This is a genomic window from Klebsiella pneumoniae subsp. pneumoniae HS11286 (genome assembly GCF_000240185.1).
Taxonomy (GTDB): Bacteria; Pseudomonadota; Gammaproteobacteria; order Enterobacterales; family Enterobacteriaceae; genus Klebsiella; species Klebsiella pneumoniae.
The window spans coordinates 3,518,698-3,749,383 of sequence record NC_016845.1 but is presented as its reverse complement, the minus strand read 5'-3'; the positions used below and the strand labels follow the sequence as shown (position 1 = coordinate 3,749,383).

195 protein-coding genes, 1 tRNA gene and 2 other annotated features (2 of these 198 running past the window's edge) are annotated in these 230,686 nt (G+C 56.4%); of the genes, 112 read left to right on the top strand and 84 right to left on the bottom strand.

Annotated features, from left to right (window positions below):
• Positions 1–889 carry the 5' portion of an anaerobic glycerol-3-phosphate dehydrogenase subunit B gene (locus KPHS_37140; protein ID YP_005228014.1) on the bottom strand. The gene continues 371 nt to the left of window position 1, outside the view, so 889 of the gene's 1,260 nt are visible here — the first part of the coding sequence; it begins with the start codon at positions 887–889; its stop codon lies beyond the left edge, outside the window.
• Positions 879–2,501 carry a sn-glycerol-3-phosphate dehydrogenase large subunit gene (locus tag KPHS_37130; RefSeq protein YP_005228013.1) on the bottom strand — a complete coding sequence of 541 codons (1,623 nt, stop codon included), beginning with the start codon at positions 2,499–2,501 and terminating at the stop codon, positions 879–881. Before KPHS_37130 ends, KPHS_37140 begins: the two co-directional genes overlap by 11 nt.
• Positions 2,502–2,772: 271 nt before the next feature.
• On the opposite strand from KPHS_37130, the gene KPHS_37120 reads away from it, so the two are divergent.
• Both KPHS_37120 and KPHS_37110 read left to right on the top strand, forming a co-directional pair.
• Positions 2,773–4,119, top strand: coding sequence for a sn-glycerol-3-phosphate transporter (locus tag KPHS_37120; protein YP_005228012.1), 1,347 nt, complete (start codon positions 2,773–2,775; stop codon positions 4,117–4,119).
• A 9-nt stretch (positions 4,120–4,128) separates the two neighbouring features.
• Positions 4,129–5,199 (top strand): glycerophosphoryl diester phosphodiesterase, encoded by a 1,071-nt coding sequence (locus KPHS_37110; protein ID YP_005228011.1) that lies wholly within the window; start codon positions 4,129–4,131, stop codon positions 5,197–5,199.
• 463 nt (positions 5,200–5,662) lie between these two features.
• On the opposite strand, the gene KPHS_37100 is transcribed toward KPHS_37110, so the two are convergent.
• The 4 genes from KPHS_37100 to KPHS_37070 all read right to left on the bottom strand — a co-directional run bounded on the left by KPHS_37100 (position 5,663) and on the right by KPHS_37070 (position 10,507).
• Entirely contained in the window at positions 5,663–5,917 is a 255-nt protein-coding gene (locus KPHS_37100; RefSeq protein ID YP_005228010.1) for a 2Fe-2S iron-sulfur cluster-binding protein, read from the bottom strand.
• Positions 5,917–7,047 carry a ribonucleotide-diphosphate reductase subunit beta gene (locus KPHS_37090; RefSeq protein YP_005228009.1) on the bottom strand — a complete coding sequence of 377 codons (1,131 nt, stop codon included), beginning with the start codon at positions 7,045–7,047 and terminating at the stop codon, positions 5,917–5,919. The genes KPHS_37100 and KPHS_37090 overlap by 1 nt, the downstream gene beginning before the upstream one ends.
• A 101-nt stretch (positions 7,048–7,148) precedes the next feature.
• A complete protein-coding gene (locus KPHS_37080) occupies positions 7,149–9,434 on the bottom strand; it encodes a ribonucleotide-diphosphate reductase subunit alpha (protein ID YP_005228008.1) in 2,286 nt (761 codons plus the stop codon).
• 344 nt (positions 9,435–9,778) lie between these two features.
• On the bottom strand, positions 9,779–10,507 hold the full coding sequence (locus KPHS_37070) for a 3-demethylubiquinone-9 3-methyltransferase (protein ID YP_005228007.1): 729 nt from the start codon (positions 10,505–10,507) through the stop codon (positions 9,779–9,781).
• Positions 10,508–10,653: 146 nt separating this feature from the next.
• Between KPHS_37070 and KPHS_37060 the strand changes: the two genes are divergently transcribed.
• Both KPHS_37060 and KPHS_37050 read left to right on the top strand, forming a co-directional pair.
• A complete protein-coding gene (locus tag KPHS_37060) occupies positions 10,654–13,287 on the top strand; it encodes a DNA gyrase subunit A (protein YP_005228006.1) in 2,634 nt (877 codons plus the stop codon).
• A 131-nt stretch (positions 13,288–13,418) separates the two neighbouring features.
• Positions 13,419–16,259 (top strand): hybrid sensory kinase in two-component regulatory system with RcsB and YojN, encoded by a 2,841-nt coding sequence (locus tag KPHS_37050; RefSeq protein YP_005228005.1) that lies wholly within the window; start codon positions 13,419–13,421, stop codon positions 16,257–16,259.
• Positions 16,260–16,304: 45 nt separating this feature from the next.
• On the opposite strand, the gene KPHS_37040 is transcribed toward KPHS_37050, so the two are convergent.
• The 3 genes from KPHS_37040 to KPHS_37020 all read right to left on the bottom strand — a co-directional run bounded on the left by KPHS_37040 (position 16,305) and on the right by KPHS_37020 (position 20,087).
• A complete protein-coding gene (locus tag KPHS_37040) occupies positions 16,305–16,955 on the bottom strand; it encodes a transcriptional regulator RcsB (protein YP_005228004.1) in 651 nt (216 codons plus the stop codon).
• A gap of 15 nt (positions 16,956–16,970) precedes the next feature.
• Positions 16,971–19,628, bottom strand: a complete 2,658-nt coding sequence (locus KPHS_37030) for a phosphotransfer intermediate protein in two-component regulatory system with RcsBC (protein ID YP_005228003.1) — start codon at positions 19,626–19,628, stop codon at positions 16,971–16,973.
• Positions 19,629–19,955: 327 nt separating this feature from the next.
• Positions 19,956–20,087 carry a hypothetical protein gene (locus tag KPHS_37020; RefSeq protein YP_005228002.1) on the bottom strand — a complete coding sequence of 44 codons (132 nt, stop codon included), beginning with the start codon at positions 20,085–20,087 and terminating at the stop codon, positions 19,956–19,958.
• 311 nt (positions 20,088–20,398) lie between these two features.
• On the opposite strand from KPHS_37020, the gene KPHS_37010 reads away from it, so the two are divergent.
• The 6 genes from KPHS_37010 (at position 20,399) to KPHS_36960 (ending at position 27,753) form a co-directional block, all read left to right on the top strand.
• On the top strand, positions 20,399–21,502 hold the full coding sequence (locus KPHS_37010; RefSeq protein YP_005228001.1) for an OmpK36 porin: 1,104 nt from the start codon (positions 20,399–20,401) through the stop codon (positions 21,500–21,502).
• A gap of 103 nt (positions 21,503–21,605) precedes the next feature.
• Positions 21,606–22,658: a thiamine biosynthesis lipoprotein ApbE gene (locus KPHS_37000; RefSeq protein ID YP_005228000.1), complete on the top strand. Its 1,053-nt coding sequence runs from the start codon at positions 21,606–21,608 to the stop codon at positions 22,656–22,658.
• A gap of 73 nt (positions 22,659–22,731) precedes the next feature.
• Positions 22,732–23,796 carry an O6-methylguanine-DNA methyltransferase, transcription activator/repressor gene (locus KPHS_36990; RefSeq protein ID YP_005227999.1) on the top strand — a complete coding sequence of 355 codons (1,065 nt, stop codon included), beginning with the start codon at positions 22,732–22,734 and terminating at the stop codon, positions 23,794–23,796.
• A 57-nt stretch (positions 23,797–23,853) separates the two neighbouring features.
• Positions 23,854–24,450 (top strand): DNA repair system specific for alkylated DNA, encoded by a 597-nt coding sequence (locus KPHS_36980; RefSeq protein ID YP_005227998.1) that lies wholly within the window; start codon positions 23,854–23,856, stop codon positions 24,448–24,450.
• A gap of 74 nt (positions 24,451–24,524) precedes the next feature.
• Positions 24,525–26,168: a multidrug transporter membrane protein/ATP-binding component gene (locus tag KPHS_36970; RefSeq protein YP_005227997.1), complete on the top strand. Its 1,644-nt coding sequence runs from the start codon at positions 24,525–24,527 to the stop codon at positions 26,166–26,168.
• Between the two features lie 148 nt (positions 26,169–26,316).
• A complete protein-coding gene (locus tag KPHS_36960) occupies positions 26,317–27,753 on the top strand; it encodes a putative MgtE integral membrane region (protein ID YP_005227996.1) in 1,437 nt (478 codons plus the stop codon).
• Here the strand turns inward: KPHS_36960 and KPHS_36950 are convergent.
• Positions 27,716–28,876, bottom strand: a complete 1,161-nt coding sequence (locus KPHS_36950; RefSeq protein YP_005227995.1) for a sulfate permease — start codon at positions 28,874–28,876, stop codon at positions 27,716–27,718. The two genes, KPHS_36960 and KPHS_36950, sit on opposite strands and share 38 nt — an antisense overlap.
• Positions 28,877–29,235: 359 nt before the next feature.
• Between KPHS_36950 and KPHS_36940 the strand changes: the two genes are divergently transcribed.
• On the top strand, positions 29,236–30,870 hold the full coding sequence (locus KPHS_36940) for a malate:quinone oxidoreductase (protein YP_005227994.1): 1,635 nt from the start codon (positions 29,236–29,238) through the stop codon (positions 30,868–30,870).
• Between the two features lie 66 nt (positions 30,871–30,936).
• Here KPHS_36940 and KPHS_36930 read toward each other — a convergent pair whose 3' ends face one another.
• From KPHS_36930 to KPHS_36900, 5 genes are all read right to left on the bottom strand, one after another.
• Entirely contained in the window at positions 30,937–31,428 is a 492-nt protein-coding gene (locus KPHS_36930; protein ID YP_005227993.1) for an ecotin, read from the bottom strand.
• 174 nt (positions 31,429–31,602) lie between these two features.
• Entirely contained in the window at positions 31,603–32,712 is a 1,110-nt protein-coding gene (locus KPHS_36920) for an AI-2E family transporter (RefSeq protein ID YP_005227992.1), read from the bottom strand.
• A gap of 184 nt (positions 32,713–32,896) precedes the next feature.
• Positions 32,897–32,973, bottom strand: a tRNA-Pro gene (locus KPHS_t00450).
• A gap of 76 nt (positions 32,974–33,049) precedes the next feature.
• Positions 33,050–34,768: a putative phopshatase/sulfatase gene (locus tag KPHS_36910; protein ID YP_005227991.1), complete on the bottom strand. Its 1,719-nt coding sequence runs from the start codon at positions 34,766–34,768 to the stop codon at positions 33,050–33,052.
• Between the two features lie 60 nt (positions 34,769–34,828).
• Positions 34,829–35,140 (bottom strand): YejL family protein, encoded by a 312-nt coding sequence (locus KPHS_36900; RefSeq protein ID YP_005227990.1) that lies wholly within the window; start codon positions 35,138–35,140, stop codon positions 34,829–34,831.
• A gap of 102 nt (positions 35,141–35,242) precedes the next feature.
• Here KPHS_36900 and KPHS_36890 point away from each other — a divergent pair, with 102 nt between their 5' ends.
• Positions 35,243–36,250, top strand: a complete 1,008-nt coding sequence (locus KPHS_36890) for a nucleoid-associated protein NdpA (protein YP_005227989.1) — start codon at positions 35,243–35,245, stop codon at positions 36,248–36,250.
• Between the two features lie 19 nt (positions 36,251–36,269).
• On the opposite strand, the gene KPHS_36880 is transcribed toward KPHS_36890, so the two are convergent.
• Positions 36,270–37,031 carry a putative DEOR-type transcriptional regulator gene (locus tag KPHS_36880; protein YP_005227988.1) on the bottom strand — a complete coding sequence of 254 codons (762 nt, stop codon included), beginning with the start codon at positions 37,029–37,031 and terminating at the stop codon, positions 36,270–36,272.
• Positions 37,032–37,113: 82 nt separating this feature from the next.
• Here KPHS_36880 and KPHS_36870 point away from each other — a divergent pair, with 82 nt between their 5' ends.
• The gene (locus KPHS_36870; protein ID YP_005227987.1) at positions 37,114–37,710 is read left to right on the top strand and encodes a MutT-like protein; all 597 of its coding nucleotides are present in this window, start codon (positions 37,114–37,116) and stop codon (positions 37,708–37,710) included.
• Between the two features lie 18 nt (positions 37,711–37,728).
• On the opposite strand, the gene KPHS_36860 is transcribed toward KPHS_36870, so the two are convergent.
• Positions 37,729–39,015 carry a putative beta-lactamase gene (locus tag KPHS_36860; protein YP_005227986.1) on the bottom strand — a complete coding sequence of 429 codons (1,287 nt, stop codon included), beginning with the start codon at positions 39,013–39,015 and terminating at the stop codon, positions 37,729–37,731.
• A gap of 104 nt (positions 39,016–39,119) precedes the next feature.
• Between KPHS_36860 and KPHS_36850 the strand changes: the two genes are divergently transcribed.
• Complete coding sequence (locus KPHS_36850) at positions 39,120–40,007, top strand: LysR family transcriptional regulator (RefSeq protein ID YP_005227985.1); 888 nt, start codon at positions 39,120–39,122, stop codon at positions 40,005–40,007.
• Positions 40,008–40,065: 58 nt separating this feature from the next.
• On the opposite strand, the gene KPHS_36840 is transcribed toward KPHS_36850, so the two are convergent.
• Positions 40,066–40,350 (bottom strand): ribosomal 5S rRNA E-loop binding protein Ctc/L25/TL5, encoded by a 285-nt coding sequence (locus KPHS_36840; RefSeq protein YP_005227984.1) that lies wholly within the window; start codon positions 40,348–40,350, stop codon positions 40,066–40,068.
• 136 nt (positions 40,351–40,486) lie between these two features.
• Entirely contained in the window at positions 40,487–42,244 is a 1,758-nt protein-coding gene (locus KPHS_36830) for a putative ATP-dependent helicase (RefSeq protein YP_005227983.1), read from the bottom strand.
• A gap of 147 nt (positions 42,245–42,391) precedes the next feature.
• On the opposite strand from KPHS_36830, the gene KPHS_36820 reads away from it, so the two are divergent.
• The 3 genes from KPHS_36820 (at position 42,392) to KPHS_36800 (ending at position 44,980) form a co-directional block, all read left to right on the top strand.
• A complete protein-coding gene (locus tag KPHS_36820) occupies positions 42,392–43,111 on the top strand; it encodes a 16S rRNA pseudouridylate synthase A (protein ID YP_005227982.1) in 720 nt (239 codons plus the stop codon).
• Positions 43,108–44,304 carry a bicyclomycin/multidrug efflux system protein gene (locus KPHS_36810; protein YP_005227981.1) on the top strand — a complete coding sequence of 399 codons (1,197 nt, stop codon included), beginning with the start codon at positions 43,108–43,110 and terminating at the stop codon, positions 44,302–44,304. Before KPHS_36820 ends, KPHS_36810 begins: the two co-directional genes overlap by 4 nt.
• A 331-nt stretch (positions 44,305–44,635) precedes the next feature.
• The gene (locus KPHS_36800; RefSeq protein YP_005227980.1) at positions 44,636–44,980 is read left to right on the top strand and encodes a hypothetical protein; all 345 of its coding nucleotides are present in this window, start codon (positions 44,636–44,638) and stop codon (positions 44,978–44,980) included.
• 3 nt (positions 44,981–44,983) lie between these two features.
• On the opposite strand, the gene KPHS_36790 is transcribed toward KPHS_36800, so the two are convergent.
• The 9 genes from KPHS_36790 to KPHS_36710 form a co-directional block, all read right to left on the bottom strand.
• Positions 44,984–46,573, bottom strand: coding sequence for an ATPase (locus tag KPHS_36790; protein YP_005227979.1), 1,590 nt, complete (start codon positions 46,571–46,573; stop codon positions 44,984–44,986).
• Between the two features lies 1 nt (position 46,574).
• Positions 46,575–47,600, bottom strand: a complete 1,026-nt coding sequence (locus KPHS_36780) for an oligopeptide ABC transporter membrane protein (protein ID YP_005227978.1) — start codon at positions 47,598–47,600, stop codon at positions 46,575–46,577.
• Positions 47,600–48,694, bottom strand: a complete 1,095-nt coding sequence (locus tag KPHS_36770; RefSeq protein YP_005227977.1) for a putative binding-protein-dependent transporter — start codon at positions 48,692–48,694, stop codon at positions 47,600–47,602. Before KPHS_36770 ends, KPHS_36780 begins: the two co-directional genes overlap by 1 nt.
• A gap of 9 nt (positions 48,695–48,703) precedes the next feature.
• On the bottom strand, positions 48,704–50,509 hold the full coding sequence (locus tag KPHS_36760) for an oligopeptide ABC transporter substrate-binding protein (RefSeq protein YP_005227976.1): 1,806 nt from the start codon (positions 50,507–50,509) through the stop codon (positions 48,704–48,706).
• Between the two features lie 68 nt (positions 50,510–50,577).
• Positions 50,578–52,140: a putative membrane protein involved in resistance to lambda and N4 phages gene (locus tag KPHS_36750; RefSeq protein ID YP_005227975.1), complete on the bottom strand. Its 1,563-nt coding sequence runs from the start codon at positions 52,138–52,140 to the stop codon at positions 50,578–50,580.
• 188 nt (positions 52,141–52,328) lie between these two features.
• Positions 52,329–52,718, bottom strand: a complete 390-nt coding sequence (locus KPHS_36740) for a putative lipoprotein (RefSeq protein YP_005227974.1) — start codon at positions 52,716–52,718, stop codon at positions 52,329–52,331.
• Between the two features lie 606 nt (positions 52,719–53,324).
• Entirely contained in the window at positions 53,325–54,038 is a 714-nt protein-coding gene (locus KPHS_36730; RefSeq protein ID YP_005227973.1) for a putative permease, read from the bottom strand.
• Between the two features lie 37 nt (positions 54,039–54,075).
• Positions 54,076–55,053 carry a GTP-binding protein gene (locus tag KPHS_36720; RefSeq protein YP_005227972.1) on the bottom strand — a complete coding sequence of 326 codons (978 nt, stop codon included), beginning with the start codon at positions 55,051–55,053 and terminating at the stop codon, positions 54,076–54,078.
• A gap of 120 nt (positions 55,054–55,173) precedes the next feature.
• Positions 55,174–56,640, bottom strand: a complete 1,467-nt coding sequence (locus KPHS_36710; protein ID YP_005227971.1) for a putative mannitol dehydrogenase — start codon at positions 56,638–56,640, stop codon at positions 55,174–55,176.
• A gap of 207 nt (positions 56,641–56,847) precedes the next feature.
• On the opposite strand from KPHS_36710, the gene KPHS_36700 reads away from it, so the two are divergent.
• Positions 56,848–58,038, top strand: coding sequence for a mannonate dehydratase (locus KPHS_36700; RefSeq protein ID YP_005227970.1), 1,191 nt, complete (start codon positions 56,848–56,850; stop codon positions 58,036–58,038).
• 70 nt (positions 58,039–58,108) lie between these two features.
• Here the strand turns inward: KPHS_36700 and KPHS_36690 are convergent, their stop codons facing one another.
• Complete coding sequence (locus KPHS_36690; RefSeq protein ID YP_005227969.1) at positions 58,109–58,681, bottom strand: elongation factor P-like protein YeiP; 573 nt, start codon at positions 58,679–58,681, stop codon at positions 58,109–58,111.
• Positions 58,682–59,191: 510 nt separating this feature from the next.
• On the bottom strand, positions 59,192–59,326 hold the full coding sequence (locus KPHS_36680) for a hypothetical protein (RefSeq protein ID YP_005227968.1): 135 nt from the start codon (positions 59,324–59,326) through the stop codon (positions 59,192–59,194).
• A 288-nt stretch (positions 59,327–59,614) separates the two neighbouring features.
• Here KPHS_36680 and KPHS_36670 point away from each other — a divergent pair, with 288 nt between their 5' ends.
• A complete protein-coding gene (locus KPHS_36670; protein YP_005227967.1) occupies positions 59,615–60,301 on the top strand; it encodes a hypothetical protein in 687 nt (228 codons plus the stop codon).
• A gap of 359 nt (positions 60,302–60,660) precedes the next feature.
• On the opposite strand, the gene KPHS_36660 is transcribed toward KPHS_36670, so the two are convergent.
• The gene (locus KPHS_36660; protein YP_005227966.1) at positions 60,661–61,842 is read right to left on the bottom strand and encodes a putative transport; all 1,182 of its coding nucleotides are present in this window, start codon (positions 61,840–61,842) and stop codon (positions 60,661–60,663) included.
• A 336-nt stretch (positions 61,843–62,178) separates the two neighbouring features.
• Here KPHS_36660 and KPHS_36650 point away from each other — a divergent pair, with 336 nt between their 5' ends.
• Genes KPHS_36650 through KPHS_36630 form a run of 3 tightly spaced genes read left to right on the top strand, consistent with a single transcriptional unit; the run spans position 62,179 to position 65,959 of the window.
• The gene (locus KPHS_36650; RefSeq protein ID YP_005227965.1) at positions 62,179–63,309 is read left to right on the top strand and encodes a bifunctional fructose-specific PTS IIA/HPr protein; all 1,131 of its coding nucleotides are present in this window, start codon (positions 62,179–62,181) and stop codon (positions 63,307–63,309) included.
• A complete protein-coding gene (locus tag KPHS_36640) occupies positions 63,310–64,248 on the top strand; it encodes a 1-phosphofructokinase (RefSeq protein YP_005227964.1) in 939 nt (312 codons plus the stop codon).
• A 16-nt stretch (positions 64,249–64,264) separates the two neighbouring features.
• Positions 64,265–65,959 (top strand): fructose-specific PTS family enzyme IIB'BC component, encoded by a 1,695-nt coding sequence (locus KPHS_36630; RefSeq protein YP_005227963.1) that lies wholly within the window; start codon positions 64,265–64,267, stop codon positions 65,957–65,959.
• A 50-nt stretch (positions 65,960–66,009) separates the two neighbouring features.
• Here the strand turns inward: KPHS_36630 and KPHS_36620 are convergent, their stop codons facing one another.
• Together KPHS_36620 and KPHS_36610 are read right to left on the bottom strand one after the other, a co-directional pair.
• Positions 66,010–66,843: an endonuclease IV gene (locus KPHS_36620; RefSeq protein YP_005227962.1), complete on the bottom strand. Its 834-nt coding sequence runs from the start codon at positions 66,841–66,843 to the stop codon at positions 66,010–66,012.
• Positions 66,844–66,936: 93 nt separating this feature from the next.
• Entirely contained in the window at positions 66,937–67,986 is a 1,050-nt protein-coding gene (locus tag KPHS_36610; protein ID YP_005227961.1) for a YeiH family protein, read from the bottom strand.
• On the opposite strand from KPHS_36610, the gene KPHS_36600 reads away from it, so the two are divergent.
• From KPHS_36600 to KPHS_36560, 5 genes are all read left to right on the top strand, one after another.
• Positions 67,964–68,161 (top strand): hypothetical protein, encoded by a 198-nt coding sequence (locus tag KPHS_36600; protein ID YP_005227960.1) that lies wholly within the window; start codon positions 67,964–67,966, stop codon positions 68,159–68,161. The genes KPHS_36610 and KPHS_36600 overlap by 23 nt on opposite strands.
• A 90-nt stretch (positions 68,162–68,251) precedes the next feature.
• Positions 68,252–69,118: a putative DNA-binding transcriptional regulator gene (locus KPHS_36590; RefSeq protein ID YP_005227959.1), complete on the top strand. Its 867-nt coding sequence runs from the start codon at positions 68,252–68,254 to the stop codon at positions 69,116–69,118.
• Positions 69,119–69,296: 178 nt separating this feature from the next.
• The gene (locus tag KPHS_36580) at positions 69,297–70,766 is read left to right on the top strand and encodes a lysine transporter (RefSeq protein ID YP_005227958.1); all 1,470 of its coding nucleotides are present in this window, start codon (positions 69,297–69,299) and stop codon (positions 70,764–70,766) included.
• 499 nt (positions 70,767–71,265) lie between these two features.
• A complete protein-coding gene (locus KPHS_36570) occupies positions 71,266–72,711 on the top strand; it encodes a ferric iron-catecholate outer membrane transporter (protein YP_005227957.1) in 1,446 nt (481 codons plus the stop codon).
• Positions 71,266–73,238, top strand: a sequence feature (potential frameshift: common BLAST hit: gi|152971132|ref|YP_001336241.1| colicin I receptor). It overlaps the preceding gene by 1,446 nt.
• Complete coding sequence (locus tag KPHS_36560) at positions 72,708–73,238, top strand: colicin I receptor (protein YP_005227956.1); 531 nt, start codon at positions 72,708–72,710, stop codon at positions 73,236–73,238. It overlaps the preceding feature by 531 nt. The genes KPHS_36570 and KPHS_36560 overlap by 4 nt, the downstream gene beginning before the upstream one ends.
• Before the next feature lie 70 nt (positions 73,239–73,308).
• Here KPHS_36560 and KPHS_36550 read toward each other — a convergent pair whose 3' ends face one another.
• The gene (locus tag KPHS_36550) at positions 73,309–74,142 is read right to left on the bottom strand and encodes a putative esterase (protein ID YP_005227955.1); all 834 of its coding nucleotides are present in this window, start codon (positions 74,140–74,142) and stop codon (positions 73,309–73,311) included.
• Between the two features lie 360 nt (positions 74,143–74,502).
• Between KPHS_36550 and KPHS_36540 the strand changes: the two genes are divergently transcribed.
• The 6 genes from KPHS_36540 to KPHS_36490 all read left to right on the top strand — a co-directional run bounded on the left by KPHS_36540 (position 74,503) and on the right by KPHS_36490 (position 81,482).
• The gene (locus KPHS_36540; RefSeq protein ID YP_005227954.1) at positions 74,503–75,171 is read left to right on the top strand and encodes a GTP cyclohydrolase I; all 669 of its coding nucleotides are present in this window, start codon (positions 74,503–74,505) and stop codon (positions 75,169–75,171) included.
• Between the two features lie 15 nt (positions 75,172–75,186).
• The gene (locus KPHS_36530) at positions 75,187–76,344 is read left to right on the top strand and encodes a DUF418 family protein (RefSeq protein ID YP_005227953.1); all 1,158 of its coding nucleotides are present in this window, start codon (positions 75,187–75,189) and stop codon (positions 76,342–76,344) included.
• Between the two features lie 155 nt (positions 76,345–76,499).
• A complete protein-coding gene (locus KPHS_36520; RefSeq protein ID YP_005227952.1) occupies positions 76,500–77,522 on the top strand; it encodes a DNA-binding transcriptional regulator GalS in 1,023 nt (340 codons plus the stop codon).
• A gap of 266 nt (positions 77,523–77,788) precedes the next feature.
• Positions 77,789–78,817 (top strand): galactose ABC transporter substrate-binding protein, encoded by a 1,029-nt coding sequence (locus tag KPHS_36510; RefSeq protein YP_005227951.1) that lies wholly within the window; start codon positions 77,789–77,791, stop codon positions 78,815–78,817.
• A 118-nt stretch (positions 78,818–78,935) separates the two neighbouring features.
• The gene (locus tag KPHS_36500) at positions 78,936–80,456 is read left to right on the top strand and encodes a methyl-galactoside transport system ATP-binding component (protein ID YP_005227950.1); all 1,521 of its coding nucleotides are present in this window, start codon (positions 78,936–78,938) and stop codon (positions 80,454–80,456) included.
• Positions 80,457–80,471: 15 nt separating this feature from the next.
• A complete protein-coding gene (locus KPHS_36490) occupies positions 80,472–81,482 on the top strand; it encodes a beta-methylgalactoside transporter inner membrane protein (RefSeq protein YP_005227949.1) in 1,011 nt (336 codons plus the stop codon).
• A gap of 70 nt (positions 81,483–81,552) precedes the next feature.
• On the opposite strand, the gene KPHS_36480 is transcribed toward KPHS_36490, so the two are convergent.
• The 4 genes from KPHS_36480 to KPHS_36450 all read right to left on the bottom strand — a co-directional run bounded on the left by KPHS_36480 (position 81,553) and on the right by KPHS_36450 (position 84,648).
• Positions 81,553–82,269 carry an outer membrane permeability protein SanA gene (locus tag KPHS_36480; RefSeq protein ID YP_005227948.1) on the bottom strand — a complete coding sequence of 239 codons (717 nt, stop codon included), beginning with the start codon at positions 82,267–82,269 and terminating at the stop codon, positions 81,553–81,555.
• Between the two features lie 276 nt (positions 82,270–82,545).
• Positions 82,546–83,430, bottom strand: coding sequence for a cytidine deaminase (locus KPHS_36470; protein ID YP_005227947.1), 885 nt, complete (start codon positions 83,428–83,430; stop codon positions 82,546–82,548).
• A gap of 127 nt (positions 83,431–83,557) precedes the next feature.
• The gene (locus tag KPHS_36460; RefSeq protein YP_005227946.1) at positions 83,558–84,253 is read right to left on the bottom strand and encodes a CidB/LrgB family autolysis modulator; all 696 of its coding nucleotides are present in this window, start codon (positions 84,251–84,253) and stop codon (positions 83,558–83,560) included.
• The gene (locus KPHS_36450; RefSeq protein ID YP_005227945.1) at positions 84,250–84,648 is read right to left on the bottom strand and encodes a CidA/LrgA family protein; all 399 of its coding nucleotides are present in this window, start codon (positions 84,646–84,648) and stop codon (positions 84,250–84,252) included. Before KPHS_36450 ends, KPHS_36460 begins: the two co-directional genes overlap by 4 nt.
• A gap of 357 nt (positions 84,649–85,005) precedes the next feature.
• Between KPHS_36450 and KPHS_36440 the strand changes: the two genes are divergently transcribed.
• From KPHS_36440 to KPHS_36400, 5 genes are all read left to right on the top strand, one after another.
• Entirely contained in the window at positions 85,006–85,938 is a 933-nt protein-coding gene (locus KPHS_36440) for a tRNA-dihydrouridine synthase C (RefSeq protein YP_005227944.1), read from the top strand.
• A gap of 356 nt (positions 85,939–86,294) precedes the next feature.
• The gene (locus tag KPHS_36430) at positions 86,295–87,659 is read left to right on the top strand and encodes a carbohydrate porin (RefSeq protein YP_005227943.1); all 1,365 of its coding nucleotides are present in this window, start codon (positions 86,295–86,297) and stop codon (positions 87,657–87,659) included.
• A gap of 77 nt (positions 87,660–87,736) precedes the next feature.
• The gene (locus KPHS_36420; protein ID YP_005227942.1) at positions 87,737–88,648 is read left to right on the top strand and encodes a putative transcriptional antiterminator; all 912 of its coding nucleotides are present in this window, start codon (positions 87,737–87,739) and stop codon (positions 88,646–88,648) included.
• Positions 88,649–88,678: 30 nt separating this feature from the next.
• Complete coding sequence (locus tag KPHS_36410; RefSeq protein YP_005227941.1) at positions 88,679–90,652, top strand: PTS system transporter; 1,974 nt, start codon at positions 88,679–88,681, stop codon at positions 90,650–90,652.
• Positions 90,653–90,667: 15 nt separating this feature from the next.
• Positions 90,668–92,062, top strand: a complete 1,395-nt coding sequence (locus KPHS_36400) for a putative phospho-beta-glucosidase (protein ID YP_005227940.1) — start codon at positions 90,668–90,670, stop codon at positions 92,060–92,062.
• Here the strand turns inward: KPHS_36400 and KPHS_36390 are convergent.
• Positions 92,059–92,244: a hypothetical protein gene (locus KPHS_36390; RefSeq protein YP_005227939.1), complete on the bottom strand. Its 186-nt coding sequence runs from the start codon at positions 92,242–92,244 to the stop codon at positions 92,059–92,061. The two genes, KPHS_36400 and KPHS_36390, sit on opposite strands and share 4 nt — an antisense overlap.
• Positions 92,245–92,332: 88 nt before the next feature.
• Here KPHS_36390 and KPHS_36380 point away from each other — a divergent pair, with 88 nt between their 5' ends.
• Positions 92,333–93,772: a multidrug resistance outer membrane protein MdtQ gene (locus KPHS_36380; RefSeq protein YP_005227938.1), complete on the top strand. Its 1,440-nt coding sequence runs from the start codon at positions 92,333–92,335 to the stop codon at positions 93,770–93,772.
• Between the two features lie 33 nt (positions 93,773–93,805).
• On the opposite strand, the gene KPHS_36370 is transcribed toward KPHS_36380, so the two are convergent.
• Positions 93,806–94,375, bottom strand: coding sequence for a DedA family protein (locus KPHS_36370; protein YP_005227937.1), 570 nt, complete (start codon positions 94,373–94,375; stop codon positions 93,806–93,808).
• A gap of 154 nt (positions 94,376–94,529) precedes the next feature.
• Between KPHS_36370 and KPHS_36360 the strand changes: the two genes are divergently transcribed.
• Both KPHS_36360 and KPHS_36350 read left to right on the top strand, forming a co-directional pair.
• On the top strand, positions 94,530–95,117 hold the full coding sequence (locus KPHS_36360) for a YIP1 family protein (protein ID YP_005227936.1): 588 nt from the start codon (positions 94,530–94,532) through the stop codon (positions 95,115–95,117).
• A gap of 188 nt (positions 95,118–95,305) precedes the next feature.
• Positions 95,306–96,256: a D-alanyl-D-alanine endopeptidase gene (locus KPHS_36350; RefSeq protein ID YP_005227935.1), complete on the top strand. Its 951-nt coding sequence runs from the start codon at positions 95,306–95,308 to the stop codon at positions 96,254–96,256.
• Between the two features lie 222 nt (positions 96,257–96,478).
• Here the strand turns inward: KPHS_36350 and KPHS_36340 are convergent, their stop codons facing one another.
• Both KPHS_36340 and KPHS_36330 read right to left on the bottom strand, forming a co-directional pair.
• Positions 96,479–97,033: an acetyltransferase gene (locus KPHS_36340; RefSeq protein ID YP_005227934.1), complete on the bottom strand. Its 555-nt coding sequence runs from the start codon at positions 97,031–97,033 to the stop codon at positions 96,479–96,481.
• Positions 97,034–97,118: 85 nt separating this feature from the next.
• Complete coding sequence (locus tag KPHS_36330; protein YP_005227933.1) at positions 97,119–98,864, bottom strand: D-lactate dehydrogenase; 1,746 nt, start codon at positions 98,862–98,864, stop codon at positions 97,119–97,121.
• Between the two features lie 224 nt (positions 98,865–99,088).
• Between KPHS_36330 and KPHS_36320 the strand changes: the two genes are divergently transcribed.
• The 5 genes from KPHS_36320 to KPHS_36280 all read left to right on the top strand — a co-directional run bounded on the left by KPHS_36320 (position 99,089) and on the right by KPHS_36280 (position 105,236).
• Positions 99,089–101,356: a beta-D-glucoside glucohydrolase, periplasmic gene (locus KPHS_36320; RefSeq protein ID YP_005227932.1), complete on the top strand. Its 2,268-nt coding sequence runs from the start codon at positions 99,089–99,091 to the stop codon at positions 101,354–101,356.
• A 136-nt stretch (positions 101,357–101,492) separates the two neighbouring features.
• Positions 101,493–102,410, top strand: coding sequence for a glycine betaine/choline ABC transporter membrane protein (locus KPHS_36310; protein YP_005227931.1), 918 nt, complete (start codon positions 101,493–101,495; stop codon positions 102,408–102,410).
• Positions 102,411–102,417: 7 nt separating this feature from the next.
• Entirely contained in the window at positions 102,418–103,575 is a 1,158-nt protein-coding gene (locus tag KPHS_36300; RefSeq protein ID YP_005227930.1) for a putative ABC-type proline/glycine betaine transport system permease component, read from the top strand.
• Positions 103,568–104,515, top strand: coding sequence for an ATPase (locus KPHS_36290; protein ID YP_005227929.1), 948 nt, complete (start codon positions 103,568–103,570; stop codon positions 104,513–104,515). The genes KPHS_36300 and KPHS_36290 overlap by 8 nt, the downstream gene beginning before the upstream one ends.
• Complete coding sequence (locus KPHS_36280; protein YP_005227928.1) at positions 104,499–105,236, top strand: putative ABC-type proline/glycine betaine transport system inner membrane component; 738 nt, start codon at positions 104,499–104,501, stop codon at positions 105,234–105,236. The genes KPHS_36290 and KPHS_36280 overlap by 17 nt, the downstream gene beginning before the upstream one ends.
• Here KPHS_36280 and KPHS_36270 read toward each other — a convergent pair.
• Entirely contained in the window at positions 105,211–105,324 is a 114-nt protein-coding gene (locus tag KPHS_36270; protein ID YP_005227927.1) for a protein YohO, read from the bottom strand. The genes KPHS_36280 and KPHS_36270 overlap by 26 nt on opposite strands.
• Positions 105,325–105,549: 225 nt before the next feature.
• Between KPHS_36270 and KPHS_36260 the strand changes: the two genes are divergently transcribed.
• The 3 genes from KPHS_36260 to KPHS_36240 are packed head-to-tail and all read left to right on the top strand — an operon-like array spanning position 105,550 to position 108,469.
• On the top strand, positions 105,550–107,238 hold the full coding sequence (locus tag KPHS_36260; RefSeq protein ID YP_005227926.1) for a sensor histidine kinase: 1,689 nt from the start codon (positions 105,550–105,552) through the stop codon (positions 107,236–107,238).
• Positions 107,232–107,951 carry a putative two-component response-regulatory protein YehT gene (locus KPHS_36250; RefSeq protein ID YP_005227925.1) on the top strand — a complete coding sequence of 240 codons (720 nt, stop codon included), beginning with the start codon at positions 107,232–107,234 and terminating at the stop codon, positions 107,949–107,951. Before KPHS_36260 ends, KPHS_36250 begins: the two co-directional genes overlap by 7 nt.
• A gap of 47 nt (positions 107,952–107,998) precedes the next feature.
• Positions 107,999–108,469: a DUF1456 family protein gene (locus KPHS_36240; RefSeq protein YP_005227924.1), complete on the top strand. Its 471-nt coding sequence runs from the start codon at positions 107,999–108,001 to the stop codon at positions 108,467–108,469.
• A 114-nt stretch (positions 108,470–108,583) separates the two neighbouring features.
• Here the strand turns inward: KPHS_36240 and KPHS_36230 are convergent, their stop codons facing one another.
• On the bottom strand, positions 108,584–110,497 hold the full coding sequence (locus KPHS_36230) for a methionyl-tRNA synthetase (protein YP_005227923.1): 1,914 nt from the start codon (positions 110,495–110,497) through the stop codon (positions 108,584–108,586).
• Between KPHS_36230 and KPHS_36220 the strand changes: the two genes are divergently transcribed.
• The 3 genes from KPHS_36220 (at position 110,486) to KPHS_36200 (ending at position 111,878) form a co-directional block, all read left to right on the top strand.
• Entirely contained in the window at positions 110,486–110,722 is a 237-nt protein-coding gene (locus KPHS_36220; protein YP_005227922.1) for a hypothetical protein, read from the top strand. The two genes, KPHS_36230 and KPHS_36220, sit on opposite strands and share 12 nt — an antisense overlap.
• 48 nt (positions 110,723–110,770) lie before the next feature.
• Complete coding sequence (locus tag KPHS_36210) at positions 110,771–111,556, top strand: putative ATP-binding protein (RefSeq protein YP_005227921.1); 786 nt, start codon at positions 110,771–110,773, stop codon at positions 111,554–111,556.
• Positions 110,771–111,878 (top strand) — a sequence feature (potential frameshift: common BLAST hit: gi|238895685|ref|YP_002920420.1| putative ATPase). It overlaps the preceding gene by 786 nt.
• Positions 111,606–111,878, top strand: a complete 273-nt coding sequence (locus tag KPHS_36200; RefSeq protein YP_005227920.1) for a putative ATP-binding protein — start codon at positions 111,606–111,608, stop codon at positions 111,876–111,878. It overlaps the preceding feature by 273 nt.
• Here the strand turns inward: KPHS_36200 and KPHS_36190 are convergent.
• Together KPHS_36190 and KPHS_36180 are read right to left on the bottom strand one after the other, a co-directional pair.
• On the bottom strand, positions 111,875–112,339 hold the full coding sequence (locus KPHS_36190) for a GNAT family N-acetyltransferase (protein ID YP_005227919.1): 465 nt from the start codon (positions 112,337–112,339) through the stop codon (positions 111,875–111,877). The two genes, KPHS_36200 and KPHS_36190, sit on opposite strands and share 4 nt — an antisense overlap.
• The gene (locus tag KPHS_36180) at positions 112,311–112,628 is read right to left on the bottom strand and encodes an RcnB family protein (protein YP_005227918.1); all 318 of its coding nucleotides are present in this window, start codon (positions 112,626–112,628) and stop codon (positions 112,311–112,313) included. Before KPHS_36180 ends, KPHS_36190 begins: the two co-directional genes overlap by 29 nt.
• A gap of 183 nt (positions 112,629–112,811) precedes the next feature.
• On the opposite strand from KPHS_36180, the gene KPHS_36170 reads away from it, so the two are divergent.
• Entirely contained in the window at positions 112,812–113,711 is a 900-nt protein-coding gene (locus KPHS_36170) for a LysR family transcriptional regulator (RefSeq protein YP_005227917.1), read from the top strand.
• Here KPHS_36170 and KPHS_36160 read toward each other — a convergent pair.
• Together KPHS_36160 and KPHS_36150 are read right to left on the bottom strand one after the other, a co-directional pair.
• Complete coding sequence (locus tag KPHS_36160) at positions 113,701–115,044, bottom strand: putative xanthine/uracil/vitamin C permease (protein YP_005227916.1); 1,344 nt, start codon at positions 115,042–115,044, stop codon at positions 113,701–113,703. The genes KPHS_36170 and KPHS_36160 overlap by 11 nt on opposite strands.
• 2 nt (positions 115,045–115,046) lie before the next feature.
• The gene (locus KPHS_36150; protein YP_005227915.1) at positions 115,047–116,858 is read right to left on the bottom strand and encodes a putative amidohydrolase; all 1,812 of its coding nucleotides are present in this window, start codon (positions 116,856–116,858) and stop codon (positions 115,047–115,049) included.
• Positions 116,859–116,978: 120 nt separating this feature from the next.
• Between KPHS_36150 and KPHS_36140 the strand changes: the two genes are divergently transcribed.
• Entirely contained in the window at positions 116,979–117,893 is a 915-nt protein-coding gene (locus tag KPHS_36140) for a LysR family transcriptional regulator (protein ID YP_005227914.1), read from the top strand.
• Here the strand turns inward: KPHS_36140 and KPHS_36130 are convergent.
• Positions 117,890–118,312, bottom strand: coding sequence for a universal stress protein A (locus KPHS_36130; protein ID YP_005227913.1), 423 nt, complete (start codon positions 118,310–118,312; stop codon positions 117,890–117,892). The two genes, KPHS_36140 and KPHS_36130, sit on opposite strands and share 4 nt — an antisense overlap.
• A 30-nt stretch (positions 118,313–118,342) precedes the next feature.
• On the opposite strand from KPHS_36130, the gene KPHS_36120 reads away from it, so the two are divergent.
• The 4 genes from KPHS_36120 (at position 118,343) to KPHS_36090 (ending at position 121,400) form a co-directional block, all read left to right on the top strand.
• Complete coding sequence (locus tag KPHS_36120) at positions 118,343–118,462, top strand: hypothetical protein (protein ID YP_005227912.1); 120 nt, start codon at positions 118,343–118,345, stop codon at positions 118,460–118,462.
• 167 nt (positions 118,463–118,629) lie between these two features.
• The gene (locus tag KPHS_36110; protein ID YP_005227911.1) at positions 118,630–119,403 is read left to right on the top strand and encodes a hydroxyethylthiazole kinase; all 774 of its coding nucleotides are present in this window, start codon (positions 118,630–118,632) and stop codon (positions 119,401–119,403) included.
• Positions 119,400–120,200, top strand: coding sequence for a phosphomethylpyrimidine kinase (locus KPHS_36100; RefSeq protein YP_005227910.1), 801 nt, complete (start codon positions 119,400–119,402; stop codon positions 120,198–120,200). Before KPHS_36110 ends, KPHS_36100 begins: the two co-directional genes overlap by 4 nt.
• Positions 120,201–120,347: 147 nt before the next feature.
• A complete protein-coding gene (locus KPHS_36090; protein ID YP_005227909.1) occupies positions 120,348–121,400 on the top strand; it encodes a fructose-bisphosphate aldolase in 1,053 nt (350 codons plus the stop codon).
• Between the two features lie 58 nt (positions 121,401–121,458).
• Here the strand turns inward: KPHS_36090 and KPHS_36080 are convergent, their stop codons facing one another.
• The 3 genes from KPHS_36080 to KPHS_36060 form a co-directional block, all read right to left on the bottom strand.
• The gene (locus KPHS_36080) at positions 121,459–122,742 is read right to left on the bottom strand and encodes a putative transport protein (RefSeq protein YP_005227908.1); all 1,284 of its coding nucleotides are present in this window, start codon (positions 122,740–122,742) and stop codon (positions 121,459–121,461) included.
• 81 nt (positions 122,743–122,823) lie between these two features.
• Positions 122,824–124,431, bottom strand: a complete 1,608-nt coding sequence (locus KPHS_36070; protein ID YP_005227907.1) for a ribitol kinase — start codon at positions 124,429–124,431, stop codon at positions 122,824–122,826.
• Between the two features lie 26 nt (positions 124,432–124,457).
• A complete protein-coding gene (locus KPHS_36060; RefSeq protein YP_005227906.1) occupies positions 124,458–125,207 on the bottom strand; it encodes a ribitol dehydrogenase rbtD in 750 nt (249 codons plus the stop codon).
• A 254-nt stretch (positions 125,208–125,461) separates the two neighbouring features.
• On the opposite strand from KPHS_36060, the gene KPHS_36050 reads away from it, so the two are divergent.
• On the top strand, positions 125,462–126,463 hold the full coding sequence (locus KPHS_36050) for a LacI family transcriptional regulator (protein ID YP_005227905.1): 1,002 nt from the start codon (positions 125,462–125,464) through the stop codon (positions 126,461–126,463).
• Between the two features lie 22 nt (positions 126,464–126,485).
• Here the strand turns inward: KPHS_36050 and KPHS_36040 are convergent, their stop codons facing one another.
• A complete protein-coding gene (locus KPHS_36040) occupies positions 126,486–127,427 on the bottom strand; it encodes a SorC family transcriptional regulator (protein YP_005227904.1) in 942 nt (313 codons plus the stop codon).
• Positions 127,428–127,633: 206 nt separating this feature from the next.
• Here KPHS_36040 and KPHS_36030 point away from each other — a divergent pair, with 206 nt between their 5' ends.
• From KPHS_36030 to KPHS_35940, 10 genes are all read left to right on the top strand, one after another.
• Entirely contained in the window at positions 127,634–129,001 is a 1,368-nt protein-coding gene (locus KPHS_36030) for a D-arabinitol dehydrogenase (RefSeq protein YP_005227903.1), read from the top strand.
• 9 nt (positions 129,002–129,010) lie between these two features.
• Entirely contained in the window at positions 129,011–130,474 is a 1,464-nt protein-coding gene (locus KPHS_36020; RefSeq protein ID YP_005227902.1) for a xylulokinase, read from the top strand.
• Between the two features lie 70 nt (positions 130,475–130,544).
• On the top strand, positions 130,545–131,822 hold the full coding sequence (locus tag KPHS_36010; RefSeq protein YP_005227901.1) for a D-arabinitol transporter: 1,278 nt from the start codon (positions 130,545–130,547) through the stop codon (positions 131,820–131,822).
• A gap of 48 nt (positions 131,823–131,870) precedes the next feature.
• Positions 131,871–132,533 (top strand): HAD-superfamily hydrolase, encoded by a 663-nt coding sequence (locus KPHS_36000; protein YP_005227900.1) that lies wholly within the window; start codon positions 131,871–131,873, stop codon positions 132,531–132,533.
• A 297-nt stretch (positions 132,534–132,830) separates the two neighbouring features.
• Complete coding sequence (locus KPHS_35990; protein YP_005227899.1) at positions 132,831–133,985, top strand: putative mandelate racemase / muconate lactonizing enzyme; 1,155 nt, start codon at positions 132,831–132,833, stop codon at positions 133,983–133,985.
• Positions 133,986–134,104: 119 nt separating this feature from the next.
• Complete coding sequence (locus KPHS_35980; RefSeq protein YP_005227898.1) at positions 134,105–135,727, top strand: putative ABC transport system periplasmic binding protein; 1,623 nt, start codon at positions 134,105–134,107, stop codon at positions 135,725–135,727.
• A complete protein-coding gene (locus KPHS_35970) occupies positions 135,724–136,761 on the top strand; it encodes a putative ABC transport system permease (RefSeq protein YP_005227897.1) in 1,038 nt (345 codons plus the stop codon). Before KPHS_35980 ends, KPHS_35970 begins: the two co-directional genes overlap by 4 nt.
• A complete protein-coding gene (locus KPHS_35960; RefSeq protein ID YP_005227896.1) occupies positions 136,758–137,663 on the top strand; it encodes a peptide/nickel transport system permease in 906 nt (301 codons plus the stop codon). The genes KPHS_35970 and KPHS_35960 overlap by 4 nt, the downstream gene beginning before the upstream one ends.
• Positions 137,635–138,498: a putative dipeptide ABC transport system ATP-binding component gene (locus KPHS_35950; RefSeq protein ID YP_005227895.1), complete on the top strand. Its 864-nt coding sequence runs from the start codon at positions 137,635–137,637 to the stop codon at positions 138,496–138,498. The genes KPHS_35960 and KPHS_35950 overlap by 29 nt, the downstream gene beginning before the upstream one ends.
• Positions 138,499–138,508: 10 nt before the next feature.
• The gene (locus tag KPHS_35940; protein YP_005227894.1) at positions 138,509–139,282 is read left to right on the top strand and encodes a peptide ABC transporter ATP-binding protein; all 774 of its coding nucleotides are present in this window, start codon (positions 138,509–138,511) and stop codon (positions 139,280–139,282) included.
• 240 nt (positions 139,283–139,522) lie between these two features.
• On the opposite strand, the gene KPHS_35930 is transcribed toward KPHS_35940, so the two are convergent.
• From KPHS_35930 to KPHS_35860, 8 genes are all read right to left on the bottom strand, one after another.
• Entirely contained in the window at positions 139,523–140,419 is an 897-nt protein-coding gene (locus KPHS_35930; RefSeq protein YP_005227893.1) for a lipid kinase, read from the bottom strand.
• Between the two features lie 243 nt (positions 140,420–140,662).
• Positions 140,663–142,024 (bottom strand): putative protease, encoded by a 1,362-nt coding sequence (locus KPHS_35920; protein ID YP_005227892.1) that lies wholly within the window; start codon positions 142,022–142,024, stop codon positions 140,663–140,665.
• A gap of 318 nt (positions 142,025–142,342) precedes the next feature.
• Positions 142,343–143,065, bottom strand: a complete 723-nt coding sequence (locus KPHS_35910; RefSeq protein YP_005227891.1) for a two-component regulatory system response regulator — start codon at positions 143,063–143,065, stop codon at positions 142,343–142,345.
• The gene (locus KPHS_35900; RefSeq protein YP_005227890.1) at positions 143,062–144,540 is read right to left on the bottom strand and encodes a two-component regulatory system sensor protein; all 1,479 of its coding nucleotides are present in this window, start codon (positions 144,538–144,540) and stop codon (positions 143,062–143,064) included. Before KPHS_35900 ends, KPHS_35910 begins: the two co-directional genes overlap by 4 nt.
• Entirely contained in the window at positions 144,537–145,952 is a 1,416-nt protein-coding gene (locus tag KPHS_35890; protein ID YP_005227889.1) for a multidrug efflux system protein MdtE, read from the bottom strand. The genes KPHS_35900 and KPHS_35890 overlap by 4 nt, the downstream gene beginning before the upstream one ends.
• Before the next feature lies 1 nt (position 145,953).
• Positions 145,954–149,031 (bottom strand): multidrug efflux system subunit MdtC, encoded by a 3,078-nt coding sequence (locus tag KPHS_35880; protein YP_005227888.1) that lies wholly within the window; start codon positions 149,029–149,031, stop codon positions 145,954–145,956.
• On the bottom strand, positions 149,032–152,154 hold the full coding sequence (locus KPHS_35870) for a multidrug efflux system subunit MdtB (protein YP_005227887.1): 3,123 nt from the start codon (positions 152,152–152,154) through the stop codon (positions 149,032–149,034).
• Entirely contained in the window at positions 152,154–153,392 is a 1,239-nt protein-coding gene (locus KPHS_35860) for a multidrug efflux system subunit MdtA (protein ID YP_005227886.1), read from the bottom strand. The genes KPHS_35870 and KPHS_35860 overlap by 1 nt, the downstream gene beginning before the upstream one ends.
• A 342-nt stretch (positions 153,393–153,734) precedes the next feature.
• Here KPHS_35860 and KPHS_35850 point away from each other — a divergent pair, with 342 nt between their 5' ends.
• A complete protein-coding gene (locus KPHS_35850; RefSeq protein YP_005227885.1) occupies positions 153,735–154,967 on the top strand; it encodes a glutamate-aspartate symport protein in 1,233 nt (410 codons plus the stop codon).
• Between the two features lie 273 nt (positions 154,968–155,240).
• Here KPHS_35850 and KPHS_35840 read toward each other — a convergent pair whose 3' ends face one another.
• From KPHS_35840 to KPHS_35800, 5 genes are all read right to left on the bottom strand, one after another.
• On the bottom strand, positions 155,241–155,852 hold the full coding sequence (locus KPHS_35840) for a putative positive transcription regulator (RefSeq protein ID YP_005227884.1): 612 nt from the start codon (positions 155,850–155,852) through the stop codon (positions 155,241–155,243).
• Between the two features lie 115 nt (positions 155,853–155,967).
• Positions 155,968–156,108, bottom strand: a complete 141-nt coding sequence (locus tag KPHS_35830) for a small membrane protein (RefSeq protein ID YP_005227883.1) — start codon at positions 156,106–156,108, stop codon at positions 155,968–155,970.
• A gap of 237 nt (positions 156,109–156,345) precedes the next feature.
• On the bottom strand, positions 156,346–157,047 hold the full coding sequence (locus KPHS_35820; protein ID YP_005227882.1) for a putative response regulator receiver: 702 nt from the start codon (positions 157,045–157,047) through the stop codon (positions 156,346–156,348).
• A gap of 14 nt (positions 157,048–157,061) precedes the next feature.
• Complete coding sequence (locus KPHS_35810) at positions 157,062–158,918, bottom strand: putative signal transduction histidine kinase (RefSeq protein YP_005227881.1); 1,857 nt, start codon at positions 158,916–158,918, stop codon at positions 157,062–157,064.
• A gap of 289 nt (positions 158,919–159,207) precedes the next feature.
• Entirely contained in the window at positions 159,208–160,659 is a 1,452-nt protein-coding gene (locus KPHS_35800) for a putative chaperone (RefSeq protein YP_005227880.1), read from the bottom strand.
• A 38-nt stretch (positions 160,660–160,697) separates the two neighbouring features.
• On the opposite strand from KPHS_35800, the gene KPHS_35790 reads away from it, so the two are divergent.
• From KPHS_35790 to KPHS_35760, 4 genes are all read left to right on the top strand, one after another.
• Complete coding sequence (locus tag KPHS_35790; protein ID YP_005227879.1) at positions 160,698–161,546, top strand: 3-methyladenine DNA glycosylase; 849 nt, start codon at positions 160,698–160,700, stop codon at positions 161,544–161,546.
• A gap of 114 nt (positions 161,547–161,660) precedes the next feature.
• Entirely contained in the window at positions 161,661–162,302 is a 642-nt protein-coding gene (locus tag KPHS_35780) for a uridine kinase (protein ID YP_005227878.1), read from the top strand.
• A 90-nt stretch (positions 162,303–162,392) separates the two neighbouring features.
• Positions 162,393–162,974, top strand: a complete 582-nt coding sequence (locus KPHS_35770; protein YP_005227877.1) for a deoxycytidine triphosphate deaminase — start codon at positions 162,393–162,395, stop codon at positions 162,972–162,974.
• A gap of 54 nt (positions 162,975–163,028) precedes the next feature.
• Positions 163,029–164,852: a putative assembly protein gene (locus KPHS_35760; protein YP_005227876.1), complete on the top strand. Its 1,824-nt coding sequence runs from the start codon at positions 163,029–163,031 to the stop codon at positions 164,850–164,852.
• Positions 164,853–165,188: 336 nt separating this feature from the next.
• Here the strand turns inward: KPHS_35760 and KPHS_35750 are convergent, their stop codons facing one another.
• Positions 165,189–166,772: a putative transmembrane protein gene (locus KPHS_35750; protein YP_005227875.1), complete on the bottom strand. Its 1,584-nt coding sequence runs from the start codon at positions 166,770–166,772 to the stop codon at positions 165,189–165,191.
• A gap of 759 nt (positions 166,773–167,531) precedes the next feature.
• On the opposite strand from KPHS_35750, the gene KPHS_35740 reads away from it, so the two are divergent.
• Both KPHS_35740 and KPHS_35730 read left to right on the top strand, forming a co-directional pair.
• Positions 167,532–168,506 (top strand): UDP-glucose pyrophosphorylase, encoded by a 975-nt coding sequence (locus KPHS_35740; RefSeq protein YP_005227874.1) that lies wholly within the window; start codon positions 167,532–167,534, stop codon positions 168,504–168,506.
• Positions 168,507–168,821: 315 nt separating this feature from the next.
• Positions 168,822–169,451 carry an acid phosphatase-like protein gene (locus KPHS_35730; RefSeq protein ID YP_005227873.1) on the top strand — a complete coding sequence of 210 codons (630 nt, stop codon included), beginning with the start codon at positions 168,822–168,824 and terminating at the stop codon, positions 169,449–169,451.
• 378 nt (positions 169,452–169,829) lie between these two features.
• Here KPHS_35730 and KPHS_35720 read toward each other — a convergent pair whose 3' ends face one another.
• Together KPHS_35720 and KPHS_35710 are read right to left on the bottom strand one after the other, a co-directional pair.
• A complete protein-coding gene (locus tag KPHS_35720) occupies positions 169,830–170,810 on the bottom strand; it encodes a putative transposase (protein ID YP_005227872.1) in 981 nt (326 codons plus the stop codon).
• Positions 170,811–171,197: 387 nt separating this feature from the next.
• Positions 171,198–171,320, bottom strand: coding sequence for a hypothetical protein (locus KPHS_35710; protein ID YP_005227871.1), 123 nt, complete (start codon positions 171,318–171,320; stop codon positions 171,198–171,200).
• A gap of 290 nt (positions 171,321–171,610) precedes the next feature.
• On the opposite strand from KPHS_35710, the gene KPHS_35700 reads away from it, so the two are divergent.
• The 17 genes from KPHS_35700 to KPHS_35540 all read left to right on the top strand — a co-directional run bounded on the left by KPHS_35700 (position 171,611) and on the right by KPHS_35540 (position 194,294).
• Entirely contained in the window at positions 171,611–173,044 is a 1,434-nt protein-coding gene (locus tag KPHS_35700) for a capsule assembly Wzi family protein (RefSeq protein ID YP_005227870.1), read from the top strand.
• Between the two features lie 145 nt (positions 173,045–173,189).
• On the top strand, positions 173,190–174,329 hold the full coding sequence (locus tag KPHS_35690; RefSeq protein YP_005227869.1) for a polysaccharide export protein: 1,140 nt from the start codon (positions 173,190–173,192) through the stop codon (positions 174,327–174,329).
• Between the two features lie 450 nt (positions 174,330–174,779).
• Positions 174,780–176,936: a putative transmembrane protein Wzc gene (locus KPHS_35680; protein YP_005227868.1), complete on the top strand. Its 2,157-nt coding sequence runs from the start codon at positions 174,780–174,782 to the stop codon at positions 176,934–176,936.
• A gap of 85 nt (positions 176,937–177,021) precedes the next feature.
• Positions 177,022–178,458 carry a UDP-Gal::undecaprenolphosphate Gal-1-P transferase gene (locus KPHS_35670; protein YP_005227867.1) on the top strand — a complete coding sequence of 479 codons (1,437 nt, stop codon included), beginning with the start codon at positions 177,022–177,024 and terminating at the stop codon, positions 178,456–178,458.
• A 477-nt stretch (positions 178,459–178,935) separates the two neighbouring features.
• Positions 178,936–179,403 carry a glycosyl transferase family protein gene (locus tag KPHS_35660; protein YP_005227866.1) on the top strand — a complete coding sequence of 156 codons (468 nt, stop codon included), beginning with the start codon at positions 178,936–178,938 and terminating at the stop codon, positions 179,401–179,403.
• Between the two features lie 124 nt (positions 179,404–179,527).
• Positions 179,528–180,592: a glycosyltransferase gene (locus KPHS_35650; RefSeq protein ID YP_005227865.1), complete on the top strand. Its 1,065-nt coding sequence runs from the start codon at positions 179,528–179,530 to the stop codon at positions 180,590–180,592.
• 35 nt (positions 180,593–180,627) lie between these two features.
• Entirely contained in the window at positions 180,628–182,040 is a 1,413-nt protein-coding gene (locus tag KPHS_35640; protein ID YP_005227864.1) for a carbohydrate lyase, read from the top strand.
• Between the two features lie 623 nt (positions 182,041–182,663).
• Entirely contained in the window at positions 182,664–182,945 is a 282-nt protein-coding gene (locus KPHS_35630; RefSeq protein ID YP_005227863.1) for a family 2 glycosyl transferase, read from the top strand.
• Between the two features lie 40 nt (positions 182,946–182,985).
• Positions 182,986–184,215, top strand: coding sequence for an EpsG family protein (locus KPHS_35620; RefSeq protein ID YP_005227862.1), 1,230 nt, complete (start codon positions 182,986–182,988; stop codon positions 184,213–184,215).
• A gap of 170 nt (positions 184,216–184,385) precedes the next feature.
• Positions 184,386–185,366 (top strand): glycosyltransferase family 61 protein, encoded by a 981-nt coding sequence (locus KPHS_35610; protein ID YP_005227861.1) that lies wholly within the window; start codon positions 184,386–184,388, stop codon positions 185,364–185,366.
• Positions 185,367–186,268: 902 nt separating this feature from the next.
• Complete coding sequence (locus KPHS_35600) at positions 186,269–187,705, top strand: polysaccharide biosynthesis protein (RefSeq protein YP_005227860.1); 1,437 nt, start codon at positions 186,269–186,271, stop codon at positions 187,703–187,705.
• 162 nt (positions 187,706–187,867) lie between these two features.
• Positions 187,868–189,274 carry a 6-phosphogluconate dehydrogenase gene (locus tag KPHS_35590; RefSeq protein YP_005227859.1) on the top strand — a complete coding sequence of 469 codons (1,407 nt, stop codon included), beginning with the start codon at positions 187,868–187,870 and terminating at the stop codon, positions 189,272–189,274.
• A 222-nt stretch (positions 189,275–189,496) separates the two neighbouring features.
• Positions 189,497–190,561, top strand: coding sequence for a dTDP-D-glucose 4,6-dehydratase (locus tag KPHS_35580; RefSeq protein ID YP_005227858.1), 1,065 nt, complete (start codon positions 189,497–189,499; stop codon positions 190,559–190,561).
• Positions 190,562–190,587: 26 nt separating this feature from the next.
• The gene (locus KPHS_35570) at positions 190,588–191,457 is read left to right on the top strand and encodes a glucose-1-phosphate thymidylyltransferase (RefSeq protein YP_005227857.1); all 870 of its coding nucleotides are present in this window, start codon (positions 190,588–190,590) and stop codon (positions 191,455–191,457) included.
• Positions 191,458–191,488: 31 nt separating this feature from the next.
• Positions 191,489–192,379 carry a dTDP-4-dehydrorhamnose reductase gene (locus KPHS_35560; protein ID YP_005227856.1) on the top strand — a complete coding sequence of 297 codons (891 nt, stop codon included), beginning with the start codon at positions 191,489–191,491 and terminating at the stop codon, positions 192,377–192,379.
• Positions 192,380–192,393: 14 nt separating this feature from the next.
• Entirely contained in the window at positions 192,394–192,948 is a 555-nt protein-coding gene (locus KPHS_35550; RefSeq protein ID YP_005227855.1) for a dTDP-4-dehydrorhamnose 3,5-epimerase, read from the top strand.
• A 179-nt stretch (positions 192,949–193,127) separates the two neighbouring features.
• The gene (locus tag KPHS_35540) at positions 193,128–194,294 is read left to right on the top strand and encodes a UDP-glucose 6-dehydrogenase (RefSeq protein YP_005227854.1); all 1,167 of its coding nucleotides are present in this window, start codon (positions 193,128–193,130) and stop codon (positions 194,292–194,294) included.
• A gap of 422 nt (positions 194,295–194,716) precedes the next feature.
• Here KPHS_35540 and KPHS_35530 read toward each other — a convergent pair whose 3' ends face one another.
• The 3 genes from KPHS_35530 to KPHS_35510 form a co-directional block, all read right to left on the bottom strand.
• Positions 194,717–194,839, bottom strand: coding sequence for a small membrane protein (locus tag KPHS_35530; protein ID YP_005227853.1), 123 nt, complete (start codon positions 194,837–194,839; stop codon positions 194,717–194,719).
• 190 nt (positions 194,840–195,029) lie between these two features.
• Positions 195,030–195,170, bottom strand: coding sequence for a hypothetical protein (locus KPHS_35520; protein ID YP_005227852.1), 141 nt, complete (start codon positions 195,168–195,170; stop codon positions 195,030–195,032).
• 69 nt (positions 195,171–195,239) lie between these two features.
• Entirely contained in the window at positions 195,240–196,244 is a 1,005-nt protein-coding gene (locus KPHS_35510; protein ID YP_005227851.1) for a uridine diphosphate galacturonate 4-epimerase, read from the bottom strand.
• Between the two features lie 1,045 nt (positions 196,245–197,289).
• Between KPHS_35510 and KPHS_35500 the strand changes: the two genes are divergently transcribed.
• The 7 genes from KPHS_35500 (at position 197,290) to KPHS_35440 (ending at position 205,351) form a co-directional block, all read left to right on the top strand.
• The gene (locus tag KPHS_35500; protein ID YP_005227850.1) at positions 197,290–198,057 is read left to right on the top strand and encodes a lipopolysaccharide O-antigen ABC transport system transmembrane component; all 768 of its coding nucleotides are present in this window, start codon (positions 197,290–197,292) and stop codon (positions 198,055–198,057) included.
• Positions 198,057–198,797 carry a lipopolysaccharide O-antigen ABC transport system ATP-binding component gene (locus KPHS_35490; RefSeq protein YP_005227849.1) on the top strand — a complete coding sequence of 247 codons (741 nt, stop codon included), beginning with the start codon at positions 198,057–198,059 and terminating at the stop codon, positions 198,795–198,797. The genes KPHS_35500 and KPHS_35490 overlap by 1 nt, the downstream gene beginning before the upstream one ends.
• Before the next feature lie 243 nt (positions 198,798–199,040).
• On the top strand, positions 199,041–200,708 hold the full coding sequence (locus KPHS_35480) for a DUF4422 domain-containing protein (RefSeq protein YP_005227848.1): 1,668 nt from the start codon (positions 199,041–199,043) through the stop codon (positions 200,706–200,708).
• Between the two features lie 219 nt (positions 200,709–200,927).
• Entirely contained in the window at positions 200,928–201,878 is a 951-nt protein-coding gene (locus tag KPHS_35470) for a putative UDP-galactopyranose mutase (RefSeq protein YP_005227847.1), read from the top strand.
• Complete coding sequence (locus KPHS_35460) at positions 201,875–202,768, top strand: glycosyltransferase (protein YP_005227846.1); 894 nt, start codon at positions 201,875–201,877, stop codon at positions 202,766–202,768. Before KPHS_35470 ends, KPHS_35460 begins: the two co-directional genes overlap by 4 nt.
• Entirely contained in the window at positions 202,769–203,914 is a 1,146-nt protein-coding gene (locus tag KPHS_35450; RefSeq protein YP_005227845.1) for a galactosyl transferase, read from the top strand.
• A gap of 120 nt (positions 203,915–204,034) precedes the next feature.
• Positions 204,035–205,351: a glycosyl transferase family protein gene (locus KPHS_35440; RefSeq protein YP_005227844.1), complete on the top strand. Its 1,317-nt coding sequence runs from the start codon at positions 204,035–204,037 to the stop codon at positions 205,349–205,351.
• Between the two features lie 103 nt (positions 205,352–205,454).
• Here the strand turns inward: KPHS_35440 and KPHS_35430 are convergent, their stop codons facing one another.
• From KPHS_35430 to KPHS_35360, 8 genes are read right to left on the bottom strand one after another with little or no spacing between them, the layout of a single operon-like run.
• Positions 205,455–206,054 carry a bifunctional phosphoribosyl-AMP cyclohydrolase/phosphoribosyl-ATP pyrophosphatase gene (locus KPHS_35430; protein ID YP_005227843.1) on the bottom strand — a complete coding sequence of 200 codons (600 nt, stop codon included), beginning with the start codon at positions 206,052–206,054 and terminating at the stop codon, positions 205,455–205,457.
• Positions 206,048–206,824, bottom strand: a complete 777-nt coding sequence (locus KPHS_35420; RefSeq protein ID YP_005227842.1) for an imidazole glycerol phosphate synthase subunit HisF — start codon at positions 206,822–206,824, stop codon at positions 206,048–206,050. Before KPHS_35420 ends, KPHS_35430 begins: the two co-directional genes overlap by 7 nt.
• Positions 206,806–207,543: a 1-(5-phosphoribosyl)-5-[(5-phosphoribosylamino)methylideneamino] imidazole-4-carboxamide isomerase gene (locus KPHS_35410; protein ID YP_005227841.1), complete on the bottom strand. Its 738-nt coding sequence runs from the start codon at positions 207,541–207,543 to the stop codon at positions 206,806–206,808. The genes KPHS_35420 and KPHS_35410 overlap by 19 nt, the downstream gene beginning before the upstream one ends.
• On the bottom strand, positions 207,543–208,133 hold the full coding sequence (locus KPHS_35400) for an imidazole glycerol phosphate synthase (protein YP_005227840.1): 591 nt from the start codon (positions 208,131–208,133) through the stop codon (positions 207,543–207,545). The genes KPHS_35410 and KPHS_35400 overlap by 1 nt, the downstream gene beginning before the upstream one ends.
• Positions 208,133–209,200, bottom strand: coding sequence for a histidinol-phosphatase/imidazoleglycerol-phosphate dehydratase (locus tag KPHS_35390; RefSeq protein ID YP_005227839.1), 1,068 nt, complete (start codon positions 209,198–209,200; stop codon positions 208,133–208,135). The genes KPHS_35400 and KPHS_35390 overlap by 1 nt, the downstream gene beginning before the upstream one ends.
• Positions 209,197–210,258, bottom strand: a complete 1,062-nt coding sequence (locus KPHS_35380; RefSeq protein YP_005227838.1) for a histidinol-phosphate aminotransferase — start codon at positions 210,256–210,258, stop codon at positions 209,197–209,199. The genes KPHS_35390 and KPHS_35380 overlap by 4 nt, the downstream gene beginning before the upstream one ends.
• Positions 210,255–211,559 (bottom strand): histidinol dehydrogenase, encoded by a 1,305-nt coding sequence (locus tag KPHS_35370; RefSeq protein ID YP_005227837.1) that lies wholly within the window; start codon positions 211,557–211,559, stop codon positions 210,255–210,257. The genes KPHS_35380 and KPHS_35370 overlap by 4 nt, the downstream gene beginning before the upstream one ends.
• A gap of 39 nt (positions 211,560–211,598) precedes the next feature.
• Positions 211,599–212,498 carry an ATP phosphoribosyltransferase gene (locus tag KPHS_35360; RefSeq protein ID YP_005227836.1) on the bottom strand — a complete coding sequence of 300 codons (900 nt, stop codon included), beginning with the start codon at positions 212,496–212,498 and terminating at the stop codon, positions 211,599–211,601.
• A 372-nt stretch (positions 212,499–212,870) separates the two neighbouring features.
• Here KPHS_35360 and KPHS_35350 point away from each other — a divergent pair, with 372 nt between their 5' ends.
• The 3 genes from KPHS_35350 (at position 212,871) to KPHS_35330 (ending at position 216,272) form a co-directional block, all read left to right on the top strand.
• On the top strand, positions 212,871–213,695 hold the full coding sequence (locus KPHS_35350; RefSeq protein YP_005227835.1) for an SDR family oxidoreductase: 825 nt from the start codon (positions 212,871–212,873) through the stop codon (positions 213,693–213,695).
• A gap of 38 nt (positions 213,696–213,733) precedes the next feature.
• A complete protein-coding gene (locus KPHS_35340) occupies positions 213,734–214,624 on the top strand; it encodes a putative LysR-family transcriptional regulator (protein YP_005227834.1) in 891 nt (296 codons plus the stop codon).
• Positions 214,625–214,913: 289 nt separating this feature from the next.
• The gene (locus tag KPHS_35330) at positions 214,914–216,272 is read left to right on the top strand and encodes an amino acid APC transporter (protein YP_005227833.1); all 1,359 of its coding nucleotides are present in this window, start codon (positions 214,914–214,916) and stop codon (positions 216,270–216,272) included.
• A gap of 182 nt (positions 216,273–216,454) precedes the next feature.
• On the opposite strand, the gene KPHS_35320 is transcribed toward KPHS_35330, so the two are convergent.
• Positions 216,455–216,766: a helix-turn-helix transcriptional regulator gene (locus KPHS_35320; protein ID YP_005227832.1), complete on the bottom strand. Its 312-nt coding sequence runs from the start codon at positions 216,764–216,766 to the stop codon at positions 216,455–216,457.
• A 239-nt stretch (positions 216,767–217,005) separates the two neighbouring features.
• Here KPHS_35320 and KPHS_35310 point away from each other — a divergent pair, with 239 nt between their 5' ends.
• Positions 217,006–219,108 carry an elongation factor EF-2 gene (locus KPHS_35310; RefSeq protein ID YP_005227831.1) on the top strand — a complete coding sequence of 701 codons (2,103 nt, stop codon included), beginning with the start codon at positions 217,006–217,008 and terminating at the stop codon, positions 219,106–219,108.
• 223 nt (positions 219,109–219,331) lie between these two features.
• On the opposite strand, the gene KPHS_35300 is transcribed toward KPHS_35310, so the two are convergent.
• The gene (locus KPHS_35300; protein YP_005227830.1) at positions 219,332–220,756 is read right to left on the bottom strand and encodes an exodeoxyribonuclease I; all 1,425 of its coding nucleotides are present in this window, start codon (positions 220,754–220,756) and stop codon (positions 219,332–219,334) included.
• A gap of 294 nt (positions 220,757–221,050) precedes the next feature.
• Between KPHS_35300 and KPHS_35290 the strand changes: the two genes are divergently transcribed.
• From KPHS_35290 to KPHS_35230, 7 genes are all read left to right on the top strand, one after another.
• Complete coding sequence (locus KPHS_35290) at positions 221,051–222,100, top strand: D-alanyl-D-alanine carboxypeptidase (protein YP_005227829.1); 1,050 nt, start codon at positions 221,051–221,053, stop codon at positions 222,098–222,100.
• Positions 222,101–222,617: 517 nt separating this feature from the next.
• Positions 222,618–224,105, top strand: coding sequence for a putative reverse transcriptase/maturase (locus KPHS_35280; RefSeq protein ID YP_005227828.1), 1,488 nt, complete (start codon positions 222,618–222,620; stop codon positions 224,103–224,105).
• Positions 224,106–224,186: 81 nt separating this feature from the next.
• Positions 224,187–224,660 (top strand): DNA gyrase inhibitor, encoded by a 474-nt coding sequence (locus KPHS_35270; RefSeq protein YP_005227827.1) that lies wholly within the window; start codon positions 224,187–224,189, stop codon positions 224,658–224,660.
• A 98-nt stretch (positions 224,661–224,758) separates the two neighbouring features.
• On the top strand, positions 224,759–225,817 hold the full coding sequence (locus KPHS_35260; protein YP_005227826.1) for an inner membrane protein YeeA: 1,059 nt from the start codon (positions 224,759–224,761) through the stop codon (positions 225,815–225,817).
• Positions 225,818–225,984: 167 nt separating this feature from the next.
• Entirely contained in the window at positions 225,985–226,275 is a 291-nt protein-coding gene (locus KPHS_35250; RefSeq protein YP_005227825.1) for a DUF496 family protein, read from the top strand.
• A gap of 345 nt (positions 226,276–226,620) precedes the next feature.
• Positions 226,621–227,361, top strand: a complete 741-nt coding sequence (locus KPHS_35240; RefSeq protein YP_005227824.1) for an adenosylcobinamide-GDP ribazoletransferase — start codon at positions 226,621–226,623, stop codon at positions 227,359–227,361.
• Between the two features lie 27 nt (positions 227,362–227,388).
• A complete protein-coding gene (locus KPHS_35230; RefSeq protein YP_005227823.1) occupies positions 227,389–228,456 on the top strand; it encodes a nicotinate-nucleotide--dimethylbenzimidazole phosphoribosyltransferase in 1,068 nt (355 codons plus the stop codon).
• A 42-nt stretch (positions 228,457–228,498) separates the two neighbouring features.
• Here KPHS_35230 and KPHS_35220 read toward each other — a convergent pair whose 3' ends face one another.
• Positions 228,499–229,608 (bottom strand): putative S-adenosylhomocysteine hydrolase, encoded by a 1,110-nt coding sequence (locus KPHS_35220; RefSeq protein YP_005227822.1) that lies wholly within the window; start codon positions 229,606–229,608, stop codon positions 228,499–228,501.
• A 198-nt stretch (positions 229,609–229,806) separates the two neighbouring features.
• Here KPHS_35220 and KPHS_35210 point away from each other — a divergent pair, with 198 nt between their 5' ends.
• On the top strand, positions 229,807–230,538 hold the full coding sequence (locus tag KPHS_35210; protein YP_005227821.1) for an HPP family protein: 732 nt from the start codon (positions 229,807–229,809) through the stop codon (positions 230,536–230,538).
• 21 nt (positions 230,539–230,559) lie between these two features.
• Here KPHS_35210 and KPHS_35200 read toward each other — a convergent pair whose 3' ends face one another.
• Positions 230,560–230,686, bottom strand: partial view of a 4-oxalocrotonate tautomerase gene (locus tag KPHS_35200; protein ID YP_005227820.1) — the final stretch only. 263 nt of this gene lie beyond the right edge of the window; 127 of the gene's 390 nt are visible here — the last part of the coding sequence; its start codon lies beyond the right edge, outside the window — the gene reads right to left on this strand; it ends in the stop codon at positions 230,560–230,562.

Below are 230,686 nucleotides of genomic sequence, written 5' to 3'. Positions count from 1 at the left end.
GATTTCGCGTCCAGACCGCCTCGACGGCGTTCTGTCGATGGCTGATTTTCACCACCTCATCGCCTGCGAGCCAGGCGCCGCCCTCGCGAATGAACTGGCGTTGCAGCTGAGAATGCAAACGCATCCCGGGAACCGAGGGCGGCAGCGTCGGCAGCAGACGCAGCGGGCAGGGTAGACGCGCCTGCAGCCAGTGGTACAGGCGATCGTCGGCGAGGCCAAAACAGGCGGGCATGATCAGCAGGTCATACTGCTGCGCCAGCGGTAGCAGCGCTGCATGCAGGGCCGGCCACATATTCTCATCATCCAGGACGCGGGCGATATTGGCGGCGCGAAACTCGGTCGGGTTATCACGCAGCACATCCAGCAGCGGTAACTCGATTTCCACCGCCGCGGCGGTAACTCCGTGTTGACCGAGCGCGGCGGCGGCGAGATGCGGCTGAAAATCAGCAAAGCCGCTGATCCCCACCAGACAGGCGCCCTGCGACGGCAGGGGCTCGACAGGCACCTCAAGGGGCGACAGCCATGCCGGGCGCAACGTCCCCAGCGGCGTTACCCGCCGGTGCGGCCGGCGCGCATCGCCCTGCATCACCGCGCCGCAGGCGGCCAGCAGGGCTTCGGTCTGCGTAGCGTATTCGAGTACCGCCTCGGCGCCGAGCCGGGAATAAGGGTGTTCAGGAAGCTGTTCAGCGAGTTGCTGCAGACCTTGTGCGACGTCAGTGACGTGATCGCCGTTGGGCAGCGCCGAGAGCAGGTCTAACGACGCGGAGGAAAAATGCAGCGCGCTCTGCCCGCGGCTGATGATGACGCTGCGCAGGCCGTGCTGATTCAGGGCCAGCCCGCACAGCAGGCCGGCGAGCCCACCGCCGATAATCGCGCAATCAAACTTCATCCCGGTGCTCCTGTGGCAATCCGCACAGGCCGAGGTAGACCCAGCGGGTGAATTCGCTTTCGCGCAGCGCATCGCCCCAGGCGATGGGCTGCACGCCCTTCCAGCGTTCATTGAGAAATTCCGAGAGCTGGGTTAACGACTGCGCGGGCGTGGTGACGTTAAAGCGCTGCAGCAGGCCGGCAGCGCGGCAGGCGCAGAGTTCCCCCTGACAGGTCCCCATGCCAATCCGGGTGCGGCGGCGCAGGTCGAGCAGGGTGTTGACCGCCAGGTTTTCCACCGCGTATTTCACTTCACCGGCAGTGACGGCTTCACATTCGCAGACCAGGCTACGGTGCTGGCGGCTGTCGCCAAGCCAGGACGGGGTGCGATCGCCGTGACGGTAGACGGCCGAGCCGCGCAGCGGGGTGGGGAGGGAGATAATCTTTTGCAGGGTACTTTCCGTTGGCTCCTGTGAACCGGGCAGCGGGGCTTCGGCCGTGGTACAGGGGGTGGTGTTTCCCAGCTTACGACAGACGGCGTCGGTGGCCCACTCGGCCATCAGGCGATAGGTCATCAGCTTGCCGCCGGTGATGGTAATGAAGCCTTCCATACCGTCACGCTGGGCATGGTCGAGCAGGACGATGCCGCGGCTGACGCTGCGCCCGCTGGGATCGTTATCGCTGGCCACCAGCGGGCGGACGCCGGAGTAGGCGCGGAGGATCCGGGTGCGGCCCATGACCGGCGCCAGCTTTTCCCCTTCGCGGAGCAGGGTATCGACCTCCGCCGCTGTTACCCGGTTGTCGTCAATTTCGTCATAAGGAATATGCATTGAGGTAGTGCCGATCAGCGAGATGGTATCGCCGGGCACCAGAATATCGGCGTCGGCCGGCTTACGGCAGCGGTTGATCACCAGGTTGTTAATCCGATGATCGAGGATCAGCAGCGATCCCTTCGCCGGGAACATGGTGATGCGCAGGTCGGCATATTCCGCAATACGCTGCCCCCAGATCCCGGCGGCGTTAACCACCATCCCGGCGTACAGAGTGCGGGCCTGGTGAAGTTGGCGGTCGTATACCTGGACGCCGCAGACGCGATCGCCCCGGCGCAGCAGGCCTGTTACTTCGCAGCCGGTAAGGATCTGCGCGCCGTGTTCGCGGGCGTCGAGCATATTGGCCGCGGTGAGGCGAAACGGGTCGATGGTACCGTCCGGGACCTGCACCGCGCCCAGCAGCGTCGGGTTGACGGCGGGCTCCCGGCGCAGCGCTTCCTGCGGCGAGAGCGGCGTGGCCTCTATGCCAGCCTGCTGACAGGCGTCGATAAAGGTTTGCTGCCATGCCAGGTCATCTTCAGGCAGGGTGATAAACAGCCCATTGGTCGGTTCAATACAGTGGCGGGCGATGCGGCGCAGAATGCGGTTCTCACTGATGCATTCGCGGGCGGATTCGTTGTCGGTCACCGCGTAGCGGGCGCCGCTGTGCAGCAGTCCATGATTCCGGCCGGTCGCCCCGGTGGCGATATCATGGCGCTCAATGAGCAGCGTTCGTAATCCGCGCCGGGCGCAGTCGCGGGCGATACCGGCGCCGGTTGCTCCGCCGCCGATGATAATGACCTCGCTATCAAGACGTCCCGTCATCTTCAGCTCCTCTGCTTTCGTTTAACGCCATTTAGCCACAAATAGTAAGGTTATTGTTTGATTTCGAGCATATTCGCGCGTTATTTGAGCGTGTTATGTGATTTCGTGCTCACATTGGAACGTTTTGTCATATTTCTGTAACAAATTGTGCGATGTTTCACAGTATCAACTCTACGTATTGCCTACCATCGCGACCATATTTGAAGTTGGTGATTAATCTGGGATTTTGTCGTGACGTCAGTAGAAAACAGCAAGGGCCACGGAGGCTGATATGTTAAGTATTTTTAAACCCGCCGCGCATAAAGCGCGTTTGCCAGCAGCGGAGATTGACCCGCTATATCGCCGATTACGCTGGCAGATTTTTATTGGCATCTTTTTTGGTTATGCCGCCTACTATTTGGTTCGTAAGAACTTTGCCCTGGCGATGCCTTATCTTATCGAGCAGGGGTTCTCTCGTGGCGACCTCGGCTTCGCCCTTTCCGGTATCTCCATCGCCTATGGATTTTCGAAATTCATCATGGGATCGGTCTCTGACCGCTCGAATCCGCGCATTTTCCTGCCGGCTGGCTTGATCCTAGCCGCGCTGGTGATGCTGGTGATGGGCTTCGTGCCGTGGGCGACGTCCAGCATCATGATAATGTTCGTGCTGCTGTTCCTCTGCGGCTGGTTCCAGGGGATGGGCTGGCCGCCGTGCGGCCGGACCATGGTGCACTGGTGGTCGCAGAAAGAGCGCGGTGGGATTGTCTCGGTGTGGAACTGCGCGCATAACGTCGGCGGCGGCATTCCGCCGCTGCTGTTCCTGTTAGGGATGGCGTGGTTTAACGACTGGCACGCGGCGCTGTATATGCCGGCATTCGGCGCCATTCTGCTGGCGATTTTCGCCTTTGCGATGATGCGCGACACCCCGCAGTCCTGCGGTCTGCCGCCGATTGAAGAATATAAAAACGACTACCCGGACGATTACAGCGAAAAGCACGAAGAAGAGCTGACGGCGAAGCAGATCTTTATGCAATACATTCTGCCGAACAAGCTGCTGTGGTACATCGCTATCGCTAACGTCTTCGTTTATCTGCTGCGCTACGGCATTCTCGACTGGTCGCCGACCTACCTGAAAGAAGTTAAACACTTCGCGCTGGATAAATCCTCCTGGGCCTATTTCCTGTACGAGTACGCGGGGATCCCGGGCACGCTGCTGTGCGGCTGGATGTCGGACAAAGTGTTTAAAGGCAACCGCGGCGCCACCGGCGTGTTCTTTATGACCCTGGTGACCATCGCCACTGTCGTTTACTGGCTGAACCCGCCGGGTAATCCGGGCGTCGATATGGCCTGTATGATCATCATTGGCTTCCTGATCTACGGCCCGGTGATGCTGATTGGTCTGCATGCCCTCGAGCTGGCGCCGAAAAAAGCCGCCGGGACCGCCGCGGGCTTCACCGGCCTGTTCGGCTATCTTGGCGGTTCCGTGGCCGCGAGCGCTATCGTCGGCTACACCGTCGATTTCTTCGGCTGGGACGGCGGCTTTATGGTGATGATCGGCGGCAGCGTGCTGGCGGTTATCCTGCTGGTTATCGTGATGCTCGGTGAACGTCGCCATCACCAACAGCTGAAACAAGCCTAAGGAGCGGCGATGAAAATGAAACTTACCGCGCTGATGAGCGGAATGATTCTGTCCAGTTCGGCGCTGTGCTTCAGTGCGACAGCGGCTGATAAAATGGTCATCGCCCACCGCGGCGCCAGCGGGTATCTGCCGGAACATACCCTGCCGGCGAAAGCGATGGCTTACGCTCAGGGGGCGGATTACCTTGAGCAAGACCTGGTGATGACCAAAGACGACCGGCTGGTGGTGTTACACGACCACTATCTCGATCGGGTGACTGACGTTGCGCAGCGTTTCCCGCAGCGAGCGCGTCAAGATGGCCGTTTCTACGCCATCGACTTTACCCTGGCCGAGATTAAATCGCTGAAGTTTACCGAAGGTTTTGAGCCGAAAAATGGTAAGAACGTGCAAACCTATCCCGGTCGATTCCCGATGGGCAAATCCGATTTCAGTATTCATACCTTTGAAGAGGAGATTGAGTTTGTCCAGGGGCTGAACCATTCCACCGGCAAAAACATCGGTATCTACCCGGAAATCAAAGCGCCGTGGTTCCACCACCAGGAAGGCAAAGATATTGCCGCCAGCACATTGAAGGTGCTGAAGGAATATGGCTATACCAGCAAGCAGGATAAGGTTTATCTGCAGTGCTTTGACGCCAACGAGCTCAAACGCATTAAAAATGAGCTGGAGCCGAAGATGGGGATGGATCTCAATCTGGTGCAGCTCATCGCCTATACCGACTGGAATGAAACCCAGCAGAAACAGGCCGATGGTAAGTGGGTGAACTACAGCTATGACTGGATGTTCAAGCCAGGGGCGATGGCGCAGATTGCGCAGTACGCGGACGGCATCGGCCCGGATTACCATATGCTGGTAGCGGAAGGCTCGAAGCCGGGGGCGGTGAAGCTGACGGCGATGGTGAAAGAGGCGCACGCCAGCCATCTGCAGGTGCATCCGTACACCGTGCGCGCGGATCAGTTGCCGGAGTACGCGACTAACGTTAATCAGCTCTATGACGTGCTGTATAACCAGGCGGGCGTCGACGGCTTATTTACCGATTTCCCGGATAAAGCGGTGCAGTTCCTGGACGCGAAACACTAAAAAGCCGGGTGGCGGCTACGCCTTACCCGGCGTACGAACTGCTGTTTTGTTGACACTGTTCTCGGCGTGCAACGATTTCGACCCGGGAATAACGTTTGTTCTATGTTATTTCCTGGAAGATTGCGCTCCCGATATTTCTTCTGCGTTATGCCTTTCATAGCGCAGGGAGCGCACAGGGGGAGGCCAGTCGCCGCCTCCCCCTGTACCCCCGGGCTCCGGCCAGCAAAATCGCCGCTGCGCGTTCCCTTCGACTTATCCCTGCAGGCTTCGGGTCGGGCCGAGGTAGCGTCCATGCAAAACACGGCCCTCAGCCCGCATCCATGCGGGCTGCCCCGGCCTTCCGGGAACGTCTCAGCGATTTTGAGGCCGTCAACACCGGCAGTTTCAGCAGCCCAGGGCGGCAGTGCGTAAACGGCCGGTCCTGGAACAGTAGGTCAGGTAAGCGTAGCGCCACCTGACAAGACTACATCTCGATCTCAATATCGCCTTTCGCCCGGCAGCAGCAGGGCAAAATTTCTCCCGGCTGGATAAAGGCCAGCGGCTCGGTCAGCCAGTCAACCTGGCCGGAGACCAGGCGAGTGCGGCAGGAGCCGCAGTAGCCTTCGCGGCACTGATATTCGACGTCGATATTATGCGACTCCAGCGCCGCCAGCAGGGAAGGGTGTTCATCCTGACACTCAAGGCGAGTGTCAGAGATTTTCAGGAAGATCCGCTTCATTACAGCTGGAAGTTACTCAGATCGTCGGCATCGACTTCAGAATCGATCTGGCCGACGAGATAAGAACTGACTTCCACTTCCTGCGGCGCCACCTGAACGTTGTCGGAGACCAGCCAGGTGTTGATCCATGGGATCGGGTTGGAGCGGGTCTGGAACGGCAGATCGAGGCCCACCGCCTGCATGCGGATATTGGTGATGTACTCGACGTACTGGCAGAGAATGTCTTTATTCAGGCCGATCATCGAGCCGTCGCGGAACAGGTAGTCCGCCCACTCTTTCTCCTGCTGCGCCGCCAGCACGAACAGGTCATAGCACTCCTGCTTGCACTCTTCGGCGATTTCCGCCATTTCCGGATCGTCGCTGCCGGAGCGCAGCAGGTTCAGCATATGCTGGGTGCCGGTCAGGTGCAGCGCTTCATCGCGGGCGATCAGGCGGATAATTTTGGCGTTGCCTTCCATCAGTTTGCGTTCGGCAAAGGCGAAGGAGCAGGCGAAGCTGACGTAGAAGCGGATCGCTTCCAGGGCATTAACGCTCATCAGGCACAGATAGAGTTTCTTTTTCAGCTCGCGCAGATTCACGGTCACGGTCTTGCCGTTGACGGTGTGGGTGCCTTCGCCCAGCAGATGCCAGTAGCTGGTCATCTCGATCAGCGAATCGTAATAGTGAGAGATGCCTTCCGCACGTTTCTGGATCTGCTCGTTGGTGACGATGTCGTCGAACACGGTCGCCGGGTCGTTGACGATGTTGCGGATGATGTGAGTGTACGAACGCGAGTGAATGGTCTCGGAGAAGGCCCAGGTTTCTACCCAGGTCTCCAGCTCCGGGATGGAGATCAGCGGCAGCAACGCCACATTCGGGCTACGGCCCTGGATGGAGTCGAGCAGCGTCTGGTACTTCAGGTTGCTGATGAAAATATGTTTTTCATGTTCCGGCAGCGCCTGGTAGTCGATGCGATCGCGGGAAACGTCAACCTCTTCCGGGCGCCAGAAGAAGGAGAGCTGCTTTTCAATCAGCTTTTCAAAGATGTCGTATTTTTGCTGATCGTAGCGGGCCACGTTAACCGGCTGGCCAAAAAACATGGGTTCCAGCAGCTGATCGTTTTTCGTCTGTGAAAAAGTGGTGTATGCCATTGAAGTGAGTCCTGTTGAACTGTATTGCCCGGCAGGAATGGGTTGGCCGGGCCTACACAAACGTAGGCCGGGTAAGCGTAGCGTTACCCGGCAAAAATACCTTAGATCTTACAAGCGCCGCTTTCGCAGCCGTCGTCCTGGATGGACGGGGCCAGGTCATCCTGGGCGTCTTCAGCGCCATCACGGGTGTTGTGATAGTACAGCGTTTTGACGCCGAATTTATAGGCGTTGAGCAGGTCTTTGAGCAACTGCTGCATCGGCACTTTTCCGGACGGGAAGCGCGTCGGATCGTAGTTAGTGTTGGCAGAGATCGACTGGTCGATAAACTTCTGCATGATACCCACCAGCTGCAGATAACCGTCGTTGTTCGGCATCTCCCACAGCAGCTCGTAGGCGTTCTGCAGGTTTTCGTAATCCGGCACCACCTGGCGCAGGATACCGTCCTTGGACGCTTTGATACTCACGTGGCCGCGCGGCGGCTCAATGCCGTTGGTGGCGTTGGAGATCTGCGACGAGGTCTCGGACGGCATCAGCGCGGAGAGCGTGGAGTTGCGCAGGCCGTGAGTTTTAATGGATTCGCGCAATGCTTCCCAGTCGTAGTGCAGGGGTTCGCTGACGATGCCGTCCAGATCTTTCTTATAGGTATCGATCGGCAGGATGCCCTGCGCATAGGTGGTTTCGTTGAACCACGGGCAGGCGCCTTGCTCGATAGCCAGCTCGTTAGAGGCCTTCAGCAGATAGTACTGAATCGCTTCGAACGTTTTGTGCGTCAGGTTGTTGGCGCTGCCGTCGGAGTAGCGTTTGCCATGCTTCGCCAGATAGTAAGCGAAGTTGATCACGCCGATACCCAGCGTACGACGCCCCATCGCACCGCGTTTAGCCGCCGGAATGGGGTAATCCTGATAGTCGAGCAGCGCATCCAGAGCACGCACCGCCAGCACCGCCAGCTCTTCCAGCTCGTCGAGGCTGTCGATAGCCCCGAGGTTGAAGGCCGACAGGGTGCACAGCGCGATTTCGCCGTTTTCGTCGTTGACATCTTCCAGCGGTTTGGTCGGCAGAGCAATCTCCAGGCACAGGTTAGACTGACGCACCGGGGCGACTACCGGATCGAACGGGCTGTGGGTGTTACAGTGGTCGACGTTCTGGATATAGATGCGGCCGGTAGAGGCGCGCTCCTGCATCATCAGCGAGAACAGCTCAACGGCTTTAATACGCTGCTTACGAATGCTATCGTCCTGCTCGTACTGGGTGTACAGGCGCTCAAACTCGTCCTGATCGGCGAAGAAGGCGTCATACAGGCCCGGGACGTCGGAAGGGCTGAACAGGGTAATATCGCCGCCCTTCAGCAGACGGGTGTACATCAGCTTGTTGATCTGTACCCCGTAGTCCATGTGACGAACGCGGTTGGCGTCGGTACCACGGTTGTTTTTCAGCACCAGCAGGCTTTCCACTTCCAGATGCCACATTGGGTAGAAGAGGGTTGCCGCGCCGCCGCGCACGCCGCCCTGCGAGCAGGATTTCACCGCGGTCTGGAAATGCTTGTAGAACGGAATGCAGCCGGTGTGGAAGGCTTCGCCGCCGCGGATCGGGCTGCCCAGCGCGCGAATGCGCCCGGCGTTGATGCCGATGCCGGCGCGCTGGGAAACGTATTTCACAATCGCGCTGGAGGTGGCGTTGATGGAATCCAGGCTGTCGCCGCACTCGATCAGCACGCAGGAGCTGAACTGACGGGTTGGGGTACGCACGCCGGACATGATCGGCGTCGGCAGCGAGATTTTAAAGGTGGACACCGCGTCGTAGAAACGCTTGATATAGTCCAGACGCGTTTCGCGCGGATAGTTCGAGAACAGGCAAGCGGCGACCAGAATATAGAGGAACTGCGCGCTCTCATAAATTTCGCCGGTGACGCGGTTTTGTACCAGATACTTGCCTTCCAGCTGCTTAACGGCTGCGTAGGAGAAGTTCATGTCGCGCCAGTGGTCGAGGAAACCGTCCATCTGCTGGAACTCTTCTTCCGTGTAGTCTTCCAGCAGATGATGATCGTATTTACCTTTCTCGACCATCTTCACCACGTGATCGTAGAGCGCTGGCGGCTCAAACTGACCGAAGGCTTTTTTACGCAAATGGAAAATCGCCAGACGCGCGGCGAGGTACTGGTAATCCGGTGCGTCGCGGGAGATCAGATCCGCAGCGGCTTTAATAATGGTTTCGTGGATGTCCGCGGTTTTGATGCCGTCATAGAACTGGATATGGGAGCGCAGCTCTACCTGGGAAATCGAAACGTTATTCAGTCCTTCTGCCGCCCAATCCAGTACGCGATGGATTTTGTCGAGATTGATGCGCTCGGTGGTCCCGTCGCGCTTTGTCACCAGCAGACTCTGATTCATGTGGATTTTACCTGTCCGTGAAAGAAAATATCCCCCGTTTATCCACAGAAGGCCGTTGTGACTAACTCTGTGGATAAATACTATATGTAGGGGGTTGTCGATAAAAGAAACGCTATATGGTGAGTATTTTAGTAAGGAATCTTTTGAGTACAAGGGTTGATTTTGACGTTAAATTGAGGTTGCGGAAGGGTAATAATCCGCAAGTCCACGTCGCATAAGGCCTGGAGAAGAAGTCAATAAAACAGAAAAAAAAATGAAAATTTGATCGAGTGCTGATTTCTTCATCGGAAGAAATAATCACGCGGCTTGATGCCGCGCAATCATCATAAGCGGAGGTGCTGACCTCAGTCCTGTTTGGCGGTTGTATGCAACATATAGTTAACATCAACCCCCGGCGCTAACTTGAAGGTATTGGTCAGCGGATTGTAATGCAGACCGATGATATGCTGCTCTTTCAGAGTAGTCTGATCTACCCAGCCCAGCAGCTCGGCCGGCTTGATAAACTTCTTCACATCATGAGTGCCTTTGGGCACCATCTTCATGACATATTCCGCCCCGACTACCGCCATCAGCCAGGCCTTGCCGTTGCGGTTGATGGTGGAGAAGAAGACCTGGCCGCCGGGCTTCACTAACCGCGCGCAGGCGTGCACCACCGACTGCGGGTCGGGGACGTGCTCCAGCATCTCCATGCAGGTCACGACGTCATACTGCTGCGGGTGCTTCGCGGCATGTTCCTCAACTGTTTCCTGAACATAGTCTACCTGAATACCGCTCTCCAGGGCGTGCAGCCTGGCGACCTGCAGCGGTTCGGCCCCCATGTCCAGCCCGGTGACCGTCGCGCCTTCGCGCGCCATGCTCTCGGCGAGGATGCCGCCGCCGCAGCCGACATCGAGGACTTTTTTACCGAACAGGCCGCCGGAGCGTTCGGCAATATAGCCCAGCCGCAGCGGGTTGATGCGGTGGAGCGGTTTGAACTCGCCCTCCAGATCCCACCAGCGCGAGGCGACGGCTTCGAATTTGGCGATTTCAGCATGATCGACGTTAGGGGCTACCGACGTTTTTTCGGCATTCATGGGCGCTTTTACTCCTTTTCTGTTCAGACCTGCGAGTATATCAGCAGCGCGCCATGAATAAACCGTATTGCTTTACCTCTATTAGCGCGGCTGTGTTATAATTTGCGACCTTTGAATCCGGGATACAGTAGAGGGATAGCGGTTAGATGAGCGACCTTGCGAGAGAAATTACACCGGTCAACATTGAGGAAGAGCTTAAGAACTCTTATCTGGATTATGCGATGTCGGTCATTGTTGGCCGTGCGCTGCCGGATGTCCGAGATGGCCTGAAGCCGGTACACCGTCGCGTACTTTACGCCATGAACGTATTGGGCAATGACTGGAACAAAGCCTATAAAAAATCAGCCCGTGTCGTTGGTGACGTAATCGGTAAATACCACCCGCACGGCGACATCGCGGTATACGACACCATCGTGCGTATGGCGCAGCCGTTCTCGCTGCGTTACATGCTGGTGGACGGCCAGGGTAACTTTGGTTCCATCGACGGCGACTCCGCCGCGGCGATGCGTTATACCGAAATTCGTCTGGCGAAAATCGCTCATGAGCTGATGGCCGATCTTGAAAAAGAGACGGTCGATTTCGTCGACAACTATGACGGTACGGAGCGTATTCCGGACGTCATGCCGACCAAAATTCCTAACCTGCTGGTGAACGGCGCCTCCGGGATCGCCGTAGGGATGGCCACCAACATACCGCCGCATAACCTGACGGAAGTGATTAACGGCTGTCTGGCGTATGTTGACGATGAAGACATCAGCATTGAAGGGCTGATGGCGCATATTCCTGGCCCTGATTTCCCGACCGCCGCCATTATCAATGGCCGTCGCGGCATCGAAGAGGCCTATCGCACCGGTCGCGGTAAAGTGTACATCCGCGCGCGCGCGGAAGTGGAAGTGGACGCGAAATCCGGCCGCGAAACCATCATCGTGCACGAAATTCCGTATCAGGTGAACAAAGCGCGCCTGATCGAGAAAATCGCCGAGCTGGTCAAAGAAAAACGCGTGGAAGGCATCAGCGCGCTGCGTGACGAGTCTGATAAAGACGGGATGCGCATCGTGATTGAAGTGAAGCGCGATGCGGTAGGGGAAGTGGTGCTTAACAACCTCTATTCCCAGACCCAGCTGCAGGTCTCCTTCGGCATCAACATGGTAGCTCTGCACCATGGTCAGCCGAAGATCATGAACCTGAAGGACATCATCGCCGCGTTTGTACGCCACCGCCGTGAAGTGGTGACCCGTCGTACGATTTTCGAACTGCGCAAAGCGCGCGACCGGGCGCATATCCTCGAAGCGCTGGCCGTTGCGCTGGCCAACATCGACCCGATTATCGAACTGATCCGTCGCGCGCCGACCCCGGCAGAAGCGAAAACGGCGCTGGTTGCCCAGGCGTGGGATCTCGGTAACGTCGCGGCGATGCTGGAGCGCGCCGGGGATGACGCCGCGCGTCCGGAATGGCTGGAGCCAGAGTTCGGCGTGCGCGACGGTAAATACTATCTGACCGAGCAGCAGGCTCAGGCGATTCTGGATCTGCGTCTGCAGAAACTGACCGGCCTTGAGCATGAAAAACTGCTCGACGAATATAAAGAGCTGCTGGAGCAGATCGCGGAGCTGCTGCACATTCTCGGCAGCGCCGACCGTCTGATGGAAGTGATTCGCGAAGAGCTGGAGCTGATCCGCGATCAGTTCGGCGACGAACGTCGTACCGAAATCACCGCCAACAGCGCTGATATTAACATCGAAGATCTGATCAACCAGGAAGATGTGGTGGTCACCCTGTCGCATCAGGGGTATGTGAAGTATCAGCCGCTGACCGACTACGAAGCACAGCGTCGTGGCGGTAAAGGCAAATCGGCAGCGCGCATTAAAGAAGAAGACTTTATCGACCGCCTGCTGGTGGCTAACACCCATGACACCATCCTCTGCTTCTCAAGCCGCGGCCGTCTGTACTGGATGAAGGTCTATCAGCTGCCGGAAGCCAGCCGCGGCGCGCGCGGTCGGCCGATCGTCAACCTGCTGCCGCTGGAAGCCGATGAGCGCATCACCGCCATCCTGCCGGTCCGCGAGTACGAAGAGGGCGTCAACGTCTTTATGGCGACCGCCAGCGGTACCGTGAAGAAAACCGCGCTGACCGAGTTCAGCCGTCCGCGTTCCGCCGGTATCATCGCGGTCAACCTGAACGAAGGCGATGAGCTGATCGGCGTCGATCTGACCTCTGGTCAGGATGAAGTGATGCTGTTCTCCGCGGCCGGTAAGGTTGTACGCTTCAAGGAAGACGCCGTTCGCGCCATGGGCCGTACCGCCACCGGCGTACGCGGTATTAAGCTTGCGGAAAACGACAGCGTCGTCTCGCTGATTATTCCACGCGGCGAAGGCGCGATCCTGACGGTGACGCAAAACGGTTACGGTAAACGTACCGCGGCGGCGGAGTATCCGACCAAGTCGCGTGCCACCCAGGGCGTTATTTCGATCAAAGTCACCGAGCGTAACGGTTCCGTGGTCGGCGCCGTGCAGGTGGATGACTGCGATCAGATCATGATGATCACCGACGCCGGGACGCTGGTGCGTACCCGCGTTTCCGAAGTGAGCATCGTGGGCCGTAACACCCAGGGCGTGATCCTCATCCGCACCGCGGAAGATGAAAACGTGGTGGGTCTGCAGCGCGTGGCTGAGCCGGTGGATGATGAAGAGCTGGATGCCATCGATGGTAGCGCGGCGGAAGGCGATGACGATATCGCCCCGGAAGCGGATACCGATGACGACATCGCCGAAGACGAAGAATAATCGTCCGAGGTAAATGTTCTGGAAGGGCCGGGTATTTTCCCGGCCCTTTTTGCATTAACATTGCGGCAAAGCCGGTTTACCGCTACCTTAACCGCATTCTGTTGAGTCCCTGACGGCCGAGCATCGCCACATTGAAATATCTTGCCTCTTTTCATACAACCCTGAAGGTTTCACGTTATCTGTTCAGAGCGCTGGCGGTATTGCTGTGGCTGCTTATTGCGTTTGTCTCTGTGTTTTATATCGTCAACGCGCTGCACGAGCGGGAAGCCGAAATCCATCAGGAGCTTAATCTCAACGCCGATCAGGCCCAGCGCTATATCCAGCGTACCGCGGATGTAATGAAAGAGCTGAAGTATGTCGCCGGTAATCGCTTGTCGGCAGGGGACGCGGTAGCGCAAGGGCAAAACGGCGATATGGCGGTGCCCAACTTTGAACCCCTGTACCCCGATTCCGACTGCAGCGCGATGAGCGCCACCTGGCGTAATTCGCTGCAGTCGCTGGCATGGTTTATGCGCTACTGGCGGGATAATTTTACTGCCGCCTACGACCTTAACCGCATCTTTCTCATCGGCAGCGATAACCTCTGCATGGCCAACTTTGGCCTGCGGGACGTGCCGATTGAGCGCGATCAGGCGCTGAAAGTCCTGCATCAGCGCATAGAGCAATATCGCAACGCGCCGCAAAACGAGCGCGGCAACAACCTGTTCTGGATAAGCCAGGGCGTTCGCCCCGGGGTGGGCTATTTTTACGCCCTGACGCCGGTCTATATGGCCAATCGCCTGCAGGCGATGCTGGGCGTGGAGCAGACCATCCGCATGGAAAGCTTCTTTACGCCGGGCAGCCTGCCGATGAGCGTGACGATCTTTGACGATAACGGCCAGCCGCTGATTTCGCTGGCCGGTGCGGAAGGTAAAATCCAGAGCGAAGCGAAGTGGATGCAGGAGCGGATGTGGTTTGGCTACAGTTCAGGTTTCCGCGAGCTGGTGCTGAAAAAAAGCCTCTCTCCGTCCTCCCTGAGCATCGTCTATTCCGTCTCGGTAGATCAGGTGCTGGAGCGGATCCGTATGCTGATCATCAATGCTATCGTTCTTAATATCCTCAGCGGCGCGATGCTGTTCGCGCTGGCGCGGATGTATGAGCGGCGCATTTTTATCCCCGCGGAGAATGACGCCCAGCGCCTGGAAGAGCACGAGCAGTTCAACCGCAAAATTGTGGCTTCTGCCCCGGTAGGGATCTGTATTCTGCGCACTGCCGACGGGACCAATATTCTCAGTAATGAACTGGCGCACAACTACCTGAACATGCTGACCCACGAGGACCGCCAGCGGCTGACGCAGATCATCTGCGGCCAGCAGGTCAATTTTGTCGACGTGCTGACCAGCAACCATACCAACCTGCAGATTAGCTTTGTTCATTCACGCTATCGCAATGAAAACGTCGCCATTTGCGTGCTGGTGGACGTTTCCGCCCGCGTGAAAATGGAGGAGTCGCTGCAGGAGATGGCCCAGGCGGCGGAGCAGGCCAGCCAGTCGAAATCGATGTTCCTGGCGACCGTTAGCCATGAGCTGCGTACCCCGCTGTATGGCATCATCGGTAACCTCGATCTGCTGCAGACCAAAGCGTTGCCGAAAGGCGTCGATCGCCTTGTGACGGCGATGAACAACTCCTCCAGCCTGCTGCTGAAAATCATCAGCGATATTCTTGATTTCTCGAAAATCGAGTCCGAGCAGTTGAAGATCGAGCCGCGGGAGTTCTCTCCGCGCGAAGTCATGAACCATATCTCCGCTAACTATCTGCCGTTGGTGGTGCGCAAGCAGCTGGGCCTGTACTGCTTTATCGAGCCGGACGTTCCGGAACAAATGTCCGGCGACCCGATGCGCCTGCAGCAGGTGATCTCAAATCTGCTCAGCAATGCGATAAAGTTCACCGATACCGGCTGTATTGTCCTGCACGTCCAGTGCGCGGGGGATTATCTGCAGATTAGCGTTCGCGACACTGGAGAGGGGATCCCGGCGAAAGAGGTATTGCGCCTCTTCGATCCTTTCTTCCAGGTGGGGACCGGCGTGCAGCGCAATTTTCAGGGCACCGGCCTTGGCCTGGCGATCTGTGAAAAACTGATCAGCATGATGGATGGCGATATTGCTGTCGAAACCGAGCCGGGGATGGGTAGCCGCTTTACCATCCGTATTCCTCTGTATGGCGTGCAGAATACCTCACCGGTGAGCAGAGACGGTTTCGCTGGCAAGACCTGCTGGCTGGCGATTCATAACACTTCGCTGGCGATGTTCGTCACCTCGCTGCTCAGCTACCACGGCCTGACGGTCCGCCGCCATGCCGGCGAAACGCCGGACGCCGAGGATGTCTTACTCACTGACGATGAGGCGCTGAGCGGATGGCAGGGAAGGGCCATGGTCATCTTCTGTCGCCGTCATATCGGTATTCCGCAGGAGCGGTCCGCCGGCGAATGGCTGCACAGCGTGACGACTCCCCACGAACTGCTGCCGCTGCTGGGGCGTATTTTCCATGTTGCGCTCGCCAGTGCGGAAAATAGCCCGGCGCTGATGGCCCCGGAGGCGCAGGCCGGCAATAATGACGACATGATGATCCTCGTGGTCGACGATCACCCGATCAACCGCCGCCTGCTGGCGGATCAGCTGGGTTCGCTCGGCTACCAGTGCGTGACCGCGAACGACGGGATCGACGCGCTCAACGTCCTCAGCAAGCAGCACATCGATATCGTGCTCAGCGACGTCAACATGCCTAATATGGATGGTTATCGCCTGACGCAGCGCATTCGTCAGCTTGGCCTGACGCTGCCGGTGATTGGCGTAACGGCCAATGCCCTGGCGGAAGAGAAGCAGCGCTGTCTGGAATCGGGGATGGACAGTTGTCTGTCCAAGCCGGTCACCCTCGACGTACTGAAGCAAACGCTGACGGTATATGCGGCGCGGGTGCGTAAAGGGCGGGAATAATGGGGAGCTCCGTCTCGCCGGGGCGAGACGGAGAGGGCGAAGAGATTACTCTTTGTCCGTCGCGCTCAGCGAGACGGAAGAGAGGTAGTTCAGCAAGGCGATGTCGTTTTCGACGCCCAGCTTCATCATCGCCGATTTCTTCTGGCTGCTGATGGTTTTAATGCTGCGATTAAGCTTTTTGGCGATCTCGGTTACCAGGAAACCTTCGGCGAACAGGCGCAGCACTTCGCTCTCTTTCGGCGACAGACGTTTATCGCCATAGCCGCTGGCGCTGATTTTTTCCAGCAGGCGAGAGACGCTTTCCGGGGTGAATTTCTTCCCTTTCTGCAGCGCGGCCAGCGCTTTTGGCAGGTCGGTCGGCGCCCCCTGCTTGAGGACGATCCCTTCGATATCCAGATCCAGCACCGCGCTGAGGATCGCCGGATTGTTGTTCATGGTCAGAACAATGATCGACAGATCCGGGAAGTGGCGCTTGATGTATTTAATCAGCGTGATCCCGTCGCCGTATTTGTCACCGGGCATGGACAGATCGGTGATCAGCACATGGGCGTCCAGCTTCGGAAGATTGTTGATAAGGGCCGTGGAGTCTTCAAACTCGCCAACGACGTTCACCCACTCAATTTGCTCAAGTGACTTACGAATACCGAACAGTACGATCGGATGGTCATCGGCAATAATTACGTTCATAGTGTTCATGTATAAGGCTACCTTCTACAGCAAGCTCTTGACGTAAGCGTCAATGTCGCTGATATATTTTTCTATGCCTTGCGCATCCTTTTCGCGAATCAGATGCTCAAGCGTTTCACATAACTGCTTGCCGGGTATCAGATTAAGCATAGCAAATGCCCCTTTGAGGCGGTGGGCGGTTTGCGCCAGAGCAGCAAAATCGCCCGCTTCGATTTCAGTATACAATCTCTGAACATCATCCGGTACCGTATCGGCAAACAGTGCGTAATAGCCGCTGGCATGGAGTTCGGCGTTACTCTCGTTTCCTGAGGTGACGGGCTGAACCGCCTCCTCCGCCAGCTGCTGCTCAATAAGCTGCAGGATAGCCTCCTGCATCGCCGTGCTAATATTAAAGTTGACCCGCAGTTGGCCCGGGCCGATCTTGCGTATCCCGACCTCATCATCGCTTAAAAGCAAGCCTGAAGCAGTAAGATTAGACGGATTATCCGTTAAATAAAGATCAAAGGCTTGACTGGTCGCCCGATCGTCCGGTGTGATGCAGGACGCTCCCCAGCTCTCCAGCTGGCGAGTGACAATCCGCCGCACTTCGCTGGAAGTCACATCCAGCAGGACGATAACGTCATCCAGCAAATGCTCTCCCGCCTCTGGCGCCTCTTCGCTAGCCGGCATTTTCAGATGCAGGGTATAGCGCGTCCCCAGCGACTCCCGGGCTTTAATGGTCAATTGCCCGCCCAGCTTGCGCGTCATGCGGTCGCATAGCCAGAAGGTAAGGGCGTTTGCTTTGCCGTACAGGTCGCTCTGGGTCTCGTTGAGATACGGGAAGTGCATATTGTCGATCTCGTTTGCCGAGACGCCGTTGCCGGTATCCAGAATGCGGAAGGTCAGGCGATCGCTGGCCGACTCATCCTGACAGACGTCGAGGGTGATCTTGCCGATAGGCGTGGTGGTCACTGAATATTGGATTAACAGCACCAGCGTGCGCCGCAGAGCTTCACGGTCGCCATAGCGCTGCTCGCCGGCCGGGAGCGCATTGTTGATGAGCAGCTGCAGACCCTTGCGTTTCATCGCCGGCAGCACTTCCGGCACGACGTCGTCAATAAGCTCCTGCACCGAGAACAACGTCTGGTTGGTTTTCCAGGCATCGCTTTCCAGCAGATTGGCGAGCTGAATGTCATCGATGAGTTTGACCAGCTCATCGGCATGCTGGGCCAGCGTCCGATTCTCTGTACTACTGAGCGCCGCCGCCTCTGCCGCCAGCGTCAGCGCGGGCTGCTTCAGGGCGCTGCCGATGTGCTGCATAAAGGCGGCCCGTCCCTGCTGGTTTTTCTCATACAAGCGCTGGGCCTGCTTGAGCTTTTTATTGACCAGCACTTCGCGGTCCTGATCACGGATGATCAGGATCTGGGTGCGCGGCGCTACCTGGCTGCGATACTGGCGGATTTCATACTGCTCATTATTGACGGTGGCCTGAATTACCCCCTGATGCTGGTCCGCCATATTAGTGATGTTCTGCAGATTCAGGTGCGGAAGCAGATGGTCGGCAATTGGATTGCTGATAACCGTTCGGTTGGCTTCCTGATCGTGAACGAGCAGCCCCAGCGGCAGCAGAGAAACAATCTCTTCGTTAATGGCGCGCAGCAGACGCAGTTCGCTGTTGGCGGCGGAGGGGAGCCCGGCGCCAGACGAATGGCTGCGTCCTTTATAGTGGCGAAAGGTGGTAAAACCAAACAGCGCCAGCGCCAGCAGACCAATGTTGAGCAGCAGCGGCAGAAGAATGTTCTGCATGGACTCCAGCAGCATGGTGCTCATTGGTACCGTCCACAGCAACTGCATACCGGTGGTGCTGATGTCGGTGGCGATGTCAATCTGCATGCCGTTAAAGGTGATCCCAATATGATCGGCGCTCTCTTTATCCGGCGTGGTGGCGAGATTTTGCGACGGGTCAGGCTCGATACGGAAGCTGTCGATAGTCATGCCGGGCGGGATCAGATCGTTAATCGGCAGATCGAAGGCGACCACCGTGGCAAGGTGTCCGGGCTGGTTGAAGGTGGTGCGTAACGTAAAATAGTGCGCGTTCTGCCAGGCGAGATGGCGCAACGGCGAGAACGTCTCGCGCTCATCAAGGGTATTAGCCTGCAGCAGCATTTCCGCGCGCCGCGACTCCACGACGCTGCTGATCGTTGACTCTTTGAAGCTCGAAGAGAGGTCCTTCAACGGCAGAGTGGAGACCAGGATCAGACTATTGTCCAGGCCGTTGAGATAGTACATCGACCACGGAATGGTCTCCGCGCCCCACAAAATATCGAGATAATCGGACATTTTCTGCGTCATTTCGAGGGTGGAGCTGTCATGGGAGCCAAAGATCAGGGCTTCGGTTTTACGCCGGGGTTTCTCCAGGTAGTAAACGTCCTGTTTTAAACGCGTCTCCTGCAGACCGCCGCTTGCGGTGTTGACTGAGGTGGCGGCGATATTGTCGTAGATCTGCCAGGTGGCATAGCGCCAGGCGTCAATGCGCTGGTGCAGAGCGTGGGAGACATCAACCACCTGATAGCTTTTCTCCTTCAGCCAGGCATTGACGGCGCTTTGGATCATCACCCCCATTGTCGCCAGCAGGACAATAACCATCAAAATGAAGAAGCGGCTGATGTTGCCGGGGATCAGGGAGAATTTTTTCGGGGTCATCTTGTGGCTGAACGACTCATCATTGTTTGTAAACAGGATGTAGCGCCAGAGTAACTGGCAACAAAGCAGATGCTGCTGGCAGTATAAAGGCTAATGGCGTAAATCCATACTACAGATTGGCGCCAGCGGTGCGATGCCGCCCAGGAATTATCTTAGAAACGAAGCGTAAATGAAACCGCGCCGGGAAGGTTAACCGGCGACGATATTGACGGAAACAAAAGGGAAGAATCGCACGAAATAACAAGACATTGGAAGAATATGCACCACTGATGGCCTAATTGATTGATTAATAGTCGTTAGGGAATCATTAGCCGTAGCACAGATAAATTAAAGTTGTGTAAAGAAGGGTAAAAAAACCGGATGCGAGGCATCCGGTTGAAATAGGGGTAAACAGACATTCAGAACTGAATGACGGTAATAAATAAAGTTAATGATGATAGCGACTCTTATTTTAGCCACCAATGATCATTTTGTTTTACCATTCAGTGCTATAGATATGCTGTCGTCTATCGCTTTGATTATAAAAGGTTAAATATTTTTTTTGATGATTAGTGCGTATTTCCCTGACCATTTTGCGGTGAAAAAAGTTCCGCTAAATTTACAAATTGAAACATCTTGTGGGAACTTTGAAACATCTTAGAAGTTTTAGTATCATATTCTTGTTGGATTATTCTGCATTTTGCAGCACAATGAAATAGCCGACTGATTAGAAGGGTAATCAGTAAGCAGTGGCATAATAAAAGGCATATAACAAACAGAGGGTTAATAACATGAAAGTTAAAGTACTGTCCCTCCTGGTACCGGCTCTGCTGGTAGCAGGCGCAGCAAATGCGGCTGAAATTTATAACAAAGACGGCAACAAATTAGACCTGTACGGTAAAATTGACGGTCTGCACTACTTCTCTGACGACAAGAGCGTCGACGGCGACCAGACCTACATGCGTGTAGGCGTGAAAGGCGAAACCCAGATCAACGACCAGCTGACCGGTTACGGCCAGTGGGAATACAACGTTCAGGCGAACAACACTGAAAGCTCCAGCGATCAGGCATGGACTCGTCTGGCATTCGCAGGCCTGAAATTTGGCGACGCGGGCTCTTTCGACTACGGTCGTAACTACGGCGTAGTATACGACGTAACGTCCTGGACCGACGTTCTGCCGGAATTCGGCGGCGACACCTACGGTTCTGACAACTTCCTGCAGTCCCGTGCTAACGGCGTTGCAACCTACCGTAACTCTGATTTCTTCGGTCTGGTTGACGGCCTGAACTTTGCTCTGCAGTATCAGGGTAAAAACGGCAGCGTCAGCGGCGAAGGCGCTCTGTCTCCTACCAACAACGGTCGTACCGCCTTGAAACAGAACGGCGACGGTTACGGTACTTCTCTGACCTATGACATCTATGATGGCATCAGCGCTGGTTTCGCATACTCTAACTCCAAACGTCTTGGCGACCAGAACAGCAAGCTGGCACTGGGTCGTGGCGACAACGCTGAAACCTACACCGGCGGTCTGAAATACGACGCGAACAACATCTACCTGGCCACTCAGTACACCCAGACCTACAACGCGACCCGCGCCGGTTCCCTGGGCTTTGCTAACAAAGCGCAGAACTTCGAAGTGGTTGCTCAGTACCAGTTCGACTTCGGTCTGCGTCCGTCCGTGGCTTACCTGCAGTCTAAAGGTAAGGATCTGGAAGGCTACGGCGACCAGGACATCCTGAAATATGTTGACGTTGGCGCGACCTACTACTTCAACAAAAACATGTCCACCTATGTTGACTACAAAATCAACCTGCTGGACGACAATAGCTTCACCCACAACGCCGGTATCTCTACCGACGACGTGGTTGCACTGGGCCTGGTTTACCAGTTCTAAGTTGCAAGCTGCATAACAAAAAGGCGCCTCTGGCGCCTTTTTTTATGTCCGGTTTAACCTCGCTGGTATACTCTTGTCGCCCTGGTAAGAGGAGCCTCGATTAATGGATATGACTTTCTTTCGCGCCGCGCTGCTGGGCGCCTGCGTTCTGCTCTCTGGCTGCGATTCAGCTACCACTCCTGCGACCCCCACCGCGACGGCCACCGTGCTGGATGGCAAAACGATGGGCACCTTCTGGCGGGTCAGCGTCATTGGCGTGGATGAGGCAAAGGCCCTGGCGTTGCGCGCCAAGGTTCAGGCCCAGCTGGACGCCGACGATCGCCTGCTGTCGACCTGGAAAAACGACTCAGCGCTGATGCGCTTCAATCATGCCGCCACTACCGAACCCTGGCCGGTGAGCGAAGCGATGGCGGATATCGTCACCCTGTCGCTGCGGATTGGCGCCAAAACGCACGGCGCGATGGATATTACCGTGGGGCCGCTGGTCAACCTGTGGGGCTTTGGCCCGGATAAACAGCCGGTCACCACCCCGGATGCCGAGGCGATAGCCGCGGCGAAGGCGCGCACCGGCCTGCAGCATCTGCAGGTTATTAATCAGAGCGGCAGGCAGTTCCTGCAAAAAGATATTCCCGATCTGTTTGTCGACCTCTCCACCGTGGGGGAAGGCTATGCCGCCGACCACCTCGCGCGGTTGATGGAGCAGGAGGGGATCTCCCGCTATCTGGTGTCGGTGGGCGGGGCGCTGGTCAGCCGCGGGATGAACGGCGAAGGCAAGCCCTGGCGGGTAGCGATCCAGAAACCGACCGACCGCGAAAACGCCGTTCAGGCGATTGTCGACATCAATGGGCACGGCATCAGCACCTCCGGCAGCTATCGCAACTACTATGAACTCGATGGCAAACGCATCTCGCACGTTATCGATCCGCAGACCGGGCAGCCGATAACCCATAAGCTGGTCTCCGTGACCGTCATTGCGCCAACAGCGCTGGAGGCGGATGGCTGGGATACCGGACTGATGGTGCTGGGGCCGGAAAAAGCGCAGCAGGTGGTGCGCGAGGAGGGGCTGGCGGTCTACATGATCGTTAAAGAAGGAGAGGGTTTTAAAACCTGGATGTCGCCGCAGTTCCGCACTTTCCTTGTCGGCGAGAAAAATTAAAAAGCAAGATTGCGGGTTTTTTACTGCGGGCTTTACCACAGACTGAGGGTACACTTACAGCTGGAGACCCGTCATGAAACCGATAGTTGCCGATACCGATGATCGCCGCTGGCAGGCGGTCTGCGAACGTGATACCCGGGCCGATGGTCAGTTCGTCTTTGCGGTACTGACCACCGGCATCTGCTGTCGTCCCTCCTGCCGCTCGCGGCGCGCGCGGCGAGAAAACGTACGCTTTTTTGCCGACGTCGCCGCCGCCGTGGCGGCGGGATTCCGCCCCTGCAAACGCTGCCAACCGGATAAAGACTACCCGCAGCAGCAAAGGGTCGACAAAGTGGCGCAGGCCTGTCGGCTGCTGGAGCAGGACGCGCCCCTGACCCTCGAGGCGCTGGCAGGCCAGCTGGCGATGAGCCCGTTTCATTTCCACCGTTTATTTAAATCCGTCACCGGCATGACCCCTAAAGCCTGGCAACAAGCGTGGCGGGCGCAGCGCCTGCGGGAAGCGCTGGAGCAGGGGATACCGGTGACCCGCGCCGCGCTGGCGGCTGGTTTTCCCGACAGCAGCAGCTATTATCGCCAGGCCGACGCAGCGTTAGGGATGACCGCCAGCCAGTTTCGCCGCGGCGGGGCCGCCACCGTGGTAACCTGGACCACGGGCGACTGCGTGCTGGGTCGTTGCCTGGTGGCGCAGAGCGAGCGCGGCGTCTGCGCGGTGCTGCCGGGTGATAACGATGCGGCATTGCTCGACGACCTGCGCCGGCGCTTTCCCAATGCCGAGCTGCGTGAAGGCGACCCTGATTTTTGTCAGCAGATGGCCGAGATTTTCGCCCACCTCGACGACAGCCGGCGGCCGGTATCGCTGCCGCTGGATCTGCAGGGCACCGCGTTTCAGCTGCAGGTCTGGCAGGCGCTGCGGCAGATCCCGGTGGGCGAGACCCGCAGCTACCGCCAGGTGGCAGAGCATATTGGCCAGCCGCGGGCAGTAAGAGCCGTGGCCGGCGCCTGCGCGGCGAATTCGCTGGCGGTGATTGTTCCCTGCCACCGGGTGGTGCGTGAAGATGGCACCCTGTCCGGTTATCGCTGGGGAACGGCGCGAAAAGCGCAGCTGCTGGCGCGCGAGGCCCAACATGAGGAGGAGTAATGCTCGATCTGTTTAGCGATACCCCACCGTGGCAGGAGCCGCTCGGCCCCCGGCGCGGTGGTGCTGCGGCGATTTGCCCGCGAACGCGCCCCGGCGCTGCTGCAGGCGATAGCCGACGTCGCCAGTCAGTCGCCGTTTCGCCAGATGGTCACGCCGGGCGGGTACACCATGTCGGTCGCCATGACCAACTGCGGCGCGCTGGGCTGGACTACCGATCGCCACGGCTATTTGTACGCCCCGGTCGACCCGGTAACCGATCAAACCTGGCCGCCGATGCCTGCCGTCTTTCATGAACTGGCGCTGGCGGCCGCCGCCGCCGGCGGCTATCCGGAGTTTTCCCCCGACGCCTGTTTGATTAACCGCTATTGTCCTGGCGCAAAACTGTCGTTGCATCAGGATAAAGATGAACAGGATCTGCGGGCGCCGATTGTCTCGGTCTCGCTGGGCTTGCCGGCCATCTTTCAGTTTGGCGGCTTGCAACGCAGCGACCCGCTGCAGCGGCTGCTGCTGGAGCATGGCGATGTGGTGGTCTGGGGCGGCGAGTCGCGCCTGTTTTATCATGGCATTCAGCCGCTGAAAGCGGGGCATCATCCGAAAACGGGCGACTGTCGTTACAATCTCACCTTCCGACAGGCGGGCGGTCGCCAGTATTAAAATAAGAATTATTCTTGATGTCATCGGCGAGCCGTTTAAACTGCTGGCTGTTTTGCTTTTGCGGATAGCCTGTTATGGAACTTCTCTCTCTCGTCTGGCGCCAGTACCGCTGGCCGTTTCTGGGCGTTATTGCTCTCAGCCTGCTCAGCGCCGCGCTGGGTATCGGCTTAATCGCTTTCATTAACCTGCGTCTGATTACCGCTGTCGATACCTCGCTGCGGGTCCTGCCGGAGTTTCTTGGTCTGCTGGGGCTGCTGATGGCGGTGACCCTGGGCTCGCAGCTGGCGCTAACCACCCTCGGCCACCATTTTGTCTATCGTCTGCGCGGTGAGTTTGTTAAACGCATCCTCGATACCCAGATTGAACAAGTAGAGAAGATCGGCAGCGCGTCGCTGCTTGCCGGGCTGACCAGCGATATCCGCAATATCACCATCGCCTTTGTGCGCCTGCCGGAGCTGGTGCAGGGGATCATTCTCACCTTCGGCTCCGCGGCCTACCTCGCCTGGCTGTCAGGAAAAATGATGCTGGTGACGGCGCTGTGGATGGCGCTCACCATCTGGGGCGGCTTTGTGCTGGTCTCGCGGGTGTACAAACATATGGCCAGCCTGCGCGAAACGGAAGATAAACTGTATCACGACTATCAGACGGTGCTGGAGGGGCGTAAAGAGCTGACCCTCAACCGCGAGCGCGCGGAGTATGTGTTTAACCAGCTCTACCTCCCGGACGCCCGGGAGTACCGGCACCATATCGTTCGCGCCGATACCTTCCACCTCAGCGCGGTCAACTGGTCGAATATTATGATGCTTGGCGCCATCGGGCTGGTGTTTTGGATGGCCAACAGCCTCGGCTGGGCCGATACCGCCGTGGCGGCGACCTATTCCCTGACGCTGCTGTTTCTGCGCACGCCGCTGCTCTCCGCCGTCGGCGCGCTGCCCACGCTGCTCAGCGCCCAGGTGGCGTTTAACAAGCTGCGTCAGTTCTCCCTCGCCCCGTACCGGGCCGACTTTCCCCGGCCGCAGGCGCATCCTGACTGGCAGACGCTGGAGCTGCGCGATGTCACCTTCCATTATCCGGACCAGCGCTTTGCGGTAGGGCCGCTTAATCTGACGCTGAAGCGCGGCGAGCTGGTGTTTCTGATAGGCGGCAACGGTAGCGGCAAGTCAACGCTGGCGATGCTCCTGACCGGCCTGTACCAGCCAATATCCGGTCAGATCCTCGTCGACGGCCAGCCGCTGGCGGCGGAGAGGCCAGAGGAGTACCGCAAACTGTTTTCCGCAGTGTTTACCGACGTCTGGCTGTTTGACCGCCTGCTCGGGCCGCAGGGCGAGGAGGCCGATCCGGCGCTGGTGGCGACATGGCTGGAGCGTCTGCAAATGGCCCACAAGCTGCAGCTGGAGAACGGAAAAATCGCCGACCTGCGGCTGTCGAAAGGGCAGAAGAAGCGCGTGGCGCTCCTGCTGGCGCTGGCCGAGTCCCGGGACATCATTCTGCTGGATGAATGGGCGGCGGATCAGGATCCGCATTTCCGCCGCGAGTTTTACCAGGTCCTGCTGCCGCTGATGCAGCAGATGGGCAAAACCGTGTTCGCCATCAGCCATGACGATCACTACTTCCAGCACGCCGATCGTCTGCTGGAGATGCGCGCTGGCCAGCTCGCCGAACTTACCGGCGAAGAGCGGGAACAGGCTTCCCGCGATGCGGTGGCCCGTACGGCCTGATTCACAACGCGCGCCCGGAAAAGCCCGGGCGCCGCTGAAATTTTCAGCGTCTACATCGCTGACGGTTATTATTTCCCCCTCCTCGCGCTATGCTTAAGGCTTCCGGCCCGCAGGCCGGCTCACCATTCTCAAAAGGATTGCCCGATCGATGTCCGTTTTGCATAAAAAAAGCGCCCGCTTGCGTGACGAAGAGCGCGCCCGTCTGATTTGGCTCTTGAGCACCGATAAAGCGGTGACTTCCGCGCTGCTGGGCAAACTGACGCTGGCTGAGCGCTATGATGAAGGGACGCTGGCCGATGACCTGGCCGAAGTGGAAATGCTGGTCTCGCATCTGCCGCCGCCGGATCTCGCCGATGCGCTGGAAGCGCTTCCCTATGACGCCCGCACCGCGCTATGGTGCCTGGTGCCCGACGATAAACGCGGCGAAGTGCTGCTGGAGGCCTCAGAGAACGTCTGGGGCGACCTGATCGACAAGATGAGCGACCCCGAGCTGCTGCAGGCCATGCAGCCGCTGGATATCGATGAACAGGTTTACCTGCTGCAGCATCTGCCGCGCAACCTGACCGGACGGCTGCTGGCGACCCTGCCGGCCGAGAAGCGCGCCCGTATTCGCCAGATTATGCGCTACGCCGACAACAGCGTCGGGTCGATCATGGAGTTTGAGGTCATTACGGTGCGACCGGAGGCCACCCTGGCGGCGGTGCAGCGCTATCTGCGGCGTCTCGGTAAAATGCCGGAAAACACCGATAAGCTGTTCGTTACCACCCGTAACAAGCTGCTGCTCGGCGAGCTGGAGCTGCAGACCATTCTGCTCAATGATGCGCAGAAGCGGGTGGGGGAGGTGATGGAGGGCGACCCGGTCACCTTTCAGCCGCACGAAGAGGCGGAGAAGGTGGCGCGCACCTTCGAACGTGATGACTTGCTCAGCGCCGCCGTCATTGATGCCGACGGCAAGCTGATCGGGCGCCTGACCATCGATGAGATCGTCGATGTGGTTTATGAAGAAACCGATAACGATCTGCGGCGGATGGGCGGCCTGAGCGATGAAGAGGATGTCTTCGCCCCGGTCAGCAAAGCGGTGAAAACCCGCTGGGCATGGCTGGCGGTCAATCTGTGTACGGCGTTTATTGCTTCCCGGGTCATCGACGGCTTCGAACACACCATTTCACAGCTGGTGGCGCTGGCCTCGCTGATGCCGATCGTCGCCGGCATCGGCGGCAACACCGGCAACCAGACGATCACCATGATCGTCCGGGCGATGGCGCTGCAGCAGATCCAGCCCGGCAGCTTTACCTTCCTGATCCTGCGTGAAATGGGGGTCGCCCTGATTAACGGTCTGGTGTGGGGCGGGATTATGGGGGCCATCACCTGGTGGCTGTATGACGATCCGCAGCTCGGCGGGGTGATGACGCTGGCCATGATGCTCAACCTGCTGATGGCGGCGATGATGGGCGTGATAATCCCGATGGTCATGGTGAAGCTGGGGCGCGACCCGGCGGTCGGCTCCAGCGTGATGATCACCGCCATCACCGACACCGGCGGCTTCTTTATTTTTCTGGGTCTGGCGACGCTGTTTCTGATGTAGCCTGCGCTTTTGCCCGCAGGCGGCGGGGGATGATCGCCATCGCGACAATCCCCGCCAGCACACCGATCGCCAGATTGCTGGTTCCCACCGTCGCGGCGACGGTCACCAGCATCACCAGCGTTTCCGGCCACGGATTACGCGCCAGCTCGCCCGGGCGAATGCTGTGCCAGCTAAAGGTCTTCACCGCCACGATCACCATCACCCCGGCCAGAACCGCCATCGGGATCTTCGCCATCACCTGGCTGAGCGCTGTCACCAGCAGGAGCAGCACCAGGCCGGCGATTACCGTTGAGAGGCGGCTGCGGGCCCGGCCCATTTCCACGTTCACGATAGTCTGGCCGATCATCGCGCAGCCGGCGATGCCGCCATAGCAGCCGGCAAGGATATTGGCGATACCCAGCCCGGCGCTTTCCCGCGATTTGTTCGACGAGGTATGAGTGAGATCATCCACCAGCTTAGCCGTCAGCAAGGACTCCATCAGGCCGACAAAGGCGATGCTGAGGGCGCACGGCCAGATTATCTGCAGGGTGGTCAGGTTCAGGGGAACGGTCAGGGCGGTGAACCCCGGCAGGCCGCCGCTCATTGACCCTTCATCGCCGACGGTCGGCAGCTGCTGGCCGGTGGTCGCGGTATAGAGGGTGAGCGCGACGATGGCGATCAGCGGCGCCGGGATAGCCTTAATAACGCGCGGCGCCCACAGGACGATAAGCAGCGTCAGGACGAACAGGCCAACGATTAGCGGTTGTCGACTCCAGAAATGCGGCACCTGAGCAAAGAAAATCAGGATCCCAAGGGCGTTGACGAACCCGGTCATCACCGCCGGGGGAATAAAGCGCATCAGGCGCGCCATGCCGCACAGACCAAACAAAATTTGAATAATACCCGCCAGAATGACAGCCGGTAAAATGTACCCCACGCCGTGCTGATGCACCATCGGGCCAATCACCAGCGCCACCGAGCCCGCGGCGGCGGTGACCATCGCCGGGCGTCCGCCGAAGACTGACATCGCCAGGCAGAGCACCACCGAAGCAATCAGGCTTACCTGCGGGTCAACGCCGGCAATGACTGAAAACGAAATCACTTCAGGGATGAGCGCCAGGGCAGTGAGCACGCCGGCCAGCACTTCGCGCGTCAGTAAAGACGGGGAGCGGAGGATGGGACGCAGGTTGCCGGAAGCGGCGGGGTCAGAAACTGGGGGCATAAAAAAAGTTCGCAGCTTATAAAAAAAGAGAGAGCGGTGTCAGGCCCTGCTTCCGTGCGGTCTGTCACAAAACCAGGGATGATAGCGCGGAATCTGTCAGCGCACCAGTACAAAAAGTGATTTGGTGTATACATTTATTAAACATTTTTATAACGGATCTCAAAACAGAACTTAAAATTTAAACAATATTTAAATTTTTGAGCTTCGGTGGTAACGTGAGGGGTGAGAATCGTATCACCTGCGCTAAATAAAAACAGCGAGTAAAGTAAGGCTCAAATCCGATGAATAAAAAGATGGCCGTACCACGCTCACAGGCGGTTGGTCCCAACAGCACTCGGACCAACACCCGCCATGAGCAAGAGACGGATGTATTGTTGATTGGCGGCGGCATTATGAGCGCCACACTGGGAACCTGGCTGCAGGAGCTTGAGCCAGACTGGTCTATTACCATGGTTGAGCAGATGTCCAGCGTGGCGGAAGAGAGCTCAAACGGGTGGAATAATGCGGGTACCGGCCACGCGGCGCTGATGGAGCTGAACTACACGCCGCAGACCGCCAACGGCATCAATATCGACAAAGCGGTCGACATCAACGAAGCCTTCCATATCTCGCGTCAGTTCTGGGCGCATCAGGTGACGCGCGGCGTCCTGAACAAACCAAAATCTTTCATTAACAGCGTGCCGCACATGAGCTTTGTGTGGGGCGAAGATAACGTCAACTTCCTCCGTGCGCGCTACGCGGCGCTGCAGCAAAGTGAACTGTTCCGCGGTATTCGCTATTCTGAAGACCATCAGCAGATCAAAGCCTGGGCGCCGCTGGTGATGGAAGGCCGCGACCCGCTGCAAAAGGTCGCCGCCACTCGCTCAGAAGTGGGAACCGACGTCAACTATGGTGAAATTACCCGCCAGCTGATCGCCGGTCTGCAAAAGCATGATAATTTCTCCCTACAGCTGGGCACCGTGGTGCGTCGCTTCAAGCGCAACGCCGACAAGAGCTGGACGGTCACCCTGGCGGATGCCGACAATCGTCGTCAGAAGCGGGTCATTAAAGCTAAATTTATCTTTATCGGCGCCGGCGGCGCAGCGCTGACCCTGCTGCAGGAGACCGGCATTCCGCAGGCCAAAGAGTATGCGGGCTTCCCGGTCGGCGGCCAGTTCCTGGTCTGCGAAAATCCGGAGGTGGTGAACCACCATCTGGCGAAGGTCTACGGTCAGGCCGAAGTGGGCGCGCCGCCGATGTCGGTGCCGCACATCGATACCCGTATTATCGACGGTAAACGCGTGGTGCTGTTCGGACCATTCGCCACCTTCTCGACCCGTTTCCTGAAGAACGGTTCGCTGTGGGATCTGCTGGCCTCGACGAATACCTCAAATATTTTGCCAATGCTCAACGTCGGCCTGGACAACTTCGATCTGGTAAAATATCTGATTAGCCAGGTGATGCAGAAAGATAAAGATCGTCTGGCCGCGCTGTGCGAATATTATCCGGAAGCGCGGAAAGAGGACTGGCGGTTGTGGCAGGCCGGTCAGCGCGTGCAGATCATTAAGCGCGACGCGAAGAAGGGCGGGGTACTGCGCCTGGGCACCGAAGTGGTCAGCGATGATGAAGGCACCGTCGCGGCGCTTCTCGGCGCGTCGCCAGGGGCCTCCACCGCGGCGCCTATCATGCTGCAGCTAATGGAGAAAGTGTTTAAAGATAAAGTCAATTCGCCGGAATGGCAGGCCAAGCTGAAGGCGATCATCCCAACCTACGGTATTCGTCTTGACGGCAACCCGGCGGAGATCGAGAAAGCGCTGGCGTGGACCAGTGAAGTGCTGGAACTGAAATATGAGCCAGCCGGGGCGGTGGATGAGGTGCCGCAGGCGGAGCTGAAGCCGCTGAGCGGCGGCAAGCCGATGGCGGATATCGCGCTCTGATAAACGCTCTGACAAAAACGGCAGCCTGCGGGCTGCCGTTTTTTATTGCCGTTTGCGCTGTTCGCCTTAGCGGACGACAGCGTTGCTGATAGTCTCGTCGGCGCGCCAGATGCGATATTTCACATCGACATTGCTCGGCGTGTATACCACGATCGGCAGTTTGCTGTTGTAGCGCAGCATGGCGTCATCCCCGAGGCCGGCAGTGACAAATTTCTTCTCTTTTTTGCCGTCCGGGCAGGCCATCATGGTGGATACCGGGCCGCTCAGCTTCTCAAAGACATAGTAATCATAGCCCCAGCCTTCCAGGGTTTTACTTTCCAGTTCCCCGCCGAGACGATGATGGTTGCAGTCGACTTCCAGCGTCTGGCCGATCATCAGCTCAACCTTGAGCGCCGACTCATCCTGCTGCTGCGGCAGCTGAATAACCTGACGCTTCATGCCTTTTTCCGCTTTCGGGAACGGCGCGACTTTTTCCAGCGGCTGGTCTGCGGCCAATGCGCCAGCGGACATGCAGGCGGCGGTCAGCAGAGAAACGGCTAGCGTAGTGATTTTTTTCACGGTTGATCATCCTTTATTTTCGTTCCTGACAGAGATAGCCTATCATCACTCAGCTGAATGTTAAGATTTATTTACCAATTTTTGCAAAATGAATAGTGTTATCTACTGGTAAGACATCGGCCGCGCAGAGCGCAACAGAGGCGCTGGCGGGCCGCCAGCCCCCTGCCGGGAAAGCTATTCATTACGGCTATTTTTCGCTTCCTCAATAAACTCTTCATCGATTTCATCGGTATTGCCGGCATGTTCTCGTCCCGACAGCAGGTTCCAGCAGGCGATAAACAGGGCGGCGATCAGCGGCCCGATCACGAAGCCGTTGATACCGTAGATCTCCATGCCGCCCAGAGTGGCGATAAGGATCAGATAGTCCGGCATCCTGGTATCCTTGCCCACCAGCAGTGGACGCAGAATGTTATCCACCAGGCCAATCACAATCACAAAGAAGCCGACGATAAAGGCGCCCTGCCACAGTTGGCCGGTGGCGAAGAGGTAGATGGCCGCTGGCACCCAGATAATGGCCGAGCCCACCGCCGGGATAAGCGACAGAAACGCCATCAGCGCTCCCCAGAGAATGCTGCCGTCCAGACCGGCGATCCAGAAGGCAAAGCCACCCAGCGCCCCCTGCGCCAGCGCCACGGCGACGGTACCTTTTACCGTGGCGCGGGCCACAGCGGCGAATTTAGCGAACAAATGCTGCTTCACATAGCTTGATAACGGTAGAGACTCGAGGATCAACAACACCAGATAAGGTCCATCCTTCAGCAGGAAAAACAGCAGATACAGCATGATGCCGAAGCTGACGGTGAAGCCAAAAGTCCCTTTGCCAATCAGAAACGCGCTGCCGGCCAGATACTGACCGCCTTTCAGAGCGGCATCAGAGAGCTGCTGCTGGATCTGCTGCGCGCTATCAAGGTTATGATCGGCGAGGAAGCTTCTGGCCCAGCCGGGGAGATGGGCGAACAGGCTGGCGACCACCGTCGGAAACTGGGTGTCGTTATGCTGCAGTTTGCTGTACACCAGATTGAGCTCGTAGGCCAGCGAGGAGAGAATGATAGCCAGCGGCGTAAAAACGATAAGACAGATAATGACGATGGTCATCAGCGCCGCGAGGCCATTGCGCTCGCCGAGGCGGGTACGGATCTTGTTTTTGACCGGATTAAAAATCACCGCGAGGATCGCAGCCCAAAGGATGGCGGAATAATAGGGTGAGAGAACATCAAAAAAGGCCAGGGTTACAATGAAGACGATAAGGATGAAAAATCCCTTGGTAAGTCCATTAACTCTCATGTTATCCGCTCCTGCTTATGAGTCATACGGTCGAATAATAGATGCTACGACGTAATTTACCATCAGGATAGTCGTACATCTTCACGATACATTGAAGAAAGGGCACAAATTAAGCGAGCGGGCGGCAACAGGGGAAACAGGCATAAAAAAACCAGCCTTAAAAGGCTGGTTTCTGTGGAGTTTTTGGTCGGCACGAGAGGATTTGAACCTCCGACCCCCGACACCCCATGACGGTGCGCTACCAGGCTGCGCTACGTGCCGACGCGTGGGGAACAATATTACCCGTTCCCCAGGCGAATGCAAGCGGGTCACGCGCGATTGATTCATAATTAATCAATCAGTTAGCGATAAAGCGTTTTTCGTCAGTCAGGACCTGCAGCAACAGGCTGAGCTGCGGTTTCTGATCTTTAATTTTCTCGCCGTCGCGGCTCCAGGTGGTATAGGTGCCGTTATGGTTGAGGACCACGGTGATGGTCGGGGTGGTGATGGCCAGCGTATCGCCGTTGGCCGCGGTGACCCAGTTACGACGCCGCGCGGCGCTGAACAGATCTTCTCCCTGCGAGTACTCATTGGCCGGCGTCGAAACGTGAAGCAGGCGCTGCATCAGCGTAGTCATCACATCTTTGTTATCGGTCAGGGTGGCAATCTCCTGCGCCGGCGTGCCCGGCCAGTGAATAACCAGCGGCACCTGCAGCTGCTCGCGCGACCAGTCGAACGCGTCGTGTTTCGCATTCAGCGGCTTGCCGTGGCCGCCGGTAATAATTACCACCGTATTATCGAGTTTGCCGGCTTCGCGCAGCGCAGTCAGCACCCGATCGATCTGGGCATCAACGTCGCCAGCCGCCTTGCTGTAGCGGCGGACAAAGCCCTGCTGCTGCGTGTCGTCGAGGGTGGTGCCATTGAGCGAGATCCACGAGAACCAGCGATTCTCATCCTGCGCGTAACGGTCCAGCCAGCCGATCCACTGATTGGCCGTCTGCTCGTCGCTCTGGGTCTTCGCGCTCGGCAGCGAGAAATCGGAGAGCAGCGCCTGGCGATACAGCGGGCTGCTAAACCCATCGGAGGAGAAGAGGCCCAGCTGGTAGCCCTGCTGGTTGAGGGCGGTAATCAGCGCGGCGGGAATACGCGCCGAGAGGACACCGTCCATATAGCCAGGCGAAATACCGTAGAACAAACCAAACAGGCCGCTGTCGGCGGTATTGCCCGAGCTCATATGCTGGGTAAAGTTAACGTTTTCTTTGGCAAATGCCGCCAGCGCCGGCATGGTCTTTTCAAACCGCGAGTAGTTCAGGTTGTCGACGGTGATCAGCAGCACGTTGTAGCCCGCGCCGAGGTCACGGTAGCGCAGGTTGCTAAGCGGATACTGGACCGATACCGCCTCCGGCGCCCCTTGCTCCACCAGACGACGCTGATAATCCTGGGCGTCGAGCAGGCCATGTTTCTCAAGGAAACGACGGGCGGTCATCGGATAGGAGAGCGGCAGATTCGCCCGCTGCATAGTGATCGGGCGATAGAAATTGGCGTCCGCCCAGATATAGACCAGGTGGCTGCTGACGAACGACAAAAAGAAGAACCAGGCGACCGGGCGGGCGTAATGGCGGCGGCGCGTCAGGCTGCGCAGCTTTTGCCAGCTCCAGGTAGCGAAGAGCATTTCAATCAAAAAGATGACCGGGACGCTGATAAACATCAGCTGCCAGTCGCGCGCCATCTCATTCTGGTCAGGGTTGATGACCAGCTCCCAGACGACCGGGTTTAAGTGCAGATGGAAGCGGGTAAAAACTTCGCTGTCTATCAGCAGCAGCGTCATCCCGGCGGTGGCAAGGATCACCGACAGGAAGCGCATCAGGCGCTGCGAGACCACGATAAAGGTCAACGGAAAGAGGATCAGCACATAGCTGGTAAACACCAGAAAGCTGAAATGCCCGACGAGACTGACGTACGAAAACAGTCGTCCGGCAAGCGTCGTCGGCCAGTCGGCGACAAAAAGGTAGCGGCTGCCGAGCACCATGGCCAACAACATGTTGAACAGGGCGAACCAGTGCCCCCAGCTAACCATCTGGGAGACTTTTTCTCGGTAGGGCTGACGTAGAGTCACCATATACTGTTGCTGTTATCCTTAATGCGCTGGATCGTCGTTAATCGAAGATTGCAAAGCCTGCGCGAAAGAACGGGCGATGGCCTGACGCTGCGCCGGCGCGACGCTACTGTTGATCAGGTTGGTCACCATATTGCCTAACACCATCAGTGAAAGGTCCACCGGGGCTTTGTGTGATTCCAGGACGTTCGTCAGCTCGCTGAGCAACTGTTCGACCTGTTGATCGCTATAGCGGGAAATTTGCGGCATAAACTCAAAATCTGTTTGTTCGTGAAAGGGCAACATATTACCGTAGCAGCAGCTTTTTTTCCGCATTTTTTCGCCGCGGCGCAAAAGCGCATCAATCGACGTTAACGACGTCGAAATGTGTGGCGCCAGTTGCGTCGGCCACCCGGCGGTGGTTGAATACCGCCCGGTCTAAAAGGAGAGTTTAACATGAGTCTGGATATCGACCAGATTGCCCTGCATCAGTTAATCAAACGTGATGAACAAAATCTGGAGCTGGTGCTGCGCGAGTCACTGCTGGAGCCGAACGCGACGGTCGTCGAGATGATGGCTGAACTGCACCGGGTCTATAGCGCCAAAAGCAAAGCCTATGGCTTGTTCAATGAAGAGAGCGAACTGGCCCAGGCGCTGCGCCTGCAGCGTCAGGGGGAAGAAGAGTTTCTGGCGTTTAGCCGCGCGGCGACCGGTCGCCTGCGCGATGAGCTGGCGAAATACCCGTTCGCCGAAGGAGGCATTGTCCTCTTCTGCCAGTATCGTTACCTTGCGGTCGAGTATCTGCTGGTGGCGGTACTCAATAACCTGAGCAGTATGCGCGTCAACGAAGAGCTGGATATCCGCTCGACCCATTATCTGGATATTAACCATGCCGATATCGTCGCGCGCATCGATCTCACCGAGTGGGAAACCAACCCGGAGTCGACCCGCTATCTGACCTTCCTGAAAGGGCGGGTAGGGCGCAAAGTGGCCGATTTCTTTATGGATTTCCTCGGCGCCAGCGAAGGGCTTAACGCCAAAGCGCAGAACCGCGGCCTGCTGCAGGCGGTGGATGACTTCGCCGCCGATGCCCAGCTTGATAAATCCGAGCGACAGAACGTGCGCCAGCAGGTCTACGCCTACTGCAACGAACAGCTGCAGGCTGGGGAAGAGATTGAGCTGGAGTCGCTGTCCAAAGAGCTCGCCGGCGTCAGCGAAAAGAGCTTCCAGGAATTCACCGCTGAGCAGGGCTATGAGCTGGAAGAGAGCTTCCCGGCGGATCGCAGCACCTTACGTCAGCTGACCAAGTTTGCCGGCAGCGGCGGCGGATTGACCATTAACTTCGACGCCATGCTGCTGGGCGAACGCGTATTCTGGGATCCCGCCACTGATACCCTGACCATTAAGGGTACCCCGCCGAACCTGCGCGACCAGCTGCAGCGCCGGACGTCAGGCGGCAATTAAGCCCTGTGCCCCGGCGGCGCTACCGCTGAACGGGGACGATCTCCACGCCGCTCTGCACCAACTGTTGGCGCAGCGCGGCGTCGGGTTCTCCATCGACAATCAGCGTACTGGCGAGGCTCAGCTCGCCGATGGCAAAGGCCGACGCGGCGTTGAGCTTCTCCCGGGAGGCCATTACCACGGTTTCTGCCGCCCTGGCCGTCAGCGCGCGCTTGATGCCTGCCTCTTCGTAATCACCGGTGGTGAAACCCGCCCGCGGGTGGACGCCGGTCACCCCCATAAAGAACAGATCGGCGTTGATCCGCGCCATTCCCGCCAGCGTCTCGGCGCCGACGGCGACAACCGAATGTTTAAATACTCTGCCGCCGAGCAGGATCACCTCGATTCGCGGGTGGTCCACCAGCGCCACGGCGATGCCAGGGCTGTGGGTGACCACCGTGCAGCTGAGGTCGGCGGGTAAAAAGCCGATCATCGCCGCGGTGGTGGTGCCGCCATCGACAATCACCACCTGTCCCGGCTGGATCATGGCGGCGGCGGCGCGGGCGACCGCCTGCTTGGAGTCGATCTGCACGCTTTTGCGCGTTTCAATTGGCGCAATGGCGGCGGAAACCGGCAATGCCCCGCCATGGACCCGCTGCAGTTTTCCCTCCGCCGCCAGCTCGCGCAGATCGCGGCGAATGGAGTCCTCGGAGACGTTAAACCGCTGGCTTAGCTCCCCGGACATCACCTGTTTTTCCTCGGTGAGGATCTGGAGGATCTGCTGTTTTCTCTGACTGGCGAGCATCGGTTTTCCTTCATCGAATGATCTTGTTTGTGCACGATTATGCATGTTATGGTGCCTGCTGTCACCTCAAAGGGGAAATAACATGCAAACACATGCACCGCACGTCCGCCACGTTCGCGAGACGCTGCTCTCGGATAACTGGTACACGTTGAAAAAATATACCTTCGAACTGCTGCGTCGGGACGGTCGCTGGCAGGAGCAGAGCCGCGAGGCTTATGACCGGGGCAACGGCGCAGTCATTTTACTCTACAACCGGGAAAAGCGGACGGTGGTCCTGACCCGTCAGTTCCGTTTTCCGGTATTTACTCATGGCCACGACGGATATCTCATTGAGGCGGCCGCCGGGCTGTTGGATAACGCCTCGCCGGAGGCGCGGATCGTTGCCGAAGCGGAAGAGGAGACCGGCTTTCGCGTGACCCGTGTCGAACCCGTCTTCACCGTCTTTATGAGCCCCGGCTCCGTCACCGAAAAACTCTACTTTTTTATCGCCGAATATCAGGCCGATGACCGTCGGGGCGACGGCGGCGGACTGGCGGCGGAAGGTGAGGACATTGAAGTACTGGAGTGGCCGCTGACGCGGGCGCTGCAGGCTATTCGCGATGGCGAGATCATGGATGCTAAAACCATTATCCTGCTGCAACACCTGGCGCTGAATGCCGACACGCTCCTCGCCGGCTGAGCGGCAAGGAGCGGGGAGTTAACGCAGCTCGCGGGCAATGGCGCTGTACATCAGCGCCGCTTCCAACGGCTGAGCGTTGAAGGAAGGTTCCGCCTGCGGCCAGGTCGACCACTGGACGATCACCAGGTGTTCCGCGCGGTTCACCATGATCACCTGGCCGTAGATCCCCAGCGCCCACAGCGACCCTTTAAGCCCTTCCTGCGGCGTCGGCTGGACGTTTTGCGCATTCGCCGGAATCGCGTTATTCCACCACTGATAGCCGTAAATACCCTCCGGATGCGCTGCCGAGACCGAGTTTAGCGCCTTGGTCCAGCTGGCGGCTTGATCGAACCAGCCAGTCGGCACCAGCTGTTTGCCATTGCTTAACCGACCGTCACGGGCAACGAATTCACCAAAGCGGCCCCAGTCTTCAAGGGTGGCGTTAAAGCCGTGGGCGCCGACGTCGTGCTTCCCTTGCTGATAAGCATGCCACACGCCGTCGTGGGCCATCCCGGCCGGCTGCCATAGAGCCTGTTCAAGCCAGGCGGCCAGCGACATGCCGGTGGCGCGCTCCAGGATATCCCCAAGCAGCCAGGCGCCGCCGGAAGAGTAGGACCACTGCTCACCCGCCGGGTGTTGACGCGCCAGGCCGGTGACGATCTTACGCACGCAGGCATAGGCGCCGGGCTGCGCTTCACACTGGGTCAGGCGGGCGAAATGCGACTGCGGGTCGGTGTAGTCTTCATTCCATTCCACCCCGCTGGTGTGTTGAATCAACTGCTTCAGCGTCACGCCGTCCCAGGCGGTGCCTTTCAGTTCGGGTTCATAAACGGTAATCAGGTCATCAAGGGAGTGGATTTTACCCTGTTGAATGGCGATACCGACCAGCGTCGAGACCACCGATTTGCCTACCGAGCGCGAGGTCCACAGGGTGGTGTCGGTATTACCTTCGGCGAGATATTTCCAGGCGACTTTACCATCTTTCAGCACCAGCATACCGCTGACGTTCTCGCGCTTCAGGTAATCCTGCAAATTCCAGGTGTGGCCGTTGAGCGTATAGCGGGCATCGGTCAGTTGTTTTTCAGCGCGCTCCAGCGGCGTCGAGGCGCCGTGGCGGAAGACATCGCCGATATAGTTGCGATAGTCATTGCGAAAGCCAATCACGCGTGAAGTCTGATCCCAGCTGAGCATGTCTTTGGCCGCGGGTAGCGTTTGATCGTAAGGCGTTGGGCAGACATCCAGCGTCAGGCTGCCGCAGTGTTGCGCCATTGCCGCCGCCGGCAGAGCCGCCAATATTAACGCCAGGGCCAGTGGTTTTCTTATCATTGTCATTTCCTCGTTTGCCATAGATTCGCTGCGCAGTATATAAATCGGCGCGCGCCGGCTAAAATCAGCACATGGGGGATTTTCCCCCTTAAGGGAGAAAAAGGATGAAAACCCTACAGTATTCATTCGCACAGATTGAAGCCTTCGCGACGATTGCTGAGACCGGCAGCCTGTCGCAGGCGGCCATTCGTTTAGCTAAAGACCGGACCACGCTGCGCGATCTGCTGGACTATCTGGAAGATGCGCTGGGCTACCGGCTGTTCAGCCGTGAAGGACGTAGCCTGACGCTAACCGCCGAGGGCGAGCAGCTGTTTCGCCAGGCGCATCTGCTGTTGCGTCAGGCGCAGGCTTTCGAGTCTTTTGCGCAAACGCTGCCGCAAACCGCCGGGCAGGCGCTGCGTCTGGTGTACGATCCCTTCGTGCCGCGTGAATTTCTCTGTGCGCTGGCCGATAACCTGGCCCGACGGCAGATCCGCCTGAGCTGCTGGAGCGCCTCGCGTCGCGAAGCCGAGCAGGCGCTGAGCGATGGCGTGGCGGAGATGGCGATTTGTCAGGCTAACAACCGCACGCTGGGGAGCGAAATGGAGTGGCGGGCGCTCGGCACCGTGGATCTGCGTTTCTACGCGGCGGACAGCCTGTTCCACGACGCTCCGCGGCCGCTGACGCTATTGAATCTTTCGTTGACGCCGCAGTTAGTGATGCACCGGCGCAGTGACGATCAAATCGCCCGCCGGCTGCAGATTTCCGGCCATACGCTGTATATGAATGAAATTACCCTGTTGCGCCATGCGCTGGAGCAGGGGAGGGGCTGGGGGTTTTTACCGGACCATTTGCGGCCAGGCGAGTGGCAGGGAGTCAGTGAAATCGCGACGGAGGTCGGCAGTCAGGGGCTGAACGTCACTATGGTGATGCTCTGGCTGCCCGGAATGAATAAGCATCGGATGCTTAGCGACATCGTGCACGAGGCGCCGGAGCTTTGGCAGCGCAGATAACAAAACGCCCCGGAGCCTGAGACCCCGGGGCGCTTGCCATACAACTTGCTATCGGCGATTACGCGCGAACGAAGTCGATGTGAGTCAGTTTCGGCTTGAACGCGTGGCGCTGAACAGCCTGAACTTTGACTTTTTCTTCTTTGCCATCAACAACGACGGTCAGAACTTCGCTGTAAAACTCAGCTTTGTCCTGCATGTTCCATACTTTGTCGTGGTCCAGTTCGATAGCAACCGGAGCAGCTTCGCCACCGTAGATGATTGCCGGGAACTTGTTAGCTGCGCGCAGGCGGCGGCTCGCACCCTTACCCTGCTCTTTACGTACTTCTGCGTTGATAGTAAACATTGACGTCTCTCTATATATAAAGCCTGCTACAGGCGACCCAGCAACAGGCGGATTATCTGCTTTGCGAATGCAAAAGCGGGCGGCATTATAGCCGCCAAACGACACCCGGGCAATCAAAACCTCAGCTTTCCGGTAATTAACGCAGCTCGTTGGCGCGACGAAAACGCCCCTGATAATCGAACACTTTTTCCCGCACCTGCCAGTACTGCCCCTTCATGCGGGCGACGACAAAGTCCGGATGGCGCAGCAGCGCCTGCTGGGTCACGATATCCGCCGGCGTTATCCAGCGCAGCGGCACCCCGGGGGTGCGGGTATGCGGGCGAATAAACAGTTGTTCGAAGGCGGTGCGCTGGGCGGGGGTCTGCAGACGGAAGCGCTCACTGACATCCGCCCCGTCTTCATCGTAGTAGGTGATTTTCAGCCACGGGCCCTTCTCGTCGCCGCCGTGCTGCAGGGCCATGCCGCTGCAGCGCAGCACCAGCGCGTCCTTCAGCTTCAGCGCCGCCTTCAGCATATCGTCCGGGTCAACCAGTATAGTGTCGCACTCCCGGCAGCGGCGGGCGGCGATGTCGTTTTCCGCATTACACTGCGGGCAGTTTTTAAAGCGAAAGCGGAAGTCGCACTGTTCGCGGTGGCCGTCGTCATCTTCGAACCACCCCTGGCAGCGGCGGCCAAAGTGTTCAATCAAGGTGCCGTCGGCGGTGGTTTTGCCCCAGAAGGTATTGGCGAAGCCGCAGGCCGGGCAGAAGACCTGCACCGGCACGTTGTCGCTTTTGCCCTTCGGCGTCCCCACTTCCGGGGCATACAGGTCATGCGGATTGCCGGCGTAGTCGAGGATCAGACAGTCGGTTTTCCCCGGCGCCAGGCGCAGACCGCGGCCAACGATCTGTTGGTAAAGACTCACCGACTCGGTGGGGCGGAGGATGGCGATCAGGTCGACGTGCGGGGCGTCGAAGCCGGTGGTCAGCACCGCGACGTTCACCAGATAGCGATACGCCTGCGCTTTAAAGGCCTCGATGATGCGATCCCGCTCCGGCCCAGGCGTTTCGCCGGTGATCAGCGCCGCCTGGCCTACCGGCAGCAGGCCGGTCACTTCCCGGGCGTGTTCCACGGTGGCGGCAAAGATCATCACCCCTTTGCGGTTTTCGGCGAACTCCACGATCTGGCTGACAATATGCGGCGTGATACGCTGTTGTTTTTTCAGCTCATGGTTAAGATCGGCTTCGCTGAACAGGCCGTTGCTTTGCGCCTGCAGGCGACTGAAATCGTACTGCACCACCGGCATATCGAGGCGCTCCGGCGGCGTCAGATAGCCGTGTTTAATCATATAGCGCAGCGGTAGCTCATAGATGCAGTCGCGGAACAGGGCCTTTTCATCGCCGCGCACCATCCCATGATAATGGAACTGATAGATCCAGCCCTTGCCAAGGCGGAACGGCGTGGCCGTCAGGCCGAGCAGCCGGATCTGCGGATTGACCTGCCGCAGGTGACCGATGATCTGCTGATACTGGCTGTCGTCATCATCGCTGATGCGGTGGCATTCATCGACGATGAGTAGCGAAAATTCGCTGCGAAACTGGTCGAGATTGCGCGCCACCGACTGCACGCTGCCGAACACCACTTTGCCGTGGCTCTCTTTTCGCTGCAGGCCGGCGGCGAAGATATCCGCCTCGAGGCCAAGGGCGCAGTATTTGGCATGGTTCTGCGCCACCAGCTCTTTGACATGGGCCAGCACCAGCACGCGGCCGCGCGCCAGCCTGGCAAGCTCGGCGATCACCAGACTTTTGCCCGCGCCGGTGGGCAGGACAATCGCCGCCGGCTCGGTATGGCGACGGAACCAGGCGAGGGTGGCATCGACGGCTTCTTGTTGGTAAGGACGTAATGTAAAAGTCATGAATTCACGGGGCTAATTAACTGGCGAATAGTATGCCATGAATCTTTTCCCTTGAGTGGTGTTAAGAGCCCGTTATACTAGCCGGTGAAATTCTTCTTTTTCGGGCGATTTGCCCGCTCCAGCACTATGACAGGCTAAAAAAATCTCATGCGACTTGATAAGTTTATCGCTCAGCAGCTGGGCGTCAGCCGGGCTATTGCCGGGCGTGAAATTCGCGGCAGCCGCGTTACCGTGGACGGCGACATTGTGAAAGATGCCTCTTTTAAGCTCCAGCCGGAGCACGAGGTGGAGTATGACGGAAATACGCTGACCCAGCAGAATGGCCCGCGTTATTTTATGCTCAACAAGCCGCAAGGGTACGTCTGTTCCACCGACGATCCCGATCATCCGACTATCCTTTATTTCCTCGACGAGCCGGTGGCGCATAAGCTGCACGCCGCCGGACGGCTGGATATCGACACCACCGGGCTGGTGCTGATGACCGATGACGGCCAGTGGTCGCATCGCATTACCTCGCCGCGCCACCACTGTGAAAAAACCTATCTGGTGGCGCTGGAAAGCCCGCTGGCGGAAGGGACCGCGGAGCTGTTCGCCAAAGGCGTCCAGCTGCATAACGAAAAAGATCTCACCAAACCGGCGTTGCTGGAAGTTATCACTCCGACCGAAGTGCGCCTCACCATCAGCGAAGGCCGCTACCATCAGGTGAAACGCATGTTCGCCGCCGTGGGCAACCACGTGGTTGGCCTGCATCGGGAACGCATCGGCGACATCCTGCTGGATGAATCGCTGGCGCCGGGTGAATATCGTCCGCTGACGGAAGCGGAAATCGCCAGCGTGGGCGCCCCGCAGCCACGGAGTAAAACGTGACGCTGAAGCAGAATTCTTCACTGGGGATTGTGTTTATCCTTGGCCTGCTGGCCATGCTGATGCCGCTGTCTATTGATATGTATCTTCCGGCCCTGCCGGTGATTGCCGCCCAGTATAACGTCCCGGACGGCAGCGCGCAGATGACGCTCAGCACCTATATCCTCGGCTTTGCGCTGGGTCAGCTGCTGTACGGCCCGATGGCGGACAGCCTTGGCCGCAAGCCGGTGATCCTCGGCGGGACGCTGGTCTTCGCGGCGGCGGCGGTAGCCTGCGCCCTGTCGCAAACCGTCGATATGCTGATTGTCATGCGTTTCTTCCACGGTCTGGCAGCCGCGGCGGCCAGCGTGGTGATTAACGCCCTGATGCGCGACATCTATCCGAAAGATGAGTTTTCGCGCATGATGTCGTTTGTCATGCTGGTCACGACCATTGCGCCGCTGGTGGCGCCGATGGTCGGCGGGGCGGTGTTGGTCTGGTTCAGCTGGCATGCCATCTTTTGGATCCTCGCCCTGGTGGCCCTGCTGGCCTCGCTGATGATCGGCCTGTTTATCCGCGAAACGCTGCCGGCTGAAAGGCGTCAGCCGTTCCATCTGCGCACCACGCTGGGTAACTTTGCCACTCTGTTCCGCCACAAGCGGGTACTGAGCTATATGCTGGCGAGCGGCTTTAGCTTCGCGGGCATGTTCTCTTTCCTTAGCGCCGGTCCCTTTGTCTACATCAATATAAACCACGTCGCGCCTCAGCACTTTGGCTACTATTTTGCGCTGAACATCGTTTTTCTGTTTCTGATGACCATGTTCAACAGCCGGTTTGTGCGGCGGGTAGGGGCGTTGCGTATGTTCCGCGCCGGGCTGTGGATCCAGTTTGCCATGGCGGTGTGGATGGTGGTCTGCGCGCTGCTGGATGTCGGCTTCTGGTCACTGGTGATCGGCGTAGCGGCCTTTGTCGGCTGCGTATCCATGGTGTCGTCTAACGCCATGGCGGTGATCCTCGATGAGTTTCCGCATATGGCGGGCACTGCTTCGTCGCTGGCGGGGACTTTCCGTTTCGGTATCGGGGCGATTATCGGCGCGCTGCTGTCGATGGCGACGTTTACCACCGCCTGGCCGATGCTGATCTCTATTGCCTTCTGCGCAACCTGCTCTATTTTCTTCTCGCTTTACGCATCCCGGCGGCGAAAAATCGCACGCTAGGTCACATTTTCAGGGGCGAAATCGCCCCTTTCTTGATGCATGTCAACCGCAATGGGCTTCAGGGTTCTGCGATTTGTTTCCTTTATGTAAAATCAATTAGTGTAAAAAGTCGCATTGTTGCGATAAAAAAGTTGTTTTGGATCACAGAAACGGGTACATATAGCGCCAATCGGCTCGCCGGGTATAAAAAATAAAGCGCTGGATTATAAGCGCTTAACCCTGGTCCGCCGCCGCTGTAAACGTTTTCTGCCTCAAGGCAGGACTATTTGTCAACAGTGTGTTAATATTGATGTAAATTTATTGTGAAGCCTTTTGCTTCCGGGGAAACCAAGTGAATACACAACAACTCTCTATCGTACACCGTCTGCCGCAGAGCTATCGCTGGCTGGCCGGTTTTGCGGGTTCCAGAGTTGAACCGATTCCGCAAAACGGCGCGCAGAACGAGAACAGTCTCGTTGCCCTGAAATTGCTGAGCCCGGACGGTGAGAAAGCCTGGCCGGTGATGCATAAGCTCAGCCAGGCGTTAAGCGACATCGAAGTCGACTGTTCCGTGCTGGAGTGCGAAGGTGAACCCTGCCTGTTCGTTAACCTGCAGGATGAGTTTGCCGCCACCTGTCGTCTGAAAAACTTTGGCGTGGCCATCGCCGAGCCCTTCTCCGGCAATAACCCTTTCTGACCGTCAGCTTAGCGCCAGCAGCTGGCGGGTATACTCATGCCGGGGTGCGCTGAAGACGGACTTGCACTCGCCCTGTTCGACCACCTCTCCCTGACGCAGCACCATTACCTGGTGACACAGCGCCCGCACCACGCCTAAATCATGGCTGATAAAAATATAGGCCAGCTGATGCTTTCGCTGTAAGGCTTTCAGCAGGTTCAGGATCTGCGCCTGAACGGTTTTGTCCAGCGATGAGGTCGGTTCATCGAGGACGATCAGCTGCGGTTTGACGATCAACGCTCTGGCGATGGCGATACGCTGTCGCTGGCCACCGGAGAACGCCGCCGGATAGCGCTGGCGGCTGGCCGGGTCGAGGCCGACCTCCTGCATGGCAAGGATCACCGCCTGTTCGCGTTCGGCCGCCGTCAGCGTCGGCTGGTGGACGCGCAAGCCTTCCTCAATGATCTGCTGCGCCGTGAGGCGCGGATTGAGCGACGAGTTCGGATCCTGAAAAACCACCTGCATCTGTCGGCGCAGCGGTAGCAGCTGTCGGCGGTTACGCCCCTGAATCGGCTGGCCGGCGAAGGTTATCTTGCCCCCGGACGGGATCAGGCGCAGCAGGGCCAGGCCGGTGGTACTTTTACCGGAACCCGATTCCCCCACCAGGCCCAGCGTCTCGCCGGCGCGCAGCTGAAAGCTAAGGCTGTTGACCACCCGATGATGATCGACCACCCGACGCAGGATCCCTTTGCTAACGGGAAACGCCACCTTTAAATCGTCCGCCTGCAGCAGCACCGGGGCATCGGCGGCCAGCGGCACAGGTTCCCCGTCCGGCTCGCTATCCAGCAGGCGTTGGGTGTAGGGATGCGCTGGCGCGCTGAACAGCGCCCGACAGTCATTGTGTTCCACGCAGCGGCCGTTCTGCATTACCGCCACCCGGTCAGCCAGCTGGCGGACGATGCTCAGGTTATGAGTGATAAACAGCAGCCCCATGTTCAGCTCCTGCTTCAGCTCGCGCAGCAGTTGCAGAATTTGCGCCTGCACCGATACGTCCAGGGCGGTAGTCGGCTCGTCAGCGATCAGCAGCTCCGGGCGAGTTAGCAGCGCCATGGCGATCATCACCCGCTGGCGCTCGCCGCCGGAGAGCTGATGCGGATAGTCCGCCAGCCGCCGCGGCGCCTGACGGATCCCGACGCGCTCCAGGCAGTCGAGGATCTCCCCGCGCGCCGCCTGTTTGCGCATTCCCCGGTGTAACGACAGCACCTCGTAGAGCTGTTTTTCCAGGGTGTGCAGGGGATTGAGCGATACCATCGGCTCCTGAAAGATCATCGCGATCCGGTTGCCGCGCACGCCGCGCATGGTCGCCTCATCCGCATGCAGCAGCGACTGGCCATGAAAACGGATGTCACCGCTGGGGTAGCTGGCCGGCGGGGTAGGGAGCAGCCGCAGCACCGACAGGGCGGAGATGCTCTTACCGGAGCCGGATTCGCCCACCAGGGCCAGCGTTTCGCCGACCGCCACCTCGAGCGACAGATTATGCACCACGGTCTGCGTCTCGCCCTGCTGGCGAAAGGCAATAGAGAGATTGTCGATAGCTAATAGCGGGTGGGTCATATTACACCGCCTTACTCGGGTCAAAGGCGTCGCGAACCGCTTCACCGATAAAAATCAGTAGCGTCAGCAGCACGGCGACGGAGAGAAACGCGGCAATGCCCAGCCAGGGCGCCTGCAGGTTGTTTTTGCCCTGCAGCAGCAGCTCGCCGAGGGAGGGGGAGCCGAGCGGCAGGCCGAAGCCGAGAAAATCCAGCGACGTCAGGGTGGTAATGGAGCTGCACAGGATAAAGGGCAGAAAGGTGAGGGTCGCCACCATCGCGTTGGGCAACATATGCCGCAGGATGATCTGCCGGTCGCTAACCCCTAACGCCTGCGCCGCCCGAACATAGTCGTAGTTGCGGGTGCGGAGAAATTCCGCGCGCACCACGCCCACCAGCGTCATCCAGCCAAAGAGAACGGTGATTGCCAGCAGCCACCAGAAGCCCGGCTGCACGACGCTGGAGAGCAGGATGATCAGGAACAGCGTTGGCATGCCGGACCAGACTTCGATAAAGCGCTGTCCCCACAGGTCGATTTTACCGCCGTAGTAACCCTGTATCGCTCCGGCCAGCACCCCCAGCACGCTGGAGAACAGCGTCAGCAGCAGACCGAAGAGCACCGAGATGCGTGTCCCATAGAGGATCCGCGCCAGCACATCGCCGCCGTTGGCGTCGGTGCCGAGCCAGTTGCTGGCTGAGGGCGGCGATGGAAAGGGAACCGTGCTGGCAAAATTAATTGTCGTCGCGCCGAAGCGTACTGGCGGCCATAGCGCCCAGCCGTGAGTCGCCAGCTGCTGCTGCAGCCAGGGATCCTGATAGTCGGCGGCGGTGGCGAACGCGCCGCCGAAGGTTTGCTCGGTGTAGTTTTTTAACACCGGGACGTACAGCTGGCCCCGGTACTGCACCAGCAGCGGGCGATCGTTGGCCAGCAGCTCGGCGCCCAGGCTGCAAAGAAAGAGAATTAAAAACAGCCACAGCGACCAGTAGCCGCGACGGTTGTGGCGAAAGCGCGCCCAGCGGGCCTGATTAACGGGACTGAAGAAAGACATTAGCGGCCCTCAAAATCAATGCGCGGGTCGACCAGCGTATAGCTGATATCGCTGACGATATTCAGCAGCAGGCCAATCAGAGTGAAAATATAGAGCGTGCCAAACATCACCGGATAGTCGCGGGAGACCGTCGCTTCATAGCCCAGCAGACCCAGGCCGTTTAGCGAGAACATCACTTCGATCAGCAACGAGCCGGTAAAGAACATACTGATAAAGGTGGCCGGGAAGCCGGCGATCACCAGCAGCATGGCGTTACGGAACACGTGTCCCCAGAGGATCTGTTTCTCACCAACGCCTTTGGCGCGGGCGGTGACCACATACTGTTTGCGGATCTCGTCGAGGAAGCTGTTTTTGGTCAGCATAGTCAGCGCGGCAAAGCCGCCAATTACCGTCGCCAGCACCGGCAGGGTGATGTGCCACAGGTAGTCGAGGATCTTCTGATACCAGGGGAGGGTGTCGAAATTTGGCGAGACCAGACCGCGCAGCGGGAAGAGGTCGAAATAGCTGCCGCCGGCAAAAATCACGATCAGCAGGATGGCGAACAGAAAGGCAGGGATCGCATAGCCAATGATAATCAGCGTACTGCTCCAGATATCAAAGCGGCTGCCGTTGCTGACCGCTTTGCGGATGCCCAGCGGAATGGAGACCAGATAGATAATCAGCGTGCTCCACAGCCCGAGGCTCACCGAGACCGGCAGGCTGTCTTTAATCAGCTGCAGCACGGACGCGCTGCGAAACAGGCTGTCGCCGAAATCAAAGCGCAGATAATCGCTCAGCATCATCAGATAGCGTTCGTGCAGCGGTTTATCGAAGCCGTAGCGGTGGGTGATCTCGGCGATGACTTCCGGGTCGAGGCCGCGCCCACCGCGATAGTGACCCTCGCTGATATTGCCTGCGCCGGTGCGGGCATGGCTGGCGCCCATCCCGCCGTCGCCAGCCCCCGGCATCCCGCCGCGCTGATTAAACTCGATGGCGGCGATGGCCTGATCGACCGGGCCGCCAGGCGCGATCTGGACAATAAAAAAGTTAATGGTGATGATGGCCCACAGGGTGGGGATGACTAACAGCAAACGGCGGATCAGGTAGCTGCCCATGGGATGTCCTTAGCGTCTGTCCGCAGGGAGGGTGGCCGCTTTGTTCACGTCGTACCACCAGGTATCGAGGCCGGACGAATAGATGGGGCGGGTCGCGGGGAAAGAGAACTTATTCCACCACGCGGTGCGGTCCTGCGCCATATACCACATCGGCAACATGTAGTTATTCCAGGTCAGCACACGATCCAGCGCCCGACCGAGAGGGATCAGTTTCTGCTTATTGCCCTGCCACTGCAGGATCTGCGCAATCAGCTTATCCACTACCGGGCTTTGCACCCCCGGCGCGTTGTAGCTGGAGTGAATATAGTCGGACGCCCAGGAGATTTGCAGGTCGGTCCCCGGCCAGGGCATGGCGCGCCACAGGCTTGGCATCATGTCGTAATCCCGGCTGCGGCGGCGGTTGCTGTACTGCGAATTATCAACCTGACGAATATCCATGACGATCCCCAGACGCTGCAGGTTGTGCTGAAACGGCAGCACCCAGCGGTCATTGCCTCCGGCCGGCAGCAGTAGCTCAAAGCGCAGCGGCTTGCCGGTGGCGGCGTTGACCCGGCGCTGGTTCTTCACCGTCCAGCCCGCCGCATTGAGCAGGGCGTCGGCTTTGAGTAAGTTGGCGCGATCGAAGCCATCGCCGCGGGAGACCGGCGGCTGGTAAACCTGGCTGAAGAGCTCCGGAGGCAGTTCGTTTTTCATCGGCGTCAGCAGGGCCAGCTCGGCTGCGTCAGGCAGGCTGCGGGCGGCATATTCGGTGTTCTGGAAATAGCTGTTGGCGCGCTGATAGGCGCTGTAAAACAGCGCCTTGTTCATCCATTCGAAATCGAACGCCAGGGTAATGGCCTGCCGCACCCGGCGATCGGCAAAAATCGGGCGCTGAATATTGAACGCCAGCCACTGGGTATCCTGCGCCGAGGTATTGGTATGCTCATCTTTAATGATGTAGCCGCGGCTGAAGTTGCGACCGACGTAGCGGGTAGCCCAGTTTTTGGCGACGGTCTCTTCCCGGCGATCGACGGCTCCCGCTTTAAAGGCTTCGAAAGCGACATTGTCGTCGAGATAATAGTCATAGCGCAGCGTATCGAAATTCCAGCGACCGCGGTTGACCGGCAGGTCGGCCGCCCAGTAGTCGGCGACGCGGGAATAGATAATATATTGCCCCATTCGCCAGGCGCTGATGCGGTATGGCCCGCTGGCCAGCGGCGGCTTCGACAGCGGGTCGCTGAGTTTGTGCTGGCGCCAGAACGCCTCGGGCATCACCGGCAGGCTCAGCAGACTCAGCATGTTCTCTTTGCCGGGCTGGCCGAGGTCAATACGCACGGTCAACGGCGCGATGGCCTTCACGGTGGTGCCTTTATAAAACAGGCGAAACTGCGGCACCCCTTCGGTCATAAACTTGTTGAAGGTAAACGCCACATCGCGGGCGGTGATCGGCGTGCCGTCATGGAAGCGGGCGTGCGGGTTGAGCGCGATCTCCATCCAGGAATAGTCCTCGGCATAGCGCGCCCGCTCGGCAATCAGCGGGTAGTAGCTGCCGGGCTCATCATCCGAGGTGGTGAACAGGGTATCGTAGAGCGCCTCCGTGCGTACCGCGGGGTTGCCGCGCAGCGCATAACGGTTGAAGTTATCAAAGGTGCCGATCGCCGCCAGGGTGAGGGTGCCGCCTTTCGGCGCCCTGGGATTGACGTAATCAAAATGACTGAAACCGGCGGCGTATTTCGGTTCACCGATAATCGCGAAGGCTACGCTTTCCTGAATGGTTTGCGCCTTAGCGTCCAGGCTAAACAGAGCCAGCAGAATCAGAAAGAGGCGCGCATACATAGGCGGCAGAATACCCTGTCATGGCCGGCCCCCATGGCCGACATCCGTTCCCGCATCATAAGTGAGACTTAGCGCGTTGTGAAATAGTTCGCGGGTTCATCGTGCGCAGCCACCAGCCCGGCCAGCGACAGCGGTCGGCTGATCCAGTACCCCTGCAGGAAATGAACGCCCTGGCCGCGAAGCCACTCCGCCTGTTCCTGGGTCTCCACCCCTTCGGCGACGGTCATTAATTTCAGCCGGCGGCTGAGGGTCAGTACCGCATCCAGCACCGGCGAGGTTACTGTTTCAGTACCAATCGCCTGCACAAAACCGCGATCGATCTTCAGATAATCGAAGTTATAGCGTTCGAGATAGATCAGCGCGCTATGCCCGGTGCCGAAATCATCAATCGCGATTTCGAATCCCTGGCGGTGGAGCCAGGCGAAGTTAGCCATCGATTTTTCTTTATCAATCATCGCCCGCTCGGTTACCTCCAGCACCACGTGAAAGTGGTCGGCTGGCAGCGCGGCGGCGAAGCGCAGCATATCGTCGCGGAAGCTGTCGGCCTGCAGATGGGCAGGGGAAATATTCAGCCCCAGCTTCACGCCGCGCGGCAGAATACGCTTCAACACCGCAGCGTCGCTGGCGATCAGCGCGAGCAGGTGATGGGTTAGCGGCACGATCATCTGCTGGGTTTCGGCCAGGTTAATAAAAACGTCGGGCGGAATTTCACCAACCACCGGATGGCGCCAGCGCATTAGGACCTCCACGCCGCTGATACGTAGAGTCTGAGCATTAACCACCGGCTGATAAACGATGTAGAACTGGTTATTTTTGATCCCCAGCAGAATGGATTTTCGCGGATCCGATTTGATCGTCAGCACGTAATAGCAGAGCAGCCCCGCCAGCAGGCCGCAGACGACCCCGAGCAGCAGAGCAAACTGCGTATTTTCCGCCAGCCAGCTGTTGGCATACAGGTAGACCTTCAGCGGTAAGCCCTCGATCTGTGCCTGGCGGATCGGCGCGTTATGCAGCGTTTGCGGATCCACCAGCCGATTACTGAAGGTGGAGATAGCGGTGTGATCGATGGCCAGCGCAATGCCGCTGAAATCGTTTTGCCGCGCGGAATAGAGGATATACGGTGTGAGATTAGCGTTAATCGACACGAAAATGCCGCTGTTTTGATCGCCGGGTTTACCTACCCACAGCGCCAGCGCCGCGCTCTTCGGCATCATCGGCGTGCCTGGTAAAATTGCCATAGCAACGGGTTTGCTGATATCGATGGCCGGGATCAGCTGGCTGAGGGGCGTATTCATGGCTCCCGTAGCCGATGAGCAAAAGGCGATGCCGTTTTTGACCAGCAGGAAAGCGCGGACGTTGGGGCTGAACGCGGCGTGGGAGGTAAGCCCGGAGTCAATATTCTCGCAGGGCTGGTCCACCAGCGGCTGCAGGCCGTCAATGGTCTGGCGCAGGTCGTGAAAATAGCTTTTCAGATAGGTATTAACATTGTTGATAATGGCGTCGAAACGCTCGGCCCGGTTATGGTAGATCACCATAAACTGAATGCTCCCGGCCAACAGCGCGACGATGATCCCCACGCTCAGGCTGGTTAACCAGGTTTTACGCTGGGGCGAAAAGTAGCGAGTAAGCATAGCCAGATTCTTTCCGTGTTATTGAAGCGCATCAACGGAGTGTCGGTCGTCGTTTTTCTCATTCCCACTTAAAAGACATAGCTTATTTTGCGACGTTGAGAACCAGGTGGCAAAAAAAAACACTGCCTGGGGCAGTGTTTTTTATCCCGCAGCCAGCCAAGGGATAACCGGCGGCGGTGGAGGACAGTTTACGAGCGGCTCAGGACTCGACGCGCTTCATTGTAGCGCTTTTTCCAGTATGGCTCATCCATGCTGGAGATAGTCACCCCGCTGCTGGTGGAGGCGTGAACAAACTGGTTGTTGCCGAGGTAGATCCCGACATGGCGGCCGGTAGAGCCGGCGCGAAACAGAACCAGATCGCCTGTACGCAGTTGGGCACGAGAAATCGATTTTCCGGTTTCCTGCTGTTCAGAAGTTGAACGCGGCAGTTCCAGACCAAATTGTTCGCGGAAGGTGCGCTGCACAAACGCTGAGCAGTCGATACCCTTGCGGGTGCTGCCGCCGAGGCGGTAACGCACGCCTTTCCAGCTGGCATACTGATCCATTAAACGGGACTTTACGTCCAGGTTACGGACCATCGTTTCAAATTCATCCTGAGAGGCTTGCAGTGATGATAAATCGCCACTACCCACAGCATGCGTCTCAGAATGCATATTCCTGGCGGTACTTGTTGAACTACACGCGGAAAGCAGAACCGCTACTGCAATCGCGGGGGCTACCCGCAAGATATATCTCAAAATCGGCTGAGATTTGACCATGCTGTTTATTTTCCCTTGTTGTCCTTAACGACAATGTCGTTATAAAAAATGCCAAACGTGTTAGAGCCTAAATACCCATCCGCAATGAGACAATTCCTTAAGCTTAAATTTGTGCAGTCACGCACAATTTTATTCATGCCCTGAATTAATGCTGCGGAAAAGGCAAAACGAGAACGAGATTACCCTATCAAACGCCGCATGGCGAGCGGTTTTGCGCGATTTCTTATAAGTATTTTGGTGACAAAAAGTGAATCATCGGGAAAGGCCAAAATTACGGCAATATCGGGCAAAAAACAGACAATTCCTTCATTTGTCACGGGATTAATGTGACAAGAAGATGAACGTCATGTTGAAAAAAAGGGAAAATGTAAAAAGGGACCCAAAAGGTCCCCTTATAGTTAATGACTCTGGCGGCTGCCGGAGACATTATTTGGCCGATATTCTGCTGGGTAAGTAGCGATCGAAAAAGGCGATCAATTTATCGCTCAGCGGGGTCATCAATACCCAGGGCGCGCCGATCAGCACGGCGGTCAGGGAGCCGACGGCAATATCGCTAAACCAGTGGGCGCCAATCATTACCCGCGGGAAAGCAAAGACCACAAAGATAATCAGCGCGACGCCCAGCGCGCGACGGCCAAAATAGCGCCACATAAAGCTGGCGAAGATCAGCAGCATCATCCCATGATCGCCAGGGAAGCTGTCCTTCGACGCATCCTTAGTGGGGAAGTTAACGACGTCGCTGACGCGGGTAATATCGCTAAAAAACAGAGATGGGCTGGCGCGCTGTACCGGCATCAGGTGTTGTGCGAGCTGGTTGATGATCACCGCCGCCAGCAGCATCACCAGGCCCATGATGGCGATCTGACGACGGCCTGCAGTCGGCGCCTTTAGCCAATAGCTCAGCATCAGGCAGCCCATCGCCAGCAGCGAACAGGCGTCGAAGGCGCGATTGTTGATGATCGCCAGCAGCCAGGCATAAGCATGGCTGACGCTGACGCCATGGTTAAAGAAATGGAAGATCGCGGAGTCGACCGGCAACCACGCGCCATGGTTGGCTGGCAGATACCAGGAGCAAAATAGCGCTACACCCGCGATGTTAAGCAGCAGGATTAAAGGAATTCGGTTTTTCATCATAGCCATTGCGATTTTGTGACAGTCGGCGGCAACCTTAGCCGCCTTAACTTAAACGAAGCCTCAACAACGAGGTCTGGAGTGCGTTCCAGTCGGCTTCATTCGCGGAAATAAGCTCGATCCGACTATCGGGCGGAGCGACGCTGAGGGTCTCGATATGGAGATCCTCCCCCTGACGGTTGATTCGTACCGCCCCCTCGGCAATGCGCATCACGCCTTTAACGCGCCCCACTGGCGCCAGCCTGGCCCATTCGAGCAGGCCGATGGTGTCAAAGACCGTCTCCGCGTCGAAGATCCAGCCGCAGCCCTGAAAGCCCTGGCCATTGTTGAGATGGCGGCGCCAGCGCTGGTGTTCCGCCAGGCTGAGCGCGGCGAGGCCGGAAGTGGGGGGATGGCGGTGGGCGTGCTCCGCGCTCGCCGGCAGCGGGGCGGTGTTCCGTCGTGGCTCATCGAGCAGGGTCAGATCGATATTGCCCTGGATTGCCGACACCTTGCGACGCTCGCCGCCCCAGCGCTGCCACCAGTCGGCCAGCGCCCGGGCGCTTTCGGGGGTTTCCCGATCATTTTTATTAGCCACAATGATGTCCGCCGCGGCCAGCTGATCGCGGAAGTTGTCGTTGCTGACGGCTCTTTCATCCAGCAGCTGGCGGGGATCGAGGATGCACAGCGTGGCGCGCAGATCGATCCAGGGCTCATACACCGCCGCGGTGAGGATATCGAGGATCTGCTTTGGGTGGCCCAAACCGGTGGGTTCGATCAGCAGGCGATCGGGTTTGCCCTGGCGCAGCAGGGTGTTCAGCCCAACCTGCATCGGCAGGCCATTGACGCAGCACATGCAGCCGCCGGGGATCTCTTTGAGCAGGGCGCCGCTGTCGGCCAGCAGCGCGCCGTCTATCCCGACTTCGCCAAACTCGTTAACCAGTACGGCCCATTTTTCATCCGCAGGCTTCTGCGCCAGCAGATGAAGAATCGAGGTCGTCTTACCGCTGCCGAGAAAGCCGGTGATCAAATTGGTTCTGGTCACTCTTTTCTCCAGGATAAATGTAATGTTGTAACAGTTACGCCTATCCTGACGAAAAAAGGGGGAAAAGAGAAGTCCTGAGGCGGACAGAAGAGAATTCTGTCCGCATAAGCGCAAATATTGTTAAGAATTCAGTGCGCGGGCGACGGCCTCGCGGGCGCCGTGCGTCGCCAGCTGTTGCCAGGCGGCGCGGATCCCGGCGACAAACTGGGCGTTGTGCGGCAGGTCGCGGCCAAATATTTCCTCCAGCCCCAGCAGGGCGTCGACGCGCTGCTGCTCATCGCTCTGGGCCACCCGCAGCCGGATCTTGTCGACCAGCGGATCGCGCACGTCGATCGTCTGACCGGCGTCGTCCGTGCCGCTGACGTAGCGCATCCAGCCGGCCACGCCGAGAGCCAGCAGCGGCCAACGGCTGTCGCGCGCCAGATGTACGCGGATGCCATCGAGCATGCGCTGGGGCAGCTTCTGGCTACCGTCCATGGCGATTTGCCAGGTGCGGTGTTTGAGCGCCGGATTGCTGAAGCGGGCGATGAGACTGTCGGCATAGGCCAGCAGATCAACGCCGGTAATGGTCAGCGTCGGAGCCTGTTCGTCAAGCATCAGCTGGCGGGCGGCGCGGCGGAAGACGTCATCCCGCATGCAGTCGCTAATGTGCGCATGCCCTGCCAGATAGCCAAGCCAGGCGAGGAAAGAGTGGCTGCCGTTGAGCATCCGCAGCTTCATTTGCTCCCAGGGCAACACGTCATCGGTCATCTGCACGCCCGCCGTCTCCCAGGCGGGTCGCCCGGCGACAAAGTGATCTTCGACCACCCACTGAATGAAGGGTTCGCAACTGATGGCGCAGGGATCGTCGACCCCCAGCACGGCGGCGATTTCCGCCAGCGACTCCGGTGTGGCCGCGGGAACAATGCGATCCACCATGGTGCCCGGGAAGCTGACGTTGTCGGCGATCCAGTCCGCCAGCGCCGGGCTGCGTTTTTCCGCCATGCCGAGGACGGCATTTTTTACCACGTGACCGTTGTCGGGGATATTATCGCAGGAGAGCACGGTAAAGGGCGGAAGGCCTCGTTCCCGGCGGCGGGCCAGCGCTTCAACTAGAATACCGGGAGCCGACTGCGGCAGCGTCGGATTCTCCAGATCGTGAATAATGCGCGGATGCGTCGGATCCAGTTTCCCGGTCGCCGGATCGATGCAGTAGCCTTTTTCCGTAATGGTCAGCGAGACAATCGCTACCTGCGGCTCGCAAAATTTTTCGATAATCGCCGCCAGCGAATCGAGCCTGGCGTTCAGACATTCGTGCACCGCGCCGATCACAATGGGCTGGTTGCCGTCGGCGCCTTTTTCCAGCACGGTAAACAGATGGTCCTGTTCGCGAAGTTGGCTCATCAGCGTGTCGCCGCTGAACAGACTGATTTCACAGATCCCCCAGTCGCCGCCGACGTTATTCAGCACGCGATCGGTGAGCAGCGCCTGGTGCGCGCGGTGAAACGCGCCAAAGCCGAAATGGACAATACGCGAGCGGAGTTGGCTGCGATCGTATTGAGGGTATTGCACGTTCTTCGGTAGCGTAGCGGTTGCAATTGTTGTCATTCTTCCCACACCTGTTTAACTGCTTATTAACAATGCCAGTCTAAAGTTATATGACAGGAAGTTAAATTGGTAAGCCGAAATTATCCGCTGACTGTGAGCTGGATCAATCAATAGGCCAGCACTGTTTGCAGCCAGGTGAGAAACATGTATGGTAGTCGTCATGAGTGTCGCCATTATTGGTATAACAACTTTTGTGAGGGCATAGCGATGGAGCAAACCTGGCGGTGGTATGGGCCGAACGATCCGGTATCGCTTGATGATGTACGGCAGGCGGGGGCGACCGGCGTCGTCACTGCGCTGCACCATATTGCAAACGGTCAGGTATGGCCGGTCGACGAGATTAAAGCGCGTCAGGCGCTGTTAGCGGCAAAAGGGTTGACCTGGTCGGTCGTCGAAAGCATTCCCGTCCACGAGGATATTAAAACCCACAGCGGGCAGTATGCGACCTGGATTGCCAACTATCAGCAGAGCATCCGCAACCTCGCGGCCTGCGGCATCGATACCGTGTGCTACAACTTTATGCCGATCCTCGACTGGACGCGCACCGATCTGGAATATGAGCTGCCGGACGGCTCCCGGGCGCTGCGTTTCGATCAGATCGCTTTCGCCGCCTTTGAGCTGCATATCCTTAAACGCCCGGGAGCGGAAGCGGATTACAGTGAAGAAGAGCAGCGTCAGGCTGAGGTCTATTTCAAGGCGATGAGCGAAGCAGATATCGATAAACTGACCCGCAATATCATCGCCGGCCTGCCGGGAGCGGAAGAGGGCTACACCCTTGACCAGTTCCGCGCGCGTCTGGCGGAGTACGACCACATTGATAAAGCGCAGCTGCGTGAAAATATGGCCTATTTCCTGCGCGCCATCGTGCCGGTATGCGAAGAGGTAGGGATCCGCCTGGCTGTGCATCCGGACGATCCGCCGCGGCCGATCCTTGGCCTGCCGCGTATCGTGTCGACCATCGAAGATATGCAGTGGCTGAAGGAGACGGTGGACAGCATTAATAATGGCTTCACCATGTGTACCGGATCGTATGGCGTTCGCGCCGATAACGATCTGGTGAAGATGGTGGAGACCTTTGGCGATCGCATCCATTTTACCCATCTGCGCTCTACCTGCCGTGAAGCAAACCCGAAAACCTTCCACGAGGCGGCGCACCTTAGCGGCGACGTCAATATGGTGGCGGTGGTGGATGCTATCCTGCGTGAAGAGCAGCGGCGTAAACAGGCCGGCGATCTGCGCCCGATCCCATTTCGTCCGGATCATGGTCATCAGATGCTCGACGATCTGCGCAAGAAAACCAACCCAGGCTATTCGGCGATTGGCCGTCTCAAGGGGATGGCGGAAGTGCGCGGCGTCGAGCTGGCGCTGAAAATGACCAAATACCCTGAACTGCTGTAATCGCGGCAATGGGGATAATAAAAAGGACAGCCAGCGCTGTCCTTTTTTACTGTCGAAGCGTTACCGATGATTAATCCGCGCGGCCCATATAGCGGCACTCTTCGATATGAATGCGGATTTTCTCACCGGTGGTCAGGTATTCCGGCACCTGAATCACCAGGCCGGTGCTCATGGTGGCTGGCTTGGTGCGGGAGCTGGCGGACGCACCTTTAATACCCGGCGCGGTTTCGATAATTTCCAGGTCAACGGTCTGCGGCAGCTCCAGCGCCAGCAGCTGGCCGTCCCAGGTCAGCACCTGCATGTCCGGCATCCCACCTTCCGGAATAAACTGCAGCTCTTCTTCAATCTGCTCTTTGGTAAAGGTGTAAGGGGTATAGTCTTCTTTATCCATGAACACGTATTCGTTGCCATCGACGTAGGAGAAGTCGACGAAACGGCGGGTCAGGGTGACGGTATCGACGATATCGTCGCCTTTGAAGCGCTCTTCTACTTTCAGGCCGGTGCGCACATCGGAGAAGCGCATTTTATACAGTGTCGCAGCACCGCGGGCGCTGGGTGACTGAATATCAATATTTTTCACAATCAGCAGCTTGCCGTTGTAATTCAGCACCATACCTTTTTTAATTTCATTCGCTCTTGGCATTGCAGTAATCCTGTCACTTAACGAGTCAAAAATATCGCGTAAAACTACTCGCGCCCGGGCGTTCAGGCAAGCGGATTTCGCGAGTTTTGCTATCTTCTGGCAAAACGTTTAGGCTGTGGCGCAAAATGAGCGTTTGGGAGTCGGGTTGTGGAATGTCGTACTGATTGTGGCGCATGTTGCATCGCCCCCTCTATATCATCGCCGATCCCCGGCATGCCGCAGGGCAAGCCGGCTAATGTCAGGTGTGTTCAATTATCTAATGACAACCTATGTAACATTTTCGGTTCGGAACTGCGACCAAAAGTGTGCGGCAATCTTCAACCTTCGCCAGATATGTGTTCGACGGATCGTGACGCCGCTATAACTTACCTGCTTCACCTGGAGTCCAGCACGGCACCATAGGTATTTGTAGAACATTGCTTGTAAGTATATAACCTATGGTGGTGTTTATTTTGTTTTATATCAACAGGATAGGTGGATCCTCTGAGAGGATAGCTATCACGCAGCCATTTAATCTACCAACACGTCTTCCAGGTTTTGTTGTTGAAATCTATCAGTGGCATCGACATTGAGGTCTGGCTTCAACTGCTCAATATCAAATTGAACACGAAAGCCTGTTTTCTCTGCAATATAGTCACTAAACATATTTGTACCATCAATATCCCGTCCTCTGCAGACTCGCGCTCGGGAGGAAGGGGGATAAATATCGACTTGATGAGGATAATGTTATCTGAGCGTGACAGCAGTAGGCAGTGTGAATTTTTGTATTGCTTACAAATTGTCAATCTACAGCTGAAAGTATAACGTATACACCAGTAATCAAGTGATAGGTGTTGTGATATGGATATTAATGAGTTCCCTCCGGGAGTTATCGAACATCTCGGTTGGTATGTATATCGACTGATTGATCCACGAGATGGAAGCACTTTTTACGTGGGTAAGGGAAAAGGCAATCGCGTTTTTGCTCACATGCGCGGCGAAGTGGCAGCCGCTGATGATGATGAACTGCTCAGTAATAAACTCAAGCAACTTCGTGAGATTAGATTAGCTGGTCTGGAGGTCATCCATGTAATCCATCGGCATGGTATTGCCGATGAAAAGACTGCTTATGAGGTGGAGGCTGCTCTAATCGATGCCTACCCAGGTTTGACCAATATCATGAACGGTGCTGGCAGTAACGAGTATGGCGCTGCACATATTAAAGAATTAATTGCAACGTACCAGCCTGAGACAGTGGAGTTTAAGCACAAAGCGCTGATGATATCTGTTAACAGAAGTTCAAAGGATGTTGATCTCTATGACGCAGTACGCTTCAGTTGGCGTGTAAGCCTCGAACGTGCAAGCAAAGCTGAAGTTATCCTGGCTACAGTAAAAGGAATTGTCAGAGGGGTATATGTTGCTGATGAGTGGTTAAAATCTACCCGTGACAACTTTCCTGAAATGCGCCAATGGGATGAAGATGATGAGTTTGAAGCTACTCAAAGTTCACGCTTTGGTTTTCGAGGTCGCGCGGCATCTCCTGAAATTACACAGCTCTATCTTGGTAAGAAGATCCCTGATGACCTCAGAAAGAAAGGGTCAATGTCTCCTGTGAAGTATTCACCAAATTTTGATTCCTGAACGCTAATATTTCAGTATAACTGCTTAAAGGGCGATCCGGCGTTGAATATGGGTCGCCTCCAAAACATCGAATAACTTATTGTATTTTAGATACATTTGTTTTATCTCCCGGCATTTTTTTGAGCCCCGGACCAAATAATGGTGCTGTCGATATTACTCTGGTGTCATATTGTTCAGTTATTAATGCGGAAATCCAAAATTATATTAAGATCAATAAGTTAATCATAAAGGGCAACTGCACTATAGCACTGACGACACGGATGCCTGCGCATGGCTGAAACATCTGCAGGCCGAGCTGGCTGCATTGACTCTATCATGATCATTAATCTGCATTGCCCGGCTCTGGCCGGGCAATGTGCTTACACGTCTCTTATCCGCCACAGGCAGGCCTGAGTGACAACGCCCATGACCAGCGCAATCCAGAACACCGCGTGATAGCTCCAGATCTCCGCCACTACCCCCGCCAGTGAACCGGCGATGATCCAGCCGACGCGGGTAGTATTGGTATAGAGGGTGGTGGCCGCGCCCGCCTGCCCCGGCATCAGGTCCTGGAAATAGAGCATGCCGATCCCGGCGAGGATCCCGATATAGATGGCGTTCAGCACCTGCATCGCCAGCAGCAGCGCTGGCGTATGCACCGTCAGCATGCCGACGTAAAACAGCACCCCGGCCACTGCAGAAAGACGCATCAGAAAGCGTTTGCCGAAACGCCGGGCGTAGTAACCGGCAATCAGCATGGTCGGAATTTCCAGTCCGGCGGCGGTGCCCATCATCAGCCCCGCCAGCTTCTCCGGCAGATGCAGCTCGTTAATGATAAACAGCGGCATGTTAATGATGTACAGGCTGTTAGTACCCCACATCAGGGTGCAGATGCTGAACAGCAGCAGCGCATCGCGGCGGTGCGTGCGCGGAGCTTCCAGCCGGCCGGTCGCTACCGGGTTTTCTTTGCGCATGCTGGGCAAGAATAGCCAGACCATGATCCCGCAGACGATAAACGCCGCCGCGGCGCTGAGATACATCGCGGTAAAACCAAACCCCATCGCCAGGGCGTAGGCCAGCGGGGGACCAATCACCCATGCCAGGGAGACCTGGGCACGTAAAATGGAGCTGAACATCACCGCTTCGCGGCCGGTCCTGTCGGCATGCTCACGCGCGAGGGCAAACATCTGCGGGTTGGCGGTCGATCCAAAGCTGCTGAGAAAAACGCCGATGAACAGCAAAATGAAATAGTTGCGGTTCCAGGCAAAGAGTACGCAGGCCAGCACCCCCAGCAGACAGCAGACGACAATCAGCTGCTTGCGATCGCCCTGACGGTCGGAGCGGCCGGCGAGGAACTGACTGACCAGAATGCCAATAACCGCGCTGCCGGTAAAAAAGAAACCGACCATCGCCGGGCGGACGTGCACTTCGTTGGTCAGAAACAGGCTCAGGGTCGGGGTTTGCAGCGCCCCGGCAATGCCCGTCAGAAAGGCGACGATTAAGAAGGCGGAAGAGGTGACATCGAACCCGCGTCGGGGGAGAGCGGCGCTACGGTTTTCCATGGGTTTGGTTTTCTGTAGTTTCAGGAGACGGCGCGGAGTTTACGCCTGCTGGCTAAAAATAAACAGTAGTATGGCACGAATAATTAAAAAGGCGTTTCAAAATATAGGGTTCAGCAAAAAGCTGACGTTCGAGGCGGTCGATAGCTAAGGCTTCAGCAAAAGTGTGCAGTACCTCTAAGTTCTGCGATCAAGTCGCTGACGTACCTTGCGCGTTGAGCAAGAAAGGTACAAAATTCTTGAAACGTTTCAGCGTCATTCGGCAATCCGTTCCCCGTCAGATGGCGCCTTTTTTCTCAGGTTAGCTGAAACGATTCAATTCAGCAGGAGAGGAGAACCATGTTCCAGTTATCTGTGCAGGATATTCATCCCGGCCAGCAGGCCGGTAATAAAGAAGAGGCCATCCGGCAGGTCGCCGCCGCGCTGGTCAGCGCCGGCAACGTGGCCGATGGCTACGTGAACGGCATGCTGGCGCGCGAGCAGCAGACCTCGACCTTCCTCGGCAACGGGATCGCGATCCCGCACGGCACGACGGATACGCGTGACCAGGTGCTGAAGACCGGCGTTCAGGTGTTTCAGTTCCCGCAGGGCGTCACCTGGGGTGAAGGGCAGACCGCCTATGTGGCGATCGGGATTGCCGCCAGCTCAGATGAACACCTCGGCCTGCTGCGTCAGCTGACCCACGTGCTGAGCGATGACGCGGTCGCCGCGCAGCTGCAGTCCGCCACCACCGCGGAAGAGCTGCGTGCGCTGCTGATGGGAGAGAAGCAGAGCGAAGCGCTGAAGCTGGATAACGAGACCCTCAGTCTCGACGTCGCGGCCAGCGATCTGCTGACCCTGCAGGCGCTGAACGCGGCGCGTCTGAAAGAAGTTGGCGCTGTCGATGCCGCCTTCGTTAGCCACGTCATTAACGATACGCCGCTGAACCTCGGTCAGGGCGTCTGGCTGAACGACAGTGCGGAAGGCAATTTGCGCAGCGCCGTGGCGGTCAGCCGCGCGGCTAACGCCTTTACCCGCGACGAGCAGCCGGTTTCCCTGCTGGTCACGGTGGCGATGGCCGACGAGCAGCCGACCGCAGTGCTGAACCGTCTGAGCAAGCTGCTGCTGGACAAGAAAGCTGAACATTTGCTGAAAGCCGACGCCGCCACCGTGCTGGCGCTGCTGACCAGCGACGACGCCATTGCCGAAGATGTGCTGAGCGCCGAATTCGTGGTGCGCAATGAACACGGCCTGCATGCCCGTCCGGGCACCATGCTGGTCAACACCATTAAACAATTTTCCAGCGACATCACCGTTACCAATCTCGACGGTTCCGGCAAGCCGGCTAACGGTCGCAGCCTGATGAAGGTTGTGGCGCTGGGTGTGAAAAAAGGTCACCGTCTGCGTTTTACCGCGCAGGGTGAGGATGCGCAACAAGCGCTGGATGCGATTGGCGAAGCGATCGCCGCAGGCCTTGGGGAGGGCGCATAAATGAGCAGACGTGTAGCAACGATTACGTTAAACCCGGCATACGACCTGGTGGGATTCACCCCGGAGATTGAACGCGGTGAAGTGAACCTGGTGCGCACCACCGGCCTGCACGCCGCCGGGAAAGGCATTAATGTGGCGAAAGTGCTGAAAGATCTCGGCATTGACGTCACCGTCGGCGGCTTCCTGGGTAAAGACAACCAGGACGGCTTTCAGCAGCTGTTCAGCGAGCTGGGGATCGCCAACCGTTTCCAGGTGGTGCAGGGCCGGACCCGTATCAACGTTAAGCTGACGGAAAAAGATGGCGAAGTGACCGATTTCAACTTCTCCGGCTTTGAAGTCACCCCGGGCGACTGGGAACGCTTCGTCAACGACTCCCTGAGCTGGCTCGGGCAGTTCGATATGGTCTGCGTCAGCGGCAGCCTGCCGTCCGGCGTTAGCCCGGAAGCCTTCACCGACTGGATGACCCGTCTGCGCAGTCAGTGCCCATGCATCATTTTCGACAGCAGCCGCGAAGCGTTGGTTGCCGGACTAAAAGCGGCGCCGTGGCTGGTGAAACCGAACCGTCGCGAACTGGAAATCTGGGCTGGCCGCAAGCTGCCGGAGATGAAAGATGTTATCGACGCCGCCCATGCGCTGCGCGAGCAGGGTATCGCCCACGTGGTGATCTCCCTGGGCGAAGAGGGCGCGCTGTGGGTCAACGCCTCTGGGGAGTGGATTGCTAAACCACCTTCAGTGGAAGTAGTCAGTACCGTTGGCGCCGGCGATTCGATGGTCGGCGGCCTGATTTACGGCCTGCTGATGCGTGAATCCAGCGAGCATACCCTGCGCCTGGCGACCGCCGTCGCTGCCCTGGCCGTCAGCCAGAGCAATGTAGGAATTACCGACCGTACCCAGTTGGCCGCGATGATGGCGCGCGTCGACTTACAACCCTTTAATTGACAGCAGGAGAGGCATAATGAAAACGCTGCTGATTATTGATGCCGGACTCGGACAGGCGCGCGCCTACATGGCGAAAACCCTGCTGGGTGCCGCGGCGCCGAAAGCGCACCTTGAGCTGATTGATAACCCGAATGACGCCGAACTGGCCATCGTGCTGGGAACCGCGCTGCCGGCCGATAGCGCGCTGAATGGTAAAAACGTTTACCTGGGCGATATTAACCGTGCTGTCGCCCATCCGGAGCTGTTCCTGGGAGAAGCGAAAGACCACGCTAAGCCCTACGTTGCGCCAGCGGCGGTAGCCGTTCCGGCCGCCGCTCAGGGGCAGAAACGCATTGTCGCGGTCACCGCCTGTCCGACCGGCGTCGCCCACACCTTTATGGCGGCAGAAGCCATCGAAACCGAAGCCAAAAAACGCGGCTGGTGGGTGAAGGTGGAGACCCGCGGCTCCGTTGGGGCGGGCAATGCCATCACCCCGGAAGAGGTGGCCGAGGCGGATCTGGTGATCGTCGCTGCCGATATCGAGGTGGACCTGGCGAAATTCGCCGGCAAGCCGATGTACCGCACCACCACCGGTCTGGCGCTGAAGAAAACCGCCCAGGAGCTGGATAAAGCGGTGACTGAAGCCAAACCGTACCAGCCATCCGGCAAACCTCAGGCGGCTGCTGAAGGGAAAAAAGAGTCGGCGGGCGCCTATCGCCACCTGCTGACCGGCGTCTCCTATATGCTGCCGATGGTTGTGGCCGGGGGCCTGTGTATCGCGCTCTCCTTTGCCTTCGGGATCAAAGCGTTTGAAGTGAAAGACACCCTGGCGGCGGCGCTGATGCAGATCGGCGGCGGCTCGGCCTTCGCGCTAATGGTGCCGGTACTGGCAGGCTTTATCGCCTTCTCCATTGCCGACCGTCCGGGTCTGACCCCGGGCCTTATCGGCGGTATGCTGGCGGTTAGCGGCGGCTCCGGCTTTATCGGAGGGATCATCGCTGGTTTCCTTGCCGGTTATGTGGCGAAAGCCATCAGCACGAAGCTGAAATTGCCGCAGAGTATGGAAGCCCTGAAGCCAATCCTGATCATTCCGCTGGTCTCCAGCCTGATCGTGGGTTTGGCAATGATCTATCTGATCGGTAAACCGGTAGCCGGTATCCTCGCCTGGCTGACCCATTGGCTGCAAACCATGGGCACCGCCAACGCGGTTCTGCTGGGCGCGATCCTCGGCGCGATGATGTGTACCGACATGGGCGGGCCGGTAAACAAAGCGGCCTATGCCTTTGGCGTTGGCCTGCTGAGTACCCAGACCTATGCGCCGATGGCGGCGATCATGGCGGCCGGTATGGTGCCACCGCTGGCGATGGGTATCGCGACGCTGGTAGCGCGCAATAAGTTCGACAAAGGGCAGCGGGAAGGGGGCAAAGCCGCGCTGGTTCTTGGCCTGTGCTTTATCTCGGAAGGGGCGATTCCTTTTGCCGCCCGTGACCCGATGCGCGTTCTGCCGTGTTGTATCGTCGGCGGCGCGGTAACCGGCGCTATCTCCATGGCGGTCGGCGCGAAACTGATGGCGCCGCACGGCGGGCTGTTTGTTCTGCTGATCCCGGGGGCGATTACGCCGGTGCTGGGCTACCTGCTGGCGATTGTTGCCGGAACGCTGGTGGCGGGCCTTGCCTACGCGGTGCTGAAACGCCCTGAGGCGCAAACAGCGGAAGTTGAAAAAGCGGCATAATCCTACCGCAATAAAAAGGGCCGATTGTTCGGCCCTTTTTTTGTCTCTATTTACGCCACTTCGGCAATCTGCTGCGCCCGCAGCCAGGCAATCTCTTCCGCCCAGATATCCGGGTTGATGGTTTCCAGAATCAGCGGAATACCGTCGAAGCGGCTGTCCTGCATGATCCAGCTGAAGCAATCGTGGCCGATGTTGCCTTCCCCCAGGCTGTGGTGACGGTCGACCCGGCTGCCGAAGGCGCTCTTGGCATCGTTGAGATGCATGCCGCGCAGATACTGAAAACCGACGATGCGTTCGAAGGCGGCGAAGGTTTTTTCGCAGGCTTCGGCGCTGCGCAGGTCGTAGCCGGCGGCGAAAGCATGGCAGGTATCGATGCAGACGCCGACGCGGGATTTATCTTCCACACCGTCGATGATGGCCGCGAGGTGCTCGAACTTAAAGCCGAGGTTGCTGCCCTGGCCAGCGGTGTTTTCGATCACCGCAGTAACGCCTTCGGTCTTCGCCAGCGCGATATTGATCGATTCGGCGATGCGCGCCAGGCACTCCTCCTCCGGGATCTGCTGCAGATGGCTGCCGGGGTGGAAGTTGAGCAGCGTCAGTCCCAGCTGCTGGCAGCGGGTCATTTCATCAATGAAGGCATCACGGGATTTTTCCAGCGCTTCTTCCACCGGGTGGCCAAGGTTAATCAGGTAGCTGTCGTGCGGCAGGATCTGCCCCGGGCCAAAGTGATACTTTTCACAGGCGGCTTTGAATTCGGCGATGGTCTCGTCGCTGAGCGGCGCGGCGCGCCACTGGCGCTGGTTCTTGGTGAAGAGGGCGAAGGCGGTTGCTTCGATTTCGGCGGCGCGAATGGCGGCATTGGCCAGTCCACCTGAGGCGCTCACGTGCGCTCCTACGTATTTCATAAAAAAAACTCCAGTTAAAGCCGCTGGGGGGTGGGTAATGATAGCGGCTTAACTGGAGAAAGATGTAGTGCTTTATGCCATCAGGCTGTGGATAGCGACGTTAATGACCCCGCCGCCGACAATCAACCAGACGAACAGCATCAGCGCCATCAGCAGCGGTTTCGCCCCGGCTTTTTTCAGCGCGCTGACGTGGGTGGTGACCCCGAGGGCGGCCATTGCCATCGCCAGCAGGACGGTATCCAGCGTCACCAGCATATCCACCACGGCTTTCGGCAGCAGATGGAAGGAGTTAAACACCGCCACCAGGATGAACATAATGGCGAACCACGGAATGGTGATTTTGCTTTTCTCGCCGTTGCCTGCCGGGGTCAGCTGTTTAACACGCGCCGCCAGGAACAGCAGGAACGGAGCCAGCATCATGACGCGCAGCATTTTGGCGATAACCGCAGCGTTCTCCGCGTCCGGGCTGACCGCATGGCCGGCGGCAACAACCTGCGCCACTTCATGCATGGTGGAGCCCATATAGATCCCGTAGGTCTCCGGGGTAAACCAGTGCGCCAGCAGCGGGTACATCGCCGGGTAGAGGAAGATGGCGATGGTACCGAAGATAACCACTGTAGCGACGGCAACCGTCACTTTACTGGCTTCGGCTTTGACCACCGGCTCGGTGGCGAGCACGGCCGCCGCGCCGCAGATGCTGCTGCCGGCGCCGATCAGCCAGCTGGTGTGTTTATCGAGACCAAACACTTTCTGGCCAAGGAAGCAGGCGATGAAAAAGGTACTGGAGAGCGTCAGAACGTCAATCAAAATACCGCTCACGCCGACGTCGGCAATCTGGGCGAACGTCAGGCGAAAGCCGTAGAGGATGATCCCCAGGCGCAGCAGATGCTGCTTGGCGAAGATCACCCCGCCGTCGCAGGGCTGCCAGATTTTCGGGTAGACCGTGTTGCCGACGACCATCCCGAACAGGATAGCGAGGGTCAGGGCGCTAAAGCCCGCGCCGGCGATGGCCGGGAAACTACCGGCCCACAGGGCGGCGCCGGTCAGAGCGGCGGTCAGCGCCAGGCCTGGGACAAAATGCCACAGGGAACGATGTTTGGTGGGTAAAGTGAGTGCTGTCATAACCTTCTCCTTTGTCTGCCTAAAGGTTACGCCGCGCGGGATTAAATATAAAATTGATTATATGTTTATAATCAATCGTAATAAGTGGTTAATGGCCGCTTCGCCGGTTACAACGGGGCGAGAGCGGGTTAGGCAGAAGCAGGGCGGTCTCGCCGGCAAGACGATGATTTTGTGATATAAGCGGATTTTCCTTCCGTCAGCCGCCTCGATTTGTGTCACCATAGTAAGGAAGGTTATTCAGGTTGGATTACTAAACGGGTGGGTTATGCATATTACGCTGCGGCAGCTGGAAGTGTTCGCCGAAGTCCACAAGAGTGGGTCGACCACTCAGGCGTCACAGATGCTGGCGCTTTCGCAATCCGCGGTCAGCGCCGCGCTGACCGATCTGGAAGGGCAGCTCGGCGTGCAGCTGTTTGACCGCGTCGGTAAACGACTGGTGGTGAATGAGCATGGACGGCTGCTGTACCCGCGTGCGCTGGCGCTGCTGGAGCGGGCCCTGGAGATCGAGCAGCTGTTTCGCGGCGATAACGGGGCGATCCGAGTCTACGCCAGCAGCACCATCGGCAACTATATTATGCCGGAGATTATTGCCCGCTATCGTCATGACTTCCCGGATCTGCCGGTCGAGCTGAGCGTCGGCAACAGCCTGGACGTCATCAACGCCGTCGCCGACCTGCGGGTGGATTTCGGCCTGATTGAGGGGCCGTGCCATGCCGCCGATATTATTGCCGAGCCGTGGCTGGAGGATGAACTGGTGGTGTTTGCCGCGCCCAACTCACCGCTGCTGGCGGGGGAGGTGACCCTGCAGCAACTGGCTGAGGCGCCGTGGATCCTGCGCGAGCATGGCTCCGGCACCCGGGAGATTGTCGATTACGTTCTGCTGTCGCATCTGCCGGCGTTTCATCTGGGCATGGAGCTGGGTAATTCAGAGGCGATCAAGCACGCGGTCAGGCATGGCCTGGGCATCAGCTGTCTATCGCGGCGGGTGATTGCCGAACAGCTTGCCTCGGGCACGCTGGCGGAGCTGAAAGTGCCATTGCCCCGGCTGACGCGCACGCTGTGGCGGATCCATCACCGGCAGAAGCATATTTCTAAAGCATTACAACGTTTTCTGCACTATTGCCAGGTGTAGCAGCCCGGTTTTATCGCCTGATTACGGGGGGAATTCGCTGGCAATTCCGCAGGTTAGTGCTTTACTAATAATTTGCGGGCGATCATGAAGCTCTCTTATAACTTTGCATTTGTACCGGATGGAACCCCGATCGTCTGCTACAATCGCGCCTCATTTTTTGGATGGATAGCATTATCACATGGTTTCGGAAACTAAAACCACAGAAGCGCCCACGCTACGTCGTGAACTGAAGGCGCGCCACTTGACCATGATCGCCATCGGCGGTTCCATCGGTACGGGTCTTTTTGTTGCCTCTGGCGCAACCATTTCGCAAGCAGGTCCCGGCGGGGCGCTGCTGTCTTATATTCTGATCGGTTTGATGGTCTATTTCCTGATGACCAGCCTCGGCGAGCTGGCGGCGTTTATGCCGGTATCCGGTTCCTTCGCCACCTACGGGCAGAATTATGTTGAAGAAGGCTTCGGCTTCGCGCTGGGCTGGAACTACTGGTACAACTGGGCGGTGACGATCGCCGTTGACCTCGTGGCCTCACAGCTGGTGATGAGCTACTGGTTCCCCGACACTCCGGGCTGGATCTGGAGCGCCTTGTTCCTCGGCATCATGTTCCTGCTGAACTGGATCTCGGTGCGCGGCTTTGGCGAGGCGGAATACTGGTTCTCGCTGATAAAGGTAGCCACTGTCATTATCTTTATCATCGTCGGCGTGATGATGATTGTCGGCATCTTCAAAGGGGCGCAGCCAGCCGGCTGGAGCAACTGGGGGATCGCGGATGCGCCGTTCGCCGGCGGTTTCTCGGCGATGATTGGCGTGGCGATGATTGTCGGCTTCTCGTTCCAGGGCACCGAGCTTATCGGCATCGCTGCCGGTGAATCTGAAAATCCGGAGAAGAACATTCCGCGCGCGGTGCGCCAGGTCTTCTGGCGTATCCTGCTGTTTTACGTCTTCGCGATCCTGATTATCAGCCTGATCATTCCGTATACCGATCCGAGTCTGCTGCGCAACGATGTGAAGGATATCTCCGTCAGCCCGTTCACCTTGGTGTTCCAGCATGCTGGTTTGCTGTCGGCGGCGGCAATCATGAACGCCGTTATCCTGACTGCCGTGCTGTCGGCGGGTAACTCCGGGATGTACGCCTCCACGCGTATGCTGTACACCCTGGCCTGCGACGGTAAAGCGCCGCGTATTTTCTCGAAGCTGTCGCGTGGCGGCGTGCCGCGTAACGCGCTGTACGCGACCACCGTGATCGCGGCGCTGTGCTTCCTGACTTCCATGTTTGGCAACCAGACGGTGTACCTGTGGCTGCTGAACACCTCCGGGATGACGGGCTTTATCGCCTGGCTGGGTATTGCGATCAGCCACTATCGTTTCCGTCGCGGCTACGTCCTGCAGGGTAACGATATTAATAATCTGCCGTATCGTTCCGGGTTCTTCCCGCTGGGGCCGATCTTCGCCTTCGTGCTGTGCCTGATCATCACCCTCGGACAGAACTATGAAGCGTTCCTCAAGGACACCATTGACTGGGGCGGCGTGGCGGCGACCTACATTGGTATTCCGCTGTTCCTCGTCATCTGGTTTGGTTACAAGCTGGCGAAAGGCACCCGCTTTGTTCGCTACAGCGAAATGACCTTCCCGGACCGCTTTAAGCGTTAATCTTCGCGATTGTGCGATAAAAGCCCTCTGTGAAGAGGGCTTTATATTGCTGGCAAAGTGCAATCTTCAGGGATTGCCCGGCTGCGCTGCGCTTGCGCGGGCCTACAGATAACCGCGTAACTGATTGATATTGCGATGTTTCGTAGGCCTGGTAAGGCGGAAGCCGCCACCCGGCAGACATGTGAGCACAATAACGAAGACAGATTTGTCATCACCCGCAAGCCCTCTGAACAGAGGGCTTTTTTTTATGTTTGTGCGGTTACAGCTTGTCACAATTCTTCATAATTATATTGATAATCGTAATCATTATCTTTATCATTTTCGCCCATTACGGATGAAGCCACTCCCCGTCTCTGCCGCTTGTACAGACTGACACCGGGCGACCAGCCACATCGACGAGAAAACAGCGCGAGCATGCCGCCGACAGAGCGGCAAGCCGCCAGCGCGTGTGAGCAGCACCTTGTTGTTTGTTTGGTTGTACACCTCATGGAGATTTGGAATGTTCAGGTTAAACCCTTTTATCCGGGCGGGATTGTCTGCGTCCGTCGTATCGTTGGCGTTTCCGGCTCTGGCCGATGTGAATGAAGAAACGCTGGTGGTGACCGCCTCGGCCACTGAACAGAATGTCAAAGACGCGCCGGCGAGCATCAGCGTCATCACCCAACAGGATTTACAACGCAAGCCTGTTCAGAACCTGAAAGACGTGCTGCGCGATGTGCCTGGGGTCCAGCTCACCAACGAAGGGGATAACCGCAAGGGCGTTAGCATCCGCGGTCTGAGCAGCAGCTATACCCTGATCCTGGTCGACGGCAAGCGCGTTAACTCGCGGAACGCCGTCTTCCGCCACAATGACTTCGACCTTAACTGGATCCCGGTGGATGCTATTGAGCGTATCGAAGTGGTGCGCGGCCCGATGTCCTCCCTCTACGGCTCCGATGCGCTCGGTGGGGTGGTCAACATTATTACCAAAAAAATCGGCCAGAAATGGACCGGGACGCTGAGTGCTGATACCACTATTCAGGAGCACCGCGATCGCGGGGATACCTGGAACGGCCAGTTCTTCACCAGCGGCCCGCTGATCGACGGCGTACTTGGAATGAAGGCCTACGGCAGCCTGGCAAAACGCGCCAAGGACGATCCGCAGTCATCCAGTAATGCCACCGGCGAGACGCCGCGCATCGAGGGCTTCACCAGCCGCGATGGCAATGTTGAATTCGCCTGGACGCCGAACGAAAACCACGATTTTACCGCAGGCTACGGCTTTGACCGTCAGGATCGCGATTCCGATTCCCTTGACCGCAACCGCCTTGAGCGGGAGAACTACTCTCTGAGCCATAACGGCCGCTGGGATATCGGCAACAGCGAGCTCAAGTTCTACGGCGAAAAGGTGGATAACAAAAATCCAGGGCAGAGCGGGACTATTACCTCGGAAAGCAATGCCATCGACGGCAAGTATGTCCTGCCGCTGGGCATGATTAACCAGCTGGTGACCTTCGGCGGCGAATGGCGCCACGACAAACTGAAAGATCCGGTCAACCTAAGCAGCGGCGGCCAGTCAACGTCGGCCAGCCAGTACGCCCTGTTTATCGAAGACGAATGGCGCATCATCGAGCCGCTGGCGCTGACCACCGGCATTCGTATGGACGACCATCAGACCTATGGCGATCACTGGAGCCCGCGCGCCTATCTGGTGTATAACGCCACCGATACCGTCACCGTCAAAGGCGGCTGGGCGACGGCGTTTAAAGCCCCGTCGCTGCTGCAGCTTAACCCCGACTGGACCACCAACTCCTGCCGCGGCTCGTGCAGCATCGTCGGTAACCCGGATCTGAAACCGGAAACCAGCGAAAGCTTCGAGCTCGGTCTCTACTACCGCGGGGAAGAGGGCTGGCTTGAAATGTCGAAGGCAGCATCACCACCTTCCAGAATAATGTCGACGACATGATCGACGTTCTGCGCACCTCCAGCGCCAGCGAAGCGCCGGGCTACCCGAACTTTGTCGGCTGGAAAACCGTCAACGGCAAGCGCGTGCCGATCTTCCGCTATTTCAACGTCAACAAAGCCCGCATCAAAGGGGTAGAGACGGAGGTGAAGATCCCGTTTGGCGATGAGTGGAAGCTGACGGTGAACTACACCTACAACGATGGTCGCGATCTGAGCAATGGCGGCGACAAACCGCTGCAGACGCTGCCGTTCCATACCGCCAACGGCACGCTCGACTGGAAACCGCTGGACGATTGGTCCTTCTACGTGACGGCCAACTATACCGGCCAGCAGCGCGCGGTGAGCGCCACCGGCAAAACGCCGGGCGGCTACACCCTGTTTGACGTTGGCGCGGCATGGCAGGTGACCAAAAACGTGAAACTGCGCTCCGGGGTGCAGAACGTGGGTGATAAAGATCTGAGCCGGGACGACTACAGCTATACCGAAGAAGGCCGTCGCTACTTTATGGCGGTGGATTATCGCTTCTGATTGCCGGCGCTAAAACGCATCCTGTAGGCCTGAACATGCGCCGCGAAGCAGCTTCGCGGCGCATTGGCGTTTAGCCAAAGAGATGCTGCGCATGGAAGCGCAGATGGTCTTCAATAAACGAGGCAATGAAGTAATAGCTGTGGTCGTAACCGGGCTGGATGCGCAGCGTTAACGGCCAGGCCTTCTGCCGCGCGACCTCCGCCAGTACCGCCGGCTGCAGCTGTCCGGCAAGGAATGGATCGTTGTCGCCCTGATCGATAAGCGTCGGCACGGCGTCCTCCGGCCGGCTGGCCTGCATCAGCGCACAGCTGTCCCAGGAGTGCCATGCCGATTCATCCGCGCCGAGATAGGCGGTAAACGCTTTCTTGCCCCACGGGACCTGGGAGGGATTGACGATCGGCGCGAAGGCGGAGACGCTGGCGTAGCGGCCGGGATTTTTGAGCGCCATAATGAGCGCGCCGTGGCCGCCCATCGAGTGGCCGCTGACGGCGCAGCGTTCGCCGACGCTAAACTCGCTACGAATAAGCGCGGGCAGTTCGTCACGCAGGTAATCATACATTCGGTAGTGCGCCGCCCAGGGCGCCTCGGTGGCGTTCAGGTAGAAGCCGGCGCCTTGTCCGAGATCGTAACCGTCGTCGTTGGCCGCCTCGTCACCGCGCGGGCTGGTATCCGGCATCACCAGCGCGATGCCCAGCTCGGCGGCAATGCGCTGGGCGCCCGCCTTGGTGGTAAAGTTCTCATCGTTACAGGTCAGCCCCGACAGCCAGTACAGCACCGGCGGCGGCGTTTCGCGCTCAGGCGGTAAAAAAATGCTGAACGTCATGGCGCAGTTCAGGACAGGGGAGTGATGACGCCAGCGTTGTTGCTGGCCGTCAAAACAGCGATGCTCTTCAAGCAGTTCCATGCAAGGCTCCTCGGAAGGGATGTGCGCGTAAACGTTCATAATACAGATATTTCATTAGCCGGTGAGCAACTTTCACTTTCTCCTTTTGAGAACTTACTGCATCATTAATGCAACTTATAGCCAACATGCCGGTGTAGCGACGGCGCTTATGAATGCGTACAGCGGTTGGAACATTCCGGATACGGCGATAAGGATTTGGCGTCGCGCCTGAGGCATGGCTTCGCTCCCTAATAAAAGGCAGCGCCAATTTCAATAATTATCGTTACGGCTACTGGATTCTGTGCGCCACCTCACGCACAATGAATACAAACTTTGCCCCCAGAAAAAGCAAAGAGCGCCACACCTGCAGGAGAAACATAAATGTCATCACTGAGTAAAGAAGCCGTCCTCGTTCATGAAGCGCTGGTCGCTCGTGGGCTGGAGACGCCGATGCGTGCGCCAGTACAAGAAATTGATAACGAAACACGCAAGCGTTTGATTACCGGTCATATGACCGAGATTATGCAACTGCTGAATCTGGATCTGAGTGATGACAGTCTGATGGAGACCCCGCATCGCATCGCCAAAATGTATGTCGATGAGATCTTCTCCGGGCTGGATTATTCTCGCTTCCCGAAAATCACCGTCATTGAAAACAAAATGAAGGTCGATGAAATGGTCACCGTGCGCGATATCACCCTGACCAGCACCTGCGAACACCATTTCGTTACCATCGATGGTAAAGCGACGGTAGCCTATATCCCGAAAGATTCGGTGATCGGCCTGTCGAAAATCAACCGCATCGTGCAGTTTTTCGCCCAACGTCCGCAGGTCCAGGAGCGTCTGACGCAGCAGATCCTGATCGCGCTGCAGACGCTGCTCGGCACCAACAACGTGGCGGTATCCATTGACGCGGTGCATTATTGCGTGAAGGCGCGCGGCATTCGCGACGCGACCAGCGCCACCACCACCACCTCTCTCGGCGGCCTGTTTAAATCCAGCCAGAATACCCGCCAGGAATTCCTGCGCGCAGTACGTCACCACAACTAAAACGGAGCAGGGTGCATGGAGAGAAATGTCACGCTGGACTTTGTCCGCGGCGTCGCCATCCTCGGTATCCTGCTTCTCAATATCAGCGCCTTCGGCTTGCCGAAGGCCGCTTATCTCAATCCCGCCTGGTCAGGAAGCGCGTCCCTTAGCGATGCCTGGACCTGGGCGCTCCTCGACCTGCTGGCGCAGGTGAAGTTTCTCACCCTGTTCGCGCTGCTGTTTGGCGCCGGTCTTCAGCTATTGCTTCCGCGAGGGAAGCGCTGGATCCAGTCGCGGCTGACGCTGCTGGCGCTGCTCGGTTTCATTCACGGTCTTTTTTTCTGGGATGGCGATATTCTGCTGGCCTATGCCCTGGTGGGGCTGGTGAGCTGGCGCATGGTGCGTGAGGCGCACCATGTCAAATCGCTGTTCAATACCGGGGTGGTGCTCTACCTCACCGGCATTGCAGTGCTGGTCCTGTTGGGGCTGATCTCCGGGACCGCGGCGAATCGCTCGTGGGCGCCGGACGCGGCGAACCTGCAGTATGAGCAGTACTGGAAGCTGCACGGTGGCATGGAGGCGGTCAGCAACCGGGCGGATATGCTATCTGACAATCTGCTGGCGCTGGGCGCGCAGTATGGCTGGCAGCTGGCTGGGATGATGCTGATGGGCGCGGCGCTGATGCGCAGCGGCTGGCTGAAGGGGCAGTTTAGCCTGCGTCACTACCGGCGTACCGGCGCGCTGCTGGTGGCGGCCGGCATGGCGGTCAATCTGCCGGCAATATTCGCCCAGTGGTATCTGGCCTGGGACTATCGCTGGTGCGCGTTTTTACTGCAGGCGCCGCGCGAACTTAGCGCCCCGCTGCAGGCTATCGGCTATGCCGCGCTGGCCTGGGGCTACTGGCCGCAGCTCTGCCGTTTCCGCCTGGTGGGCGCTATCGCCTGCGTCGGACGCATGGCGCTGACCAACTACCTGCTGCAGACCCTGATCTGCACCACCCTGTTTTATCATCTTGGGCTGTTTATGCGCTTCGATCGTCTGCAGCTGCTGGCCTTTGTCCCCCCCATCTGGGCCGTTAACCTCCTTGTCTCATCGCTCTGGCTGCGCCGCTTCCGCCAGGGGCCGGTGGAATGGCTGTGGCGTCAGTTAACCCTGCGTGCGTCAGGCACATCATTGAAAGACACATCCAGATAACGATCTCGATCACAATCATTAACAAAACGGATGTAAACGTTTCCAGCCGTGTGACCTCACTCACGCAGCGGACCGCGGGTCGCTGCCAGAATAGCCTCCTTGCTAAGCACAGGAGGTGAATGTGACGTGCTGTAATTCTCTTAAGGTCGCTGAGTATGATCACCATTCGTGATGTCGCCCGCCAGGCGGGCGTTTCCGTGGCCACCGTGTCGCGGGTGCTGAATAACAGCGCGCTGGTGAGTCCGGATACGCGCGACGTGGTGATGAAAGCGGTGACCCAACTGGGCTACCGGCCCAACGCCAACGCCCAGGCGCTGGCCACCCAGGTCAGCGATACCATCGGCGTGGTGGTGATGGACGTCTCCGACGCCTTCTTCGGCGCGCTGGTGAAAGCAGTGGATACCGTTGCTCAGCAGCATCAGAAATATGTGCTGATCGGCAACAGCTATCATGAGGCGGAAAAAGAACGTCACGCCATCGAGGTGCTGATCCGTCAGCGCTGCTCGGCGCTGATCGTCCACTCGAAAGCGCTGAGCGATGATGAACTGAGCGACTTTATGCAACATATCCCGGGGATGGTGCTGATCAACCGCATCGTGCCGGGGTATGCCCATCGCTGCGTAGGGCTCGACAACGTCAGCGGCGCGCTGATGGCCACCCGTATGCTGCTCAATCATGGTCACCAGCGCATCGGCTATCTCTCCTCAAACCACGGCATTGAAGATGACGATATGCGCCGGGAAGGGTGGAGCAAAGCGCTGCAGGAGCAAGGCATCATCGCCCCGGACAGCTGGATCGGTTCCGGCTCCCCGGATATGCAGGGCGGTGAAGCGGCGATGGTCGAACTGCTGGGGCGCAATCTCGGCCTCACCGCGGTGTTTGCCTATAACGACAGCATGGCGGCCGGCGCGCTGACGACGCTGAAGGACAACGGCATTGTCGTGCCGCAGCATCTGTCGCTGATTGGCTTTGATGATATTCCTATTTCCCGTTACACCGATCCTCAGCTCACCACCGTGCGCTATCCGGTAATGTCGATGGCAAAGCTGGCCACCGAGCTGGCGCTGCTGGGGGCGGCCGGCAAGCTGGATCGCGAGGCGACGCACTGCTTTATGCCGACGCTGGTGCGCCGTCATTCCGTTGCCCAGCGGCAAACTGTGGGGCCGATCACTAACTGACGCGATCGCGGGATGTAACCGCTTTCAATTTGTGAGTAAATTCACAGTATATTAACATTCGCCTGATTATGATGGCAGCGTTTACCAGTCTGAACCACGAGGTGATGGATATTCCTCACTTTATTTAGTAGGAACAAGGCGTTAAACGAGTTTTACAGTCGTATTTTTCTGGAGCGTTACCCGACACGGAAGACCGAATTTTCGTCGTGAAATGCGTTGTGCGGTAACACTAATGCAACAAATCCCGCCTGCATTTTCTCACAATAATGACCCTGCATAATAAAACCGGAGATTCCATGAATAAGAAGGTGTTTACCCTGTCTGCTGTAATGGCTGGTCTGTTATTTGGCGCCGCCGCACACGCAGCAGATACCCGTATCGGCGTGACGATTTATAAATATGACGACAACTTTATGTCGGTAGTGCGTAAGGCGATTGAAAAAGATGGCAAATCCGCGCCAGACGTCCAACTGTTGATGAATGATTCGCAGAACGACCAGTCGAAACAAAACGATCAGATTGACGTGCTGCTGGCGAAAGGAGTGAAGGCGCTGGCGATTAACCTGGTTGACCCGGCCGCCGCAGGTACGGTGATTGAAAAGGCGCGCGGGCAGAATATTCCGGTGGTGTTCTTCAACAAAGAGCCTTCCCGCAAAGCGCTGGATAGTTATGACAAGGCTTATTACGTCGGTACCGACTCGAAAGAGTCCGGGATTATTCAGGGCGATCTGATCGCCAAGCACTGGAAAGCCAACCCGAACTGGGATCTGAATAAAGACGGTCAGATCCAGTACGTTCTGCTGAAAGGCGAGCCGGGCCATCCGGATGCGGAAGCGCGTACCACTTACGTTATTAAAGAGCTGAATGATAAAGGTCTGAAGACCCAGCAGCTGCAGCTGGATACCGCGATGTGGGATACCGCCCAGGCGAAAGACAAAATGGACGCCTGGCTCTCCGGCCCGAATGCCAACAAGATTGAAGTGGTGATCGCTAACAACGACGCCATGGCGATGGGCGCGGTTGAAGCGCTGAAAGCGCACAACAAGAGCAGCATTCCGGTGTTCGGCGTTGATGCCCTGCCGGAAGCCCTGGCGCTGGTGAAATCCGGCGCGATGGCCGGTACTGTGCTGAACGATGCCAACAACCAGGCAAAAGCGACCTTCGAGCTGGCGAAAAACCTTGCCGACGGGAAAGACGCCGCGGCAGGCACCAACTGGAAAATTGACAACAAGATTGTTCGCGTCCCCTACGTGGGCGTCGATAAAGACAACCTGAGCCAGTTTACCGGCAAATAATCGTGATGTGAGTTGCGGGCGTGGGTTATCCACGCCCGATTATTCCTGATACAGAACCAGACTCCTGCTGGCGCTAGTGCGCCGGACGGGGCTTGCATGAACGCAGCCAGGTATAACTATGGTCAGCAATAATAGCGAACGGTCAGGCGAATATTTGTTGGAGATGAGCAACATCAACAAATCGTTTCCTGGCGTCAAGGCTCTTGATAATGTCAACCTGAAGGTTCGTCCGCACTCCATTCATGCGTTAATGGGTGAGAACGGCGCCGGTAAATCGACATTATTAAAATGCCTTTTTGGGATCTATCAAAAAGATTCCGGTAGCATTCTTTTTCAGGGAAAAGAGATCGATTTCCATTCGGCGAAAGAAGCCCTGGAAAACGGTATTTCGATGGTGCATCAGGAATTAAACCTGGTATTACAGCGTTCGGTCATGGATAACATGTGGCTCGGGCGCTATCCAACTAAAGGCATGTTTGTCGATCAGGACAAAATGTACCGGGATACCAAGGCCATTTTTGATGAGCTGGATATTGATATCGATCCGCGCGCCCGCGTCGGTACCTTATCGGTATCTCAGATGCAGATGATTGAGATCGCGAAGGCGTTTTCCTATGACGCCAAAATCGTCATCATGGATGAGCCGACGTCATCGCTGACGGAAAAAGAGGTCAACCATCTGTTTAAGATCATCCGTAAGCTGAAAGATCGCGGCTGCGGTATCGTCTATATCTCGCATAAAATGGAAGAAATTTTCCAGTTGTGCGATGAAATAACCATCCTGCGCGACGGCCAGTGGATCGCCACCCAGCCGCTGGAAGGGCTGGATATGGATAAGATCATCGCCATGATGGTCGGGCGTTCGCTTAACCAGCGTTTTCCGGATCGCGAAAACACTCCGGGCGAAGTGATCCTCCAGGTGCGCAATCTCACCTCGCTGCGCCAGCCCTCCATTCGCGATGTCTCCTTTGACCTGCATAAGGGCGAAATTCTCGGTATCGCCGGCCTGGTGGGCGCTAAACGCACCGACATCGTGGAGACCCTGTTCGGCATCCGTGAGAAGGCCAGCGGCACCATCACGCTGCACGGCAAGAAGATCAACAACCACAGCGCCAACGAGGCGATTAACCACGGTTTTGCGCTGGTGACCGAGGAGCGGCGCTCTACCGGGATTTACGCCTATCTGGATATCGGGTTTAACTCGCTGATCTCCAATATTAAGAAATATAAAAACAGCATCGGCTTGCTGGATAACTCGCGAATGAAGAGCGATACCCAATGGGTTATTGACTCGATGCGCGTCAAAACCCCCGGTCAGCATACGCAGATTGGCTCGCTTTCCGGTGGTAACCAGCAAAAGGTCATTATAGGCCGCTGGCTGCTGACCCAGCCGGAGATCCTGATGCTGGATGAGCCAACGCGCGGTATCGACGTCGGCGCCAAGTTTGAAATCTATCAGCTGATTGCCGAACTGGCTAAAAAAGACAAAGGGATCATTATTATTTCTTCCGAAATGCCGGAACTGCTGGGGATTACCGACCGCATTCTGGTGATGAGCAACGGCCTGGTCGCGGGCATTGTTGAGACTAAAACCACCACGCAAAACGAAATACTGCGTCTTGCGTCATTGCACCTTTAAGATCAGGGGCTTCACATGAGTGCGTTAAATAAAAAGAGTTTTCTCACTTACCTGAAAGAGGGTGGGATATATGTTGTCCTTCTGGTCCTGCTGGCCATTATTATTTTCCAGGATCCGACATTTTTAAGTCTGCTCAACCTGAGTAATATTCTGACCCAGTCCTCGGTGCGTATTATTATTGCCCTCGGCGTGGCCGGACTTATCGTCACGCAGGGGACCGACCTCTCCGCCGGCCGTCAGGTGGGTCTGGCGGCGGTAATTGCCGCCACCATGCTGCAGGCGGTGGATAATGCCAATAAGGTATTCCCGGATATGGCGACCATGCCGATCCCGCTGGTGATCCTGCTGGTGTGCGCCATCGGGGCGGTCATCGGCCTGATTAACGGGATCGTCATTGCCTACCTGAACGTGACGCCGTTTATTACCACTCTCGGCACCATGATCATCGTGTACGGCATTAACTCGCTGTACTACGACTTCGTGGGCGCGTCGCCGATCTCCGGCTTCGACAGCCACTTCTCCCATTTCGCGCAGGGGTTTGTGGCGCTGGGCTCCTTCCGCCTGTCCTACATTACCTTCTACGCGCTGATTGCCGTCTTCTTTGTCTGGATCCTGTGGAACAAGACGCGCTTTGGCAAAAACATTTTCGCTATCGGCGGTAACCCGGAAGCGGCGAAGGTCTCCGGGGTTAACGTAGCGTTAAACCTGCTGATGATCTATGCCCTCTCCGGCGTGTTCTACGCCTTCGGCGGCCTGCTGGAAGCCGGACGTATCGGTTCGGCGACCAATAACCTCGGCTTTATGTATGAACTGGACGCCATCGCCGCCTGTGTGGTGGGCGGCGTATCGTTCAGCGGCGGGGTAGGGACGGTGTTTGGCGTGGTGACCGGGGTGATTATCTTCACCGTCATCAACTACGGCCTGACCTATATCGGCGTCAACCCTTACTGGCAGTACATTATTAAGGGGGCGATTATTATCTTCGCCGTGGCGCTGGACTCCCTGAAATACGCCCGTAAGAAATAAGATTGAACGCATCAAAAACCCGCGCCTGGCGCGGGTTTTTTTATATCTGAAACGAATGCGTTGATGGAGGCTACTTTTCTTTCTGCAGCTCCAGCAGCTGCTCCGGGGTGACGGCCGGGTAGGACTGGGCGTCATCCGGCACGTCATGCTGCTGCGCCGGAATCGGGATGAGAGGGCCGAGAAAGCGCGGTTCCCGTTTGAAGATATAGAGGTCCGCCAGCGCGCCAAAGCGGGCGCCGAACTCGCGCAGCCGCACGCTCCACATATCCTTCGGCGACGGCACCGCGTAGCACTGGGCCTGGATCCCCATATGCAGGGCGATAAACAGCGCCCGTTCGCAGTGGAAGCGCTGGGTGATGATAATGAAGTCGTTGGTGTCGAACACTTTCCGGGTACGGACGATCGAGTCGAGGGTACGGAAACCGGCATAGTCCAGTACGATATCCGCGGGATCGACGCCGCCTTTAATCAGGTCCCGACGCATGGTCATCGGTTCATTGTAGCTTTGCAGAGCATTATCGCCGCTCAGCAGGAGATAGTTGACCTTGCCGCTGTTGTAGGCGTTCAGCGCACCCTGGATGCGGTAACGGTAATACTGATTGATGACGCCGGTGCGGTAATATTTGGCGGTGCCCAGCACCACACCGACCTGACGGTAGGGCAGGTCCTGCAGTTCATCATAGATATAGGGCGCGGTTTTCCAGCTCATCCAGCGGTCAAGGCCCAGCACGGTCAACAGCAGCAGGCCGAGCAGGACTAACAGGCTGTAGAACGCACGCTTTAACATGAACTTGGCTCAATAATAGACAACGGAGTCTTCAGGCTACTTTACCCGCCGGGTAAGCGCAAGAAACCCGCGTTTGATTGCGGGGATTTTCAGCAATATAGACAGATCGCCGAACGCAGGCCGGGTAAGGCGTGAGCCGACACCCGGGCATAGGGATCTTCAGCTCGCCATGGCGCGAACCGTAGGTCGGGTAAGCGTAGCGCCACCCGACACCTAACGGTATAAAAGGTCGGCCGGATAAGCCGAAGACGCCGTCCGGCAATCTGCTCAGGCTGATCAACCTAACAGGACGCGCTCAATATTGTGGCAGCCCAGCGCCTTCAGGGTGGCGACGGTGGCATCCCACTGGATCAGCGCCGCGTCGGCTTTCTCCGCCAGGATTGCCCGCTGGATAGCGGGATAATCATAGCCGTTGAGGCTCAGGAGATTCAGCGCCCCCTGCAGCGGCGGCAGCGTCGGGTTGAACGCTGCGTTTTCCGCATAGCTACCGCTGAAAATGGTACCGTCTTTCAGCTCCAGCGCCACGCCGGAAGGCGAGTGGCTGTAGGGCGCATGGCAGCGGTTGGCGGCCTGAATAGCTGCCTGGGTTAGGGCATCGCCGCTGACCGGGAAGCCATGGTCCTGTTCATCCATCAGCAGGGTTTTGATCTCCAGGTCTTTCGGGCCAAAGGCGTCCGGCAGATAGTGCTCCAGGGCATGCGCTTCGCGACCCGGCAGATGAATGCGCAGCGCCAGCCCGCTGTTCAGTTCGTTCATAAACTGACGGCAATGACCGCACGGCGTGTAGTTCACCGTGATAGCGCGCAGGGAGGTCTCGCCGCGCAGCCAGGCGTGGCTGATGGCGCTCTGTTCCGCGTGAACGGTCTGCTGCATGGTAGCGCCGAGAAACTCCATGTTGCCGCCAAAGTACCAGCGGCCGCTGACGCCGCGGGCGATAGCCCCGACGTTAAAATGAGAAAGGTCGGGGCGCGCGCAGGCAGCGGCAAGCGGCAGTAGCGCAAAAGCCAGCGCGTCTTCGTCCAGACCTGTCGCATGCTGCAGCGTCGCCACCTGATCGGCTTCGAGCAGCGCCGGGAAATGCGGGTCGGCGAGCATGGGGGCGATGGCCGCCTGCAGATCTGCTGCCAGAGTCGTCAAAGCAGCTTGAAAACGTGAGTGCATAGCGTTGCCTCATAACAGTGTAATGGGAAGTCAGTGTACGGGCGGCCAGCGGTTCCATATGTGATGAATATCTCATTTTTTATGCAACTCCGATTTGTTGCATTAAAAAATGTGATTTAAATCACTATTAACCTACCACTGCGAGGATCAGCGGAAATAAGAACGGCGCCATCAACGAGGTGATGATCCCGCACAGCACCAGCGCCAGTGAGCTAAACGCGCCTTCCTGATAGTCCAGCTCGGCGCAGCGGGCCGTGCCGAGGGCGTGCGAGGCGGTGCCCATTGACAGGCCGCGCGACGCTTTGGTGCGAATGCGCATCAGGTTAAGCAACGTATGCCCAAATACCGCGCCGAGGATGCCGACAAAAATTACGCACACGGCGCTGATGGCCGGAATGCCGCCGATGCTGCCGCTAACCGCCATAGCAATCGGCGTAGTGACTGACTTAGGCAGAATAGAGGCGGCGATTTGCGGCGTGGCGCCCATCAGCAGAGCGACGGTGGTGCCGGTGATCATCGCCACGCAGCTGCCGATAAAGCAGATGGTAATGATAGATTTCCAGCGGGCGCGGATCTGGTGCAGCTGTTCATACAGCGGGAACGCAAGGGCCACTACCGCCGGCTGCAGCAGATCGTTCAGGACTTTGCTGCCGGCAAAATAACGCTCATAGGAGATCCCGGTCAGCAGAAGAAATGGAATAATCACCACCATCGCCACCAGCAGCGGGTTGAGCAGCGGGAACTTAAAGCGGGCCGCCAGTTTGCGGGCGAGAAAAAAGACGATCAGGGTTAGCGGTAGCGACCACCAGATTTCATGCATCATTCTTCTTTTCCTTTTTGGCCAATCACTTTACGTTCGCCATGCACCAAATGGGAGCTCCAGCTCACCACTACAAACACCACCAGCGTACTGATGGCGCAGGAGATAACGACAGGCCCCAGCTGGGCGCGCAGCAGATCCCAGTACTGCATCACCCCAACGCCGATCGGCACGAACAGCAGCGCCATATAGCGGATCAGGATATTACAGCCGGGGTTGACCCATTGCGGCGGCATAATTTGCAGCGCCAGCAGCACGAAGAGGATCAGCATGCCGATGATGCTGCCGGGGATAGTGATAGGCAGCAGCCCGGCGATAAAAATTCCGGCGTACAGGCAGGCGTAAATCAGGACGAAAGCCCGCAGGTACTGCCAGATAATAGTCAGCGATTTACTCATGGTAATAACCCTTGATGAAGTGCATTCATCATACAATTAATCCCTAAAATGTGCTACCGATCACATCATGAATTCTATGCATAGCGCTGATAGCTTACGGGAACCATGGTCTCACCCGTCAGGGCCCGACACCTTGCGGCTCAGGCGGGATCGCTCCCCACGCTACCTTGCTGGATGAGGCGCGGCAAATAAAGGCGAATGGGACGCCACAGACCCCTGTAAAGCATAGAGATTATCTCGCCGCTTTGCCGCATCGAGCGTGCGGGGAACGGCGTGCGTCTGGTCCGACGCATTGAGCGCTTTCAACCAGCGCCCGGAGGCGCTACCATAGCGCCTCTTTTTTTTCCGGGTAACGATATGCGTGTTCTACTGGCGCCGATGGAAGGCGTGCTCGATTCGCTGGTGCGTGAGCTGCTGACCGAGGTTAACGATTACGATCTCTGCATCACCGAATTTCTGCGCGTGGTGGATCAACTGCTGCCGGTAAAATCGTTCTACAGGCTATGCCCGGAACTGCATCACCAGAGCCGCACGCCGTCCGGCACCCGCGTCCGCGTCCAGCTGCTGGGACAATATCCCGAGTGGCTGGCGGAAAATGCCGCCCGCGCGGTGGCGCTGGGTTCATGGGGGGTGGATTTAAACTGCGGCTGTCCGTCGAAGCTGGTAAACGGCAGCGGCGGCGGGGCAACGCTGCTGAAAGATCCAGAGTTGATCTATCGCGGCGCGAAAGCCATGCGAGAGGCGGTTCCCGAGCATCTGCCGGTGACGGTGAAAGTTCGTCTTGGCTGGGACAGCGGTGAACGGCGCTTTGAAATCGCCGACGCGGTGCAGCAGGCGGGGGCCAGCGAACTGGTGGTTCACGGCCGTACCAAAGAAGATGGCTACAAAGCCGAACGCATCAACTGGCAGGCGATCGGCGAGATCCGCCAGCGCCTGACTATCCCGGTGGTCGCCAACGGTGAAATCTGGGACTGGCAAAGCGCCCAGGATTGTATGGCTGTCACCGGCTGCGATTCGGTGATGATTGGCCGCGGGGCGCTCAATGTGCCGAACCTCAGCCGGGTGATCAAATACAATGAACCGCGCATGCCGTGGCCGCAGGTGGTCCAGCTGTTGCAAAAATATACCCGCCTGGAAAAGCAGGGTGATACCGGTCTGTATCATGTGGCGAGAATTAAGCAGTGGTTAGGCTATTTACGCAAGGAATATACCGAGGCGCTGACCCTGTTTAATGAAATTCGCGCCCTGCAAACGTCTGCTGAAATAGCGGCGGCGATCGGCCGCTATTAACCGCCATACTGTTATTCGCTTCACATATTATTACTTGCATGCCTATTGATGATAGGCATGGGTTGAATAAAGTGATAATGTGCGGTCAATCAATTCAGGATTGCTACTGAACTCAGGCAAAACCTAAGCACTTTCGTCATTCGTGGCGCAAAGTGCTTAGGTTTTTTTTTGGTAAAAATTCAGGGTGGATAAAATGATGATGTAAAACAATGAGATGCGAATAACGATTTCTCTGGCATTGTCGCGGTTTTATTACCGACGGACGCTTTTTGCCATTCATTTTTAAAAAAAGAAAACGGGTAAATAAATAGCCTGGGGATCCCCTTTGTTTTTATTCAGTCACGGTGGATATCACAATGCATAACAAAAAAATAAATCAGCTTTTGATCGGCGCTATGCTGGCGGCCATGGCGCCTGCCGTGAGCGCCGCGGACATCCCGGCGTGGAACGGCAGCGCGCTGGGGTTTGAAGCCGGGCAGCAAGGTCTGCTGGGCGATATGCTAGGCATTCGTCCGATCCTTGAAGAAAACGGCTTTCATTATAATCTCGGCTATCTTAACGAGATGGCCTACAACGCCGGCGGCGGTTATGACCATGATAAACACCTGGCCTATATTGACCAGGTGGCGCTGACCTTTACCCAGGATCTGGAGCGCTGGACCGGCATACCGGATGCGCGTCTCGAAGGCAACATCGTCAACCGCAACCACGATGATAATCTCACCACGAAACGGCTGCAGGATCCGCGGGTGAGTTTCAACGATCTATCGCAGGAGAGCTGGGGCGGCGGGTCGATTACCCGCCTTGGCTGGCTCACCTTTGCCCGCAGCTTTGACGACCGCCGCCTGACCTGGCGCATCGGCATGATGAACAAGGTGCAAACCTTCGACCAGATCATACCCTGCGATTTTCAGCTGCTGACCCAGTGCGGTGGGAAATCGGCCAACTCGCTGACCTGGAATAACTGGAACATTCATACCTGGGGCACCACCCTGGAGTACAAGCTGACGCCGACCGTCACCCTGAAAGGCGGAGTGATGGAGCAAAACCCGCAGGCTACCGCGCGCAGCCACGCGTGGAGCTGGTCGACGAAGGGTAGCAAAGGCATCTTACTGCCAATGGAGATCGAAACCCGTCCGCTGATTAATGGCCTGCCGGGAGCCTATAACCTTGGCGTGGTCTGGACTAACGCGCCGCAGAGCGACCTCTACAGCGGTAAATCCGGCGGCGCCGGGGCGACCGATCCGCAAGGTTACGCCGAGCACGACAGCACCTGGTTTATGTACGCCGGCCTGAACCAGCAGATCACCCGCCACGCCGACGACCCGCTGCGGGGGATGAGCGTCTCACTGAGCGGCAGCCTCAGCGACCAGCGCAGCAACTATATCCACTCCGCCGTCGCCGCCTCCATGCGCTACCGCGGTCTGTTTGACGCCCGCCCGGAGGACTGGATTGGCTTCGGCCTGACGTGGATCGACATGAGCAGCCACTACGCACGTAATCAGCGCTATATGAATCAGATAAGCGGCGCCACCGACTATAACGATCCGGCTTACCAGCCGGTGGCCGGTCATTCGCTGAACGGTGAGCTCTATTATCGCTTCCGCCCGGTCTCCTGGCTGGAGCTGCAGCCGGGCCTGCAGTACTGGCACCGTCCGGGCGGCGTCGCGCAGACCCAGGACGCGTGGGTAGTGGAGTGGAAAACCGTCGTGACCTTCTGATAGTCGCGATCTTAATCACGTTTTTTCACTTGTCAGGTTGAGCGCGCAGCAGAAGTTGTTACAGTGCGGGTGTTGGATTGCAACTGCTGCGGCAGGCAAAACCTGATCACCTGGCGTTTCGTCGGGGGTCAGGTTTTTTTGTTTCTGGGGTCTATATGCAAATCGCCAAAGTACTCAATAACAATGTGGTGGTGGTTCTCGACGAGCACCGGCGCGAACAGGTGGTGATGGGGCGAGGGCTGGCCTTTCAGAAACGCCCGGGCGACGTGCTGGACGACAGTAAAATTGAAAAAGTTTTCGCCTTACAAAGCGATGAGCTGGTCGGCCGCTTAGGCGAGCTGCTCAGTCAAATACCGTTAGAAGTGATGACCACCTGCGATCGCATTATCGACCTGGCACGCGGACGGCTGGGCAAGTTACAGGAAAGTTTGTACATCACGTTAACGGATCACTGTCATTTTGCTATCGAGCGGCAGAAAAAGGGCATCGCACTGCGTAACGTGCTGCTGTGGGAGATTAAGCGGCTGTATCCGAAGGAGTTCGCGCTGGGCCAGGAGGCAAGGGCCATCATTGCCAAAAGGCTCGGCGTGGAGTTGGCGGAGGACGAAGCCGGATTTATCGCCCTGCATCTGGTGACGGCGCAGCTCAACAGCGAAATGCCGGAGGTCATGCACGTGACCCGGGTGATGCAGGAGATCCTGCAGCTGGTGAAGTATCAGCTGCAGCTTAACTACGATGAAGAGTCGCTGAGCTATCAGCGTTTCGTCACCCACCTGAAGTTTTTCGCCCAGCGGATGCTGACGCGCACGGTGGTGGAAGATGACGACGTCTCGCTGCACAGCGCGGTGAAAGATAACTACGCCAAAGCGTGGAAGTGTGCGGAAACGGTGGCGACGCATCTGCAAAAGCAGTATCAGCGGTCGCTGACCACCGAAGAAATTATGTTTCTTGCCATTCATATCGAACGGGTAAGAAAAGAGGGGCGTTAATTCTCCCCAACAAAACTGGATTGTTACTGCATGATGCAGGCAAAACCTGAGCGCGACGCCCACCGGCGTGGTTCTCGGGTTTTTTATTTTTTACTACTCAGTCGCCGGTTGTCTGCGGGCAGCGGCAGTAAGGAAAAGAGCATGGAATATAAAGCACTCGCGCAGGATATTCTCAACCGCGTCGGCGGCAAAGAGAACATTGTGAGTCTGGTTCACTGTGCGACACGTCTGCGTTTTAAACTGAAGGATAACGGCAAAGCCGATGCCGAAGGGCTGAAAGCCAATCCGGGCGTGATTATGGTGGTGGAGAGCGGCGGCCAGTTTCAGGTGGTGATTGGCAACCACGTTCACGACGTCTGGCTGGCGGTGCGCCAGGAGGCGGGGCTAAGCGATGACAGCGAACCGGTTGCCGAGGAAAAAGCGGCCAAAGGATCGGTGTTAAGCCAGCTTATCGACATCATCTCCGGCATTTTTACACCGTTTATCGGCGTGATGGCGGCAACCGGTCTGCTGAAAGGCCTGCTGGCGCTGGCGGTGACCTGCGGCTGGCTTACGCCGGAGCAGGGGACTTATAAAATCTGGTTTGCCGCCAGCGACGCGCTGTTCTTTTTCTTCCCGCTGTTTCTTGGCTATACCGCCGGGAAGAAGTTTGGCGGCAACCCGTTTATCTCGATGGTGATTGGCGGGGCGTTAACCCACCCGCTGATGATTCAGGCCTTTGAAGCCAGCCAGGCGCCGGGCGCGGCGGTGGAGCACTTTCTCGGCATTCCGGTGACCTTTATCAACTACAGCTCGTCAGTGATCCCGATTATTCTCGCCTCATGGGTCTGCTGCTGGCTGGAGCGCAAGAGCAACGCGCTGTTGCCGTCATCGATGAAAAACTTCTTCAGCCCGGCCATCTGCCTGGCGGTGGTGGTCCCGCTCACCTTCCTGGTGATTGGCCCGGTCGCCACCTGGCTGAGCCATCTGCTGGCCAACGGCTACCAGTTCATTTATGCGTTTGCGCCATGGCTGGCGGGCGCGGTACTGGGCGCCATGTGGCAGGTGTGCGTTATTTTCGGCCTGCACTGGGGGCTGGTGCCATTGATGATCAATAACATGACGGTGCTTGGTCACGACTCCATGCTGCCTATTATCCTCCCGGCGGTGATTGCCCAGGTGGGCGCCGTGCTCGGTATTTTCCTCGCCACCCGCGATGCGCGTCAGCGGGTGCTGGCCGGTTCCGCCTTCTCCGCCGGGCTGTTCGGCATCACCGAGCCGGCTATCTATGGCCTGACTCTGCCGCTGCGCCGTCCGTTTATCTTCGGCTGTATCGCCGGAGCGATTGGCGGGGCGATCACTGCCTTTAGCAACAGTTATGCCTACTCGTTTGGCCTGCCAAACATCTTTTTCCCGGCGCAAATGATCCCGCCCGGCGGGATTGACGCCAGCGTCTGGGGCGGGCTTATCGGCACCGGCGTGGCTTTCGTGCTCGCCTGCGTGCTGACCTTCTTCGCCGGCCTGCCGCGCGCCAGCGCCGCACCAGGCGCCGTGACGGTAGCCCCGGCCTCGGCAAACGATATTCTGGCGCCGATGAGCGGCAGCGTTATCGCCCTCGAGCAGGTGCCGGATAGCACCTTCGCCAGCGGCCTGCTGGGTAAAGGGGTCGCCATTATCCCGGCGGTGGGCCAAGTGATTGCCCCGTTCCCGGGCGAAGTGGCCTCCCTGTTTCAGACTAAACACGCCATCGGCCTGCAAAGCGACAGCGGCATTGAGCTGCTGATCCACGTCGGCATCGACACGGTCAAACTCGACGGCGTGCCCTTTACCGCGCATGTGAAAGAGGGCGACAGGGTACAGGCCGGCGATCTGCTGATTGAGTTTGATCGCCAGGCGATTCTGGACGCCGGCTACGACCTGGCGACCCCGATCATTATCAGCAACAGCGACGACTACCGGGAGATTGATACGGTGGCGTCCAGCACCGTCGAAGCCGGTCAGCCGCTGTTGTCAGTCAGCCATTAATCACAGGAGAAAAAGATGAAAACATTCCCGACGGATTTTTTATGGGGCGGCGCGACCGCGGCCAATCAGGTGGAAGGTGCTTATCTGGAAGATGGCAAAGGCTTATCCACCTCCGATGTACAGCCGCACGGGGTGTTCGGCGAAGTGGTCGAGCGTGTACCCGGCGACAACGGGATTAAGGATGTGGCGATCGATTTTTACCATCGCTATCCGGAAGATATCGCCCTGTTTGCCGAGATGGGTTTTAACTGCCTGCGAGTCTCTATCGCCTGGACCCGCATCTACCCCAACGGCGACGACGCCGAGCCGAACGAAGCCGGCCTCGCGTTCTACGACAAGCTGTTCGACGAGATGGCGAAGCACAACATCACCCCGCTGGTGACGCTGTCGCATTATGAAATGCCATGGGCGCTGGTAAAAAACTACGGCGGCTGGGGCAGCCGGGAGGTGATTGGCTTCTTTGAGCGCTACGCCCGGACGGTGTTCAGCCGCTATAAAAATAAGGTCAAACTGTGGCTGACCTTTAACGAAATCAATATGTCGCTACATGCCCCGATGACCGGGGTCGGCCTGCCGGCCGGCAGCAGCAAAGGCGAGGTGTATCAGGCGATTCACCACCAGCTGGTGGCCAGCGCGCTGGCGGTCAAAGCCTGTCATGAGCTGGTGCCTGAGGGCAAAATCGGCAATATGCTGCTCGGCGGGCTGATGTATCCCCTGAGCTGCAAACCGGAGGATGTGTTTGAGACGCTGCAGGAGAACCGCAGCTGGCAGTTCTTCGGCGACGTACAGGCGCGCGGCGCGTACCCGGGTTATATGCAGCGCTATTTCCGTGACAACGGCATCACGCTCAACATCACCGACGCCGATCGTGAAGCGCTAAAAACCACCGTCGACTTTATCTCCTTCAGCTACTACATGACCGGCTGCGTCACCGCCGACGAGGCGCTGAACCAGCAGGCGCGCGGCAATATTCTCAGCATGGTGCCGAACCCGCACCTGGCGAGCTCGGAGTGGGGCTGGCAGATAGACCCGCTGGGCCTGCGCACGCTGCTGAACGTGCTGTGGGATCGCTACCAGAAGCCGCTGTTTATCGTGGAAAACGGTCTGGGCGCCAAAGATAAGGTGGAAGCCGACGGCAGCATTAACGATGACTACCGCATCAGTTACCTGAACGACCACCTGGTGCAGGCGCGGGAAGCCATTGACGATGGCGTTGAGCTGATGGGCTTTACCAGCTGGGGACCGATTGACCTGGTGAGCGCCTCAAAGGCGGAGCTGTCGAAGCGCTACGGCTTTATCTATGTCGACCGCCATGATGACGGTACCGGCACCCTGGCGCGCAGTAAGAAGAAGAGCTTTGGCTGGTATAAAGAGGTGATTGCCAGCCGCGGCGCCAGCCTGAAAGCCTAAAGGATGCCCGCCCGGCCATCGCCGGGCGGGAGATTAGCCGGTTTACGCGCGTGCAGTAAAAAGGTCATCAGAGGTTCTTTCTCTTCATCCAGAGCGGGCAGGGTGGAAAAGAGGTGCGGCTCGTTAAAAGATGCCGGCTTATATTCATCCCTTGAATTGATAAGGTTGTTTATTTTTAGCAAACTAATAATTTAGTCACACGCTTTACTAAACGCGTTTAATTCAATTAACTTATGATAACCAACCTGATTAAGTTATCTGACCTGTCCAATGAAATTGATATTAAATAAAAGCGTGCTGGCGGCATTGCCCCTGGCCATCGCGCTGGCTGGCTGCGCGCCATCTCATGAGGTTGCTAATCCGCCGCAGCAGCAAATTCCGGCCTCCCATGTTTCCATGGATCTCCCTGCCGCCGTGAAAAATGGCTGGCCGCAGACTGACTGGTGGAAAGATTACCATGACCCACAGCTTAATAATCTGATTCAGCGAGCGTTGGCCAACGCGCCGGATATGCAGATTGCCGAACAGCGCATCAGGCTTGCCGAAGCGCAGGCGCGAATGTCGCAGGCGAATCTTGGCCCGGAGATGGATTTCTCCGCCGATATTGAACGCCAGCGCATGTCGGCCGAAGGCCTGATGGGACCGTTTGCTACCGACACCGACGGCAATACCGGCCCGTGGTACACCAACGGTACCTTTGGCCTGACCGCCGGTTGGGATCTCGATCTGTGGGGAAAAAACCGTGCGCTGGTGAAAGCGCGTATCGGCGAGCTGAAAGCCCAGGTTGCTGAACAGGCCCAGACCCGTGAGCTGCTCTCCGGCAGCGTGGCGCGTCTGTACTGGCAGTGGCAGACGGAAGCGGCGATCAAAGCGGTGCTGCAGCAGGTGAAAAACGAGCAAAATAATATCGTGACGGTCGACAAGGCCCTGTATCAGCGCGGGATCACTAACTCCGCCGAAGGGGCGGAGAACGATATTAACGTCAGCAAAACCGACCAGCAGCTGGCGGACGTGACGGGCACGATGAAAGAGATTGAAGCGCGGCTGATGGCCCTGACCAACAGCCAGAGCCAGTCGCTAAACCTCAAACCCGCCAGCCTGCCAACGGTCAGCGCGCAGCTGCCAGATACCCTCGGCTATGAGCTGCTGGCGCGCCGCCCGGATCTGCAGGTCGCCCACTGGTATATTGAGGCGTCCCTGAGCGAAGTGGACGCGGCGAAAGCGGCGTTTTATCCGGACATCAATCTGATGGCGTTCCTGCAGCAGGATGCCCTGCACTTAAGCGATCTTTTCCGCCATTCGGCGCAGCAGATGGGCGTTACTGCCGGGTTGACGCTGCCGATCTTTGACAGCGGCCGCCTTAACGCCAACCTGGATATCGCCAGCGCGCAGAATAGCCTGTCGATCGCCCAGTACAACAAAGCGGTGGTGGATGCCGTTAACCAGGTGGCGAAAACCGCCAGCCAGGTCGAAACATTAATGGCCAAAAGCCAGCAGCAGCAGCAGGTTGAAAAAGACGCTCAGCGGGTAGTAGATCTGGCGCAGGCCCGAATGGCGGCGGGGATCTTACCTGGCTCCAGAGTCAGTATGGCGAAGCTCCCGGCGCTGCAGGAACGGATCACCGCATTGCGCCTGCACGGCCAGTGGATTGACGCTAGCATTCAACTGACCTCGGCCCTCGGCGGCGGCTACCACCAGACGGTGAAGTAACCGCCAACCACGGTGCGCCCGCGGGCGCGCCGCTTAGTCTTTCTTCTTACTCTCGCGCCGCCTGAGCCACCAGTGGGCGGCCACCACCACCACCACCGCGAGGATCAGCCAGATCCAGTGCTTCAGATGGGCGTCCAGATGGTGCAGCCAAGGGCCAACCACCTCGCCGCCGAGATAGCCAATGGTGGTAAACAGCAGGGCCCACACCAGCGCTCCGACAATATTCAGCGGCAGGAAAATGCGCGGCGGCAGGCGGCTGGCGCCGATCAGCAGGGGGCCGATTACCCGGAAGCCATACATAAAGCGGGTGCCGATGACAAACAGCCACGGCCGGTGCTGGATCATACGCTGCGCTTTACGGATCCGCGCTTTCTGACTGGCGAAACGGCGCAGGATGCGTCCCCCGAAGCGGCGACCGACCAGATAGAGCAGCTGATCGCCAATCATCCCGCCGAGGGCGACGGCGATCACCACCAGGGGAAATTTCAGTAGCCCCTGATGCGCCGCGACGCCGCCCAGCAGGGTAATGGTCTCACCTTCCGCCATGCTGCCGACGATCAGCGCCGCGTAGCCATACTGGGAAATCAGGTGATTGATATCCATAAAAAGCTTTTCTCCTTACCTCATCACCTCTTAATCATACACCCTGCTGACCAAAACGCGGCGACGCAGAATTTTCTGTGCTGTACATAAAATAATCTACAGGGTGAATTATACTTGGATCAGTGCAGTACGAAGCCGTGACAAGGGGGACGCTATGAACCATGTCTGGGGGCTCTTCGCTCATCCCAACCGGGAAATGAGCGTGATTAAGAGCGAGAATGAAACCATTTCTCATCACTATACGCATCATGTGCTGCTGATGGCGGCGGTTCCGGTAATCTGCGCCTTTATCGGCACCACGCAGCTGGGCTGGAACTTCGGCGATGGCACCGTGATTAAACTGTCGATGCTGACCGGACTGGCGCTGGCGGTGCTGTTTTACGCCGTGATGCTCGCCGGGGTGGCGATCATGGGGCGGGTCATCTGGTGGATGGCGAGGCAGTATCCGCAGCAGCCTTCCCTGAAACGCTGCATGGTGTTTGCCGGCTACGTCGCCACCCCGCTGTTTCTGAGCGGGATTGTGGCGCTCTATCCGCTGGTCTGGCTGTGCGCGCTGGTCGGTACTATTGCGCTGTTCTATACCGGGTATCTGCTGTATCTCGGCATTCCGACCTTCCTGAGCATTAATCGGGAAGAGGGGTTAAGCTTTGCCAGCTCGACGCTAGCTATTGGGGTACTGGTGCTGGAAGTGCTGCTGGCCATCACCGTGGTGCTCTGGGGGTATGGCTACCGACTCTTCTGATCGGGCGACACGGGTAAATATGCATTGCCGGCAAATATGTATTTTATGTCGGCAATGCAGCATTTCTTCACGATTCTTATTAGGCACAGGGCCTTACGGCGCGGTATGATGGCGTTTGCCAGCGAAGTTGCCCACTTAACCTCGCGGCGTACGTTCCATAACGTGCAAAAATACTTTTCAGAATGCCCATGATGCCGAAATTTCGAGTCTCTTTGCTCAGCCTGACCTTGCTGCTGGCTGTGCCTTTTGCGCCCCAGGCGTTAGCAAAAACCCCGACGGCGGTGACCGCCTCGCAGCCGGAAATTGCCTCCGGCAGCGCCATGATCGTCGATCTGGCCACGAAAAAAATCATTTATGCCAGCCAGCCGGATCTGGTGCGCCCGATGGCGTCGATCACCAAAGTGATGACCGCCATGGTGGTGCTCGATGCCCATCTGCCGCTGGATGAGATGCTGACGGTGGATATCAGCCATACGCCGGAAATGAAGGGGATCTACTCCCGCGTGCGCCTCAACAGCCAGATTAGTCGCCGCGATATGCTGCTGCTGGCGCTGATGTCTTCCGAGAACCGCGCGGCCGCCAGCCTGGCGCATCACTATCCGGGCGGCTACGACGCTTTTATTCGCGCGATGAACGCCAAAGCCCAGGCGCTGGGCATGACCCATACCCGCTACGTGGAGCCCACCGGCCTGTCGGTGCATAACGTCTCCACCGCCCGCGATCTGACCAAACTGCTGATCGCCAGCGAGCAGTATCCGCTGATCGGCCAGCTGAGCACCACCAAAGAAGAGACCGCCACCTTCGCCCATCCGGCCTACAGCCTGCCGTTCCGCAACACCAACCATCTGGTGTATCGCGATAACTGGAACATTCAGCTGACCAAAACCGGCTTCACCAACGCTGCCGGCCACTGCCTGATTATGCGCACGGTGATTAACCAACGTCCGGTGGCGCTGGTGGTGATGGATGCCTTCGGCAAATATACCCACTTCGCTGACGCCAGCCGCTTGCGGACCTGGATTGAAACCGGGAAGGTGATGCCGGTACCCGCCTCGGCGCTGAGCTATAAAAAGCAGCGCGAAGCGCAGATGGCGGAGGCGATGCTGAAAGGCGGCGCGCAGACCGCGCAGAACGATTAATCTGCATGTCTCCCGGATGGCGGCGCATTGCGCCTTATCCGGGCTACGTGATTTGGCGCCGGGTTCGCCCCTTTCGTAGGCCCGGCAAGCGCAGCGCCGCCGGGCAATCAGGCCGAGTGCCGGTGTTTGTGCAGGATGGCGGCTGACGCCTCTCCGTAACCGCGCTGAACGGTAGCCCGGCTAAGGCGTTTACGCCGCGAGCCGGGGATTTGGCGCCGGATATCACTCCGGTAGCGTCCAGTCGCCGTCACCCAGCGCGCGCTGCATAATCAACGTATCCCGCCAGTCGCCCATCTTGTAGCCGACGCTGCGCAGCTGACCCGCCACGGTAAAGCCGAACTTTTTATGGATCGCCAGCGAGCCGGCATTGTTATGGCCATCGCCGATGATCGCCAGCATCTGCCGCCACGGGCCTTTCTCGCACTCAGCGATTAGCCTGGACAGCAGCGCGCTGCCGATGCCGCGTCCGCCCATTCCGGATTCCACGTATATCGATTCCTCGAGGGTGTAGCGATAGGCCGGACGCGGGCGATAGAAGGTGGCATAGCAGTAGCCGACGATAGCCCCGCGCCACAGCGCTACCAGCCACGGCAGCCCGTTGTCGCGCACGGTCTGGATCCGTTTACGCATTTCGTCAACGGTGGGGGGGATCTCTTCGAAGGAGGCGCGGCCATTAAGCACGTGCCAGACATACAGCGCGGCGATGGCGTGCGCATCGTCGGGCAGCGCTTCGCGAATTTCTAAATCACTGTCGAGTAACGGGGCCTCTGCGGGCATGGCGGCGCTCCTGAATCTGCCGGAGAAACATTCTCCGGCGTGCAGCGTAATACAGAAGCGCCAGGCTGAATAGTCCTGCCGTCGATTATTGCGGATCCGCCGGAGAGGCTGGCGTCGGGGCCGCTTCACCCCAGTATTTCTGCTTGCTGGTTTTACCAATCCCCGGGTTCATGCTGTTGGTGGGATCGTTCTGGCGATAGAACTGCTGCAGGCTCTCCGGGGCCTCATACAGATGACCCACGTTATGCTCCGCCGGGTACTGGGCGCCGCGCGCTTTCAGTAACTCCAGCATTTTTTCCTTCAGCGCGTGGGCGTCGACCCCTTTCCTGACGATGTAATCCTGATGGAACACATGGCACATAAAGTGGCCATAGTAGAGCTTATGCACCAGCTGGCTGTCGATTTCGGGCGGCAGATGTTCGAACCACTCGGTATCGTTACGGCGCAGGGCGATATCCAGCGCCAGAATATCTTCGACTTCGTCGGCATGCACCGCCTGATAGCGGATCGCCGCGCCGGCGGCGGCAAAGCGATGGAGGAACGCCTTGCTGCCTTCCTCCGGCGTACAGGCGAAGAAATCCCCCTCGGCCTGCTGGAAGTACTCCGTCAACCAACGCTGCGCTTCTTCGATGCCGTCGCCAGCCATCTTCAGCAGCAGATGATGTTCATATTTATCACGCCAGGTTTTCATCCGCTCCGGTAAATGCGCCGGAAAGACGTGGCCGAGTTTCTGCATAAAGCGGTCGGTAAAGTGCGGCTTAAACAGCGAGACTTTCTCCAGCATCGCGTCGGTGCGCCCCTTCATGGTGAAGAAGAACGGCATTTTGTCGGTGCCGAGCTTGTCGATCATCAGGAAGGTGTCTTTGCCATACTTCTCGGCGATATCGTAAATATCGCGGTGCATATATTCCCCCGCCACCGGCAGATGCTGGAACTCGGCGAGGATATGGCGGCGGATCTCGGTCAATACCTGCGGCTGGTTGGTGCCAATGTAAAACACCTGCTGACGCTTTTCCGCCGGGAAAGTATCGAGACGCACGGCGAAAACCGCCAGCTTGCCGGCGCAGCCGGAGGATTCGAACAGGCGGTCCGGGTCGGCGTTATAGCGCGCCGGGGTGTCGGCATCGACATCGCGCACGCGGGTGACATAGTCGTGATCGTGGGCGTGGCGGCCGTCGTGCAGCACATCGCTATCGCTAATCCGTTCGTCATCGAGGCGGCTGAGGATCTGCTCCGGCGTGCTGCCGAGATCGATGCCCAGATGATTGACCAGCTTCAGCTTGCCGTCGGCGTCAATCTGCGCGAACAGCGACATCTCAGTGTAGGCCGGCCCGCGCTGCACCAGCGAGCCGCCGGAGTTGTTGCAGATCCCGCCGATGACCGATGCGCCGATGCATGACGAACCGATCACCGAGTGCGGTTCGCGTCCCAGCGGTTTGAGCGCTTTTTCCAGCGAATAGAGGGTGGTGCCGGGCCAGGCCAGCACCTGCTCGCCTTTGTCCAGCAGATGCAGTTTGTCCAGGCGCAGGGTGCTGATAATCACGATCTCGCGATCGTAATCATTGCCGTTGGGGGTCGAACCTTCGGTCAGGCCGGTGTTGGCCGCCTGCATCAGAATAATTTTATCGGCGTCTACGCAGGCGTTGAGCACGCGCCAGAGCTCCAGCAGGGTACCGGGAAAGACAACCGCCAGGGCCTCGCCCTGACCGGAGCGGAAGCCTTTGCGGTAGCGCTGGGTTTTTGCCGGGTCGGTCAGCAGATGCGAAGGGCCAACCAGGCGCGCCAGGTCAGCCAGAAACGTTTTATGGGTGTCAGTGGGTGCAGATGACATGTTCCACTCCTTGTGGTGGTGCGCGAAATATCGAGGATAAGCATAGCGCTTTGTATGACAATTTGATGCATGAATGTTTCGCAAAAATCAGAGAAGAACCTTAGCATTCTGCGGGCGCGTTGTTTATATATATGGCAAACTGCGGTTTTTATTATGTTTTACCGAGTCCCCGTCTGAGATAAAGCGAGATAACAATGAAATGGCTCTGCACTGTAGGCGTCGCCGTGAGTCTGGCGCTGCAACCCGCGCTGGCGGATGAACTGTTTGGTAACCACCCCCTGACCCCGCAGGCGCGGGATGCCTTTGTCACCGACCTGCTGAAAAAAATGACGGTGGACGAGAAAATCGGCCAGCTGCGTCTGATAAGCGTTGGCCCGGATAACCCGAAAGAGGCGATCCGTGAAATGATCAAGAACGGTCAGGTGGGGGCGATTTTTAACACCGTTACCCGCCCGGATATCCGTGTGATGCAGGATCAGGTGATGCAGCTTAGCCGCCTGAAGATCCCGCTGTTCTTTGCCTACGATGTGCTGCACGGTCAGCGCACCGTGTTTCCGATAAGCCTCGGCCTGGCCTCGTCGTTTAACCTTGATGCGGTGAAGACCGTGGGCCGCGTGTCAGCTTATGAAGCCGCCGATGACGGCTTGAACATGACCTGGGCGCCGATGGTCGACGTCTCCCGCGACCCGCGCTGGGGACGCGCTTCCGAAGGGTTCGGGGAAGACACCTATCTGACCACGATGATGGGCCAGGCGATGGTGGAGTCGATGCAGGGCAAGAGCCCGGCGGACCGCTATTCGGTGATGACCAGCGTCAAGCATTTCGCCGCCTACGGCGCGGTAGAGGGCGGGAAAGAGTACAACACGGTCGACATGAGCCCGCAGCGCCTGTTCAACGACTATATGCCGCCGTACAAAGCCGGGCTTGATGCCGGCAGCGGCGCGGTGATGGTAGCCCTGAACTCGCTGAACGGCACCCCGGCGACCTCTGATTCCTGGCTGCTGAAAGACGTCCTGCGCGACCAGTGGGGCTTTAAAGGCATCACCGTTTCCGACCACGGCGCCATCAAAGAGTTGATTAAGCACGGCGTGGCCTCCGACCCGGAAGACGCGGTGCGCGTAGCGCTGAAGTCCGGCATCAACATGAGCATGAGCGACGAGTATTACAGTAAGTACCTGCCGGGGCTGGTGAAGTCCGGCAAGGTGACCATGGCCGAGCTGGATGATGCCACCCGACACGTGCTCAACGTGAAATATGATATGGGACTGTTCAACGATCCCTACAGCCACCTGGGACCGAAAGATTCTGACCCGCAGGACACCAATGCGGAAAGTCGTCTGCATCGTAAAGAGGCGCGCGAAGTGGCTCGCGAGAGCCTGGTGCTGCTGAAGAACCGTCTTGATACGCTGCCGCTGAAAAAATCCGGCACTATCGCGGTGGTGGGCGCGCTGGCGGACAGCAAGCGCGACATGATGGGCAGCTGGTCCGCGGCCGGGGTGGCCGACCAGTCGGTGACCGTCCTGACCGGCATCAAAGAAGCGCTGGGCGATAACGGCAAAGTGATTTACGCCAAAGGGGCGAACGTTACCGATGACAAAGGCATTGTCGATTTCCTCAATTTGTATGAGAACGCGGTGCAGGTTGACCCACGCTCGCCGCAGGAAATGATCGACGAAGCGGTCGCGGCGGCGAAGCAATCCGATGTGGTGGTCGCCGTGGTGGGCGAGGCGCAGGGCATGGCGCATGAGGCCTCCAGCCGGACCGATATCACCCTGCCGCAGAGCCAGCGCAATCTGATTGCCGCTCTTAAAGCCACCGGCAAACCGCTGGTGCTGGTGCTGATGAACGGGCGTCCGCTGGCGCTGGTGAAAGAGGATCAGCAAGCCGATGCGCTGCTGGAGACCTGGTTTGCTGGCACCGAAGGCGGCCACGCCATCGCCGACGTGCTGTTTGGCGTCTACAACCCGTCGGGCAAGCTGCCGATGTCTTTCCCGCGCTCGGTGGGGCAGATCCCAACCTACTACAGCCACCTGAATACCGGCCGGCCGTATAATCCGGAGAAGCCGAACAAGTACACCTCGCGTTACTTCGATGAAGCCAATGGCCCGCTGTATCCGTTTGGTTACGGCCTGAGCTACACCACCTTTAGCGTCTCCGATGTCAACATGTCGTCGGCCACCATGCCGCGCGATGGCAGCGTGACCGCCAGCGTGCAGGTGACCAACACCGGCAATCGCGAAGGGGCGACGGTGACCCAGCTCTACCTGCAGGACGTCACCGCCTCCATGAGCCGGCCGGTGAAAATGCTGCGCGGCTTTAAAAAGGTCACCCTCAAACCGGGCGAAACGCAAACCGTTAGCTTCCCAATCGACGTCGACGCGCTGAAGTTCTGGAATCAGCAAATGAAATACGTTGCTGAGCCGGGCAAATTCAATGTCTTTATCGGCGTGGACTCAGCCCGCGTGAAGCAGAGCGAGTTTGAGCTGCTGTAAGGCATCGCTCTTAAGTCCAACGTCACGCTTTAAAGGCCGATTAATCGGCCTTTTCTTTTTCGCATCGCTGGCAAATGGGCTACGCTTTTCTCTTAAGCTTCTGTAAGCGAAGCGCAAAAGAACTGAGGGAAGCGGGATGAAGATGGCAACGACATGGTCCGGCGCGCTGGCGCTGGCCGCCCTGATAAGTTTACCGCTGCAGGCGGCGGAGCCGGTGAAGGTCGGCTCGAAAATTGATACCGAAGGCGCGCTGCTGGGCAATATGATCCAGCAGGTGCTGGAAAGCCACGGCGTAAAAACGATTAATAAAATCCAGCTCGGCACCACGCCGGTGGTGCGCGGGGCGATTGTCGCCGGCGAGCTGGATATCTACCCGGAATATACCGGCAATGGCGCCTTCTTCTTCAAAGATGAAAACGACCCGGCGTGGAAGAATGCCCAACAGGGCTATGAGAAGGTGAAGCGCCTCGATCAGGAGAAACATCAGCTGGTATGGCTCACCCCGGCGCCGGCCAACAACACCTGGACTATCGCCGTGCGCCAGGACCTGGCGGAGAAAAATAAGCTGACCTCGCTGGCCGACCTCAGTCGCTACCTGAAGCAGGGCGGCGAATTTAAGCTGGCGGCTTCGGCGGAATTTATTGAGCGCCCGGACGCGCTGCCGGCGTTTGAAAAAGCGTATGGCTTCAACCTCAACCAGAACCAGCTGCTGTCGCTGGCCGGGGGCGATACGGCGGTGACCATCAAAGCGGCGGCGCAACAGACCTCCGGCGTTAACGCGGCGATGGCCTACGGCACCGATGGCCCGGTGGCGGCCCTGGGGTTACAGACGCTGAGCGACCCGCAGGGCGTGCAGCCGATATATGCCCCGACGCCGGTGGTGCGCGAGGCGGTGCTCAAGGCCTACCCGCAGATCGCCGACTGGCTGCAGCCGGTCTTCGCCAGCCTCGATGAAAAAACGCTGCAGCAGCTGAACGCCCGCATTGCGGTGGAGGGCCAGGATGCGAAGCGCGTGGCGGCAGATTATCTGCAGCAGAAAGGCCTGCTGAAGTAAGCCACCGGTGACCATTCGCTGTACTCATCGCGTCGGCCTGCTGCTGACAGGTCTGCTGCTGGTTACGCTGGCGCTGCCGTTTATTACTTACGCGCCGAATCGCTTACTCTCCGGCGAAGGGCGCGGGCTGTGGCAGGTAATGCCCTGGCTCGCCGGCGTTCAGCTGGCGGCGGCCCTTGCCGGGATGCTGCTTTGCTGGCTGCCAGGCAGGGCCGCGCCGCTTCTCCACCTGCTGCTGGCCGAACTGCTCTTCCCGCTGCTTATCTGGGGCAGCGGCCAGGCGGCGCTTGAGCTCTCCCGCCACGGCTCGCCGCTGGCGCGCACCTCGCCCGGCAGCGGCCTGTGGCTGTCGCTGGCGCTTTGTCTGCTGCTGGCCAGCGAGGCCATCCGTCATCTTACCGTCCGGCCGCTCTGGCGCTGGCTGCTCAATGCGCAAGTCTGGCTGTTGCCGATCATCCTGCTCGCTATCGGGGCGCTCGATCAGCTCTCCTTGCTGAAGGAGTATGCCAACCGTCAGGAGGTATTTGATGACGCCCTGCGCCAGCATCTGCTTCTGCTGTTCGGCACCCTTCTGCCGGGCCTGCTGATTGGCCTGCCGCTGGGGGTATGGCTGTGGCGGCGTCCGCGCTGGCAGGCGCCGGCTTTCACCGCGCTCAATGTGATCCAGACTATTCCGTCGGTAGCGCTTTTTGGCCTGCTGATTGCGCCGCTTGCCGGTCTGGCGCGTTATTTCCCGACGCTGGGCGAGCTGGGCGTCTCCGGGACCGGCGTGGCGCCAGCCCTGATCGCTCTCACTCTCTATGCGCTGCTGCCGCTGGTGCGCGGGGTGGTGACCGGCCTGCAGCAGGTGCCGCAGGATGCCCTGGAAAGCGCGACGGCAATGGGCATGAGCGCCGGGCAGCGCTTTCGTCAGGTGCAGCTTCCGCTGGCGATGCCGGTACTGCTGCGCAGCCTGCGGGTGGTCAGCGTGCAAACCGTCGGCATGGCGGTAGTGGCCGCGCTGATCGGCGCCGGCGGCTTTGGCGCGCTGGTTTTTCAGGGGCTGCTGAGCAGTGCGCTGGATCTGGTGCTGCTGGGCGTGGTGCCGACCATTGCCCTGGCGGTGGTGGTGGATGCCCTGTTCGCCCTGTGGGGCGCCTGGCTAAAAGGAGAGGCCAATGATTGAATTTCAAGGGGTCAGCAAAGTGTTTGCCGGCCACCCGGCGGTGAAGGACCTGACCCTGGAGCTGCGCGAAGGCGCTTTCTCGGTGCTGGTGGGGACTTCCGGCTCGGGCAAGTCGACGACGCTGAAGATGATCAACCGTCTGCTGGAGCCGGACCGGGGCACCATTCGCTTTGCCGGCGAGGACATTCGCCAGCAGCCGGTCCTGACCCTGCGGCGGCGGATGGGCTATGCCATCCAGTCCATCGGCCTGTTTCCCCACTGGACGGTGGCGCAGAATATCGCCACCGTGCCGCAGCTGCAAAGATGGCCGCGGGCAAGGATCGCCGACCGGATCGACGAGCTGATGGCGCTGCTGGGGCTGGAGGCGACGCTGCGCGACCGTTACCCGCATCAGCTCTCCGGCGGCCAGCAGCAGCGGGTGGGGGTGGCGCGGGCGCTGGCGGCAGATCCGGAGGTGCTGTTGATGGATGAGCCCTTCGGCGCCCTCGACCCGGTGACCCGCGAGGCGCTGCAGCAGGAGATGCTGCGCATCCACCGTCTGCTGGGACGGACGATTGTGCTGGTGACCCATGATATTGACGAAGCGCTGCGTCTGGCGGACCACCTGGTGCTGATGGACGGGGGCGAGGTGGTCCAGCAGGGGGCGCCGCTGGAGATGCTCCTGCGACCGAAAAATAGCTTTGTACAGACCTTTTTTGGCCGCAGCGAGCTGGGCGTGCGCCTGCTGTCGCTGCGCGAGGTAGGGGACTATTTGCGTCCCGACGAACGGCTGGCGGGCGAGGGGCTGACCGTCACCATGACCCTGCGGGAAGCGCTGTCGCAGTTTGTCGCCCGGCGCTGCGAGACGCTGCCGGTGGTCGATGCCGAAGGCAGGCCCTGCGGTACGCTGCATTTTGCCGATCTGCTGCGTCAGGAGATGAGCCATGAAGGCGCTTCGTGAGCCGCTGTGGTGGCTTATCGCGCTGTTTATCGGCCTGCTGGCAGGGCTGCCCTACAGCGCGCCGCTGTTCAGTCGGCTGTTCCCGGAGCTGCCGCGGCCGGTCTACCAGCAGGAGAGCTTCTGGGCGCTCACTCTCGATCACGGCTGGCTGGTGGTGGCGTCCAGCCTCGCGGCAACGGCAATCGGGCTGGGGGCTGGGGTGGCGGTCACCCGGCCCGCCGGCGGCGCGTTTCGTCCGCTGGTGGAGACCATCGCCGCTATCGGGCAGACCTTTCCGCCGGTGGCGGTGCTGGCGATGGCGGTGCCGGTGCTGGGCTTTGGCTGGCTGCCGGCGCTGATAGCCCTCGCGTTGTATGGCATACTGCCGGTGCTGCAGGGGACACTGGCCGGGCTGGGTTCGATACCGCCTGGGGTGTCAGGCGTGGCTGAAGGGATGGGAATGACCGGCTGGCAGCGTCTGTATAAGGTGGAGCTTCCGCTGGCGGCCCCGGTGATCCTGGCGGGGATCCGCACCTCGGTCATCGTCAATATTGGTACCGCGACCATTGCCTCGACGGTGGGGGCCAGTACGCTCGGGACGCCGATCATCATCGGCCTGAGCGGCTTTAATACCGCCTATATTGTACAGGGGGCGCTGCTGGTGGCGCTGGCGGCGATTATCGTCGACCGCGCGTTTGAGCGTCTGACCCGCTGGATCAGCCGACACCGCCACGCACAATAAAGGAATAGCCGGCCAGCATTACGCCGCTGATCCCGCCGATGGCCATAAGTAAGAAGAGGGTGACGACCGCGATTTTCGCTGGCTTCATAATAGGCTCCTGATGTTAACAGGGGGATTATACGGTGAAGCGCAGGTGTTAATGAAACATTAATTGCGGTTAGCGCGCCGCGCCGGGGTTTTGCCGCGTTTGCTGCGCAACGCGCCGCAAAAAAGTGTGATCCTGGCCGCGTTTTTCATTTTATGCAGGGCTTCAAAGAAAGTTTTCGCCAGGCAGGGTATGGTACGCGCTTTCAGGCATGTGTGGTTTGCGGGTATGTACGAGTTTGATCTGGTGTTGCTGCTGCTTCAGCAGATGTGCGTATTTTTGGTCATCGCGTGGTTGATGAGCAAAACCCGACTGTTTATCCCCCTGATGCAAGTCACCGTTCGCCTGCCGCACAAGCTGCTGTGCTACGTCACCTTCTCCATTTTCTGCATTATGGGGACCTATTTCGGTCTGCATATCGAAGACTCCATCGCCAACACCCGCGCCATCGGCGCCGTGATGGGCGGCCTGCTCGGCGGGCCGGTGGTCGGCGGGCTGGTAGGGCTCACCGGCGGCCTGCACCGCTACTCGCTGGGGGGAATGACCGCCTTAAGTTGCATGGTCTCCACCATCGTTGAGGGGCTGCTGGGGGGGCTGGTGCACAGCGTGCTGGTCAAACGCGGCCGGCCGGACAAAGTCTTTAGCCCGCTGACCGCCGGGGCGATCACCTTCGTGGCCGAGCTGGTGCAGATGATGATCATTCTGCTGATTGCCCGCCCGTTCCAGGACGCCCTGCATCTGGTGCAGAGCATTGCCGCACCGATGATGGTCACCAATACCGTCGGAGCGGCGCTGTTTATGCGCATTCTGCTGGATAAACGGGCGATGTTCGAGAAGTACACCTCCGCCTTTTCCGCCACGGCGCTGAAGGTGGCGGCGTCCACCGAGGGGATCCTGCGTCAGGGGTTCAACGAAGAGAACAGCATGAAGGTGGCCCAGGTGCTGATCCAGGAGCTGGACATCGGTGCGGTGGCGATCACCGATCGCGACAAGCTGCTGGCGTTTACCGGCATCGGCGACGATCACCATCTGCCGGGCAAGCCTATCTCCTCCTCATATACGCAACGGGCGATTGAGACCGGGGAGGTGGTCTACGCCGACGGCAACGAGGTGCCTTACCGCTGCTCGATTCATCCGCACTGTAAGCTGGGGTCGACGCTGGTGATCCCCCTGCGCGGCGAGAACCAACGGGTGATAGGAACCATTAAACTGTATGAGGCGAAAAATCGCCTGTTCAGTTCGATCAACCGCACCCTCGGGGAGGGGATTGCCCAGCTGCTGTCGGCGCAGATCCTCGCCGGACAGTACGAGCGGCAGAAGGCGCTGCTGACGCAATCCGAAATCAAGCTCCTGCACGCCCAGGTCAACCCGCACTTCCTGTTTAACGCGCTTAACACGCTGAAGGCGGTGATCCGCCGCGACAGCGATCAGGCCGGCCAGCTGGTGCAGTATCTGTCGACCTTCTTTCGCAAGAACCTGAAACGGCCGACGGAAATTGTCACTCTTGCCGATGAGATCGAGCATGTTAACGCCTATCTGCAGATTGAGAAGGCTCGCTTTCAGGCTAACCTGCAGATCCAGATGGCGGTGCCGGAAGGGCTGGCGCATCACCAGCTGCCGGCTTTTACCCTGCAGCCGATCGTGGAGAATGCCATTAAGCATGGTACATCGCAACATCTTGGCGTCGGCGAAATTACCATCCGCGCCAGCCAGGACGATCGCTGGCTGCAGCTGGATATCGAAGATAACGCCGGGCTGTACCGGGCCAACCCCCAGGCCAGCGGGCTGGGGATGAATCTGGTGGACAGGCGGCTGCGGGCGCGTTTTGGCGCCGACTGCGGCATCAGCGTCACCTGCGAGCCGGAGCGCTTTACCCGTGTCACCCTACGTCTGCCCCTGGAGGAGAATGCATGCTGAGAGTATTGATCGTCGATGATGAGCCGCTGGCGCGGGAAAACCTGCGCATTTTGCTGGAGACACAGCGCGATATCGAGATCGTCGGCGAGTGCGGCAACGCGGTGGAGGCCATTGGCGCGGTGCATAAGCTGCGTCCCGACGTGCTGTTTCTCGACATCCAGATGCCGCGCATCAGCGGTCTGGAGATGGTCGGGATGCTCGACCCGGAGCACCGCCCCTATATCGTGTTTCTCACCGCCTTTGATGAATACGCGGTGAAAGCCTTTGAGGAGCATGCCTTTGACTATCTGCTGAAGCCGATTGAAGCTGCCCGGCTGGAGAAAACCCTCGCCCGCCTGCGCCAGGAGCGTAATCTGCAGGATGTGTCGCTGCTGGATGATGCTCAGCAGACGCTGAAATACATTCCCTGTACCGGCCACAGTCGTATCTGGCTGCTGCAGATGGAGGATGTGGCCTTCGTCAGCAGCCGGATGAGCGGCATCTACGTGACCGACCGCGAGGGAAAAGAGGGCTTTACCGAACTGACCCTGCGCACCCTTGAGAGCCGCACGCCGTTGCTGCGCTGCCATCGCCAGTACCTGGTGAATATGGCGCACCTGAAGGAGATTCGCCTGGAGGAGAATGGCCAGGCGGAGCTGCTGATGCGCGCCGGGCAAACGGTGCCGGTGAGCCGGCGCTATTTAAAAAGCCTGAAAGAGGCGATTGGCCTGTAAAGCTGGTACACTGCGCCCCATTGCATCATCGACAGTAAAAGGCCCTCATGCTCAGTAATGATATTCTTCGTAGCCTGCGCTACACCCTGAAAGTCAATAATAACGATATGGTGCGCATTCTCGCGCTCTCCGCTATGGAATCCACCGCCGCCAGCTTCGACACCTGGACGACGAAAGAGGATGAAGAGGGCTTTGTTCGCTGCCCGGACATTATCCTGTCGGGTTTCCTTAACGGCCTTATCTATGACAAGCGCGGCAAAGATGATTCGGCCCCGGAGCTGGCGCTGGAGCGTCGGGTGAATAACAACACGGTGCTGAAAAAGCTGCGGATCGCCTTCTCGCTGAAAACGGACGATATCCAGGCGATTATGAGCGAGCAGAAATACCGGGTGTCGGTGCCGGAGATCACCGCCATGATGCGCTCGCCTGACCACAAAAACTACCGCGAGTGCGGCGACCAGTTTCTGCGCAATTTCCTGCGCGGACTGACCCAGCGGGTGCATAACCCGAAGGCATGATTTTTTGCCGGGTGGCGGCTTCGCCTTACCCGGCCTACAACGACTGCCCCCGGGCGCGTGCTAGCATAGCGCCGCCGGGCAAAAAAAAGCCGGAGATACTCTCCGGCTTTTTTGTTATTTCACCTGCTGACCCGGCTTGGCGCCGTCGTCAGGGCTTAACAGGAAGATATCCTTCCCGCCAGGGCCGGCGGCCATCACCATGCCCTCGGAGATGCCGAAGCGCATTTTGCGCGGCGCCAGGTTGGCGACCATCACCGTCAGGCGACCAATCAGCGGCTGCGGATCCGGATAGGCGGAGCGGATGCCGGAGAAGACGTTACGTTTTTCGCCGCCGAGATCCAGCGTCAGGCGCAGTAGCTTGTCGGAGCCCTCGACGAATTCCGCGTTTTCAATCAGCGCCACGCGCAGATCGACTTTGGCGAAATCGTCAAAGGTGATGGTCTCCTGAATCGGATCGTCCGCCAGCGGACCGGTGACCGGCGCCGCGGTGGCTTTCACCTCTTCTTTAGAGGCTTCTACCAGGGCTTCCACCTGCTTCATCTCGATACGGTTGTACAGCGCCTTGAACGGATTGACCTTATGCGCCAGCAGCGGCTGCTGAATGGCGTCCCAGCTCAGTTCGCTGTTGAGGAACGCTTCCGCACGCGCGGCCAGCTGCGGCAGGACCGGCTTCAGCCAGGTCATCAGCACGCGGAACATATTCAGGCCCATGGTGCAGATGGCCTGCAGGTCGGCGTCGCGGCCTTCCTGTTTCGCCACCACCCACGGCGCCTGCTCGTCGACGTAGCGGTTAGCCACGTCGGCGAGGGCCATGATTTCGCGGATGGCCTTACCGAACTCGCGGCTGTCCCATGCTTCGCCGATGCTTTCCGCCGCGTCGGTGAAGGTTTTGTACAGCGCCGGGTCGGCCAGCTCAGCGGCCAGCACGCCGTTGAAACGCTTGCTGATAAAGCCGGCGTTGCGCGAGGCGAGGTTAACCACCTTGTTGACGATGTCGGCGTTGACGCGCTGCACGAAATCTTCCAGGTTCAGGTCGATGTCATCGATGCGTGAAGAGAGCTTGGCGGTGTAGTAGTAGCGCAGGCTGTCGGCATCGAAATGATTTAACCAGGTGCTGGCCTTGATAAAGGTGCCGCGCGACTTGGACATCTTGGCGCCGTTAACCGTCACGTAGCCGTGCACGAACAGATTAGTCGGCTTACGGAAGTTGCTGCCTTCCAGCATCGCCGGCCAGAACAGGCTGTGGAAGTAGACAATGTCTTTGCCGATAAAGTGATACAGCTCGGCCGTGGAATCTTTCTTCCAGTATTCGTCGAAGCTGGTGGTGTCGCCGCGCTTGTCGCACAGGTTCTTGAAGGAACCCATGTAACCGATCGGCGCGTCCAGCCAGACGTAGAAATATTTGCCCGGCGCGTTGGGAATTTCGAAGCCGAAGTACGGCGCATCGCGGGAGATGTCCCACTGCTGCAGGCCGGATTCGAACCACTCCTGCATCTTGTTCGCGACCTGCTCCTGCAGGGCGCCGCTGCGGGTCCACGCCTGCAGCATTTCGCTGAACGACGGCAGGTCGAAGAAAAAGTGCTCGGAGTCACGCATCACCGGCGTGGCGCCGGAGACCACCGATTTCGGGTCGATAAGCTCGGTAGGGCTGTAGGTCGCGCCGCACACTTCGCAGTTATCGCCATACTGGTCCGGAGATTTGCACTTCGGACAGGTGCCTTTCACAAAACGGTCCGGCAGGAACATGCCTTTTTCCGGATCGTAGAGCTGAGAGATGGTGCGGTTTTTAATAAAACCGTTCTCTTTCAGGCGGGTGTAGATAAGCTCCGACAGCTCGCGGTTCTCGTCGCTGTGCGTCGAGTGATAATTATCATAGCTGATGTCGAAGCCGGCGAAATCGGTCTGATGCTCCTGACTCATTTCGCCAATCATCTGCTCCGGAGTGATACCGAGCTGCTGCGCTTTGAGCATAATCGGCGTGCCGTGGGCGTCGTCGGCGCAGATGAAGTTGACCTCGTGGCCGCGCATTCGCTGGTAACGGACCCAGACATCAGCCTGGATGTGCTCCAGCATGTGGCCGAGGTGGATGGAGCCGTTGGCGTACGGCAGGGCGCACGTTACCAGAATTTTCTTCGCGACTTGAGTCATAGTGAGCATTACATCTTCTGTTGTAAAAAGGGCTTCCGATATTACCAAAAGGGCTGTGGGTGCGCCATAAATGGCTGCCCATATATGGATAATCGTTACCTGTGATAAACTCTGTGATTACTGAAAGCATCTCAAAACAACAAAGGAGTCGGGATGAATTCGCAATCCCAGGCCAAATCCCCTGAGCGCCTACGTGCGATGGTCGCCGGGACGCTGGCCAATTTCCAGCACCCAACCCTGAAGCATAATCTCACCGCCCTTAAGGCGCTGCACCATGTCGCCTGGCTGGACGATACCGTCCATATTGAACTGCAAATGCCGTTCGTCTGGAGCAGCGCTTTCGAAGCGCTGAAAGAGCAGTGCAGCGCCGAACTGCTGCGCATCACCGGCGCGAAGGCCATCGACTGGAAGCTGACCCACAGCATCGCGACCCTCAAGCGGGTGAAAAACCAGCCCGGGGTCAACGGCGTGAAAAACATTATCGCCATCAGCTCCGGCAAAGGCGGCGTCGGTAAATCTTCTACTGCCGTAAACCTGGCGCTGGCCCTGGCGGCGGAAGGGGCGAAGGTGGGCATTCTGGATGCCGATATCTATGGTCCGTCGATTCCGACCATGCTGGGGGCGGAAGACAGCCGCCCGACCTCGCCGGACGGCACTCATATGGCGCCGATCATGAAATATGGTCTGGCAACCAACTCCATCGGCTACCTGGTGACCGACGACAACGCCATGGTCTGGCGTGGGCCGATGGCCAGCAAGGCGCTGATGCAGATGCTGCAGGAGACCCTGTGGCCGGACCTCGACTACCTGGTGCTGGATATGCCGCCGGGCACCGGCGACATCCAGCTGACCCTGGCGCAGAACATTCCGGTGACCGGCGCGGTGGTGGTCACCACGCCGCAGGACATCGCGCTGATCGACGCCAAAAAGGCATCGTGATGTTCGAGAAAGTGGAAGTGCCGGTGCTGGGGATCGTGGAAACATGAGCATGCATATCTGCAGCAACTGCGGGCACCACGAGCCTATCTTCGGCACCGGCGGTGCGCAAAAACTGGCCGAGAAATACCACACCCAGCTGCTGGGCCAGCTGCCGCTGCATATTACGCTGCGGGAAGATCTGGATAACGGCACGCCGACGGTGGTGGCGCGTCCGGACAGCGAATTTACCGACATCTACCGCCAGCTGGCGGGCCGGGTGGCGGCCCAGATGTACTGGCAGGGAGAAGTGATCCCGGGTGAGATTGCCTTCCGCGCCGTTTAAGGCCGCGGCGAGCGCATCAGCCAGTATCTGCCCTCGGGCGACGCGCCCTGTGCTTCGATGGTCCAGCCATGACGCTGGTAGAAGCGCAGGGCGTTTTTATTTTCCATCAGGCACTTCAGCGTTCCGCTGGCGGTAAAGGTCCGTTCGACCTGCGCCAGCAGCGCGCTGCCGATATGTTTACCCTGCCAGTCGGGGTCGACAAACAGATGGTGAAGGAAATTATCGGCGGTCCATACGGCGGCAAAGCCCACCGGCTGGCCGTCGCATTCCGCGACCCACAGCTGTTCATCCGCGGTGGCGGCATCGAAATCTTCCAGCCGCCACGCCGCGGCGGGAAGCCAGGTCCACGATAAACTGCGCGCCCGCAGGAAGATCTGGCGCAGCGCCGGAGAGTCCGCAGGCTCGCCGGGGCGGACGTGGAGATTGCGCGGATCAGCGATGATAGAAGATCTCGCCATCATACACTTTGAGGATTTTGCCTTCGGTATCGGTGATCAGCACGTAGTTACCGCCCATATAGGTCCAGTGGCTGCCGGCGTCCGGCGCAGGCAGGTTACGCTGCTGCCACTGTTTAATGTTGTATTCCGGGGTGAGGTACATCGCCGGAACGGTGTCGCCGATGTGAAACTGGGTGAAATCGGCGGTGAACTCTTTCAGCGCATACTGATCGATCCCTGCGGCAGTAGCCGTCCAGCTGGCGCCAGCGGTGGCAAGAAGTACGCCCAGAAGCATCATTTTTGTTTTACGCATAGTTTCCTCAATATTACCTGGACTCAAAATAGCAGCCTCGTATCATTCCTGATGCGTTGCTGAAATGGCAAGCACTGGATTTTTAAAAAGTGTAAGCAAAACGCGGCGCAAGTCTTGTGCCGCTTGCGTTGCAGCGACGGTGATGCGTATTTTGGGAGCAATCTGAAGCAGGGGAGAATCGGCATGTTCAGGCTGGAAGATCTGACCTTATTTGTCCGCGCCGCGGCGCTGGGCAGTTTTAGCGACGCGGCGCGCGAGGCCGGGCAGCAGCCGGCGCAGGTCAGCGCGGCGATTAAGCGTCTGGAGACGATCCTCAATATTCGCCTGTTTGCCCGTTCGACCCGCAGCCTGCGCCTGACGCCGGAGGGGGAGACCTGGCTGCCCTACGCCACCCAGATGCTCGATACCCTCGAGGCCGGTCTGCAGAAGATCCAGACCCCGGACGATGAAGTTCGCGGCATGTTGCAGATTGCCGTGCCGTCGGACCTCGGGCGTAACCTGCTCCTGACCCTGTTCCGCGATTTCCGCCAACGCCACCCGGCGCTGCGCCTGCGGCTGCTCTTTTCCGATCAACTGACCGACGTGTTTAAAGATCCGGTGGACGTTGCGTTTCGCTATGGCAATAACGACGATGCTTCGTTTATCTCGCTGCCGGTGGCGCCGGAAAATCGTCGGGTGCTGGTGGCCTCGCCTGAGTGGATCGCCCGCCATGGCGAACCGCAGACCCTCGAGGAACTCAGCCAGCACAATGCGTTGATCTACATTTTGCGCGGCCGTCCGTTCGACCGCTGGTCGCTGAGCCTCGACGGCGTGGTTCAGCAGCAGAAGGTTTCCGGCACGGTGATGAGCGACGACGCCGAGGTGATCCGTCGGCTGGCGATCGCCGGGGAGGGCATTGCCTATAAATCGATGCTCGACGTCAGCGACGATCTGCGGGCGGGGCGCCTGCGGCGCCTGCTGCCGCGTTATCAGGGGGATGTGGTGCCGTTGAATCTGATTTGTCCGCACCGCAAACAGCTCTCTGCCGCGGTGCGTTTGTTATATGAAGAGGTGAAATCACATTGTGAAGGGCTTAATGCCTGACTAAGGTCGCGAAGTAATACACCAGCGGGACGGCCAATACCCACAGGCCAATCGGGATCTCCCGCCACTTACCGGCGATAGCCTTGATCACAATGTAAAACAGCAGCCCGCCGGCAATCCCGGTGCCAAAGCTGTTGGCGATAAGGGTGATCATCACCATCATCAGCACCGGCAGCCCGTCGGTGAAGTTGGCAAGATCCACTTTGCGCAGGCCGCTGAACATGTTCAGGCCAATCAGGATCAGCGCCGGGGCGGTGGCTTCTTTCGGGATCATCAACGCCACCGGCGTGAACAGCAGCATCAGCAGGAACATTACCGCCGCCGACAGGGCGGTGAGGCCGGTTTTGCCGCCCGCTTCCGCTGCCGCCGAAGACTCAATCAGCGCCGTCGCCGCCGGAATGCCCACCCACGGGCCGAGCGCGGCGGCAATCGAATCGACCATGAACGGGCGATTAATCTGCGGCATGTTGCCTTCTTCATCCAGCAGACCCGCCTCGCCGCCCACCGCCAGCGTTGTCCCCATGGTGGAGAAAAACTCAGATGCGAAAAAGACGAACAGGAACGGCAGGAAGGCGATGTTTAACGCCCCCAGCAGGTCAACCTGTCCCAGCACCGGCGCCAGCGAGTGGGGGACATCGATAAAATGCGTCGGCAGTTTGGTCACGCCGAACGGGATCCCCACCAGGGTAGCGCACAGAATGGCCCACAAAATGGCGCCCGGCACCTTACGCGCCTGCAGGGCTATCGCCAGGAACAGGCCGCACAGCGCCACCAGCGCGCTGGGGGCGAGAAAGTCACCGAGCATCAGGGCGTTGGTTTTCGCATTGGCGAGCACCAGCCCGGCGTTGCGAAAGCCGAGGACGGCGACAAACAGGCCGATGGAGGCCGTCAGCCCCAGCTTGATCGACTGCGGCACCGAGCGGGTGACCACTTCGCGCAGGCCAAAGCGGGTCAGCAGGAAGAAGAGAACCCCTGACCAGCAGGCGATCCCGAGGCCTGTCTGCCAGCCAATCCCCTCGCTACCGGCCAGCGTGACCCCTACCAGCACCGAGCCGCCAATGCCCGGGCCGACGATAAACGGCAGGTTGGCGTAAAACGCCATCAGCAGCGAACCGACGACGAAGACCAGAATGGTGCCGGTGGTGGCGGCGCCTTTGTCCATCCCGCCGATCGCCAGCAGTCCCGGGATGACCACCAGTAAATAGGCGGCGGCGAGGAAACCGGTGATCCCGGCCAGGCATTCAGTGCGTAGCGTGCCGCCGCGCGAGCGCAGCGCAAAGCGGCGCTCCAGCCAGTTATCGCGGGCGGAAGAGTGAAGTGTGTTATCGGCCATGCTCAGGCTCCCTGAGGATTATTGTTGTGAGGCGTTGGCGCCGGGGTCTCCCGGCAGGCTATCAACGGGTCGACTATCTGGCGGCTGCCGCCGTCGGTGAGACCCAAATCGGTTAAATGCGGCCCGGCGTTACAGGCAAGGCAGGTGCCTTCAATGGCCTTGAAGACCCGGTACGGCGGCTCCCAGTCAGCGACTTGGCTGCTCAGATCGCGCAGCTCGCGGAACTGACGCGCCAGTTCCGCGGCCGGGAGATCCGACAGCATGCCGGCAATCGGCATCGCCACATGGGCGAGGATCTCGCCCTGTTGCGCCAGCGCCATCCCGCCGCCGGAGGCGATAAGCTGGTTGGCCGCCAGCGCCATATCATTAGCGTCGCGCCCGAGCACCACCAGATTATGCGAGTCGTGGGAGTAGCTGGTGGCGATGGCGCCGCGCAGCTCACCCCAGCCTTCAAGCAGGGCGATTTGCGGCGTCGCCTGATGGCGGCCGTGGCGGTGCTTGACCCAGATCAGACTGAAGCCGGCGGGCAGCTGGACTATCCCGTCACGAACCTGCACTTCCACTTCGCCCCACTGGGTGAAGCGCGCGCCGCGGATATGGCGCAGGCGGGCAGTGCCGTGACGAATGCCCTGGACGCGCAGAATAAAGTCATCGGCGCGGAGGGGGGCGATCTGCAAAGTATCGCGCGGCGGCGTGACGCCCGCGGCGGGCGCGATCGGTGTCAGCAGGTTGCCCGCGCGGGCCAGCAGCTTACCGCCTACGTAGACTTCGCGGGCCACCAGTTTCTCCAGGGAATCAAACACCACCAGATCGGCGCGCCGCCCGGCGGCAATCAGCCCGAGATCGTGGCGCTGCAGGCGAATAGCGGCGTTGAGGGTGGCGAATCGCAGCGCATCGACCGCCGGTAAACCGTGCTCGATCAGCAGGTTAAGCAGGGCGATGATGCCGCCTTTCTCCAGTAGTATATCCGGCGGCACGTCATCGGTGCAGACGGTGATTTGCGAGGAGAGGTGCGGCAGCGTTTTTAACGCCGCGACGATACCTGGCAGCAGATAGGGGTGCGAGCCGCGGATCTCGATCGTCAGCCCGGCGCGCAGTTTTTCCAGCGCGTCGTCCGCCGAGGTCAGTTCGTGATCGGAGGTGACGCCGGCGGCGAGGTAGGCCTGCAGGTCAGCGCCGCTCAGGCCGCGGGCGTGGCCTTCAATCAGTTTGCCGCTGTTGAGACCGGCCTGGACAATCTCCTGCATCCGCTCGCTACCGTGCAGCACGCCGTGCATATCCATCACCTCCGCCACGCCGCGCACTTCCGGCCAGCCGAGCATGGTCTCCATCTCCGCGCCGGCAAAATCGGCGCCGGACATTTCGAGACCCGGCGTGGAGGGAACGCTGGACGGCGCGGCGACCATCACCTGCAGCGGCAGATGGCGGCTGGCGTCCACCGCATAGCGCACGCCAGCGACGCCGAGGACGTTGGCCAGCTCATGCGGATCCCAGAACACCGCGGTGGTGCCCTGGGTGAGGACGATTTCCGCATAGCGCTCCGGCGGCAGGTGCGAGCTTTCGAGGTGCACGTGGGTGTCCATCAGGCCGGGGGACAGGTAGCCACCGGCCAGGGAACGCACTTCATGGGCGTCTTCGCGACTGCCGCGCGGGTGGACGCTGGCGATCATCTCGCCGACGATACCGACGTCAGCGGGGCGAATTTCGCCCGTGGCCATATCGACGATCTGCGCATCGATCAGCAGCAGATCAAACGGGGATTCACCGCGCGCGGCCTGCACGGCGCGACGGCGGACTTGAGCATTGCTGGACATAACCACTCCGGCACAAGGATAATGCGGATACTCTAGGGGCACAGCAAACGTTTGCCCAGATGAATAAATTTATCACCCGATAAGCTCGGGTTATTGTGCAGGACCACCGTAGCGAACCCGATGATGAACGAACCCTGGCAGCGGCTGCCCGCGCTCTCTCTTAAACAGCTTCAGTATTTCGTCACCCTGGCCCAGCTGCGCCATTTTACCGATACCGCCAGTCGGCTGGCGATTAGCCAGCCGGCGCTGAGCAGCGCCCTGCGGCAGATTGAAACGGTACTCGGCGGTAAGCTGGTCAACCGTACCGCTGCGACGGTCACTCTGACTGAACTGGGGGCGGCGATTTTACCCCACGCCCAGCGGATCCTCAGCGTGGCGCAGGCGGCCTTTTCCGATATGCAGCAGATTGTCGAGGCGGGCGGCGACGGGACGGTGCGTATCGGTCTGGTGCCGTCGGTCAGTTCGCTGCTGTTTCCGCTGCTGCCGCAGACCCTGGCTGAGGCCTTTCCGCGTCTGCGCATTGAATTTCACGATCAGACCAACGATGCGCTTATCCAGGCGCTGCAGCGCGGCGAGATTGATTTCGGCATCGGGGCGATCGACAGCTCACTGCCCGCAGAACTGCTGGTCTATCCGCTGCGCGAAGATCCCTTCGTGGCGGTGCTGCACCGCGACGATCCGCTGGCCGCGCAGGCGCACTTGCCGTGGAAGCAGCTGGTGGGGCGGGATATTGCCGTCTTCTCGAAGGGCAATATTCAACGGCTGGTGGCGGCATTAGTGGAGAGCCATCGCCTGACGCTGACCACCCGCTACCAGGTGGACTATATCGAAACCCTGTATGGTCTGGTGCGCTCGCGCTTAGCGGTGGCGATTCTGCCGGCGCTGTACACCACCCATCTGCAGGACCCGGCGCTCAGGGTCGCCCACCTGCAGCAGCCGGCGCTCGCCCGCACAGTGGCCCTGATGCGCGGCCCGCAGGCGCTGCCCCCGCTTATTGAAGACTGTTTTTCTCTGCTGCAGGCCGCCTTGCGCTAGGGCAGGTGCTTGATCAGTACGTCCAGGTTTAAGTGGTTGATGTACTCCAGCGAGTGTGAGGAGAGGACGCCCAGCAGCCGGTTATGGTGCCCGGCAATAATTAAATCGATCTGCCGCTGCCGAACGCAGGTTTCCACGTCTTCAAACCGGCGGGTGGTCACCAGCGAGAGGGTATCCACCGGCAGGGAGACGGTGCAGGCCAGCTCGTTGAGCAGGGCCTTGGCCTGGATCACCTCCTGCGAGACCCGATCGTCGCGCAGGCTGTCGGAAACATAGTTCAGCGCCCGGTAATCGGTGCTGATGTGGGCGATGGTGATGCGCATGCCGTTCTCTTCTGCCATTCTGGCGGCATGCTGGAGCAGCGGGACGCCGTCCTGACTGCTGTTAATCAGTACCAGCGCATGGTGATAAACGGCCATGGCGTATATCCTCGGTAGGCTAAATAGCGCATGATGTCATTATTTTCCGCCCGCCAGCAGCGGAATGCAATCCCGTCCGGTCGCCTGATGAGCATGATGGCCGCGATGGTGTCGTATCCAGGGCTAAAGGCTTGTTGTATGAACCGGTGAGTTGCGGTAAATTCCACAACGCTTAACAATTTCACTATTTTGACTCGGGGTGCCCTTCTTCGTTGAAGGCTGAGAAATACCCGTACCACCTGATCTGGATAATGCCAGCGTAGGGAAGTCAGAGACCGCAGGGTCATTGCTTCTACCTCGTCTGGCGGGAGCAAACTATGCCTGAGCTGTTGAATCCCGCGCCTGTCGCGCACCTGCGCCATCTGCTGCGCGCCCATTCCCCCCTTGTGCACTGCATGACCAATGACGTGGTGCAGACCTTTACCGCCAATGTTCTGCTGGCCGTCGGCGCCTCGCCGGCGATGGTGATCGATCCCCGCGAAGCGGCGCAGTTTGCCGCTATCGCCGATGCGCTGTTAATTAACGTCGGTACCCTGACCGAAGATCGCGCCGTGGCGATGCGCGCCGCGGTGGAGCACGCCCGGCAGGCCGGCAGGCCCTGGACGCTGGATCCGGTGGCGGTCGGCGCCCTGACCGTGCGCACGGCCTTTTGTCATGAGCTGCTGGTCCTCCAGCCGGCGGCCATTCGCGGCAATGCCTCTGAAATTCTGGCGCTGGCCGGGATGAGCGCCGGCGGGCGCGGGGTGGATACCACCGATACGGCCGCCGCGGCGCTGCCGGCGGCCCAGGCGCTGGCTCGTCGGCTGGCTACCGTGGTGGCGGTCACTGGCGAGGTGGATTACGTCACCGACGGCGAGCGGGTGCTCAGCGTGGCGGGGGGCAATCCGCTGATGACCCGGGTGGTGGGCACCGGCTGCGCGCTGTCGGCGGTGGTGGCGGCGAGCGCGGCGCTGCCGGGAGACCGGCTGGAAAACGTGGCCGCCGCCTGCGGGCTGATGAAGCAGGCCGGGGAGATCGCCGCCCGTCAGGGAGGCCCAGGCAGCTTTATTCCGGCGTTTCTCGACGCGCTGTATCAGGAGGTGCAGGGATGAAACGCATCAACGCCCTGACCATCGCCGGCACCGATCCCAGCGGCGGGGCCGGTATCCAGGCCGATCTGAAAACCTTCTCCGCGCTGGGGGCCTATGGCTGCTCGGCGATCACCGCCCTGGTGGCGCAGAATACCCGCGGCGTACAGTCGGTCTATCGCATCGAACCGGATTTTGTGGCCGCGCAGCTCGACTCGGTGTTCAGCGATGTGCGTATCGATACCACCAAAATCGGCATGCTGGCGGAGACCGATATTGTGGAAGCCGTGGCCGAGCGGCTGGCGCGCTACCGGGTGGCCAACGTGGTGCTGGATACCGTCATGCTGGCGAAAAGCGGCGATCCGCTGCTGTCGGCCTCGGCGGTGGAGACCCTGCGTCAACGATTGTTGCCGCAGGTGTCATTGATCACCCCGAACCTGCCGGAAGCGGCCGCGCTACTCGATGCCCCCCATGCGCGTAACGAACGGGAAATGCTGGAGCAGGGGCGGGCGCTGCTGGCGCTGGGCTGCGGCGCGGTATTGATGAAGGGCGGCCATCTCGACGATGCCGAAAGCCCGGACTGGCTCTTCACCCGCGAAGGGGAACAGCGGTTCACCGCGCCGCGAGTGCAGACCAAAAATACCCACGGCACCGGCTGTACGCTCTCCGCCGCGCTGGCGGCGCTGCGCCCGCGTCACGCGGACTGGGCAGCCACCGTTATCGAGGCGAAGGCCTGGCTGTCGGCGGCTCTGGCGCAGGCCGACTCTCTGGAGGTAGGCCACGGTATCGGGCCGGTGCACCATTTCCACGCCTGGTGGTAAATGGCAGCGCAACGGGACAGCAGAATCTCCTGAAAAAATGGCCCCCCGGCTGGAAAATAGGCTAAGTCGGTACCAGGCTTAACCTGCCCAAAAAAATTGGGTTGGGATAATGCATGCCGGCTTCGGCCGGCCTTACGGGAGATTGCTATGACTGATATTACGCAGTTGCTGGGCAAAGATGCCGAGAGCCTGTTGCAGCACCGTTGTATAACCATTCCGTCCGACCAGCTGTATCTGCCTGGCGCAGATTATGTTGATCGGGTGATGGTGGATAACAACCGACCACCGGCGGTGCTACGCAATATGCAGACCCTGTACAATACCGGACGCCTGGGGGGAACCGGCTACCTTTCCATTCTGCCGGTTGACCAGGGCGTGGAGCACTCGGCGGGCGCCTCCTTTGCCGCCAACCCGCTGTACTTTGATCCGAAAAATATCGTCGAGCTGGCGATCGAAGCCGGCTGTAACTGCGTGGCGTCGACCTACGGCGTGCTGGCCTCGGTGTCGCGCCGCTACGCGCATCGCATCCCTTTCCTGGTGAAGCTCAACCATAACGAAACGCTGAGCTACCCCACCGAATACGACCAGACCCTCTACGCCAGCGTTGAGCAGGCGTTCAATATGGGGGCGGTGGCCGTGGGAGCGACGATCTATTTCGGCTCAGAACAATCGCGTCGTCAGATAGAAGAGATTTCCGCCGCCTTTGAGCGGGCCCATGAGCTGGGCCTGGTCACCGTGCTGTGGGCCTATCTGCGCAATTCGGCGTTCAAGAAAGACGGCGTCGACTATCATGTTTCCGCTGACCTGACCGGTCAGGCCAACCACCTGGCGGCCACCATCGGCGCCGATATCGTTAAGCAAAAGATGGCGGAGAATAACGGCGGCTACAAAGCGGTTAACTTCGGCTATACCGACGACCGGGTGTACAGCAAACTGACCAGCGATAACCCCATCGATCTGGTGCGCTACCAGCTGGCCAACTGCTATATGGGCCGCGCCGGGCTGATCAACTCCGGCGGCGCGGCGGGCGGGGAGACCGACCTTGCCGACGCGGTGCGCACGGCGGTGATCAATAAACGCGCCGGCGGCATGGGGCTGATCCTGGGTCGCAAAGCGTTTAAGAAATCGATGGCCGACGGCGTGAAGCTGATCAATGCCGTGCAGGATGTTTATCTGGATGGCAAAGTGACTATCGCATAAGGCAAAAATCCGGGCGGCACCGCCCGGATTGCTCGTTGTTTGTACCAGATGCGGTTTATTAAGACTCTGCCGCGTTGGCGGTAAACGGTTTCGCATGCTGATCGCTGGTAAAGCCAGGCTGTTCAACGCGGATTAACGGGCACAGGAAGAAGGCCAGAATATATAAGGCGGTATAGGCTATTACCACGCCGATAGTGCTGAAGTAGGGCAGCAGTACCACGGCAATCGCCGGCGCCAGAAAGTTCGACAGCCCGGCTGACAGGTTATAGACCGAAATGGCCGCGCCTTTATGGTTCGGCTCCAGCGCCGGGAACACCGCCGCCATCGGCACAAACGCGGCGACAAAAATCCCCAGGGCAATAGCCGGTACCAGCGCCATGGCAAAATTATGGCCGAAGTGCTGGGGCAGGTAATAGAACGCCAGGCTGGAAAGCGCCATCCCGATGCAGCCGAACCAGCGGATAACCTTCATCCAGCCCATTTTCTCCGCCACAATCCCCCAGAAAACGTTCGAAAAGATCGTGGTGAAGAAGAATGCCGCCCATACCTGCAGCCATTCCGAGGTGGTAAATCCCAGCTCATCAACAAACATCATCGGCATGATCACCGCAAAACCAAACAGCGACAGGGTGTTGATAATGCGCACAATGCTCGAGAACAGAATGCTGCGGTTGGTATAGAGCAGCGTCGCCGCGCGCCCCAGTTCGGCGAATTTTTCACGAGTGGTCAGGTTCTGCATATGGCGCGGCGTTTCGGTATGACGCATCGACACCAGCGCAATAATGCCGCCGGTGGCGCAAAAGAGCAGCGCCAGCCACAGGGTGCCCATTTCGCCAATGTGGGGAATGGTAAAGCTCGGAATATAGCTGCCGAACACGCCGATGCCCACCGAGTAGACCGCCCAGAACCAGCCCAGCGCGGAGCTGGAACTGTCGCTGCGGACGTTGTGGATAATGGCGACGATAAAGGAGTAGAGGAACAGCGGGTAGGCCAGGCCGCGGATGCCATAAAACAGCAGGATCAGCGCATAGTTGGCGCGACCGAGGCCGAAGACGAGGAACAGTACGTGGAACACACACCACAGCACGAAGCCAATCAGCATGGCTTTACGTGGGGTAATGATTTCCGCCACCACGCCGGAGACCCACGCCGACAGGGCGGCAGCCAGACCGTAGAGAGTAAAGGCAAAGGAAGCCTGCGCCGGGGTGAATCCGAGTGCTTTGATGTAGTGCGACAGAAAAGCCAGCTCAAAGCCGTCGCCGGTCATAAACACGGCGATGGCGACATATCCCCAGATGAGGTTGAGCGGTAGACCGTACCACTGTTTGTTATTAACGGACATGTTGACCTCGATTTCAGAGTGCAGATGAGTGTCTCCGCTGCACAGCAGCGGAGCATTATTGTTATAAAATAAGGAGGTATGTTATTCGCGAATCAGCCTGCCGGCCTGTTGTAGCGCCTTATAGGCCGCATACCTGCGCTGATGAAGCGGGCTAAACGCCGTCTCGCTGTGATAGGTGGCATCCACCTGAGTAAACTGCTTCATGGCCTCCGGCAGCGAAGCCGCGACTCTGCCCGCCACCGCGCCGAGGATGGCGGAACCTAACAGCACCGGCTCGCGGCTGGCGGTGCTCACGACGCTAACGCCGCAGGCGTCGGCCAACAGCTGACGCACCAGCGGATGCTGCCCGGCTCCGCCGCTGATGACGATATTTTCACTCTCAATTCCGCAGGCGCGCTGGGCGTCAATGATCTGTCGCAGACCATAGCCAATCCCGCATAGCCCGGCAACGTACAGCGCGGTCAGGTTATCCAGGTCCCGCTCCATCCCCAGCCCGGCAATCAGCGCTTTCGCGTGGGGATCGGCAAGCGGCGCGCGATTACCGAGAAACTCCGGAACGACGTGCAGACCGGCGGCCAGCGTTACCGCCTCAGAAGGGGAAGCAACTTGCGTCAGAACGCGATCCGCCAGCCAGACCGGCAGAGGGACGCCTGCGGCTTTCGCTTGCTCGCGCGCTTGCGCCGCCGCCGGATGGAAGCTCAGCAGCTGGTCGATAGCCGCGCCGGCGGCGCTTTGCCCGCCTTCACTTAGCCAGTAGCCCGGCACCATCGCCGAATAGTAAGGGCCCCAGACGCCCGGGACGAATACCGCTTCCTGAGTGGTGGTCATGGTGCAGGAAGAAGTGCCGAAGACATAGGCCATATTGTTGACCGCGCCGTTAAGCACGCCGACGGTACCGATGCCGCCCGCGTGGGCGTCAATCATCCCCACCGCCACCGGCGTGCCGATCGGCAGGCCCATCTCCTCTGCCGCCGTGGCGCAAAGGCCCTCGCCGCAGGGGGTGCCTGGATCGACAATCCGCTGGCCGATGCGGACAAAATCTTCATCCGCCAGCTCTTCGAGGCCAATCTGGCGGAAGTAACCGGCATCCCAGCGTTGTTCATGCGCCAGGTAGGTCCATTTACAGGTCACCGTGCAGACCGAGCGGGCTTCATCGCCGGTTGAGCGCCAGGTGAGGTAATCGGCGAGGTCGAAGAAGTGGCGCGCCTGCTGATAGATGTGCGGGCGATTCTCCTTCAGCCACAAAATTTTCGGCGTTTGCATCTCCGGCGAGATTTTGCCGCCAACGTACCGCAGTACCGGGTGGCCCGTGGCATTGATCTTTTCCGCCTGCCCGGTGGCGCGATGATCCATCCAGACAATAATGTTGCGGTCCGCATCGTCCGAAGGCCCGACCGCCAGCGGCGCATCGTTATCGCCAATCACCACCAGCGAGCAGGTGGCATCGAAGCCGATCCCGGCTATCGACGACGGCGAAACGCCGGCGCTGGCCACCGCCGTTTTAATGCAGTAGCACACCGCCTGCCAGATCTCACGGCTCGACTGCTCGACCTTGTTTCCGGCGCTGCGAAACAGGGTTATTTCCCGGGTCGCGTGGGCGAGGAGCTCGCCCCGCAGATTGAATACCCCGGCGCGCACGCTGCCCGAACCGACATCCACGCCAATAATGTTTTGCGTATCGTTTTGCATCACATCCTCTCACAGGCTGGCCAGGGTCAGAGATCCACGCTGTTCGGCAGGATCACAATGTCGCGCACGGTGACGTTTTTCGAACGCGTCACCATAAACAGCACCGACTCCGCCACTTCAATCGGCTGCATCAGGCTGCCGTTGGCCAGCGCTTCGTCCATTTTGGCTTTTGGCCAGTCGTCCAGCAGAGCGGTAACCACCGGGCCCGGCAGTACGGCGCCGACGCGCACGCCATACTGCGCCACCTGGCGACGAGTGGTGTGCACAAATGCCTGTACCGCGAATTTCGACGCGGTATAGACAGGCTCCCAGATCACCGGCACCACGCCCGCGATCGAGCTGGTGAAGATAATATCCCCGGATTTTTGCGCGATCAGATGCGGCAGGACGCTGCGCACGCAGCGGAAGGCGGCGTTGATATTGAGGTGCAGCACGCGGTCCCAGACGTCCGGGTCGCCCTCGGCCACCGGCCCGCCGATATAGGCGCCGGCGTTGGCGTGGAAGATATCGAGACGCCCGGTAAGCTGCAAAATGCCCTGCAGTAGGTTATCGACCTGGTCCGCCTGCATCAGGTCGACCTGCAGGGCGAAGGCGTTTTCGCCAAGTTCGGCGACCAGTTTGTTGAGCTTTTCGCCTTCGCGGTCGATCAGTACCACTTTTGCGCCAGCTCCCAGCAGGGTCCTCGCGCACTCGAGGCCGATACCGGACGCCGCGCCGGTGATCGCGGCGACTTTACCGCTGAGGGAAGTATTCATAGAGGAGACAGAGTGGTTCATTTTATAATCCTTTGCCGTATCTGGTTAAAACTATCGAACGCGAGGGCATCACGTTCGAGGTGATAGACTAAACCTGGTAACATATTGAATATCAGCATCTTAATTCAGGCTTGCTGGCATGTTGAGGCGGTATGCGCGCGTACTTCCTGGCGTGAAAAGGATGCTCAATCGATGAAGCTATGTTGCTCTCGCTTCATCGATTGAGCAAGTGGGGAAATTAACAGCGACATGATTTTGTGACGCAAGTTGGAAAAATGAAGAAGATAACGATTTACGACCTGGCGGAACTTTCCGGCGTTTCGGCGAGCGCGGTGAGCGCTATCCTCAACGGTAACTGGAAAAAGCGCCGCATCAGCGCCAAGCTTGCGGAAAAGGTGACGCGGATTGCCGAGGAGCAGGGCTATGCGATTAACCGTCAGGCCAGCATGCTGCGCAGTAAAAAATCACACGTCATCGGTATGATTATCCCCAAATATGATAACCGCTACTTCGGTTCCATCGCCGAACGCTTTGAGGAGATGGCCCGCGAGCGCGGCCTGCTGCCGATTATCACCTGTACGCGCCGGCGTCCGGAACTGGAGATCGAAGCGGTAAAGGCGATGCTCTCCTGGCAGGTTGACTGGGTGGTCGCGACCGGGGCGACCAATCCGGATAAAATTTCCGCGCTATGCCAGCAGGCGGGCGTGCCAACGGTCAATCTCGACCTGCCGGGCTCTCTCTCGCCGTCGGTGATTTCGGATAACTACGGCGGCGCGAAAGCGCTGACTCATAAGATCCTGGCTAATAGCGCCCGCCGCCGCGGAGAGCTGGCGCCGCTGACCTTTATCGGCGGGCGCAGCAGCGACCATAACACCAGCGAGCGTTTACGCGGCTTCCACGATGCGCATCGCGAGCTGGGGCTTAGCGTGCCGCAGGCGAATATTCTGGCTCCCGGCTATTCGAAAGGCCACGTTGAGGCCTGCCTGCAGGAGCGGTTTAGCAGCGCGAAGACGCTGTTGCAGGGGATATTTGTTAACTCGACGATATCCCTGGAAGGGGTTGTGCGCTGGCTGTCGCAGGTGGGTCTGACCGGCAGCGAGCAGCCGCCGATGGGCTGCTTCGACTGGGATCCGTTTGTCTATCTGCTGGGGCACGATATCGACATGGTGCAGCAGGACGTGCCGGCGATGCTGGACGCTGTTTTTTCGATTATTGACGCCGGCGAAGCCAGCCAGCAGCGGATTGAAATTCCCCCGCGACTGATGAGCAGCAGCTGAGTCGCTGTCTGGCTGTTCGACGTTACCGTGTCAGCAGCCAGCGGGCGGTATGCTCATCGGTCACCAGGCCATTAATCCAGCCGCCTTTAAGGGCAGCCAGGATCGCCGGTCGTTTATGTTCTCCACAGGCAGCGGCAATCCGCGGGCAGTGGCTCTGGCGGATATCATAGCTGGTGATCATGCGGTTGATCTCGCTGTCTACCACGTCGCCTTGCGCATCAATAAACCGCCCGAGGATCTCCCCGATGCCGCCGCGGGCGGTCAGCTCATCCATCTGCGCCTGATTGATAAAGCCGTCTTTAAAGATCGGACTTTGCGTGCCCAGCGGACCAATGCCGACAAAAATCACGTCCGCCTCGCGGGCGACGCTGGAGACGCTGCGGAATAGGCGATTGGTGCACCACATTTCATACTCATCCGCGCTTTGGGCGTAGCGCGGCGCCGGCCACTGATAGTACTTGGCCTTAATTTTGCGGGTCAGCAGCAGGGGCACGTCATCGTAATAATTGCACTGCCCGTCGGCGTTCATGGCGCTGATCAGCGCCACGCAGCGGGTATTCAGGCTGTCAAAATCGATGCGCTGCAGCGCTTTTTTCAGGGTCAGGCCCGAGCCCAGACCGATAATTTTCTCTTTATCATCCTGCAGATAGCGAGCCATCAGCTGATAGCAGCCAAATGACACACTGTCGAGGGTGCTTTCTTCGCTAAAGGCGGGGACCACATTGCACTCGATCAAGCGGTATTTTTCCTGCAGCAACTGCGCATAATCGAGGCAGTTCGCTACCGGATGGTGCAGATTAATCGACACAATCCCTTCTTCTTTCGCGGCGGCGATCAGCCGTTGCACCACCGGTCTGGAGGTGCCCAGCTGGCTGGCAATCTCGCTCTGATTCTGGCCGGCGATGTAGTACATCCATGCGGCACGCACCTTCTGATCCAACCGGATATCGTCTTCTTTACTCATGGTTTCCCGCCCTAAGTTGCTGGCCAGGGCACGCAATTGGCCCGGCGAATACCCGCATTCTCGCCGTGGTTGGCATAACTGGCAAGCTTTTGCTCTTTACTGGTCATTTGTAATTTAATTGGGTAATTGCTCTTTTGTGATCCATGGCTCTTATTTTGGTCAAATGATCAATTACAGTGGCGCCATCAACTCAAGGAGAGCAGAACATGAACAATCAATTCACATGGCTTCATATCGGTCTGGGTTCTTTTCATCGTGCGCATCAGGCGTGGTATCTGCATCGTCTGATTGCTTCCGGGGATAATCGCTGGCGCATCGCGGCGGGGAATATTCGCAACGACGCCGAGCAGGTGGTCCAGGCGCTGGCGGCGCAGGGAGGACGTTACGTCCTCGAGACCGTCAGCCCGGAAGGGGAGCGCGAATATGAAGAGATCACCTCAATCCAGAAACTGCTGCCGTGGCAGGCCGGGCTACAGCCGCTGATTAACGAAGGGGCAAACCCGCAGACCAAAGTTATCGCCTTTACTGTGACGGAAGGGGGGTACTACCTGAACACTCGCCATCGGCTGGAAACCAGCAACCCCGATCTGCAGGCCGACCTGCAAGGCGAGTGCAAAACCATTTACGGCACCCTCGCGCGGATCCTGGAAAAGCGCATGGCCGACAACGCCGGGCCGCTGACCCTGCTCAACTGCGATAACGTGCGTCATAACGGCGAGCGTTTCCACGACGGTATGGTCGAGTTCCTGCAGCTCACCGGCAAACAGGCGGTGATTGACTGGATGGCGGCCAATACCACCTGTCCGAACACCATGGTGGACCGCATCACCCCGCGTCCGGCGGCCGATCTGCCGGCCCGCATCAAAGCGCAAACCGGAATTGATGACAAAGCGCCGGTGATGGGGGAGACCTTTATCCAGTGGGTAGTGGAGAACAACTTCCGCGATGCCCGCCCGAATCTGGAGGCGGTCGGCGTGGAGATGGTGGAGTCGGTCATCCCGTATGAAGAGGCGAAAATTCGCATTCTGAACGCGTCGCACAGCTGCATTGCCTGGGCGGGAACCTTAATCGGCCAGCAGTATATTCATGAAAGCACGCTGACCGATGTTATCTACGCCATTGCCGACCGCTACGTTACGGAGGACGTTATTCCGTGTCTCGGCGACAACGGCATTGATCTGCCGACCTACCGGGATGTGGTGCTTAAGCGCTTTACCAACCCCTATATCCAGGACACCAACCAGCGCGTCGCCGCCGACGGCTTCTCGAAAATTCCGGCGATGATCGCGCCAACCTTGCAGGAGTGCTACCAGCGCGGCGTCCGCCCGGAAGCGACCGCCATGCTGCCGGCGCTGTTCTTCGTCTTTATGGAGCAGTGGCACAAGGGAACTCTGCCGTATCAGTACCAGGACGGCATCCTGGATGCGCAGGCGGTGCATGAGATGTTCGAGGCTCAGGATCCGGTGGCTGTCTACGCGCGCGATAAAGCCCTGTTTGGTGATCTCGCCAACAACGCGGATTTCCTGGCGCTGATGCGCGAGAAAGTCGCCGCCGTTTACACGCTGATTAACTAAGAGGTGGCTATGTATCTGGGTATCGATCTCGGCACATCGGAAGTCAAAGCGCTGGTCATTGATGAGAACCATGAGGTTATCGCCAGCCATAGCGCGCCGCTGAGTATTCAGCGGCCTCATCCGCACTGGTCAGAACAAGCGCCGGAGCTATGGTGGGAGGCGACGGAGTACCTGATGGCCACGCTACGGGAAAAATGCGCCCAGCATTGGCCGGCCATTAAGGCGATTGGCCTCTCCGGGCAGATGCACGGCGCGGTGTTGCTGGATGCAGAGGGGCAGGCGATCCGTCCGGCCATTCTGTGGAACGACACCCGCTGCGCCGCAGAGTGCGCCGAGCTGGAGGCGATGGCGCCGAAGCTGCATCAGGTGGCGGGCAACCTGGCGATGCCGGGCTTTACCGCGCCGAAGCTGTTGTGGGTGCGCCGTCATGAGCCGCAGCACTTTCAGCGCACCGCCACGGTGCTGCTGCCCAAGGATTATCTGCGCTACCGGATGACCGGGAAGAAAGTCTCCGATATGTCGGACGCCGCCGGGACGCTGTGGCTGGACGTGGCGAAGCGCGACTGGTCCGACGCTCTGCTGGACAAGTGCGGCCTGTCGCGTAGCCAAATGCCGACGCTGGTCGAAGGCTGCGAGATTTCCGCCACCCTTGACCCGCAGGTGGCTGCCCGCTGGGGGCTGAACGCCTCGGTGGTGGTGGCCGGGGGCGGGGGGGATAACGCGGTCAGCGCCATTGGCGTCGGCGCGGTCTCGCCGGGGGATGCGTTTATTTCGCTCGGCACCTCCGGGGTGCTGTTTGTGGTGACCGATGCCTATCGTCCGGCGCCGCAGTCGGCGGTACATGCGTTTTGTCACGTGCTGCCGAACCTGTGGCACCAGATGAGCGTCATGCTGAGCGCCGCCAGCTGTTTGCAGTGGTTCTGCCGTCTGACCGGCACCACGGAGGTGGCGCTGCTGGCGGAGATTGCCGAGCTAAGCGAGGAGGATAAAGCCAACGCGCCGTTCTTCCTGCCCTATCTCTCCGGGGAACGAACCCCGCATAACGATCCTGACGCGCGCGGCATCTTCTGGGGCATGACCCACGCCAGCCTGCGCGCGCAGCTCGGCTACGCGGTGCTGGAGGGGGTGAGCTTTGGGATCAACGACGGCCTGCAGGCATTGAAAGAGAGCGGGACGCCGATCGCGCAGTGCTCGCTGGTGGGCGGGGGCGCCCGCAGCCCGTTCTGGGCCCAGCTGCTGGCCGATATTCTCGCTATGCCGGTGGTGACCCACAAAGGCGGAGAGACCGGCGGCGCACTGGGCGCGGCGCGGCTGGCCTGCCTGGCGGCGGGCAAACCCATTGCCGCGGTGTGTGAAAAACCGGAAGTCTGGCAGACCTGGCGTGCGGATCCCATTCGCCACCACACCCTGATGCAACGCTACGCGCAGTTTAAAGCCCTGTATTTAAACGATCTGCACTATCGACAGCACTGATTTTCATCATAACCGCCGCTTCGTTGCACGTCGCGGAGCGGCCACCCTGTACCCTGAAAACGAGGTCATTATGTCTATCAATAATAAACAGTGGCTCGGTTTACCCCTGAACCTGCTCTGGGGATACATCGCCATTGCCGTATTTATGACCGGCGACGGTTTTGAATTAGCCTTTCTGTCGCACTATATCAAAGCGCTCGGCTTCTCTCCGGCGGAGGCCTCCTTTGCCTTTACCCTCTACGGCCTGGCCGCTGCGCTGTCGGCGTGGATTTCCGGGGTGGTGGCGGAAATTATCACCCCGCTGAAAACGATGATGATTGGCTTCGTGCTGTGGTGCGTATTCCACGTGCTGTTCCTCGTTTTCGGCCTCGGTCACGCCAACTATGCGCTGATCCTGCTTTTCTACGGCATCCGCGGCTTCGCCTATCCGCTGTTCCTCTACTCGTTTATCGTGGCGATTGTCCATAACGTCAAAAGCGACAACGCCAGCTCGGCCATCGGCTGGTTCTGGGCGGTGTATTCCATCGGCATCGGGGTCTTCGGCAGCTATATTCCGAGCTTTACCATTCCGCACATTGGCGAAATGGGCACCCTGTGGCTGGCGCTGGCCTTCTGCCTTACCGGGGGCGTGATTGCCCTGGTTTCCCTGCGCCATATTCAAACGCCGCAGCATATGCAGAATCTCACCACCCGTGAGAAGTTTTCCGAGCTGGGACGCGCCGCGACGCTGCTCTATACCAACCGCAATATTCTGCTGTCGAGCATGGTGAGGATTATCAATACCCTCTCGCTGTTCGGTTTTGCGGTGATTATGCCGATGATGTTTGTCGATGAGCTGGGCTTCAGCACTTCAGAATGGCTCCAGGTATGGGCAGTCTTCTTCTTCACCACCATTTTCTCTAACGTGCTGTGGGGGATCCTCGGGGAAAAACTGGGCTGGATGAAGGTGGTGCGCTGGTTCGGCTGCATCGGGATGGCGCTCTCCAGCCTGGCGTTTTACTATATTCCTCAGCACTTTGGCCATAGCTTTGCGATGGCGCTGATCCCCGCCATCGCCCTCGGGATCTTTGTCGCCGCCTTCGTGCCGCTGGCGGCCGTGTTCCCGGCGCTGGAGCCGAAGCATAAAGGTGCGGCCATTTCGGTCTATAACCTGTCGGCGGGGATGTCGAACTTTCTCGCGCCGGCGATTGCCGTGGTGCTGCTGCCGTTCTTCAGCACCATCGGGGTGGTGATCGCCTATACCGGATTGTACGTGGTGGCCTTTTTCCTCTGCGCCTTTATCCGCGTGGAGCAGCCGGGGTTCTCCCACAAGGAAGCAACCGCCCGCGAGCAGGTTGAATTCTCATAGGTACTGCGGCTGGCATGCGCTTCATGCCAGCCTTAATGAGGTGAACGAATGAGTATGCAGGCGGTTATTTTTGACATGGATGGCGTGATTATTGATTCCGAGGCGCTGTGGCGTCAGGCGCAGATTGACGCCCTCGCGCAGTGGGGAGCAACGGCGAGCGTTGCTGAATGTGAAACCCTGACCAAGGGCAAGCGCCTCGACGACATTGCCGGCACCTGGTGCCGCTATTTTCAGCTTGATCTCGCTCCGCAGCGGCTTGAAGACGCCATCCTGCAGCGCATCACCCGCCTGATTGCCGCGAAAGGCGAACCGATGCGCGGGGTGCAGGAGGCGTTACGCTATTTTCGCGAAGCGGGTTATAAGATTGCGCTCGCCACGTCATCATCTCGTCAGGTTATTGCCGCTGTGCTGAACAAGCTTTCGCTCTGGCACTTTTTTGACGCGATCTCCAGCGCGGATGATGAACCATGCGGCAAACCGCACCCGGCGGTGTACCTCACGACGCTGCGGAAGCTCAATCTCAACGCCAGCCAGTGTCTGGTGATTGAGGATAGCTTTACCGGCTTTTGCGCGGCCCAGTCGGCGGGGATTGCCACGATAGTGATTGCAGAAGATAGCCAGCACGCGCGTTTTCAGGCCGCCGCTGGCCGCTATCAAACCTTACCTGAACTGCTGGAAGCGCTTAGCGCGGAGCCAGCGGCGGTGGTATAAGTCAGCCATTTGTGGGCGCAGACATTCCCGGGATGTAGCTGGTCGGTTAATCTCTTTTCTGCGCTCACGCCCTTTTTTCTCCTGGTCGATCTGCCTCACATTTCGCTCATCTTTTGTGAAAACAGTCACGTCTTGTTGTGCCAATGCCCAAATTTATGGCCTTGCTTAGCGGTGTTTGTCCGAGGCACTACTACGAAGTTGTGCTTAGATTATATATTGAAACGTATTTTCAATAATGTGAAACCGCTTTGCCGATCTGCTTATGTCGATCGGATTTGGCCGTGATAAGGACCGAGCATGAAAATTGAATCTGTGAATGTCACCGTTTTCCAATATCCCACTCGTCGGGTTTCCGACAGCGCCGGGCACTCCCATCCGGGGGTTGAAAGCATGGCCAAAATGGCGATGCTGACCATCACCGCTGATGATGGGGCGCAGGGCTTTTCGTTTGCGCCTCCGGAAGTCGTGCGCCCGTTCGTGGTGAATACTTTTTTTCGCAAAGTGCTGGTGGGACAGGACCCGTTTAACCGTGAGCGTATCTGGCAGGATCTTAACCACTGGCAGCGCGGCAGCGCACATCAGCTAACGGAGCGCGCGCTGTCGTTTGTTGAACAGGCGCTGTGGGACCTGATCGGCCGCAGCCTTAAGATGCCGGTTTATAAGCTGCTCGGCGGCTATCGCGACACTGTCCCGGCTTACGGTAGCACCATGTGCGGCGACGATCTGCCGGGCGGCCTGTCGACCCCGGAAGAGTATGCCGCTTTTGCTGAGAAGCTGGTCGCCCGCGGCTACAAGGCCATCAAACTGCACACCTGGATGCCGCCAATCTCTTTTGCGCCCAATCCCAAAATGGACATTAAAGCCTGCGCGGCGGTGCGCGAAGCCGTAGGGCCGGATATTGACCTGATGATTGATGGCTATCACTGGTACAGCCGCGCCGAGGCGCTGTGGATCGGCAAAGAGCTGGAAAAACTCAATTTCGCCTGGTTTGAAGAGCCGATGGAGGAGGATTCGATGTCTTCCTATGCGTGGCTGGCGGAAAACCTGTCGATTCCCATCGTCGGGCCGGAGAGCTTCGGCGGCAAGCACCACATGCGCGCCGAATGGGTGAAAGCCGGGGCCTGCGACATTCTGCGCGCCGGCGCTAACGGCGTGGGGGGGATTACACCGACCATGAAGGTGGCGGCGCTGGCGGAATCTTTCGGCATGGATTGCGAAGTCCACGGCAACGGAGCGGCAAGCCTGGCGGTGGTGGGCGCGATCCGCAACTGCCGCTGGTACGAGCGCGGCCTGCTGCATCCGTTCCTCGACTACGATGAACCGGCGGCCTATCTCAACAGCATTGTCGACCCGATGGATGACCAGGGATTTGTGCATTTGTCACAACGTCCGGGTCTCGGTGAAGACATTAATTTTGCGTATATCGAAGCCAATACCGTTAGCCACGACTGATTTAAAAAAATAAATACCCGATGGCGCTGCGCTTATCGAGCCTGCGGCCCGGTAGACCGGATAAGCCGAAAATGCCGCCATCCGGCAACATGTACCCTACAGTACAGGCAAACAGAGATATGAAAAAAACCTCCTTACTGGGAGCGTGTATTCTCGCGCTCGCCATGTCGATGGGGAGCGGGGAGGCGGTGGCGAAAACGCCGCCCGACCAGCTGATCATCGGCATGAATATGAATAACCTGCTCACCCTTGACCCGGCGGCGATGACCGGTAACGAAGTGGTGGGGATCGTGGTCAACCTCTACGACTCGCTGGTGGAGCTTGACCCTGAGCAGCTCACCACCGTCAGGCCCGCGCTGGCGAAATCCTGGGATATCAGCCCCGACGGCAAAACCCTGACCTTTCATCTGCGCGATGACGTTAAGTTTCACTCCGGCAACCCGCTGACCGCCGCCGACGTCGTGTGGTCAATGCGGCGCATCCTGCACCTCAACCTGGCCCAGGCCTCAGTATGGAAATCCTATGGCTTCAGTAAGAAAAATATCGACAGCCAGGTCAGCGCGCCGGACCGCTTCACGGTGCAAATCGTATTACCCAAAGATAACGATCCGCAGCTGGTGATTTACTCGCTGGCGGCGCTGGGCAACCTCGGAGTGCTGGACAGTAAAACGGTGCAAAGCCACCAGCAGGATAACGACTGGGGTAACCGCTGGCTAACCACCCATGAAGCCGGTTCCGGGCCGTTTATCCTCGAAACCTGGCAGGCGAAAGATGTGCTGCGCATGAAGCGCAACCCTGACTACTGGCGCGGCGAGGCGAAAATGAGCCGCGTGGTACTGCGTCATTTCCAGGAGTCGCAAACTCTGCGCCTGATGATCGAAAAAGGCGACCTTGATATTGCCAACAATATGGCGGTTTCCGATATCAACGCCCTGCGCAGCGACCCGCAGCTGACCGTCGATGCGGTGCAGCGCGGCACCATGTACTACGTGGCGATGAGCATGAAAGAGGCGCACTTCGCCAATCCGAAAGTGCGCGAGGCGGTGCGCTATCTGATTGATTACCAGGGTATCAATAAAGCGCTGATGCCGGGCTACGGCGTGCTGCACCAGCGGCCTATCAAAGCGGGAATGCCGTCCACGCTACCCGATCCCGGCTACAGGCTGGACGTGGCGCGGGCGAAAAAGCTGCTGGCGGAAGCGGGATATCCCAACGGCTTTGATACCACGCTGCGGGTACTCTCCGATCAGCCATTTCTTAACATCGCTATCGCCGTGCAGTCGACGCTGATGCAGGCGGGGATTAACGCCAAAATAATCACCGGCACTGGTAACCAGATCTACGGCGCAATGCGCGAGCGTAAATTTGACCTGCTGGTAGGTCGCGGCGGCAGCGGGATGGAGCCGCATCCGCACTCCAGCCTGCGCGCGCTGGTCTATAACCCGGATAACAGCGATAAGGCGCGCCTGACCAACTTCCAGGGCTGGCGTACCGGTTTTTACGACCCGCAACTGAATACGATGATTGACCAGGCCCTGCTGGAACGCGATCCGCAAAAACAGGTGGCTGACTACCAGGCCATCCAGACACGCTACGACCAGCTGGTTCCGGCTTTAATTCCGCTTTCGCAGATGGTTGATTCGGTCGTCGTGCGCAACGAGGTACGGGAGTATCAGCCGCACCCCTCCGCCACCACTTTTCTGCGTGACGTCTATAAAGTCCGCGAAGGAGAGAAAGGATGAGTACCGCAATCCTTGCGCCCGGCTCACGCGGCCGGCGCTTATCAAAACGGCTACTGCAGGTGGTGATTACACTGTTCGGCCTGCTGCTGCTGACCTTTACCATTGGCCGCGTCATGCCCATCGACCCGGTGCTGGCGATTGTCGGCCCGGATGCTGACCAGAGTACCTATCAGCAGGTTTACCAGCAGCTGGGGTTTGATAAATCGCTGACCACCCAGTTTGGCATCTATTTCGTCAACCTGTGGCACGGCGATCTGGGCAACGCGCTGCTGACCGGGAAACCGGTGGTGGACGATATTATCCGCGTCTTCCCGGCCACCATGGAGCTGGCAACGATGGCGATTATTGTCGGCGCGGGTCTTGGTATTCCGCTGGGCGTGTTGGCGGCAGCGCGGCGCAATAGCGTCTCCGATTATGTGGTACGCATTATCAGCCTGGCGGGCTACTCGACGCCGATCTTTTGGGTCGGGATGATGGGGCTGCTGGTGTTCTATGCCTGGCTTGGCTGGGTAGGCGGCGCCGGGAGGGTAGATCTCGGGCTGGATGGTGTGGTGCCGCGCCGCACCGGGCTGATCACCGTTGATGCGCTGCTGGCCGGCAACGGCCAGGTGTTCTGGAACGCCATTAATCATCTGATTCTTCCCGCCTCGCTGCTGGGTTTTCACTCGCTGGCTTATATCAGCCGTATGACCCGCAGCTTTATGCTGGCCCAGCTGTCGCAGGAGTTCATTATTACCGCCCGGGTGAAAGGGCTGACCGAGCGCCAGGTTATCTGGAACCATGCGTTTCGTAACATCCTCGTGCAACTGCTGACGGTGGTGGCGCTGGCCTACGGCGCGCTGCTGGAAGGCGCGGTGCTGATTGAAACCGTCTTCTCATGGCCGGGGTTTGGCTCCTACCTTACCGGAAGCTTGCTGCTGGGCGATATGAATGCGGTGATGGGCTGCGTGCTGCTGGTGGGGGTGATCTTCGTGATGCTCAACCTGCTCTCCGACATGCTGTATCAATTCTTTGACCCGAGGACAAAATCATGACCGTTTCTCTGGATTCGCCGCTTTCGGGTGGTGCGGGCGAAGGCCGTCAGCGGCTGCAACGCGCGGCGGCGCGGGCCGTCGGGTTTATCGGCAAAATGGCGCGCAATCCGCTCACGGCCATCGGCGGAGGAATTATCTTTCTGCTGCTGGTGGTGGCGATTTTCGCGCCGCTGATTGCGCCTTATAACCCGCTGGTACAGGACCTGAATAGTGCGCTGGTCGCGCCGAATGCGCAGCACTGGTTCGGCACCGATGAGTTTGGCCGGGATATCTTTAGTCGCCTGGTGTACGGCTCCCGCATCACGCTCTATATCGTGCTGCTGGTCTCAGTGACCGTTGGTCCGCTCGGACTGCTGCTGGGCGTCAGCGCCGGCTATTTCGGCGGTAAAGTCGATATGGTGCTGATGCGCGTCACCGATATTTTCATCTCCTTCCCGAGTCTGGTCCTGGCGCTGGCGTTTGTCGCCGCTTTAGGACCGGGGCTGGAGCACGTGGTTATCGCCATCACGCTGACCGCCTGGCCGCCGATTGCCCGTCTGGCGCGCGCCGAAACGCTCTCACTGCGCCAGGCCGATTTTATCTCCGCCGTGCGTCTGCAGGGCGCTTCATCGGCCCGCGTCCTCTGGCGCCATATCGTGCCGCTGTGTCTGCCCTCGGTCATTATCCGTATCACCATGAATATGGCCGGGATCATTCTGACCGCGGCCGGCCTAGGCTTTCTCGGCCTCGGCGCGCAGCCGCCAGAGCCGGAGTGGGGAGCGATGATCTCCAGCGGGCGCACTTATATGATGGAGTGCTGGTGGGTCGTAACCATTCCGGGGCTGGCGATTTTGATCAATAGCTTAGCGTTCAACTTCTTAGGAGATGGCCTACGTGACATCCTCGATCCCCGTAGTGAATAATGCACCGCTGCTCGACGTGCGCGATTTGTGCGTCGACTTTGTTAACGGTAGCGCGGTGACCCACGCCGTGCGCGGCGTCTCCTTCCAGCTGGGGCATGAGAAGCTGGCTATTGTCGGCGAATCCGGTTCGGGTAAGTCCACCGTTGGGCGCGCGCTGCTGCAGCTGCATCCGAAAAAGGCCCGCGTCAGCGCCAGCCGGATGCAGTTTGCCGACCTCGATCTGCAGCATCTTAGCGAAGCGCAGATGCGCGGCGTACGCGGCAAACGTATCTCGATGATTATGCAGGATCCGAAATATTCGCTGAATCCGGTGGTCTGCGTGGGTAAGCAAATCGCCGAGGCCTGGCTTACTCATCATCCCGGGCGCAAAGATGAGGCGAAAGCCAGGGCGCTGGAGATGCTGGAGGTGGTGCGTATTCGCCAGCCGGAGCGCGTTTATCAGCTTTATCCGCATGAAATATCCGGCGGACAGGGGCAGCGCATCATGATCGCCATGATGCTGATTACCGACCCGGAGCTGATCATTGCCGATGAGCCCACCTCCGCGCTGGACGTGTCGGTGCGCCTGCAGGTGCTGGGCCTGCTGGATGACCTGGTTCAGTCGCGCGGGCTGGGGCTGATTTTTATCAGCCACGATATCAACCTGGTGCGCAGCTTCTGCGACCGGGTGCTGGTGATGTACGCCGGACGGGTAGTGGAGTCCATCGCCGCTAAAGATCTCGATCACGCCCGTCACCCCTACACTCAGGGATTGATTAACTCGCTGCCGGATATGCAGCATCGTCGCCCGATACTGCCGGTGCTGCAGCGTCAGGCCAGCTGGTTAACGGATTAAGGAGCGGATAATGATTGAAGTTCAACATCTCAACCTCGCGTTTGGCGAGGGGGAGAAGCGTAACCAGGTGCTGTATGACGTCAGTTTCCACGTTAAGCCCGGCGAGATCTACGGTCTGGTAGGAGAGTCCGGTTCCGGTAAAACGACGGTGCTCAAGTGCCTGGCGGGGCTGTTTACCCACTGGCAGGGGGAACTGACCATCGATGCTCAGCCCTTAGGGCATGAAATTAGCCGCGAGCGCTGCCGTCAGGTGCAGATGGTATTTCAGGACCCCTACGGATCGCTGCATCCCCGTCACACCATTGGCGATATCCTCGAAGAGCCGCTGCAGATCCATCGTATCAACGACCGCGACCGGCGGATCAATGTGCTGCTGGATAAAGTTGGTCTCAACCGCGCCTTTCGCGAGCGCTATCCGCATCAGCTCTCCGGCGGGCAGCGGCAGCGCGTGGCGATAGCCAGAGCGCTGATTCTTGAGCCTCAGGTGCTGCTGCTGGATGAGCCGACGTCGGCGCTGGATGTGTCGGTGCAGGCTGAGATCCTTAACCTGCTGGCGGAACTGCAGCGGGAGGCTAAGCTCACTTACCTGATGGTCACCCACGATCTTGGGGTTATTGCCCACTTATGCCAGAAAGTGGCGGTGATGCAGTACGGGAAGATCCTCGAAACCCTGACGGTCGATGCGCTGGTCAGCGGCCAGGCGCAGACGGCCTATACGCAGATGCTGGTTAACGCCAGTCGGCAATATACGCGCGAAATGGCGCGCGAGGTGGCGGAATACTAAGCTTTATGGCGCATTGTCTCACGGCAGATGCGCCCATTTTAATAGGTAACTATTTGATGTTATAGGTTTTTTGTGGTTGTGGGTATCGTCTATTAATGTAAGCGCGGTGCTTGGATCGATATCCTGCCCAGGTTTTTCCTGCAGCCGCAGGTGCCGTTTTACCTTAACATTCAGAGGCTCAATCAACGAACCCGGCTGCTGTATACCAGCCGGGCGCCGTCTTTGCTTTGCGAAGCCTGATCAGCGTAGCAGCGGGCAGTCGGGCGGCAGCCGGCAGCGCAGGGCCGCCGGTAACAGCTCCATGCGGAAGGTTTTGCCGCTGAGCGGCTCGCCGTCGAGGTTAAAGGTCATCTCATGGGGCGCGGTTATTTCAAACCACGAGGAGACACCGTCAACAATATTCGGCGAGTTTTCCGGATTCGCCAGGGTGCTGAACAGGGCAGGGATCAGCTCTTCGCCGGTGAAAATGCGCAGATGCAGCAGACCATCGTTAATCAACGCCTCCGGACACAGCTGCTGACCGCCGCCGGCCTGGCGGCCGTTGCCGATGCCGATGACCAGCGCATCGCCCTGCCAGTGAAAGTTCTCCCCGCGGATCTCGCAGCGGTCCGGCTTCAGGGTATCCATGCGCATCAGACCGTGGATTAAATAAGAGACACCGCCGAGCGCGGCCTTGAGTTTTTCCGGCGTTTCGGTGGTGATCCGGGTGCCGAACCCGCCGGTCGCCATATTAATAAAGCCGGTTTTATCATTCACCCGGGCGATATCTATCGGCACATCGCGGCCGACGATCGCCAGCTTGAGGGCGCTGGCCAGATCCTGCGGAATACCGACGCTGGTGGCAAAGTCGTTAGCCGTGCCCAGCGGTAAAATCCCTAGCGCCATCTTGCCGCCGCGCTCCACCAGCGCGGTCGCCACTTCATTAATGGTGCCATCGCCACCGCCGGCGATCACCGTTTCAACGTTCAGCTGCAGGGCTTCATCGATAAACCGAGCGGCATCGCCCTTTTCCCAGGTCACGCGGACGTGAATATCAATCCCTTCATCGCGTAACAGGTTAACCGCTTCGCGTAGCTGCGGTTCATTGGCACCTTTGCCGTTAAGGATCAGTAAGCTGGCAGGAAACGTAGACATCATCAAGGGAACCTTTATTGCTCAATGTTGCATAAAGTGTACCGCATGACGAAAGCGAAGACCGGAGGAGAGGCAAAAAAATAAGCCCGCGTAAGGGAGATTACGCAGGCTAAGGAGGTGGTTCCTGGTACAACTAGCATTTATGGGTTATGTTTTTCAGCGAAATGGATGATACCTGTTTCGATCGAAACGGTATGTGATCCGATTCTAATATCCTTACATCGTGAAAAAAATAACGCAAATTAACTAGTTACCGTGCGGATTTCTGGTTGTTTGACCAGTAAAGTTGCGCATCAGCAGGGCATACTGCAGGGGCAGGTCGTCCGGCACAGGCAACCAGACGGTATAGCCATCGCCCGGGGCCACCGGCATGGTTTCGCCTTTGCCATTCTCCATATGCTCAAGGGTGAAGTTGACGTTACCCTGCGGGGTCATCAGCTCAAGGCTGTCGCCGACGCTGAACTTATTTTTGACCGCCACGGCCGCCAGCGGGCCGTTACGCTCTCCGGTGAATTCGCCGACAAACTGCTGGCGCTCGGAGACGGAGTAGCCGTACTCGTAGTTCTGATAATCGTCATGGGTATGGCGGCGCAGGAAGCCTTCGGTGTACCCGCGGTGGGCCAGCCCCTCCAGGGTCTCCAGCAGGCTGGTATCGAACGGTTTGCCGGCGGCGGCATCGTCGATCGCCTTGCGGTAAACCTGAGCGGTGCGCGCGCAGTAGTAGAAGGATTTGGTGCGGCCTTCGATCTTCAGCGAGTGAACGCCCATCTGGGTCAGACGCTCAACGTGGGCGATAGCCCGCAGATCTTTCGAGTTCATGATGTAGGTGCCGTGTTCGTCCTCAAAGGCGGTCATGTATTCGCCCGGACGTTTGGCTTCCTCAATCATAAAGACTTTATCGGTCGGCGCGCCGATGCCGAGGGTAGGCTCCACGGTCTGCACCGGGATCGGCTCATATTTGTGGACGATGTTGCCGACGTCGTCCTCTTTGCCTTCCGCCACGTTGTATTCCCAGCGGCAGGCGTTGGTGCAGGTCCCCTGGTTCGGGTCGCGCTTGTTGATATACCCGGAGAGCAGGCAGCGGCCGGAGTAGGCCATGCATAGCGCGCCGTGGACGAAAATCTCAATCTCCATCTCCGGCACCTGGCGGCGAATCTCTTCGATTTCATCCAGCGACAGTTCACGCGACAGGATCACGCGGGTCAGCCCCATCTGCTGCCAGAATTTGACCGTCGCCCAGTTGACGGCGTTGGCCTGCACTGAAAGATGGATCGGCATCTCCGGGAAGTGTTCCCGCACCAGCATGATTAAACCCGGATCGGACATGATCAGCGCGTCCGGACCCATCTCCACCACCGGCTTCAGATCGCGAATAAACGTTTTCAGCTTGGCGTTATGCGGGGCGATGTTGACCACCACATAGAATTTTTTACCCAGCGCGTGGGCTTCATTGATGCCAAGCTGCAGATTTTCGTGATTGAATTCGTTGTTACGCACGCGCAGCGAGTAGCGCGGCTGACCGGCATAAACGGCATCGGCGCCATAGGCGAAAGCGTAACGCATATTCTTCAGCGTTCCCGCCGGGGAGAGGAGTTCTGGTTTAAACATGGTGTTCTCGTTCTGATGACAGGTCAGATTCGCCGCACCTGGCGCGGCGAGTTGGGGAGTGTCCCCACATTAAGGGCGGGCATTGTAGCGCCGCGGCGAAGGGGAGTAAATATCAGATAGGTATCTTTCAGTATGGCTAATTTGTTTGCCATTTTGAACCTGGGCAGTACTCACGCTGACAGCGTTAATAACGCCTGGTGGGATAGGCTCCAGGGAGTTCCCCGGGTTGCGGCGTAAACGCCTTACCCGGGCTACGGATTGCAGATGGCGGTGAACGTGTAGCCCGGCGAAGCGCAGCGCGAGCCGGGAAAAGGCTAACTACGCCAGCCGGCAGGCATCCGCTTCCCAGCGGTAGCCAACGCCATACACCGCGCGGATAAACGACTGCTCGGCGTCCAGCGCCTCCAGCTTGCGCCGCAGGTTCTTGATGTGGCTGTCGATGGTGCGATCGGTGACTACCCGATAATCGTCATACAGATGGTTGAGTAGCTGTTCGCGGGAGAACACTTTGCCCGGCTCCTGGGAGAGGGTTTTCAGCAGCCGGAACTCGGCGGGAGTGAGGTCCAGCAGCTTGTCGCGCCAGGAGGCCTGAAAACGACCTTCGTCGACAATCAGCGGGCTCTGGGCGTCCAGCGCCTGCAGATCGCGCTGCGGTTTGCAGCGGCGGAGGATGGTTTTTACCCGGGCGACCACTTCCCGCGGGCTGTAGGGCTTGCAGATATAGTCGTCGGCGCCTATTTCCAGCCCCAGCAAACGGTCGATCTCTTCGATTTTCGCCGTCACCATCACCACCGGAACATCGGAGAAGCGGCGAATTTCCCGGCACAGCGTCAGACCGTCGGTACCGGGCAGCATCAGATCCAGCAGGATCAGGTGCGGCGGCGTCTGCCGGACGTAGGGCAGGACCTTGTCGCCGTGGTTAATCAACGCAGGCGCATAGCCGGCGGCCTGCAGATAATCAATCAGCAGTTGGCCGAGCTTCGGTTCATCTTCCACGATAAGGATGCGTGGGGTGTTTTCATCTACAGGCAATTCAGTCATACGTCTCTCGGTAAATCATGTTCCAGAGGTAACTCAACTTTAATGCTAACCCCGCCAAAAGGCGAATGGTCGGCACGCAGGGTGCCGCCGTGGGCCGCTACGATATTGAGGCAAATCGCCAGCCCGAGGCCGGAGCCGCCGCTGGCGCGGTTGCGCGATCCTTCCGCCCGGTAAAAGCGTTCGCACAGGCGGGCCAGCTGCTCATCGCTGACGCCGGGGGCGCTGTCGGCGAAGTCAATCACCAGCATCCGGCCGCTGCGGCGGGCGGTGATGTGCAGGCTGCCGCCGCTGTCGGTATAGCGCAGGCTGTTCTCCAGCAGATTGTTGAAGAGCTGCATCAGGCGGTCGCGGTCGCCGAAGATCATCGCCTGCTCCGGGAGCGACACCTGAATGCTTAGCTGCCGGCTGGCGAAGCGCTCGCGAAAAGCGCCCGCCGCCACTTCCAGCAGGGTGATGATATCCAGTGAGGTTTTCTGGTAGGCCAGCGCCCCCTCGTCGGACATCGACAGCTGATGGAGGTCGTCCACCAGCTTGGTGAGGGTAGCCACCTCGGCCTGCAGAGAAGGAATCGACTCGGGGGTAAAGCGCCGGACCCCGTCCTGAATCGCCTCCAGCTCGCCGCGCAGCACCGCCAGCGGGGTACGCAGCTCATGGGAGATATCGGCCATCAGATCGCGACGCATCTGCTGGTTGCGCTCCAGGGTGCTGGCGAGCTGGTTAAAATCCTGCGCCAGGCGGCCGAGCTCATCGCCGCCGGTCACCGTCACGCGGGTGGAAAAGTCGCCTGCCGCCAGCTTATGGGTGCCTTCCACCAGCCGCTTCACCGGCGCCAGCAGACCGCGGGCCAACGGGAAAGTGGCCAGCGCGGCAAGCAGGGTGGCAAGGGCGACAATCAGCCAGCTGGTGCGCTTTTGCTGCCGGTCGAAGTTAATGTCGGTATTGCGCGTCAGCCGCTCTACCGGCGAGGCGATCACTTTGCCCACCTCCGCGCCGTTGACCACGATGCTGCGCTGGGTGCCGTCCTCCGGGACGCGCTCACGCGGCCCCACCAGCACGCGCCCCGACTGATCCACCACCCAGAACATGGTGCGCCAGCCGTGGGGCGGCATTTCCGGCCTCGGGCGCGGGCCGTCAGGGGGGCCATCCGGCGGCGGCCCGTCCGGGGCGGCGTCCGGCTTCATGGCGTGCCCCGGCGGCGAGCGGTCGTCGTTATCCCGTTCGAAGGTGCGCAGCAGCTGGAAGATAAAGCGGTCATTATTGCGCAGAAACGCCCAGCTGCCATGCTGGGCATACTGCTCGCTCAGCGCGTCGCTGAGCATGGTTAAGCGTTGCTCATTGCCGCGCTTGATATAGTCGATAAACCCGCGTTCAAAACTAATGCGCACCGCCCAGTGCATGCTGATCAGCAGCACGATGCAGGTGGCGAATATAGCGAGGAACAGCTTGCCGGTAATACCCGGGCGCCAAAATTTCACGATCCACTCCTGTTGCGTCGACGGAGGACGGTATTGCTGCCGACGTCATCCGGTACCCGGGAAAAGATGAGCGCCGGGAGGGCGATGATCGCCGCCATGCTCAGATAGGTGTAGAGAAAGACCTGATGGGTGCTGGCGGCGTCGAGACTCATATGCTGCTGGCCATACAGCCCCAGCAGCAGCCCGGCGATGGTCACGCCGATACTCATCGACAGCTGCATCACCATCGACAGCAGGCTGTTGCCGCTGCTGGCCAGATCGTCCGGGAGATCTTTCAGCGTCAGGGTATTCATTGAGGAGAAGCGGCTGGCGTTGATCATCCCCTGCAGAAACAGGACCAGCGGCAGCACGTAATACCACCCGGCCAGGGCGCTAAACATAAACAGCAGGCTGACCGCCGCCAGGCCCAGGGTGCTGGCGACCAGCACCCGACGGTAGCCAAAGCGGTTGACCACCTGGACCACGATCCGCTTCATGCCCATGCTGCCGAGCACCATCGGGATCATCATCAGCCCGGCGTGAAAGGGGGAGAAGCCGAGGCCGATCTGCAGAAACACCGGGGTCATAAACGGCAGCATGCCGCTGCCGATGCGTCCGGCGAAGCTGCCGCCGAGGCCGAGGGAGAAGGTGCGGTTGCGAAACAGGTTAAGGCTAAACAACGCCCGGGCGTTACCGCGGGCGTGCCACAGGTAGAGCAGCAGGGCGCAGAGGCCGACGGCCACCAGCCCCGCCAGCCAGGCAGGGGAAATGCCGAGCCCTTTCTGGCCGTCGAGCGCCAGGGTCAGGGTCGCCATCCCGGCGGCCAGCAGCAGAAAGCCGGAGAGATCGAAGCGCCGGGTCTGCATGGTGTAGTTGGGCATCAGACAGAGGGTGGCGATCGCGCCGACGATCCCCACCGGGATATTGATGAGGAAGATCCAATGCCAGGAGGCGTACTCTACCAGCACCCCGCCCAGCGCCGGGCCGAGCAGCGGGCCGACCTGGCCCGGCAGGGTGACGAAGGTCATCGCCGCCATATACTGATCGCGCGGGACGATCTTCATCACCGTCAGGCGGCCGACCGGCACCATCATCGCGCCGCCGACCCCCTGCAGCACCCGCGCCATCACCAGCTGGTCGAGGGTGCTGGCCTGGGCGCAAAACAGCGATCCGGCGGTAAACAGCACGATGGCGGTGAAGAAGATATTGCGCACCCCGACCCGGTCGGCCAGCCAGCCGCTGGCCGGCAGCATCACCGCCACCGTTAACACATAGGAGACGATAATCATATGCATATGCAGCGGACTCTCCCCGAGGCTTTTGGCCATCGAGGGGAGGGCGGTGTTAACGATGGTGGTATCCAGCGACTGCATAAAGAAGCCGAACGCCACTATCCATAGCTGCCAGCGCACGCTGGCCGGGAGGTCTGTCATGTTATTCGCTTACCGGTTGAGAGGAGTGACGCGAAAAACGCAGCCGCAGACGGTCAAAGAAAAGATAGACCACCGGCGTGGTGTAGAGCGTTAACAGCTGGCTCATCACCAGACCGCCGACGATGGTGATCCCCAGCGGCTGGCGCAGCTCAGAGCCATCGCCCCCGGAGAGCACCAGCGGCAGGGCGCCGAACAGCGCGGCGAGGGTGGTCATCATAATCGGCCGGAAACGCAGCAGGCAGGCCTGGAAAATCGCCTCTTCCGGCGTCAGGTTGCCGTTACGCTGCGCCTCCAGGGCAAAATCAACCATCATGATGGCGTTTTTCTTGACGATGCCAATTAATAACATAATCCCAATCAGGGCGATTAGGCTGAACGGGGCATCGAAGATCTCCAGCGCCAGCAGAGCGCCCACCCCGGCGGAGGGCAGCGTCGAGAGGATGGTCAACGGATGCACATAGCTCTCATATAGCACCCCCAGCACGATATAGACCGTGGCGATAGCCGCGAGGATCAGGATCACCTGCGCGTTCATGGTCTGCTGGAACACCTGAGCGGTACCGGCAAAGGAGCCGCGCACGCTCGACGGCACCCCGAGCTGGGTCATCGCGCGGTCAATGGCCTCGCTGGCTTCCGACAGCGAGCGGCCGGTGGGCAGGTTAAAGGAGATAGTGGATGCCGCCGACAGCCCCTGGTGGTTCACCGACAGCGGGGCATTGGCCGGCTGCCATTTGGCGAAGTAGGCCAGCGGGATCGGCTTGCCGTCGCTGTTAATGACGAACATCTTATCCAGGGCGCTGACGTCCTGGGTGTAGGCCGGATCCACCTCCATCACCACCTTATACTGGTTGAGCGGCTGGTAGATGGTAGAGATCTGCCGCTGGCCAAAGGCGTTGTTCAGCAGGTTGTTGGCGTCCTGGACGCTGATGCCGAGGCGCGACATGGTATCCCGGTCATAGACCAGGTCCATTTCGGCGCCATTGTCCTGCTGATCGGAGTTGACGTCCGCCAGCTCCGGCAGCACCGCCAGCGCTTTGCGGATCTTCGGCTCCCACTCGCGCAGCGCCGACAGGTCGTCGGACAGCAGGGTGTACTGATAGCTGGCGTTCGACTGCCGGCCGCCGACGCGGATATCCTGCACCGCCATCAGAAACAGGTTGGCCCCGGGCTCGTTGGCCAGCTTTTTGCGCAGCCGGTCGATCACCTGCTGCGCCGTCTCGTGGCGCTGGTCGCGCGGCTTGAGGGTGATAAACATCATCCCGCTGTTGACCCGCGAGCCGCCGGTAAAGCCGGTGACGTTATCCACCGCCGGATCTTCGCGAATGATCTTCATAAAGTCCTGCAGCTTGCCGCGCATCGCCTGGAAGGAGATGCTCTGGTCGGCCTGAATGCCGCCCATCAGCACCCCGGTGTCCTGCTCCGGGAAGAAGGTTTTCGGGATCGAAATGTAGAGCCAGACGCTGAGGGCGATGGTGCCCAGCACCACCAGGCCGGTCAGGCGGCTATGCTTCAGCACCCATTTTAACGATTTACCATAGCCGCCCTGCACGGCCACCAGCAGGCGGCCAAAGCCGCGGTTGCGCGTCGGCTGGTGGGGCTTGCCGCTTTTCAGCAGCCAGCCGCACATCATCGGCGTCAGGGTGAGGGAGACCGCCAGCGAGATGCCGATCGCCACCGACAGGGTGACGGCGAACTCGCGCAGCAGGCGGCCGGGCAGGCCGCCCATCAGCAGCAGCGGCAGGAACACCGCCACCAGCGACAGGCTCATCGACAGCACGGTAAAGCCGACCTCGCGGCTCCCCTGCAGCGCCGCCTGCAGCGGTTTCATCCCCGCCTCCAGATGGCGGGAGATATTCTCCAGCACCACGATAGCGTCATCCACCACGAAGCCGGTGGCGATGGTCAGGGCCATCAGCGACAGGTTATTGAGGCTGAAGCCGCACAAATACATCGCGGCGAAGGTGCCGATTAAGGAAACCGGGACGGCGACGGCCGGGATCAGCGTGGCGCGTCCCGAGCGCAGGAACAGGAACACCACGAGGATCACCAGCGCCACCGAAATCACCAGCGTCTGCTCCACCTCCTCCAGCGAGGCGCGGATGGTCGGCGAGCGGTCCTGGGCGATCTGCAGGTCGATAGCCGCCGGAATGGTCTGCTGCAGCTCCGGCAGGCGGGCGCGGATGCTGTCCACCGTCTGAATGATATTGGCTTCCGGCAGTTTGCGGATCATCAGCAGGATCGCCGGTTTGGCGTTGGTCATCCCGGCGTTGCGTACGTCCTGCACCGAATCCGAGACGGTAGCGACATCTCCCAGCCGCACCGCGGCGCCATTTTGATAGTGGACGATCAGTGGCTGATAGTCGGCGGCGGTCTTCAGCTCATCGTTGGTCTGCACCTGCCAGCGGTGCGCGCTGTCCTCCAGCGCCCCCTGCGGTTTGCGCACGTTGGCGTCGCTGATGGCGGTGCGCACCGCGTCCAGCGACACGCCCTGGTTAAACAGCGCCTGTGGGTTGAGGTCGACGCGCACCGCCGGCAGGGAGCTGCCGCCGACGTCGACATCGCCCACGCCGTCGATCTGCGCGATGGTCTGCGCCAGCTGGGTGGAGGCGAAATCATACAGCTCACCCTGGGAGTAGGTGTCCGAGGTCAGCGTCAGGATCATGATCGGCGCATCCGACGGATTGGCTTTGCGATAGGTCGGCCGGCTGGGCATTCCGCTCGGCAGCAGGCTTTGCGCGGCGTTGATCGCCGCCTGAACGTCGCGCGCCGCGCCGTTGATATCGCGGTCGAAGTTAAACTCGAGAATGATGCGGGTGCTGCCGAGCGAGCTGGAGGAGGTCATCTCATTGACCCCGGCTATTCGTCCCAGGGAGCGCTCCAGCGGGGTGGCCACCGACGAGGCCATGGTCTCCGGCGAGGCTCCCGGCAGCGAGGCGCTAACCATGATCACCGGGAAGTCCACCTGCGGCAGCGGGGCTACCGGCAGCAGCCGGAAGCCGAGAATGCCGCACAGGGTGATGGCCAGCGAGATGAGGATCGTCGCCACCGGGCGGTAAATGAAGAGGGCGAAAAACTTCACTTACGCCTCCTCTTCCTGACGCGGGAAGCGGCGCTTCAGGTGCAGCGACAGGCGGTCGAACAGCAGATAGATCACCGGGGTGGTGAACAGGGTCAGCACCTGGCTGAGCATCAGACCGCCGACCATGCCGATCCCCAGCGGACGCCGCAGCTCGGCGCCGACGCCGGTGCTCAGCATCAGCGGCAGCGCGCCGAGCAGGGCGGCGAGGGTGGTCATCAGGATCGGCCGAAAACGCAGCAGACAGGCCTGGTAGATCGCTTCCCGCGGCGGCATGCCCTGCTCGCGCTCAGCGGCCAGCGCGAAGTCGATCATCATGATGGCGTTCTTCTTCACGATGCCGATCAGCAGAATGATGCCGATGATGGCGATCACGTCCAGCTCGCTGCCCGCCAGCCACAGCGCCAGCAGCGCCCCGACCCCGGCGGTGGGCAGGGTGGAGAGAATCGTGATCGGATGGATAAAGCTCTCGTACAGCACCCCCAGCACGATATACATCGCCACCACCGCGGCGACCACCAGCCAGACGGTGCTGCCGAGCGCCGACTGGAAGGCCAGCGAGCTGCCCTGGAACTGGGTGCGAATATCGGTCGGGAAATCCAGCGACTGTTCGGCGGCGAGGATCGCCTCCACCGCTTCGCCCAGCGAGTAGTTGTCCGGGACGTTAAACGAGATGGTGGTCACCGGGAACTGATCGAGGTGGTTCACCGACAGCGGGGTAAAGCGCTGCTCCACCGTGGCGATGGCGGTCAACGGCACGATGCCGCCGTCGCTGCTGGTGAGGCGGATATTCTCCAGCGCCGCCAGGCCCGGCGTCGCCTCGGTATCCTGCTCGAGCACCACGCGATACTGATTCGCCTGAGTGTAAATAGTGGAGATCAGCCGCTGGCCGAAGGCGTTGTACAGCGCATTATCGACATCGGCCATTGAGATACCGAGGCGGCTGGCGCTGTCGCGATCCACCTTGATATAGGCGGCCAGGCCTTTGTCCTGCCAGTCGCTGCTGACGTCGGCCAGCTGCGGCTGGGCCTGCAGACGGCTGAGCAGCGGCGGCACCCAGGTGCTCAGCGCCTCGAGGGAGTTTGCCTGCAGGGTGAATTGATACTGGGTGCGGCTCACCGTGGTGTCGATGGTCAGGTCCTGGGTCGGCTGCAGGTAGAGCGCCACGCCGGGGACGCCGTCCACCGCCTGCTGCAGACGGCTAATCACCGTCTGGACGCGGTCGTCGCGTTCATCCAGCGGCTTGAGGTTGATCTGCAGGCGGGCGCTGTTCAGCGCCGGGTTGGTGCCGTCGACGCCGACGAAGGAGGTCAGACTCTCCACCGCCGGATCCTTAAGGATAATGCTGGCCACCTGCCGCTGGCGCTCGGCCATGCTGGCGAAGGAGACCGACTGCGGCGCCTGGAGGGTACCCTGGATAATGCCGTTATCCTGGATCGGGAAAAAGCCTTTCGGGATAAAGACCCACAGGATAATCGACAGCGCCAGGGTGCTCAGGGCGACGCCGAGCGTCAGCCACGGATGATTCAGCACCCGGCTCAGCCAGCGGCCATAGATGGCGATCACCCGTTCGAAGAAACGCTCGCTGGCCCGCGAGAATCGGTTCTGCTTGCGCAGCGATTCGTGGCTTAACATGCGGGCGCACATCATCGGCGTCAGGGTCAGGGAGACCACCGCCGAGATAAGAATAGCGACGGCAAGGGTGACGGCGAATTCGCGGAACAGGCGGCCGACGATATCGCCCATAAACAGCAGCGGGATCAGCACCGCGATCAGCGAGAAGGTGAGGGAGATGATGGTGAAGCCGATCTCCCCCGCGCCCTTCAGCGCGGCGGCCAGCGGCTTCTCGCCTTTTTCGATATAGCGCGAGATGTTCTCGATCACCACGATGGCATCATCCACCACGAAGCCGGTGGCGATGGTCAGGGCCATCAGCGTCAGGTTGTTGATCGAGAAGTCGAGGAACACCATCACCGCAAAAGTGCCCACCAGCGATAGCGGCACCGCGACGCCGGGAATAATGGTCGCCGGCACGTTGCGCAGGAACAGATAGATGATCATCACCACCAGGGCGATGGCCAGCATCAGCTCAAACTGGGTGTCGCGCACCGAGGCGCGGATGTTAGTGGTCCGGTCGGAGAGGACCTGCACCTTCACCGATTTCGGCAGGCTCTCGGTGAGCTGCGGCAGCATCTGGCGAATGCTGTCGGCGGTGTCGATGATGTTGGCCCCCGGCTGGCGCTGGACGTTCATCACGATGGCCCGCTGCTGGTTGGCCCACGCCCCGAGCCAGCTGTTTTCGGCCCCTTGTTCGACGCTGGCGACATCGCCGAGCCGGATCGGCGCCCCGTTCTGATAAGCGATAATCAGCCGGCGATAATCCTCAGCGGACTGCATCTGATCGTTAGCGGAAAGCGTCACCGCGCGGGCCGGACCGTCGAGGCTGCCTTTCGCGGAGTTAACGTTGGCGCTGGTGATAGCGGTGCGCACGGTTTCGCTGGTCAGGCCGAGGGCGGCGATGGCCTGGGCGTTAAGCTTCACCCGCACCGCCGGGCGCTGGCCGCCGGCGAGGGTCACCAGACCGACGCCGGAAACCTGGGAGATCTTCTGCGCCACCCGGGTCTCCACCATGTCCTCAACCTGGGTCATCGGGATGGCGGAGGAGGTGACGGCGAGGGTCATGATCGGCGGATCCGCCGGGTTCACCTTGCTGTAGACCGGCGGATTCGGCAGATCGCTCGGCAGCAGATTGGTGGCGGCGTTAATGGCCGCCTGCACTTCCTGCTCGGCGACGTCCAGCGGCAGGGTCAGCTGGAACTGCAGCGTGACTACCGAGGCGCCGCCGGAGCTTTGCGACGACATCTGCTTGAGGCCTGACATCTGGCCGAACTGGCGCTCCAGCGGGGCGGTGATGGCGGAGGTCACCACGTCCGGGCTGGCACCCGGATAGAGGGTGACTACCTGAATGGTCGGGTAATCGACCTCCGGCAGGGCGGAGACCGGCAGAAAGCGATAGCCGATGATCCCGGCCAGCAGGATAGCCACCATCAGCAGAGTGGTGGCCACCGGACGCATAATAAACAGCCGGGACGGGCCGCCGGTGCGGCCTGGAGGTAACACCTGCATCAGGAACGCGCTCCGTGTTTACCGCTCTGGCGCGGGGCGGGCTGCGTCTGCTCGCCGCTGCTGGCGGTGACAACTTCCACCTTCGCTCCCTCGGTCAGGCGATCAATCCCGTCGGTGACCACGCGATCTCCGGCGGAAAGCCCGGCGCTGATGACTACTTTCTGGCTGTCCTGGATGCCGGGCGTCACGCTGTGTTTGCTGACCTTATTCTCATCGTTCAGCACCCATACGAAATGCCCTTCGTTGCCCATCTGCAGCGCGGCGGCAGGGATCACCACCGCGTTCTGCTGGGTGTCCACCAGCAGGCGGGCGTTAACGAACTGATTGGGGAACAGCGCGTCGTCCAGATTGCTAAAGCGCGCCTTCAGCTTGATGGTCCCGGTGGTGGCATCGATCTGGTTGTCGAGGCTCAGCAGCTCGCCGACGCTGATTTTCTGCTTATTGGTGCGATCCCAGGCTTCGACGCTGAGCGCTTTGCCCGCTTTCTGCGCCTGCACCACCGTGGCGATGCTGCTTTCCGGCAGGGTAAAGACCACGTCGATCGGGTGCGTCTGGGTAAGGACCACGATCCCGGTGGTATCCCCGCTGGAGATCTGGTTGCCGATATCGACCTGCTTTAAGCCGACGCGGCCGTCAATTGGCGCGGTAATGCGGGTCCAGTCGAGCTGCAGTTGGGCGCTGGCGACGGCCGCTTCATCAGCTTTCACCGTGCCGGCGGATTCCACCACCAGCGACTGCTGAGTGTCGAGCTCCTGGCGGGAGACGAGGTTGGTCTTCACCAGCTGCTGGTAACGAGCGAGATCGCGGCGGGCGTTGGCGAGGGTGGCCTGATCTTTCGCCAGCTGACCCTGCGCCTGGGCGAGAGCGACTTTAAACTGGCTGGGGTCGATCTGCGCCAGCAGGTCGCCGGCTTTGACCTGCTGACCCTCCTGGAAGTGAAGGCTCAGCAGCTGGCCGTCGACCCGGCTGCGGACGGTGACGGTATTGGCCGCCGTTACCGTACCCAGCCCGGTGAGATAGCGCGGGACCGCTTCTTCGGTGGCGGTGGCCGCCTGCACCGGCGCCAGCGCGGCGCCAAAGCGGCCATGGCGTGCGCCGCCCGGCCCCTGCGGGCCCTGTCCGGCGGCGGGAGCCCCGCTGCCGCTCGTCCCGCGATCGTGCCAGAACCAGTAGGCGGCCCCGGCGATAATCACTACCGCCAGCGCGGCGCCCCAACGACGTATGTTACTGCCTTTCATTAGTTTACGGTCTCATCCTGAAGCGTTTCGCTGAATGATACTAGTTTAGTGAGGGAAGGGGCCGTAAAAATGGAGGAATTATGAAAAGAAGGTTGAGAAATGTCTGGATAACCGCCGCGACGCCGGGCGCTCCCGCGGCCGATATCCGGGGTGATATCAACTTTTAGTTTAAAAAAGCAAAAAATAGTTGTATCCGCGGGGGCTTTAATTAGATTTATGCGGTGAATAAATCAGTGCATTCCCATAATAATAAAATATGCACTTAAAAATCAACGTGTTAAATAATCAGGGGTCATTGCTGTGGCAAACGCAAACAAACTCACGCTCTTCATCGTCGTTTTTATGCTGATGGGGATCCTCTCCGGCGCGGCTATCCATGCCTACGCGACGCCAACCACCGTCTCCGCCTGGGCGGACAATATTACGCTGCTCACCGATCTGTTTCTGCGGTTAATCAAAATGGTCATCGCGCCGTTGGTGTTCAGCACCCTGACGGTCGGCATTATGCGCCTCGGCGAGACAGCGACCATCGGCCGGGTAGGCGGCAAGGCGATGGTCTGGTTCATCACCTCCTCGGTATTATCCATTCTCGTCGGGCTGGTGATCGTCACCTTCCAGCACCCGGGCGCCGGGTTAAACCTGGCGGTGCCGAGAGAGGCGGTGGATACCGGCCTGGCGGTCAGCGGCATGAGCCTGAAAGGGTTCCTGTCGCACACCATCCCCACCAGCATCACCGAGGCGATGGCCAACAACGAGATCCTGCAGATCGTGGTGTTCTCGATGTTCTTCGGCATCGCCGGCGCGTCGCTGGGGGAGAAGTTTAATGCTCCGCTGGTGGCGGCCCTTAACGTGGTGTCGCACATTATGCTGAAGGTGACGGGCTATGTGATGTACGTTGCGCCGCTGGCCATCTTCGCCGCCATCTCGTCGGTGATTGCCTCCCAGGGGCTGGGGATCCTGCTCAACTATGCTTCGTTCATCGGCGGCTACTACCTGGCGGTGCTGTTGACCAGCGCGGTGCTAATTGCCGTCGGCTATATGGTGCTGAAAAAAGAGGTTTTCCGCCTGCTGAACATGCTGAAAGATCCGGTGCTGGTGGCCTTTACCACCAGCAGCTCGGAAGCGGCCTATCCGAAGACCCTTGAGCGACTGGTGAAGTTTGGCTGCTCGCGCAATATCGTCTCGTTCGTCCTGCCGATTGGCTACTCGTTCAACCTCGTTGGCTCGATGGTCTACTGCTCCTTCGCCGCGATGTTTATCGCCCAGGCCTATAACGTGCCGCTGAGCTTTAGCGAGATTACGGTCATGATGCTGACCCTGATGCTGGCCTCGAAAGGTATCGCCGGGGTGCCGCGTTCGGCGCTGGTGGTGCTGGCGGCGACGATCCCCAGCTTCAATATACCGGTCGCCGGGATCCTGCTGCTGATGGGTATCGACCATTTCCTCGACATGGGGCGCTCCGCCATCAACGTGCTGGGTAATGGCATCGCCACCGCGATGCTGTCGAAAAATGAAGGGTTGCTGACCGACGAGGAAGCGCAGCCGGACTGGGAAGTGGAGAAAGCGGAAGCCTGATCCTGCCGCGCCCTTTCACTGAGGGCGCTATTCCACACGGAAAAAAGGACCCCTGACAGGCACGTCAGGGGCAATGTGACGAAGTATCAGTTTTCCTCGTGTAGCGTGTTTTTTATTATATAAAGACGGGCGGTAATGTCTTTATACCGAGGAAGCGTCAGAGTTTAACGTTATGTCCGCCAGCGCTGGATATTTTTTAGCATCCTGCGATTATTTTCGGATTTCCGACAATATAGCCAGGTCAATATCTTATTTTTTTGTGCTGCTGTTTGCCTACCAGCGCTCTCGTAAAAGATTCATAAACTGGAAAAATTCATGATTATTATTCAGGCTGTATTTTTCCATGATCTTATTCTTATGATAGGCGGCGGTGCGGGGACTCACACGCTGCAGGGCGGCGATTTTACTCATATCCAGCCCTTCGAGAATACCGTGCACTACGGCGGTCTGCGATCGCGATAACACGCGATGCGGACAGCTGGCGCAGCTGAGTTCCCGGCCTGCGGCGTCGGTAGCCGTGGGGGTCATACAATGCTGGAGCTCACTTTTAATGATCGTCAGCAATTGCGGAATACTGGCCGTTTTTAGCGAAACAAAAATGACCCCTTTCAGGCAGTTAATCATGAACTCATCTTCCGGCAGCTGGTCATAGCTATGGAGGATAATCAGCGAGCTTCCTCTTTTTCTGTTCTTAATCAGGGTATTACACAGGTATATTTCCCCGGGGATCACTTCGCAGATAATGATATCTTCAGCTGACAGATCGGTGTTACGCCAGGAAAAACGCGCCCGCAGATCGCCCCGGGTGAGGTCATTGACCATGGCTACCAGCGATTCACGGACAAAGGCGTTGTGGGTGTTGATGGTGACATTAATGTTTCTCATGGCGTTATTTCCTTACGCAAAACATAACGCCATGCTGTGACAAATCCTCCGGGCGTATGCGGTGTGTTGAAGATATAAAAGTACCTACAATAATTTTTTATTATTTTAAAGTGAATTATTTACGACGCATCGAACGCTTATCGTTAAAAGTAAATTTCTGCCGCCTCCTGTCTTTCAGATAGGAAATAAAACTGTATACAGAGATGCTGAAGAAAAAAATGCATAGCAATAAAACTAACCACGTTTGCATGGCCATCGTTTTTACCCTGATTGTGTTGCATGGTGTCAGAATTTGCCGCGAACGGCTAATACGTTTTGTTATATGCTTTTCTGTCCCGTGAAAATCTTACGCCATCATCCTGATGTGCTAGCACTATAAGAAAGTTCTTAAGGTCATCGTCAGTCTCATTCCTCTCATTTCTCTCAGAAAATGAGAAAAATTAACACTTACGAGTTTTTTATATCCCGCGCGGCCGCCGACGCGCCCCGTCGTTCAGGAAATAAAGGCCAGTCCCTTACCAAAGATTGCGCGAACGGGCAGGTGGATCCCCTGCTGGCGTGCCTTGTGACGCAGGCGGCTAACCACCACGTCGATCCGGTGCAGGTCAGGCTCGCTTTCATGGGAAAACAGGCAGGCATGGAGATCCAGTTTGCTGCACACTTCGTTGCGATTGCGCATCAGGAGCTCCACCAGGCGATATTCCTGCTGGGTTAATTCCAGCGTCCGGGCGTCGGGTGAAATCAGTTTATCCTCTTGCAGACGCCAGCTGCCGGGGGAGACGGCCGGCGGCGTGCCGATCGCCTGCGCAGGCGGAGCCGCCGGTCGGTCCTGGCGCAGGCGCGCGCCGAGGGCGGTCAGGGTCTCGGCAAGATGGGCGAAGTTTACCGGTTTGATCAGATAGGCATCGGCCCCAAGGCTCAGCGCCTGCAGTTTATCCTGCTGCTGGCCGCGGGCGCTGACCACCACCAGACCGTAGTGCCCCAGCTCATGCAGATAGTTCAGTACGCTGAAGCCATCCTCGCCGGGCAGGCCGATATCAACCAGCACGATATCCACCGGATGGCTGTGCAGTTGCCGCCAGAAGGCTTCGGCGCTACGCGTCCCCCACACCTCGAAGCCGCGATAGCCCAGCCAGGCCAGCAGTTCATCCAGCAGATCGGCGTTATCTTCAATTATCGCCAGCCGTAAAGCCATACGTCGTTCTCCTCTTAAGCAACCGTGGGGAGGGTGAGAATAAAGGTGCAGCCGTCCGGGCCATGCTCGGCCAGCCACAGTTTGCCATCATGAGCCTGCACTATCTGACGCGCAACATACAGTCCGAGACCGGTGCCGCCTGGCACCGGCGATGTGTGCTCGCCGCGGCGGTAGCGCTCAAAGATCAGTTCCGCCTGTCCGGCGGGGAGTCCCGGGCCGTGGTCGCGAATGCGTAGCTCCGTTTGCCCGGCATCGGAATGAATATCGATGGCGATTTCACCGGGGGGCGAATACTTGACGGCGTTATCCAGCAGATTAGCGATGGCGATGCACAGCAGGCCGGCATCGGCCTGCAGCTGCGGGCTTTCCACCGCGCCGTGCTGGCGGATGTTCAGGTAGTGATCATGGGAGATAGCCACCACCGAGGCGGCCATGTTGATTACCGTCAGCAGGGCGGTCTGCTGGCGCTCGACGTGCAGATCGTGGGAGGCGAGCCGGGCGTCGGCAAGGCAGTTATCGGTGAGCTGCACCAGGCGGGTGGCGGCGCGGCCGATGCGATCGAAGCGCGCCTCCTGGCTGGTCGAGGCCGCCGAGAGGCGAAGATTCTCCAGCGCCGCCTGGATCACCGCCAGCGGGGTGCGGAATTCGTGCGCCACCATGCCCATAAACTGCCGCTGGTGGAAGCTGGCTTCACGCTCAATCTGCAGTTCGCGCGCCAGGCGCTGCTTCTGCTCCAGCTGGCGGTTTTCAGCACGCACCCGCAGAATGGCAATGATCAGCACCGTAATGATGTGGACGATCAGCGCGTACTGCCAGAGGGAATAGATCGCCATATGGAACGGGATAATCCCATGGATCGACAACTGCACCAGCACCGCGGCGGCGACATAGAACGGCGGCAGCAGACCCAGCAGCAGGGTGGTACGGTCGATAGCTTTTTTGCGCCACAGCCACCAGGAGGTGAACAGCAGCACCGGGGTGATAATGATGAATACTACCCCTTCAATCTGCATCGCGAAGCCGTAAAACCCGAGCGGAATACTGACCTGCAGCACCAGGTTGAGTATCACGGCGGCGATCAGCAGCTGATGAAGTCGCGGCATATTCTTCTTCAGATCAAAAATCTCGCTGTGCAGCCAGAGGGCGGTGGCATAGCTGAACAGCGAGAGGCTACTGATCATAAAATCCTGGAAGGGCAGCGCGGCGTGGCCGAAGAACCACTCCGGGAAGCCGTGCAGAGCGGCCACCAGCGGATAATTGAGCGAGAAAAGACAGATGCCCCATAGCAGACGCCGGCGCAGGGCTAGCGCCAGCCAAAGCGCCACACCGCTGGCGACAGCGGCCAGGCCGAAGTAGAAGCTCCAGAAAGCGGTGTCAGCGGTGGCCCGCTGCACAAACACCTGCGCAGAGGAGAGCGAGGCCAGCAGGATCAGGGTACTGGTGCTCTGCAGGCGAAAGACCAGCTCATAGCCGGCGTCGGTTGGCGGAGGGGGCAGTATCAGCACCCTTTCCCGATAATGCAGATCGCTTCCGCGGGCGCCGTCGCGATCGCCAAAGATGCGCTGCGTCCACGGGCCATCGCTGCCCAGTGGCCGGTAGTAAATGGTCAGATGGTCGACGAAAGTGGGGCCCAGCTGCAGCCAACGCGGCTCCCCGGCAAACCACGTGCCCGGCAGCTCGCTGCGCAGCCACCAGGTTTTTCGCGAATAACCAAAGGAGGGGATCTGCCGGGTGGTGGCGAGCTGGTCTGTGGGTAGGGCGGCAAAGCGATCGAGGGTCATCTGGCCGCTGTCGTCGGCGTACCACTGGACCGGAATATCAATCCCCACCTGGCGCGTCGCCGCCTGCGCCTGCGGGGCGACCAGCAGCAAGAGTAATCCACAGCTGAGCAGCCAGCCTGCCAGGAGCCGCGGCCGGCAACGCCGGACCGCCGCGAAGATCGCAGACACCCTTTTCAATCACGCCCCCTTGCGGCATGCAAAGATTACTGACCGCAGACGTCTGGCTACGGTATGGATAATACGCCCCCGGAAGCGGGGGAGAGTGGACAGGCCTGTCCGGACGAACAGGCCATTTTGCGTGGGAGACCAGGAATATTCCAGCGTAATCTGCAGCGCCAGGATCAGGACAGACCTGCTGCGCGGCAGCGCCGGGCGAGGGCTAGCGGAAAACCACCTGCGCCCAGCGGGCCAGCCCGGCGGTCACCGAGCCAAAATCATCGCCGCCGGCCAGCGGAATACCCGGCAGCTGAGCGGCCAGCGCCTTTTTGATCAGCGGCGAACGGGCGCTGCCGCCGGTAAGATAGATCACGTCCGGGGTGGTCTGGCTGCTGTCGAGCGCGAGCCGCACCTGTTCCATAATGCGGGTCAGGGGCTGATCCAGCGCGGCTTCCAGACCCTGCTGGGCGATGGCGGTGGCCAGATCGTCCTGAATAAACGGCAGCGCGGTTTCGACGCTGGCGGCGCTGGAGAGGGCGATTTTGCTCTCTTCGGCGCTGCGCACCAGACGATAGCTGAGACGCTGGCGCCAGACCTTCAGCAGCAGAGCCACCTTGTCGGCATCCCGGGCGCTGCGCAGCAGATCGTTCAGCAGGCGGCCGTTGGCGGTGCTGTAGAAATCGCTCTGCGCCGGCACGTCGTTGATCGCCACCGCGTTCCACCACGGGAGGATCGGCAGCGCGGTGCCTTTCTCCGTTTCGCCGCCCATGCCGAGAAGGGGCATCAGGCATTTGAAGGCCAGGGCAATGTCGAGATCGTTACCGCCGATGCGGCAGCCGCTGTGGCCGAGCAGGCTCTGCTGGCGGTCGGCGCGCTCCCGCCACTGCGGGCCCATCAGCAGCAGGGAGCAGTCGGTGGTTCCGCCGCCGATATCGACGACCAGCACCCGCTTTTCTTCACTGAGGGTCGCTTCGAAATCGAGCCCGGCGGCCACCGGTTCAAACTGAAAGACCACATCGCGGAAACCGGCGCGGTGGGCGGCCCGCTCAAGGATCCCCTGCGCCTGGGCGTTCGCCTCATCGCCGCCGAGGCCCTGGAAGTTAATCGGCCGGCCAATCACCGCCTGGTCGATCTGCTCGGGCAGCTGGCTTTCGGCCTGCAGCTTGATATGCAGCATCATGGCGCAGACCAGGTCTTCAAACAGGGCCACCTGCTGCGGCTTCAGCCCGCTGGCGCCGAGGAAGGATTTGGGCGATTTAACGAAGTAGACCTCTTCTGGATCTTCAACATACTGCTGCAGGGAGGCGAGACCGAACTGCACGCTGTTGCGCAGCACCTCGATGTCTTCGTCGCGGTTGGCTGCGATGGCCCGACGCAGCAGCGCCTGGTTTTCGTCGCTGTGGGTGGGGACATCATGATGGCGATAGAGCCACTCGCTGACCGCTTCGCGCGTCGGCGCGCAGAGCATGGAGGGCAACAGGGCGCTGCCGTTTTCCAGCGTTAACAGCTGGGGGGTATTTTCTCGCATCACGGCCACCGAACAGTTGGCGGTGCCGTAGTCAAAACCAATAAACATCGTCTGCAAAATCCCCATGCCGGTGAAGAAGGGGGGCGACTTTAGCGGATCGTCGCCATGCCGACAACCGGAATTTAAAAGCAAGGCGCTGACGGTCAAGGGCGACTATCATTGAAACGCTATATAAAGGAGAGCTTATGGTGCTGTTACCCTGGACCCCGCCCTATGACTGGGCGTGGATGGTTGGTTTTCTGCAGGCGCGCGCGGTCGCCGGCGTCGAGCGTTTTCACGATGGGGGCTACAGCCGCAGCTTTGGCGTGGAAGGCCACCGCGGGCTGATTCATCTGGCGCCGGACGAAGAGGCGCAGGGCCTGCGGGTGACCCTTTCCCCCGGGCTGCAGCCGGTAGCGGAGATCTGCTATGCGCGAATTGGCCAGCTGTTTGATTTAGCCTGCGACCCGCGGCAGGTCGCTCGCACGCTGGGCGATCTGGCGCAGGCGCGGCCGGGGCTGCGCCTGCCGGGGGCGCTGGATGCCTTCGAGCAGGCGGTGCGCGCGGTGCTGGGCCAGCTGGTGAGCGTGGCGATGGCCGCCCGGCTCACCGCCAAAGTGGCGGCTGGCTGGGGCGAACCGCTGGCGGAGGCGCCTGGATATGTCTTGTTCCCGACGCCAAAGGCCCTGTCCCGGGCCGATCCGCAGGCGCTGAAGGCGCTGGGGATGCCGCTGCGACGCGCGGAGGCGCTGATCCACCTCGCCCGGGCGGCGCTCAGCGGCGAGCTGCCCCTGACGGCGCCGGCGGATATTGACGCCGGGCTGCGTCAACTGCAGACCCTGCCCGGAATTGGCCGCTGGACGGCAAACTACTTTGCCCTGCGCGGCTGGCAGGCGAAAGATATCTTTTTGCCGGATGATTACCTGATTAAACAGCGCTTTCCGGGAATGACCCCGGCCGCCATCACCCGCTATGCCCGCCGCTGGCAGCCGATGCGATCCTACGCGCTGTTGCATATCTGGTATACCGATGACTGGGCGCCGGCGGCGGAATAGCCGCCCGGGGCGCATACCACTGGTATCGGGACGCTGAAATCCCTATAATTGCCGCGTTTGGCGGTCCGCCGCCACCCTCCATCTCTATCCAGGTTAATCAGGTCGCAAAAATTTATGACTGATATGTCCCATCAGTGCGTCATTGTAGGCATCGCCGGCGCATCGGCTTCTGGCAAAAGTCTTATCGCCAGTACTCTCTATCGCGAATTGCGTGAACAAGTTGGCGACGAACATATTGGCGTCATTCCGGAAGACAGCTATTACAAAGATCAAAGCCATCTGTCGATGGAAGAGCGCGTCAAAACCAACTATGACCACCCGAGCTCAATGGACCACAGTCTGTTGTTCCAGCATTTGCAGATGCTGAAAAGCGGCCAGCCGATTGAACTGCCGGTCTATAGCTACGTCGAGCATACCCGCACGCCGAACACCATTCACGTCGAGCCGAAGAAGGTGATTATCCTTGAAGGGATCCTGCTGCTGACCGATGCGCGCCTGCGTAACGAGCTCAACTTCTCTATTTTCGTCGACACCCCTCTCGATATTTGCCTGATGCGCCGTATTAAGCGCGACGTTAATGAGCGCGGCCGCTCCATGGACTCGGTGATGGCCCAGTATCAGAAAACCGTGCGCCCGATGTTCCTGCAGTTTATTGAACCGTCGAAGCAGTATGCCGACATCATCGTGCCGCGCGGCGGCAAAAACCGCATCGCTATTGATATTCTGAAGGCCAAAATCAGTCAGTTCTTTGAATAACCTGGCCGAATTGTGTAACGTGCAAAGAGTAGCCCTGTTGCCCTCTCCGCCGCGAAGCGTGCGGGAAGCAGCCTTATAAGGAGAAAGCCCATGCGTCTGTGTGACCGAGATATCGAAGCCTGGTTGGATGAAGGGCGACTCGCCATCAATCCGCGTCCGCCCGTTGAGCGTATTAATGGCGCGACGGTTGATGTACGGCTGGGTAATAAATTCCGCACCTTCCGTGGCCACACGGCGCCGTTTATCGATTTAAGCGGCCCGAAGGCCGAGGTCAGCGCCGCGCTGGACCGGGTGATGAGCGAAGAGATCGTCCTGCCGGAAGGGGAAGCCTTTTTCCTGCATCCGGGCGAACTGGCGCTGGCAGTGACCTACGAGTCTGTCACCCTGCCTGCCGACCTGGTAGGCTGGCTGGACGGACGCTCCTCGCTGGCGCGCCTGGGGCTGATGGTGCACGTTACCGCGCACCGTATCGATCCAGGCTGGTCCGGCTGCATCGTGCTTGAGTTTTACAACTCCGGTAAGCTGCCGCTGGCGCTGCGCCCGGGGATGCCCATCGGCGCGCTGAGCTTTGAACCGTTATCGGGCCCGGCGGCCCGGCCGTATAACCGCCGTGAAGACGCCAAATATCGCGACCAGCAGGGCGCGGTGGCCAGCCGAATCGACAAGGATTGATAACGTCAACGGGGTGTTGCTGAGGGTGCCATGAGACGAATACTGACAACGCTGATGATCCTGCTGGCGGTCATTGTCGCCGGGCTTACCTCGTTGGTATTGCTGGTCAATCCCAACGATTTTCGCGCCTATATGGTGCATGAGGTGGCAGAGCGCAGCGGTTATCAGCTTGACCTTGATGGCCCGCTGCGCTGGCACGTCTGGCCGCAGCTCAGCATTCTCAGCGGACGGATGACGCTGACCGCCCGAGGCGCCGAAGAGCCGGTGATCCGCGCCGACAATATGCGCCTCGACGTGGCGCTGCTGCCGCTGCTCTCGCATCAGCTGCAGGTGAAGCAGGTGATGCTCAAGGGCGCGGTGATCCAGCTGACTCCGAAAACCGAGGCGGTTCGCGACAGCTCAGCGCCGGTGGTGCCGCATGACAACACCCTGCCGCTGGCCCCGGAGGATCGCGGATGGTCCTACGATGTGCGTCAGCTGCAGGTGGCCGACAGCGTGCTCTTCTTCCAGCATGAGAACGGCGAGCAGGTGACCGTGCGCGATATCCGTCTGCAGATGGAGCAGGATGAGAATCACCGGGCCACCGTGGATTTCTCCGGCCGGGTGAACCGCGACCAGCGCGACCTGGCGCTGAACTTCTCCGCCACCGTGCAGGGCGGCGATTATCCGCACTCCTTAAAAGCCGACTTTACCCAGCTTAGCTGGCAGCTGCGCGGCGCCGAGCTCCCACCGGACGGCATTAATGGTCAGGGGAGTCTGCAGGCCAGCTGGCAGGAAGATGACAAAACCCTGCGTTTTGACAACCTGAATCTGATGGCTAACCGCAGCACCGTTACCGGCAGCGGCAGCGTGGTGCTGGGAGACCGCCCGGACTGGTCGCTGGATCTGCACGCCACCACTCTCGATTTCGATAGTCTGCTGGCGCAAAGGTCGCCGGCGACGGACAGTAGCGCCAGTCAGCAGGGCCAGAGTCAGACGCGACCGCTGCGCCCGGTGATCGCCGACAGCGATGAGCGCGAAGATTACCAGAGCCTGCGCGGCTTCAACGGCCGAATGGCCCTGAGCGCCGACCAGCTGCAGTGGCGCGGTCTGAACTTCACCCAGGTGCAGAGCGAAATCAGCAACCAGCAGGGGCTGCTGACGGTCAGCAAAATGCAGGGCAATCTTGACGGCGGGCAGCTCTCTCTCCCTGGCACCCTTGATGCCCGCGGCGACACGCCGCTGGCGACGTTCCAGCCGGCGCTGCAGAATGTGGAGATCGGTTCGCTGATCAAAGCCTTTAACTATTCCTTAAACCTGACCGGCAAGCTGTCGCTGAGCGGCGAATTTTCCGGAACGCGCATTGACGCCGATGATTTCCGTCGCCACTGGCAGGGACAGGCTCAGCTCCAGATGGCCGATACCCGCACCGAAGGGCTGAACTTCCAGCAGCTGGTGCAGCAGGCCGTGGAGCGCAGCACCAACGTGCGGGCGCAGGAAAATTACGACAATGCCACCCGCCTGGATTCCGTGAGCAGCCGGCTGACGCTGGATAACGGGCTGGTGACGCTGAACCGCCTGCAGGGGCAGTCCGACGTGATGGCGATGACCGGCGAAGGACAGCTCGATCTGCAGAAAGAGAACTGCGATATGCGCTTCAACGTGCGCGTGCTCGGCGGCTGGAAAGGGGAGGGCAAGCTTATCGACCGCCTGAAACAGACCGCTATCCCGCTGCGCATCTACGGCGAGTGGCAGTCGCTGAGCTACAGTCTGCAGGTCGACCAGATCCTGCGCAAACAGCTGCAGGATGAAGCGAAGCAGCGCCTCAACGACTGGGTTGAGCGTAATAAAGGCAGCAAAGACGGCAACGATGCCAAAAAGCTGCTCGATAAGCTGTAATTCCTACCACCGCGGCCCGGAAGTTTCCGGGCTGCGTGCTTATCGTCAACGTTTGATGTAACGATGATGCCGGGTGGCGGCTGCGCCTGACCCGGCCTGGGATGTGCGCAATATCATCCGTTTGCGTCGCCACTTAATGTAGGCCTGATAAGCGAAGCGCCATCAGGCAGTGTGGCAGCTACGCCTGGCCCGGTCTGGATTATACGGTGGGTGTCATACCCCGATTAGTTCGCCATCCCGTAGGCCTGATAAGCGAAGCGCCATCAGGCATTAAACAGGATACCTGGCTATCAATTTTACGGCCCGGGATACCCCGGGCCGTTTTATGCCTGACGATTACACCTCATAATCCAGCTCATCCTGCTTTACCGGCGGGACGATCTGCACCTTCTGCACCCGATGGCTGTCGACCTGCAGCGTGCGCAGGGTATAACCGTCAATCTCAATGGTCTCCCCCACCTGCGGCACATGCTGCAAATACTCCATCAACAGACCGGCAACGGTGTGATACTCACGTTTATCATCCAGCGGCAGCGGAACGTACTGCACCAGGTCCTCCAGCGGCATATGGCCATTGACCGTCCATGAACCGTCCTGATGATGCTGAATATCGTGCCGGGCATCGATCTCCTCCACCTCATTGGGCAGATTACCGGCGATGGTCTCCATCACGTCGCTGAGGGTCACAATCCCCTCGACGGAACCAAACTCATCGACCACAAAGGCAAAATGGGTGCGGGCCTGGCGGAACTGCTCGAGCGCCGAGAGGAGCGGCAGCCCCTCCGGAAAGACGAGCGGTTGACGCACCAGCGCCTGCAGATCCAGCGGCTCCTGACGCAGGGACTGCTGGAGCAGGTCAATAACATGCACCACCCCCAGCAGATCTTCATTATCCTTCCCGCCGGTGACCACCAGCCGGGTATGCTGATTTTTCTCCACCAGGCTGCGGATCTCTTCCTCCGGCGCGCTGAGGTTGATGCGCTCAATATCATGGCGCGACGTCATAATACTGCTGACGCTGCGCTGATTAAGGTTCAGCACCCGCTCAATCATTAGTCGTTCCTGCGGATTAAACAGTGGATGTTGATCCTGATCGGCGACCAGCGACGCCGTGTCAGCATCCAGTTCAGCTTTTTCTTTCTGCCCGCTCAGCAAATTCATCACCGCTTCGGTAGTGCGCTGACGCAGCGTCATATTGGCGGAGAGGAAGCGACGGCGGTTAAACTGCGCCAACTGGTTAAGCGCTTCAATCATGACCGAGAAGCCAATGGCCGCATATAAATAGCCTTTCGGAATGATAAAGCTGAAGCCTTCAGCAATCAGGCTGAAGCCGATCATCAGCAGGAAGCTCAGACAGAGGATCACGATGGTCGGGTGGCTGTTAACGAAGCGCGTCAGCGCCTTGCTGGCCATCAGCATCAGGCTGATGGCGATAACCACGGCGGCCATCATCACCGCCAGGTGATCAACCATGCCGACGGCGGTGATCACCGAGTCGAGTGAGAAGATGGCGTCGAGCACCACGATCTGCGCCACGACGGCCCAGAATTTCGCCCCTTTGCGCTGGGTGGGGTTATCGCTGTCTTTCCCCTCCAGCCGCTCATTAAGCTCGACGGTCGCTTTAAACAGCAGAAACAGGCCGCCAAACAGCATAATTAAATCGCGAGCGCTAAAGCTGAAGTCGTGAAAAACAATCAGCGGTTTGGTCAGGGTGACCAGCCAGGAGATAGAGGCCAGCAGCAGAAGACGCATGACCATCGCCAGCATCAGGCCAGTGATCCGCGCGCGGTCGCGCTGGGCGGGAGGGAGCTTCTCGGCGAGGATAGCGATAAAGACCAGGTTATCGATACCCAACACCAGTTCGATAACCACCAGCGTGACGAGACCTGCCCAGATTGACGGATCGGCAATCCATTCCATATGTATTAAAACCTGTACGACTGCGGTATGTGTTACCACGATCATCGATAAGATGAGTCTAAAATGCAATAACGACGCGGATATCGCCCTGCCGTGGGTGGATATATTTCCAGCGGATTAAGCGAACCGATAAGAATTATGTTCCGGAAAAGAACAGTGAAAAAATAACACCATGGCGGCGACCATGGAATAAGCTTGCCGATATCAGAACTTTTTCCGCTGCGTTTCAGCGAGGGCGGCAAAAGGGCTTCCTCCCGCGGTTCGTCACGGCGAGCGCGGATGCGCAGAGCAGAAGCGAAGCGCGAAGCCCGCTCACAAAACCGGCATAATTCATATTATGAAGTGAGTGCAGAATAGGGCGGATCGCAGTTCACCGTCGCGGATTCAGGCTAATATGTCGTCATATCCGGCTGTTTATGCTGAAATATATTGCCTGGCGAAATTTATTATCTCTATCTATTCTTTCCAGGCATACGCGCGGCGCGGCGGGGCCGGCGGCCAACAGACCCCGATAGACGGGCCTCTCAGCCACATCGCGCGGCGCAAAGGAACGAGCCGCTGAATAACCTGAACGAAAATAAGATTATTCTCACTTCTGACTGTTGGTAAAAGGGAGTTGTGTGTATTCTTTTACGTGACAGTGAATTTAAGAATTTGGCGGGCAGATGCCCGGGCAGTATCCGTGTATTATCAGTTCCAATGGATTTGTGACATGTACAATTTTGCAAAACCGCGTGTTTTGCAACCAAACAGGTGAAGATGAATATGGCGAATTTGAAAGCGGTTATTCCGGTCGCAGGACTAGGCATGCATATGCTGCCGGCCACAAAGGCAATTCCAAAGGAGATGCTGCCGATCGTTGATAAGCCAATGATTCAGTACATCGTTGACGAAATCGTCGCCGCCGGGATCAAAGAGATTGTTCTGGTGACGCACTCCTCGAAGAACGCGGTGGAAAACCACTTCGACACATCCTACGAGCTGGAAGCCCTGCTGGAACAGCGCGTGAAGCGCCAGCTGCTGGCGGAAGTGCAGGCCATTTGCCCGCCGGGCGTGACCATCATGAACGTGCGTCAGGCGCAGCCGCTGGGCCTGGGCCACTCCATCCTCTGCGCCCGCCCGGTAGTCGGCGACAACCCGTTTGTGGTGGTCCTGCCGGATATCATCCTTGACGGCGGCACCGCTGACCCGCTGCGCTATAACCTCGCCGCTATGATCGCCCGCTTTAACGAGACCGGCCGCAGCCAGGTGCTGGCGAAACGCATGCCGGGCGATCTTTCCGAATACTCCGTCATCCAGACCAAAGAGCCGATGGTGGCTGAAGGCCAGGTGGCGCGTATCGTCGAGTTTATTGAAAAACCGGACGAGCCGCAGACTCTGGACTCCGATCTGATGGCGGTGGGGCGCTACGTGCTGTCGGCGGATATCTGGGCCGAACTGGAACGTACCGAGCCGGGCGCATGGGGCCGTATCCAGCTGACTGACGCCATTGCCGAACTGGCGAAGAAGCCGTCCGTCGACGCGATGCTGATGACCGGCGAAAGCTACGACTGCGGGAAGAAAATGGGCTACATGCAGGCCTTCGTCACCTACGGCATGCGTAACCTGAAAGAAGGCACCAAATTCCGCGAAAGTATTAAAAAAAATGCTGGCCTGACAGCTGGCGTAAAGATGAGCGGCAGGGCAGAGCCTTTCGGCACGCCGCTCATAACGTTATGCAGAAATTATTCATAACGTGAATGTTATAACGATTGTAAAGAAACGTATGGCTTCGGAGACTTCTGGTAGTTTGTCTCGGGCCTCTGTGGTGCAATGGTCGGAGTAGCGGCAATAATGCTTTATGAATAGTCACTTAGTGCGACAATTCCTAAAGCGCAGGGAAAGCGGTCAACGTCAGCCAAAAATAAAACTTGACTGCGATCATGTTTCCGCTTTAAACATCTCACTTGCATGCATAAAAATGTGAAATGAATTGGCATGCGAGCTGGTACAGACATTACGGATAATCCCTGAGTACGGCAGTGGACATCATCGAAGGATCACAGGTATATGAACTGGCAACTCATCTCATTTTTTGGCGATAGCACCGTTTTGCTGCCCAGCGCAGCGGCGCTGTTTATTGTCCTGATGCTGCGTAAAACGTCGCGGTTGCTGGCGTGGCAGTGGAGTTTGCTGTTCGGCATCACCGGCGCTATCGTCTGCGCCTCTAAACTGGCCTTTATGGGCTGGGGGCTGGGCATTCGTGAGCTGGATTACACCGGCTTCAGCGGCCATTCCGCGCTCTCCGCGGCCTTCTGGCCTATCTTCCTGTGGCTGCTCAGCGCCCGTTTCTCCGTCGGTCTGCGTAAAGCGGCCGTTATTACCGGCTATGTTCTGGCCGCCGTGGTGGGCTATTCGCGGCTGGTCATCCATGCGCATTCCGTCTCGGAAGTGATTGCCGGCCTGCTGCTGGGCGCTGCTGGCAGCGCTTTGTTCCTGGTGTTGCAAAAACGTACCTCTGATCCGGAGAACGTGAATATCTCATGGGGCGGTGTCGCATGCCTGGTGATGGTTCCACTTATCCTTTTACATAGCGGTAGCAAAGCGCCGACTCAGTCCCTGCTGGGACAAATCGCCACCGCGGTGGGGCCGCTGGATAAACCCTTTACGCGTACCGATCTGCACAAGCAGGCCTGGTAATCGCCATTTGTTTTACAGGGGAAATTAAGTTTTCGCCGGTTAATTAAACAAATAAGAAAATAATCTACTATATATCCGGTAATTGATAATTCATATTTATGAAATAATGAAGTGCTACTACATTGTTATTGAATATTTGCCTGGATATAGCTTTGATCAGACGTTTCTTAAATGCGCTGAGACGTTACCTGATGCACATTCAATGAATATCCAGACACAGGAAACTATTAGGGAAAGTGCGAATAAGCAGGTCATTTCTTCCCAAGCTGACTCGTTGATTAAAATTTCGCGGATCTGGGCCGATTTTTTTCCCGCAAACACATCGAATCAGCCTATTTAGGCTATTTTTTCCACCATTTCTGGCGTTATTTCCGGTTTTTACTGAGATCTCTCCCACTGACGTATCATTTGGTCCACCCGAAACAGGTTGGCCAGGGTGAATAACATCGCCAGTTGGTTATCGTTTTTCAGCAGCCCCTTGTATCTGGCTTTCACGAAGCCGAACTGCCGCTTGATGATGCGAAACGGGTGCTCCACCCTGGCACGGATGCTGGCTTTCATGTATTCGATGTTGATGGCCGTTTTGTTCTTGCGCGGATGCTGCTTCAAGGTTTTTACCTTGCCGGGACGCTCGGCGATCAGCCAGTCCACATCCACCTCGGCCAGCTCCTCGCGCTGTGGCGCTCCTTGGTAGCCGGCATCGGCTGAGACAAATTGCTCCTCTCCATGCAGCAGATTACCCAGCTGATTGAGGTCATGCTCGTTGGCCGCGGTGGTGACCAGGCTGTGGGTCAGGCCACTCTTGGCATCGACACCAATGTGGGCCTTCATGCCAAAGTGCCACTGATTGCCTTTCTTGGTCTGATGCATCTCCGGATCGCGTTGCTGCTCTTTGTTCTTGGTAGAGCTGGGTGCCTCAATGATGGTGGCATCCACCAAAGTGCCTTGGGTCATCATGACGCCTGCTTCGGCCAGCCAGCGATTGATGGTCTTGAACAATTGACGGGCCAGTTGATGCTGCTCGAGCAGGTGGCGGAAATTCATGATGGTGGTGCGATCCGGCAGGGCGCTATCCAGGGATAATCGGGCAAACAGGCGCATGGAGGCGATTTCGTACAGGGCATCTTCCATGGCACCGTCGCTCAGGTTGTACCAATGCTGCATGCAGTGAATACGCAGCATGGTCTCCAGCGGATAGGGCCGTCGGCCATTGCCCGCCTTGGGATAAAACGGCTCGATGACAGCGGTCATATTCTGCCATGGCAGAATCTGCTCCATGCGGGAGAGGAAAATCTCTTTTCGGGTCTGACGGCGCTTAGTGCTGAATTCACTATCGGCGAAGGTGAGTTGATGGCTCATGATGTCCCTCTGGGATGCGCTCCGGATGAATATGATGATCTCATATCAGGAACTTGTTCGCACCTTCCTTAGAAATTGTAGTTGACTATAACGCCATCATCTGATTTTTGCATGATGATGAGCTATGTAAAAAGACGTTTTTTTACAGTCAGTTAGCTGCATGTGTGATGCTGTAGCAGTACCGGGAAGATCTCTAACCCTGGAAATCAGTGAATAATCTTAATTGGTGACCCGCTTATTTTTTGTCAGTAGAACGACAGGCGGCATTAATTGGCAGATATTCGGTAACAACACTCCCAATTGTGACCGAAATCCCGTAAACTTAACGCCGCCAAAAATAATGGCCTGACCAATTATTCATCCACAGGTCGATAAAAATTAAGTCGTTCAGGTAGTCAGTGCGCTGGTAGCTGTTAAGCCAGGGGCGGTAGCGTCGCTGAAGCCGCTTGCTGCTGCACAGAGGTTCTCTTCAACGGCTGTAAATATCGACTCGGTCAGGATGATCATCATCAATAGATATCTAACAATTTTCTACGGATATCCTCAGAAGTTGGCCAGGAGCGGCTGCTGATATCGCCTGGACATTAACTTTCCTGTCTCATCCATAGCCTGTAGGGTAAAATTCGCCTACATTGTGAGCTGAGTGGATGTTATAAGGCTAACAAGCAGCTTAGGGTAAATGTACTTGCCTCGCCGGTGTTGCACAGCGAAGTCAGCTGGTGCCGCGAGCGCTTTCTATCTTGGTATTCCCCTCATTCTCATTGAGAAACGACAGCGGGGCTGAAAATGGATCTTGTACAATGATAAAAATTGCGCGCATTGCCGTGACGTTGGGTTTGCTTTCCTCACTGGGAGCCCAGGCTTACGCGGCCGGGTTAGTGGTAAATGACAACGACTTACGTAACGACCTGGCCTGGCTTTCCGATCGCGGGGTCATCCATCTGAGCCTGTCGACCTGGCCGCTGAGCCAGGAAGAGATTGCTCGGGCGCTAAAGAAGGCCAAGCCGTCTTATTCTTCTGAGCAAGTGGTGCTGGCCCGTATCAACCAGCGACTGTCTGCTTTAAAAGCCGATTTCAGGGTCACCGGCTACACCTCAACCGACCAGCCTGGCACCCCGCAGGGGTTTGGCCAGACGCAGCCGGCGGATAATTCTCTGGGCCTGGCATTCAACAACAGCGGTGAGTGGTGGGATGTCCACCTGCAGGGCAACGTCGAAGGAGGGGAGCGGATTAGCAACGGCTCGCGCTTCAACGCCAACGGCGCATACGGTGCGGTGAAGTTCTGGAACCAGTGGCTCTCTTTTGGTCAGGTTCCGCAGTGGTGGGGACCTGGCTATGAAGGTAGCCTGATCCGCGGGGATGCCATGCGGCCGATGACCGGTTTCCTGATGCAGCGCGCAGAGCAGGCAGCGCCAGAGACCTGGTGGTTGCGCTGGGTCGGCCCATGGCAGTACCAGATCTCCGCCAGCCAGATGAATCAATATACCGCGGTACCCCATGCCAAAATTATCGGCGGTCGTTTTACCTTTTCACCATTCCAGTCTTTAGAATTAGGCGCGTCACGCATTATGCAGTGGGGTGGGGAAGGGCGGCCTGAGTCATTTAGCAGCTTCTGGGATGGCTTCACTGGCCATGATAATACCGGGACGGATAACGAACCGGGTAACCAGCTGGCCGGATTTGACTTTAAATTCAAACTCGAGCCGACTCTAGGGTGGCCGGTGAGTTTCTATGGGCAAATGGTCGGCGAGGATGAGTCTGGCTACCTGCCTTCCGCGAATATGTTCCTTGGTGGAGTGGAAGGGCACCACGGTTGGGGTAAAGATGCGGTTAACTGGTATGTGGAAGCGCATGACACGCGTACCAACATGAGCCGAACCAATTACAGCTATACCCACCACATCTATAAAGATGGTTATTACCAACAAGGGTATCCACTGGGGGATGCGATGGGTGGGGATGGTCAACTCATTGCCGGGAAGGTTGAGCTGATTACCGAAGATAACCAGCGTTGGAGTACACGCCTCGTTTACGCCAAAGTTAACCCTGAGAACCAGTCGATCAATAAAGCATTCCCCCATGCCGATACTTTGAAAGGTGTACAGCTAGGCTGGAGCGGCGATGTGTATCAGTCTGTTCGTCTGAATACCTCTTTGTGGTACACAAACGCGAACAACAGCGACAGCGATGACGTTGGGGCAAGCGCAGGGATAGAAATACCGTTTAGTTTATAAGGCTGAATGCTGAAAACAGGGGAGAGAGGGTGGTAGCGCTGCAGGACGCAGTCAGTTTTTATCTCTCCATAGGCCGGCAGGGAAGCAACGGCTATGACAGCTGCTCAGGAATTGGCAAATTTTGATTTACTGATGATGTGACATTATGAAGAAAAAACTTGTTAGATTTTCGGCATTAGCGTTGGCTATTGGGTTTTTATCGGGTTGTACCATTATCCCTGGTCAGGGATTAAATAGTCTGCGGAAGAACGTAGTGGAGCTTCCGGACAGCGATTACGATTTGGATAAACTGGTTAACGTTTATCCGATGACGCCGGGCCTGATCGAGCAACTCCGTCCGGAGACTGTGCTCGCTCGTCCAAACCCACAGTTGGATAATTTACTACGTAGTTACGAATATCGCATTGGGGTAGGTGATGTACTGATGGTTACGGTATGGGATCACCCGGAATTGACAACGCCTGCAGGTCAATACCGTAGCGCCAGCGACACCGGCAACTGGGTTAACTCCGACGGTACCATTTTCTATCCTTATATCGGTAAAGTACAGGTGGCGGGGAAAACGCTTAGCCAGGTACGCCAGGATATAGCCAGCCGTTTGACAACATATATCGAAAGTCCACAGGTGGACGTAAGTATTGCTGCATTCCGCTCGCAAAAAGCTTATGTGACTGGGGAAGTTGCTAAATCAGGACAACAACCGATTACAAACATTCCTCTTACTGTCATGGATGCTATTAATGCAGCAGGTGGTTTAGCTGAAAATGCAGATTGGCGTAACGTTGTTCTAACCCATAATGGTAAAGATACTAAAATCTCATTATATGCATTAATGCAAAAGGGCGACTTAACGCAAAACCATATGCTCTATCCAGGAGACATCCTTTTTGTTCCTCGTAATGATGATCTTAAAGTTTTTGTGATGGGTGAAGTTGGTAAACAAACCACAATGAAGATGGATCGAAGTGGTATGACCCTAGCCGAGGCTTTAGGGAATGCTGAAGGGGTATCTCAGGAAATGAGCGATGCAACAGGGATATTTGTTATACGTCAATTGAAATCCAATAAGCAGGGAAAAATTGCTGATATATATCAATTAAATGCACAAGACGCATCAGCAATGGTTCTAGGAACAGAATTCCAATTACAACCATATGACATCGTTTATGTCACTACAGCACCTTTGGTACGCTGGAATCGAGTAATCTCTCAATTAGTACCAACTATAACAGGTGTACATGATATGACAGAAACAGTTCGTTATATTAAGAGATGGCCTAATTAATGTTTAACTCTATACTTGTAATATGTACCGGGAATATATGTCGTTCACCAATAGGTGAGCGCTTATTACAAAAGTATCTACAAAACAAAACTGTTGACTCTGCTGGTGTAGGGGCTTTAGTAGATTATCCTGCGGATGATTCCGCAATAAGGATAGCAGCTACGCATAATCTTTCACTGAACAATCATCAGGGTAAACAATTCACGTCTTCGATGGCCCGAAAATATGATTTAATACTTGTGATGGAGAAGGCGCATATAGAAAAAGTAACTCATATCGCACCGGAAGCACGTGGGAAAGTAATGTTGCTAGGCCATTGGATAGGTGAAAGAGAGATTCCTGATCCCTATCGTAAAAGTGATGAAGCATTTGAGTTAGTATATCAATTAATTGACCAAAGCTGTAAAAGTTGGGTCGCAAAATTAGGTAGATAACATCAGGATATAAGGTATGACATCAGTAATGAATAATAAGCCTTCTCCCGTAGATTCCGATGACATCGATTTAGGCCGTTTAATTGGTGAATTGATTGATCATCGCAAGTTAATAGTTGCGATAACTACAGGGTTTACAGTAATCGCGGTATTTTATGCTCTGTTAGCTACGCCAATCTATCAGGCAAATGCATTGGTACAAGTTGAACAAAAACAGGGTAATACAATTTTAAGTAATTTAAGCCAAATATTACCTGATAGCCAACCGCAGTCTGCACCAGAAATCACTCTGTTACAATCTAGAATGATTCTAGGTAAAACAGTAGATGATTTAGGATTGCAAACCCAGATAAAACAGAAGTTTTTCCCTGTAATTGGGAGAGGCTTAGCTAGAATAATGGGAAATAAATTGGGTGCAATTGAGGTAAAAGATCTTTACTTGCCTGATAATAAAAGTGGTGAAAATCCAGAGGTAATCTTAACTGTAATTGATAAAGATAATTACTCAATAGAAGCGGATGGATTTGATTTTAATGCCAAGGTAGGTGAATTGGTCGAAAAGAATGGAATGTCGATTTTAGTTACAACGATTGAGGCTGAGCCTGGTAGTAAATTTAGTATTAACTACCTGACGCGTCTAAAAGCAATGAATATGCTACAAAATTCATTTGGAGTTGCTGATCAAGGAAAAGACACTGGCATGCTAACGCTGACAATGACTGGTGACAATCCACAGCAAATTACAAAAATTTTAGATAGTATTAGTCAAAATTATTTAGCACAAAATGTGGAGCGTCAAGCTGCTCAAGATGCGAAAAGTTTAGATTTTTTAAACCAACAATTACCTAAAGTCCGAAATGATTTAGATCAAGCTGAGGATAAGTTAAATGCTTATCGTAAGCAACGTGATTCAGTCGATTTGACAATGGAAGCGAAGTCAGTATTAGATCAAATTGTTAATGTGGATAACCAGCTTAATGAGATCACATTCAGAGAAGCCGAAATATCACAACTCTACACTAAAGAGCATCCAACTTATAAAGCATTAATGGAAAAAAGGCAAACACTCCAAAATGAAAAAACAAAGTTAAATAAAAAAGTAAGTTCGATGCCATCGACACAGCAAGAGGTGCTTAGGCTTAGTCGTGATGTTGAATCTGGAAGAGCTGTGTATCTTCAATTACTTAATCGACAACAAGAGTTGAATATAGCCAAATCTAGCGCAATAGGTAATGTGAGAATAATTGATAATGCAGTTAGTGAACCAAAACCAATTAAACCCAACAAACCACTAATTGTTGTGGTCGGATTTATCTTTGGCTTATTGTTTTCAGTTGGGATGGTTTTATTAAGAATTCTATTAAGACGCGGTATTGAATCGCCAGAACAATTAGAAGAAATGGGAATAAATGTTTACGCTAGTGTACCTGTTTCTGAATGGCTAAGTAAAAACTTAGCGAAAAATAAAATTAACAGAAAAGAGTCTGATATTTTACTAGCAGTAGAAAATCCTGCAGATTTAGCCGTTGAAGCGATTAGGGGGTTACGGACTAGCCTTCATTTTGCAATGATGGAAGCCAAAAATAATATACTTATGATTTCTGGCGCTAGTCCAAATGCTGGTAAGACATTCATCAGTACAAATTTGGCTGCAACAATCGCATTAACAGGAAAGAAGGTACTTTTTATCGACGCAGATCTAAGAAAAGGGTTTGTGCATAAAATGTTTGGCGGTAACAATGAGCATGGTCTGTCAGACATTCTTTCTGGACAAACCACTCTCGATAATTCTTTAAAGCATGTTAAAGAAGGGGGCTTTGATTATATTGGACGTGGTGCGGTTCCGCCTAATCCTGCAGAATTGTTAATGCATCCACGATTTGAAACCCTTTTGAAAAAAGTAAGCAATGAATATGATTTGGTAATTATTGACACGCCACCTATTTTGGCCGTGACCGATGCGGCTATTATTGGCAGATATGCAGGTACGACTCTTCTTGTCGCTAGGTTTGAAATCAATACGCCTAAAGAGTTAATGGTAAGTGTGAAACGCTTTGAACAAAGCGGTATCACAATCAAAGGATGTATTCTGAATGGTATTGTAAAGAAAGCCAGCAGCTATTATGGCTACGGATATAGCCATTATGGCTACTCCTACGAGGATAAAAAATAATACAAATTTGGCCCTTTTTAAGGGCCATTTTGAGATATATTAGAAGAATAGTAATTTAACTTGTCTTCAATAGGCAGAGGAAATTATGACGCATTTAGCGAAGAATATAGGCTGCACTATTGCCTTAGTTGTGTCTGATTTTATTAGTTTTGTGCTTTCATTATATTTAGCTGTTGGTCTTTTAGCTGTATCAATGACTGATTTTGAAACTAGAGTTCCGGGTGAACAACTTGATACTTGGATTTTGTTACATTTACTTCTTGGAGTGTGTTGTGTCGCTTGGTATGGTATAAGGCTTAGGCATTATTTTTATCGAAAAACATTTTGGTATGAACTAAAAGAAATTTTAAGAACATTAATTATTTTCGCTGTTATTGAAATGGCGGTGATGGCTTTTGCGAAATGGTATTTTTCTCGCTATGTTTGGCTATTAACTTGGCTTTTGGCTGTTTTCTTAGTACCGTTAGCCAGAATGGGGACTAAATGGTGTCTAAATAAAATAGGATTCTGGTTGCGGGATACATGGATAATTGGCAATGGGAAAAATGCAATCGAAGCTTATAAAGCTATATATAGCGAGCGGAATTTAGGCTTGAAAATTGTTGGCTTTATCGATAGTGGGAGTGCGTCAAACAATACTCATGGAACAAATGTTATTAATGGTATTGAGGTAATCAAAGCTAGCAAGGATTGGCTGGAGTCCATTGATAGGCGAACACAATTTATTGTTGCGGTTGAATCAACAGAAAGTGAGACTCGCAACAATTGGTTACGTGAGTTCATGATTAAAGGCTATAGATATGTTTCGGTTATACCTACTTTAAGAGGTGTTCCACTAGACAGTACAGATATGTCTTTCATATTTAGTCATGAAGTAATGATTTTTCGTGTTCAGCACAATCTTGCAAAATGGTCATCAAGAATAATCAAAAGGCTCTTTGATGTTGTTGGATCTCTAGGAATTATATTCATTTTATCTCCATTGTTAATATACATTAGTTATAAAGTAAAAAAGGACGGTGGACCTGCAATATATGGACATGAGAGAGTTGGGAAGAATGGGAAACCGTTTAAATGTTTGAAGTTCAGATCAATGGTTGTAAATTCCAAGGAAGTGCTTGAAAACTTATTGGCCACCGATGATTCAGCCCGTCATGAATGGGAAATGACGTTCAAATTAAAGAATGATCCTCGCATTACAAAGATAGGACAACTATTAAGAAGAACAAGTCTTGATGAGTTACCACAACTCTTCAATGTACTTAAAGGTGAAATGAGCTTGGTAGGACCTCGCCCAATTATTACTGCAGAATTAGAACGCTATAATGATGAAGTAGCATATTATTTACTTAGTAAACCAGGAATGACAGGCCTTTGGCAAGTTAGTGGGCGTAGTGATGTAGATTACGATACTCGGGTCTATTTAGATGCATGGTATGTTAAAAATTGGTCGATGTGGAATGATATTGCAATACTCTTCAAAACTACAACTGTCGTATTGAAGAGAGATGGTGCATATTGATGGTCTATTTAATGTCACAACAGAGTGTTTAGTATGAATTACTACATTGCTATACCAACCTATAATGGTGGTAGTGTTTGGAAGGAAGTAGTAGATGCAATTAAGAAAAATATCTCCTCAGATGTTTTTATCCATGTCATCGATTCCTCAAGTAAGGATGAAACAGTTTCAATTGCAAGAGAAGCAGGTTTTAATATCGTAACTATTGGAGGGCATCAATTTAACCATGGTGGAACAAGGAATCTTGCAGTATCGAACTTTGCTAAAAAATATGATGTAGTTATCTTCCTCACACAAGATGCAATACCTGAAGCTGGATTTATTGAGAATATTATCTCTGTATTTGAAAACCCTGGAGTCGCATGTGCATATGGGCGCCAACTGCCTCATAATAATGCCAACCCATTAGCTAAGCACGCAAGGTATTATAATTATCCTGCTGAGAGTTATATTGCCAGTAGAGAAACAGTAAAAGAAATGGGACTGAAAGCTGTTTTTATGTCTAATTCATTTTCGGCATATCGATTATCAGTATTTGAAGAAATTGGTGGTTTTCCATCGAATACAATTCTTTGTGAAGACATGTTTTTTGCTGGCAAAGCACTGCTCCGCGGCCATAAGATAGCATATGTCGCGGATGCCAAAGTCCGACATTCACATAATTATTCAGCAATAGAGGAATTTAAACGTTATTTTGATATTGGAGTTTTCCATGAATGTGAACCATGGATACGTCATAACTTCGGTGGTGCTGGGGGAGAAGGGAAAAAATTCATTCTTTCTGAACTAAAATTCTTGGCCGAACATTATCCACATTGGATACCTGTCGCATTCATAAATAACTTTATGAAAATTTTAGGGTACAAACTGGGACAGCGTTATAAACATATTCCGTATAGTGTGATTCAGAGATTTAGTATGCACAAAAAATTTTGGATAAAATGATCCATTAAACTCCTTTAGTATCTTAATGTTTTATAAAATATAATAAATATATTCTGACATGTAAATTTTCAGCTGAAAATATTTTGCTAAACTTAACTATACACTATCAGATTGAGAGGTTTTCTTGTCACGTATAAAAGTGCTTTATATATTGCCTGACTTGTCAAACGCCGGGCCAGTTAATATGTGTCTTAGTTTAATCAAAGGATTAGATAAAAAAATATTCGATATTCATGTTGCCGCTTTGGGTAGTGGTGAGTTAATTCATCAGTTTGAAGGTTTTGCCTCTGTTAAAATTTTCCCGCGGTCAAAAATATTGAATTTTATTAAACAAATTAAGGTGGGAAATTATGATATTATTCACTCGCATACAATAATTGCAGATTTATTTTCTTTTACAGCATGTTCTACTGCTAAAAAAATTACTACAATTCATAACTATCCTGATATAGATTCAGTATTTAGAAGAGGAAGGATTGTTGGCGGTGGTCTGTATATTTTACAAAAAATTGCCATTAGGAGTATGGTAAAGGTTGCTTGTTCTATTTCAGTGAGAGATTATTGTACAAATAAATTAAAATTTGGGAAGGTGATTGCTATACCAAACGGAGTTCCTCCTTCTGCCTATTCAACAAAAAATGTAAATGTAGATAGTGGTACTATAAACTTTTATTACTTGGGAAGTATTACAGCACGAAAGAATGTTGAAGAATTGCTCCTGGCCTTTTCCAAGTGGAGCGTAAATAAAAATGCAAAGCTTAATATCATTGGTGGTGGTGACCTTTTGGAGGCATTATCATTAAAATATAATAATAACAAAATTAAATATTATGGGAAAATATCTGAACCAGCACAGACGGTTATTGATTTTGATTGCTTCGTTTCAGCATCCAGAGCCGAAGGAATGCCTCTAGCTTTATTAGAAGCGCTAAGTTTAGGGAAAGCGTATATTTGCTCGAATATAGACCCTCATATGGAGGTCTATAAAAGTGATAATGGACGCTCTGGATTTATTTATGAGTTAGGAAACAAAGAGGAATTAATTCAATCCTTTGATAAATATTATAATACTCCAAACCGCGCCATGTTATCACAAAATGCCAAACAATGCTTTGATTTATATTATGATATGAGCATTATGTCAGAACATTACTCTAAATTATATTTAGAGATGGGTAATAAGGTATAACATCAATTTTTTAATATATGCTACAGGAATTCTGTATGGATCTTAAAAAAAGGTTTTTATTAAAAGCATTGACAGCCAACTTAATTGTGAGTGAAGCTTTATTTAAAAATCTTGTTTGGTCTGCGGAGTTTTCTGTTGAAGATCGAACGTACTTATACCCCGAGGATTTTGGTGCAAAAGGTAATGGTTTAATCGATGATAGTGCTGCTCTGGCTGATTGCCTTAGAGTAAGTATTCTGATGAAAAAAAAAGTTCGTTTTAAAGAATCAGCTAAATATCTTTGTAAGCAGACTATTAGTATAGTAGGCACGATTAAAGTCAATGCAACCGGAGCGACAATTATCAGTAATGGTAATTTTCTTGAGGTTATTGACGGTGCTGGAAGTGAATGGGTAGGCGGATTATTAAAGGCAGCATCAAAACCGTACACTATTACCTATACTCAAGACTGGAGTATACAGCGTGAAGGAACATTAGGCTACGGAAGAATGCCATTTGATAACGAGTCGCAAAGAATCAACCGAGATTTTTTAGATCAAAAAATTGGATGCGCTCTCGTATTTAGAAGTTCTAACGGTTATGCTCTAGATGGTGTAATAATAAAAAACGTAACTACGGACTATGGCAATATTATTATTGCTGGCTTCAAAAATGTTATTATTGATTCCTGTAAAATAAAAGGAGGAGCTCATATGGGAGGTTGTGCCATATTAAATGGCACAAGAGACCCTATATTGTGGGGTTACAAGAATAGGATAAATGATTTCGAATTTGCACGTGGTTATGGACACAAAATTAGTAATTCCATCTTTTATCAGTGCCGGAATAACGGTCTTTTTTTGAGTGGTTCTGAAAATGTAGTTATTGATAATTGTAAATTTATTGATAATGGAGAATCTGGATTTAAGACAGCTCAATATGTTAAAAGAAGTTGGACAAATACTAATTGCTGCTGCAAAAATATAAAAATTTCAAATTGTTATGCATCTGGACAGGGGTATGATGGTTTTGATTTGCAGAATGTTTTTGGAAGTGGTGAGCAAGTTCACATTCCATCAAATATTTTGATATCAAACTGCATTTCTGAAAATAATCGTAGAACTGGCTTTATATCACAAGGTGGTGGTAATTTTTTTGTAGAGTGTATTTCATCTAATAATGGCTCACATGGATTAGTCTCCAAATTTAGTAGAAATGTTAAAATGCTTCGGTGCAAATCCACAAATAATCTTCAGTTTTTTGATGGGATTGAATTAGGATTATTAGGCCCAGACTGTATTATGGAAGAATGTAGTGTTGTACATAACAAAGGAAACGGGAAGTATTTTTTAATAACGCATACTATTAATGATTCATCAATTAATAGGAAAGCAGGATATTCAATAAGAAATAAAGTCCAAGATCATAATAAATGTGATATTGACCCTCGTGTTATAATTATTAATTAATATTGTTTAATGAGGAATTTATGAGAACACCATTAGTATCTGTATATATCCCAACTCATAATCGCGCTAATTTACTAAAAAAAGCTGTAGAATCTGTACTAAGACAAACATATCCACATGTCGAAATTTTAATTTGTGACGATGGATCTACTGATAATACTGAAGAGGTAGTTAATCAGTTAATTGAAAGAAATTCTGGAAAGACGATTATTTATTTAAAAAATGAACAAGCTCGTGGAGCCTGTTTTAGCCGTAATAGATGTCTCCAACATTCGAAAGGTGATTTTGTTACAGGTTTGGATGATGACGACGAGTTTACGCCTGAAAGGATAAAAGCTTTTATAGATTTTGCACATGCGAAACAAATAAACTTTCTAACATCAGCACTTATGTTCCACAATGGACGCTTCTATAAGCGTGATAATAGTGTCGCTGCAGAAATTACCTTTGAAGATATGGGCTATAAAAATGTAATAGGTAATCAAGTGTTTGCTCCTCGAAATATGTTCTTGGATGTGGGGGGGTTCGATGAGACATTTCCTGCTTGGCAAGACTATGATATGTGGTTTCGTATGGTTAAAAAATTTGGACCATGTTATAGGTTAAATGACGCTACCTATATTATGAATGTAAATGAAGAGCGTAAACGTATTACTACAGGTGGTAACGCACATCAAGGATATCAAAAATTTATTTTCAAACACAAGAAAGAACTTTCTACTAACCAGCTTAAGTCATTATACCTACGCGATATAATAAATAGAAATGATACTATTTCTATTAGCGATATTCTTAAATGTGGAACCGTAAATACGGCGCTGGAAATTTCAAAATATTGGTTAAGGAAGAATATTTCCGGGTTGGATAAAATAATTGCGCTAGCAAGAAGCAAAAAAACATCATAATAAAGTAAATGGATTTATATCTCTTCAGGTGACTTTTCATATGAACAATAAGTTTATTATTTCATTTTGGTCTTTTTTATTGTTGTTTATTCTTCCCGTAGCCGGATTTATTACATCTTTTTTTGCTCTAAGGCCGAATAAAAATAATAATCGCGTTTATTTAATAATGGCGCTTTTTTATTTTTTCTTTATGATCAGATATCCACCATTTTCGGATTCTTATTTCAGATTTTTGCAATACCAAAGTCTGTATTCATTATCTGGTGTGTTTAGTTCGGGGAATGATATATTATTCTATTTGAGTGCATTCATAGCAAAAAAAATAGGTGTCGACTTTTACTTAATACCTGCGTTCTACTCCTTTTTAATGGTTTATTTTTCATTGTCTGCATTTGGCGTTGTTATTAATAAAGAAGTGTATTGCACAAATGATAAGAAATTTATTTTTGCCCATGTGGTTTTTATCTCTACGTTAAATATCCTTAACTGGGCGGCTGGAATCAGATATGGCATGGCCATGATATGGATGGTGGCTGGAATAATTTACTTCCTCTATGATTCCAGAAAGCTCGGTATTTTATTAATTCTGTTCTCTGTATTTATGCATTTTTCAATGCTGTTTTTCTTACCTGTTATTTTTATAAATAGATTCTATAAACTTAAAAGTAAAAAAATAATTGTGCCGGTCTGTATCTTTTTTTACTTTTTAAGCACAACTATACTACCATTAATTTTATCTAGTATAACATTTTGGGGAATATCAGACCATTCTTCTATATATGTTGATGGTATGTATTCACGGCAGAATAGCAACTTCAATGCAATGTTTATATCAATTCTAGGTTATGTTTTTTTTGGGGTTTTACTTTTATCATTTGTAACTGATAGAAATCATAGATTTAAAATAGATGAGTTTACAGGGATATGTTCTATGGCTATTTTTCTCTCTGCTTCATCTATAACTGGCTTTGGTAGATTTATTGCCTTGTGCAACTTTTTTTTGGTGTCGCGATTTCTTATTGTTTATCTCGAGGGGAATTTTAGTATTCTCTCATTTAAGAAGTTATTTATATTATTCTTTTGTGTTGTTAATATTTTTCTTTTTGATATCTATCTTCAGCGCGATCAAATTTTCATGGCCAAAATGTGGCAAGGATTATATAAATCACCAGTCACTCTTTTAGACTATTCTCAGACTGACTATAATAAATATCTTTATCAAATTAATGCTGATGGTACTTGGATTCAACATGATCGAGATTCATATTAATTATCAATAATAATAGCGGTTAATATATGAAATTAAAAGAACAAGTAGGATTTTCTATTAATGAAAAGGCGACTGTCCTTCCTTGTAAGAAGGATTATAAACCTAAAAGTTGGGGAGTGGGAGGTGTTATAGACCAAGACGGTAAATTCATAGATAGTTCCGGATTATATATGAATTGGATTTCGTTTGGTGGAAAGTACGATTTTAATGCAGATGATGTTAAGCATGAAAATAAAAATGTAATTTGGTTTGGATTTTTTTACAAACATTGGGGGCATTTTCTTCTGGATTTTTTAAGCAGGATGTGGTATTTGCTTGAGCAATATAATGGTGAGGATATTATTTATGTTAGCCATGATCAAACCATAGACTCAAATTATATTCTTTTTTTTAAACTATTAGGAATAGATGAATCAAAAGTTCGAAGGATAACATCTCCGACATCCTTCAATGCCGTAATAATTCCCGACTATTCACGAACAGAGGATTATTATAATGAAAATTATTTGAAGATTTTTGAGGTTATTTCAAATAAAGTATTGAACGATGCTACTCAACAGGAAAAAAATAAATTTTTAGGTAAGTCATTTTATCTTTCTCGTTCTAAATTTAGTGATGCTAATAAAAAAGAGATAGGTGAGAACGGCATAGAAGCTGCTTTCAATACTGCAGGATTTGAATCAATTTCTCCTGAGGTTTTGACTCTACCACAGCAGTTATTACTATGGAATTTGTCGTCAAAAGTAGCTTGTATAAATGGAACGCTACCACTTAATTTTTTATTTGGAAGTAATAGTCTAAATTTAATTGTTCTTAATAAGACCAATCTTGTTCATCGAAATCTTGATGACGTTCTGGAAATTAAAAAGCACAAGACTGTAGTTTTTATCGATGCGTTCGAGCCTTGCTTTAGATGGGCGTCTAAAAATATTGGTGATGGACCTTTTGTCTTGAAGGTTACACCTTCTCTGCAAAAGTACTTAGGTATCAAAAACACTCATCAATATGGAGTTCGTTTCTATATCAAGGCCTCGCTGTTTGTATTTTCTTTCAAATTAAAATATTTTTCCGTTAGAATAATCAAAAAGATTGCCAAAAAAACTTTAAATATAATTGCTCTATTCAATATAAAGACGAATAACCATGAATAATATTGCGATTCTAGTAGTGCTATACGATAAAGAATTGATAGACTCCAAAACATTAACATCGTTGGTTAACTTTGACTTTAATTTTAATTCATTAGTTATTTATAACAACGGACCCGTCAATTTGGCTGTTAACGAGCAGTTTGTGAATAGTTTATATCACAAATTTAAATCTGTGAAAATCGTCAACGATTTAAATAATTCTCCTTTGAGTAAGATTTATAATAATTTTATTTCGGAAATTGAAGTTTCTTCATATGTTATCTTGGATGATGACACAGAGTTAAATCCTAGTTATATTGATATGTTAAATGATAATTATTTAAAACCAAAATATGATATTGTAGTTCCTAAAATCATATCGAAGGGTGGAGAACAGTATTATCCCATATCTAATGGTTCGCCAGTTATTACTGAAGGAGATGTTAATAACTTACCTAACCTATTATCTATAACTTCTGGAGTTGTCATAAACAATACTCTACTAGCAAAGATCAATGTTCTTAATAACCGTGTTTTTGACGAGCGATATGCATTATATGGTGTAGATACCAGTTTTTTCAAAAATATATCCAAGAATAAGCGAGTGTCGATAGGATTAGCTTCGCATTTATCTCATTCTTTATCTCGCGCTGAATCAATAGATTCACCTTTTAGGAGAAAAGAACGCTTATTCGATTTAGCCATTTCTACGAGATGCTATCCTAGCCTTTTCAATTATTATTATTTTATTAAGACTTTAATTAAGTTATTTTTTTCCAGAAACTTTAAACTTGCATTATCAGTAGTAGATGTTTTTTGTAAAGGTAGACATCCCAAATGCTAAATTCAAACTTTACGTGCATTATATACTGTGTGAATAATGTTTTTTTTATTGAGCCTTTCAAACTCGATGGGACATGCATATGACTTTATTAAAAAACGCTCAATGGAATATGCTTTCCCAGTTTTTTAAAATGCTTGTCCAATTAATTAATGTTATTTATTTAGCTAAAATAATACCTCCCGCGGAATATGGTATTATGGCCATGGCTCTGGTTATTATAAATCTTGGTATCTTGTTACGCGATTTAGGTACTTCTGCAGCTATTATCCAAAAAAAATCTTTAAGTCAAGATTTAGTAAATACGGTTTTCTGGCTTAACAGTTTTATGGGATTAGCTTTAGCTATTATCGTAGCTGTTTCAGCACCTTTTGTCTCATCTTTTTATGGACAGGTGAAACTATTTCCAGTTTTAATTTTATTAAGTATTACTTTTCCATTATCTAGTTGCGCTGCAACACACTTAGCCTTACTTGAAAGAGAGTCTCGTTTTAAAACAATATCTTTTATCGAAGTCTCATCCTCTATTATTGCAGTGATTGTAGCAATTACTATGGCAAATATGGGGTTTGGTGTGTTTAGTTTGGTTGGCCAAGCTATCATTCTTAATCTTATGTCAGCAATTCAGTTTTGGCGTGCGTCAAAGTGGAGACCTTATTTCAAACAATTTATTAACCTTGATGAACTTCGAAGTATTTTTGGATTTAGTGCTAATTTATCTCTTTTTAATTTTATTAATTATTTTTCGAGAAATACTGATAGTTTTATAATAGGTAAGTTTTTTTCTGCAGCAATATTGGGTAGTTATAACCTTGCTTACAGACTTATGTTATTTCCTATTCAGACATTAACTTTTGTTGCCAATAGATCCTTATATCCAATTTTAAGCAGGCATCAAGATGATAATTCAGTGATTTCGAAAAACTATTTTAATTGTGTGTTCATTATTTTGATGTTGACAACACCATTAATGAGTGGGTTAGCTTTCTATAGCACTCCATTTATATATTTAGTTTTTGGAAGTCAATGGTTTTTAACTGCGGAGATTCTGCGTTGGCTTGCACCTACGGCAATTATTCAAGCGGTTTTGAGTACAACAGGTGCAGTATTTATGGCTAAAGCTAAGACAGACGTCTTAATGCGTTTAGGTTTTCTTGGGACTTTTTTACAAGTAAGTTCTTTTATTATTGGTGTACAATATGATATTAAGATATTTGCAATGTGTTATTTTATTGCAAATTGTCTTAATTTCTTTCCAGTAATGTTTTGCTTATTTAAAATTATTGATGTATCTTTTATCGATTTCTTCAAGCGAATTAGTCCCATTTTTGTGTCTTCTTTACTTATGGTGCTATTTTTATATGCACTTTCAATTATATATCCAGTAAATGATATTGCCAACTTATTAGTCCTTGTGTTATTTGCTGTGGCAGGTGCATTTGTTTATATTCTCGCTTTATTTTTAGTGTCTAGCGATTTTCGAAGTTATTTTATTGCTCGTGTACTGAAGAGGCATTGATATATAATCATTTTTATCTTCCCTAGAAAGTCATATACTTATTCTTGGTGTGGATTTTATTTTTATAAATGTTCTATCAGTTATCTCCTCTTTGAGTTAAAATTATCTAACATGATTAATTTTGCTACTTTGTGCATTGACCAAACCTGACAGGAGTATGTAATGTCCAAGCAACAGATCGGAGTTGTCGGTATGGCTGTGATGGGGCGTAACCTAGCGCTGAACATCGAAAGCCGAGGTTATACCGTCTCCGTTTTCAACCGCTCCCGTGAAAAGACCGAAGAAGTTATTGCCGAAAATCCAGGCAAGAAATTGGTTCCTTACTACACAGTACAAGAGTTTGTTGAATCTCTCGAAACACCACGTCGTATCCTGTTGATGGTGAAGGCCGGTGCTGGCACCGACAGCGCCATCGATTCCCTGAAGCCTTACCTCGACAAAGGCGACATCATCATTGATGGCGGTAACACCTTCTTCCAGGACACCATCCGTCGTAACCGTGAGCTGTCTGCTGAAGGTTTCAACTTTATCGGTACCGGTGTTTCCGGTGGTGAAGAGGGGGCTCTGAAAGGACCTTCCATCATGCCTGGTGGGCAGAAAGAAGCCTATGAGTTAGTTGCTCCAATTCTGAAGCAGATCGCGGCGGTTGCAGAAGACGGTGAGCCATGTGTGACCTATATCGGTGCTGACGGTGCTGGCCATTATGTGAAGATGGTTCATAACGGCATCGAGTATGGTGACATGCAGCTGATTGCCGAAGCTTATGCGCTGTTGAAAGGCGGTCTTGCACTTTCCAACGAAGAGCTGGCGAAAACTTTTACCGAATGGAATGAAGGTGAGCTAAGCAGCTACCTGATCGACATTACCAAAGATATCTTCACCAAGAAGGATGAAGAAGGTAAGTACCTCGTTGATGTCATTCTTGATGAAGCAGCAAACAAAGGTACCGGTAAGTGGACCAGCCAGAGTTCACTGGATCTCGGCGAACCTCTGTCTCTGATCACCGAGTCCGTGTTTGCTCGCTATATTTCTTCGCTTAAAGACCAGCGTGTAGCCGCTTCGAAAGTGCTGAGTGGTCCGCAGGCCCAGCCGGCCGGTGATAAAGCTGAATTTATCGAAAAAGTGCGTCGCGCGTTGTACCTCGGTAAAATCGTCTCCTATGCTCAGGGCTTCTCCCAGCTGCGTGCTGCTTCTGATGAATACAACTGGGATCTTAACTACGGCGAGATCGCTAAGATTTTCCGCGCTGGCTGCATCATTCGTGCGCAGTTCCTGCAAAAGATCACCGATGCTTATGCGCAAAATGCTGGCATTGCTAACCTTTTGCTGGCGCCGTACTTCAAACAGATCGCTGATGACTATCAGCAGGCGCTGCGTGATGTCGTGGCCTATGCCGTGCAGAATGGTATTCCGGTACCGACGTTCTCTGCCGCAATTGCCTATTACGACAGCTATCGTTCCGCAGTTCTGCCAGCTAACCTGATTCAGGCTCAGCGCGATTACTTTGGTGCGCACACCTATAAGCGTACCGATAAGGAAGGCGTTTTCCACACTGAGTGGTTAGATTAATATTTATATTATTAGACCTTCATGACTTTATTGGAGGTCTAATAAAAAGCTTGAGTATTATCAAGATCTATTATGATGAATAGTGAAAAATTAAGAATTTCGCTATTTGTTTTTAAAGTGTTCCTCCGATATTATCCCCATAAAATTACATCTCAAACATTTTAATATGGAGATGTATGCAATTATTTTCTTTTTGCATGAGTAATCAAAGGTAAATAAAATATGAAGATTCTTGTCACCGGTGGCGCAGGCTTTATCGGCTCTGCCGTGGTTCGTCATATCATTGAAAATACCCGGGATGAAGTCCGCGTTATGGACTGCCTGACCTACGCCGGCAACCTCGAATCCCTGGCGCCGGTGGCCGGGAGCGAACGCTACTCGTTTTCCCAGACTGATATCACGGATGCTGCTGCCGTGGCGGCCCAGTTCAGCGAGTTCCGCCCGGATATCGTGATGCACCTGGCGGCAGAAAGCCATGTGGATCGTTCCATTGATGGCCCGGCAGCCTTCATCCAGACCAACGTGATCGGCACCTTCACTCTGCTGGAGGCGGCCCGTCACTACTGGTCCGGGCTTGGGGAGGAGCAGAAGCAGGCTTTCCGCTTCCACCACATCTCCACCGATGAAGTGTACGGCGACCTGCACGGCACCGATGACCTGTTCACCGAAGAAACCCCGTACGCGCCGAGCAGCCCGTACTCCGCCTCCAAAGCGGGCAGCGACCATCTGGTTCGCGCCTGGAACCGCACCTACGGCCTGCCGGTGGTGGTGACCAACTGCTCCAACAACTATGGTCCGTATCACTTCCCGGAGAAACTAATCCCGCTGACTATCCTTAATGCCCTGGCGGGTAAACCGCTGCCGGTATATGGCAACGGGGAGCAGATCCGTGACTGGCTGTATGTTGAGGACCATGCCCGTGCGCTGTACAAAGTGGCGACCGAAGGCAAGAGCGGCGAGACCTACAATATCGGCGGTCATAACGAGCGTAAAAATATCGATGTGGTGCGCACCATCTGCGCCATTCTCGACAAGGTGGTGGCGCAGAAGCCGGGTAACATCACTCATTTCGCAGACCTGATCACTTTTGTCACCGACCGTCCTGGACATGACCTACGTTATGCCATTGATGCCGCGAAAATTCAGCGCGATCTGGGCTGGGTGCCACAGGAGACGTTCGAGAGCGGGATTGAAAAAACCGTGCACTGGTATCTGAACAACCAGACCTGGTGGCAGCGCGTGCTGGACGGCTCCTATGCCGGTGAGCGTCTGGGCCTCAATAACTGATATCTGACTAATTAAGGAATAGATTTATGAAAGGTATTGTTCTGGCCGGCGGCTCCGGCACGCGTTTATATCCGATCACTCAGGGCGTCTCCAAGCAGCTGCTGCCAATCTATGACAAGCCGATGATTTTCTACCCGGTGTCCGTCCTGATGCTGGCGGGTATTCGCGACATCCTGATCATCTCCACCCCGGACGATATGCCTTCCTTCCAGCGCCTGCTGGGTGACGGATCGCAGTTCGGGGTGAACTTCAGCTACGCCATCCAGCCGTCTCCGGACGGCCTGGCGCAGGCCTTTATCATTGGTGAGAAGTTCATCGGCAACGATGCCTGCGCCCTGGTGCTGGGGGATAATATCTACTTTGGCCAGAGCTTCGGTAAAAAACTGGAAGCGGCGGCGGCGAAGACTTCCGGTGCCACGGTGTTTGGTTATCAGGTGCTGGATCCGGAGCGTTTCGGGGTGGTGGAGTTCGACGAGAACTTTAAGGCGCTGTCCATCGAGGAGAAACCGCTGAAGCCGAAATCGGACTGGGCGGTGACCGGGCTCTACTTCTACGACAACAATGTGGTGGAGATGGCGAAGGACGTCAAGCCTTCTGAACGCGGCGAGCTGGAGATCACCACCCTGAACCAGATGTATCTGGAGCGCGGCGATTTGCAGGTGGAACTGCTGGGGCGCGGATTTGCCTGGCTGGATACGGGCACCCATGACAGCCTGATTGAAGCTTCTCAGTTTATTCATACCATTGAGAAGCGCCAGGGGATGAAGGTCGCCTGTCTGGAAGAGATAGCCTACCGTAATCAGTGGCTGTCGGCGGAAGGGGTGGCGGCTCAGGCGGAGCGTCTGAAGAAAACCGAGTACGGTGCCTACCTGAAACGTCTGCTCAGTGAAGACTGAAGCCGCACGGCCATTAAAGGAAAATAACAAGATGAAGATATTACTGATTGGCAAGAATGGTCAGGTGGGCTGGGAGCTGCAGCGCTCCCTGTCCACGCTCGGTGATGTGGTCGCGGTGGATTACTTTGATAAAGAGCTGTGCGGTGATCTGACTAATCTGGACGGTATCGCGCAGACCGTGCGTACCGTCCGCCCGGACGTGGTGGTGAATGCCGCCGCGCACACGGCAGTGGACAAGGCCGAAAGCGAGCGGGAGCTCTCCGACCTGCTGAACGACAAAGGGGTGGCGGTGCTGGCGGCGGAGTCGGCGAAGCTGGGTGCCCTGATGGTGCACTATTCCACGGACTATGTGTTCGACGGCGCCGGCAGCCATTATCGCCGGGAAGATGAGGCAACCGGCCCGCTGAACGTCTACGGTGAAACCAAACGTGCCGGTGAACTGGCGCTGGAGCAGGGCAACCCGCGTCACCTGATTTTCCGTACCAGCTGGGTGTATGCCACCCGCGGCGCCAACTTTGCCAAAACCATGCTCCGCCTGGCGGGTGAGAAAGAGACGCTCTCCATCATTGACGACCAGCACGGGGCGCCCACCGGAGCAGAGCTGCTGGCAGACTGCACGGCGACGGCAATCCGTGAAACGCTGCGTGATCCGGCGCTGGCCGGTACCTATCATCTGGTGGCCAGCGGCGAGACCAGCTGGTGCGACTACGCCCGCTATGTGTTTGAGGTGGCGAGAGCGCACGGTGCAGAGCTGGCGGTTCAGGAAGTGAAGGGCATTCCGACGACGGCCTATCCGACGCCGGCGAAGCGTCCGCTCAACTCTCGCCTGTCGAATGAAAAATTCCAGCAGGCATTTGGGGTGACTCTCCCGGACTGGCGTCAGGGTGTGGCTCGCGTGGTAACAGAAGTCCTGGGTAAATAAACGGGTAGCAAAAGATGAACATTATTAAAACAGATATTCCTGAGGTGCTGATTTTTGAACCGCGCGTGTTTGGTGATGCGCGGGGGTTCTTCTTTGAGAGCTTCAGCAGCAAGGTGTTTAATGAGGCTGTGGGCCGCCAGGTGGAATTCGTCCAGGACAACCACTCCCAGTCCCAGAAAGGCGTATTGCGCGGGCTGCACTATCAGCTGGATCCGCACGCTCAGGGCAAACTGGTCCGCTGCGTGGAAGGTGAGGTATTTGACGTGGCGGTGGATATCCGTCGTTCATCGCCAACCTTTGGCAAATGGGTGGGCGCGGTGCTCAGCGCAGAGAATAAACGTCAGCTGTGGATCCCGGAAGGGTTCGCCCACGGGTTTATGGCGCTGAGCGACACGGTGCAGTTTGTCTACAAGGCGACGAACTACTACGCGCCACAGTCAGAGCGGAGCATCATCTGGAACGATCCGGAGATAGGGATTGACTGGCCGGCGCTGAGCGACTGCGCGCTGTCGCTGTCGGAGAAAGATCTGCAGGCACATACTCTGGCCACTGCAGAAGTTTATAAATAATTAGGTTGTTTTTCCTAAAATGGCGGGTTCCAAATGGAACTCGTCATGTTTATTCGTTTACAAGCTTGGTCAACCGACCGACTTGACTTACCTTCCTTCTCAGCGTAAAACCGCGCACAGCATTATTTAAATTCGTGGCTAGCCGCCATTACCCAGTTAACTGATTAAAGTGTAATCGAATGAAAATTACTATTTCCGGTACAGGTTATGTTGGTTTATCGAACGGTGTCCTGATTGCGCAAAACCACGAAGTGGTGGCCCTGGATATCGTACAGGCCAAAGTGGATATGCTTAACCAGAAGATCTCTCCGATTGTCGATAAAGAGATTCAGGAATATCTGGCAGAAAAACCGTTAAATTTCCGTGCCACCACGGATAAGCACGACGCATACCGTAATGCCGACTACGTGATTATTGCCACGCCGACCGACTACGATCCCAAAACCAACTACTTCAACACCTCTACGGTGGAAGCGGTTATTCGCGATGTCACAGAGATCAACCCGAACGCGGTGATGATCATTAAATCGACCATCCCGGTGGGGTTCACCCGCGACATCAAAGAACGTTTAGGGATTGATAATGTTATTTTCTCTCCTGAGTTCCTGCGTGAAGGACGTGCGCTGTACGACAACCTGCATCCATCGCGCATTGTCATCGGTGAGCGCTCTGCGCGTGCCGAACGTTTTGCTGATCTGCTGAAAGAAGGCGCGATCAAGCAGGATATCCCAACCCTGTTTACCGACTCCACCGAAGCGGAAGCGATCAAACTGTTCGCTAACACCTATCTGGCGCTGCGCGTTGCCTATTTCAACGAGCTCGACAGCTATGCTGAAAGCCAGGGGCTGAACAGCAAACAGATTATCGAAGGGGTATGCCTGGATCCGCGTATCGGCAACCACTACAACAACCCGTCCTTTGGCTATGGCGGCTACTGCCTGCCGAAAGATACCAAGCAGCTGCTGGCGAACTACGAATCGGTCCCGAACAATATCATCGCGGCTATCGTCGATGCTAACCGTACCCGTAAAGACTTTATCGCGGATTCTATTCTCGCTCGTAAGCCGAAAGTAGTGGGTGTATATCGCCTGATCATGAAGAGTGGTTCGGACAATTTCCGCGCCTCTTCTATTCAGGGCATCATGAAGCGCATCAAGGCGAAAGGTATTCCGGTTATTATCTATGAACCGGTGATGCAGGAAGATGAGTTCTTCAACTCCCGCGTCGTGCGCGACCTGAATGCCTTCAAACAAGAGGCGGATGTGATCATCTCTAACCGTATGGCGGAAGAGCTGGCGGATGTCGCGGATAAGGTTTACACCCGCGATCTGTTTGGCAACGATTAATTCTGCCGGTCTGTCACTGGCGGCCTGCCGCCGCCAGTGTGTTCCTTTATCCCTCCTTCATTTCTCTTTCCCCGAGCCTATTTTCCGCTCATTCAGATTAACCTCAATAAATTGTGATGGACATTACGATCCTGCTCAAAAGCCGTTGCGGATTGAAAACAGGTCCGATAAGTTAAACTTACCTTGTGAAGAGCTACCGTCACTGTGATGTAGATGCCGGAGATAAGCGCCGGGAGGTAAAACAAAGCCTGCAACGCAGGCTTTTGTTATTTATGTCCTATGAAAAAACGCGGGACAGGGCGCGAGTAGCGTTATTTTTTCTTGCCTTAAGGCCATGCCAAAACGCAGAATGAATAGTCATTCTGTCATATCATTTTTATCTCTTAATATTATCTTAATCTAATTGTAATACGGAACGGGCCTTACCACTTGCGTTTATTAAACGTCAGTTTCGTTTTCTTTCTGTCTTTTAAATAAGAAATTAAGAAATAAACGGAAACAGCAAGTAGTATGGCAGCGACCACTAAGAAAAATAGGTTTTCCATAATATCTACCACAGGGCGTATGTTGATTGAATTATTAGTTTGATAAGCAATACATCAGTTTTGTGCTGTTGCATGGCTTGCTCTAACATATCCTGGATTTAGGAAAATTCCTACAGATAGTAATGTTTTTTATCATTCAGCATATAATGCTGTTTCCGCTAACCAAATTGGTCTGGACACCAGAAAAGTTTCAGTGCCTGGCGCGCGGATATTTGCTTTTCTGAAAAAGGCTGGATGAAACTGGTTTCAGGCGGGCGAGTAAAAAGGCAAAAATAGCGTCTATAGCACAAAATATTATATAAAAAATAATGAATGTGCATTCTGTCGACACATAGTCAGGACAACGGAGGTTACATAGAAGGGGTTGCCGCAATCAGATGATTGCGGCAGGGCAGGGGGATTAGATCTGATAGTAATCCTTGTACCATTCCACGAAGTTCTTCACGCCGTCCTTCACTGACGTTTGCGGCTTAAAGCCCACCAGGTCATACAGCGCTTGGGTGTCTGCGCTGGTGTCCAGCACATCTCCCGGCTGGATCGGCATCATATTCTTCTTCGCTTCCATTCCCAGCGCCTCTTCCAGGGCGGTGATGTAGTCCATCAGTTCCACTGGTGAGCTGTTGCCAATGTTATATACCCGATACGGCGCGGAGCTGGTGGCCGGGGAACCGCTCTCAACGGTCCAGTCGGCATTGGCCTGCGGGATCACATCCTGCACCCGAACCACCGCCTCGACGATGTCGTCGATATAGGTGAAGTCGCGCTTCATTTTGCCGTAGTTGTAAACGTCGATACTTTTTCCTTCCAGCATCGCTTTCGTGAACTTGAACAGCGCCATATCCGGGCGACCCCACGGACCATAAACTGTAAAGAAGCGCAGCCCGGTGGTCGGGATGCCGTACAGATGGGAATAGGTATGCGCCATCAGCTCATTGGCTTTCTTGGTGGCGGCATACAGGGAGACCGGATGATCGACGGAATCTTCGGTGGAGAACGGCATTTTACGGTTGAGGCCGTAAACCGAGCTGGAGGAGGCGTACACCAGGTGTTTCACCTTGGTATGACGGCAGCCTTCCAGAATGTTCAGGTACCCCATCAGGTTAGCGTCTGCGTACGCATACGGGTTTTCCAGCGAGTAGCGCACGCCGGCCTGGGCGGCCAGGTGGATCACGCGGTCAAATTGCTCTGTGGCGAACAGCTTTGCCATACCTTCACGGTCGGCCAAATCCAGCTGCTGGAAATGGAATGCCGGAGATGCCAGGCGATCCAGACGTGCCTGCTTCAGGCTGACGTCATAATAGTCGTTCATGTTGTCGATTCCGACAACATCATGCCCTTCATTCAGCAGGCGCTGCGCGATATGGAAGCCGATAAAACCTGCGGCACCAGTGACCAAAAACTTCATATTTTTCCTCCGGGGTGTGGATATCCCGTTCTACATAAGTGCCGATTTTACACTGGCTTGCGGTTGGGATCACTTGCTTTGCCATGACAAGATATGCAAGTAACTGTAAACAGCGGCGTCTGAGAGTAAATGCCTTGTAATTAATTATCATTCGTGAAAGGTATTAAGCCATTCAGAAGATGAAAAGCACTATAGAAACCAATATAAACAATGGGTTATCTGTTTGTTTCGGTTTTATCGAGTATTGCTAGGTTTTAGACGCGGTCTGGCCTCGTAGAGTAAAGATTGTTACTTTGGTTTGCCCGGTGTGTTTGTTTCCCGAGAGCTCATTTAGCGATAATGCCATCATATCGTCTAAAGTGTGTCCATTTTTACATTGAGAAAGCCATGCACCGGATTTTTACTTTTATTCCTTACTTGCAGAGTTATAATACGTTGCCGTTCTATTTGGCAGACTTAGGTATTGCTTGATAAATCATCACCAAAAGTTGTTATTAATATGCAAGAAATTATTTCAGAATTTCATGCTGTCCTTAGATGGTTCTTTTGCATGTAAGGGCGTGATGAGCAGGTGAGGGGAGTGCTACGCCAGGCATGCTGCTTGCGGAAATGAGAAAGTCCTGATAGCTAACGGAGAAGGGAAACGCCAGAGTAAAGCCTTTTTGTAGCTAAGGTAACGAGATGCATGGCTGTACTGAACAGTAATGCCATCTGCAGTGCGGTTTGAACGGATGTGAGTGCTAAAAACTCGGTGGATCACGCATTTTGGTTGCGATAGCCAATGGCGGTAGCGTGGAAGAAAACATAAGGTGATTTTTTAATTTATTGAATTAAAAGGGTTTTTATCGTTTATGGCTGGGGTGTCGCTTGCGCTTCCGTTCAAATCATTGGTTGCAGTCGATGAATGGCAGCTGGCCTGATAAACTTTGCCCGCAGCACAAAGCAGTCAGTTTCTCGACTGTTGAGCCTGACAGGATCGGCGAGGTAGACCTGGTATGACTAACTCATTCAGTGGATATTTGCAGAATAATTTATGAGTATAAAGATGAAGTACAATTTAGGGTATTTATTTGATTTACTTGTTGTCATAACAAATAAAGATCTAAAAGTGCGCTATAAGAGCAGCATGCTAGGCTATTTATGGTCAGTAGCAAATCCATTGCTTTTTGCCATGATTTATTATTTTATATTTAAGCTGGTAATGAGAGTACAAATTCCAAATTATACTGTTTTCCTCATTACCGGCTTGTTTCCGTGGCAATGGTTTGCCAGTTCGGCCACTAACTCATTATTTTCATTCATCGCTAACGCTCAAATTATCAAGAAGACAGTTTTTCCCCGGTCCGTGATTCCGCTAAGTAATGTAATGATGGAAGGCTTGCATTTTCTTTGCACCATCCCGGTTATTGTAGTCTTTCTTTTTGTTTATGGCATGACGCCGTCATTGTCCTGGGTTTGGGGTATACCTCTCATTGCTATTGGCCAGGTGATTTTCACCTTTGGTGTTTCAATCATCTTTTCAACGCTGAACCTGTTTTTCCGTGACCTGGAGCGCTTTGTCAGTCTGGGGATTATGCTGATGTTTTATTGTACGCCGATTTTATATGCGTCTGATATGATTCCGGAAAAATTTAGCTGGATAATTACCTACAATCCGCTAGCGAGTATGATTCTTAGTTGGCGTGATTTATTCATGAATGGGACTCTTAATTATGAGTATATTTCTATACTCTATTTTACGGGAATCATTTTGACGGTTGTCGGTTTGTCTATTTTCAATAAATTAAAATATCGATTTGCAGAGATCTTGTAATGCACCCAGTTATTAACTTCAGTCATGTTACAAAAGAGTATCCTCTGTACCATCATATTGGCTCAGGAATCAAAGATTTAATTTTCCATCCGAAACGCGCTTTTCAGTTGCTGAAGGGGCGGAAATATTTAGCTATCGAAGACGTATCCTTTACAGTTGGCAAAGGTGAGGCTGTTGCCCTGATTGGACGTAATGGGGCAGGAAAGAGTACCTCTCTTGGCCTGGTTGCCGGCGTGATTAAGCCAACTAAGGGAACCGTCACCACTGAAGGACGGGTGGCATCGATGCTTGAACTCGGCGGAGGCTTTCATCCGGAACTTACCGGGCGTGAGAATATTTACCTGAATGCTACTCTGCTGGGCCTTCGGCGTAAAGAGGTCCAGCAACGTATGGAACGTATTATTGAATTTTCGGAACTGGGAGAATTCATAGACGAGCCAATCAGAGTGTACTCAAGCGGAATGCTAGCTAAGTTAGGTTTTTCGGTCATCAGTCAGGTTGAACCGGATATTTTAATTATTGATGAAGTTCTGGCAGTAGGTGATATCGCTTTTCAGGCAAAATGTATTCAGACCATCAAAGATTTTAAGAAAAGAGGCGTGACAATATTGTTTGTTAGCCACAATATGAGTGACGTTGAAAAAATCTGCGACAGAGTCATCTGGATCGAAAATCATAGGCTCAGAGAAGTGGGGTCTGCAGAGCGAATCATTGAACTGTACAAGCAAGCAATGGCTTAATCAGTGGGTAATATAATGAACAATAGCGTTAAAATCTATACCAGCCACCATAAGCCTAGTGCTTTTCTTAATGCTGCAATTATCAAACCTCTGCATGTCGGCAAAGCTAATTCTTGTAATGAAATTGGTTGTCCATGAGATGACACTGGCGATAATATTTCCTTTAAGAATCCGTTTTATTGCGAACTTACTGCGCATTATTGGGTTTGGAAAAACGAAGAGCTGGCAGACTATGTCGGTTTCATGCACTATCGCCGTCATCTTAATTTTTCCGAAAAACAAACTTTTTCTGAGGATACGTGGGGGGTCGTGAACCATCCATGCATTGATGAAGAATATGAGAAGATCTTTGGATTAAACGAAGAAACAATTCAACGGTGTGTCGAAGGTATTGACATCTTGCTGCCCAAAAAATGGTCTGTCACTGCGGCGGGAAGTAAAAATAATTACGATCACTATGAACGAGGTGAATACTTACATATTCGTGATTATCAGGCTGCCATTGCCATCGTTGAAAAACTATATCCAGAGTATAGCGCGGCAATAAAAACGTTTAATGATGCCAGTGATGGCTATTACACAAATATGTTTGTCATGCGCAAAGATATTTTTGTTGACTATTCTGAGTGGCTCTTTTCCATTCTGGATAATCTCGAAGATGCTATCTCGATGAACAATTATAATGCTCAGGAAAAACGCGTTATTGGGCATATAGCAGAACGGCTGTTTAATATTTACATTATTAAGTTGCAACAAGATGGTGAGCTTAAGGTAAAAGAATTACAGCGTACTTTTGTCAGCAATGAAACATTCAATGGTGCACTGAATCCAGTTTTTGATTCTGCGGTTCCAGTGGTTATCAGTTTCGATGATAATTACGCAGTCAGCGGTGGTGCATTAATTAATTCCATTGTCCGGCATGCGGATAAAAATAAAAATTATGATATCGTCGTACTCGAAAACAAAGTAAGCTATTTGAATAAAACGCGGTTAGTAAATCTAACCTCGGCTCATCCGAATATTTCTCTTCGTTTTTTTGACGTTAATGCTTTCACTGAAATAAACGGTGTGCATACCCGAGCGCATTTTAGCGCATCAACGTATGCCCGTCTTTTTATTCCTCAACTGTTCAGACGATACGATAAAGTCGTATTTATTGATTCGGATACCGTTGTAAAGGCTGACCTGGGTGAACTGCTTGATGTCCCTCTGGGCAACAATTTAGTTGCAGCGGTTAAGGATATCGTCATGGAAGGTTTTGTAAAATTTTCTGCAATGTCGGCATCAGATGATGGCGTTATGCCGGCAGGCGAATATTTACAGAAAACCTTAAACATGAATAACCCTGATGAATATTTTCAGGCAGGGATTATTGTTTTTAATGTCAAACAAATGGTCGAAGAAAATACTTTTGCTGAATTGATGCGGGTATTAAAGGCAAAAAAATACTGGTTCCTCGACCAGGATATCATGAATAAAGTTTTCTACTCTCGAGTCACATTTCTGCCATTAGAGTGGAACGTTTATCATGGTAATGGCAACACGGATGATTTCTTCCCTAATCTTAAGTTTGCAACGTATATGAAATTTTTAGCAGCTCGCAAGAAGCCTAAAATGATTCATTATGCGGGTGAGAACAAACCATGGAATACCGAAAAAGTCGATTTTTATGACGACTTTATTGAAAACATCGCTAACACTCCATGGGAGATGGAAATCTATAAACGTCAGATGTCGTTAGCGGCTTCGATTGGTTTAACCCATAGCGAGCCGCAACAACAAATCTTGTTCCAGACCAAAATCAAGAACGTACTGATGCCTTATGTTAATAAATATGCACCAATAGGCACGCCAAGAAGAAACATGATGACTAAATATTATTACAAAGTACGCCGTGCTATTCTTGGATAATAAAAGAGACAACAGATGAAAAGTAAAAAAATATTGATCGTAGGTGCTGGCTTCTCTGGTGCAGTTATCGGTCGCCAACTTGCTGAGAAGGGACATCAAGTCCATATTATCGATCAGCGTGATCATATTGGGGGGAATTCCTATGATGCACGGGACGCTGAAACGAATGTGATGGTACATGTTTATGGACCCCATATTTTCCATACTGACAATGAAACAGTGTGGAACTATGTCAACAAGCATGCAGAGATGATGCCCTATGTGAACCGGGTTAAAGCGACAGTTAATGGTCAGGTATTTTCCCTGCCTATTAATTTGCATACTATCAATCAGTTTTTCTCAAAAACTTGTTCGCCTGATGAGGCCAGAGCGCTCATTGCTGAGAAAGGGGACAGCACTATTGCTGATCCACAAACTTTTGAAGAGCAAGCGTTACGCTTTATTGGTAAAGAGTTATATGAGGCCTTTTTTAAAGGATATACGATTAAACAGTGGGGGATGCAACCCTCGGAACTGCCCGCATCTATTCTTAAACGTCTTCCTGTTCGTTTTAACTATGATGATAATTATTTTAACCACAAATTTCAGGGCATGCCGAAATGTGGTTATACGCAGATGATTAAGTCCATTCTCAATCATGAAAATATCAAGGTTGACTTACAGCGGGAATTTATCGTTGACGAGCGAACTCATTACGATCACGTATTCTATAGCGGTCCATTAGATGCGTTTTATGGCTACCAATATGGCCGTCTGGGCTATCGAACATTAGATTTTAAAAAGTTTACCTATCAGGGTGATTACCAGGGCTGCGCAGTGATGAACTATTGTTCTGTTGATGTCCCCTATACTCGCATCACTGAACATAAATTTTTTTCTCCCTGGGAACAACACGACGGCTCTGTTTGTTATAAAGAGTATAGCCGTGCTTGTGAAGAAAATGATATTCCTTACTATCCTATTCGCCAGATGGGAGAGATGGCTCTTCTTGAAAAATATTTGTCACTGGCCGAGAATGAAACCAATATCACTTTTGTCGGTCGTCTTGGAACCTACCGTTACCTCGACATGGATGTGACCATCGCCGAAGCATTGAAAACGGCAGAAGTCTATTTAAATTCACTCACTGATAATCAGCCAATGCCTGTGTTTACGGTTTCTGTACGATGAAATATACGGCATTGATAGTGACATTCAATCGTCTCGGCAAACTGAAAAAAACGGTTGAAGAGACCCTCAAACTTGAATTCACTAATATTGTTATTGTCAATAACGGGTCCACGGATGGGACCCAAGCCTGGCTTTCGTCAATTGTTGATACACGAGTCATTGTATTAACCCTCACCGAGAATACCGGTGGGGCGGGGGGCTTTAAAACCGGTAGTCAGTATATCTGTGAACAGCTGGCAAGTGATTGGGTATTTTTCTACGATGATGATGCTTACCCCTATCCAGACACGTTGAAGTCCTTTTCACAGCTGGATAAGCGGGGATGTCGGGTATTTAGTGGACTGGTGAAAGATCCGCAAGGAAAACCGTGTCCGATGAATATGCCGTTCTCGCGTGTACCAACCTCCCTTGGCGACACTGTACGCTATTTACGCTACCCTGGAGAGTTTATCCCGGAAGCTAATCGTTCTATGCTCGTACAAACGGTTTCATTTGTTGGGATGGTCATACATCGTGATCTGCTCACGACCAGTCTTGACCACATCCATGAACAGCTTTTTATCTACTTTGATGATCTTTACTTTGGCTATCAGCTATCACTAGCTGGTGAGAAAATTATGTATAGCCCAGAGTTGCTTTTTTATCATGATGTGAGTATTCAGGGCAAACTTATTGCACCTGAATGGAAGGTTTACTATCTATGCCGTAATTTGATCCTGTCCAAGAAAATATTCCAGAAAAATAGCGTGTATAGCAATTCAGCGATAGCAATACGCATCCTAAAATATATATTAATTCTGCCATGGCAACGTCAAAAATATTCCTATATGAAATTTATTCTTCGTGGAATTTCACATGGCATAAAAGGTATTAGTGGTAAGTATCATTAAGTGGGCATAGCAATGAGAAAACTGTGTTATTTCATAAATTCGGATTGGTACTTCGATTTACACTGGATCGATCGTGCCATCGCCTCCCGTGATGCAGGTTATGAGATTCACATCATCAGCCATTTTATTGATGACAACATAATAAATAAATTCAAAACATTCGGCTTTATTTGCCATAATGTTACTCTTGATGCTCAATCTTTTAATGCATTAGTTTTCTTTCGTACTTACCATGATGTGCAAAAAATTATTAAAAATATAAAACCGGATCTCTTGCATTGCATCACTATCAAGCCATGTTTGATTGGTGGCGTGTTGGCGAAGAAATTTAATCTGCCGGTCATCGTAAGTTTTGTTGGGCTTGGAAGAGTATTTTCTTCAGACAGCATGCCTTTAAAATTATTGCGAAAGTTTACTATTGCCGCATATAAATATATAGCCAACAATAAGCGCTGTATATTTATGTTTGAACATGATCGAGACAGAAAAAAACTGGCTAAGTTGGTTGGACTCGAAGAACAACAGACGATTGTTATTGATGGTGCAGGCATTAATCCAGAGATATACAAATATTCTCTTGAACAGGATCACGATGTCCCTGTTGTATTGTTTGCTAGTCGTATGTTGTGGAGTAAAGGACTGGGCGATTTAATTGAAGCGAAGAAAATATTACGCAGTAAGGATATTCACTTTACTTTGAATGTTGCAGGCATTCTGGTCGAAAATGATAAAGATGCAATTTCCCTTCAGGTCATTGAAAATTGGCATCAGCAAGGATTAATTAACTGGTTAGGTCGTTCGAATAACGTTTGCGATCTTATTGAGCAATCAAATATCGTTGCTTTGCCGTCAGTTTATTCTGAAGGTGTTCCGCGAATTCTTCTGGAAGCATCTTCTGTGGGTCGCGCTTGTATTGCTTATGATGTCGGTGGTTGTGATAGCCTTATTATTGATAACGATAATGGAATTATTGTTAAAAGCAATTCACCTGAAGAGCTGGCTGATAAACTTGCCTTTTTGCTTAGCAATCCTAAAGCACGCGTTGAAATGGGTATTAAAGGACGTAAGCGTATTCAGGATAAATTCTCGAGTGGGATGATTATTAGTAAAACGCTAAAGACTTATCATGATGTGGTCGAAGGATAGTTGTCGATCAAACGGTTAACCGTTTTTATTAGTTGCCAGATTCTGTTTCTTTACCTTCAAATTTTTTAAAGTATATTATTAACTAAAATTACTGTAACGTGTCACTTGGGAGGCGATCAAATGTCTGAAAGATCTTCAAGTGCACTGGTCTCTGTTGTGATACCTGTGCACGATGCTGCAGAATATATATCTGATACGCTTAGTTCCATTTTATCGCAATCGTTACAGGAAATTGAAGTCATCATTATTGATGACAATTCGGCTGATGATACGTTAAAGCTACTGCAGTCCTTTGCCGCTAATGACTCGCGGATACGTCTTTTGAATAATTCGCAGAATATCGGTGCCGGTGCATCACGTAACATGGGATTAAAAATAGCAAGTGGCGAATATATCATTTTTCTTGATGATGACGATTACCCCGATGCTAATATGCTCAAACGGATGTATGATCATGCTGTATTGCTGCAAGCCGATGCGGTTATCTGCCGATGCCAGTCTTTAGATCTACAAACCCATTCATATGCACCAATGCCATGGTCCGTGCGCGTAGATTTACTTCCTCAAAAAGAACTATTTTCATCAGATGAGATCACTCATAATTTCTTTGGTGCATTTATCTGGTGGCCCTGGGATAAGCTTTTCCGGCGCCAGGCTATACTGGATACTGGTTTACAATTCCAGGATTTAAGAACGACTAATGATTTATTTTTTGTTAGCGCTTTTATGCTACTTGCCAAAAGAATGGCGTTCCTGGATGAGATCTTGATTTCTCATTCCATTAACCGCAGTGGTTCATTATCGGTGACCAGAGAGAAATCCTGGCACTGTGCTCTTGATGCGTTACGTGCTCTCTATTCCTTTATTGACTCACAGCACTTGTTGCCTTCACGGGGTAGAGACTTTAATAATTATGCAGTGACTTTTCTTGAGTGGAATTTAAATACGATTTCTGGTCCGGCGTTTGATTCTTTATTCACTGCTTCACGTGAATTCATCACCTCATTGGATATTGATGAAAGCGATTTTTATGATGATTTTATCAAAGCGGCACACCATCGCCTGGTTCGGTTAACGCCAGAAGAGTATCTTTTCTCGTTAAAAGATCGGGTATTACATGAGCTTGAATCCTCTAATTTATCTTCAGAGAAGTTGCAAGCCAGTATTGCTTCTCAGGATCAAGTTCTTAAAGCCAGGGAAGAAGAAATTGATGAGCTAAGAGCGTCCGTTGCACAGAAAAAAGAACGTATTGATAGGTTGGTCCAGCGAAATGCATATTTAGAAACTGAGTATCAGAAACAGCAAGATCAATTAACTAAACTACAAAATGAATTAAATAACGCTACTCAACGTTATTCAGCCCTTATTTCATCATTGTCATGGAAAGTCACAAGACCTTTAAGGTTAATCAAAGCGTTAATCGCGAGGAAAATGTAATATTTTTATCAATACTTCATGCTTATTTTAGTTGCAGAGAAATACTCCTGATTAACGAGCAAAGTTATGCAGGGAGGCATATTAACACCTCCCTTTGCTATTATTACCTATGCCGTGCTCTTAAATTATCAATCACTTCCCCGAGATCCAGCCCCTGGTCCTGCAGCAGCACCAGCAGGTGATACATCAGGTCCGACGCCTCATTCTTCAGCTCGAAGCGGTCGTTCACTGTGGCGGCCAGCGCGGTCTCCACGCCTTCTTCCCCCACTTTCTGCGCAATACGCTTGGTGCCGCTGGCATACAGCTTCGCCGTGTAGGAGCTCTCCGGGTCGGCGTGTTTACGCTCGGCCAGCAGCTGCTCCAGCTGATAGAGGAACAGCCACTGGTGGCCGGTTTCGCCGAAGCAGCTGGTGGTACCTTTGTGGCAGGTCGGCCCAATCGGGTTTACCAGCACCAGCAGCGTATCGTTGTCACAGTCCGGCGTGATGCTCACTACATTGAGGACATGGCCCGAGGTTTCACCCTTGGTCCACAGCCGCTGCTTGGTGCGCGAGTAAAAGGTAACCTTGCCGGTGGCTTCGGTTTTCTCCAGCGCCTCCTTGTTCATGTAGCCGTGCATCAGCACTTCGCCGGATACGGCGTGCTGCACGATGGCCGGCATCATGCCGTCCGTTTTTTCCCAGTCCAGCTGTTCAGTCAACATACCCTTATCTCCACGCCCTGTGCCGCCAGGTACGCTTTCAGTTCGCCAATATTAATAATCTGTTTGTGGAATACCGAGGCCGCCAGCGCGCCGTCAACGTCGGCGTCGCGGAAGGCTTCGAGGAAGTGTTCCATAGTGCCCGCGCCGCCGGAGGCGATCAGCGGGACGTGGCACACTGCGCGAACCTTCGCCAGCTGCTGCAGGTCGTAGCCGTTGCGCACCCCGTCCTGGTTCATCATGTTAAGGACGATCTCGCCTGCGCCGCGCTTCTGCACTTCCTCCACCCAGTCGAGGGTTTCCCACTGCGTCACACGGGTGCGGCTCTCGTCGCCGGTATACTGGTTGACGTGATACTTGCCGGTCTCTGCATCAAACCAGGTATCAATCCCCACCACGATACACTGCACGCCAAAGCGGTCGGCAAGGCGGGTGATCAGCGTCGGGTCGGCGAGAGCAGGGGAGTTAATCGAGATCTTATCGGCGCCGAAGGAGAGGATCTGCGCCGCGTCTTCCAGCGACTTGATCCCGCCCGCCACGCAGAAAGGAATATCAATCACTTCCGCTACCCGCGACACCCAGCTCTTGTCGACCACCCGACCGTCGCTGGAGGCGGTGATATCATAGAACACCAGTTCGTCGGCCCCTTCGTCGGCATAGCGCTTGGCCAGCGGGACGATGTCGCCAATGATCTCGTGATTACGGAACTGCACGCCTTTCACTACCTGGCCGTCGCGGACGTCGAGGCAGGGGATTATCCGTTTTGCCAGCATTGAATGGCCTCCGTTACGTTGAATTTACATTCCAGCAGCGCGCGGCCAACAATCACGCCGCGCACGCCGGTGCCGCGCAGCGCGGCAATATCATTAAGATCGCCGATGCCGCCGGATGACTGAAACGCCACCTGCGGATAGCGGGCGCAGACTTCCTCGTACAGCGAGACGTTAGAACCCGCCAGGGTGCCGTCGCGGGAGATATCGGTGCACAGCACATGCTGCAGGCCGACCGGCAGATAGCTCTCCACCAGCTCCTCCAGCGTCACGCCGGAGTTTTCCTGCCAGCCGCTGACCGCCACCTGCTTATTGCCGTCGGCGTCGATACGCACGTCGAGGGCGAGCACCAGCCGTTCTGGGCCAAAGCGTTTGAACCAGCCTTTCACTTCCTCCGGGGATTTCACCGCGGTGGAGCCGACCACCACGCGGGCGACGCCGGCCTCAAGCAGGGCCGCGACATCCGCTTCGGTCCGCACGCCGCCGCCGACCTGCACCGGGACGTCAACCCCGGCGACCAGCGATTTCAGCAGCGGGATCTGGCGCTTCGCCGGATCCTTCGCCCCGGTCAGGTCGACCAGGTGCAGGACTTTTGCCCCCTGAGCGGCATAGGCCTGCAGGCGCGGCAGCGGATCGCTGCCATAGTCGCGCTGCTGGCCGTAATCGCCCTGATGGAGACGAACGACGGTGCCGTCGATTAAATCTAAAGCAGGAATAATCATCACATCTCCAGGAAGTTTTTCAGCAGCTGCGCCCCGGCGCTCCCGGAGCGCTCCGGGTGAAACTGCACGCCAAAGAAGTTATCTTTCTGCACCGCGGCGGTGAACGCCTCGCCGTAATTGCACTGGGCGATGGTGTACGGGTTGACCGGCATGGCGTAGCTGTGCACGAAGTAGAAATACGCGCCTTCTTCAATGCCGCGGAACAGACGATCGCCTGCTTTGGCATACACCCGGTTCCAGCCCATGTGCGGCAGCGGCAGACCGTGGTCGGTCATCTTCGGCACCTCTTCTTCGATAATGCCCAGCAGATCGACGCCGTTGTTCTCCTCGCTGCGCTTGCCGAGCAGCTGCATGCCCAGGCAAATCCCCAGCACCGGCTGGGTACAGGCTTTGATCAGGTCGATCAGCTCCCGGTCGCGCAGCTGATCCATCGCCGCCTGGGCGGTGCCGACGCCGGGAAGAAACAGTTTATCGGCACGCAATACCACTTCCGGATCGCGGCTGACCACCGGCTCATAGCCGTGGCGGCCAATCGCCGATTTCACCGAATTGAGGTTGGCGCAGCCGGTATCAAGGATCACCACATTCATTACAGCACCCCTTTGGAAGACGGCAGGGCATCGCCCTGGACGCGGATCGCCTGGCGCAACGTACGGCCAAAGGCTTTGAACAGGCTCTCCACGCGGTGGTGATCGTTCTTGCCCTTGGTTTTCAGGTGCAGGGTCACCGCCATGGTGTAGGAGAGCGAGCGGAAGAAGTGTTCCACCATCTCGGTGCTCAGATCGCCGACGCGCTGATAGGTGAAGTCCGCCTTATACTCCAGGTGCGGACGGCCGGAGATATCCAGCGCGCAGCGGGCGAGACACTCGTCCATCGGCAGCACGAAGCCGAAGCGGTTGATGCCGCGCTTGTCGCCAAGGGCCAGCTTCAGGGCTTCGCCGAGGGCCAGGCCGGTATCCTCCACCGTGTGGTGGTCGTCGATGTACAGATCGCCGCCGACGTTAACCTCCATGCGGAAGCCGCCGTGGGTGGCGATTTGGTCGAGCATATGGTCAAAAAAGCCGACGCCGGTATGGATCTTGCTGCCGCCTTCGCGGTCCAGCCACACTTTCACATCCACCTGGGTCTCTTTGGTGATGCGCTCGACGTGGGCATAGCGGTCGCGGCGGGTCAGCTGCTCGCAGATGGTCGGCCAGTCGAGCGTCTCGCGGTCATAACGCAGACCGATAATTCCCATGTTATCCGCCAGCTCAAGGTCGGTGGCCCGGTCGCCAATCACATAGCTGTGGGCTTTATCCAGCACGCCCTCTTCCAGCCACGGCAGCACCAGCTGCGTTTTTGGCTTGCGGCAGGCGCAGTTGTCGCCCGGGAAGTGCGGACAAATCAGCACCTCTTCAAAGTTAACGCCCTGCGAGGCGAAGATCTGCATCATCAGGTTGTGCGGGCCATCAAACGCTTCCTGCGGCAGACTGTCGGTTCCCAGGCCATCCTGATTGGTGATCATCACCAGCTTATAGCCTTCCTGCTGCAGCTTCAGCAGCGCCGGGATCACCTGCGGCTCAAACGCCAGCTTGTCGAACCGGTCCACCTGGAAATCCTCCGGCGGTTCGGAAATCAGGGTGCCGTCACGGTCAATAAAGAGATACTTCTGGGTCATACATTCTCCGCAGTCAAGGCGTCAATCACGCGCTGGCTCTCGGCACGGGTACCGATAGTGATACGCAAACAGCCGCTTAATGAAGGTTGTTTATTCTGGTCACGTAAGATAATGCCCTGATCCCACAAAGATTTAAACACTGCGCTGGAGGCGGTTATCCGCGCCAGCACATAGTTGGTCTCGGAATCGAAGACCTGCTCCACGCAGGCGATGCCGCGCAGCTGTTCCACCAGGTAGCGGCGCTCGTCAAGGATCTGCGCCACGCGCTGGCGCATCGCGGCGATCCCCTCCGCGCTCAGGGCCTGGGCGGCGATATCGGCCACCGGCGTGGAGAGCGGGTACGGGGCGATCACTTTCAGCAGCACGTTAATCACCTCGGCGTTGGCGAGGGTGAAGCCGCAGCGCAGGCCGGCGAGGGCGAAGGCTTTGGACAGCGTGCGCAGCACCACCAGGTGCGGATAGTCGCTGAGCCAGCCGGCCAGCGTCGCCTGCGGGCAGAATTCAATATAGGCTTCGTCGGCCACCACGATGGCTTTGCCGCGGGTCATCTCCAGCAGGTCGCGCATCGACTGCGGGTCGATAATCTGCCCGGTCGGGTTGTTCGGGCTGCAGACGAAGACCACCTTCACGCCGTCCAGCCGCGCTTCGATGCCCGGCAGGTCGAGCTGCCAGCTGGCCAGCGTCGGCACGGTGCGGCACTCGACGCCGATGGTCTCGGCGCTGACGCTGTACATGCCGTAGGTCGGCGGGCAGTAGAGCACCGCGTCTTCGCCGGGCTCACAGAAGGCGCGGATCAGCAGCTCGATGCCTTCGTCGGCGCCGCGGCTGACCAGCACCTGCTCCGGTTTGACCTCGGCGTAGCGGGCGTAGCTCTCAATCACGGCCTTCGGCTGCGGCTCCGGATAGCGGTTCAGCGTCTGTTCGGTAAGCTGGAAGGCTACGGCGGTAGGGAATTCGTTGGCGTTGAGCCAGACGTCGCCTTTGCCGCCCAGCCGGCGAGCGGATTGATACGGGGTCAGCGCGCGGACGTTGGCGCGGGCTAAATCTTCAATGCTCATGCTTGCTCCTTCAGGGCGGCAACGCGCAGCGTTACGGCGTTTTTGTGGGCGTCAAGGCGCTCGGCGGCGGCCAGGATCTCAATCGTTGAGGCGAGGGCGGCAAAGCCGTCGCGCGACAGCTCCTGCACGGTCATCCGCTTCTGGAAGTCGGCCAGGCCGAGGCTTGAGCAGGTGGCGGTGTAACCATAGGTCGGCAGGACGTGGTTGGTGCCCGAGGCGTAGTCGCCCGCGGATTCCGGTGACCAGTCGCCAAGAAAAACGGAACCGGCGCTGGTGATGCTGTCCACCAGCTCGCGGGCCTGACGGGTCTGAATGATCAGGTGCTCCGGGCCGTACAGGTTGGAGATAGCCACGCACTGCGCCAGATCGCGGGCCACGATGATCCGGCTGGCGGAGAGCGCCACGCGGGCGGTTTCCGCGCGCGGCAGGGCGGCCAGCTGGCGCTCCACGGCTTCGGCGACGCGGCTGCCCATGTCGGCGTCCGGGGTCAGGAGGATCACCTGCGAGTCCGGGCCGTGTTCCGCCTGCGACAGCAGGTCAGAGGCGACAAAGTCCGGGTTGGCGCCGCTGTCGGCGATGACCAGCACTTCCGACGGGCCGGCCGGCATGTCGATGGCTGCGCCGTCCAGACGCTGGCTGACCTGGCGTTTGGCTTCCGTGACGTAAGCGTTACCCGGGCCAAAGATTTTATCCACCTTCGGCACCGACTCGGTACCGAGGGCCAGGGCGGCGATGGCCTGCGCGCCGCCGACGTTAAAGATGGTTTTCACGCCGCACAGCTGCGCGGCATAGAGGATCTCATCGGCAATCGGCGGTGGCGAGCAGAGCACCACCTGCTGACAGCCGGCGATGCGCGCCGGCGTCGCCAGCATCAGCACCGTGGAGAACAGCGGCGCTGAGCCGCCGGGAATGTACAGTCCGACGGAGGCGATAGGGCGGGTGACCTGCTGGCAGCGCACCCCCGGCAGCGTTTCGACATCCACCGCCTGCAGCTGTTGCGCGTTGTGGAAGGTCTCGATGTTTTTCACTGCCACCGCCATCGCCTGCTTCAGCTCATCGCTGAGGCGCTCGCCGGCGGCGGCGATCTCCGCCTCGCTCACCTGCAGCGCGGCGACGGTGGTTTTATCAAACTTCGCGCTGTATTCGCGCAGCGCCGCGTCGCCGTTGGCTTTGACGTTATTCAGGATCTCCGTCACCGTTTTACTGATGCTGTCGGAGGCGGAAATCGCCGGGCGCGTTAAGAGTTGCTGTTGTTGGTCTGCGCTACAGCCGTTCCAGTCGATGATTGTGTTGAAGCTCATGATTGTATTCCCCTGTGTGTCCCGTGACCGGCTGGCCGATTACTCCATCATTTTCTCAATCGGCAGCACCAGAATGGAGCTGGCGCCCAGCGCCTTCAGTTTTTCCATGGTCTCCCAGAACAGGGTTTCGCTGCTGACCATGTGCATCGCCACGCGCTGCTTGTCGCCTGCCAGCGGCAGAATAGTCGGCCGCTCGGCGCCCGGCAGCAGGGCAACCACTTCTTCCAGGCGTTCGGTCGGGGCGTGCATCATGATGTATTTCGACTCGCGGGCCTGAATCACGCCCTGAATACGGGTCAGCAGGCGGTCAATCAGCTGCTGTTTGGCGTCGGCCATTTCGCCGTCGCGCTGGATCAGACAGGCTTTGGAGCGGTAGATCACTTCCACTTCGCGCAGGCCGTTAGCTTCCAGGGTGGCGCCGGTGGAGACGAGGTCGCAGATAGCGTCGGCGAGGCCGGCGCGCGGCGCCACTTCCACGGAGCCGTTCAGCAGACAGGATTTAAAGGAGATACCTTTTTGATCGAGGTAGCGCTTCAGCAGGTGCGGGTAAGAGGTGGCGATACGTTTGCCGTCCAGCGCCGCCGGGCCGTTCCAGGCTTCATCCACCGGAGTCGCCAGCGACAGGCGGCAGCCGCCGAAGTCGAGACGGCGCAGGGTGAAGTAGCGCGGGTCTTCGCCCTGGGCGCGGCGGCTGAGCAGCTCTTCTTCCAGCACGTTTTCGCCGATAATGCCGAGGTCGACAACACCGTCCATCACCAGGCCCGGGATATCGTCATCACGCACGCGCAGAATATCGATTGGCATATTTTCCGCCAGCGCAATCAGACGCTGGGTGTGCAAATTGACTTTAATGCCGCAGCGGCTGAGTAATTCGCGTGAATCTTCGCTTAAACGGCCTGATTTCTGAATAGCTATGCGTAAACGGGTGTTGTCTAACATTGTTCTTTTCCTCTGAAAACCTGTCTGAATCTGTCCGAATTTGGTCCAAAAAAAAGCCCCCGGAAGTGAATCTTCCGGGGGCTCTCTGCGCGTTCATGCACCACTGGAAGATCCAAACGTCTTCCAGCACACATCGCCTGAAAGACTAGTCAGGATGATGGTGATGATGGTGGTGTTTAAATTGAACGCGGTTCATAAAAATTCTCTGTGAATGACTATGCATTTGATGTCCTTTAACCTAAACCACTTCCGCCGCAGAAAGCAAGGGCTTTTTTCTATCATTAATTCATTTCATATTGAGCGAAGAAATTGTCAGTTGCCGCTGGCTGGCGTAGCCTGTAATCAGCACAGCGAAAGAGTCAGGAGCCTGGGATGAAAAAGGTCGCGATAGTCGGTTTGGGATGGCTGGGGATGCCGCTGGCGCTGTCGTTGACGGCGCGAGGCTGGCAGGTCACCGGCAGTAAAACTACGCAGGATGGCGTGGAGGCGGCGCGGATGTGCGGGATCGACAGCTATCCGCTGCGCCTGGAGCCGCAGCTGGTCTGTGATACCGAGGACCTCGACGCGCTGATGAACGTCGATGCGCTGGTGATCACCCTGCCGGCCCGGCGTACCGGGGCAGGGGAAGGGTTTTATCTACAGGCGGTGCAGGAGATCGTCGATACCGCGCTGGCTTACCATATTCCGCGGATCGTCTTCACCAGCTCCACCTCGGTGTATGGCAACGTCAACGGTACAGTGAAGGAGAATTCCCCGCGTCTGCCGCAAACCGCCAGCGGACAGGTGCTCAAGGAGCTGGAGGACTGGCTGCACAACCTGCCGGGGACGTCGGTGGATATTCTGCGCCTGGCCGGGCTGGTGGGGCCTTCCCGCCATCCGGGACGTTTTTTCGCCGGCAAGTCGGCGCCGGATGGCCAGCACGTGGTCAATCTGGTGCATTTGCAGGATGTGGTGGCCGCTATCGAACTGCTGCTGCAGGCCCCGAAGGGCGGGCACATCTATAATCTATGTGCGCCCCGCCATCCGGCGCGCGGCCTCTTTTATCCGCAGATGGCCCGCGAGCTCGGTCTGCCGCCGCCGGTGTTCAGCGACAGCCCGGACGGCGGCCAGGGTAAGATTGTAGATGGCAATCGTATCTGCAATGAGCTGGGGTTTGAGTACCAGTACCCCGATCCGCTGGTGATGCCGATGGAGTGATCCGCCAGCGGTGATTCGCATACCGTAAGGGGGTAGCGATGAAACCACTGCTGGATGTCCTCGTGATCCTGGATGCCCTGGAAAAAGAGGGCAGCTTTGCCGCGGCGTCGGCAAAGCTCTTTAAAACGCCCTCGGCGCTGAGCTACACCATTCACCGCCTGGAAAGCGATCTCAATATTCAGCTGCTCGACCGCAGCGGCCATCGCGCGCGCTTTACCCCCAGCGGACAGATGCTGCTGGAGAAAGGGCGGGAGGTGCTGCATATCGCCCGCGAACTGGAGAACCGGGCGGTTAAGCTGCAGCAGGGGTGGGAGAATAGCCTTCGTCTGGCGGTGGACAGCACCTTTCCCGTGGCGCTGCTCTCGCCGCCAATCGCTGCATTTTATCAACAACAGCCGCTGACCCGGCTGCACTTCACGCTGAACCCCTCCCTGCTGGACTGGCGGCCGCTGACTGACGGGCAGGCCGATCTGCTGCTGGGGGCGCTCGGCGAGCCGCCGCCGCTGAGCGGTTATGACTATCTCCCCCTCGGCGAGCTGGAGCTGCTGCTGGTCGTTGCCCCACAGCATCCGCTGGCGCGACACCGCGCACCGCTAAGCTGGCGAACCCTGCGCCGTTACCGGGCGGTGGCCACCGGCGAGGGCGGGGCGCTACTCAGCGATCAGGAGACCCTGACGGTGTGTGACGCCGCGGGGCAGCTGGCGCTGCTGCGCCTGGGGCTGGGCTGGGGGTGCCTGCCGCGCTATCAGGTGCAGGGTCTGCTGGACAGCGGCGAGCTGGTCTGCATGACCGTGCGCGGGCTATCGCCTCGTCAACGCGCGTGGATCGCCTGGAATGACGCCACCTGCGGTTTGGCTGGCAAATGGTGGCGGGAAACGCTATTAGCAAATAGTGCTATTTTTACAATTTATCATACGGAAACCGTATAGATATTAGCACGTTAAAAATTATGCTTACGCAATGAACTTCATAACATCTTGTCAACGCCGTTGAATTTGTTGCAAAATATGCGGCCTGAAAACCAGAGACTAGCCGACGCTTTTTTTTAAAGTGTCGGTTATTTTTTTGGTCGAAAGACACATCATTCAATACCAAGAGGCCGGGCTTCGTACCGGATAGATATTTACTAAAAACCGACAGTCGTTGTCGCTGAGGAATAGAAAGAAATGGGGCAATTTTTTGCTTACGCGCTGGCGTTCACCGTAAAAGGGGATAACTATGTCGCATAACGCTACTCCAAATACCTCTCGCGTGGAATTACGTAAAACGCTTACGTTAGTTCCGGTTGTAATGATGGGCCTGGCCTATATGCAGCCGATGACGCTGTTCGATACGTTTGGTATCGTCTCTGGTATGACCGACGGTCACGTGCCGACGGCCTACGCCTTTGCGTTAATCGCTATCCTGTTTACTGCCCTGAGCTATGGCAAGCTGGTACGTCGTTACCCTTCTGCCGGCTCGGCGTATACCTATGCGCAGAAATCCATCAGCCCGACCGTTGGCTTTATGGTGGGTTGGTCCTCGCTGCTCGACTACCTGTTCGCGCCGATGATCAACATTCTGCTGGCGAAAATCTATTTTGAAGCGCTGGTGCCTTCGATTCCGTCGTGGGTGTTTGTTATCGCGCTGGTCGCCTTTATGACCGCCTTTAACCTGCGCAGCATTAAATCCGTGGCCAACTTCAACACCGTGATCGTGGTGCTGCAGGTGGTGCTGATTGCCGTTATCCTCGGCATGGTGATTTATGGCGTGTTTGAAGGCGAGGGCGCCGGTACGCTGGCCAGCAGCCGTCCGTTCTGGTCCGGTGACGCGCACGTGATCCCGATGATTACCGGGGCGACGATCCTGTGCTTCTCGTTTACCGGTTTCGACGGCATCAGCAACCTGTCGGAAGAGACCAAAGATGCAGAGCGCGTCATCCCGCGCGCGATCTTCCTGACCGCGCTGATCGGCGGCCTGATCTTCATCTTTGCCACCTACTTCCTGCAGCTGTACTTCCCGGATATCTCGCGCTTTAAAGATCCGGATGCGTCACAGCCGGAAATTATGCTCTACGTGGCAGGTAAAGCCTTCCAGGTTGGCGCGCTGATCTTCTCCACCATCACCGTACTGGCGTCCGGTATGGCGGCGCACGCTGGCGTGGCGCGTCTGATGTACGTTATGGGCCGCGACGGCGTGTTCCCGAAAAGCTTCTTCGGCTACGTGCACCCGACCTGGCGCACTCCGGCGATGAACATCATCCTGGTCGGCGCGATTGCGCTGCTGGCGATTAACTTCGACCTGGTGATGGCGACGGCGCTGATTAACTTTGGTGCGCTGGTGGCGTTTACCTTCGTTAACCTGTCGGTGATTTCCCAGTTCTGGATCCGTGAGAAACGCAACAAGACGCTGAAAGACCACTTCCAGTATCTGTTCCTGCCGATGTGCGGCGCCCTGACCGTCGGCGCGCTGTGGGTCAACCTGGAAGAGAGCTCGATGATTCTGGGCCTGATCTGGGCCGGTATCGGTCTGGTCTACCTGGCCTGCGTGACCAAAAGCTTCCGCAACCCGGTGCCGCAGTACGAAGATGTGGCCTAAGGCATAGCGTGATGTAAATAAGAAAAGCCGGAGGGAAACCTCCGGCTTTTTTTTCGTTTGGCTCGGTGCGATATCTTTTGCCCGGCGGCGCTGCGCTTGCGCGGGCCTACGGTGATGGTTAACCTTCTGAAATTTAATGGTTATGTAGGCCGGGTAAGCGAAGCGCCACCCGGCAGAAGAGCTTATCCTGCCTGCACCATAACTTTCAGCAGCGTATCCAGCAGGCCGGGAAAACGGGCGTCCAGATCTTCCCGGCGCAGCGAAATCATGTTCTCCCGTCCCTGAGGCCGTTGCCAGATCACACCGCTGTCGCGCAGGACGCGCCAGTGGTGGGTCATGGTGGACTTGGCCACCTCCTCCTGGCGCAGGGCGTTGCAGCTCAGCTCGCTGCCGTCGGCCAGCGTACGAATGATCTCCAGTCGCAGCGGGTTTCCGAGCGCGGAAAGGACATTTTCCAGGCGAATTTGTTCTCGTTCGGGGTGATTGGCGATCATAATAATCCTGTGTCGGCGGTGGCGCGGCGCATCGCAGCCGCAGCCCATATCGGCGGCTGGCGGCTACTATACCCAAACTCCGGTTCTGATACCACGCGCGCCGCCGCAACCTGCCCAATCGTAATGATAGCAAAAATAGTTCGAATATACTCGTACAGTTGTACTAAGATAGACGCAGTTAAATGAACTGCGGATCATTCCGACCGCAGACTGACCGTCAAAACGACTAAGGACGCATCATGCCCCGACCCATCCCTCTCGAACGTTATCGCAACATCGGTATCTCCGCGCATATCGATGCCGGTAAAACCACCACCACCGAGCGCATCCTGTTTTATACCGGGATGAGCCATAAGCTGGGTGAAGTACACGATGGCGCGGCAACCACCGACTGGATGGCCCAGGAGCAGGAGCGCGGGATCACCATTACCTCGGCGGCGGTAAGCTGCTTCTGGCCGGGGATGGACCGCAGCTTCGAGCCGCACCGGATCAATATCATCGACACCCCGGGGCACGTGGATTTCACCATTGAGGTGGAACGTTCTATGCGCGTGCTCGACGGCGCGGTGATGGTGTACGACTCCGTCGGCGGGGTGCAGCCCCAGTCGGAAACCGTCTGGCGCCAGGCGAATAAATACCACGTTCCGCGGCTGGCCTTCGTCAACAAGATGGACCGCCCGGGGGCGGACTTCTTCCGCGTGGTGCAGATGATGATCGACCGCCTGAAGGCTAACCCGGTGCCGATTGTGATCCCCATTGGCGCTGAAGAGCATTTCACCGGCGTCGTCGACCTGGTGAAAATGCGCGCCATCCTGTGGGATGACGCTACCCAGGGCATGACCTTTAGCTATGGGCCAGTCCCTGACGAGCTGTTGGCGACGGCGCAGCAGTGGCGGGAGAAAATGGTCTCGGCGGCGGCGGAAGCCAGCGATGAGCTGATGGATAAATACCTGGAAACCGGTGAGCTGGACGAGGCGGAGATCGTCGCCGGTCTGCGCCAGCGCACGGTGAAGGGAGAGATCCAGGCGGTGCTCTGCGGGAGCGCCTTTAAAAACAAAGGCGTGCAGCGCATGCTCGATGCGGTGGTGGAGCTGATGCCGTCGCCGCTGGATATTCCGGCGATACAGGGCGTTGATGAGCAAGGCCAGCCGGCGGAACGCCATCCGAGCGACGATGAGCCGCTGTCGGCGCTGGCGTTCAAACTGATGACCGACCCCTACGTCGGCCAGTTGACCTTTATCCGCGTCTACTCCGGGACGCTGAAGAAAGGCGATGCGGTGTGGAACCCGGTGAAGGGCAAGAAAGAGCGCATCGGGCGTATCGTGCTGATGCAGGCCAACGACCGTCACGAAGTTGACGAACTGCACGCCGGGGATATCGCGGCCTGCGTCGGTCTGAAGGATGTGACCACCGGCGATACGTTATGCGATCCGGATGCGGTGATTACCCTCGAACGGATGGAGTTTCCGGAGCCGGTGATTTCGCTGGCGATTGAGCCGAAGACCAAAGCGGACCAGGAGAAAATGGGCATCGCGCTGCAGCGGCTGGCGGCGGAAGATCCGTCGTTCCGTCTGCATACCGATGAAGAGTCCGGCCAGACGATTATCTCCGGCATGGGTGAGCTGCATCTGGAGATCATTGTCGACCGGATGAAGCGCGAGTTTGGCGTCGAGGCCAACATTGGCCGTCCGCAGGTCACCTACCGCGAAACCCTGCGCAAGAAAGTGACGGACGTGGAAGGCAAATTTGTGCGTCAGTCCGGCGGCAAAGGGCAGTACGGGCACGTTGTGCTGACCCTGGAGCCGCTGGAGCCGGGCAGCGGTTTCGTCTTCGAGGACGCCACCAAAGGCGGCGTGGTGCCGCGCGAGTACATCCCTTCCGTGGAGAAAGGGCTGCGCGAAGCGATGGGCGCCGGCGTGCTGGCGGGTTATCCGGTGGTTGACGTGAAAGCGACCCTGACCTTCGGGTCGTACCACGACGTGGACTCCTCGGAGATGGCGTTCCGCATGGCGGCGATCTTCGGCTTCCGGGAGGGCGCGCGCAAAGCGGACCCGGTGATCCTTGAGCCGGTGATGCACGTCGAGGTGGAGACGCCGGAAGAGTACGCCGGGAATATTATGGGCGATCTCTCTTCCCGTCGCGGGATGGTGCAGGGGATGGAAGAGCGCTTCGGCAGCCAGATCATCCGCGCCGACGTGCCGCTGGCGGAGATGTTTGGTTATTCCACCACGCTGCGCTCGATGTCGCAGGGACGGGCAACCTACAGCATGGAGTTCCACCATTACGCGGAAGCGCCGCGTAATGTGGCGGATGAAATCATCGCCAGCCGCGCGAAAAGCTAAGCAACGTTCCCGGGTGCGACGCGAGGCGTCTTACCCGGGCTACTCTGGTACCAGCGCCCAGGCCCGGTAAGGCGAAGCCGCCACCGGGCAAAAAGGTAAGCACGAACTGGGGACACAATGCCCGGCGGCGCTGCACTTGCGCGGGCCTACGGTCAGGCGTCCTCCCCGGTCATCGTTTGTAGCCCGGGTAAGGCGTTAGCCGCAACCCGGGAATTTCAGCCAATCAGACAATATCCTGTGCGTATTGCCACAGCGCCTTCAGCTGCGCCAGCTTCTCTTTATCATCCGCATACTGCTGATACAGCATCTGCAGCTCATCGGCATAGGCCTGCAAAAAAGCCGGCGTAAACACCTGACGACGGTGCTCTAACCAGCGCTGCTGCTCATGTTCATCGAGCGTGCCGGGGAAGTTGCGCGCCCGGTAGTTAAACAGCAGGCGTTCGATACGCTGGTCGGCGAAGGTGATATCCAGCGCCGGCAGATTGCGCGGTTCGGTTTCCAGCACGATTTTCATCGCCGCGCGGTCGGCATCGCTAAAGAACCCATTGTAAAGCTGGGCGTCGACGTTTTCGGACGGCACGAAGGGTTCGGCTTCGGCATAGACCGCCACTACCTTCTCGCGCACCTGCGGATTCGCCCGCAGCAGCTGGGCGTTCTCCAGACAGCGCTGAATGGAGATCCCCAGCCGGTCGGCATCCTGCGGGCGCAGGGTATTGGCCTGGGCCAGCACCGGACATTTATTGAGATGCACCAGCTTGATCGGCGCCGCCGGCAGATCGCCAAGCTCGGCGCGCGGGGTGTAAAGCCGCTCGCGCAAGGCATCGGCATCGAGCTCCAGCAGCGGCGCCATATCGCCCGCCAGATCGACCATAATCACCGCATTGCGGTTTTCCGGATGCCAGGCCAGGGGCGCCACCAGGCTGGTGTTGCCGCGCGCTGCGCCAAACATGCCGGAGACATGCACCAGGGGTTTCATCTGCGGCACGTCGATGAGCGTCGCCAGCTTGCGCTTATTGCGGTGGCTGTAGAGATAATCAAACAGCCGCGGCTGCCGGGTTTTCACCAGCTTCGCCATGGCGATGGTGGCGTACACATCGGCCATCGCGTCATGGGCGTTCTGGTGTTCAATACCGTTGGCGACGGTCAGATGTTCAAGCCGGAAGCTCGGCAACCCTTCGTCATTCTCCGGCCAGGCGATCCCTTCCGGACGCAGGGCATAGCAGGCGCGCATCACGTCGAGCAGATCCCAGCGCGAGTTATCGTGCTGCCAGCTCCAGGCATAAGGGTCATAGAAGTTGCGATAGAAGATATTCCGCGTCACTTCGTCATCAAAGCGCACGTTGTTATAGCCGACGATACAGGTTTGCGGCACCGTGAACAGATCGTGGATGCGGCGGGCAAACGCGGCCTCATTATCCCCTTTGGCCAGCGCTTCCTGCGGCGTGATCCCGGTGATCATCACCGCCTGCGGCTGCGGCAGGTAATCGTCAGCGGGTTTGCAGTAAAACACTTCGGGCTCGCCGAGCACATTCAGCTCCGCGTCGGTGCGGATGGCGGCGAACTGCGCCGGCCGGTCGAGGGAAGGGCTGGTGCCGAAGGTTTCATAATCGTGGAATAAAAATCCGGGCTGGTTGACGCTATCTTGCATAGTCTGTTCATTATCCGTGGTGGCGTGCGACCGGTATGGTAAACGATTTGACCGGTCATCAGAAGGGTCGCGGCAAGCAACTTCCTCTGCTGTGTCATATTTTCTTGCAATTAAACCCTGATATGAAACGCGAAGTTCCGTAAAAAGGACGGCGGATCTGTAAATCTAGAGGATATGCCGTTGAAAGGCCGTTTGTTTATTGCTGTATCTTTGCTCGCTTCGAGCGTTTCCTGCGCATTTGCCGTCGACTTACCTGCTACGGTCGCGCCGCCTTCCATTCAGGCTGGCTCCTGGGTGCTGATGGATTACACCACCGGTCAGGTCCTGACCGCGGGTAACGAACATCAGCAGCGTAATCCTGCCAGTCTGACCAAACTGATGACCGGCTACGTGGTCGATCGCGCCATCGACAGCCATCGTATCACCTTTGACGATATCGTCACCGTGGGTAAAGACGCCTGGGCGAAGGGCAACCCGGTGTTCGACGGGTCATCGCTGATGTTCTTAAAGCCAGGGGATCGCGTCAGCGTCCGCGACCTCAGCCGTGGGCTGATTGTCGACTCCGGTAACGACGCCTGCGTCGCGCTGGCCGACTATGTCGCCGGCGGCCAGCCGCAGTTTGTCGCCCTGATGAATCAGTATGTCGAAAAACTGCACCTGCGGGACACCCATTTCGAAACCGTCCACGGCCTCGACGCCCCGGGCCAGCACAGTTCGGCCTATGACCTCGCGGTGCTCTCGCGGGCGATTATTCATGGCGAACCTGACGTCTACCACATGTACAGCCAGAAAAGCCTGACGTGGAACGGGATCACCCAGCAAAACCGTAACGGTCTGCTGTGGGATAAAACCATGAACGTCGATGGCCTGAAAACCGGCCACACCTCGGGGGCCGGGTTCAACCTGATCGCCTCGGCGGTGGATGGCCAGCGCCGGCTGATCGCCGTGGTGATGGGGGCGGACAGTCCGAAAGGCCGCGAGCAGCAGGCCGCTAAACTGCTGCACTGGGGGCAGCAGAACTTCGACACCGTGCAGGTGCTGCAGAAGGGGCAGAAGGTCGGCACCGAGCGTATCTGGTACGGCGATAAAGAGCAGATTAAGCTCGGCACCGATCAGGATTTCTGGTTAGCCCTGCCGAAGGCGGAAGTGTCGCGCATTAAAGCGAAATATGTGCTGGATAAGAAGGATCTTGAGGCGCCGATCGCCGCCAATCAGCGGGTTGGCGAGATTTCACTGTATGACGGCGACAAGGTGGTGGGGCACTATCCGCTGGTCACCCTCGAAAGCATCAATAAAGGCGGAGTGTTCTCGCGAATGAGCGATTACCTGCATCACGAGCTGTAACCACGCCAACCGCCTCTTTGCAGGCGGTTTTTTTTCGTCTGTCGTTCGTGCTGGCGGGGCGCCTGTTTTTACAGCAGTGTGGTGGCGACTCTGTGAATTCGCGCACATACTGAGGGGGGCTCTCCTGTTAAATTAACTGTATATTTATACAGTGTGCGCCGGGAGACCGGTTAGAGATCAAGGGGTGAAAGTCCCCGACCATTGAAGGACCAGCAATCCACAAGGTCCCCGAGTCATGCGTTGCATACCGCGAGGTATGGGGCGAAGCGTTGACAGGGGTGTTGACAGGCCAGCCATTGAGCCACGAAATGTATATTAAATTACCGGGTGCCGACGTTGTACTGTTAACGGAAGGCAACATCATAGGGTGCGATACTGCGAGTGCCACATGGACCCGGCGGGGTCTGAGACCCTGGCATGTCAATACGATCTCTACGCGGGAACCGGGAGATCTCCCCTCTGACCATCTGCCAGTGTCGGAGATGGCCCGCACCGGGAAGACGAGGAGTCATAGCCGGTGATGTACGGAGAGGAGAAGTCGGACTCGCTCATAGTAGCGGCGAAGCAGGCGAACAACCCGAAAGGAGCGGAGTCAGTGGAGCGAAGGAGCGGGGCCAAGGGGAACGCGGAACAGCCACACATGCGCCGGACACAGAGCCGGGAAAGCATGTCACAGAGGCTGTCACGCGTGCGGGAAGCTGCGAAGCAGCGGAAGAAAGAACGGTTTACAGCATTGTTCCACCTGCTGACAGTCGAAGCACTGGAAGCCGCATTCCTCTCCCTGAGCAGGAAAGCGGCCGCCGGAGTGGATGGCATCAGGTGGATGGACTACGCCGGAAACATGAAGAACAACATAACAGATCTGCACCGGAGGCTACATCAGGGCAGCTACAGGGCGCAGCCCGGCAGGCGTCACTACATCCCAAAAGCGGATGGAAAACAACGCCCGCTCGGCATCGCCTCGCTGGAGGACAAGATCGTCCAGTATGCGCTGGTGAAAATCCTGAACGCAGTCTATGAAAACGACTTTATGGGGTTCTCATACGGGTTCAGACCCGGGCGAAGCCAGCACGATGCACTGGACGCACTGGCCACAGGGCTGGTACGCACTAACGTAAACTGGGTACTGGATGCCGACATCAGTCAGTTCTTCGACAGGGTGAGCCACGAATGGCTGATCAGGTTCACAGAGCATCGGATCGGCGACCGGAGGGTAATCAGGCTCATACGTAAGTGGCTCACAGCCGGGACGTCGGAGGAGGGTCAATGGCGAGCAACGGAGGAAGGCACCCCACAGGGTGCGGTCATCTCACCGCTGCTGGCAAACATATACCTCCACTACGTCTTCGATCTGTGGGCGCATCAGTGGCGACGTCGCTATGCCACAGGCAATGTGGTAATGGTCAGATACGCCGATGACATCGTCATCGGGTTCGACAAACGATACGATGCCCGGCGCTTCCGTATAGCCATGCAGCGCAGACTGAGGGAGTTCGGACTCACGGTTCACCCGGAGAAAACCCGTCTGATGGAGTTCGGCCGCTTCGCTGCCGAAAACCGTGCCATCAGGGGAAAAGGCAAACCAGAAACGTTCAACTTCCTCGGGTTCACGCACATCAGCGGGAAAGATCGCAACGGCAGGTTCATGCTGATACGAAAGACCCGCCGGGATCGGATGACGGCAACTCTGAAAGCCATCAAAGACGGTCTGCGAAGGCGCTGGCATTACTCAATCCCCGAACAGGGAAAATGGCTCAGGAGAGTGGTTCAGGGATACCTGAACTATCACTCGGTACCGGGCAACTTCCCCACCATGCAGAAGTTCAGGACACACGTAACAAACCTCTGGCGCCGGGCGCTCAGGCGCAGGAGCCAGAAGGATGATACGACCTGGACGAAAGCAAACAAACTGGCAGCCGCATGGCTACCAAGGGTTCGGGTTCTTCATCCATGGCCTGTGGAGCGGTTCACCGCCAGACACCCGAGGCAGGAGCCCGGTGCGTAAATCGCGCACGCCGGGATCTGTGCGGGGGGTATCCGGTAACGGGTATCCCTACCGCGACAATTTATCTCCAAAGGAGGCAAGATGAACTACAGCATCACCACCCTCGGCAAGAAAACCATCGCCGGTTTCCATCTGGTCGGGCCCTGGGATCACACGGTCAAGCAGGGGTTTGAGCAACTGATGATGTGGGTTGAGAACCACCAGGTGCCCGCCCGCGAATGGGTGGCCGTCTACTACGATAACCCGGAGGAAGTGCCGGCGGAAAAACTGCGCTGCGCGACAGCGGTCGCCGTGGATGAGGATTATGTCATTCCCGCCAACAGCGAAGGGGTGATCCTGGCGGCGATTGCCGGCGGGGATTACGCCTGCGCCCGCGCGCGGGTGGTGGATTACGACTTCGCCACCCCGTGGATGCAGTTTTTTGACAGCCTGCAGCAGAGCACGGCGTATCGCATCGCCCCCCAGCCCTGCTTTGAGGTCTATCTTAACGACGGCAACCACGACGGCTACTGGGATATCGACATGTATGTTCCCGTTGAGCGCGTCGCGTCGTAGCGGCTTACCCCTGTTCCGGACAAGGTTTTTTACATTCCCGGCATGCTCCGGGCGAAAAAGCAGTTACAATTGGCCTTTTCGTTTTGCCGGAGAGGGTTGTGCGCGCTGATAAATCACTCAAGCCATTTGAGATCCGCTTGTATCGCCATTATCGGGTGGTGCATGGTGTGCGGATTGCGCTGGCCTTTGTGCTCACCTTTTTGCTGGTGCGGCTGCTGAACGTGCCTGAGGGAACCTGGCCTCTCATCACTCTGGTGGTGGTGATGGGGCCGATCTCCTTCTGGGGTAACGTCGTGCCGCGGGCGTTTCAGCGTATCGGCGGCACGATCCTCGGTTCGGCGCTGGGGCTGGTGGCGCTGAAGCTTGAGCTAATCTCCCTGCCGCTGATGGTCCTCTGGTGCGCGGCGGCGATGTTCCTCTGCGGCTGGCTGGCGCTGGGCAAGAAACCCTATCAGGCGCTGCTGATCGGCATCACTCTGTCGGTGGTGGTCGGGGCGCCGCCCGGCGATATGCATACCGCGCTGTGGCGAAGCGGCGACGTGATCTTCGGCTCGCTGCTGGCGATGCTGTTTACCGGCATCTGGCCGCAGCGGGCGTTCATCCACTGGCGCATCCAGATGGCCAGCTATGTCACCAACTTTAACCGCCTCTACCAGGCCGGCTTCTCGCCAAATCTGGTGGATCGACCGCGGCTGGAAAAGCATCTCCAGCAGGCGCTGAACGACGTGGTTAAAATGCGCGGGCTGATCACCCCCGCCAGCAAAGAGACGCACATCCAGAAGGCGATCTTCGAGGCTATCCAGACCGTCAGCCGCAACCTCGTCTGCATGCTGGAGCTGCAGATCAACGCCTGGTGGGCAACGCGTCCGGGTCACTTCGTGATGCTCAATGCGCACACCCTGCGGGAGACGCAGCAGATGACCCAGCAGACGCTGTTGTCCATCGCCCACGCGCTGTACGAAGGGAACCCTCAGCCTGTGCGCGCCAACAATGAAAAGCTGACTGAGATCGTCCTCGAACTGCGCCAGCTGCTGAAAGAGCAGGGTGATGACGGCCTGGCGGAAACCCCGGTCCATGGCTATGTTTGGCTCTCAATCGAACTGGCGCGCCAGCTGGAGCTGCTCTCGCATCTGATCTGCCGCGCGTTGCGCAAATAAACATCAGATGCACCGGGTAACCACATGGGTTGTTTCGATTCAGCAGCGTTTAGGGTTATGATAAACGCAAAGGAAAAAACATTGTCATCAGCGGCTGCTAGCAGTTATGTTAGCCCTATAACGCAGTCGCTTTACGAATCCGAATCTCAATTATTAGGGGTGTAAAAATGGAAACAACTAAGCCTTCTTTCCAGGACGTACTGGAGTTTGTTCGTCTGTACCGTCGTAAGAACAAACTGCAGCGTGAAATTCAGGACGTTGAGAAAAAGATCCGTGATAACCAGAAGCGCGTTCTGCTGCTGGACAACCTCAGCGACTACATCAAACCGGGCATGAGCGTGGAAGCCATCCAGGGCATCATCGCCAGCATGAAGAGCGATTACGAAGATCGCGTTGATGATTACATCATCAAAAATGCCGAGCTGTCCAAAGAGCGCCGCGACATCTCGAAAAACTGAAAGTGATGGGCGAAGCCAAAGTCGAAGGCTAAACCCTGCCGGTCCGGCGGCGGTCAGCGTCGCCGGGCTGTTCCGCGTTTCCCTCTCTTCCCTGCTTTTTCTGCGAAAACTTTGTTCCGGCAACTGCCTCTCCTCACCGACACTTTGCTATACTGGCCCGCGAAAAACGTATTGATATCGGAAAGGTTTCTCTCATCCTGGCCGGGCATCTGACGCAGCGGCGTCAGGGCGATATCTCAACACCTCTCACCTCTCCGACGATCGATTCGCCAGAAGACAAACTCAGGTGCTGACCGGGCGCGACAGAACTCTTCCGCTGCTTTCGCCGACAGGAGTCAACCTCACGTGATTAAGTCATTCTTTGCTGCACTCTCGTTTATCAGCCGCCTGCCGGTCCCGGCGCGGTTATCTCAGGGCCTGGAGATCGAACAGTACCAGCGCAGTATCGTCACCTTTCCGCTGGTCGGTTTACTGCTTGGCGCCATCGCCGGCGCGGTGGCGCTCCTCCTGCAGCCGTGGTGCGGCGTCCCGCTGGCGGCGCTGTTCGGCGTGCTGGCGCTGGCGCTGCTCACCGGCGGATTCCACCTTGACGGGCTGGCTGATACCTGCGACGGCATTTTCTCCGCCCGCACCCGCGATCGGATGCTGGAGATCATGCGCGACAGCCGGCTGGGCACCCACGGCGGGCTGGCGCTGATCTTCGTGCTGGTGGCGAAAGTGCTGGTGGTTGGCGAGCTGCTGCTGCGTGATATCCACCCCATCGCAGCCCTGGCGGCGGCCTGCGCCGTCGGTCGCGGGATGGCGGTGCTGCTGATGTATCGTCATCGCTATGCGCGGGAAAAGGGGCTGGGCAATCTGTTTATTGGCAAAATTAGCCTGCAGCAGACGCTGGTGACGATGGCGATGGCGATCGCGCTGGCCACCGCCCTGATGGGGCTGCAGGGGCTGCGCGCCGCGCTGATCACCCTGGTGCTGATTTGGGGTCTGGGATGGGCGCTGAAGCGAACCCTCGGCGGGCAGACCGGGGATACCCTCGGGGCGGCGATTGAGCTGGGCGAATTACTCTTTTTACTGGCGCTGCTGTAAGGCCTGACACCAACGGTGAGGAACAGAATGGAAACACTTTCGGCGTTACTGGCTGCCATTCCGCAGCCCGATGTGGCGGCCATGGCGCGCGCTCAGCAGCATATTGATGGCTTGTTAAAGCCGCCCGGCAGCCTTGGCCGTCTGGAGACGCTGGCGGTGCAGCTGGCCGGTCTGCCTGGCTTGCAGGGGCAGCTGGCGCTGGCGGAGAAAGCGATTGTGGTCATGTGCGCCGACCATGGCGTCTGGCATGAAGGCGTGACCCCTTCGCCGCAGGGGGTGACGGCCATTCATGCCGGCAATATGGTGCGGGGCAACACCGGCGTCTGCGTGCTGGCGGCGCAGGCCGGGGCCAGGGTGCAGGTAGTGGATGTCGGCATCGATGCCGACCCGCTGCCGGGCCTGATTAACCTCAAAGTGGCCCGCGGTAGCGGGAATATCGCCCGGACGGCGGCGATGAGCCGCCAGCAGGCGGAGACGGTGCTGCTGGCCAGCATGCAGCTCACCCGCCAGCTCGCTGCCGACGGGGTGAAAGCCTTCGGCGTCGGCGAATTGGGAATGGCCAATACCACCCCGGCCGCAGCGACGATCAGTGTCCTGACGGGCAGCGACCCTGACGCGGTGGTGGGCTGTGGGGCCAATCTGCCGCTGGCGCAGCGGGGCCATAAGGTGGCGGTGGTGCGCCAGTCGATAGCCCATAATCAGCCGAACCCGGCGGACGGGCTGGATGTCCTGGCGAAGGTGGGGGGTTACGATCTGGTGGGCATGACCGGGGTGATCCTCGGGGCGGCCTCCTGTGGCCTGCCGGTGGTGCTGGATGGCTTCCTCTCCTATGCCTCTGCCCTGGCCGCCTGCCGCATGGCCCCGTCGGCGCACCCTTATCTTATTCCTTCACACCTGTCGGCGGAGAAAGGAGCGCAGATCGCCCTCGACGCGCTGGGTCTGCGGCCGTATCTCGATATGGACATGCGCCTGGGAGAGGGCAGCGGCGCCGCGCTGGCGATGCACCTGTTGGATGCCGCCAGCGTGATGTACAACCAGATGGGAACGCTGGCGCAGAGCAATATTGTGTTGCCCGATAGCGCGCCGTCATCCTGATGGTAAAGCGCATCGTCCCGCGATGGGGGCGATGCGCCGGGTTTACAGGGCCTGCTGCCAGACCGCCTGGGGCAGGAGATAAACCTTCGCCGGGGTGCGCATGCCGTCGGTGACAATATGGCGGATGCCGCTGGCCATCACCGCGAGGGTGACGTCAAAGGCGTTCAGGCTGTCGCCGAAGCCAGCGGTCAGATTGAGCATTGAACCATTGGCCAGCAGATAGACGGTTTTGTCGGCCATGCGGTAGGCGTTGATATACGGCATCACCTCTTCCTGGGGGTACTGGCGCAGGTACTCGCCGTCGATCTCTTCCGCCACGTGGCCGACGTTAAGGATAAATACTCCCGCTTTCGCGCGGTCCAGCGCCTGGCGATTAACCACGTTTTTACCGCCTGTCGCTGTGGCCACCACGTCCGCCGAGGCGATAGCCTCCTGGAGGTCCACCACGTGCCAGCCGTCGTAGGCCGCCTGCAGACGGCGGGCAGGATCGATCTCCGCCACCATCACCTGACCGCCAAAAGCTTTTGCCGCCGCCGCGACGCCCTGGCCGACCAGGCCGTAGCCGATCACCAGCACTTTTTTCTCATGCAGGGTGAGGTGAGTGGTCTGGAAGAAGGTGTGCCAGGCGGTGAGACCGACCATATGGCGGTTGTGCAGCCCCTCTTTGACCGGCAGATCGTCCCAGTTAAAGATCGGATAGCCTGGCTGAATATCCCCCAGCCGATTGACGCCCGAGCCGGTGGCTTCCAGACCCGCCACGATGTTCCCAAACTCGCCGCGCTGGTGGAGCAGGGTGGTGATATCGGCGCCCATCTCGCACAGGTGAGTGGGCTGCCAGGCAATCGCTTTTTCCCATGACTGTTGCCAGTCGGCATCGCTCATATTGCGCCACGCGCAGGCCTCGGCGCCGCGCTCCACCAGCCAGGCCACCACGTCGTCCTGCACGGTGGTGGGGTTACAGGTGGTTAAAAAGACCTGAGCGCCCTTGTCGAGGATCCCCTGCACCAGCGGGATCATTTTCATGTCGAGGTGCATACAGCAGGCCAGACGCACGCCGCTGAGGTCGGGCAGCGCGGCGACCTGACGCAGGGTACGCGGCATATTCTGGCTGGCCCATGCCACTTCTTTCGCTAAAGAGATTTTATTATTCACTGGGTTATGACCTTCAATTCGCAAAAGGGGTATCCCCCTGACCGAAAAGGGATTCTATCAGCCCCCGCGAGAATTCACAGCACAATGCCGTCGGACATCACCGCCCGCGTTATCCCCTGCGAAAGACAGGGTTGTTAATTTAAGGTTAAAAAAAGAAAATAAAATATAAGTAATTCCTATGATTTGAGCGATGAAGCGATGTTGAGTGTTATTCCTGCGGGGATATTTTCACGGCTGCGGATTTTCCTTGGCCGCCTGAAGCCGCACGCGCTGCCGGTGGCCCGCCGGCATATCGTGCTGGGATCCATTGGCGCCGGCACCGGACTGGCGGTGACCAGCATGTTCAGCCACTGGCTGCTCGGCGAAGTCAATCTGTGGTTTATTGCCCCGATGGGGGCCTCGGCGGTACTCCTGTTTGGCGTACCGAGCAGCCCGCTGGCGCAGCCGTGGTCGATTGTCGGCGGCAACGTGCTGTCGGCGCTGATCGGCGTCACGGTGGGTATGCTGGTCCCCGATGCGGCGCTGGCCTGCGGTCTGGCGGCGGCTCTGGCCATCGCCGGGATGTATTTTCTGCGCTGTCTGCATCCCCCCGGCGGCGCGGTGGCCCTGACGGCGATCCTCGGCGGCGCCGGGGTGCACAGCGAAGGCTATCACTTTGTGCTGACCCCGGTGCTCCTCAACTCGCTGATGCTGGCGCTGCTGGCTATTGTGTTTAATAACCTGGTTGGCCGCCGTTATCCGCATCCGCTGGCGGCGGAGGAGGTCAAATCCAGGGCGGTGCCGCTGGGTATTTCGGTCACCCGGGAAGATATTCACGCCGCGCTGCTGGAAGGCCAGTTCCTCGACATTGATGAAGACGATGTCCAGGAGTTGCTGGAGAATATCGAGCAGCAGGCGCGGCAGCGTATCGCGACGGCAGCCCGCCGCTAAGGGCGTACTGCGGGCTGCGGGTTACAGATCGCCGGTAAGATACTGCGCGACCCCGCGGCCAAAGCTCCAGTCGCCTTTCTGGTTACTGATAATCGACACCATCAGATCATCGCCGCTCAGGCCGCAGTGTTCCGCCAGCTCCTCCTGC

What these genes read in the sequence shown, in the direction of transcription:
- KPHS_37130 (YP_005228013.1), bottom strand. Translation starts at nt 2,501, where the DNA reads ATGACGGGACGTCTTGATAGCGAGGTCATTATCATCGGCGGCGGAGCA.
- KPHS_37120 (YP_005228012.1), top strand. Translation starts at nt 2,773, where the DNA reads ATGTTAAGTATTTTTAAACCCGCCGCGCATAAAGCGCGTTTGCCAGCA.
- KPHS_37110 (YP_005228011.1), top strand. Translation starts at nt 4,129, where the DNA reads ATGAAAATGAAACTTACCGCGCTGATGAGCGGAATGATTCTGTCCAGT.
- KPHS_37100 (YP_005228010.1), bottom strand. Translation starts at nt 5,917, where the DNA reads ATGAAGCGGATCTTCCTGAAAATCTCTGACACTCGCCTTGAGTGTCAG.
- KPHS_37090 (YP_005228009.1), bottom strand. Translation starts at nt 7,047, where the DNA reads ATGGCATACACCACTTTTTCACAGACGAAAAACGATCAGCTGCTGGAA.
- KPHS_37080 (YP_005228008.1), bottom strand. Translation starts at nt 9,434, where the DNA reads ATGAATCAGAGTCTGCTGGTGACAAAGCGCGACGGGACCACCGAGCGC.
- KPHS_37070 (YP_005228007.1), bottom strand. Translation starts at nt 10,507, where the DNA reads ATGAATGCCGAAAAAACGTCGGTAGCCCCTAACGTCGATCATGCTGAA.
- KPHS_37060 (YP_005228006.1), top strand. Translation starts at nt 10,654, where the DNA reads ATGAGCGACCTTGCGAGAGAAATTACACCGGTCAACATTGAGGAAGAG.
- KPHS_37040 (YP_005228004.1), bottom strand. Translation starts at nt 16,955, where the DNA reads ATGAACACTATGAACGTAATTATTGCCGATGACCATCCGATCGTACTG.
- KPHS_37030 (YP_005228003.1), bottom strand. Translation starts at nt 19,628, where the DNA reads ATGACCCCGAAAAAATTCTCCCTGATCCCCGGCAACATCAGCCGCTTC.
- KPHS_37010 (YP_005228001.1), top strand. Translation starts at nt 20,399, where the DNA reads ATGAAAGTTAAAGTACTGTCCCTCCTGGTACCGGCTCTGCTGGTAGCA.
- KPHS_37000 (YP_005228000.1), top strand. Translation starts at nt 21,606, where the DNA reads ATGGATATGACTTTCTTTCGCGCCGCGCTGCTGGGCGCCTGCGTTCTG.
- KPHS_36990 (YP_005227999.1), top strand. Translation starts at nt 22,732, where the DNA reads ATGAAACCGATAGTTGCCGATACCGATGATCGCCGCTGGCAGGCGGTC.
- KPHS_36970 (YP_005227997.1), top strand. Translation starts at nt 24,525, where the DNA reads ATGGAACTTCTCTCTCTCGTCTGGCGCCAGTACCGCTGGCCGTTTCTG.
- KPHS_36960 (YP_005227996.1), top strand. Translation starts at nt 26,317, where the DNA reads ATGTCCGTTTTGCATAAAAAAAGCGCCCGCTTGCGTGACGAAGAGCGC.
- KPHS_36940 (YP_005227994.1), top strand. Translation starts at nt 29,236, where the DNA reads ATGAATAAAAAGATGGCCGTACCACGCTCACAGGCGGTTGGTCCCAAC.
- KPHS_36920 (YP_005227992.1), bottom strand. Translation starts at nt 32,712, where the DNA reads ATGAGAGTTAATGGACTTACCAAGGGATTTTTCATCCTTATCGTCTTC.
- KPHS_36910 (YP_005227991.1), bottom strand. Translation starts at nt 34,768, where the DNA reads ATGGTTAGCTGGGGGCACTGGTTCGCCCTGTTCAACATGTTGTTGGCC.
- KPHS_36890 (YP_005227989.1), top strand. Translation starts at nt 35,243, where the DNA reads ATGAGTCTGGATATCGACCAGATTGCCCTGCATCAGTTAATCAAACGT.
- KPHS_36880 (YP_005227988.1), bottom strand. Translation starts at nt 37,031, where the DNA reads ATGCTCGCCAGTCAGAGAAAACAGCAGATCCTCCAGATCCTCACCGAG.
- KPHS_36870 (YP_005227987.1), top strand. Translation starts at nt 37,114, where the DNA reads ATGCAAACACATGCACCGCACGTCCGCCACGTTCGCGAGACGCTGCTC.
- KPHS_36860 (YP_005227986.1), bottom strand. Translation starts at nt 39,015, where the DNA reads ATGATAAGAAAACCACTGGCCCTGGCGTTAATATTGGCGGCTCTGCCG.
- KPHS_36850 (YP_005227985.1), top strand. Translation starts at nt 39,120, where the DNA reads ATGAAAACCCTACAGTATTCATTCGCACAGATTGAAGCCTTCGCGACG.
- KPHS_36840 (YP_005227984.1), bottom strand. Translation starts at nt 40,350, where the DNA reads ATGTTTACTATCAACGCAGAAGTACGTAAAGAGCAGGGTAAGGGTGCG.
- KPHS_36830 (YP_005227983.1), bottom strand. Translation starts at nt 42,244, where the DNA reads ATGACTTTTACATTACGTCCTTACCAACAAGAAGCCGTCGATGCCACC.
- KPHS_36820 (YP_005227982.1), top strand. Translation starts at nt 42,392, where the DNA reads ATGCGACTTGATAAGTTTATCGCTCAGCAGCTGGGCGTCAGCCGGGCT.
- KPHS_36790 (YP_005227979.1), bottom strand. Translation starts at nt 46,573, where the DNA reads ATGACCCACCCGCTATTAGCTATCGACAATCTCTCTATTGCCTTTCGC.
- KPHS_36780 (YP_005227978.1), bottom strand. Translation starts at nt 47,600, where the DNA reads ATGTCTTTCTTCAGTCCCGTTAATCAGGCCCGCTGGGCGCGCTTTCGC.
- KPHS_36770 (YP_005227977.1), bottom strand. Translation starts at nt 48,694, where the DNA reads ATGGGCAGCTACCTGATCCGCCGTTTGCTGTTAGTCATCCCCACCCTG.
- KPHS_36760 (YP_005227976.1), bottom strand. Translation starts at nt 50,509, where the DNA reads ATGTATGCGCGCCTCTTTCTGATTCTGCTGGCTCTGTTTAGCCTGGAC.
- KPHS_36750 (YP_005227975.1), bottom strand. Translation starts at nt 52,140, where the DNA reads ATGCTTACTCGCTACTTTTCGCCCCAGCGTAAAACCTGGTTAACCAGC.
- KPHS_36740 (YP_005227974.1), bottom strand. Translation starts at nt 52,718, where the DNA reads ATGGTCCGTAACCTGGACGTAAAGTCCCGTTTAATGGATCAGTATGCC.
- KPHS_36730 (YP_005227973.1), bottom strand. Translation starts at nt 54,038, where the DNA reads ATGGCTATGATGAAAAACCGAATTCCTTTAATCCTGCTGCTTAACATC.
- KPHS_36710 (YP_005227971.1), bottom strand. Translation starts at nt 56,640, where the DNA reads ATGACAACAATTGCAACCGCTACGCTACCGAAGAACGTGCAATACCCT.
- KPHS_36700 (YP_005227970.1), top strand. Translation starts at nt 56,848, where the DNA reads ATGGAGCAAACCTGGCGGTGGTATGGGCCGAACGATCCGGTATCGCTT.
- KPHS_36690 (YP_005227969.1), bottom strand. Translation starts at nt 58,681, where the DNA reads ATGCCAAGAGCGAATGAAATTAAAAAAGGTATGGTGCTGAATTACAAC.
- KPHS_36680 (YP_005227968.1), bottom strand. Translation starts at nt 59,326, where the DNA reads ATGTTTAGTGACTATATTGCAGAGAAAACAGGCTTTCGTGTTCAATTT.
- KPHS_36660 (YP_005227966.1), bottom strand. Translation starts at nt 61,842, where the DNA reads ATGGAAAACCGTAGCGCCGCTCTCCCCCGACGCGGGTTCGATGTCACC.
- KPHS_36650 (YP_005227965.1), top strand. Translation starts at nt 62,179, where the DNA reads ATGTTCCAGTTATCTGTGCAGGATATTCATCCCGGCCAGCAGGCCGGT.
- KPHS_36640 (YP_005227964.1), top strand. Translation starts at nt 63,310, where the DNA reads ATGAGCAGACGTGTAGCAACGATTACGTTAAACCCGGCATACGACCTG.
- KPHS_36630 (YP_005227963.1), top strand. Translation starts at nt 64,265, where the DNA reads ATGAAAACGCTGCTGATTATTGATGCCGGACTCGGACAGGCGCGCGCC.
- KPHS_36610 (YP_005227961.1), bottom strand. Translation starts at nt 67,986, where the DNA reads ATGACAGCACTCACTTTACCCACCAAACATCGTTCCCTGTGGCATTTT.
- KPHS_36590 (YP_005227959.1), top strand. Translation starts at nt 68,252, where the DNA reads ATGCATATTACGCTGCGGCAGCTGGAAGTGTTCGCCGAAGTCCACAAG.
- KPHS_36580 (YP_005227958.1), top strand. Translation starts at nt 69,297, where the DNA reads ATGGTTTCGGAAACTAAAACCACAGAAGCGCCCACGCTACGTCGTGAA.
- KPHS_36570 (YP_005227957.1), top strand. Translation starts at nt 71,266, where the DNA reads ATGTTCAGGTTAAACCCTTTTATCCGGGCGGGATTGTCTGCGTCCGTC.
- KPHS_36560 (YP_005227956.1), top strand. Translation starts at nt 72,708, where the DNA reads ATGATCGACGTTCTGCGCACCTCCAGCGCCAGCGAAGCGCCGGGCTAC.
- KPHS_36550 (YP_005227955.1), bottom strand. Translation starts at nt 74,142, where the DNA reads ATGGAACTGCTTGAAGAGCATCGCTGTTTTGACGGCCAGCAACAACGC.
- KPHS_36540 (YP_005227954.1), top strand. Translation starts at nt 74,503, where the DNA reads ATGTCATCACTGAGTAAAGAAGCCGTCCTCGTTCATGAAGCGCTGGTC.
- KPHS_36530 (YP_005227953.1), top strand. Translation starts at nt 75,187, where the DNA reads ATGGAGAGAAATGTCACGCTGGACTTTGTCCGCGGCGTCGCCATCCTC.
- KPHS_36520 (YP_005227952.1), top strand. Translation starts at nt 76,500, where the DNA reads ATGATCACCATTCGTGATGTCGCCCGCCAGGCGGGCGTTTCCGTGGCC.
- KPHS_36510 (YP_005227951.1), top strand. Translation starts at nt 77,789, where the DNA reads ATGACCCTGCATAATAAAACCGGAGATTCCATGAATAAGAAGGTGTTT.
- KPHS_36500 (YP_005227950.1), top strand. Translation starts at nt 78,936, where the DNA reads ATGGTCAGCAATAATAGCGAACGGTCAGGCGAATATTTGTTGGAGATG.
- KPHS_36490 (YP_005227949.1), top strand. Translation starts at nt 80,472, where the DNA reads ATGAGTGCGTTAAATAAAAAGAGTTTTCTCACTTACCTGAAAGAGGGT.
- KPHS_36480 (YP_005227948.1), bottom strand. Translation starts at nt 82,269, where the DNA reads ATGTTAAAGCGTGCGTTCTACAGCCTGTTAGTCCTGCTCGGCCTGCTG.
- KPHS_36470 (YP_005227947.1), bottom strand. Translation starts at nt 83,430, where the DNA reads ATGCACTCACGTTTTCAAGCTGCTTTGACGACTCTGGCAGCAGATCTG.
- KPHS_36460 (YP_005227946.1), bottom strand. Translation starts at nt 84,253, where the DNA reads ATGATGCATGAAATCTGGTGGTCGCTACCGCTAACCCTGATCGTCTTT.
- KPHS_36450 (YP_005227945.1), bottom strand. Translation starts at nt 84,648, where the DNA reads ATGAGTAAATCGCTGACTATTATCTGGCAGTACCTGCGGGCTTTCGTC.
- KPHS_36440 (YP_005227944.1), top strand. Translation starts at nt 85,006, where the DNA reads ATGCGTGTTCTACTGGCGCCGATGGAAGGCGTGCTCGATTCGCTGGTG.
- KPHS_36430 (YP_005227943.1), top strand. Translation starts at nt 86,295, where the DNA reads ATGCATAACAAAAAAATAAATCAGCTTTTGATCGGCGCTATGCTGGCG.
- KPHS_36410 (YP_005227941.1), top strand. Translation starts at nt 88,679, where the DNA reads ATGATGCAGGCAAAACCTGAGCGCGACGCCCACCGGCGTGGTTCTCGG.
- KPHS_36400 (YP_005227940.1), top strand. Translation starts at nt 90,668, where the DNA reads ATGAAAACATTCCCGACGGATTTTTTATGGGGCGGCGCGACCGCGGCC.
- KPHS_36380 (YP_005227938.1), top strand. Translation starts at nt 92,333, where the DNA reads ATGAAATTGATATTAAATAAAAGCGTGCTGGCGGCATTGCCCCTGGCC.
- KPHS_36370 (YP_005227937.1), bottom strand. Translation starts at nt 94,375, where the DNA reads ATGGATATCAATCACCTGATTTCCCAGTATGGCTACGCGGCGCTGATC.
- KPHS_36360 (YP_005227936.1), top strand. Translation starts at nt 94,530, where the DNA reads ATGAACCATGTCTGGGGGCTCTTCGCTCATCCCAACCGGGAAATGAGC.
- KPHS_36350 (YP_005227935.1), top strand. Translation starts at nt 95,306, where the DNA reads ATGATGCCGAAATTTCGAGTCTCTTTGCTCAGCCTGACCTTGCTGCTG.
- KPHS_36340 (YP_005227934.1), bottom strand. Translation starts at nt 97,033, where the DNA reads ATGCCCGCAGAGGCCCCGTTACTCGACAGTGATTTAGAAATTCGCGAA.
- KPHS_36330 (YP_005227933.1), bottom strand. Translation starts at nt 98,864, where the DNA reads ATGTCATCTGCACCCACTGACACCCATAAAACGTTTCTGGCTGACCTG.
- KPHS_36310 (YP_005227931.1), top strand. Translation starts at nt 101,493, where the DNA reads ATGAAGATGGCAACGACATGGTCCGGCGCGCTGGCGCTGGCCGCCCTG.
- KPHS_36290 (YP_005227929.1), top strand. Translation starts at nt 103,568, where the DNA reads ATGATTGAATTTCAAGGGGTCAGCAAAGTGTTTGCCGGCCACCCGGCG.
- KPHS_36280 (YP_005227928.1), top strand. Translation starts at nt 104,499, where the DNA reads ATGAAGGCGCTTCGTGAGCCGCTGTGGTGGCTTATCGCGCTGTTTATC.
- KPHS_36270 (YP_005227927.1), bottom strand. Translation starts at nt 105,324, where the DNA reads ATGAAGCCAGCGAAAATCGCGGTCGTCACCCTCTTCTTACTTATGGCC.
- KPHS_36260 (YP_005227926.1), top strand. Translation starts at nt 105,550, where the DNA reads ATGTACGAGTTTGATCTGGTGTTGCTGCTGCTTCAGCAGATGTGCGTA.
- KPHS_36250 (YP_005227925.1), top strand. Translation starts at nt 107,232, where the DNA reads ATGCTGAGAGTATTGATCGTCGATGATGAGCCGCTGGCGCGGGAAAAC.
- KPHS_36240 (YP_005227924.1), top strand. Translation starts at nt 107,999, where the DNA reads ATGCTCAGTAATGATATTCTTCGTAGCCTGCGCTACACCCTGAAAGTC.
- KPHS_36230 (YP_005227923.1), bottom strand. Translation starts at nt 110,497, where the DNA reads ATGCGCGGCCACGAGGTCAACTTCATCTGCGCCGACGACGCCCACGGC.
- KPHS_36210 (YP_005227921.1), top strand. Translation starts at nt 110,771, where the DNA reads ATGAATTCGCAATCCCAGGCCAAATCCCCTGAGCGCCTACGTGCGATG.
- KPHS_36200 (YP_005227920.1), top strand. Translation starts at nt 111,606, where the DNA reads ATGCATATCTGCAGCAACTGCGGGCACCACGAGCCTATCTTCGGCACC.
- KPHS_36190 (YP_005227919.1), bottom strand. Translation starts at nt 112,339, where the DNA reads ATGATGGCGAGATCTTCTATCATCGCTGATCCGCGCAATCTCCACGTC.
- KPHS_36180 (YP_005227918.1), bottom strand. Translation starts at nt 112,628, where the DNA reads ATGCGTAAAACAAAAATGATGCTTCTGGGCGTACTTCTTGCCACCGCT.
- KPHS_36170 (YP_005227917.1), top strand. Translation starts at nt 112,812, where the DNA reads ATGTTCAGGCTGGAAGATCTGACCTTATTTGTCCGCGCCGCGGCGCTG.
- KPHS_36160 (YP_005227916.1), bottom strand. Translation starts at nt 115,044, where the DNA reads ATGGCCGATAACACACTTCACTCTTCCGCCCGCGATAACTGGCTGGAG.
- KPHS_36150 (YP_005227915.1), bottom strand. Translation starts at nt 116,858, where the DNA reads ATGTCCAGCAATGCTCAAGTCCGCCGTCGCGCCGTGCAGGCCGCGCGC.
- KPHS_36140 (YP_005227914.1), top strand. Translation starts at nt 116,979, where the DNA reads ATGATGAACGAACCCTGGCAGCGGCTGCCCGCGCTCTCTCTTAAACAG.
- KPHS_36130 (YP_005227913.1), bottom strand. Translation starts at nt 118,312, where the DNA reads ATGGCCGTTTATCACCATGCGCTGGTACTGATTAACAGCAGTCAGGAC.
- KPHS_36120 (YP_005227912.1), top strand. Translation starts at nt 118,343, where the DNA reads ATGATGTCATTATTTTCCGCCCGCCAGCAGCGGAATGCAATCCCGTCC.
- KPHS_36110 (YP_005227911.1), top strand. Translation starts at nt 118,630, where the DNA reads ATGCCTGAGCTGTTGAATCCCGCGCCTGTCGCGCACCTGCGCCATCTG.
- KPHS_36100 (YP_005227910.1), top strand. Translation starts at nt 119,400, where the DNA reads ATGAAACGCATCAACGCCCTGACCATCGCCGGCACCGATCCCAGCGGC.
- KPHS_36090 (YP_005227909.1), top strand. Translation starts at nt 120,348, where the DNA reads ATGACTGATATTACGCAGTTGCTGGGCAAAGATGCCGAGAGCCTGTTG.
- KPHS_36080 (YP_005227908.1), bottom strand. Translation starts at nt 122,742, where the DNA reads ATGTCCGTTAATAACAAACAGTGGTACGGTCTACCGCTCAACCTCATC.
- KPHS_36070 (YP_005227907.1), bottom strand. Translation starts at nt 124,431, where the DNA reads ATGCAAAACGATACGCAAAACATTATTGGCGTGGATGTCGGTTCGGGC.
- KPHS_36060 (YP_005227906.1), bottom strand. Translation starts at nt 125,207, where the DNA reads ATGAACCACTCTGTCTCCTCTATGAATACTTCCCTCAGCGGTAAAGTC.
- KPHS_36050 (YP_005227905.1), top strand. Translation starts at nt 125,462, where the DNA reads ATGAAGAAGATAACGATTTACGACCTGGCGGAACTTTCCGGCGTTTCG.
- KPHS_36040 (YP_005227904.1), bottom strand. Translation starts at nt 127,427, where the DNA reads ATGAGTAAAGAAGACGATATCCGGTTGGATCAGAAGGTGCGTGCCGCA.
- KPHS_36030 (YP_005227903.1), top strand. Translation starts at nt 127,634, where the DNA reads ATGAACAATCAATTCACATGGCTTCATATCGGTCTGGGTTCTTTTCAT.
- KPHS_36020 (YP_005227902.1), top strand. Translation starts at nt 129,011, where the DNA reads ATGTATCTGGGTATCGATCTCGGCACATCGGAAGTCAAAGCGCTGGTC.
- KPHS_36010 (YP_005227901.1), top strand. Translation starts at nt 130,545, where the DNA reads ATGTCTATCAATAATAAACAGTGGCTCGGTTTACCCCTGAACCTGCTC.
- KPHS_36000 (YP_005227900.1), top strand. Translation starts at nt 131,871, where the DNA reads ATGAGTATGCAGGCGGTTATTTTTGACATGGATGGCGTGATTATTGAT.
- KPHS_35990 (YP_005227899.1), top strand. Translation starts at nt 132,831, where the DNA reads ATGAAAATTGAATCTGTGAATGTCACCGTTTTCCAATATCCCACTCGT.
- KPHS_35980 (YP_005227898.1), top strand. Translation starts at nt 134,105, where the DNA reads ATGAAAAAAACCTCCTTACTGGGAGCGTGTATTCTCGCGCTCGCCATG.
- KPHS_35970 (YP_005227897.1), top strand. Translation starts at nt 135,724, where the DNA reads ATGAGTACCGCAATCCTTGCGCCCGGCTCACGCGGCCGGCGCTTATCA.
- KPHS_35960 (YP_005227896.1), top strand. Translation starts at nt 136,758, where the DNA reads ATGACCGTTTCTCTGGATTCGCCGCTTTCGGGTGGTGCGGGCGAAGGC.
- KPHS_35940 (YP_005227894.1), top strand. Translation starts at nt 138,509, where the DNA reads ATGATTGAAGTTCAACATCTCAACCTCGCGTTTGGCGAGGGGGAGAAG.
- KPHS_35930 (YP_005227893.1), bottom strand. Translation starts at nt 140,419, where the DNA reads ATGATGTCTACGTTTCCTGCCAGCTTACTGATCCTTAACGGCAAAGGT.
- KPHS_35920 (YP_005227892.1), bottom strand. Translation starts at nt 142,024, where the DNA reads ATGTTTAAACCAGAACTCCTCTCCCCGGCGGGAACGCTGAAGAATATG.
- KPHS_35910 (YP_005227891.1), bottom strand. Translation starts at nt 143,065, where the DNA reads ATGACTGAATTGCCTGTAGATGAAAACACCCCACGCATCCTTATCGTG.
- KPHS_35890 (YP_005227889.1), bottom strand. Translation starts at nt 145,952, where the DNA reads ATGACAGACCTCCCGGCCAGCGTGCGCTGGCAGCTATGGATAGTGGCG.
- KPHS_35870 (YP_005227887.1), bottom strand. Translation starts at nt 152,154, where the DNA reads ATGCAGGTGTTACCTCCAGGCCGCACCGGCGGCCCGTCCCGGCTGTTT.
- KPHS_35860 (YP_005227886.1), bottom strand. Translation starts at nt 153,392, where the DNA reads ATGAAAGGCAGTAACATACGTCGTTGGGGCGCCGCGCTGGCGGTAGTG.
- KPHS_35850 (YP_005227885.1), top strand. Translation starts at nt 153,735, where the DNA reads ATGCTGATGGGGATCCTCTCCGGCGCGGCTATCCATGCCTACGCGACG.
- KPHS_35840 (YP_005227884.1), bottom strand. Translation starts at nt 155,852, where the DNA reads ATGAGAAACATTAATGTCACCATCAACACCCACAACGCCTTTGTCCGT.
- KPHS_35830 (YP_005227883.1), bottom strand. Translation starts at nt 156,108, where the DNA reads ATGGCCATGCAAACGTGGTTAGTTTTATTGCTATGCATTTTTTTCTTC.
- KPHS_35820 (YP_005227882.1), bottom strand. Translation starts at nt 157,047, where the DNA reads ATGGCTTTACGGCTGGCGATAATTGAAGATAACGCCGATCTGCTGGAT.
- KPHS_35790 (YP_005227879.1), top strand. Translation starts at nt 160,698, where the DNA reads ATGGTGCTGTTACCCTGGACCCCGCCCTATGACTGGGCGTGGATGGTT.
- KPHS_35780 (YP_005227878.1), top strand. Translation starts at nt 161,661, where the DNA reads ATGACTGATATGTCCCATCAGTGCGTCATTGTAGGCATCGCCGGCGCA.
- KPHS_35770 (YP_005227877.1), top strand. Translation starts at nt 162,393, where the DNA reads ATGCGTCTGTGTGACCGAGATATCGAAGCCTGGTTGGATGAAGGGCGA.
- KPHS_35760 (YP_005227876.1), top strand. Translation starts at nt 163,029, where the DNA reads ATGATCCTGCTGGCGGTCATTGTCGCCGGGCTTACCTCGTTGGTATTG.
- KPHS_35750 (YP_005227875.1), bottom strand. Translation starts at nt 166,772, where the DNA reads ATGGAATGGATTGCCGATCCGTCAATCTGGGCAGGTCTCGTCACGCTG.
- KPHS_35740 (YP_005227874.1), top strand. Translation starts at nt 167,532, where the DNA reads ATGAATATGGCGAATTTGAAAGCGGTTATTCCGGTCGCAGGACTAGGC.
- KPHS_35730 (YP_005227873.1), top strand. Translation starts at nt 168,822, where the DNA reads ATGAACTGGCAACTCATCTCATTTTTTGGCGATAGCACCGTTTTGCTG.
- KPHS_35720 (YP_005227872.1), bottom strand. Translation starts at nt 170,810, where the DNA reads ATGAGCCATCAACTCACCTTCGCCGATAGTGAATTCAGCACTAAGCGC.
- KPHS_35710 (YP_005227871.1), bottom strand. Translation starts at nt 171,320, where the DNA reads ATGATGATCATCCTGACCGAGTCGATATTTACAGCCGTTGAAGAGAAC.
- KPHS_35700 (YP_005227870.1), top strand. Translation starts at nt 171,611, where the DNA reads ATGATAAAAATTGCGCGCATTGCCGTGACGTTGGGTTTGCTTTCCTCA.
- KPHS_35690 (YP_005227869.1), top strand. Translation starts at nt 173,190, where the DNA reads ATGAAGAAAAAACTTGTTAGATTTTCGGCATTAGCGTTGGCTATTGGG.
- KPHS_35680 (YP_005227868.1), top strand. Translation starts at nt 174,780, where the DNA reads ATGACATCAGTAATGAATAATAAGCCTTCTCCCGTAGATTCCGATGAC.
- KPHS_35670 (YP_005227867.1), top strand. Translation starts at nt 177,022, where the DNA reads ATGACGCATTTAGCGAAGAATATAGGCTGCACTATTGCCTTAGTTGTG.
- KPHS_35660 (YP_005227866.1), top strand. Translation starts at nt 178,936, where the DNA reads ATGGGACTGAAAGCTGTTTTTATGTCTAATTCATTTTCGGCATATCGA.
- KPHS_35640 (YP_005227864.1), top strand. Translation starts at nt 180,628, where the DNA reads ATGGATCTTAAAAAAAGGTTTTTATTAAAAGCATTGACAGCCAACTTA.
- KPHS_35630 (YP_005227863.1), top strand. Translation starts at nt 182,664, where the DNA reads ATGAATGTAAATGAAGAGCGTAAACGTATTACTACAGGTGGTAACGCA.
- KPHS_35620 (YP_005227862.1), top strand. Translation starts at nt 182,986, where the DNA reads ATGAACAATAAGTTTATTATTTCATTTTGGTCTTTTTTATTGTTGTTT.
- KPHS_35610 (YP_005227861.1), top strand. Translation starts at nt 184,386, where the DNA reads ATGAATTGGATTTCGTTTGGTGGAAAGTACGATTTTAATGCAGATGAT.
- KPHS_35600 (YP_005227860.1), top strand. Translation starts at nt 186,269, where the DNA reads ATGACTTTATTAAAAAACGCTCAATGGAATATGCTTTCCCAGTTTTTT.
- KPHS_35590 (YP_005227859.1), top strand. Translation starts at nt 187,868, where the DNA reads ATGTCCAAGCAACAGATCGGAGTTGTCGGTATGGCTGTGATGGGGCGT.
- KPHS_35580 (YP_005227858.1), top strand. Translation starts at nt 189,497, where the DNA reads ATGAAGATTCTTGTCACCGGTGGCGCAGGCTTTATCGGCTCTGCCGTG.
- KPHS_35570 (YP_005227857.1), top strand. Translation starts at nt 190,588, where the DNA reads ATGAAAGGTATTGTTCTGGCCGGCGGCTCCGGCACGCGTTTATATCCG.
- KPHS_35560 (YP_005227856.1), top strand. Translation starts at nt 191,489, where the DNA reads ATGAAGATATTACTGATTGGCAAGAATGGTCAGGTGGGCTGGGAGCTG.
- KPHS_35550 (YP_005227855.1), top strand. Translation starts at nt 192,394, where the DNA reads ATGAACATTATTAAAACAGATATTCCTGAGGTGCTGATTTTTGAACCG.
- KPHS_35540 (YP_005227854.1), top strand. Translation starts at nt 193,128, where the DNA reads ATGAAAATTACTATTTCCGGTACAGGTTATGTTGGTTTATCGAACGGT.
- KPHS_35530 (YP_005227853.1), bottom strand. Translation starts at nt 194,839, where the DNA reads ATGGAAAACCTATTTTTCTTAGTGGTCGCTGCCATACTACTTGCTGTT.
- KPHS_35510 (YP_005227851.1), bottom strand. Translation starts at nt 196,244, where the DNA reads ATGAAGTTTTTGGTCACTGGTGCCGCAGGTTTTATCGGCTTCCATATC.
- KPHS_35500 (YP_005227850.1), top strand. Translation starts at nt 197,290, where the DNA reads ATGAAGTACAATTTAGGGTATTTATTTGATTTACTTGTTGTCATAACA.
- KPHS_35490 (YP_005227849.1), top strand. Translation starts at nt 198,057, where the DNA reads ATGCACCCAGTTATTAACTTCAGTCATGTTACAAAAGAGTATCCTCTG.
- KPHS_35480 (YP_005227848.1), top strand. Translation starts at nt 199,041, where the DNA reads ATGCACTATCGCCGTCATCTTAATTTTTCCGAAAAACAAACTTTTTCT.
- KPHS_35460 (YP_005227846.1), top strand. Translation starts at nt 201,875, where the DNA reads ATGAAATATACGGCATTGATAGTGACATTCAATCGTCTCGGCAAACTG.
- KPHS_35440 (YP_005227844.1), top strand. Translation starts at nt 204,035, where the DNA reads ATGTCTGAAAGATCTTCAAGTGCACTGGTCTCTGTTGTGATACCTGTG.
- KPHS_35430 (YP_005227843.1), bottom strand. Translation starts at nt 206,054, where the DNA reads ATGTTGACTGAACAGCTGGACTGGGAAAAAACGGACGGCATGATGCCG.
- KPHS_35420 (YP_005227842.1), bottom strand. Translation starts at nt 206,824, where the DNA reads ATGCTGGCAAAACGGATAATCCCCTGCCTCGACGTCCGCGACGGCCAG.
- KPHS_35410 (YP_005227841.1), bottom strand. Translation starts at nt 207,543, where the DNA reads ATGATTATTCCTGCTTTAGATTTAATCGACGGCACCGTCGTTCGTCTC.
- KPHS_35400 (YP_005227840.1), bottom strand. Translation starts at nt 208,133, where the DNA reads ATGAATGTGGTGATCCTTGATACCGGCTGCGCCAACCTCAATTCGGTG.
- KPHS_35390 (YP_005227839.1), bottom strand. Translation starts at nt 209,200, where the DNA reads ATGACCCAGAAGTATCTCTTTATTGACCGTGACGGCACCCTGATTTCC.
- KPHS_35380 (YP_005227838.1), bottom strand. Translation starts at nt 210,258, where the DNA reads ATGAGCATTGAAGATTTAGCCCGCGCCAACGTCCGCGCGCTGACCCCG.
- KPHS_35370 (YP_005227837.1), bottom strand. Translation starts at nt 211,559, where the DNA reads ATGAGCTTCAACACAATCATCGACTGGAACGGCTGTAGCGCAGACCAA.
- KPHS_35360 (YP_005227836.1), bottom strand. Translation starts at nt 212,498, where the DNA reads ATGTTAGACAACACCCGTTTACGCATAGCTATTCAGAAATCAGGCCGT.
- KPHS_35350 (YP_005227835.1), top strand. Translation starts at nt 212,871, where the DNA reads ATGAAAAAGGTCGCGATAGTCGGTTTGGGATGGCTGGGGATGCCGCTG.
- KPHS_35340 (YP_005227834.1), top strand. Translation starts at nt 213,734, where the DNA reads ATGAAACCACTGCTGGATGTCCTCGTGATCCTGGATGCCCTGGAAAAA.
- KPHS_35330 (YP_005227833.1), top strand. Translation starts at nt 214,914, where the DNA reads ATGTCGCATAACGCTACTCCAAATACCTCTCGCGTGGAATTACGTAAA.
- KPHS_35320 (YP_005227832.1), bottom strand. Translation starts at nt 216,766, where the DNA reads ATGATCGCCAATCACCCCGAACGAGAACAAATTCGCCTGGAAAATGTC.
- KPHS_35310 (YP_005227831.1), top strand. Translation starts at nt 217,006, where the DNA reads ATGCCCCGACCCATCCCTCTCGAACGTTATCGCAACATCGGTATCTCC.
- KPHS_35300 (YP_005227830.1), bottom strand. Translation starts at nt 220,756, where the DNA reads ATGCAAGATAGCGTCAACCAGCCCGGATTTTTATTCCACGATTATGAA.
- KPHS_35270 (YP_005227827.1), top strand. Translation starts at nt 224,187, where the DNA reads ATGAACTACAGCATCACCACCCTCGGCAAGAAAACCATCGCCGGTTTC.
- KPHS_35250 (YP_005227825.1), top strand. Translation starts at nt 225,985, where the DNA reads ATGGAAACAACTAAGCCTTCTTTCCAGGACGTACTGGAGTTTGTTCGT.
- KPHS_35230 (YP_005227823.1), top strand. Translation starts at nt 227,389, where the DNA reads ATGGAAACACTTTCGGCGTTACTGGCTGCCATTCCGCAGCCCGATGTG.
- KPHS_35210 (YP_005227821.1), top strand. Translation starts at nt 229,807, where the DNA reads ATGTTGAGTGTTATTCCTGCGGGGATATTTTCACGGCTGCGGATTTTC.